General features: G+C 59.2%; 202 protein-coding genes and 5 pseudogenes (1 of these 207 cut by a window edge). 90 read left to right on the plus strand and 117 right to left on the minus strand.

The genetic code is table 11. From position 1 onward, the window contains the following. Window positions 1-75: 75 nt before the first annotated feature. The 6 genes from pepN to BK658_RS01080 are packed head-to-tail and all read right to left on the minus strand — an operon-like array spanning window position 76 to window position 6,629. Window positions 76-2,733 (minus strand): aminopeptidase N, encoded by a 2,658-nt coding sequence (gene pepN, locus BK658_RS01055; protein ID WP_123580380.1) that lies wholly within the window; start codon window positions 2,731-2,733, stop codon window positions 76-78. A 12-nt stretch (window positions 2,734-2,745) separates the two neighbouring features. Beyond that, the gene (locus BK658_RS01060; protein ID WP_123580382.1) at window positions 2,746-3,576 is read right to left on the minus strand and encodes a DUF2797 domain-containing protein; all 831 of its coding nucleotides are present in this window, start codon (window positions 3,574-3,576) and stop codon (window positions 2,746-2,748) included. Further along, window positions 3,573-3,833 (minus strand): YeaC family protein, encoded by a 261-nt coding sequence (locus BK658_RS01065; protein WP_123580385.1) that lies wholly within the window; start codon window positions 3,831-3,833, stop codon window positions 3,573-3,575. The genes BK658_RS01060 and BK658_RS01065 overlap by 4 nt, the downstream gene beginning before the upstream one ends. A gap of 44 nt (window positions 3,834-3,877) precedes the next feature. Continuing rightward, window positions 3,878-4,771 (minus strand): rhomboid family intramembrane serine protease, encoded by an 894-nt coding sequence (locus tag BK658_RS01070; RefSeq protein ID WP_123580387.1) that lies wholly within the window; start codon window positions 4,769-4,771, stop codon window positions 3,878-3,880. Beyond that, window positions 4,768-5,742 carry a metallophosphoesterase gene (locus BK658_RS01075; protein ID WP_404943158.1) on the minus strand — a complete coding sequence of 325 codons (975 nt, stop codon included), beginning with the start codon at window positions 5,740-5,742 and terminating at the stop codon, window positions 4,768-4,770. Before BK658_RS01075 ends, BK658_RS01070 begins: the two co-directional genes overlap by 4 nt. Continuing rightward, the gene (locus tag BK658_RS01080; RefSeq protein ID WP_019690613.1) at window positions 5,739-6,629 is read right to left on the minus strand and encodes an NAD(+) kinase; all 891 of its coding nucleotides are present in this window, start codon (window positions 6,627-6,629) and stop codon (window positions 5,739-5,741) included. Before BK658_RS01080 ends, BK658_RS01075 begins: the two co-directional genes overlap by 4 nt. Window positions 6,630-6,749: 120 nt before the next feature. On the opposite strand from BK658_RS01080, the gene BK658_RS01085 reads away from it, so the two are divergent. Next, a complete protein-coding gene (locus tag BK658_RS01085) occupies window positions 6,750-7,700 on the plus strand; it encodes a DUF1853 family protein (protein ID WP_123580391.1) in 951 nt (316 codons plus the stop codon). 104 nt (window positions 7,701-7,804) lie between these two features. Here BK658_RS01085 and BK658_RS01090 read toward each other — a convergent pair whose 3' ends face one another. From BK658_RS01090 to BK658_RS01105, 4 genes and pseudogenes are all read right to left on the minus strand, one after another. Further along, entirely contained in the window at window positions 7,805-9,088 is a 1,284-nt protein-coding gene (locus BK658_RS01090) for an arsenic transporter (RefSeq protein WP_123580393.1), read from the minus strand. A gap of 42 nt (window positions 9,089-9,130) precedes the next feature. Then, entirely contained in the window at window positions 9,131-9,478 is a 348-nt protein-coding gene (locus BK658_RS01095; RefSeq protein WP_123580395.1) for a metalloregulator ArsR/SmtB family transcription factor, read from the minus strand. 96 nt (window positions 9,479-9,574) lie between these two features. After that, window positions 9,575-10,678: pseudogene (locus BK658_RS01100) on the minus strand (DUF2855 family protein). A 99-nt stretch (window positions 10,679-10,777) separates the two neighbouring features. Further along, entirely contained in the window at window positions 10,778-11,335 is a 558-nt protein-coding gene (locus BK658_RS01105) for an NADPH-dependent FMN reductase (protein WP_054597141.1), read from the minus strand. A gap of 184 nt (window positions 11,336-11,519) precedes the next feature. Here BK658_RS01105 and BK658_RS01110 point away from each other — a divergent pair, with 184 nt between their 5' ends. Beyond that, window positions 11,520-11,780 carry a hypothetical protein gene (locus tag BK658_RS01110; RefSeq protein ID WP_123580397.1) on the plus strand — a complete coding sequence of 87 codons (261 nt, stop codon included), beginning with the start codon at window positions 11,520-11,522 and terminating at the stop codon, window positions 11,778-11,780. 88 nt (window positions 11,781-11,868) lie between these two features. Next, window positions 11,869-12,762, plus strand: a complete 894-nt coding sequence (locus tag BK658_RS01115; RefSeq protein WP_123580399.1) for a LysR substrate-binding domain-containing protein — start codon at window positions 11,869-11,871, stop codon at window positions 12,760-12,762. Here BK658_RS01115 and BK658_RS01120 read toward each other — a convergent pair. From BK658_RS01120 to BK658_RS01170, 11 genes are all read right to left on the minus strand, one after another. Beyond that, the gene (locus tag BK658_RS01120; RefSeq protein ID WP_123580401.1) at window positions 12,728-13,342 is read right to left on the minus strand and encodes a GNAT family N-acetyltransferase; all 615 of its coding nucleotides are present in this window, start codon (window positions 13,340-13,342) and stop codon (window positions 12,728-12,730) included. The two genes, BK658_RS01115 and BK658_RS01120, sit on opposite strands and share 35 nt — an antisense overlap. Window positions 13,343-13,356: 14 nt before the next feature. Beyond that, window positions 13,357-15,612 carry an Orn/Lys/Arg family decarboxylase gene (locus tag BK658_RS01125; RefSeq protein WP_123580404.1) on the minus strand — a complete coding sequence of 752 codons (2,256 nt, stop codon included), beginning with the start codon at window positions 15,610-15,612 and terminating at the stop codon, window positions 13,357-13,359. A 249-nt stretch (window positions 15,613-15,861) separates the two neighbouring features. After that, on the minus strand, window positions 15,862-16,620 hold the full coding sequence (dnaQ, locus tag BK658_RS01130; RefSeq protein ID WP_123580406.1) for a DNA polymerase III subunit epsilon: 759 nt from the start codon (window positions 16,618-16,620) through the stop codon (window positions 15,862-15,864). 192 nt (window positions 16,621-16,812) lie between these two features. Beyond that, on the minus strand, window positions 16,813-17,586 hold the full coding sequence (locus BK658_RS01135; RefSeq protein ID WP_123580408.1) for a 1,6-dihydroxycyclohexa-2,4-diene-1-carboxylate dehydrogenase: 774 nt from the start codon (window positions 17,584-17,586) through the stop codon (window positions 16,813-16,815). A gap of 153 nt (window positions 17,587-17,739) precedes the next feature. After that, complete coding sequence (benC, locus tag BK658_RS01140) at window positions 17,740-18,753, minus strand: benzoate 1,2-dioxygenase electron transfer component BenC (protein WP_123580410.1); 1,014 nt, start codon at window positions 18,751-18,753, stop codon at window positions 17,740-17,742. 10 nt (window positions 18,754-18,763) lie between these two features. Next, window positions 18,764-19,252 (minus strand): benzoate 1,2-dioxygenase small subunit, encoded by a 489-nt coding sequence (gene benB / locus BK658_RS01145; protein ID WP_123580413.1) that lies wholly within the window; start codon window positions 19,250-19,252, stop codon window positions 18,764-18,766. After that, the gene (gene benA, locus BK658_RS01150; RefSeq protein WP_123580415.1) at window positions 19,249-20,613 is read right to left on the minus strand and encodes a benzoate 1,2-dioxygenase large subunit; all 1,365 of its coding nucleotides are present in this window, start codon (window positions 20,611-20,613) and stop codon (window positions 19,249-19,251) included. Before benA ends, benB begins: the two co-directional genes overlap by 4 nt. Window positions 20,614-20,845: 232 nt before the next feature. After that, window positions 20,846-21,802, minus strand: a complete 957-nt coding sequence (locus BK658_RS01155) for an AraC family transcriptional regulator (protein ID WP_123580417.1) — start codon at window positions 21,800-21,802, stop codon at window positions 20,846-20,848. A gap of 155 nt (window positions 21,803-21,957) precedes the next feature. Then, on the minus strand, window positions 21,958-22,887 hold the full coding sequence (catA, locus tag BK658_RS01160) for a catechol 1,2-dioxygenase (RefSeq protein WP_123580419.1): 930 nt from the start codon (window positions 22,885-22,887) through the stop codon (window positions 21,958-21,960). A gap of 51 nt (window positions 22,888-22,938) precedes the next feature. Next, window positions 22,939-23,229, minus strand: a complete 291-nt coding sequence (catC, locus tag BK658_RS01165) for a muconolactone Delta-isomerase (protein ID WP_054597129.1) — start codon at window positions 23,227-23,229, stop codon at window positions 22,939-22,941. A gap of 10 nt (window positions 23,230-23,239) precedes the next feature. Continuing rightward, window positions 23,240-24,388, minus strand: coding sequence for a muconate cycloisomerase family protein (locus BK658_RS01170; RefSeq protein WP_185019761.1), 1,149 nt, complete (start codon window positions 24,386-24,388; stop codon window positions 23,240-23,242). Between the two features lie 127 nt (window positions 24,389-24,515). Between BK658_RS01170 and BK658_RS01175 the strand changes: the two genes are divergently transcribed. Then, a complete protein-coding gene (locus tag BK658_RS01175; protein ID WP_123580421.1) occupies window positions 24,516-25,406 on the plus strand; it encodes a LysR family transcriptional regulator in 891 nt (296 codons plus the stop codon). Between the two features lie 19 nt (window positions 25,407-25,425). On the opposite strand, the gene rnhA is transcribed toward BK658_RS01175, so the two are convergent. Next, window positions 25,426-25,878 (minus strand): ribonuclease HI, encoded by a 453-nt coding sequence (rnhA, locus tag BK658_RS01180; protein ID WP_019690633.1) that lies wholly within the window; start codon window positions 25,876-25,878, stop codon window positions 25,426-25,428. Between the two features lie 92 nt (window positions 25,879-25,970). Continuing rightward, window positions 25,971-26,729, minus strand: a complete 759-nt coding sequence (locus BK658_RS01185) for a class I SAM-dependent methyltransferase (protein WP_123580423.1) — start codon at window positions 26,727-26,729, stop codon at window positions 25,971-25,973. A 65-nt stretch (window positions 26,730-26,794) separates the two neighbouring features. Here BK658_RS01185 and gloB point away from each other — a divergent pair, with 65 nt between their 5' ends. The 8 genes from gloB (at window position 26,795) to fabI (ending at window position 37,531) form a co-directional block, all read left to right on the plus strand. Continuing rightward, complete coding sequence (gloB, locus tag BK658_RS01190; RefSeq protein ID WP_123580425.1) at window positions 26,795-27,562, plus strand: hydroxyacylglutathione hydrolase; 768 nt, start codon at window positions 26,795-26,797, stop codon at window positions 27,560-27,562. Window positions 27,563-27,661: 99 nt separating this feature from the next. Then, on the plus strand, window positions 27,662-29,089 hold the full coding sequence (locus tag BK658_RS01195) for a transglycosylase SLT domain-containing protein (RefSeq protein ID WP_123580427.1): 1,428 nt from the start codon (window positions 27,662-27,664) through the stop codon (window positions 29,087-29,089). Between the two features lie 255 nt (window positions 29,090-29,344). Continuing rightward, window positions 29,345-31,171 carry an extracellular solute-binding protein gene (locus BK658_RS01200; RefSeq protein ID WP_123580771.1) on the plus strand — a complete coding sequence of 609 codons (1,827 nt, stop codon included), beginning with the start codon at window positions 29,345-29,347 and terminating at the stop codon, window positions 31,169-31,171. Beyond that, window positions 31,168-33,009, plus strand: coding sequence for an extracellular solute-binding protein (locus BK658_RS01205; RefSeq protein WP_123580429.1), 1,842 nt, complete (start codon window positions 31,168-31,170; stop codon window positions 33,007-33,009). The genes BK658_RS01200 and BK658_RS01205 overlap by 4 nt, the downstream gene beginning before the upstream one ends. Before the next feature lies 1 nt (window position 33,010). Beyond that, window positions 33,011-34,084 (plus strand): microcin C ABC transporter permease YejB, encoded by a 1,074-nt coding sequence (locus BK658_RS01210; protein WP_123580431.1) that lies wholly within the window; start codon window positions 33,011-33,013, stop codon window positions 34,082-34,084. Between the two features lies 1 nt (window position 34,085). After that, window positions 34,086-35,105, plus strand: coding sequence for an ABC transporter permease (locus BK658_RS01215; protein ID WP_019690640.1), 1,020 nt, complete (start codon window positions 34,086-34,088; stop codon window positions 35,103-35,105). Window position 35,106: 1 nt separating this feature from the next. Continuing rightward, window positions 35,107-36,717: an ABC transporter ATP-binding protein gene (locus tag BK658_RS01220; RefSeq protein WP_123580433.1), complete on the plus strand. Its 1,611-nt coding sequence runs from the start codon at window positions 35,107-35,109 to the stop codon at window positions 36,715-36,717. A gap of 19 nt (window positions 36,718-36,736) precedes the next feature. Then, complete coding sequence (gene fabI / locus BK658_RS01225) at window positions 36,737-37,531, plus strand: enoyl-ACP reductase FabI (RefSeq protein ID WP_054597118.1); 795 nt, start codon at window positions 36,737-36,739, stop codon at window positions 37,529-37,531. A 175-nt stretch (window positions 37,532-37,706) separates the two neighbouring features. Here fabI and BK658_RS01230 read toward each other — a convergent pair whose 3' ends face one another. Continuing rightward, window positions 37,707-38,573: a LysR family transcriptional regulator gene (locus tag BK658_RS01230; RefSeq protein ID WP_123580435.1), complete on the minus strand. Its 867-nt coding sequence runs from the start codon at window positions 38,571-38,573 to the stop codon at window positions 37,707-37,709. Between the two features lie 114 nt (window positions 38,574-38,687). Between BK658_RS01230 and BK658_RS01235 the strand changes: the two genes are divergently transcribed. Next, window positions 38,688-39,113, plus strand: a complete 426-nt coding sequence (locus BK658_RS01235; RefSeq protein WP_123580437.1) for a VOC family protein — start codon at window positions 38,688-38,690, stop codon at window positions 39,111-39,113. 36 nt (window positions 39,114-39,149) lie between these two features. Here BK658_RS01235 and BK658_RS01240 read toward each other — a convergent pair whose 3' ends face one another. The 4 genes from BK658_RS01240 to BK658_RS01255 all read right to left on the minus strand — a co-directional run bounded on the left by BK658_RS01240 (window position 39,150) and on the right by BK658_RS01255 (window position 43,703). Next, window positions 39,150-39,728 carry a hypothetical protein gene (locus tag BK658_RS01240; RefSeq protein ID WP_123580438.1) on the minus strand — a complete coding sequence of 193 codons (579 nt, stop codon included), beginning with the start codon at window positions 39,726-39,728 and terminating at the stop codon, window positions 39,150-39,152. Between the two features lies 1 nt (window position 39,729). Then, window positions 39,730-41,898: a xanthine dehydrogenase family protein molybdopterin-binding subunit gene (locus BK658_RS01245; RefSeq protein WP_123580440.1), complete on the minus strand. Its 2,169-nt coding sequence runs from the start codon at window positions 41,896-41,898 to the stop codon at window positions 39,730-39,732. A gap of 2 nt (window positions 41,899-41,900) precedes the next feature. Beyond that, the gene (locus BK658_RS01250; RefSeq protein ID WP_123580773.1) at window positions 41,901-42,362 is read right to left on the minus strand and encodes a (2Fe-2S)-binding protein; all 462 of its coding nucleotides are present in this window, start codon (window positions 42,360-42,362) and stop codon (window positions 41,901-41,903) included. Between the two features lie 186 nt (window positions 42,363-42,548). Continuing rightward, on the minus strand, window positions 42,549-43,703 hold the full coding sequence (locus BK658_RS01255) for an NnrS family protein (protein WP_123580442.1): 1,155 nt from the start codon (window positions 43,701-43,703) through the stop codon (window positions 42,549-42,551). Window positions 43,704-43,971: 268 nt separating this feature from the next. Between BK658_RS01255 and BK658_RS01260 the strand changes: the two are divergent. Further along, a pseudogene (locus BK658_RS01260) lies at window positions 43,972-44,217 on the plus strand (VOC family protein); the annotation flags it as partial. 36 nt (window positions 44,218-44,253) lie between these two features. Continuing rightward, entirely contained in the window at window positions 44,254-45,087 is an 834-nt protein-coding gene (locus BK658_RS01265; protein WP_123580444.1) for a helix-turn-helix transcriptional regulator, read from the plus strand. A 10-nt stretch (window positions 45,088-45,097) separates the two neighbouring features. On the opposite strand, the gene BK658_RS01270 is transcribed toward BK658_RS01265, so the two are convergent. After that, window positions 45,098-45,685: a LysE family translocator gene (locus tag BK658_RS01270; protein ID WP_123580445.1), complete on the minus strand. Its 588-nt coding sequence runs from the start codon at window positions 45,683-45,685 to the stop codon at window positions 45,098-45,100. Window positions 45,686-45,964: 279 nt separating this feature from the next. On the opposite strand from BK658_RS01270, the gene BK658_RS30210 reads away from it, so the two are divergent. After that, window positions 45,965-46,249, plus strand: a complete 285-nt coding sequence (locus tag BK658_RS30210; RefSeq protein WP_123580447.1) for a hypothetical protein — start codon at window positions 45,965-45,967, stop codon at window positions 46,247-46,249. Window positions 46,250-46,318: 69 nt separating this feature from the next. Here BK658_RS30210 and BK658_RS01280 read toward each other — a convergent pair whose 3' ends face one another. Next, the gene (locus BK658_RS01280; RefSeq protein ID WP_123580449.1) at window positions 46,319-46,519 is read right to left on the minus strand and encodes a hypothetical protein; all 201 of its coding nucleotides are present in this window, start codon (window positions 46,517-46,519) and stop codon (window positions 46,319-46,321) included. Between the two features lie 194 nt (window positions 46,520-46,713). Between BK658_RS01280 and BK658_RS01285 the strand changes: the two genes are divergently transcribed. Beyond that, the gene (locus BK658_RS01285) at window positions 46,714-47,043 is read left to right on the plus strand and encodes a DHCW motif cupin fold protein (RefSeq protein ID WP_123580451.1); all 330 of its coding nucleotides are present in this window, start codon (window positions 46,714-46,716) and stop codon (window positions 47,041-47,043) included. Window positions 47,044-47,124: 81 nt separating this feature from the next. On the opposite strand, the gene fabV is transcribed toward BK658_RS01285, so the two are convergent. Further along, window positions 47,125-48,321 (minus strand): enoyl-ACP reductase FabV, encoded by a 1,197-nt coding sequence (gene fabV / locus BK658_RS01290; protein WP_123580453.1) that lies wholly within the window; start codon window positions 48,319-48,321, stop codon window positions 47,125-47,127. A 281-nt stretch (window positions 48,322-48,602) separates the two neighbouring features. On the opposite strand from fabV, the gene BK658_RS01295 reads away from it, so the two are divergent. Further along, window positions 48,603-49,970, plus strand: coding sequence for a hypothetical protein (locus BK658_RS01295; protein WP_221178582.1), 1,368 nt, complete (start codon window positions 48,603-48,605; stop codon window positions 49,968-49,970). Between the two features lie 14 nt (window positions 49,971-49,984). On the opposite strand, the gene BK658_RS01300 is transcribed toward BK658_RS01295, so the two are convergent. The 5 genes from BK658_RS01300 to BK658_RS01320 form a co-directional block, all read right to left on the minus strand. Then, on the minus strand, window positions 49,985-50,320 hold the full coding sequence (locus BK658_RS01300) for a hypothetical protein (protein ID WP_123580454.1): 336 nt from the start codon (window positions 50,318-50,320) through the stop codon (window positions 49,985-49,987). A 111-nt stretch (window positions 50,321-50,431) separates the two neighbouring features. Next, the gene (locus tag BK658_RS01305; protein ID WP_123580777.1) at window positions 50,432-50,821 is read right to left on the minus strand and encodes a c-type cytochrome; all 390 of its coding nucleotides are present in this window, start codon (window positions 50,819-50,821) and stop codon (window positions 50,432-50,434) included. 64 nt (window positions 50,822-50,885) lie between these two features. Further along, entirely contained in the window at window positions 50,886-51,884 is a 999-nt protein-coding gene (locus tag BK658_RS01310) for a LacI family DNA-binding transcriptional regulator (protein WP_123580456.1), read from the minus strand. Between the two features lie 105 nt (window positions 51,885-51,989). Further along, a complete protein-coding gene (locus BK658_RS01315; protein WP_123580458.1) occupies window positions 51,990-53,465 on the minus strand; it encodes a glycoside hydrolase family 32 protein in 1,476 nt (491 codons plus the stop codon). Window positions 53,466-53,478: 13 nt separating this feature from the next. After that, window positions 53,479-54,771: an MFS transporter gene (locus tag BK658_RS01320; protein WP_123580459.1), complete on the minus strand. Its 1,293-nt coding sequence runs from the start codon at window positions 54,769-54,771 to the stop codon at window positions 53,479-53,481. A 162-nt stretch (window positions 54,772-54,933) separates the two neighbouring features. On the opposite strand from BK658_RS01320, the gene BK658_RS01325 reads away from it, so the two are divergent. Continuing rightward, window positions 54,934-56,547 carry a carbohydrate porin gene (locus BK658_RS01325; protein WP_123580461.1) on the plus strand — a complete coding sequence of 538 codons (1,614 nt, stop codon included), beginning with the start codon at window positions 54,934-54,936 and terminating at the stop codon, window positions 56,545-56,547. A gap of 39 nt (window positions 56,548-56,586) precedes the next feature. Here BK658_RS01325 and BK658_RS01330 read toward each other — a convergent pair whose 3' ends face one another. Continuing rightward, the gene (locus tag BK658_RS01330; protein WP_123580464.1) at window positions 56,587-57,492 is read right to left on the minus strand and encodes a LysR family transcriptional regulator; all 906 of its coding nucleotides are present in this window, start codon (window positions 57,490-57,492) and stop codon (window positions 56,587-56,589) included. Window positions 57,493-57,709: 217 nt separating this feature from the next. Between BK658_RS01330 and BK658_RS01335 the strand changes: the two genes are divergently transcribed. Beyond that, a complete protein-coding gene (locus BK658_RS01335) occupies window positions 57,710-58,507 on the plus strand; it encodes a pirin family protein (protein WP_123580466.1) in 798 nt (265 codons plus the stop codon). Between the two features lie 91 nt (window positions 58,508-58,598). Here BK658_RS01335 and BK658_RS01340 read toward each other — a convergent pair whose 3' ends face one another. From BK658_RS01340 to BK658_RS01350, 3 genes are all read right to left on the minus strand, one after another. Further along, window positions 58,599-59,003, minus strand: a complete 405-nt coding sequence (locus BK658_RS01340) for an acyl-CoA thioesterase (protein WP_123580779.1) — start codon at window positions 59,001-59,003, stop codon at window positions 58,599-58,601. Window positions 59,004-59,025: 22 nt separating this feature from the next. After that, window positions 59,026-59,796, minus strand: coding sequence for a phytanoyl-CoA dioxygenase family protein (locus BK658_RS01345; protein ID WP_123580468.1), 771 nt, complete (start codon window positions 59,794-59,796; stop codon window positions 59,026-59,028). A gap of 98 nt (window positions 59,797-59,894) precedes the next feature. Further along, complete coding sequence (locus BK658_RS01350; RefSeq protein WP_123580471.1) at window positions 59,895-60,515, minus strand: cell wall hydrolase; 621 nt, start codon at window positions 60,513-60,515, stop codon at window positions 59,895-59,897. Window positions 60,516-60,755: 240 nt separating this feature from the next. Between BK658_RS01350 and BK658_RS01355 the strand changes: the two genes are divergently transcribed. The 8 genes from BK658_RS01355 (at window position 60,756) to BK658_RS01390 (ending at window position 70,254) form a co-directional block, all read left to right on the plus strand. Beyond that, window positions 60,756-61,073, plus strand: coding sequence for a DUF2388 domain-containing protein (locus BK658_RS01355; RefSeq protein WP_123580473.1), 318 nt, complete (start codon window positions 60,756-60,758; stop codon window positions 61,071-61,073). Window positions 61,074-61,251: 178 nt separating this feature from the next. Beyond that, window positions 61,252-61,587: a DUF2388 domain-containing protein gene (locus BK658_RS01360; RefSeq protein WP_123580475.1), complete on the plus strand. Its 336-nt coding sequence runs from the start codon at window positions 61,252-61,254 to the stop codon at window positions 61,585-61,587. A 146-nt stretch (window positions 61,588-61,733) separates the two neighbouring features. After that, entirely contained in the window at window positions 61,734-62,075 is a 342-nt protein-coding gene (locus tag BK658_RS01365) for a hypothetical protein (protein ID WP_123580476.1), read from the plus strand. 99 nt (window positions 62,076-62,174) lie between these two features. Then, a complete protein-coding gene (locus BK658_RS01370; protein WP_123580478.1) occupies window positions 62,175-63,431 on the plus strand; it encodes a TolC family protein in 1,257 nt (418 codons plus the stop codon). Then, on the plus strand, window positions 63,428-64,723 hold the full coding sequence (locus BK658_RS01375) for an efflux RND transporter periplasmic adaptor subunit (RefSeq protein WP_123580480.1): 1,296 nt from the start codon (window positions 63,428-63,430) through the stop codon (window positions 64,721-64,723). Before BK658_RS01370 ends, BK658_RS01375 begins: the two co-directional genes overlap by 4 nt. Then, on the plus strand, window positions 64,720-67,878 hold the full coding sequence (locus BK658_RS01380; RefSeq protein WP_123580482.1) for an efflux RND transporter permease subunit: 3,159 nt from the start codon (window positions 64,720-64,722) through the stop codon (window positions 67,876-67,878). Before BK658_RS01375 ends, BK658_RS01380 begins: the two co-directional genes overlap by 4 nt. Further along, window positions 67,875-68,231 (plus strand): copper-binding protein, encoded by a 357-nt coding sequence (locus tag BK658_RS01385; RefSeq protein WP_123580484.1) that lies wholly within the window; start codon window positions 67,875-67,877, stop codon window positions 68,229-68,231. The genes BK658_RS01380 and BK658_RS01385 overlap by 4 nt, the downstream gene beginning before the upstream one ends. A 259-nt stretch (window positions 68,232-68,490) precedes the next feature. Then, window positions 68,491-70,254 (plus strand): L-lactate permease, encoded by a 1,764-nt coding sequence (locus BK658_RS01390; RefSeq protein WP_123580486.1) that lies wholly within the window; start codon window positions 68,491-68,493, stop codon window positions 70,252-70,254. Window positions 70,255-70,343: 89 nt separating this feature from the next. Here the strand turns inward: BK658_RS01390 and BK658_RS01395 are convergent, their stop codons facing one another. The 5 genes from BK658_RS01395 to BK658_RS01415 all read right to left on the minus strand — a co-directional run bounded on the left by BK658_RS01395 (window position 70,344) and on the right by BK658_RS01415 (window position 74,319). Continuing rightward, window positions 70,344-71,702, minus strand: coding sequence for an MATE family efflux transporter (locus tag BK658_RS01395; RefSeq protein WP_123580488.1), 1,359 nt, complete (start codon window positions 71,700-71,702; stop codon window positions 70,344-70,346). A 265-nt stretch (window positions 71,703-71,967) separates the two neighbouring features. Further along, the gene (locus tag BK658_RS01400; protein WP_123580489.1) at window positions 71,968-72,384 is read right to left on the minus strand and encodes a nuclear transport factor 2 family protein; all 417 of its coding nucleotides are present in this window, start codon (window positions 72,382-72,384) and stop codon (window positions 71,968-71,970) included. Window positions 72,385-72,431: 47 nt separating this feature from the next. Further along, window positions 72,432-72,860 (minus strand): nuclear transport factor 2 family protein, encoded by a 429-nt coding sequence (locus BK658_RS01405; RefSeq protein ID WP_259740033.1) that lies wholly within the window; start codon window positions 72,858-72,860, stop codon window positions 72,432-72,434. A gap of 53 nt (window positions 72,861-72,913) precedes the next feature. Further along, window positions 72,914-73,513, minus strand: coding sequence for an NADPH-dependent F420 reductase (locus BK658_RS01410; RefSeq protein ID WP_123580491.1), 600 nt, complete (start codon window positions 73,511-73,513; stop codon window positions 72,914-72,916). Window positions 73,514-73,584: 71 nt separating this feature from the next. Beyond that, complete coding sequence (locus tag BK658_RS01415) at window positions 73,585-74,319, minus strand: SDR family NAD(P)-dependent oxidoreductase (RefSeq protein ID WP_123580494.1); 735 nt, start codon at window positions 74,317-74,319, stop codon at window positions 73,585-73,587. 112 nt (window positions 74,320-74,431) lie between these two features. Between BK658_RS01415 and BK658_RS01420 the strand changes: the two genes are divergently transcribed. Continuing rightward, a complete protein-coding gene (locus BK658_RS01420; protein WP_123580496.1) occupies window positions 74,432-74,794 on the plus strand; it encodes a winged helix-turn-helix transcriptional regulator in 363 nt (120 codons plus the stop codon). 338 nt (window positions 74,795-75,132) lie between these two features. Here BK658_RS01420 and BK658_RS01425 read toward each other — a convergent pair whose 3' ends face one another. Next, window positions 75,133-76,326, minus strand: a complete 1,194-nt coding sequence (locus BK658_RS01425; RefSeq protein WP_123580498.1) for an MFS transporter — start codon at window positions 76,324-76,326, stop codon at window positions 75,133-75,135. 184 nt (window positions 76,327-76,510) lie between these two features. Next, window positions 76,511-77,539, minus strand: coding sequence for an alpha/beta hydrolase (locus tag BK658_RS01430; protein ID WP_123580499.1), 1,029 nt, complete (start codon window positions 77,537-77,539; stop codon window positions 76,511-76,513). 191 nt (window positions 77,540-77,730) lie between these two features. Here BK658_RS01430 and BK658_RS01435 point away from each other — a divergent pair, with 191 nt between their 5' ends. Continuing rightward, complete coding sequence (locus BK658_RS01435) at window positions 77,731-78,630, plus strand: LysR family transcriptional regulator (protein WP_123580501.1); 900 nt, start codon at window positions 77,731-77,733, stop codon at window positions 78,628-78,630. Window positions 78,631-78,781: 151 nt separating this feature from the next. Here the strand turns inward: BK658_RS01435 and BK658_RS01440 are convergent, their stop codons facing one another. Next, a complete protein-coding gene (locus tag BK658_RS01440; RefSeq protein WP_123580504.1) occupies window positions 78,782-79,525 on the minus strand; it encodes an SDR family NAD(P)-dependent oxidoreductase in 744 nt (247 codons plus the stop codon). Between the two features lie 11 nt (window positions 79,526-79,536). After that, complete coding sequence (locus BK658_RS01445) at window positions 79,537-79,944, minus strand: DoxX family protein (protein ID WP_123580506.1); 408 nt, start codon at window positions 79,942-79,944, stop codon at window positions 79,537-79,539. Window positions 79,945-80,039: 95 nt separating this feature from the next. On the opposite strand from BK658_RS01445, the gene BK658_RS01450 reads away from it, so the two are divergent. Further along, the gene (locus BK658_RS01450; protein ID WP_123580508.1) at window positions 80,040-80,417 is read left to right on the plus strand and encodes a winged helix-turn-helix transcriptional regulator; all 378 of its coding nucleotides are present in this window, start codon (window positions 80,040-80,042) and stop codon (window positions 80,415-80,417) included. Window positions 80,418-80,535: 118 nt separating this feature from the next. On the opposite strand, the gene BK658_RS01455 is transcribed toward BK658_RS01450, so the two are convergent. Continuing rightward, on the minus strand, window positions 80,536-80,826 hold the full coding sequence (locus BK658_RS01455; protein ID WP_259740035.1) for a hypothetical protein: 291 nt from the start codon (window positions 80,824-80,826) through the stop codon (window positions 80,536-80,538). 84 nt (window positions 80,827-80,910) lie between these two features. Between BK658_RS01455 and BK658_RS30635 the strand changes: the two are divergent. Then, window positions 80,911-81,069: pseudogene (locus BK658_RS30635) on the plus strand (IS5/IS1182 family transposase); the annotation flags it as partial. Between the two features lie 265 nt (window positions 81,070-81,334). Beyond that, window positions 81,335-81,607, plus strand: a complete 273-nt coding sequence (locus BK658_RS01465) for a hypothetical protein (RefSeq protein WP_054597094.1) — start codon at window positions 81,335-81,337, stop codon at window positions 81,605-81,607. Window positions 81,608-81,754: 147 nt separating this feature from the next. Here the strand turns inward: BK658_RS01465 and BK658_RS01470 are convergent, their stop codons facing one another. The 3 genes from BK658_RS01470 to BK658_RS01480 all read right to left on the minus strand — a co-directional run bounded on the left by BK658_RS01470 (window position 81,755) and on the right by BK658_RS01480 (window position 84,909). Beyond that, a complete protein-coding gene (locus tag BK658_RS01470; protein WP_123580515.1) occupies window positions 81,755-82,045 on the minus strand; it encodes a hypothetical protein in 291 nt (96 codons plus the stop codon). Between the two features lie 312 nt (window positions 82,046-82,357). Then, window positions 82,358-83,536: a cystathionine gamma-synthase gene (locus tag BK658_RS01475; RefSeq protein ID WP_123580517.1), complete on the minus strand. Its 1,179-nt coding sequence runs from the start codon at window positions 83,534-83,536 to the stop codon at window positions 82,358-82,360. Further along, window positions 83,533-84,909, minus strand: coding sequence for a pyridoxal-phosphate dependent enzyme (locus tag BK658_RS01480; protein WP_123580518.1), 1,377 nt, complete (start codon window positions 84,907-84,909; stop codon window positions 83,533-83,535). The genes BK658_RS01475 and BK658_RS01480 overlap by 4 nt, the downstream gene beginning before the upstream one ends. 443 nt (window positions 84,910-85,352) lie before the next feature. Between BK658_RS01480 and BK658_RS01485 the strand changes: the two genes are divergently transcribed. From BK658_RS01485 to BK658_RS01500, 4 genes are all read left to right on the plus strand, one after another. Continuing rightward, window positions 85,353-85,799: an Ohr family peroxiredoxin gene (locus BK658_RS01485; protein WP_123580520.1), complete on the plus strand. Its 447-nt coding sequence runs from the start codon at window positions 85,353-85,355 to the stop codon at window positions 85,797-85,799. Window positions 85,800-86,002: 203 nt separating this feature from the next. Further along, window positions 86,003-86,449, plus strand: coding sequence for an OsmC family protein (locus BK658_RS01490; protein ID WP_123580522.1), 447 nt, complete (start codon window positions 86,003-86,005; stop codon window positions 86,447-86,449). A gap of 385 nt (window positions 86,450-86,834) precedes the next feature. After that, complete coding sequence (locus BK658_RS01495) at window positions 86,835-87,293, plus strand: MarR family winged helix-turn-helix transcriptional regulator (protein ID WP_123580524.1); 459 nt, start codon at window positions 86,835-86,837, stop codon at window positions 87,291-87,293. A 94-nt stretch (window positions 87,294-87,387) separates the two neighbouring features. After that, a complete protein-coding gene (locus tag BK658_RS01500; protein ID WP_123580526.1) occupies window positions 87,388-88,092 on the plus strand; it encodes an SDR family oxidoreductase in 705 nt (234 codons plus the stop codon). A gap of 79 nt (window positions 88,093-88,171) precedes the next feature. On the opposite strand, the gene BK658_RS01505 is transcribed toward BK658_RS01500, so the two are convergent. Further along, window positions 88,172-88,507 (minus strand): hypothetical protein, encoded by a 336-nt coding sequence (locus BK658_RS01505; RefSeq protein WP_071550425.1) that lies wholly within the window; start codon window positions 88,505-88,507, stop codon window positions 88,172-88,174. A gap of 148 nt (window positions 88,508-88,655) precedes the next feature. Between BK658_RS01505 and BK658_RS01510 the strand changes: the two are divergent. Continuing rightward, window positions 88,656-88,741, plus strand: a pseudogene (locus tag BK658_RS01510) (LysE family translocator); the annotation flags it as partial. A gap of 405 nt (window positions 88,742-89,146) precedes the next feature. After that, entirely contained in the window at window positions 89,147-89,593 is a 447-nt protein-coding gene (locus BK658_RS01515) for a DUF3592 domain-containing protein (protein ID WP_123580528.1), read from the plus strand. Window positions 89,594-89,714: 121 nt separating this feature from the next. Here BK658_RS01515 and BK658_RS01520 read toward each other — a convergent pair whose 3' ends face one another. Further along, the gene (locus tag BK658_RS01520) at window positions 89,715-90,215 is read right to left on the minus strand and encodes a P-loop nucleotide/nucleoside kinase family protein (RefSeq protein ID WP_123580530.1); all 501 of its coding nucleotides are present in this window, start codon (window positions 90,213-90,215) and stop codon (window positions 89,715-89,717) included. 258 nt (window positions 90,216-90,473) lie between these two features. On the opposite strand from BK658_RS01520, the gene BK658_RS01530 reads away from it, so the two are divergent. From BK658_RS01530 to BK658_RS01560, 7 genes are all read left to right on the plus strand, one after another. Then, the gene (locus BK658_RS01530; protein WP_123580533.1) at window positions 90,474-91,514 is read left to right on the plus strand and encodes a DMT family transporter; all 1,041 of its coding nucleotides are present in this window, start codon (window positions 90,474-90,476) and stop codon (window positions 91,512-91,514) included. 104 nt (window positions 91,515-91,618) lie between these two features. Continuing rightward, on the plus strand, window positions 91,619-92,560 hold the full coding sequence (locus BK658_RS01535; protein ID WP_123580535.1) for a chromate resistance protein ChrB domain-containing protein: 942 nt from the start codon (window positions 91,619-91,621) through the stop codon (window positions 92,558-92,560). Beyond that, on the plus strand, window positions 92,557-93,915 hold the full coding sequence (gene chrA, locus BK658_RS01540) for a chromate efflux transporter (RefSeq protein ID WP_123580537.1): 1,359 nt from the start codon (window positions 92,557-92,559) through the stop codon (window positions 93,913-93,915). Before BK658_RS01535 ends, chrA begins: the two co-directional genes overlap by 4 nt. A gap of 84 nt (window positions 93,916-93,999) precedes the next feature. Further along, window positions 94,000-94,452, plus strand: coding sequence for a chromate resistance protein ChrB domain-containing protein (locus tag BK658_RS01545; protein ID WP_123580539.1), 453 nt, complete (start codon window positions 94,000-94,002; stop codon window positions 94,450-94,452). Window positions 94,453-94,585: 133 nt separating this feature from the next. Continuing rightward, window positions 94,586-95,626, plus strand: a complete 1,041-nt coding sequence (locus BK658_RS01550) for a YncE family protein (protein WP_123580541.1) — start codon at window positions 94,586-94,588, stop codon at window positions 95,624-95,626. 161 nt (window positions 95,627-95,787) lie between these two features. Next, window positions 95,788-96,399: a DNA-3-methyladenine glycosylase family protein gene (locus tag BK658_RS01555; RefSeq protein ID WP_123580543.1), complete on the plus strand. Its 612-nt coding sequence runs from the start codon at window positions 95,788-95,790 to the stop codon at window positions 96,397-96,399. Next, the gene (locus BK658_RS01560) at window positions 96,396-96,656 is read left to right on the plus strand and encodes an Ada metal-binding domain-containing protein (RefSeq protein ID WP_123580783.1); all 261 of its coding nucleotides are present in this window, start codon (window positions 96,396-96,398) and stop codon (window positions 96,654-96,656) included. The genes BK658_RS01555 and BK658_RS01560 overlap by 4 nt, the downstream gene beginning before the upstream one ends. Window positions 96,657-96,720: 64 nt before the next feature. Here the strand turns inward: BK658_RS01560 and BK658_RS01565 are convergent, their stop codons facing one another. After that, on the minus strand, window positions 96,721-97,617 hold the full coding sequence (locus tag BK658_RS01565; RefSeq protein ID WP_185019764.1) for a LysR family transcriptional regulator: 897 nt from the start codon (window positions 97,615-97,617) through the stop codon (window positions 96,721-96,723). A gap of 99 nt (window positions 97,618-97,716) precedes the next feature. Here BK658_RS01565 and BK658_RS01570 point away from each other — a divergent pair, with 99 nt between their 5' ends. Further along, entirely contained in the window at window positions 97,717-98,379 is a 663-nt protein-coding gene (locus BK658_RS01570; RefSeq protein WP_123580545.1) for an NADPH-dependent F420 reductase, read from the plus strand. A 133-nt stretch (window positions 98,380-98,512) separates the two neighbouring features. Here the strand turns inward: BK658_RS01570 and BK658_RS01575 are convergent, their stop codons facing one another. The 7 genes from BK658_RS01575 to mhpA all read right to left on the minus strand — a co-directional run bounded on the left by BK658_RS01575 (window position 98,513) and on the right by mhpA (window position 107,284). Beyond that, window positions 98,513-99,832, minus strand: a complete 1,320-nt coding sequence (locus BK658_RS01575) for an outer membrane protein transport protein (protein ID WP_123580547.1) — start codon at window positions 99,830-99,832, stop codon at window positions 98,513-98,515. A gap of 161 nt (window positions 99,833-99,993) precedes the next feature. Continuing rightward, window positions 99,994-101,895: an acyl-CoA synthetase gene (locus BK658_RS01580; protein ID WP_123580549.1), complete on the minus strand. Its 1,902-nt coding sequence runs from the start codon at window positions 101,893-101,895 to the stop codon at window positions 99,994-99,996. After that, complete coding sequence (locus BK658_RS01585) at window positions 101,895-102,851, minus strand: fumarylacetoacetate hydrolase family protein (RefSeq protein ID WP_123580552.1); 957 nt, start codon at window positions 102,849-102,851, stop codon at window positions 101,895-101,897. The genes BK658_RS01580 and BK658_RS01585 overlap by 1 nt, the downstream gene beginning before the upstream one ends. Before the next feature lie 82 nt (window positions 102,852-102,933). Then, a complete protein-coding gene (locus BK658_RS01590; protein WP_123580554.1) occupies window positions 102,934-104,025 on the minus strand; it encodes a VOC family protein in 1,092 nt (363 codons plus the stop codon). An 87-nt stretch (window positions 104,026-104,112) separates the two neighbouring features. Further along, complete coding sequence (locus BK658_RS01595; RefSeq protein ID WP_123580555.1) at window positions 104,113-104,727, minus strand: TetR/AcrR family transcriptional regulator; 615 nt, start codon at window positions 104,725-104,727, stop codon at window positions 104,113-104,115. 251 nt (window positions 104,728-104,978) lie between these two features. Continuing rightward, entirely contained in the window at window positions 104,979-105,623 is a 645-nt protein-coding gene (locus tag BK658_RS01600) for a TetR/AcrR family transcriptional regulator (RefSeq protein ID WP_123580557.1), read from the minus strand. A 2-nt stretch (window positions 105,624-105,625) separates the two neighbouring features. Further along, the gene (gene mhpA, locus BK658_RS01605; RefSeq protein WP_123580559.1) at window positions 105,626-107,284 is read right to left on the minus strand and encodes a bifunctional 3-(3-hydroxy-phenyl)propionate/3-hydroxycinnamic acid hydroxylase MhpA; all 1,659 of its coding nucleotides are present in this window, start codon (window positions 107,282-107,284) and stop codon (window positions 105,626-105,628) included. Between the two features lie 339 nt (window positions 107,285-107,623). Here mhpA and BK658_RS01610 point away from each other — a divergent pair, with 339 nt between their 5' ends. The 5 genes from BK658_RS01610 (at window position 107,624) to BK658_RS01630 (ending at window position 116,857) form a co-directional block, all read left to right on the plus strand. Beyond that, the gene (locus BK658_RS01610; protein WP_123580561.1) at window positions 107,624-110,524 is read left to right on the plus strand and encodes an ATP-binding protein; all 2,901 of its coding nucleotides are present in this window, start codon (window positions 107,624-107,626) and stop codon (window positions 110,522-110,524) included. A gap of 256 nt (window positions 110,525-110,780) precedes the next feature. Further along, on the plus strand, window positions 110,781-110,996 hold the full coding sequence (locus tag BK658_RS30575; RefSeq protein WP_123580562.1) for a hypothetical protein: 216 nt from the start codon (window positions 110,781-110,783) through the stop codon (window positions 110,994-110,996). A 117-nt stretch (window positions 110,997-111,113) separates the two neighbouring features. Further along, the gene (locus tag BK658_RS01620; protein WP_123580787.1) at window positions 111,114-112,619 is read left to right on the plus strand and encodes an efflux transporter outer membrane subunit; all 1,506 of its coding nucleotides are present in this window, start codon (window positions 111,114-111,116) and stop codon (window positions 112,617-112,619) included. 30 nt (window positions 112,620-112,649) lie between these two features. Next, the gene (locus BK658_RS01625; protein ID WP_123580564.1) at window positions 112,650-113,762 is read left to right on the plus strand and encodes an efflux RND transporter periplasmic adaptor subunit; all 1,113 of its coding nucleotides are present in this window, start codon (window positions 112,650-112,652) and stop codon (window positions 113,760-113,762) included. Continuing rightward, on the plus strand, window positions 113,759-116,857 hold the full coding sequence (locus BK658_RS01630; protein WP_123580566.1) for an efflux RND transporter permease subunit: 3,099 nt from the start codon (window positions 113,759-113,761) through the stop codon (window positions 116,855-116,857). Before BK658_RS01625 ends, BK658_RS01630 begins: the two co-directional genes overlap by 4 nt. Window positions 116,858-116,956: 99 nt before the next feature. On the opposite strand, the gene BK658_RS01635 is transcribed toward BK658_RS01630, so the two are convergent. Continuing rightward, the gene (locus BK658_RS01635; protein ID WP_311196261.1) at window positions 116,957-117,652 is read right to left on the minus strand and encodes a tRNA (adenine(22)-N(1))-methyltransferase; all 696 of its coding nucleotides are present in this window, start codon (window positions 117,650-117,652) and stop codon (window positions 116,957-116,959) included. 415 nt (window positions 117,653-118,067) lie between these two features. Between BK658_RS01635 and BK658_RS01640 the strand changes: the two genes are divergently transcribed. The 4 genes from BK658_RS01640 (at window position 118,068) to BK658_RS01655 (ending at window position 120,754) form a co-directional block, all read left to right on the plus strand. Continuing rightward, complete coding sequence (locus BK658_RS01640; RefSeq protein ID WP_123580570.1) at window positions 118,068-119,135, plus strand: alpha/beta fold hydrolase; 1,068 nt, start codon at window positions 118,068-118,070, stop codon at window positions 119,133-119,135. Window positions 119,136-119,225: 90 nt separating this feature from the next. Next, the gene (locus BK658_RS01645; protein ID WP_123580573.1) at window positions 119,226-119,525 is read left to right on the plus strand and encodes a hypothetical protein; all 300 of its coding nucleotides are present in this window, start codon (window positions 119,226-119,228) and stop codon (window positions 119,523-119,525) included. Window positions 119,526-119,565: 40 nt separating this feature from the next. Beyond that, the gene (locus tag BK658_RS01650; protein ID WP_123580575.1) at window positions 119,566-119,991 is read left to right on the plus strand and encodes a DUF1810 domain-containing protein; all 426 of its coding nucleotides are present in this window, start codon (window positions 119,566-119,568) and stop codon (window positions 119,989-119,991) included. 142 nt (window positions 119,992-120,133) lie between these two features. Beyond that, a complete protein-coding gene (locus BK658_RS01655; protein ID WP_123580577.1) occupies window positions 120,134-120,754 on the plus strand; it encodes an isochorismatase family protein in 621 nt (206 codons plus the stop codon). Window positions 120,755-121,027: 273 nt separating this feature from the next. Here BK658_RS01655 and katG read toward each other — a convergent pair whose 3' ends face one another. Next, on the minus strand, window positions 121,028-123,262 hold the full coding sequence (gene katG, locus BK658_RS01660) for a catalase/peroxidase HPI (RefSeq protein ID WP_123580580.1): 2,235 nt from the start codon (window positions 123,260-123,262) through the stop codon (window positions 121,028-121,030). 358 nt (window positions 123,263-123,620) lie between these two features. Here katG and BK658_RS01665 point away from each other — a divergent pair, with 358 nt between their 5' ends. Continuing rightward, window positions 123,621-124,301 carry a hypothetical protein gene (locus tag BK658_RS01665; RefSeq protein ID WP_123580582.1) on the plus strand — a complete coding sequence of 227 codons (681 nt, stop codon included), beginning with the start codon at window positions 123,621-123,623 and terminating at the stop codon, window positions 124,299-124,301. Between the two features lie 129 nt (window positions 124,302-124,430). Next, complete coding sequence (gene yghX / locus BK658_RS01670; RefSeq protein WP_123580584.1) at window positions 124,431-125,318, plus strand: YghX family hydrolase; 888 nt, start codon at window positions 124,431-124,433, stop codon at window positions 125,316-125,318. A gap of 70 nt (window positions 125,319-125,388) precedes the next feature. Here yghX and BK658_RS01675 read toward each other — a convergent pair whose 3' ends face one another. Beyond that, window positions 125,389-125,967 carry an antibiotic biosynthesis monooxygenase gene (locus BK658_RS01675; protein ID WP_123580586.1) on the minus strand — a complete coding sequence of 193 codons (579 nt, stop codon included), beginning with the start codon at window positions 125,965-125,967 and terminating at the stop codon, window positions 125,389-125,391. Between the two features lie 76 nt (window positions 125,968-126,043). Further along, window positions 126,044-126,688 (minus strand): hydrolase, encoded by a 645-nt coding sequence (locus tag BK658_RS01680; RefSeq protein ID WP_054597057.1) that lies wholly within the window; start codon window positions 126,686-126,688, stop codon window positions 126,044-126,046. A gap of 176 nt (window positions 126,689-126,864) precedes the next feature. Here BK658_RS01680 and BK658_RS01685 point away from each other — a divergent pair, with 176 nt between their 5' ends. Further along, entirely contained in the window at window positions 126,865-127,758 is an 894-nt protein-coding gene (locus BK658_RS01685) for a LysR family transcriptional regulator (protein WP_123580588.1), read from the plus strand. Between the two features lie 30 nt (window positions 127,759-127,788). Here the strand turns inward: BK658_RS01685 and BK658_RS01690 are convergent, their stop codons facing one another. Next, window positions 127,789-128,403: a DJ-1/PfpI family protein gene (locus tag BK658_RS01690; protein WP_123580590.1), complete on the minus strand. Its 615-nt coding sequence runs from the start codon at window positions 128,401-128,403 to the stop codon at window positions 127,789-127,791. 112 nt (window positions 128,404-128,515) lie between these two features. On the opposite strand from BK658_RS01690, the gene BK658_RS01695 reads away from it, so the two are divergent. Beyond that, on the plus strand, window positions 128,516-129,850 hold the full coding sequence (locus BK658_RS01695; RefSeq protein ID WP_123580592.1) for an aminotransferase-like domain-containing protein: 1,335 nt from the start codon (window positions 128,516-128,518) through the stop codon (window positions 129,848-129,850). 345 nt (window positions 129,851-130,195) lie between these two features. Next, window positions 130,196-130,768: a thioesterase family protein gene (locus BK658_RS01700; RefSeq protein ID WP_123580595.1), complete on the plus strand. Its 573-nt coding sequence runs from the start codon at window positions 130,196-130,198 to the stop codon at window positions 130,766-130,768. A 62-nt stretch (window positions 130,769-130,830) separates the two neighbouring features. On the opposite strand, the gene BK658_RS01705 is transcribed toward BK658_RS01700, so the two are convergent. Continuing rightward, entirely contained in the window at window positions 130,831-131,457 is a 627-nt protein-coding gene (locus BK658_RS01705) for a LysE family translocator (RefSeq protein ID WP_221178583.1), read from the minus strand. A gap of 332 nt (window positions 131,458-131,789) precedes the next feature. After that, window positions 131,790-132,707, minus strand: coding sequence for a LysR substrate-binding domain-containing protein (locus BK658_RS01710; RefSeq protein WP_123580597.1), 918 nt, complete (start codon window positions 132,705-132,707; stop codon window positions 131,790-131,792). Between the two features lie 176 nt (window positions 132,708-132,883). Here BK658_RS01710 and BK658_RS01715 point away from each other — a divergent pair, with 176 nt between their 5' ends. From BK658_RS01715 to BK658_RS01730, 4 genes are all read left to right on the plus strand, one after another. Further along, window positions 132,884-134,212, plus strand: coding sequence for an MFS transporter (locus tag BK658_RS01715; RefSeq protein ID WP_123580598.1), 1,329 nt, complete (start codon window positions 132,884-132,886; stop codon window positions 134,210-134,212). A gap of 34 nt (window positions 134,213-134,246) precedes the next feature. Then, a complete protein-coding gene (locus tag BK658_RS01720) occupies window positions 134,247-135,503 on the plus strand; it encodes a CaiB/BaiF CoA transferase family protein (RefSeq protein WP_123580600.1) in 1,257 nt (418 codons plus the stop codon). After that, window positions 135,500-136,300 carry a methylmalonyl-CoA decarboxylase gene (gene scpB / locus BK658_RS01725; RefSeq protein ID WP_123580602.1) on the plus strand — a complete coding sequence of 267 codons (801 nt, stop codon included), beginning with the start codon at window positions 135,500-135,502 and terminating at the stop codon, window positions 136,298-136,300. The genes BK658_RS01720 and scpB overlap by 4 nt, the downstream gene beginning before the upstream one ends. A 160-nt stretch (window positions 136,301-136,460) precedes the next feature. Continuing rightward, complete coding sequence (locus tag BK658_RS01730; RefSeq protein ID WP_123580604.1) at window positions 136,461-136,700, plus strand: hypothetical protein; 240 nt, start codon at window positions 136,461-136,463, stop codon at window positions 136,698-136,700. A 615-nt stretch (window positions 136,701-137,315) separates the two neighbouring features. Here BK658_RS01730 and BK658_RS01735 read toward each other — a convergent pair. From BK658_RS01735 to BK658_RS01755, 5 genes are all read right to left on the minus strand, one after another. After that, a complete protein-coding gene (locus tag BK658_RS01735) occupies window positions 137,316-137,558 on the minus strand; it encodes a hypothetical protein (protein ID WP_123580606.1) in 243 nt (80 codons plus the stop codon). A 12-nt stretch (window positions 137,559-137,570) separates the two neighbouring features. Next, complete coding sequence (locus BK658_RS01740; protein ID WP_123580608.1) at window positions 137,571-138,089, minus strand: hypothetical protein; 519 nt, start codon at window positions 138,087-138,089, stop codon at window positions 137,571-137,573. A 387-nt stretch (window positions 138,090-138,476) separates the two neighbouring features. Beyond that, window positions 138,477-139,193 (minus strand): class I SAM-dependent methyltransferase, encoded by a 717-nt coding sequence (locus BK658_RS01745; RefSeq protein ID WP_123580610.1) that lies wholly within the window; start codon window positions 139,191-139,193, stop codon window positions 138,477-138,479. 171 nt (window positions 139,194-139,364) lie between these two features. Beyond that, on the minus strand, window positions 139,365-139,856 hold the full coding sequence (locus BK658_RS01750) for a DUF2269 family protein (RefSeq protein WP_123580612.1): 492 nt from the start codon (window positions 139,854-139,856) through the stop codon (window positions 139,365-139,367). Between the two features lie 2 nt (window positions 139,857-139,858). Continuing rightward, entirely contained in the window at window positions 139,859-140,986 is a 1,128-nt protein-coding gene (locus BK658_RS01755; protein WP_123580614.1) for a saccharopine dehydrogenase family protein, read from the minus strand. A 205-nt stretch (window positions 140,987-141,191) separates the two neighbouring features. Here BK658_RS01755 and BK658_RS01760 point away from each other — a divergent pair, with 205 nt between their 5' ends. Continuing rightward, window positions 141,192-142,655: a M15 family metallopeptidase gene (locus BK658_RS01760; RefSeq protein WP_123580616.1), complete on the plus strand. Its 1,464-nt coding sequence runs from the start codon at window positions 141,192-141,194 to the stop codon at window positions 142,653-142,655. A gap of 55 nt (window positions 142,656-142,710) precedes the next feature. Here the strand turns inward: BK658_RS01760 and BK658_RS01765 are convergent, their stop codons facing one another. The 8 genes from BK658_RS01765 to BK658_RS01800 all read right to left on the minus strand — a co-directional run bounded on the left by BK658_RS01765 (window position 142,711) and on the right by BK658_RS01800 (window position 149,084). Further along, the gene (locus BK658_RS01765) at window positions 142,711-144,156 is read right to left on the minus strand and encodes a SulP family inorganic anion transporter (protein ID WP_123580620.1); all 1,446 of its coding nucleotides are present in this window, start codon (window positions 144,154-144,156) and stop codon (window positions 142,711-142,713) included. Window positions 144,157-144,323: 167 nt separating this feature from the next. Further along, a complete protein-coding gene (locus BK658_RS01770) occupies window positions 144,324-144,980 on the minus strand; it encodes a VOC family protein (RefSeq protein ID WP_123580622.1) in 657 nt (218 codons plus the stop codon). Window positions 144,981-145,056: 76 nt separating this feature from the next. Continuing rightward, on the minus strand, window positions 145,057-145,239 hold the full coding sequence (locus tag BK658_RS01775) for a DUF1289 domain-containing protein (protein WP_123580624.1): 183 nt from the start codon (window positions 145,237-145,239) through the stop codon (window positions 145,057-145,059). A 3-nt stretch (window positions 145,240-145,242) separates the two neighbouring features. After that, window positions 145,243-145,614, minus strand: coding sequence for a hypothetical protein (locus tag BK658_RS01780; protein WP_123580626.1), 372 nt, complete (start codon window positions 145,612-145,614; stop codon window positions 145,243-145,245). An 83-nt stretch (window positions 145,615-145,697) separates the two neighbouring features. Continuing rightward, window positions 145,698-147,083 carry an ATP-binding protein gene (locus BK658_RS01785; RefSeq protein ID WP_123580628.1) on the minus strand — a complete coding sequence of 462 codons (1,386 nt, stop codon included), beginning with the start codon at window positions 147,081-147,083 and terminating at the stop codon, window positions 145,698-145,700. After that, the gene (locus tag BK658_RS01790; RefSeq protein WP_123580630.1) at window positions 147,059-147,724 is read right to left on the minus strand and encodes a response regulator transcription factor; all 666 of its coding nucleotides are present in this window, start codon (window positions 147,722-147,724) and stop codon (window positions 147,059-147,061) included. Before BK658_RS01790 ends, BK658_RS01785 begins: the two co-directional genes overlap by 25 nt. Before the next feature lie 125 nt (window positions 147,725-147,849). Further along, window positions 147,850-148,287: a hypothetical protein gene (locus tag BK658_RS01795; RefSeq protein ID WP_123580633.1), complete on the minus strand. Its 438-nt coding sequence runs from the start codon at window positions 148,285-148,287 to the stop codon at window positions 147,850-147,852. Between the two features lie 29 nt (window positions 148,288-148,316). Beyond that, the gene (locus BK658_RS01800; protein WP_123580635.1) at window positions 148,317-149,084 is read right to left on the minus strand and encodes a COG4705 family protein; all 768 of its coding nucleotides are present in this window, start codon (window positions 149,082-149,084) and stop codon (window positions 148,317-148,319) included. Window positions 149,085-149,426: 342 nt separating this feature from the next. On the opposite strand from BK658_RS01800, the gene BK658_RS01805 reads away from it, so the two are divergent. Then, complete coding sequence (locus tag BK658_RS01805; RefSeq protein ID WP_123580637.1) at window positions 149,427-150,299, plus strand: undecaprenyl-diphosphate phosphatase; 873 nt, start codon at window positions 149,427-149,429, stop codon at window positions 150,297-150,299. A 116-nt stretch (window positions 150,300-150,415) separates the two neighbouring features. Here BK658_RS01805 and BK658_RS01810 read toward each other — a convergent pair whose 3' ends face one another. From BK658_RS01810 to BK658_RS01860, 11 genes are all read right to left on the minus strand, one after another. Continuing rightward, window positions 150,416-151,705 (minus strand): MFS transporter, encoded by a 1,290-nt coding sequence (locus tag BK658_RS01810; RefSeq protein ID WP_123580639.1) that lies wholly within the window; start codon window positions 151,703-151,705, stop codon window positions 150,416-150,418. Window positions 151,706-152,269: 564 nt separating this feature from the next. After that, the gene (bcsC, locus tag BK658_RS01815) at window positions 152,270-155,746 is read right to left on the minus strand and encodes a cellulose synthase complex outer membrane protein BcsC (protein ID WP_123580641.1); all 3,477 of its coding nucleotides are present in this window, start codon (window positions 155,744-155,746) and stop codon (window positions 152,270-152,272) included. Beyond that, window positions 155,734-156,849 carry a cellulose synthase complex periplasmic endoglucanase BcsZ gene (gene bcsZ / locus BK658_RS01820; protein WP_123580643.1) on the minus strand — a complete coding sequence of 372 codons (1,116 nt, stop codon included), beginning with the start codon at window positions 156,847-156,849 and terminating at the stop codon, window positions 155,734-155,736. Before bcsZ ends, bcsC begins: the two co-directional genes overlap by 13 nt. A 4-nt stretch (window positions 156,850-156,853) precedes the next feature. Then, entirely contained in the window at window positions 156,854-159,136 is a 2,283-nt protein-coding gene (bcsB, locus tag BK658_RS01825) for a cellulose biosynthesis cyclic di-GMP-binding regulatory protein BcsB (protein ID WP_123580645.1), read from the minus strand. After that, on the minus strand, window positions 159,133-161,727 hold the full coding sequence (gene bcsA, locus BK658_RS01830) for a UDP-forming cellulose synthase catalytic subunit (RefSeq protein ID WP_123580647.1): 2,595 nt from the start codon (window positions 161,725-161,727) through the stop codon (window positions 159,133-159,135). The genes bcsB and bcsA overlap by 4 nt, the downstream gene beginning before the upstream one ends. Beyond that, on the minus strand, window positions 161,724-162,446 hold the full coding sequence (bcsQ, locus tag BK658_RS01835) for a cellulose biosynthesis protein BcsQ (protein ID WP_123580650.1): 723 nt from the start codon (window positions 162,444-162,446) through the stop codon (window positions 161,724-161,726). The genes bcsA and bcsQ overlap by 4 nt, the downstream gene beginning before the upstream one ends. Then, window positions 162,443-162,685, minus strand: a complete 243-nt coding sequence (gene bcsR, locus BK658_RS01840) for a cellulose biosynthesis protein BcsR (RefSeq protein ID WP_123580652.1) — start codon at window positions 162,683-162,685, stop codon at window positions 162,443-162,445. Before bcsR ends, bcsQ begins: the two co-directional genes overlap by 4 nt. Next, window positions 162,655-164,283, minus strand: coding sequence for a cellulose biosynthesis protein BcsG (bcsG, locus tag BK658_RS01845; protein WP_123580654.1), 1,629 nt, complete (start codon window positions 164,281-164,283; stop codon window positions 162,655-162,657). Before bcsG ends, bcsR begins: the two co-directional genes overlap by 31 nt. After that, a complete protein-coding gene (gene bcsF, locus BK658_RS01850; protein WP_123580657.1) occupies window positions 164,270-164,461 on the minus strand; it encodes a cellulose biosynthesis protein BcsF in 192 nt (63 codons plus the stop codon). The genes bcsG and bcsF overlap by 14 nt, the downstream gene beginning before the upstream one ends. Next, window positions 164,458-165,999, minus strand: a complete 1,542-nt coding sequence (bcsE, locus tag BK658_RS01855; protein WP_123580659.1) for a cellulose biosynthesis protein BcsE — start codon at window positions 165,997-165,999, stop codon at window positions 164,458-164,460. The genes bcsF and bcsE overlap by 4 nt, the downstream gene beginning before the upstream one ends. Window positions 166,000-166,484: 485 nt before the next feature. Further along, window positions 166,485-166,838 (minus strand): BON domain-containing protein, encoded by a 354-nt coding sequence (locus tag BK658_RS01860; protein WP_123580661.1) that lies wholly within the window; start codon window positions 166,836-166,838, stop codon window positions 166,485-166,487. A 721-nt stretch (window positions 166,839-167,559) separates the two neighbouring features. Here BK658_RS01860 and BK658_RS01865 point away from each other — a divergent pair. The 3 genes from BK658_RS01865 to BK658_RS01875 all read left to right on the plus strand — a co-directional run bounded on the left by BK658_RS01865 (window position 167,560) and on the right by BK658_RS01875 (window position 169,592). Continuing rightward, window positions 167,560-168,054 carry a Spy/CpxP family protein refolding chaperone gene (locus tag BK658_RS01865; RefSeq protein WP_123580663.1) on the plus strand — a complete coding sequence of 165 codons (495 nt, stop codon included), beginning with the start codon at window positions 167,560-167,562 and terminating at the stop codon, window positions 168,052-168,054. Between the two features lie 153 nt (window positions 168,055-168,207). Then, the gene (locus tag BK658_RS01870; protein WP_123580665.1) at window positions 168,208-168,696 is read left to right on the plus strand and encodes a GFA family protein; all 489 of its coding nucleotides are present in this window, start codon (window positions 168,208-168,210) and stop codon (window positions 168,694-168,696) included. A 92-nt stretch (window positions 168,697-168,788) separates the two neighbouring features. Continuing rightward, window positions 168,789-169,592: a MipA/OmpV family protein gene (locus BK658_RS01875; RefSeq protein WP_123580667.1), complete on the plus strand. Its 804-nt coding sequence runs from the start codon at window positions 168,789-168,791 to the stop codon at window positions 169,590-169,592. A gap of 27 nt (window positions 169,593-169,619) precedes the next feature. Here BK658_RS01875 and BK658_RS01880 read toward each other — a convergent pair whose 3' ends face one another. From BK658_RS01880 to BK658_RS01890, 3 genes are all read right to left on the minus strand, one after another. Continuing rightward, window positions 169,620-170,903: an ATP-binding protein gene (locus BK658_RS01880; protein WP_123580669.1), complete on the minus strand. Its 1,284-nt coding sequence runs from the start codon at window positions 170,901-170,903 to the stop codon at window positions 169,620-169,622. Further along, entirely contained in the window at window positions 170,904-171,611 is a 708-nt protein-coding gene (locus BK658_RS01885) for a winged helix-turn-helix domain-containing protein (RefSeq protein ID WP_123580671.1), read from the minus strand. A gap of 154 nt (window positions 171,612-171,765) precedes the next feature. After that, window positions 171,766-172,377: a MiaE family protein gene (locus BK658_RS01890; protein ID WP_123580673.1), complete on the minus strand. Its 612-nt coding sequence runs from the start codon at window positions 172,375-172,377 to the stop codon at window positions 171,766-171,768. Window positions 172,378-172,604: 227 nt separating this feature from the next. Here BK658_RS01890 and BK658_RS01895 point away from each other — a divergent pair, with 227 nt between their 5' ends. Beyond that, window positions 172,605-173,471, plus strand: a complete 867-nt coding sequence (locus BK658_RS01895; protein ID WP_123580675.1) for a universal stress protein — start codon at window positions 172,605-172,607, stop codon at window positions 173,469-173,471. A gap of 83 nt (window positions 173,472-173,554) precedes the next feature. Here BK658_RS01895 and glgB read toward each other — a convergent pair whose 3' ends face one another. The 3 genes from glgB to BK658_RS01910 all read right to left on the minus strand — a co-directional run bounded on the left by glgB (window position 173,555) and on the right by BK658_RS01910 (window position 181,317). Then, complete coding sequence (glgB, locus tag BK658_RS01900) at window positions 173,555-175,789, minus strand: 1,4-alpha-glucan branching protein GlgB (protein WP_123580677.1); 2,235 nt, start codon at window positions 175,787-175,789, stop codon at window positions 173,555-173,557. Then, window positions 175,786-179,127, minus strand: a complete 3,342-nt coding sequence (gene treS, locus BK658_RS01905) for a maltose alpha-D-glucosyltransferase (RefSeq protein WP_123580680.1) — start codon at window positions 179,125-179,127, stop codon at window positions 175,786-175,788. Before treS ends, glgB begins: the two co-directional genes overlap by 4 nt. A 192-nt stretch (window positions 179,128-179,319) precedes the next feature. Then, on the minus strand, window positions 179,320-181,317 hold the full coding sequence (locus BK658_RS01910; RefSeq protein WP_123580681.1) for an alpha-1,4-glucan--maltose-1-phosphate maltosyltransferase: 1,998 nt from the start codon (window positions 181,315-181,317) through the stop codon (window positions 179,320-179,322). Between the two features lie 208 nt (window positions 181,318-181,525). Here BK658_RS01910 and BK658_RS01915 point away from each other — a divergent pair, with 208 nt between their 5' ends. The 3 genes from BK658_RS01915 to mapR all read left to right on the plus strand — a co-directional run bounded on the left by BK658_RS01915 (window position 181,526) and on the right by mapR (window position 185,012). Further along, complete coding sequence (locus BK658_RS01915) at window positions 181,526-181,759, plus strand: DUF3203 family protein (protein WP_123580683.1); 234 nt, start codon at window positions 181,526-181,528, stop codon at window positions 181,757-181,759. 195 nt (window positions 181,760-181,954) lie between these two features. Beyond that, window positions 181,955-183,367 carry a cytochrome c oxidase accessory protein CcoG gene (gene ccoG, locus BK658_RS01920; protein WP_123580685.1) on the plus strand — a complete coding sequence of 471 codons (1,413 nt, stop codon included), beginning with the start codon at window positions 181,955-181,957 and terminating at the stop codon, window positions 183,365-183,367. Window positions 183,368-183,602: 235 nt separating this feature from the next. Then, the gene (gene mapR, locus BK658_RS01925; protein ID WP_123580687.1) at window positions 183,603-185,012 is read left to right on the plus strand and encodes a GntR family transcriptional regulator MpaR; all 1,410 of its coding nucleotides are present in this window, start codon (window positions 183,603-183,605) and stop codon (window positions 185,010-185,012) included. Between the two features lie 122 nt (window positions 185,013-185,134). Here the strand turns inward: mapR and BK658_RS01930 are convergent, their stop codons facing one another. The 8 genes from BK658_RS01930 to BK658_RS01965 all read right to left on the minus strand — a co-directional run bounded on the left by BK658_RS01930 (window position 185,135) and on the right by BK658_RS01965 (window position 198,641). Continuing rightward, window positions 185,135-185,881, minus strand: a complete 747-nt coding sequence (locus BK658_RS01930) for an SDR family oxidoreductase (RefSeq protein WP_123580689.1) — start codon at window positions 185,879-185,881, stop codon at window positions 185,135-185,137. 93 nt (window positions 185,882-185,974) lie between these two features. Further along, window positions 185,975-188,056 (minus strand): putative bifunctional diguanylate cyclase/phosphodiesterase, encoded by a 2,082-nt coding sequence (locus BK658_RS01935; RefSeq protein ID WP_123580691.1) that lies wholly within the window; start codon window positions 188,054-188,056, stop codon window positions 185,975-185,977. Between the two features lie 194 nt (window positions 188,057-188,250). Then, complete coding sequence (locus tag BK658_RS01940; RefSeq protein ID WP_123580693.1) at window positions 188,251-189,744, minus strand: efflux transporter outer membrane subunit; 1,494 nt, start codon at window positions 189,742-189,744, stop codon at window positions 188,251-188,253. Continuing rightward, window positions 189,741-192,848: an efflux RND transporter permease subunit gene (locus tag BK658_RS01945; RefSeq protein WP_123580695.1), complete on the minus strand. Its 3,108-nt coding sequence runs from the start codon at window positions 192,846-192,848 to the stop codon at window positions 189,741-189,743. Before BK658_RS01945 ends, BK658_RS01940 begins: the two co-directional genes overlap by 4 nt. Next, window positions 192,845-195,949: an MdtB/MuxB family multidrug efflux RND transporter permease subunit gene (locus BK658_RS01950; protein ID WP_123580697.1), complete on the minus strand. Its 3,105-nt coding sequence runs from the start codon at window positions 195,947-195,949 to the stop codon at window positions 192,845-192,847. The genes BK658_RS01945 and BK658_RS01950 overlap by 4 nt, the downstream gene beginning before the upstream one ends. Continuing rightward, complete coding sequence (locus tag BK658_RS01955) at window positions 195,946-197,262, minus strand: MdtA/MuxA family multidrug efflux RND transporter periplasmic adaptor subunit (RefSeq protein ID WP_123580699.1); 1,317 nt, start codon at window positions 197,260-197,262, stop codon at window positions 195,946-195,948. Before BK658_RS01955 ends, BK658_RS01950 begins: the two co-directional genes overlap by 4 nt. A 180-nt stretch (window positions 197,263-197,442) precedes the next feature. Continuing rightward, the gene (gene tpx / locus BK658_RS01960) at window positions 197,443-197,943 is read right to left on the minus strand and encodes a thiol peroxidase (RefSeq protein WP_019690760.1); all 501 of its coding nucleotides are present in this window, start codon (window positions 197,941-197,943) and stop codon (window positions 197,443-197,445) included. A 254-nt stretch (window positions 197,944-198,197) separates the two neighbouring features. Continuing rightward, a complete protein-coding gene (locus BK658_RS01965) occupies window positions 198,198-198,641 on the minus strand; it encodes an SRPBCC family protein (RefSeq protein WP_123580701.1) in 444 nt (147 codons plus the stop codon). 272 nt (window positions 198,642-198,913) lie between these two features. Here BK658_RS01965 and BK658_RS01970 point away from each other — a divergent pair, with 272 nt between their 5' ends. Next, window positions 198,914-200,320 (plus strand): DUF1254 domain-containing protein, encoded by a 1,407-nt coding sequence (locus BK658_RS01970; RefSeq protein ID WP_123580703.1) that lies wholly within the window; start codon window positions 198,914-198,916, stop codon window positions 200,318-200,320. 76 nt (window positions 200,321-200,396) lie between these two features. Here the strand turns inward: BK658_RS01970 and BK658_RS01975 are convergent, their stop codons facing one another. Next, on the minus strand, window positions 200,397-200,891 hold the full coding sequence (locus BK658_RS01975; RefSeq protein ID WP_123580705.1) for a DUF934 domain-containing protein: 495 nt from the start codon (window positions 200,889-200,891) through the stop codon (window positions 200,397-200,399). Continuing rightward, a complete protein-coding gene (locus BK658_RS01980) occupies window positions 200,888-202,561 on the minus strand; it encodes a nitrite/sulfite reductase (RefSeq protein ID WP_123580707.1) in 1,674 nt (557 codons plus the stop codon). The genes BK658_RS01975 and BK658_RS01980 overlap by 4 nt, the downstream gene beginning before the upstream one ends. A 264-nt stretch (window positions 202,562-202,825) precedes the next feature. Between BK658_RS01980 and ccoN the strand changes: the two genes are divergently transcribed. Beyond that, the gene (gene ccoN, locus BK658_RS01990; protein ID WP_123580709.1) at window positions 202,826-204,253 is read left to right on the plus strand and encodes a cytochrome-c oxidase, cbb3-type subunit I; all 1,428 of its coding nucleotides are present in this window, start codon (window positions 202,826-202,828) and stop codon (window positions 204,251-204,253) included. A 58-nt stretch (window positions 204,254-204,311) separates the two neighbouring features. Next, window positions 204,312-204,533 (plus strand): cbb3-type cytochrome c oxidase subunit 3, encoded by a 222-nt coding sequence (locus tag BK658_RS01995; protein WP_123580711.1) that lies wholly within the window; start codon window positions 204,312-204,314, stop codon window positions 204,531-204,533. A gap of 169 nt (window positions 204,534-204,702) precedes the next feature. Here BK658_RS01995 and BK658_RS02000 read toward each other — a convergent pair whose 3' ends face one another. Next, window positions 204,703-205,197 (minus strand): hypothetical protein, encoded by a 495-nt coding sequence (locus BK658_RS02000; RefSeq protein WP_123580713.1) that lies wholly within the window; start codon window positions 205,195-205,197, stop codon window positions 204,703-204,705. A 244-nt stretch (window positions 205,198-205,441) separates the two neighbouring features. Continuing rightward, window positions 205,442-205,585 (minus strand): annotated as a pseudogene (locus tag BK658_RS02005) (GNAT family N-acetyltransferase); the annotation flags it as partial. A gap of 263 nt (window positions 205,586-205,848) precedes the next feature. Here BK658_RS02005 and pdxR point away from each other — a divergent pair. From pdxR to BK658_RS02025, 4 genes are all read left to right on the plus strand, one after another. Continuing rightward, on the plus strand, window positions 205,849-207,282 hold the full coding sequence (gene pdxR / locus BK658_RS02010; RefSeq protein WP_123580715.1) for a MocR-like pyridoxine biosynthesis transcription factor PdxR: 1,434 nt from the start codon (window positions 205,849-205,851) through the stop codon (window positions 207,280-207,282). A 124-nt stretch (window positions 207,283-207,406) separates the two neighbouring features. Continuing rightward, window positions 207,407-207,700 (plus strand): putative quinol monooxygenase, encoded by a 294-nt coding sequence (locus tag BK658_RS02015; protein ID WP_019690768.1) that lies wholly within the window; start codon window positions 207,407-207,409, stop codon window positions 207,698-207,700. 268 nt (window positions 207,701-207,968) lie between these two features. Continuing rightward, a complete protein-coding gene (locus BK658_RS02020; RefSeq protein WP_123580717.1) occupies window positions 207,969-208,676 on the plus strand; it encodes an ATPase in 708 nt (235 codons plus the stop codon). Window positions 208,677-208,791: 115 nt separating this feature from the next. Next, window positions 208,792-209,547, plus strand: coding sequence for a lytic polysaccharide monooxygenase auxiliary activity family 9 protein (locus BK658_RS02025; protein ID WP_221178584.1), 756 nt, complete (start codon window positions 208,792-208,794; stop codon window positions 209,545-209,547). An 82-nt stretch (window positions 209,548-209,629) separates the two neighbouring features. On the opposite strand, the gene BK658_RS02030 is transcribed toward BK658_RS02025, so the two are convergent. Continuing rightward, window positions 209,630-214,531, minus strand: a complete 4,902-nt coding sequence (locus BK658_RS02030; protein ID WP_123580719.1) for an NAD-glutamate dehydrogenase — start codon at window positions 214,529-214,531, stop codon at window positions 209,630-209,632. Window positions 214,532-215,036: 505 nt separating this feature from the next. Here BK658_RS02030 and BK658_RS02035 point away from each other — a divergent pair. Further along, the gene (locus BK658_RS02035; protein WP_123580721.1) at window positions 215,037-215,393 is read left to right on the plus strand and encodes a hypothetical protein; all 357 of its coding nucleotides are present in this window, start codon (window positions 215,037-215,039) and stop codon (window positions 215,391-215,393) included. 83 nt (window positions 215,394-215,476) lie between these two features. Continuing rightward, on the plus strand, window positions 215,477-215,695 hold the full coding sequence (locus tag BK658_RS02040; protein WP_123580724.1) for a DUF2970 domain-containing protein: 219 nt from the start codon (window positions 215,477-215,479) through the stop codon (window positions 215,693-215,695). A gap of 7 nt (window positions 215,696-215,702) precedes the next feature. Here the strand turns inward: BK658_RS02040 and BK658_RS02045 are convergent, their stop codons facing one another. Beyond that, window positions 215,703-216,788 carry an ABC transporter substrate-binding protein gene (locus BK658_RS02045; RefSeq protein WP_123580726.1) on the minus strand — a complete coding sequence of 362 codons (1,086 nt, stop codon included), beginning with the start codon at window positions 216,786-216,788 and terminating at the stop codon, window positions 215,703-215,705. Window positions 216,789-217,309: 521 nt separating this feature from the next. Here BK658_RS02045 and BK658_RS02050 point away from each other — a divergent pair. Together BK658_RS02050 and BK658_RS02055 are read left to right on the plus strand one after the other, a co-directional pair. Next, window positions 217,310-218,968: a nitrite/sulfite reductase gene (locus tag BK658_RS02050; protein WP_123580728.1), complete on the plus strand. Its 1,659-nt coding sequence runs from the start codon at window positions 217,310-217,312 to the stop codon at window positions 218,966-218,968. Beyond that, window positions 218,952-219,446, plus strand: a complete 495-nt coding sequence (locus tag BK658_RS02055) for a DUF934 domain-containing protein (RefSeq protein WP_123580730.1) — start codon at window positions 218,952-218,954, stop codon at window positions 219,444-219,446. The genes BK658_RS02050 and BK658_RS02055 overlap by 17 nt, the downstream gene beginning before the upstream one ends. Before the next feature lie 78 nt (window positions 219,447-219,524). Here BK658_RS02055 and BK658_RS02060 read toward each other — a convergent pair whose 3' ends face one another. Beyond that, window positions 219,525-223,358 carry a dermonecrotic toxin domain-containing protein gene (locus BK658_RS02060; protein WP_123580732.1) on the minus strand — a complete coding sequence of 1,278 codons (3,834 nt, stop codon included), beginning with the start codon at window positions 223,356-223,358 and terminating at the stop codon, window positions 219,525-219,527. A gap of 203 nt (window positions 223,359-223,561) precedes the next feature. Further along, entirely contained in the window at window positions 223,562-224,584 is a 1,023-nt protein-coding gene (sohB, locus tag BK658_RS02065) for a protease SohB (RefSeq protein WP_123580734.1), read from the minus strand. A 205-nt stretch (window positions 224,585-224,789) separates the two neighbouring features. On the opposite strand from sohB, the gene BK658_RS02070 reads away from it, so the two are divergent. The 3 genes from BK658_RS02070 (at window position 224,790) to BK658_RS02080 (ending at window position 228,019) form a co-directional block, all read left to right on the plus strand. Further along, on the plus strand, window positions 224,790-225,500 hold the full coding sequence (locus BK658_RS02070; RefSeq protein ID WP_123580736.1) for a histidine phosphatase family protein: 711 nt from the start codon (window positions 224,790-224,792) through the stop codon (window positions 225,498-225,500). A gap of 50 nt (window positions 225,501-225,550) precedes the next feature. Continuing rightward, window positions 225,551-225,865 carry an SCP2 sterol-binding domain-containing protein gene (locus tag BK658_RS02075; RefSeq protein WP_019690779.1) on the plus strand — a complete coding sequence of 105 codons (315 nt, stop codon included), beginning with the start codon at window positions 225,551-225,553 and terminating at the stop codon, window positions 225,863-225,865. Window positions 225,866-226,171: 306 nt separating this feature from the next. Further along, window positions 226,172-228,019 carry an amidohydrolase gene (locus tag BK658_RS02080; RefSeq protein ID WP_185019766.1) on the plus strand — a complete coding sequence of 616 codons (1,848 nt, stop codon included), beginning with the start codon at window positions 226,172-226,174 and terminating at the stop codon, window positions 228,017-228,019. A gap of 51 nt (window positions 228,020-228,070) precedes the next feature. Here BK658_RS02080 and BK658_RS02085 read toward each other — a convergent pair whose 3' ends face one another. After that, entirely contained in the window at window positions 228,071-229,045 is a 975-nt protein-coding gene (locus BK658_RS02085) for a zeta toxin family protein (protein ID WP_123580739.1), read from the minus strand. Between the two features lie 528 nt (window positions 229,046-229,573). On the opposite strand from BK658_RS02085, the gene BK658_RS02090 reads away from it, so the two are divergent. Together BK658_RS02090 and BK658_RS02095 are read left to right on the plus strand one after the other, a co-directional pair. Next, entirely contained in the window at window positions 229,574-229,948 is a 375-nt protein-coding gene (locus tag BK658_RS02090; RefSeq protein ID WP_123580741.1) for a DUF6124 family protein, read from the plus strand. A gap of 342 nt (window positions 229,949-230,290) precedes the next feature. Next, window positions 230,291-230,686, plus strand: partial view of a hydrogenase maturation protein gene (locus BK658_RS02095; protein ID WP_123580744.1) — the beginning only. 1,323 nt of this gene lie beyond the right edge of the window; only the first 396 of its 1,719 coding nucleotides appear in the window; it begins with the start codon at window positions 230,291-230,293; the stop codon falls past the right edge of the window.

A 230,686-nucleotide genomic window follows, 5' to 3' on the forward strand; every position in this document is an offset into this window, starting at 1 on the left:
CTATGAGAGAGTTTTACCGGACACTAGTGACGCAGAGCGTGGGAACGATCAGGTATCAGCGTCAGATCAGACGCGTCACGCCAGACTTTTGCTGACCACTTCAAACACATCGCTGGACAGCTGGCCCGAGCCGCGAATGCGCTCCAGCTCCGCCTTCATCAACGCCTGACGGGCGCTGTCGTATTTACGCCAGCGCGTCAATGGCGCCAATTGACGGGAAGCGATCTGCGGATTGAAGCTGTTCAGCTCGATCACCAGATCCGCAAGGAATCGATACCCCGAACCATCGGCCGCATGGAAGTTGATCAGGTTCTGCCCGGCAAACGCACCGACCAGCGCCCGCACCTTGTTCGGGTTCTTGATGTTGAACGCCGGGTGCTTCATCAACTGCCGAACCCGCTGCAAACCACCCGGCAACGTGCTGCCGGCCTGAACGCTGAACCATTGGTCCATGACCAGCGGATTGTCCTTGAAGTGCTCGGCAAAACTGGCCAGCGCCTTGGCCTTCTCGGCTTCGAACGGTGAGTTCACCAGCACCGCCAACGAGGTCAGACGCTCGGTCATGTTGTCGCAGGCATCGAACTGCTCAAGGGTCGACGCCAGCACTTCTGGCTTGCCACTGAGCATCAAGTAAGACAACGCGATGTTTTGCAGGCTACGACGGGCGAAGTGCTCGGCTTCGGCGACGTAAGCGGTTTGCTTCGACAGCTCGCGATTGGCCTGATAACGCAGCCACAGCGCGTCGAACAGGTTGTCCGTCAGTTGCTTGCGGGCGAATTCACGCGCGGCGTGAATCGCATCGACGTCCGCCACTTCGCTGATTTCGGTCAGGTAGGCCTCGCTTGGCAGCGAGAGCATTTCAGCGACCATGGCCTGATCCAGGGATTCATCCGCCAGCACCGTGCGCAATGCGCTAATCAGTCGCTGATCGAGCACCAATGCCTGACCCGCTTGATGCTGAGCAATCAGTTCCTGCAACACCTGCACCGACAATTGCTGGCCGGCTTCCCAGCGGTTGAAGCCGTCGCTGTCGTGCTGCATCAGGAACATCAGTTGATCACGGTTGTACGGGAAGCTCAGTTTCACCGGGGCCGAGAAGCCGCGCAGCAACGAGGGCAACGGTTGCTCGGCAATATCAACGAAGGTGAAAGTTTGCTCGGCCTCGGTCACCGACAGCACGCGGGAGGTCCCGTCAGCGGCCGCTTCACCGGCCAACCGCAGTGCGATCGCCGCGCCTTTGCTATCCAGCAGGCCCAGTTCTACCGGAATCACGAACGGCAGTTTTTCAACCTTGTCCGGGGTCGCCGGGCAGCTCTGACGGAAGGTCAGGCTGTAGGTTTTCGCCGCTGCATCGTAAGACTCGCTCACCGCCAGACGCGGTGTACCGGCCTGGCTATACCAGCGTTTGAACTGGGTCAGGTCGACGCCGTTGGCATCTTCCATGGCCTTGATGAAATCGTCGCAGGTGACCGCCTGGCCATCGTGACGCTCGAAATAAAGGTCGCTGCCTTTGCGGAAACCTTCGGCACCGAGCAAGGTGCGGATCATGCGCACCACTTCCGAGCCCTTCTCGTACACGGTCAAGGTGTAGAAGTTGGAAATCTCGATGAACGCATCCGGGCGCACCGCATGGGCCATCGGGCCGGCATCTTCGGCAAACTGGTGCGTGCGCAGGTACGCCACATCCTCGATGCGCTTGACGGTGCGCGAGTGCATGTCGGCAGAGAACTCGGCATCACGGAACACCGTGAACCCTTCCTTGAGCGACAGCTGGAACCAGTCGCGGCAGGTCACGCGGTTGCCTGACCAGTTGTGGAAGTATTCGTGGGCCACCACTGCTTCAACCCGCTGGTGCGCGGCGTCGGTCGCGGTTTCGGCACGGGCCAGCACGCAGCTGGAATTGAAGATGTTGAGGCCCTTGTTCTCCATCGCGCCCATGTTGAAGTCGTTGACCGCAACGATCATGAAGATGTCCAGGTCGTACTCGCGGCCATAGACTTCTTCGTCCCAGCGCATGGACTTCTTCAGGCTGTTCATGGCGTGCTGGCACTTGTCGATGTTTTCCGGCTCGACGTAAATGCGCAGCGCCACACTGCGCTGAGTCATGGTGGTGAAGGTGTCTTCGACGCACCACAAGTCACCGGCCACCAGCGCGAACAGGTAGGCCGGCTTCATGAACGGATCTTCCCAGGTCGCCCAGTGCCGACCGTCTTCACCGGGACCTGAGGCAATCGGGTTGCCGTTGGAGAGCAGCACCGGATAGCTATGCTGCTCGGCGACCACCGTGGTGGTGAACTTGCTCATCACGTCCGGGCGGTCGAGGTAATAGGTGATCTTGCGAAAGCCCTCGGCCTCGCACTGAGTGCAGAACATGCCGCTGGACTTGTACAGGCCTTCCAGCGCGGTGTTGGTTTCCGGGTGAATCCGCACGCTGGTGTCGACCGTGAAACTGGCGCTGATCGGGTGCAGGGTCAGATGGTTTTCCGTCAGTTGATAGTCGCCGTCGCTCAGCTCAGCGTCGCCCAAGGCTACCGACAGCAGCTCGAGTTGCTGGCCATCCAATACAAGCGGCGGCAGGCCCGGGCCACGGGCGGGATTGCGGCGCATCACCAGTTGCGCATGGACCAGGCTGTGGTCCTCGTACAACTCGAAGGTCAGGTGCGTCTCGTCGATCAGGTACTCGGGCGCCTGATAGTCCTTCAGGTAGATCATCTTCGGTTGTTCGGTGCGCATGCTGGAGTCCTTTTACTGATGCACGGCGAGCTGGTAGGCCGTGTATTTACGAATATTGATAACGCCGGTATCGAAGATCAGGTATTGACCCTTGATTCCCAACAGCGTGCCTTCGGCAATCGGGTTCTTGTCCAGATTGAAGCTGACAATCTTGGCCGGGTATTGCTCGACCGGGTAACGGATTTCAATCGGCTCGACATCAAATACCGGTTGAATCGCTTGCAGACCGAAGCGCTCCTGCAGTCCTTGCATGCCCTCGGCACAGCTTGCAAACAGTTGATCACGAATCTGTTTCAGGTCAACCGGTGGCGCATCACCCTTGAGCAAGGCGCGCCAGTTGGTCTTGTCGGCTACCTGACTGCGGAACAGGTCTTCGACGAAGCCCGATTGCTGACGGGTCGACACGCGCATGATCGGCAATGCCTGGCTGGCGCCCTGATCGAGCCAGCGGGTTGGCAGCTGAGTGGCGCGGGTGATTCCGACCTTGACGCCCGACGAGTTGGCCAGATACACCACGTGGTCGGTCATGCAGAACTGTTCGCCCCAAGCCGGTTCACGGCAGGTTCCGGCATCGTAATGGCAGCGCTCCGGGCTCATGATGCAGACATCGCACTGCGCCAGTTTGGTCATGCACGGGTAGCAGTAACCCTGGCTGAAGCTGGTTTTGGTTTTGCGTCCGCAATGGATGCAGTGGATCGCACCCAGGTATTCCAGGCGAACCGTGCTGCCGATCATGGGATTGACCGGCACCTCGGTATCACCCAGGCGAAAAGCGTATTGCACGGCCGACGCGTCGAGGCGCGCCGACATCTTGCTGATTGCACCGCGGCCAATCTCGATCAATGGATGGCATCCGACTTGAACAGGATATTCGGCACGCTGATCGACTTCGAACTGCATTCCTGCGGGCCCATGTAGCCGGTGCGTTGTTCCTCGGGCAGGTTCTGTACTTCCCAGGCGATCATCGCCTGCAACGACAGTTCGCGCTGCTCGGCAGTCAATTTGCCGCCGTCGGACCACTTGCCGATCTCTACCGCCAGTTTCAGGCTCTGGTAGATCTCCGGCGTGATGTTTTTGATCATTTCGTTAAAAGAGGACATCAGGTCTCCGCGCTCGTTATTCACATCGCAATTTAGACAGCGGTTTATTGGACAGAGAGTCTACGGCGACTGTACAAGCCACCCAACAAACCGGTAAGGCATCCGACGAGTAACCCGCCGACGTGCGCCGCATTGGCAATTTCGCCGAAACCGATCATCGAGATCAGCCCCGACATACACAGCAGCAGCCAGACCAGCATCATCACCAACACCCCGCGAGGCAGGCGATACGCCGGGTTCGGCGACAGCAACTGGTAGATCCAGCAATGCCCGAGCAGGCCGTAAAGCACACCGGACAGGCCGCCGAACAAGGTCGGGCCGCCGAACAAGGTCGGGCCGCCGTAATAATATTGGGCGAAGTTCGACACCAGGCTGAACAGCAACGTCAGTCCCAGCAGGTTGATACTGCCCTGACGCGACTCGATACGCCGCCCCAGTTCCCAGTACCACATGCCATTCATGGCCAGGTGGAGAACGCCGAAGTGAATCAGCATTGGCGTCACCAGACGCCACCACTGCCCCGCTGCCAGGCTGTCGGCCAACGGCGTGAAGTGGATGTACTCGCCCACCACGCGAAATTCGAGGAACGTCAGCCAGCGCATCGTATCGAGATTCTCACCGAGCAACGTCACCGCGCCGACGATCATGCTCAACAGCAGAATCAGCGCCGTCACCGGGCTGTGGCGCAGTTGCTCGACGAACCCCGGACGCTGGATGTTCGCTTGTGCGGCCGGGATATCCAGTTGATGCTCGGGATCGCCCGCAGGAAACCGTTCATACAGCGAGCGCACGTCTTCACTGATCGCGTCCGGCACCCACAGCACCTGTTCACCGGCTTCTTCGCTGACCCGATGCGGCACGTGCATGCGTTGCAGCAATTTGACGAAACCACTCAGGTCCACCGCCAGCGGCAGACGTAAAACAGCAACAACACTCATCGCAATACCTCTGGCCGTTCAACATCGACCCAGACAAACTTGCGTGGATCGAGACGGGTTTCCTGATCCAGCCGATAGGCAACCAGCTTGCCGTACAACACCGCGCTGTAATCCAGGCAGGCCAGGTTCGGGCGGATCGGCACCGGTTTGCCACTGCGCCAGTAGTGCCCGACAAACAACAGAGGTTCGTCGATGCCATAGCGCAACAGGTTATCTTTTTCTACCGGCGACAGCGGCGTGCGAGCCACGGGCTCGGGCAAGGCATCTGGCTGGAAAACAATGTCGCCGTAGGTTTGCGGGTTGTCTTCCCAGAATTTGGTGCGGAAAAACGAACGCGTCAGACCGTCGCCGCTGGTCATGGTCAAACCGTGCGGCAGGCGCATATCGGTGCCCCGCAGCAAGCGGTCGAAGGCCATGCAAGCGAAACTGCCGGAAACCGCCGCTGCCTGGACAAAGTGCTCATCGACGCAGCCATCAGGGTGTTGCGCGCGCAGCACGTCGATCAGGCCACCGTCCCAGCAGGCGTGGACGACCCGGAAACGCCCGGCATCGACAAACAACGGCATCTCGTAGAACCAGGCAAGAAAGTCGCGCCAGTCCGCCGGGTGATTGGCAAATTGAGTCAGGGTTTCGTCGAGCAGGCGCGCATGCCGAGGCGTGTGTTCACGCACATACTGTTTGCCACTCCCGGGCGGCGCCGGCGTGCTCCAGCCAAGGGCATTGAATTCATGGTTGCCCATGATGCACAGCGCCTGACCGGCCTCGACCATGTCGTGAACGATGTGCAGCGCTTCGCGAATCCGCGGGCCACGGTCGATGACATCACCGAGAAACACAGCCATGCGTGACGGATGGCGCCAGACGCCGGCTTGCTTGTGATACCCGAGTCGGTCCAGCAAATGCTCAAGGGTATGAGCGCAACCGTGCACGTCACCGATCAGGTCGTAGCTACGCGCGGGATCGAGCATCAGTCGCCTCCACCGCCCAACCGGCTGCCCCAGCCCAGCTTGGTCCGGCAGACTTCGTAGTAGTTATGGTCCAGCGGATGAATCAGCCGCAGTTTCTGCGCCTTCTTGCTCACAGTGATGGTGTCACCGGGGGCGCAGGTGAAGTGGTTCTGCCCGTCACAGGAGACTTGCGGGTAAATCTGCATATCCTTCGACACGACGATTTTCAGCTCGCTATTGCCATCGACCACAATCGGCCTTCCTGACAAGGTATGGGGGTACATTGGCACAATCACAATGGCATCGAGCTTGGGATGCATGATCGGGCCACCCGCCGAGAGCGCATAGGCCGTGGAACCGGTGGGTGTGGCGACGATCAGGCCGTCGGCTTTTTGGCTGCAAACGAACTGGCCGTCGATGTACAACTCGAACTCGATCATCCGCGTCGATTTGCCGGGGTGCAGCACCACGTCGTTCAGCGCATCGCCCTGGCCGATGGCCTCGGCGTGACGGCGAACTTCGGCCTGCAACAGGAAGCGGTTTTCGACCAGATAGTGCCCGTCGAGCACTTCGGCGACTTTGACTTCCAGCTCATCCGGGCGGATGTCGGTCAGAAAGCCCAGGTTGCCGCGGTTGATCCCCAGCACCGGAATGTTGTGCCGTGCCAATGCCCGAGCGGCGCCCAGCAGGCTGCCGTCACCGCCCACCACAATCACCATGTCACAGACTTCGCCGAGCATCTTGCGCGATGAGGTTTGCAGGCCATGGCCAGGTAGGACTTCGGCGATGGTGTCCTCGAGAATCACGTGCAAGTGCCGGTCAAGCAGGAATCTTTTCAGTCGGCGAACGGTATCCAGCACCTGCGAACTACCCAGGCGACCGATGATGCCGATATTGCGAAATTGCTCCATGGGGCTCCTAGTCAGGATCTGTTGACGCGTGGTCTACGACGGCGAAAAACACGATTATGGGCGAAAGCGGGCCGCAGACAAAATCCTTTCAGCCGCGAACCAAAGCGCTATGCTCGCAAGATGACCTTATTTCCTGACTTGCTGACTTTACCTCGTCAGTTGCGCCATCCCGAAGTGCGCGACCTGGCTTGGGTCATCCTCGCGCCACCGATGCTCAGCGAAACACCCTGGCCACAACGCCATCCACTGGCCGGCAGCGACTGGGTACAAGCCCCCGAACGACTGCAACACTGGCTGCTTCAGCTCGATCAGGACAGCCGCGAGCTGCAGCGCTGGCTGGCGCTCGGCCCGACTCGTCGCCTGGGCCTGTATTACGAACGTCTCTGGCAGTTTGCCGTGCAGCATGCGCCGGGGGTCGAGTTGATTGCCGCCAACCTGCCGATTCGCCGCGAGGGCCATACGCTGGGCGAACTGGACATGCTGCTGCGCGACCGCGACGGCGTGCATCACCTGGAACTGGCGATCAAATTGTATCTGGGCCCCCAGAACGGCGAAGGCCACGACACTGCCCAGTGGCTTGGACCGGGCTGCCATGACCGACTGGACCGCAAGCTGGCGCACCTGACCCACCATCAACTGCCGATTTCCGCGCGCTCCGAAAGCCGCGATGCGTTGGCCGCGCTGGATATCCTGGGGTTCAGCGCACACCTGTGGCTGGGCGGTTATCTGCTGTACCCATGGCCCGGCAAAACCCAGTCACCCGACTGCGCCCATCCGCAGCACCTCAGAGGACGCTGGTTGCATCAGCGAGACTGGGCACACTTTATCGCCCAGAGCCCGCCCGGTCGCTGGCAACCCTTGCCACGGCACGCCTGGCTCGCGCCCGCCCATTATCTTGCCGAGCACACCTGGGACCGCACACAACTGGAGACCTGGCTGAGCGGGCTCGACCCGCAGGCGCCCGCGCAGTTGCTGGTACGCCTGACCGAAAACGTCGACGGTGACTGGGAAGAAGCCGAGCGGCTGTTTCTGGTGGCGGATCTGTGGCCAAACGTGCCGGGCCAGGGTTGAGCCTTGTGGCGCCTGAACCGGCCTCATCGCGAGCAAGCTCGCTCCCACAGGGGTACGCGTTCCAAATGTGGGAGCGAGCTTGCTCGCGATAGGGTCGACACGGTCTAGATAGACAGGCGCAACGCCAACGCCGCCAGGGTCACCAGCAACACCGGCACCGTCAATACGATCCCGACCTTGAAGTAATACCCCCAGCCAATCTGAATATTCTTGCGCGCCAGCACGTGCAACCAAAGCAAGGTCGCGAGGCTACCGATCGGGGTAATTTTCGGCCCCAGGTCGCTGCCGATCACGTTGGCGTAGATCATTGCCTCTTTCACCACCCCGGTGGCCTGGCTGGCATCGATCGACAACGCACCGATCAGCACCGTCGGCAGGTTATTCATCATCGACGACAACAGCGCAGTCAGCACCCCGGTGCCCATGGCGGCCCCCCACACGCCGTAATCCGCGAACACGTCCAGCCAACTGGCCAGGTACGTGGTCAACCCGGCATTACGCAAGCCGTAAACCACCAGGTACATGCCCAGGGAGAAAATCACGATATGCCACGGTGCTTCTTTCATCACCTTGCGCGTGGAAATCTTGTGCCCACGGGCGGCAATGGCCAACAGCAATGCCGCGCACACCGCCGAGATCGCGCTGATGGGAATCCCCAGCGGCTCCAGGGCAAAACAGCCAAGCAGCAAAATCACCAGCACACACCAACCGGCAATGAAAGTTGGCTTGTCGTGAATCGCGCTCTTCGGATCTTCCAGTTGTTCCAGGTCGTAATCGGCAGGAACGTCCCGCCGGAAGAACCACAGCAACACCGCCAGCGTCGCCGCGATGGCCACCAGGTTGACCGGCACCATGACCGCTGCATAACGGTTGAACCCAATGTGGAAGAAGTCCGCGGAGACAATGTTCACCAGGTTCGACACCACCAGCGGCAGGCTCGCGGTATCGGCGATAAACCCGGCGCCCATCACGAACGCCAGCGTCGCCGTCGGAGAAAATCGCAAGGCCAGCAGCATCGAAATCACGATGGGCGTGAGGATCAACGCTGCGCCATCATTGGCGAACAAGGCCGATACCAGCGCCCCGAGTAACACCATGTAAGCGAATAGCTTGCGCCCGTTACCGTGCCCCCAGCGAGCCACATGCAACGCCGCCCAGGCAAAGAAACCCGCTTCATCCAGCAGCAGACTGATGATGATCAGCGCCACAAACGTCCCGGTGGCGTTCCAGATGATGTCCCATACCAGCGGAATGTCGCTGACCTGTACCACCCCGCAGAGCAGCGCCAACACGGCACCCAGCACCGCACTCCAGCCGACGCCAAGGCCTTTGGGTTGCCAGATCACCAGGGTAATGGTCTGGAGGAAAATCAACGACGCGATCAGCATGCGAAACAGCCTTGAGCAAGGGGTAAAAAGGTCTAGGGAGAATCAGCAGCAACGGACCGGACGGTCGCCCATCGCCTGTAGTCGCGCGATATCAGCGCCAAGCCATGCACCATTGGCTGCCAGCGCGCCGTGCAACAACGTCATGACCCACGGAGATAATTGCGGGTGCAGGCGATAAAACACCCATTGCCCCTGACGACGGTCCGCCAGCAAACCATGGCTGCGCAATTGCGCCAGGTGACGGGAGATTTTTGGCTGGCTCAGGTCCAGCGCCGCCGTCAGCTCGCACACACACAGCTCGCCCTCTTTGGCGATGAGCAAAGCGATACGACTGCGGGTGTCATCGGCCAACGCCTTGAACACATCGACGGGATTGCAGGGATCGGACATGGAAGTGAATGCGCCTGAACAAACGAAGCGCGAATATATGGAATTTCGAATATAGGGTAAAGCGAATAAACCGCATTGCACGCAACCCGTAGGGCCTCACAAACGGATCACATGCCCCTCGATCGGAGCAATCTGCCCATGAAACAGTCGCGAAATCACCGTTTGTGCCGCTTCAAGCCCATCACTCTCCACCACTCTGAGCAATGGATTGGCCGGTGCCATCACTCGCCGATAAAACTTCTGCCCGCCCTCACCGATGTACTCGATAAGCCGCTGCGCGCCCCATTCGGCGTTGCGTTTGCGAATCTGGATCGGCGCGAAGAAAAACGCCGGCTGCGGCCCTGTTATAGCGCTCAGCTGCGCCTCATCGGTGCTCTGGGTAGAACCTACAGCGCAGCTGTAAACCAATTGCCCGGCGAAATGCTGATGCACCTGATCGCGTAAATCCAGACGGCCAGAGAAATCCACATATAAGGTCGGACGGTCAGCGGGCAACGACGCCAACTCGGCGTACTCAAGCGTGCGCTCGTAACACCCGAGTTGTTCAACAAACGCCTTGTTCCCGGTCGATGTCAGCGCCACTCATTGCAGATTCGACTGGTCCTCCAGGCAAATAGCAGTGCCGAAAGCGGTTTTGCTCGAAGCGCTGGAGAACACCACACGGGTGGCACCGAAGAACTGATTGTCCTGTAGGAAGTCTGCCAGCATCAATGACGTCAAAAACAGCGGGTTAAGCAGCATTTGCAGGTTTTCATTTGCAGGGCTGTAGTACCGATCCCAGCTACAACGGGTGTACTGGTTGTAAACCGAGCTCAATGTTTGACGGTGCGGGGCGGTGTCATGAAAACCGCGCTCGGTCACCCGCTCTGGACGCACCCAGAGATGGCTGGCCAGTGGAAAGTACCCGTAAAGGCGCTCCCCGACCGCAATGCCATCGACTCCTGAGGCAAATACATCGGCAAAACCCCAGGTCGGGATGTGGCCCCATTCTGCTTGCCCCGTCGGGAAAAATTCCCAGTAATGCATCGTGTCGCCATAAGCTGCATAGGTGATGTTATTGGTGGTCAGAGCGCAGCGATCAATCTTCAGGATCACTTCACCAACCGCCGGAACCAGGCTGCGCTGCTCACGCTCGACACGACTCTGGTCGATGGCGTTTTTTCGGGTGATCAGCCGTGTGACCGTGCCCAGGCTTTGCATTGTTCAGACTCCTTGTCGTGTGGCTGTCCACTATCCAACGGTTCGATCATCAGTCGACTGGCCAGCGCTTCCTGCGCGCAAGCGCTGGCCCCCGATCGATCAATCCTTTTTAAATTGCTCGACCCACTCGGCGTAGGCATTGATGAAACTCTGCAAAAACGGCCGGACCGACTCGGACACCTTGCCCGACTCGTCGAACGCCGTACCGGCGTTGCTCAGGTAGGCTTCCGGTTGCTGCATGCAAGGCACATTGAGAAACACCATGGATTGACGCAAGTGATGGTTAGCACCGAACCCACCAATAGCGCCGGGGGATGCACTGATCACCGCCCCCGGCTTACCGCCCCAGACACTCTTGCCATAAGGCCGGGAACCGACATCGATGGCGTTCTTCAGGGGGGCAGGCACCGAGCGGTTATATTCCGGTGTCACGAACAGCACCGCGTCGGATGAGCTCACCTGTTGACGGAAAGTGCTGTAGGCTGCTGGCGGTGTTACGTCGATGTCTTCGTTGTAGAGCGGCAGGTCGCCAATCTCGACGATGTTCAGCCTGAGGTTTGCCGGAGCCAGTTCAGCCAGCGCCAGCGCGACTTTGCGGTTGATCGACTGTTTTCTCAAGCTGCCAACCAGGACAGCAATCGTATAGACCTTGCTCATTGGAAATTCCCGACTATCTGGCTAAAGGAGCCTGTAGTTATAGATGATCCGGCAGCACTTCATGTGTTCCTTGTCGCGGAATAGCAGTTAAATACTATTTTTTTCCTGTAGGAAAACTTACCAAGCTTATCGACGGTCTACAGAACCGCAAATTGAGTGACTTATCTCCAGAGGTTCTAAGCAGATGGCAGCAGTACTCGTCGGACAATTCCATGCAAGAGATGCGGAAGGCCGTGTTTATTCAGTGCATGAGTTCCAGGAATCCACTCCGTCGGCAGACGGTCTCGGCGGCACGGAGCCTGTCACCACCTATAAGCTGGCCATTGGCGATCGCGTCAAGAAGCTCGATGAAAACCAGTTTCTATTGATTCAGTCGGAAGTCACCATCGTTCGCGAACCCGACACTTATGTCGGAAGCTTGCCGGAAACCACCGTCGCCTCATAACCCTGTGTTATGAGCTGAAGTCATAGGCACGGACTTGAGTTAGGATTCAGACACTGACTCCCTCACCTGCTGAACATGGACTTCACGCATGCGTTTACGTCATATCGAAGTGATCCAGGCGCTCCTGCAAACCGGTCATCTGGGCACCGCTGCCGAGATGCTGCAATTGCCGGTGGCCGGGGTCGAGGGGATTTTGCGCGAAGCCGAGGATCAACTCGGCTTCATGCTGTTTGCCAGCGTACGCGGGCGTTTACAGGCTACCCGTGAGGCGCGGGAGTTGCAGGTCGAGATTGCTCACGTCTTTGACGCGCTCGAACCGGTGCAGCGGCTGGCCAACAGCCTCAAACAATATCTGGCGCCGCCGTTGCGGATCATTTGTACGCCCCCCTTGGCGCAGCAATTGTTGCCACAGGGCATTGCCACCCTACGTCGACGTTTTCCAGATGCGCCCTGCTCGCTGCTCAGCCAACCCACGCGTGACATCGTCAGAAGCCTGCTGCTGCGTGAAAGCGATCTCGGCTTGAGCCTGCACGACCCCGACCACCCCGACATTCAGTGCCAGATCATTGCCCAAGGCAAACTCCAGCTCCTGGCGCCTCATGGCTGGCTGCAACCCAAGCAAAAATACATTTCCGTGCAGGACCTGGCCGGCCAGTCGATGGTCGGGCTGGAAGGTCACGATCCGCTTAACGTGATGTTCGAGAGCAAACTGCTGGCCTTGCGCCCGGCACCGGTGGTGCAAACCCGGGTTCAGACCCATCAGATGATGCGCAGCATGGTCGAGGCCGGCGAAGGCCTGGCCGTTGTCGATCCGTTTACCGCGATCGGCGCCAAGGCCAGCGGACTGGACGTTTGCCCGCTCTCGCCGGCCGTGCCGATCAGTCTTTACGCCTTGACCCTGAACAATGCCGCGATAGCGCCTGCGGCCCAGGTGTTACTGGACATCATCAAGGAACAAGCCGAGGCGATGCTGGCGAGCTGATCGGACTTTCCAAGGGGTTATCGAACAGCCGATACCAGAACAACGCCACCTCTGCGGTTTGCGGATCGATGCCGCGATAACGCAGGTGATCGATGCCACCCATGACATAGCCGCAACGCTCATAAAGCCGACAGGCACCCAGGTTGTTATTTTGGGTTTCCAGCATGATGCCCGGCAGTTTCTTCTTGCGACTCCAGAATTGCGCAACATCCAGCAGCGCCTTGGCCACCCCGTGGCGGCGCGCCGGGGCGTGTACTGCCAGCTCATCGATATGGGCAAAACCGTTCCAGTTAGTGCTGATCACAATGTGCCCCACCGGGTGATCGTCGAGAAACGCCATGAAAATCGCACTGTCGACTGCGTTCCGGTAACTGGCGAACTCCTCGGGATCGATGCCATAGCACTTGCGATAGGGCGTGATGGTTTCCAGCGACCACTGATCCACCGGCTTATTGAGCTCTGCGACCGCATAGGCCCGGACCTCAAAACTGAAGTCACTGCCCCAGATATAAGCAGCGAATCCCTGATCGGCGACACGTACCGCCAAACCCGGATACTTGGGGTTGATGACCGGCTGCATACTCGGAAAAGTCCTCAAATTTTTATGCAATCGACGGTGTAACACCGCCCATTGCCCTCGCCTTCATGCTGCAGGCCATGCACATCGGCAACAAAACCCGGGAAGCTGCTGTTGAACGTGCGGGCGAATGCCAGGTAATCGATGATCGAGCGTGTCGACTCGGTGAAGCGTTCGCCGGGCATGATCAGCGGAATCCCCGGCGGGTACGGCACCAGCATCACCGCCGCGATACGCCCCTGCAACTGGTCGATGGGCACCGCCTCGACCTCGCCCCGGACCAATTGATCATAGGCGTCGGCCGGTTTCATGGCGATCTCCGGAAGCACGGTGTACATGCGTTTGAGGTGCTTGGCGGTGGCATTGCTGCGGTAGCAGGCGTGCAACTGATCACACAGGTCGCGCAGCCCCATGCCCTGATAACGCGCCACATCTCGTTGCGCGACACACGGCAGACACGCCGCCAGACTGATGTTGGCGTCGTAGCTGCGTTTGAATTCGAGCAACTCGGTGAGCAAAGTGCTCCATTTACCCTTGGTGATACCCATGGAAAACAGCACCAGGAATGAATACAGACCCGTCTTCTCCACCACCAGCCCACGCTCCCAGAGGAACTTGCTGACCACTGCCGCCGGAATCCCCCGCTCGCTCAGTGCGCCACCGGCCGTCAGACCCGGCATCACCAGCGTCACTTTGATCGGGTCCAGCAATACGTAATCCTCGGCGATGTCACCAAAGCCGTGCCAGTCCGCTTCGGGCTGCAACAGCCAGTCCGAGGTCGTCACCAGATCGATCCCCTCCACCAACGGCGGCTGCCAGATGGAGAACCACCAGTCATCGGCGGCGATGTGCTGGCGCAGGTTGGCCAGCGCCCGGCGAAAGCTCAGGGCCTCATCGAACATCTCCTGCAACAACGAACGGCCGGCCGGGCCTTCCATCATCGCCGACGCCACATCCAGCGACGCGATGATGCTGTACTGCGGCGACGTGGAGATGTGCATCATGAACGCTTCATTGAAGCGGTCGCGGTCCAGTTGCCGAGCGCCGCCATCCTGCACGTGAATCATCGACGCCTGACTGAAAGCCGCGAGCAATTTGTGAGTGGAATGGGTGGTGAACACCAGCGGGCTGTCCTCAGTGCGCGAGGTGCCCATGCCGTAGCGCCCGGCGAAGAACTCGTGAAACGCCGCATAGGCATACCAGGCTTCGTCGAAGTGCAAGACTTCGACGCTGTTGCCCAGGGTCTGCTTGATCAGTTCGGCGTTGTAGCAGAGGCCGTCGTACGTCGAGTTGGTCACCACCGCCAGCTTGACCTTTGGCTCTCGGCCCTTGGTCAGCGGGCTCGCGTCGATCTTGGCCTTGATTGATTCGCGGCTGAACTCACTCAGCGGAATCGGCCCGATGATCCCCAGCTCATTACGCTCCGGACACAGGTACAAGGGGATCGCCCCGGTCATGATGATCGAGTGCAACACCGATTTGTGGCAGTTGCGGTCCACCAGCACCAGATCGTCACGCGCGACCATGGCTTGCCAGACGATCTTGTTGGCGGTCGAGGTGCCATTGATCACGAAAAACGTGTGATCGGCGCCGAAATTACGCGCCGCACGCGCCTCGGCTTCCGCCAGTGGCCCGGTGTGGTCCAGCAAGGAGCCGAGTTCCGGCACCGAGACCGACAGGTCCGAACGCAGGGTGTTTTCCCCAAAAAACTGGTGGAACGCCTGCCCTACCGGGCTTTTGTGATAAGCCACACCCCCACCATGCCCTGGGGTGTGCCAGGAATAGTTGGAGTCGGCGGTGTGTTGCACCAGGGCCTTGAAAAACGGTGGCAGCAAGCCATCGAGGTAGTTACGCGCCGCGCGGGCGACCTGGCGCGCCAAGAAAGGCACGGTGTCTTCGAACAGATAAAGAATGCCGCGTAACTGGTTCAGTTCGCTCATGGCATCGGCCGGGGCGTTTTCCAGGGTCACTTGCTCGCCCAGGGCGAAGATCGGCAAATTCGGTGCACGGGCACGGGCCACGCGAATCAGCTCGACCATGTTCTGTAAAAGATGGGTGTTTTCCCCGGCCCCCTCGGCAGCGATCAACATGCATGCGAGGCCGTGGTGGGTCGAGGCGACCAGCCGCCCTTCGGCGTAATCCACCGCCGACAAGATACTGAAGCCTTCCTGTTCCAGCTCCCGGGCGATGCCGCGCACACGATCACCGGCGACCGTGTCAGCCTTGATGTCGCGGTGGACAATAAGGACCGGGAACTTCAAGTCTTTATACATGGGGCTCGGCGTCCTGAGGCGGCAGACCGTAGTCTGCCAATACACTCAGGGTAGAGGGTTGAGGCCCATGTGGCGAGAGGATGCCCCAAAACAGGTCACGCCCCACCCGATACTGTGGCGAGGGGGCTTGCCCCCGTTGGGTCGCGAAGCGGCCCTGACTTTTTTCAGGTACATCGCTGGCGACTGCTGCGCAGCCGAACGGGGGCAAGCCCCCTCGCCACAGGAGCCCGTCCTATTCATGTTCGGTGGTTAAGCTTGCGCCTTGGCCTCGGCCAGTTGGGTCCAGAGTGCCGGAGCACCGGCGGACTTGGCGATGACTTCAAGGCGCGAGGCGTGCTCGGCCAGGTCCGCTTCACTGGCGCGAATGATCCGCGTCGGCTTGCGATCGGCCGGCAGACGACGAATCTCGCTCGCCTGATTCCCCGAACCCTCGCCCGAACCGTTACCGTCTGACGCATTACCAGCCAGCGACAGACTGGTCTGGCCGCCGGTCATGGTCAGGTAAACGTCAGCGAGAATCTCGGAGTCGAGCAAGGCGCCGTGCAGCTCACGGCCGGAGTTGTCGACGCCATAGCGTTTGCACAAGGCATCGAGGCTGTTGCGCTGCCCGGGGTGACGCTCACGCGCCATCATCAGGGTATCGAGGATCGAGCAATGCTGGGTGATATCAGCCCGATCCTGCTGGCCCATCAGCGCGAATTCGTTGTTGATGAAGCCAACGTCGAACGCCGCGTTATGGATGATCAGCTGCGCACCCTTGATGAACTCGAAGAACTCATCGGCCACTTCAGCGAAACGCGGCTTGCCCACCAGAAACTCGTTGGTGATGCCGTGGACGCCAATCGCGCCCTCGTCACTTTCCCGGTCTGGTTGCAAATAAACGTGGAAATGCCGGCCCGTCAGGCGTCGACCGATCAACTCGACGCAACCGATCTCGATAATCCGGTGGCCGTCGGTCACCGGCATGCCGGTGGTTTCGGTGTCGAGCACCACCATCCTCTGAGCCATCTTCTTTCAACCCCTCTTCGTGCCGTTTTGCATAAGGCGGCGATGTTAACACAGAGCTTGAAAGCGCTCAGCCCAACCCGGTGGGAGCGAGCCGGCTCCGGGCGGCGTTCCGACGATAGCGCAGGGTCAGTCAACAATGATGTTGGATGTGACTCTGTCATCGCGAGCAGGCTCGCTCCCACAATTGATACTTCAGCCTTGATCACCGCCGCCAACCGGCATCACCAGCCCGGTGATGTAAGCCGCGTCGTCAGAGGCCAGAAACAGGATCGCCCCGACCTGCTCGTCAATCGTGCCGTAGCGTTTCATCAGGCTGCTGTCGACGGTTTGATCGACGATCTGCTGATACCAGACCTTCTCCTGCGGGCTTTGCTCCGCGCTGTTACGCGGGATCCGGCGTGGCGGTGCTTGCGTACCCCCCGGCGCGGTGGCATTGACCCGCACGCCCCGCTCGGCGGTTTCAAACGCCAGGCACGCGGTGAGCGCATTGACCCCACCCTTGGCTGCGCCGTAAGGCACGCGATTGACCCCGCGCGTGGCAACGGACGACACGTTGACGATGGCGCCGCTGCCCTGCTCCAGCATGAACGGCAGCGCGGCATGGCAGCACCACAGCGTCGGAAACAGCGAACGGCGGACTTCCGCTTCGATCTGTTGCTCTTCGTAATGCTCGAAAGGCTTGGCCCAGATGGTCCCGCCGACATTGTTGACCAATATATCCAGACGGCCGAAACGCTCGATCGCCGCCGTCATCACGCGATGGCACTCGGCGTACTGTTCGAGGTCGGCGGTGAGGGTCAGCACTTCACTGGCTTGACCCAGTTGCTCTTGCAGCTCAAACACCAGTTCCGAGCGGTCGACCAGAATCAACTGCGCACCTTCGGCAGCCATACGCTCGGCGACGCGACGGCCAATCCCTTGTGCCGCGCCGGTAATCAACGCGACTTTTTCATGGAATCTGTTCATTTCAACCCCTCAATGTCCCTGTAACGACACGACAATCCTTGTGGGAGCGAGCCTGCTCGCGATGACGGCAGTAAATTCAGCATCAATGTTGACTGACCCATCGCTATCGCGAGCAGGCTCGCTCCCACAGGTGCGTGTCGGCGCCTAAGCTTTTTACGCCGCACTGGCCGCGAATTTTTCGTAGTAGAAATTTTTCGGTGCGACGCCCTGCTCACGAATGAACTGGCTGACCGCCTCAACCATCGGCGGTGGACCACAGAGGTAGACGTCGACATCGCCGTCGTTCAAGTGTTTGGGTTCGATGTGTTGGGTGACATAGCCCTTCAGTGGGTGCGCGCTTTGCGGGTTGGCTACGCAGGCACTGAAACTGAAGTTCGGGATCCGAGCGGCCAAGGTTTGCAGCCGGTCCAGTTCCACCAGGTCAAAATCGTTGGTCACGCCGTAGATCAAGTGCAACGGATACTCACTGCCCTGCTCGGCAATTTTTTCCAGCATGGCGGTGAACGGCGCCAGCCCCGTGCCGCCGGCCAGCAACAGCAACGGACGCTGAATGTCGCGCAGGTAAAAGCTGCCCAACGGCCCGGCCAGGCTCATGCTGTCACCGGCCTTGGCGATACCGGTGAGGAAGCTGCTCATCAACCCGCCGGGCACGTTGCGGATCAGGAAGCTGACTTCACCGTCACGTTGCAACGAGCTGAACGAATAGGCACGAGTCTGCTCACTGCCGGGAATGCCTAGGTTGACGTATTGCCCCGGCAGGAACGCCAGTTTGCTCAGGGCATCACCCTTGATCGACAGCGCAATCGTGCTGTCCGACAGCTGACGCACCTGGCTGATGGCCGCGCTGTAGTGGGCCTTTTGCGTGCGGCAGACGTCCGAGGACACCGGCACGCGCACCACGCAGTCACTGAGGGCGCGCATCTGGCAGGTCAGCACAAAGCCTTTTTCAGCCTCGTCGCTGCTCAGGGCGTCTTCGATGTACTCCTCGCCCAGATCGTAACGCCCTGCCTCGGCAAAGCATTTGCAGGTGCCGCAGGCGCCGTCGCGGCAGTCCAGCGGGATGTTGATGCCCTGGCGATACGCGGCGTCGGCCACGGTTTCGCCGGGATTGGCGTCAACGAAACGGGTGACGCCGTCTTCAAAATTGAGTGCGATGGAATGAGTCATGACGGCTGCCTCACAGGTGATAGACATCGATGACCTGACGAACGTAATCGTTCTTCAGGATCACTTTCTTGGCCTTGATCAGCGGGCTGTCGCCACGCACGTCGAGGGTGTAGAAGCTGCTGCCGAAATAGCTGTCGACGGTCTTGTAGCGAAAGCTCAGGGTGTGCCAGTTGAAGCGCACCTTGCACAGCCCGTCGGCCTGTTCGAGCAGCTCGATGTTGCTGATGTTGTGCGAGGTCCGGGTGTCCGGCACGCTGGCACTGGAACGCTCGGTCTTGATCCGGAAGACGCGGTCTTCCAGGCCCGTGCGGTTGCCGTACCAGATCAGCGAGATTTCCCGTTGCGGGTCCTCGGTCAACTCGTCGTTGTCGTCCCAGGACGGCATCCACAAGGACGCATCGGCGGCGTAACACTCCAGCCAGCTGTCCCATTCCTTGTCATCGAGGTAGCGCGCTTCGCGGTAAAGGAAATCGCGCACGGCGTCGTAAGTGATGCTCATGACAGTTCCTCCACCTTGATCAAGTCCGACTGCTCTTCGCTCAACGCCTTGAGCATGGTTTCCTGCCAGTACTTGTGTTGCAGCACGAACAGGCCTTCGTCTTCGGTGCGCACACCGCTGAGCAACGGGTGCAGGTCGATTTCCCTGGCCGCCTCATCGGCACCTTCAACCCAGTGCTCGGCACCACGGGACATGTCGTTCCAGGTGGTGACGCTGCCCTGGTAGCCGGTCTGGCAGGAGCGGAATTCTTCGAGGTCGTCCGGAGTGGCCATGCCGCTGACGTTGAAAAAGTCTTCGTACTGACGAATCCGGCTCGAACGCGCGCTGTCGCTTTCGCCTTTGGGGGCGATGCAGTAAATGGTGATTTCGGTACGGTTGACCGAGATCGGCCGGGCGATACGGATCTGTGAACTGAACTGGTCCATCAGGTACACGTTGGGGTACAGGCACAGGTTGCGCGAGTTCTCGATCATCCAGTCGGCGCGGGCCTGGCCAAAGTCCTTGGCCAGTTCATCACGGCGCTCGTACAGCGGCCGGTCTTCCGGGTTCGACCAACGGGTCCAGAGCAGCATGTGGCCCTTGTCGAAGGAGTAGAAACCGCCACCCTGCTTGGCCCAGGTGCCGGCGCTCATGGTGGGGTTCTCGTCACCACATTCGCGCTGCTTGCGCTGGTTCTGCGTAGCGGCATAGTTCCAGTGCACGGAGCTGACGTGATAGCCGTCGGCGCCATTTTCAGCCGTGAGTTTCCAGTTGCCTTCGTAGATGTAGCTGGATGAACCACGCAGGACTTCAAGGCCATCGGCGGACTGGTCGACGATCATGTCGATGATCTTCGCCGACTCGCCCAGGTGCTCGACCAGCGGCACCACATCGGCCTTGAGGCTGCCGAACAGGAAACCACGATAGGATTCGAAGCGTGCGACTTTGGTCAGGTCGTGGGAGCCTTCGCAGTTGAAGCTCGCCGGGTAGCCGGCCGACGCCGGGTCCTTGACCTTGAGCAGCTTGCCGGAGTTGTTGAAGGTCCAGCCGTGAAACGGGCAGGTGTAGGAAGATTTGTTGCCGGTCTTGTGTCGGCAGAGCATCGCGCCACGGTGGCTGCAGGCGTTGATGAACGCGTTGAGCTCGCCGTCCTTGTTGCGCGCAATGAAGATCGACTGGCGGCCCATGGTAGTGGTGTAGAAATCATTCCTGTTCGGAATCTGGCTCTCGTGGGCGAGGTACAGCCAGTTGCCTTCGAAGATGTGTTGCATCTCGAGATCGAACAAGCGTGGGTCGGTAAACATCTCCCGCTTGCAGCGGTAGATGCCCTGGTCTTTGTCTTCTTCAAGCAGGGAGTGAAGGTATTCGGGTCGCAGGGACATGGCCGCCGCCTCCATTGTTTTTATTCAGGCAGGCTCATGCTAGGGCGGGCGGCTATTGGGCAATATCCGCTGGGTGCAGACCTTTATCCGTTTTGTGCAAAGGGTTCAGGTTGATCGTTCCCACGCTCTGCGTGGGAATGCAGCCAGTGACGCTCCGCGTCACATGCCGAAGCGGACGCAGAGCGTCCAGTGAGGCATTCCCACGCGGAGCGTGGGAACGATCACGCCGAGGTCAGTGCCGGCGCTTGAGGGTGTCCGATGGCAATTCGCCGAACTGCTTGCGGTAGCTTTCGGAGAATCGCCCCAGGTGCAAAAAGCCGTAATCCATGGCCAGCTCGGTTACATTGCGCACCGTGCAGGTCGGGTCGCTGAGACAGGCGTTGACCCGCTCGAGCTTCTTCTGCCGGATGTAGTTTTTCGGGGTGGTGGCCGCATTGCGCTCGAACAACCCATACAGCGAACGCAGGCTCATTTGTGCCTGACGCGCCAGTTCTTCGCTGCAGATGTCCTGCTTGAGGTTGCGTTCGATGTAGTCGGCGATCAGCTCGAAGTTCGCTGCCTGCGAACCGAGACCGAGGCGCCTGACGTTGGTTTTCATCAGGCTGAGCATTTTGCTCACGACAATGTGCGCGTAATGCTCCTGAACACGCGGCATGCGCTCGGTCGCTTCAGCCTCCTGGCAAACCATGCCCAGCAGATTGACGAAGCCTTCAAGCTCATCCAGTTGGTAGCGGTTCTCGAGAAACCGCACGCCCTGCCCCGGGTGCAACCAGCGTTGCTCCTGGCACACCGACTCCAGCAGGCTGGCGGGCATTTTCAGGATGAATTTTTCGCAGTCGTCGGAGTACGTCAGGTCCACCGGATCGTCCGGGTTGATCAGCAGCAGCTCGCCGGGCGCAAAGTAGTGTTCCTGCCGATGACCGCGCCACAAGCAGTTTCCGCGTAACAGCACTTGCAAGTGGTAGAGGGTTTCCAGCGCTGGCGAGGTCACCCGCACACTGCCGCCATAACTGATACGGCACAGGTCGAGACTGGCGAATTTACGGTGATTGAGACTGGCCTGAGGGCTGCCGCTTCTGGGCAAGCGGATGCAATGGTTGCCCACGTGCTGATTGACGTAGCCCGACACCGCATAGGGGTCGGCCTGCTCAAAGACTCTGCTGCGCTCACTCAATAGATGCGCTTGCATAACCGCTCACTCTGGTTGTGATTATTGGCTGCGGTGCGGGTGCTATTGGGCACGCACCCCAGAAAAATCAGGCCTGGCCATTCTATGCGAGCCGCCGCAAAGCGGAAGGCCACGAGATAAACGGTCCGTTATCCCGTGGCCTGGGCCAGCGCTGATCAGTCTTCCAGTGCGCGCACTCGCTCGTGACGGTGTTGCTCTTCTGGTTGCGCCGACGACTGCAGGGTGAAATCGAATTCGATCTCGGCAAAGCGGCCACTGACGTCATGCTCGCGTGCACGCTGTTGATCGTCACTGAAGGTGATTTTGGCGATCAGTTCGTCGCGGGTGGCGTAGGCAAAATCGTCGTGCAGGTACTTGTCACCGTCCAGGTTGATCTGGGTGGTCAGGTGGCGATGATCATCCGCCGAGATGAAGAAGTGGATGTGCGCCGGGCGCTGGCCATGACGACCCAGTTGATCAAGCAGTTGCTGGGTCGGACCGTCGGGCGGGCAACCGTAGCCTGACGGCACGATGCTGCGAAAGCGATAGCGACCTTCGGAATCGGTGACGATCCGCCGACGCAGGTTGAACTCGGACTGGCTGGCATCGAAGTACGAATAGGTGCCGCCGGTGTTGGCGTGCCAGACATCCACCACGGCGCCAACCAGCGGCTTGCCATCGGTATTCTTGACCTGGCCCTGCATGAACAGCACCACGCCCGGATCGACGCCGTCGTCCAGCCGTGCTTCGCCGTTGGATAGCGGTGCGCCAGCAACATACAACGGGCCTTCGATGGTGCGCGGGGTGCCACCGGTTTTACCGGCCTGCTCGTCTTCGGCATCCATCAACAGGTCCAGGTAGTGTTCCAGGCCCAAGCCTGCAACCAGCAGGCCCGCCTCTTGGCGCGCGCCCAGTTCGTTCAGGTAGTTGACGGCTTTCCAGAACTCTTCCGGGGTCACTTCGAGGTCTTCGATGATGTTCACCGAGTCACGCAGGATGCGGTAGATCAGCGCTTTGGCGCGCGGGTTGCCACCGTCGTTGAGCAGGCCACTGGCGTCTTCGAGAAACTTCTGTGCGCTGGCAGTGTGGGAAATTTTGGCGTTCATGATTAATCCTCATCTTGTATTTATTAGAGTACAGAACTGGCAAACAACGGCTCAGCGATCATCCTCATGAATAGAGGAAGGATGCCTGCACATCGCGTTCACTTCGATAGCCATGTAGGGGTAAAGCGGCAGTTGCATCAGCAGGTCGTGCAGCTCCTGCACACTGTCGACGTCGAACACGCTGTAATTGGCGTAAAGCCCGGCGATGCGCCACAAATGGCGCCACTTGCCCTGCTGTTGCAGGCGCTGGGCCAAGGCCTTTTCGTCGGACTTGAGCCGAGCGGCGCGCTCCGGGTCCATATCGACCGGCAGGTTCACGGTCATCTTTACGTGGAACAACATGCTGTTCTCCTCAGACGGAATGAATGGCAGTAGAGGTTTTGTCGCGGCGGAAAAACGCCAGCCGCTCTTCGTCCAGGCTCAGGCCAAGGCCGGGCGCCTGCGAAACATGCAAATGGAAATCGCGGTAAACCGGCGGCTCGCTGAGGATGTCTTCGGTCAGCAACAGCGGGCCGAACAGCTCGGTGTCCCAGCTCAGCTCGTTCAACGTGATGAAGGCATGGGCCGAGGCCAGCGTGCCGATCCCGCCCTCAAGCATCGTGCCGCCGTACAAGCCGATACCTGCCGCTTCGGCAATCGCCGCGGTGCGCAGCACTGCACGGGGGCCGCCGTTCTTGGCGATTTTCAGGGCGAACACCGAGGCGGCGCCTTCGCGTGCCAGGTTGAACGCATCTTCCACGCACTCGATCGACTCGTCCGCCATGATCGGCGCCGGGCTCATCGCGTTCAGGCGCACCATGCCAGCACGGTTGTTGCGCGAAATCGGCTGTTCGATCAGGTCGATGCCGTTGCCGCCGAGAATCCTGCAAGCCCGCAGTGCGACCGCTTCATCCCACGCCTGATTAACGTCGACGCGCACGCTGGCGCGGTCACCCAAGGCTTTTTTGATCGCAATGACGTGGGCCAGATCGCGGTCGACTTCGCCGGCACCGATCTTCAACTTGAAGATCCGGTGACGACGCAGGTCGAGCATCTGCTCGGCTTCGGCGATGTCCTTGGCAGTATCACCACTGGCCAGCGTCCAGGCCACTGGCAACGAGTCGCGTACGCGGCCACCAAGCAACTCACTGACCGGCAGGCCAAGGCGCTTGCCGTGAGCGTCGAGCAAAGCGGTTTCGATGCCGGATTTGGCAAAGGTATTGCCGCGAATACTGCGCTCCAGGCGCAACATCGCCGCGTTGATGTTGCACGCATCCTGCCCCAGCAGCAGTGGCGCAAAGTGCTTGTCGATGTTGGTCTTGATGCTGTCCGGGCTTTCATTGCCGTAGGCCAGGCCACCGATGGTGGTCGATTCGCCGAAGCCTTCGATGCCGTCTTTGCTGCGTATGCGGATAATCACCAGCGTCTGATTCTGCATGGTGTGCATCGCCAGCTTGTGCGGGCGGATGGTCGGCAGATCGACGATTATCGTCTCGATCGATTCAATGGCAGAAGAAAGCATGTCGATACCCGTCAGGTTCTTGAAGTTCTGTGACGGATTCTCGTACGGCTTTTTTCAGGGTTCCAATATAGAATTGGTCTGGATCGATACCTTAAAGGTATTCACCATCGTCGACTGTGGAGGGCTCATGGAGCTGCGTCATCTGCGTTACTTCCAGGTGCTGGGTCAAACCTTGAATTTCACCCGCGCCGCCGAACGCCTGCACATCGCCCAGCCACCGTTGAGCCGGCAGATCCAGCAACTGGAGGATGAACTTGGGGTGGTGTTGCTGGAACGTGGCAGGCCATTGCGTCTGACCGAAGCCGGACGGTTTTTCCTTGAGCACTCCAGCGCCCTGCTTGAGCAACTGAGCAAGGTCTGCGACAACACCCGACGTATCGGCCTGGGTGAAAAGACCTGGCTGGGTATCGGTTTTGCCCCTTCGACCCTCTACGGCGTGTTGCCCGAACTGATTCGCCGACTGCGCAGCAACGAGTCGCTGGAACTGGAGCTCGGCCTGTCGGAAATGACCACGCTGCAACAGGTGCAAGCGCTCAAGGCGGGACGTATCGACGTTGGCTTCGGGCGGATTCGTATCGATGACCCGGCAATCATTCAAACCGTTTTGAATGAAGACCGTCTGGTGGTTGCCCTGCCCGCTGGCCATCCACTCTTGGCCGGCCCCATCAGCCTCACCGAATTGGCCAATGAACCGTTCGTGCTGTATCCCGGCAACCCTCGCCCCAGCTATGCCGACCATGTGATCGCGCTGTTCGAGTCCTACGGTGTGAGCATCACGGTCGCGCAATGGACCAACGAACTGCAAACCGCCATCGGCCTGGTGGGTGCCGGTATCGGCGTCACGCTGGTGCCGGCCTCGGTGCAATTGCTGCATCGCGACGACATTGGTTTCACTCCGGTACTTGAAACCAATGCCACCTCGCCAATCATCCTGAGCCGACGCGTCGGCGATGTCTCACCGGGATTGAATCATTGCCTGAAAATGATTGAAGCGTTGCGTACGCATAATCCGAAATGATCGCCCTCGAATCAAAAGATCAGTCCTGCTTGTAACCCCGGACGTCGTCGACGCCACGGTTTGCCAACTGGTCGGCGCGTTCGTTACCGGGATGCCCGACGTGGCCGCGTACCCACTTCCAGGTGACGTTGTGGCGATTGACCTGCTCGTCGAGCTGCTTCCACAGATCAGCGTTCTTCACTGGCTCTTTCGCCGCGGTTTTCCAGCCGCGCTTCTTCCAGTTGACCATCCATTCGTTGATGCCTTTCATCACGTATTGCGAGTCGGTGACCAGCAATACGTCGCAGGAACGCTTGAGCTCTTCAAGGCCGCGAATCGCGCCCATCAGTTCCATGCGGTTGTTGGTGGTATTGGCTTCGCCACCCCAGAGTTCCTTTTCAACGCCCTTGCACACCAGCAGTGCGCCCCAGCCGCCAGGGCCAGGATTGCCCTTGCAGGCGCCGTCGGTGAAGAGTTCTACGCTATCGCTCATGCCAACCTATCCAGAAAATGTCTGTGGCTTGCCGATCAATGATCGACAACGCCCAAGGCCGGGCAAGCCCGGCCGGAAAAATAAAATGTTTATTACGGCTCGCTGTGGCGTCGATTGACCTTGGCCATCGGCAGCGGGATCAACTTGCCCATAGGCTCGCGGCGCACCTGGCGGACCGGTCGCAAGCCAACGACGATCTTGCGCGCCACCAATAAATAGAAACCGCCACCGGACAGTTGCCAGTCCCCGGCCTTGCGTTCCCAACCAGCCAAGCGGGCTTGCCACGCCGGGGACGCAAGCGGCGGACGATAGCACCCGAAGCGGCGTTTCTCCAGCGCAAACCCCAGCAGGTTGAGCCAATCGGCGACCCGCGACGGTGAAATGCAGCGTGCCTTGCGCATGGCGTCGCTCGCAAACACGTGGCGCAGCCCCCAACTGCTCCAGGGGTTGATCCCGACAATCAGCAAGTGCCCGCCGGGACGCACCGCGCTGGCGGCTTCACGCAGCAGGCCATGGGGCGACAGGCAGAAATCCAGCCCGTGCTGCATCACCACCACGTCGGCGGCGTGCTCACTGATCGGCCAGGCCTGTTCTTCGCAGACAATTTCCACCCCCGGCAGCGGCGCTCCCAGACGGACATTACGTTGCACCTGCTTCGCCGCCGGTGGCGCTTCGGCCGAAGGGCCGTAATGCACCAGGTAGCCGCCAAAGAAACGCCCCAGTTCGTCTTCGAGCATCCGGCGTTCTTCGTTCAACAAAAATTGGCCGATGGGACCTGACAGCCACTCGCGAGCGGCACTGATCAATGCCAGCCAGTCAGGATCAGCCTGAGCGAACGCTTTATCGGTCATTGCATTCTCCAACTCGCTTAGAAGCTCTAAGATGCACCATTGTTTTCCGCTTGGCGAATCCTGCGATGATACAGATCAGTGCCCTTCCCGCCTTCACCGACAACTACATCTGGTTGTTACAGGATCACCGCAGCCAGCGCTGCGCCGTGGTCGATCCGGGTGACGCCGCCCCCGTGCAAGCCTGGTTGGCCATGCACCCGGGATGGCAGCTCAGTGACATCCTGGTCACCCATCACCACCATGATCACGTCGGCGGCGTCGAGAAACTCAAAAAAGCGACGGGCGCCACCGTCTACGGCCCGGCCAGCGAAAACATCCCCGGACGTGACATCGCCCTCAACGATAATGATCGCGTCAGCGTACTCGGCTTAGAGTTCGACGTGTATGCGGTGCCGGGCCACACACTGGGTCATATCGCTTACTACCATCAGGGGCTGCTGTTCTGTGGCGACACCCTGTTCGCCGCCGGTTGCGGGCGCCTGTTCGAAGGCACGCCAGCACAAATGCACCACTCCCTCAGCCGTCTGGCGGCATTGCCCGAAGACACGCTGGTGTACTGCACCCACGAGTACACCCTGAGCAATCTGCGGTTTGCCGCGGCTGTCGAGCCGAACAACCCGGACATTGCCGAGCGTCTCGACAAAGTCTCCCAATTACGCGAGTCCGGTGGCATGTCGCTACCGTCGACCCTGGCGCTGGAGAAACTCACCAATCCTTTTCTGCGTACTGGCGAAACATCTGTTAAAGAAAAAGTAGACGAACGGAATGGCCAGGATAACCGGGCTCCGAGTGAGGTTTTTGCGGCTCTTCGAGCTTGGAAAGATACGTTCTAGAGAGGGCCACTATTGGTACAAAAATTCTGAATGGTTGACCGCACCCCGTACGCTTTCTAGAATCGCCCGACATTTTTGCCCGGAACTAACTTCCAGCCAATGTCGTCATCTATTCGTAAATCCATCAATTCAGACGCATTGACCCGCTTGGCTCAAGCCATCGCGGTGGCTGTGTCCGCCACCCTGGCGGGCTGCCAAAGCACCAGTCATGTGCCACAAACCGACGTGGCACATACGCTTTCCACCCGGACCAAACAAAAACCTATCTGGCTCAACGAGAAGCCAAGCCCACAAGCCGCGCAGGACGTCTGGGAGCGCATGCGCCAGGGCTTCCAGCTGCAAGACGGGCTGGGCGTCAACCCGCGCATCGAACAGCAACGCCTGTGGTTCGCCAGCAATCCATCGTTTCTACAAGGCGCCAGCGAACGTGGCAGCCTGTACATTCACTACATCGTCGAACGCCTTGAAGAACGCAACATGCCGCTGGAACTGGCGCTGTTGCCGGTGATTGAAAGTGCCTACAACCCAATGGCCTACTCGCGCGCCGATGCGGTCGGTCTGTGGCAGTTCATCCCGTCCACCGGGCGTTACTTCAACCTGCGTCAAACCCGCTTCTATGACGGTCGCCGCGACATTACCGCGTCGACCATCGCGGCGATGGACTACCTGACCCGCCTGCACGACATGTTCAACGGTGACTGGCTGCTGGCCCTGGCGGCCTACAACGCCGGTGAAGGCACGGTCAGCCGGGCCATCGAGCGTAACGAAAAACTCGGCCTGCCAACCGACTACTGGAACCTGCCTCTGCCGGCGGAAACCCAGGCTTATGTCCCCAAGTTGCTGGCCTTGTCACAAGTCGTGATGTCGCCAGAAGCCTATGGCGTGAACCTCAACCCGATCGCCAACCAACCCTACTTTGAAGTCGTCGAAATCAACCAGCGCATGGACCTGTCCAAGGTTGCCGCGGTGGCCAATATCGACGAAGACGAACTGTTCCAGCTGAACCCGGCCTTCAAGCAACGTACCACCATCGACGGTCCCCAGCACTTGCTGGTGCCGACGTCCAAGGCGCAGTTGCTGACCGCCAGCCTGTCGACCATGAAACCCGAAGAGCTGATCAGTCAGCGTCCGCTCAAACCGGTTTTCGAAGGTGCAGACGACCGCGAGCTGGCAACGCTCAAGCGCAGCTACCGGGTCAAGCGCGGCGACAACCTGACGCAGATCGCCAAGGCGAACAAAGTCGAGGTCAAGGACCTGCAACACTGGAACAAGCTGAACGGCAAGGACCTCAAGGTTGGCCAGACCCTGGTGATGCGAGACACCAGCAAGCGCAGCGGTGGGCGCATCAGCACGGTGGTTGCGGCCAACAACAAGAAGCAGACCCAATACAAGGTCAAGCAAGGCGACTCGCTGTACATCGTCGCCAAGCGCTTCAACGTTGAGATGCAACACCTCAAGCGCTGGAATCCACGTGTTGGCCAGGCCCTCAAACCCGGGCAGGTGCTGACGGTTTCTTCCCCGCGTTAAAACAGTCCGCAGCCGGGCTTTTGTGGTGAGGGGGCTTGCCCCCGTTGGGCCGCGAAGCGGCCCTGAAACATTCTTCACCCCCGCACATCGAGCCAGCCGTATTTGCGACGGCTGCGCCGTCGAACGGGGGCAAGCCCCTCGCCACAGGAATTGCCGCCTGTTGAGTGCTTTAATTCCCTACCTTTTTCCTGTCGATACAAGCTGTTACTGTACGGTCCACAAAGCCCAAGCCGCCTGGACCGGATCTCTGCCTTGATACGTCCCCTCCTGCTCCTAATCAGTCTGGCCTTGAGTTTCCCCGCAAGCGCAACGATCAGCGAAAGCCATGGTTATGCGCAGTTCGGCACACTCAAGTACCCGGCCAAATTCACCCACTTTGACTGGGTCAATCCGCAAGCGCCCAAGGGCGGTACGTTGCGGGTGATGGCATTTGGCACCTTCGATACGCTCAATCCCTACACCTTCAAGGGCACCAGCCCGGTCGCGACCCCGAACTTTCTGCAATACGGCATCAACGAGCTGAACGAACCGTTGATGGTCGGTACCGGCCAGTACGCGCCGTCCGGCGATGAACCTGCCTCCAGTTACGGGTTGATCGCCCAGTCTGTCGAATACAGCGAAGACCGCAGCTGGGTAGTGTTCAACCTGCGCCCGCAAGCACGCTTTCACGACGGTACGCCGATCACGGCCTACGACGTCGCGTTTTCCTATCGCTTGCTGCTCAAGGAAGGTCATCCGCAATACCGCACCAATCTTCAGGAAGTGCAGCGGGTCGACATCCTCAACCCACAGCGCATCCGTTTCGTGTTCAAGCGTGCCGGTAATCCGTTGCTGATCCAGCGCCTGGGCGAGTTGCCGGTGTTGCCGCAACACTACTGGGAAGGTCGCGACTTCAAGGCGACCACCTTCGAACCACCGCTGGGCAGTGGCCCTTACCGCATCACCGAGGTTCAACCAGGTCGGCAGCTGGTGTTCGAGCGGGTCAAGGACTACTGGGGCAAAGACCTGCCGGTCAATCGCGGCAAGTACAACTATGATCGCGTTGAAGTCGAGTTTTATCGCGACAGCGACGTGGCGTTCGAGGCATTCAAGGCCGGCGAGTTCGATATCTACATCGAGCACCAGGCCAAGAACTGGGCCAACGGCTACAGCTTCCCGGCCGTGCGGCGTGGCGAGGTGATCAAGGCGCAGATCGACCACCAGATTCCAACCCAGACCCAGGGCCTGTTCATGAACACCCGGCGCAGCACGTTCGCCGACGACAAGGTGCGTGAAGCCCTGGGCTTGATGTTCGACTTTGAATGGACCAACCGCGCCCTGTTCAGCGGTGCCTACAAACGGGCCATGAGTTATTACCCCAACAGCGAGTTCACAGCCACAGGCTTACCGGTCGGTCATGAATGGCTGATGCTCTCGCCCTACCGCGATCAGCTCCCCGCCAAGCTGTTCACCGAGCCCTTCAGCCTGCCGCAGACCGACGGCCGCGGCATCCCCCGGGAAACCCTGCGCCGGGCGCTGGGTTTGCTCACCGAGGCTGGCTGGAAGCTCAATGGCCAGCGCCTGCAGAATGCTGCCGGGCAGCCACTGCGTTTCGAGATCCTGCTGGTCAATCCGAACCTGGAGCGCATTCTCCAGCCCTACGCCGAGAACCTCGCCAGTATCGGCATTGACGCGCACCTGCGCACCGTCGACCGTGCGCAATACAAGCAGCGTCTGGACCAGTTCGATTTCGACATGATCCTGATGACCCTCGACCAGACCCTCAGCCCCGGACTTGAACAGTGGCAGTACTTCCACTCGAGCCAGGCCTCGGTCAAGGGCAGCAAGAATTACGCGGGCGTTGCCAACCCGGTGGTCGATCATTTGCTGGAACAATTGCTCGCGGCAAAATCCCGTGACGAGCAACTGGCGGCCGGCAAAGCGCTGGACCGGGTGCTGCTGTGGCAGCACTACTGCATCCCCAACTGGTATATCAATTATCATCGCCTGGCGTACCGCAACCGGTTCGCCTTCGTCACCACGCCGCCCTACACCCTGGGGCTGAATGCGTGGTGGCTGAAGACTTCGGAGAAAGCCCAATGATGCGTTTGCGTCCCCTGCTGGGCCTGGTCTTTGCAGGGCTTGCCTGCACGGCCCACGCTGCCCCGCAGCACGCCTTGACCTTGTACAACGAGCCGCCAAAATACCCGGCCGACTTCAAGCATTTCGACTATGTGAACCCGGACGCGCCCAAGGGCGGGATCTTCCGTCAGGCCGGCTTCGGTGGCTTCGACAGCCTCAACCCGTTCATTAGCAAGGGCGTGGCCGCCGATGACATTGGCCTGATCTACGACACCCTGGCCAAACAGGGGCTCGATGAGCCGTTTACCGAATACGGCTTGATCGCCGGCAAAATCGAAAAGGCTCCGGACAACAGCTGGGTGCGCTTCTACCTGCGCCCCGAAGCGCGTTTTCATGATGGCCACCCGGTGCGTGCCGAAGACGTGGTATTCAGCTTCCAGACCCTGATGAAAAGCGGTTCGCCGCTCTTTCGCGGTTACTACAGCGACGTCGACAACGTGATCGCCGAGGACGCGTTGCGGGTGCTGTTCACCTTCAAGCACACCAGCAACCGTGAGCTGCCGCTGATCCTTGGACAGCTCTCGATATTGCCCAAGCACTGGTGGGAACACCGCGACTTCAGCAAAGGCAATCTGGAAATCCCGCTCGGCAGCGGCCCGTACAAGGTCAGTGAGGTCAAGGCCGGCCGTTCGATCCGCTATGAGCGGGTCAAGGACTACTGGGGCAAGGACCTGCCGGTCAATCGGGGCTTTTACAACTTCGACAACATGACCATCGATTACTACCGCGACAACACCGTCGCGCTGGAGGCACTGAAGGCCGGACAGTTCGATTACTGGCAGGAGATGAGCGCGAAAAACTGGGCCAACGCCTACAACACGCCGTCCGTCACCGAGGGTCGCCTGATCAAGGAGCAGATCCCTAACGGTAATTCCACCGGCATGCAGGGTTTTGTCTTCAACCTGCGCCGCCCGGTGTTCCAGGACGTGCGCGTGCGCCAGGCCCTGAGCCTGTTGCTGGACTTCGAATGGACCAACAAGCAGCTGTTCAACGGTGCCTACGCGCGCACCCGCAGCTACTTCGAAAACTCGGAAATGGCCGCCACCGGCCTGCCGGACCAGGATCAACTGGCAATCCTCGATCCGTTCCGGGGCAAGATCCCTGAGCAGGTCTTCAGCGAAGCGTTCCAGAACCCGGTGACCGATGCCAGCGGAATGATCCGCACCCAGCAGCGCAAGGCCTATCAACTGTTGCAGGAAGCCGGCTGGCGGATCGTCGACGACAAGATGGTCGATACCAATGGCAAACCGGTGAGCATCGAATTCCTGCTGGCGCAGACCGAGTTCGAGCGGGTGCTGTTGCCGTTCAAACGCAACATGAGTGACCTGGGGATCGACCTGGTGATTCGTCGGGTCGACGTGTCGCAGTACATCAACCGCGTGCGTTCGCGCGACTTCGACATGGTGGTTGGCAGCTTCCCGCAATCCAGCTCACCGGGTAACGAACAGCGCGAATTCTGGAAGTCCGAAAGCGCCGACAAACCCGGCAGCCGCAACTACATGGGACTGAAAGACCCGGTAGTCGATGAACTGGTCGAAGAGCTGATCAACGCCGACTCGCGCAAAAGCCTGGTGGCCCATGCCCGGGCGCTCGACAGGGTGTTGCAATGGGGCTATTACGTGATCCCCAACTGGCACATCAAGACTTGGCGCGCGGCTTACTGGAATCACATTGGCCACCCGAAAGTCTCACCGACCAATGACGTGGGCATTTCCACCTGGTGGATCAAGCCCGACGCAAAACCTGCGATCGAAGTGCTGACCAAAGAACAAGCCGATCCTGCGGGCATGGAGCAATAAGATGCTGGCGTATATTTTTCGGCGACTGTTGCTGATCATTCCAACCCTGTTCGGCATTCTGCTGATCAACTTCGTGATCATCCAGGCCGCGCCCGGCGGCCCGGTGGAACAGATGATCGCCAAGCTCGAAGGCTTCGAAGGCGCTACCAGCCGTATTGCCGGTGGCGGTGCCGAAGTCTCGGTAGCCGGTTCAAGCTATCGCGGCGCCCAGGGCCTGGACCCGGCGCTGGTCAAGGAAATCGAGCACATGTACGGCTTCGACAAGTCGGCGCCTGAACGCCTGTGGATCATGATCAAGAACTACGCCACCCTGGATTTCGGCGACAGCTTCTTCCGTGACGCCAAGGTCATCGACCTGATCAAGGAAAAGATGCCGGTGTCGATCTCCCTCGGGCTCTGGAGCACGCTGATCATGTACCTGGTGTCGATCCCGCTGGGGATCGCCAAGGCCACCCGGCACGGCAGCCACTTCGATGTCTGGACCAGTTCGGCGATCATCGTCGGTTACGCGATCCCGGCGTTCCTGTTTGCGATCCTGCTGATCGTGGTGTTTGCCGGCGGCAGCTACCTGGACTGGTTTCCCCTGCGCGGCCTGACCTCGAACAACTTCAGTGAATTGAGCTGGGCCGGCAAGATCCGCGATTACTTCTGGCACATCGCACTGCCGGTGACGGCACTGGTGATCGGTAACTTCGCGACCATGACCCTGCTGACCAAAAACAGCTTCCTCGACGAGATCAATAAACAGTACGTCGTCACCGCCAAGGCCAAGGGCCTGACCCGGCATCGCGTGCTGTATGGCCATGTGTTTCGCAACGCCATGCTGTTGGTGATCGCCGGCTTCCCTTCGGCATTCATCGGGATTTTCTTCACCGGTTCGTTGCTGGTGGAAGTGATCTTTTCGCTCGACGGCATGGGCCTGATGAGTTTCGAAGCGGCGATCAACCGCGACTACCCGGTGGTGTTCGGCACCCTGTTCATCTTCACCCTGCTGGGGCTGGTGGTGAAACTGATCGGCGACCTCACCTACACCCTGGTCGATCCACGGATCGACTTCGAACACCGGGAGCATTGAGATGAACCTGTCCCCTCTCAATCGCCGACGTTTCGAACGGTTCAAGGCCAACAAGCGCGGCTGGTGGTCGCTGTGGCTGTTTTTGATCCTGTTTGGCGCGAGCCTCGGTGCCGAGTTGATCGCCAACGACAAGCCGCTGGCGGTGCATTACGACGGCCAATGGTATTTCCCGGCACTCAAGCGTTACCCGGAAACCACCTTCGGCGGCGAATTCCCGTTGGAAGCCAACTACAAGAGCCCGTACATCCGCGAACTGCTCAAGGCCAAGGACGCCTGGACCTTATGGGCGCCAATCCCGTTCAGCTACCAAAGCATCAACTACGACCTGAAAGTCCCGGCACCGGCACCGCCCTCGGCAGACAATCTGCTGGGCACCGACGATCAGGGCCGCGACGTGCTGGCGCGGGTGATTTACGGCTTCCGGGTGTCTGTGCTGTTTGCGCTGACGCTGACCATCCTGAGTTCAATCATCGGCGTGATTGCCGGTGCCTTGCAGGGTTTCTATGGCGGCTGGGTCGATCTAGCCGGACAGCGCTTCCTGGAGATCTGGTCGGGTTTACCGGTGCTGTACCTGCTGATCATCCTCGCCAGTTTCGTGCAGCCAAACTTCTGGTGGCTGCTGGGGATCATGCTGCTGTTTTCCTGGATGAGCCTGGTCGACGTGGTCCGCGCCGAGTTCCTGCGTGGGCGTAACCTGGAATACGTGCGCGCCGCCCGCGCGCTGGGGATGCAGAACGGCGCAATCATGTTCCAGCACATCCTGCCCAACGCCATGGTCTCGACCATGACCTTCATGCCGTTCATCCTCACGGGCGCCATCGGCACCCTGACCGCGCTGGACTTCCTCGGCTTCGGCCTGCCGGCAGGCAGTGCATCGCTGGGTGAACTGGTGGCTCAGGGCAAATCCAACCTGCAAGCGCCGTGGCTGGGCATGAGCGCCTTTGCGGTGCTGGCGGTGATGTTGAGTTTGCTGGTGTTTATCGGCGAGTCCGCTCGCGATGCCTTCGACCCGAGGAAGTGAAATGAATCAGGACAATCTGATCGAAGTGCGCAACCTCTCTGTCGAGTTTGTGGTCGGCGAAAGCGTGCAACGGGTGGTGGAAGGCGTCAGCTTCGACATCAAGCGCGGTGAAACCCTGGCACTGGTCGGCGAAAGCGGCTCCGGCAAATCGGTAACGGCGCACTCGATCCTGCGCCTGCTGCCCTACCCCTTGGCGCGGCACCCCACCGGCACCATCAACTACTCGGGGCATGACCTGCTGTCGCTGAAAGAGAAAACCATCCGGCACATTCGTGGCAACCGGATTGCGATGATCTTTCAGGAGCCGATGACCTCGCTGAACCCGCTGCACTCGATCGAGAAACAGATCAACGAGGTGCTGGGCATTCACAAAGGCCTGACCGGCAAGGTCGCGACCCAGCGCACCCTGGAGCTGCTGGAACTGGTGGGGATTCCCGAACCGCACAAACGGCTCAGGGCCCTGCCCCATGAATTGTCCGGCGGCCAGCGCCAGCGCGTGATGATCGCCATGGCCCTGGCCAACGAACCGGAACTGCTGATCGCCGACGAACCGACCACCGCGCTGGACGTGACGGTTCAGTTGAAAATCCTCGAACTGCTCAAGGAGTTGCAGGCCCGCCTGGGCATGGCGCTGCTGCTGATCAGCCACGACTTGAACCTGGTCCAAAGAGTCGCGCATCGCGTATGTGTCATGCAGAAGGGTTGCATCGTCGAACAGGCGTCGTGCGAAGAGCTGTTCCGCGCGCCGCAGCATCCTTACACCCGGGAACTGCTGGCAGCGGAGCCTCGTGGCAACCCGGCAACCAATGTCATCGGCCCGCCATTACTACAAGTCGAGGACCTGAAAGTCTGGTTCCCGATCAAAAAGGGCTTTTTGCGCAACACTGTCGATTACGTCAAAGCGGTGGACGGAATCAACTTCAGCCTGCCTCAGGGACAGACCCTGGGCATCGTCGGCGAAAGCGGTTCGGGCAAGTCCACGCTGGGACTGGCGATTTTGCGGTTGATTGCCAGCAAAGGCGCGATCCGTTTTGAAGGCAAGTCGTTGGACTGCCTGTCGCAGCAACAGGTAAGGCCGCTGCGGCGGGAAATGCAGGTGGTCTTCCAGGACCCCTTCGGCAGCCTGAGCCCACGGATGAGCGTGAGCCAGATCGTCGGCGAGGGCCTGCGGATACACCGGATCGGTACAGAAACCGAGCAGGAGCTGGCGATTATCGCGGTACTCAAGGAAGTCGGTCTGGACCCGGCAACCCGGCATCGCTATCCCCATGAGTTTTCCGGCGGACAACGGCAGCGAATCGCCATTGCCCGGGCCCTGGTGCTGAAACCGGCGTTGATCTTGCTGGACGAGCCGACCTCGGCCCTCGACCGCACCGTGCAACGCCAAGTGGTTGAACTGCTGCGCTCTCTGCAAAGCAAGTACAACCTGACGTATCTGTTCATCAGCCATGACCTGGCGGTGGTTAAAGCGCTGAGTCACCAGTTGATGGTGATCAAGCATGGCCAAGTGGTCGAACAAGGTGACGCACAAGGTATCTTTGCCGCACCGCAACATCCCTATACACAGCAGTTGCTGGAGGCCGCTTTCCTGGCACCAGCAACTGCGCAATAACCTGAAAGAGGAGCAACACATGGGTTTTCTCGCCGGTAAGCGCGTACTGATCGTCGGTGTCGCCAGCAAGCTGTCCATCGCATCCGGCATCGCTGCCGCCATGCATCGCGAGGGCGCTGAGCTTGCCTTCACTTATCAGAACGACAAACTCAAGGGTCGTGTCGAAGAGTTCGCACAAGGCTGGGGTTCGAGCCCTGAGCTGTGCTTCCCGTGCGACGTGGCCAGCGATGAAGAAATCGCCAGGGTTTTCGAAGAACTGAGCAAAAAATGGGACGGCCTGGACTGCATCGTGCACTCCGTTGGCTTCGCTCCGGGCGACCAACTGGACGGCGACTTCACCGAAGCCACCACCCGCGAAGGTTTCCGCATCGCTCATGACATCAGTGCCTACAGCTTCGTGGCCCTGGCCAAAGCTGGCCGCGAGATGATGAAAGGCCGCAATGGCAGCCTGCTGACCCTGTCGTACCTGGGCGCCGAGCGCACTATGCCGAACTACAACGTGATGGGCATGGCCAAGGCTTCCCTGGAAGCTGGCGTACGTTACCTGGCCGGTTCCCTGGGCCCGGAAGGCACCCGCGTCAACGCGGTATCGGCCGGCCCGATCCGTACCCTGGCCGCTTCCGGCATCAAGAACTTCCGTAAAATGCTGGCCGCCAACGAAGCGCAAACACCGCTGCGTCGCAACGTCACCATTGACGAAGTCGGCAATGCCGGCGCCTTCCTGTGCTCGGACCTGGCCTCCGGCATCAGCGGCGAAATCATGTACGTGGACGGCGGCTTCAACACCACCGCCATGGGCAACATCGAAGAGTGATCTTCGCGCTTTAACAAGAAACCCGCCGAGTGGCGGGTTTTTTGTGCCGGTCATTTCAGACCCGCCACGAGCCACTGTGGGAGCGAGCCTGCTCGCGATAGCGTACTGACAGGCGAGATTAATGCTGAATGTTACGGCCTCATCGCGAGCAGGCTCGCTCCCACAGGGATTGTGTTCAACCTTCGAGTTGCGTCAGACACCGCGCAAACAACTGCTGGATCGGTTGTGTACGCTGGCTGTAGCGCTGCAACAACACGATTTCCCGATAGAACGTCAGTTCGCCCAGCGCGATGATCCTGACCTTCGCGCCATAGTCCAGCCAGAGACCCGCCCGGGGAATCAACGCCACACCCAGCCCGCACTCGACCATTTTCACAATCGCCTCCAGCTCATCCAGCTCCAACGCGACTTTTACCTCAATCTGCTGCTCGCGCAGAAAGCGTGTCACCAGACGGCCACCGAACGAGTTGCGGTCATAGCGCACATGTGGATGCGTGCTGAGTACCTGCAACGGATCCTCGCCTTCAAGGTCCGGCGGTACGATCAACACAAAAGGCTCCTGCCGAATCACCTGGGCCGACAGTTCCTTGGGCAACTCAAAGGGTGGCTTGATCAGGATCGCCAGATCAAGCTCGCCAGCGTCGACCTGACTCAACAGGTTGAGTGACACGCCGGGCACCAGTTTTGGCTCGAGCAATGGCGCCTGCTGCCGCAAACGCAGCAACGCCTGAGGCAACAGCCCCGTCTGGGCAGTCGCTACAGCGCCGACTCTCAATTCGCCGCGAAACTCACTGACGTCGTCACTGACGGCCATGCGCTGAAAGGTCTCGAGGATTTCCCGGGCCATCGGCAACGCCCGCTGCCCCGCCGCGTTGAGGATGGCCTGACGCCCGGTGCGGTCGAACAGACGAATACCCAACGCCTGCTCCAGATTGCGCATTTGCGCGCTGACGGCCGATTGCGTGAGACCAATGTGCATGCCGGCTGCGGCGAACGTGCCATAGCGAGTCACTGCGATGAAGGTTTTCAGTTCACGCAGCATGAGCACCTCGATTGATCGATTTTATTTGAGCTGGAGGCAAAAATTATCGTCTTTTAATCAAAAATCACAAGACTAGAATCAGCCCAACTCTCCTGTCATCGAGGTTTGAACATCATGCGTCTCTCCCCTTTTCATCTGGCCATCCCGGTGTACGACCTTGCAGCCGCGCGGCTTTTCTATGGCAAGGTATTCGGCCTAGAGGAAGGACGCTCCAGCGAACACTGGGTGGACTTCAACTTCTTCGGCCATCAATTGGTCATCCACGAACACCCGAAAACCGCCACGCAAGAATACGCCCACACCAATGCCGTGGACGGTCACGACGTGCCGGTCCCGCATTTCGGCGTGGTGCTGTCGATGGAGGAATGGGAGTCCCTGGCCGAACGGCTCACGTCGCTGGGCACGCGCTTCGTGATCGAGCCCGGTATTCGCTTCAAAGGACTGGTGGGCGAACAGGCGACAATGTTTCTGTTCGACCCGTGCGGCAACGCGCTGGAGTTCAAGGCCTTCAAGGACATCGACCAGTTGTTTGCCAAGTAACCTTCAGCGTCATACCAGCCTGCGAGCGGATCCCGTCTAGCTCCCCGTCACCGGACATGGCCCACCCGCTTCTGCCCACAGCTTGAACTGGGTGACAAAAATGTCGTGTGGCACCGGCACCGGCGCCCTGTTACCACCGGGATTCCAGCCCCAAAGCACCAGCTTGTCGTCGCTGACATGGGTAATCAGCGCGGCAAAATCACGGTCGCCGTTGCTCGAACGGTCCTTGATCATCTGGCACAACTGATCGGCCGGCAAACCGATCCAGGCCATTTTGTGCGCAGCCGATGGCAGCCCCCAATGCGGTGCACCGGGTGGCGCGTGGGGGCCGTAGCTGGCGGGCGGATTGCTGTCGGCGTGGCAGGTTGCACAGGGCAGCCCCGCCGCCCCCTTGCCGTCAGTGCCGCGAACCACGTTCATGGCATGCGGTTTCCCGGCGTCGAACTGCAAGGGCGAGTCACCGGGAATATGGCAGTTCTGGCAGCGCGGGCTCTGGAACACCTTCTGCACCGTGGCAAACGCCGCCAGTGCGGCCTGATCGTCGGCAAACAGCTCAGAGGTGTAACCACCGCCCCCAAGCAACAACAACGCGCCCAGAATCAGATTCCGCCTCATCTCACACCCCCGCCAGTTGCAACGGCAGTTCGCGCAAGCGTTGCCCGGTCAGCGCAAACACCGCATTGGCCACCGCCGGCGCCGTCGGTGGCACCCCGGTCTCGCCGATGCCGCCCGGTTTTTCAGTGCTGGGGACGATGTGCACCTCGACCACCGGCATTTCATTCAGGCGCAACACCTGAAAGTCATGGTAATTGGACTGCACCACTTTCCCGTCCTTGAAGGTCAGCTTGCTGTGCAAGGTGAACCCCAGGCCAAAGGTGATGCCCGATTCCATTTGCGCGGCGATGCTCGCCGGGTTCACCGCAACGCCGCAATCGACCGCACAGACCACGCGGTGCACACGGATCTTCAGGTTGTCCTGGGACACCTCGGCCACCTGCGCGACGTAGCTGCCAAAAGACTCATGCACCGCCACGCCCAACGCGTGCCCCGCAGGCAACGGCGCCTTCCAGTTGGCCTTCTCCACTGCCAGGTTCAACACGCCCAGATGACGCGGATACTCCTTGAGCAAGGTCCGTCGATATTCCACTGGATCCTTGCCGGCCGCCGTGGCCAATTCATCGATCAATGACTCGACGACAAATGCCGTGTGAGTGTGCCCCACAGAACGCATCCACAGCACGCTGATGCCGGTTTTCGGCGAATGCAGGTCAACCAGATGGTTGGCCAGGCCCTTGATATATGGGCTGTCGGCCACGCCTTCGACCGAGGTGGCATCGACGCCATTCTTGACCATCATTGCTTCGAATGAGGTGCCGTCCATGATCGACTGGCCGACCAGTACGTGCTGCCAGGCCTGGGGCATGCCCTTGGCGTCCAGGCCAATGCGCGCATGATGGAGGAACGCCGAGCGGTAGTACCCCCCGCGTATATCGTCCTCCCGCGACCAGACAGTTTTCACCGGAGCAGCGGCCGCCTTGGCGACTTGCACCGCTTCACTGACAAAGTCCGAGGTCGGATTGGCTCGACGGCCAAAACCGCCCCCGAGGAATTCGGTATGAATCTCGATTTGCTCGGGTTTGAGCCCGGTGATTTTCGCCGCGATCATTTGGTCCAGCGTCTGGAATTGGGTGCCGGTCCAGATCTCGCATTTGTCCGGGGTGATTTTCACCGTGCAGTTGAGCGGCTCCATCGGTGCATGCGCCAGATAGGGAACGCTGTATTCAACATCAATCGTCTTCACCGCCTTGCTCAGTGCGGCGCTGATGTCGCCTGCCTGGCTGGCCGGAGTGCCGGGGATCGCGGCGAGCTTGCGGAAATCTTGCAACAAGGCATCGCTGTCGAGTCCGGCATTGGGTCCCAGGTCCCAGTCGATTTTCAGCGCATCGCGGCCGAGTTTAGCGGCCCAATAATGATCGGCCACCACGGCTATGCCTGTCGGCACCTGCACGACTTTATGCACGCCCGGCAACGCCAGCGCCGCCGCGCCGTCGAATGATTTGACGCTGCCGCCAAATACTGGCGGGCGCGAAACCACGGCCGTCAGCAATCCATCGAACTGCACATCCATGCCAAACTTCGCCTGGCCGGTGATTTTCTCCGGGGTATCCAGGCGCTTGGTCGGTTTACCGATAATCTTCCAGTCCTTGGCCTCCTTGAGTTTGATCGACGCTGGATCCGGCACCGGCAGTTGGCCGGCGTCATTGGCCAACTCACCGTAAGTGGCGCGCTGATCGCCGGCAATCACCACGCCTGGTTCGGTTCGGACCTTCGAGGGGGCGACGTTGAAGCGCTTGGCGGCGGCCTCGATCAACATCAAGCGTGCGGCAGCGCCTGCCTGACGGTAGCGGTCGAATTCCATCCAGGTCGAGGTCGAGCCGCCGGTGATCTGCATGCCACCAAAGGCTGGCAAACCATAATCGGCCGCCGATGCCGGCGCATGCTCGACGCGGATCTTCGTCCAGTCGGCGTCCAGTTCTTCGGCGATCAGCATGGTCAGGCCGGTCCAGATCCCCTGCCCCATCTCGGAGTGCCCGAGAAGCATGGTCACGCTGCCATCGGGGGCGATGCGTAAAAAGGCATTGGGGGCGAACACCGCGTCCGGTGTCGAGGCCGCCTGGGCAAAGCGATTGGCCCCTGGAATGACAAACGCCACTACCAGGCCTGCACCGAGAACGGCAGTGCTTTTCAAAAAATCCCGTCGAGAAGCCTCGATCTTCGTGTTCATCGTCATGCCTCCCCGATTTGCGCAGCACGTTTGACCGCCGCACGAATACGCGGGTAAGTCCCGCACCGACAGATATTGCCCGACAGCGCCTGATCGATATCGCTGTCGCTCGGCGAAGGGATTTTCGCCAGCAAAGCCGCCGCCGACATAATCTGCCCCGACTGACAGTAACCGCATTGCACCACGTCGATCTCGGCCCAGGCGCGTTGCACCGGGTGCGAACCGTCGCTCGACAGGCCTTCGATGGTGAGGATTTTTTGCCCGTTGGCGACAGCTGCCGCCGGAGTGATGCAGGAACGCAACGGCGCGCCGTCGACATGCACCGTGCAGGCGCCGCACTGCGCAATGCCGCAGCCGAACTTGGTACCGGTCAGGTGCGCGACATCACGCAATACCCACAACAACGGCATGTCGCCGGGTACTTCCAGGGATTGGTCTTTGCCATTGATATTGAGCGTCAGCACGGCGGCCTCCTCAGTCACTCACGATGTCCTTTCATGGCGTCACTGTGGCAACGACTGCCTACGCGCGCCTCGGTTTATCCATTGAGCTAAGCGCAATTTTCCCGAAGCCTTGAATTGCGCGACCACCGGTCACAAAAAAGGGCCACTTCCGAGGAAGCAGCCCTGTGTTTCAAATCATCAACCAACCTACACCCTCGGCCCCAGCAAGATTCGGGTATAGCGCCATAAAAACAGTGCAAACGCGGCGCACCAGAATACCGCCGAAATTGCCAATCCATAGCTGCTGAACGGTACGACAAAGACCCGACACACCCCGGCCAGCAACAGCAAACCAAAACCCAGTACCACAGCCTTTGACGGCTGCAACAGGCGCCCGGTATGACCAAGACTGACTCGCGCAATCATCGCCAGCACCAACCCGCCAATGCCCCCGACCGCCAGCGAATGCGTGGCCAGGCTTTGTTGCGTCATCACGCCCAGTTGCCACAGCGCCATGGCCAACGTGGCAATCAACAGCCAGGCATACGCCAGGTATAACGACCACAGCAGAGGCACGCGCCAGATGCCGTTGTCATACCAGCGCCACAGACGGACCAGGTGCAAACCGCTGATCAACACATACAACGCCGCCAGCCAAGGCCTTGGCGTGTCGTTGAAGCCTGCGCCGATCATCAAGGCCGCGAGCAAGCTCGCAATCAACAGCATTTTGGTTTGCAGCGGCTGCGCAATTGATCCTTGAGGGCGGTTCAAACCACGCTGGATAAAGAACGGAATCACCCGCCCGCCAATCACGCTCATCAGCGTGGCGACCAACCACAACGCCGCCAGTACGCCGCGCCGCTGCACTGCGATGTCGTCCTGAACCATGCCCCACAAAGTCAGCAGCTGACACCCGGCCAGCACACTGATCATCAGTAGAATCGGGTAATTCTCACGCTTGCGCGCGGCGATCAGGTCGCGCCCTAAAACGACAACCAGCAGCGGCAGAAAAGGCACTTGCAACGCCAGCAGCCACGGTGCGGAAACCGGCATCAACCAGGCCAGCCGTGCCACCAGCCATACCAGCAGCAACCCCAGCAGGGGCCAGCCGGACAAACCGGGGCGGCCGGTCCAGTTGGGCACGGCGGTCAGCAGGAAACCACCGATGATCGCCGTGGCAAAACCGAACGGCATTTCATGTCGATGCCACGCCAGCATCCCGCCCATCGGTTGCGCACCGGGCAACCGTCCGTAAAGCCATAAGCCCCAAACCGCCAGCGCGATACAGGCAAAGGCGCTACCGGCGAGGAAGAACGGCCGAAACCCAAGGCTCCAGAGCGGTACGTGCTTGATCGATGGCATCTCAGACCTCCGCGCCGATCGGACCTTTGCTCGACAGGTGCAGAACATTCTGAGAGTTACTGAAGCATTCGAACATTGTGGCGTACTCCTGAAGCGGTTCAGCTGTACGTATTGACTATCAAGTCGCGTGCCAGCTTTCAAAGCCCCATAAAACAGCACCTTGCTGCCTATATAGTCAATATGACTCAAGTACAAACAGGTCTAAATGACCCTATATATTGTCATTATGACTACTACCGATACCCTGACGCTCTCACGTTGTCGATTCTGCTATACCCAGTATGAAATCGACCACTTCTGGAACGCACTGTCTGCCGGTGGTGATAAACAGGCCCAGCAATGCGGCTGGCTCAAGGACAAGTTCGGCTTGTCCTGGCAAATCGTACCCGTGGTGGTGATGGAAATGATGACCGACAGGGATGCAGCCAAATCCCAGCGCGTCATGCAGGCGATGTTGCAGATGAAGAAAATCGACATCGCCACACTCCAGCGAGCCTTTAACGACGAGAGCTAATACACTCCCCACTGGATTGCCAAAGGACGCTCGCAGATGAAATACGCCATTGCCAAAGATGCCGACAAGGCCCCACGCTTCTGGCGCGATGACGCACTGCCCTTCATCGAAGCGCGCTCCATCGCCGACGGCCGCGAAGTCTGCTACGCCCGACATTCCCACGAGCACTTTTCCATCGGTGCGATCACCGCCGGGCGCAGTACCTATCTCCATGAGCAGTCGGTGTTTGAAGTCGGCACCGGCACCGTGGTGCTGATGAACCCCGGCGACGTCCATGCCTGCAATCCGATTGACGATCAACCGTGGTCCTATCGAATGCTGTATGTCGATACGCCGTGGCTGACCGATCTTCAGCATCTATTGGGATTCAGCGCAGAGTTGGGCTTTCGGCGCTTTTCAACCACCCACTGCGACGATGCCGAGTTATTTAGCCGGCTCAATCAGTTGTATGACGTCCTGCTCGACGAACAGCTGGATATACTGCAAAAACACAGCGCCACCGTGGTGTTTTTTACCGAGGTGCAGCAACAGCTCAATCCGGCGGAACTGACCGTTCGCGAACCCAACCTCAAGCTGGAACGAGCGGCCAATTACATCCGCGACAACTGCACGCTGTCGCTGAAACTGGAAGACATCTGCGACGCGGCAGATTTGTCGGCGTCGTACCTGATCCGCGCTTTCAAGCAGCATTACGGCATGACGCCGCATGCGTTTCTGGTCAACCGCCGCATCCAGTTCGCCCGCAGCCAACTGCGTCGGGGCAAATTGATTGCCGACGTAGCACTGGAGGCCGGATTCTCTGACCAGGCGCATTTTCAACGAGCGTTCAAACAGCATTTGGCAGCGACGCCGGGGCAGTATCGCAAATGAAACCTGGCATCTAGGGCAACAGCAGATAACCCGCGCTGACCGCCAGCAACGACGCCATCAACCGATTGAACAACCGCATACCGCCGGCATTACTCAGGTACTGCCGCAGAAAGGTCCCGGCATAGGCCCAGCACGCCACTGACAGGTAGCAGACCACCAGATACACCGCCGCAAACTGCCAGACCAACTGCGCCTCGCCGTCGGCAACAAATGCGCCCATCCCCGCGACACAGGCCAGCCAGGCTTTCGGGTTTAGCCATTGCATCAGCGCACCGTAGAACATCGTCGGCGCCTGCCCAGAATCTCCTGCACTGAGCCGACCATCGTCAGTGGCGAGTTTCCAGGCCATGAACAACAGGAACGCCACCCCGAATAACTGCACCACCCGCGTCAGCGATGGCCAGAGCTTTAGCAGTTCATGCAGGCCCAACCCCATCAACACCAGCAGCAAAACAAACCCCAGCGTCGCACCCGCCACATGCCGTTGGCTGGCACGAAAGCCGTACTGCGCGCCGGAGTTCAGTGCAACGATGTTCACCGGCCCTGGTGTGATCGACGACGCCAGCGCAAACGCGGCCATGGAAATGATCAGACTCATTGCACACCTTCTTCAATAACTTCGGGACATCCCGGCGCTCAAAGTAGGAGAACGCTGATAGGCCTGTATTGAAGAAAAACACCCCCGTGCAGTCCTAAACATTTCAGATCGAACGCGTCGGTCACCCAAGTGTCATTAATAGTAATGGGATCGCGGTCTCTGACCATCCTCACACCGTTGTGACAGGCAGCGAGTCCAGACAGAAGAGCAGAGTCACCGATAGGGATGTGGCAAGTGACCCTTGCGCTACGCCGAAATCATTGCGAAGGAGATCCACCGATGGTGACTCACTATAAGACTGCCGGGCACCTGGCTTGCGGCCGCCATGGCAGCAATCTCACGTCTACGACTGAATTTGCCCGCGTCAAATGCCGTAACTGCCGCAATACCGACGCGTTCAAGGACGCCCGAAAAGACGCTCGCAACGCTGCACGTCGAGCGGCGCGTAGAGCCAAAGTCCCACATGCCGCGATTGACTGGCGCGCGTCCTGGATCAAAAGACTCAGCGAGATGCCGGGCAAGCAACGGCTCCCACGGGGATTCAGTGGTCAGCCCTACGTTTAGAGTTGTGAAGGCAGCTGGATCAGTACGCCGATGATTGCCATCGGCGTATCCGGCTTGCGAATTGCCGAATCAGTCGTGCTGCAGCAGCCCCGAACTGTATTGATTAAAGTTGTTGCCGATCGCGCTACCGCCAAAGCTCATTTTGTTGGGGCTACGGCCGTCGAATTGATGGCAGTCCTCTGAAAAACAGCTGCTGGTTGTCATGCCAGAGCACGCGCTCAACAACAACGTGCCGGTGATCAAAAAGACTTTGACGAGGTTCAACTTCATTTTTCAGTTCCCCTTGGCTGGAAACGAGGCGATGCACGATCCGAGATAACCATCCTACGCCGCCCAATCAGCTGAAACATAATGAAACATCGCAGACTGACAGCATGAGTTCAGCTTCTGGAGAAATCCCATCCATTGACAACCTGTCGCCAGCTGCGTAAATCGGTTCTCTCTCCTGACTTCAAGAGCTTGCCATGGATATAGCAGCCATCCCGTTCGGCACCACCGACTGGTCGACCATCGAACCCACCGTCCACACCGGCGAACGCGGCAGCGCCTATTGGCGCACCTGCCAGTTCGGCGCAATTCGCGTCCGAATGATCGAATACACTGCCGATTACCTGGCAGACCACTGGTGCTCAAAGGGCCACATCCTGCTGTGCCTTGAAGGCGAGCTGCACACCGAACTCGAAGATGGCCGCCAGTTCGTGCTGAAACCCGGCATGAGCTATCAGGTGGCGGATAATGCGGAGTCTCACCGGTCGTCGACGGTGACGGGGGCGAAACTGTTCGTAGTTGATTGACCTCGCCTCGCTGGGCTGAAAACAAAAGGGGCGGACTTATTTGAAAAATAAATCCGCCCCCTTCTTTCCTACTCTTGAGACTTAAGCCTGGACCAGGTTGGAGATCTTGACGTCTGGATCGACGTCAGCCTCGTAGTCCACCCCTTCGATCCCGAAGCCGAACAGACGCAGGAACTCCGCCTTGTAACCGGCAAAGTCGGTGAGTTCGTAAAGGTTGTCATTGCTGACCTGATCCCAGAGTTGCTTGACGCGGTCCTGGACTTCAGGCGCCAACTCCTTGTAATCCGCGCGCAGACGCCCTTCTTCGTCCATGACAGGAGGATGGCCGAACAAGCTGTCTTTGTAGAGCGCGTAGACCTGCTCGATGCAGCCTTCGTGTGTGCCCTGCTCTTTCATGACCTTGAACAACAAGGACAGATACAGCGGCATGATCGGGATCGCCGAGCTTGCCTGAGTCACTACCGCTTTCAATACCGAAACCCGCGCATCGCCGCCCAGGTCCGCCAATCGCTCGCGAATACTCAGGACCTTCTGGTCCAGGTCTTTCTTCGCCGCGCCAATGGAGCCATTCCAGTAAATGTCGTGGGTCAGCTTTTCGCCCAGGTAAGTGAAGGCAGTGGTTTTCGCCCCCTCGGCCAGAACGCCCGCTTCGTGCAGGGCGTCGATCCACATCTGCCAGTCTTCGCCACCCATGACCTTGACGGTACCGTCGATTTCTTCCTGGGTCGCTTCGGCCAAGGTGGTTACGTTGACCTCTTCCTTGTCGGTGTTCAGACCGCGCTGGGTAACCGACTTGCCGATCGGCTTGAGCGTCGAGCTGTAGACTTCACCGGTTTTCGGATCGGTACGACGCGGAGCGGCGAGGCTGTAGACCACCAGGTCGATCTTGCCCAGGTCGCGCTTGATGGTCTCGATGGTCAGGCGCTTGACTTCATCGGAGAACGCATCACCGTTGATGCTTTTGGCGTAGAGGCCTTCCGATTCGGCGAACGTATGGAACGCCGCGGTGTTGTACCAGCCGGCGGTGCCGAGTTTGCCCTCGACACTTTCACGCTCGAAGAACACACCCAGTGTCTTGGCGCTGCAACCAAAGGCCGCCGTGATGCGCGCAGCAAGTCCGTAGCCGGTCGATGCACCAAGTACCAGGACATTCTTTGGCCCATCGGTGATCTGTCCTTGCGCACGGACATAGTCGATCTGATTCTTGACGTTGGCTTTGCAGCCAGTGGGGTGGGTAGTCACACAAACAAAACCACGAACGCGCGGTTTAACGATCATAAATATCTCCCTCTTCCAAGATGCCGAGAGCCAACACTGGCTATAAAAGTCATAGACGCTGGGAAAACGGAAGCGTCACGGTGGCGGGCCTATTCATTGACCTCACTGTCCGGGCCTGTCGCAAATCCAGCGCATACCCTCGATGATTTGAGCCGCTGTTTCCAGTCCGAGAGTGGCGTTATTCAAAAACAACCTAACAGGCGGCGGTGACATTCTGGACGAACCCGTTTCCATTGCTAGCGTTATCCGTAGAAACACCTCAGGTCGTCAGGAGCAGTTCGGTGAACAAGCCCATGGAAGAGCCTTATGGCGGTAGGCGCAGGACTTATCTGTTCAAGGAGTCGCACCTGAGACCACGGCAACGGGCCCTGCTTCTGGCGCTGATTCTGTTGTTCATCAACAGTGTCGGTCAGTTGTTCATGGTGGAAGTGGTCGGGCTTGATGGCGCAATCCTCCATCTTGTGGTGGTACTCACCGCCTTCGCCACGGTGATCTGTGGCGCCCCACTCATCATGTTTCTGAGCCTGGGCTGGTTTACCCGCTACAGCGAATTCCAGAACAGCTTGAAGGGCGGTGCCCTGGCGGCCTATCTGCAACGCTTCTGGTCGACCAGTCTCATCCATTCACTCCAGGACGAAGGAAAGCTGGGTCAGACCGGTTCCGTGGATGATTGGAGAACCTGCTCCGACAAGAACCCTGAACTGTGCGAGCGTTTGTTTGCGCGGATCTACCATGAGCAATATGGATTGGTGCCGTTCATTGTGCCTTTCATCATTCTCTTGTTGGTGGCTTATGCCGCGGCAGCCTTGGTCGCCTCCAATTATGTCATCCCCAACTGCGACAACACGCTTCAAGTGGCGTGCGTGTACAAGCTCGGGATTCCACTGCTGGTCAGCTCACTGGCGGGGGCTTTCATGTTTGTCGTGAGCGACTCCGTCCTCAGTATCCGCCGCAAATCACTGAACATTTCCGATGTGTATTGGTACTCCCTGCGCCTGTTTCTGGCCATTCCGCTGGCAATGGTGATCATGAATGCCGGCGCTGGAGATGGCCCGCATATCGTCACCGCCTTTGCTTTGGGGACCTTGCCGATCGATCCGCTGATGAAGATCGTGCGAAGGCTGGGCTTTCCCCAACTCACCGATCAGGACAAGAGGGACGGCAGTTCAGACAAGTTGCTGGTCCTTGAGGGCGTGACACTGCCCGTGGTTGCGACGCTGGAATCAGAGGGCATCAACTCGATCGAGCAGGTGGCTGCGGCGGATCCGGTATTGCTTTCAATCCGCACCGGATTCCCCTTCAGGTTCACCTTGCGCCTGGGCTCCCAGGCTATCGTGCGGCGCCATCTCGGGGAAAACGCGGCCAGGCTACTTCCGGTGGGGCTGGCAGATGTCGTCCCGGTTTTCCTGCTGGTGCGGGCACTCGATACCCCGGCGGTGCCCACCGGGGATTTCCCCGACAAGTACGACGGACCGTTTCCGAGGATCGAGACACCCGATGCGGTCGTCCAGAACGCGGCCAACCGCCTTTTCCCTGATGACAATGACCTGCAACGTCAGGCCATCACCCGAATGAAATTTCGTCAAATTGCGGCCGAAGAATATACGGTGATGCTGGCACGGATAACGCCGCCCGATACCGGGTTGTAACTACAAGGCGAAGGTCATTTACGCGCCAATTTATACCTGACGCACTCGTTATAGAAACTTTGCCGGACAGCCTCGGGCTTGAACTTCGATTGACTGTCGTAGGTTTGCTCGGTAATGCCCATGGCCATCATCCGCATCCAGCCCTTGCTGAACTTGTACGCCTGGATCTTCTGGCGAGCGGCATACAGCGAGACCCCGGACAGCTTGAGTTCCTGGGCCCTTGCCGCTGTACCCGCGCCCCAACTACACATAAACCGATCATTGGGCATCAACTCTCTTGCCTGGACAGAGACCGCAATGCTCGCCAGTACCAGCGAGATCGGCACGATCAATACATTGCGTATTTTCATTCCGCCTAACCACCTGAAAATAAAGTGATTTTGGCGGTAATTTTGAGACTCCGGGGCCAGCAAAATGCCTTCTGTCCGGCTTTACGAGGATGACTTTTGCGGAACTACGGTTTATTGCGGCTGAAATGTCTGAAGGTAGGCCAACAGGTTTTCGATCTTTTCCGGATCGCTGATCCCCCAGAAAATCATGCGGGTTCCGGGGACTACTTTTTTTGGCGCTTCGATGTAGGCGGCCAGCGTTTCGCGGGTCCAGACCACATCTGATGATTTCATCGCAGTAGAGTACTGGTAGTCCGTCGTGCTGCCGACATGGCGCCCAAAAATGCCATTGAGTTGCGGACCAAAAGAACCTCGGGCTGAATCGCCCACTTGATGGCAACCGCCGCATATTCGGTTAAAGAGTTTCCCACCTGCTTCACTATCGCCGGCCGCTTCTGCGGGCGCACTGAATACGCCTGTGTTGAGTATCAAGGCGACGGTTAGTACTGCGGCCTTCTTCATGTTCTGCTCCCCATCAGGCATTGCCTACAGCTTTGAAACACTACAGTGTGCTCTATGGCCGCTATCACCAGGATTTACGGTCCACAAGGGGACATGAAACCTTATGAATAGAGGACTCATTCCTGCTTTCGATCAAGTGCTGAGCGGCACGCCGGCCCATTTCGTAATACGGGAGTTGCACGGTGCTCAGCGGTGGATAGAACAACTCGGCAACGCCGATCATATTGTCGTAGCCAAGTACGGCCACCTCGGCGGGAATACGCAGGCCACGACTGAGCAGGTATTGATAAGCGACCAACGCAATGCGGTCGTTGCCACAAATAAGCAGATCGAAAGTCGGCTTTCCATCCGACTCACGCAATTGCTGCTCCAGCGCTACAACCGTTTCCCCATAGGCGTCATCGGTCGACAGATTGTATTGGGGAACACTGTTCAGGGGGATACCGCCCTCCGCGAGCGCGCGAACCAATCCCTGCTGGCGCAACTCCCAGGCGAGACTGCTTTGCGGCAGGTTGATGCACAACGGATGCCGGTAGCCACGCTTCAGCGCTTGCCGCACGGCCTGGTACTGACCGTCTTCGTCATCGGGTACGTAACAGGCCACACCTGGCTCTGAACTCATGCAGTTGCTGAGTACCAGCGGCAGGCTGCGGAGCACCTGGGGAATCTCGACAGTACGAAGCTGCATGGCGCTGAAGATGATCCCGTCGGGCTGATGCGACAGCATCAGGTCGATGGTTTGCTGACTCGGCGGAGCCTCGAACACGTTGAGAATAAAGACGTTCCAGCCGTTTTCTCGGGCCGTGCGCTCCATTGAAAGCAGCATTTCTACGGCGAAGGGGGTTGTCGCGGTATCAAGCGCAAAGACTCCAATAGTCTTGCCACTGGAGTGACCACCACGGATCTTGCGCGCAGAAAGGCTGGGGACGTATCCGAGGGCCTCGACCGCTTGACGAACTTTCACCAGCGTTTCCTGGTTAAGTTTTTCCGGGGTGTTGAGCGCCCTGGAAACGGTCATGAGGGAAACTCCCGCCAGCCGTGCGACATCTTTAACTGAAGCCATTCGCGGGTGCCATTGCTTGTCTGGCCGGGCATCATGTCATGCTTGGCAAAAGCCTGACAACACGATGCCGGGCAGCAGGCGGCACGAATGGTATGCCTGGGGTGTTCAGAGCTTGAGATCGGCCAGGTTCCAGACAGACATCTGGCCGAACACCCCCGCCCCGTTGACCGAAAAAGCACTGATCGCGAGGCTGTCAGGCCGTGGATAAATCCGGCTGCTCAAGCTATAGGCACCGTCGTCGACAAACACCTCGATGGACGAGCGATCGAGAAAAATCCGCAGCGCAATCCGCGTTTGCTCTGCGCTCACCGGAACGCTACGAACACCGCTCACGCCGGCACCCGAGTGTTGCCTGTCGAGGACCAGGCGTCGGGACATGGCATCGAAATACAGCAATGTCCGTTCCTGTTGGTCTTCGCTACAGCGTAGCGCCAGGCCAAAGCGCTCGGCGGTGCTGCCTGCCAGATCCAGTTCAAGCTCAATCTCCAGCAGGGCACCACGAACATCAAGTGTGCGGTTCCGGGATTCGACCGTGCCGATCTGCAGCGTTTGTCGGGATTGCCGTAGCGCTGTCAGCTCACGGGCCGGACGCATGCGCAGCCGCTCGCCGTCGCGGCTCAACTCACGTGGCAACGACAGCGCACCGCACCAGTGTTGCGCCTGACTCGGCATAGGGCTGTCCCACATGTCCATCCACGCCCAGAGCAGACGGCGTCCGTCCGGTGCCAGCAGGGTCTGCGCGGCATAAAAATCGTGACCGTGATCGAGTTCGTGGAGCTTGCCTCTCTCAGTGAAATAGCCGGAGTCATCCAGCACGCCCAATCGATAGCTGTTCTGGAATTTATTCCAGTTGTCGTACCCACTGGGCTTCAGGCCTTGCGGCGAGTACAGAAAAACGTCGCATCCATCCACTTCGAATACGTCCGGGCACTCCCACATGTAACCGTCGGACTCGCGTTGGCCATCCAGGGCACAGCCGAGGTACTCCCACTGATGCAGATCCTCGGAGCGATAGAGCAAAAGCTGCGGGTCGTCCCCCTGACGAGCGCCAAGCGCCATCCACCATTGGTCTGCACGCTGCCAGACCTTCGGGTCGCGAAAATGCATGATGTCCGGATGCGGTGGCGTTTCGATCACAGGCCCATGTTTGGTGAACGTGAGGCCATTCGTACTGCTGGCCAGGCATTGGACCTGGTGAATTTTCTGGTCATCACCCGGCTCCCCCAACCAGGTGTGCCCGGTGTAGATCAGATAAAGCGTATCGCCGGAAACAACCGCCGACCCTGAAAAACAACCGTCTCGATCGTAGGGATCGCTGGGCGCCAGCGCTATGGGCAGATGCTCCCAATGCACCAGATCGCGGCTCTTGGCGTGCCCCCAGTACATCGGCCCCCACTGCGCGGAGTAAGGGTGATGCTGATAGAACACGTGGTATTCGCCTTGAAAATAGACCAGCCCATTTGGGTCATTCATCCATCCGACCGGGGGCGACAGGTGATAGCCGAGGCGATAGTCGTCGCCGCGTTCGGGCAGTTTTTTTTCGATGGCGCGATGCGCTTTGTCCAGCAGTACAGCGTGCATGGCTTGGTCCTTACTAGGGTTCGTAACGGTTGGCTGATTGCGCCATGGCAGGAAGCTCTATCGAGTCAAGAGCGCTTGCACGGGATGATTGGCGAGCAGGATCCGCGCGTAACAACGACCATGACAGCAGCAGGCAACTGCCTACCAGGCCAGCCATCGCTACGTAAACGCTCGAGAAGCCAACATGGTCGTAGCCGTATCCCACAAGTGGCGACAGCAGCATCGCGGTCAATTGCTGGGCGAACTGGAATCCCACCAGATAAATCGAGGCCGACAGTCGCGAATCGAAGTTCAACGAAATGTATTTGAATACCGAGACCAGCAGGATGGGGACTTCAAGGGCGTGCAACATCTTGCAAGCGGCGATGGTCCACGCATCCGTTGCCAATCCGGAGCCAAGAATGCGGACGAACATGATGCTGCCAGCCAGGATCAATCCATACTTGGCGCCTGTACGACCGACCACCCATGGCGCGAACAACATCAAGACCGCCTCGAGCAGAACCTGGGATGAATTCAGGTAGCCATAGGCTCGTGTGCCCTCCTCCGGGGTTGAGAAAAACGAGGAGAAATACACCGGAAACTGCTGTTCGTAGATCATGTAGATTCCACAAACCCCGGTCAGGTACAAGCTGAACGCCCAGAAGCGCGGCAGTGTCAGCAACTTCCAAAGATCGTTAAACCGCACTGGTTTGCTGGCTTCGCCACCCGCTTGCGCTTCTGGTTTGTTGAAGCGCTTCAGATCCAGGCGGAACAGGATCAGCAAGAACACGATCCCGGCGGCGCTGCTCATGTAAAACGCAATGTTCGGGTCAATGTTGAAGACCACACCCACGACGCCTGTCGCACTCGCCCAACCCAGCGAGCCCCACATTCTGGTGGTGCCAAATTCGAAACCCGCGTGACGCGACAGTCGCTCTGTATAGGACTCGATGACACCCACGCCCGCGAGCATGGCAAACGCCAGAAAAGCCGCGCCGACCATTGCCCCCAACACCACGTTCTGGGCCAAAAGGTTGGCGTATACGTAGATCGCAAACGGTGCCGAGGCGCAGAGCAGTACACCAATCCATACCAGCAGTTTTTTCGACAGACCAAGCCGATCCTGAAGAGCGCCATAAAACGGCTGAATCAGCAGTGCCGCAATAGCGTTGGCGGCAAAAATAAACCCGGTTTCCGTTCCATTCAGACCGATGACTCGATGAAGCCATATCGAGAACAGCGAGTAGCTGGATGACCACGAAAAAAAGAAGAAAAACAGTAAACCACTGATGAGCCAGTACTCACGTTTGACTGATAGCTGCATGTGACGACCCTCTTGTTTTTATTTAAGTTAACGTTAACATCGCGGTGCATTACGCGTCCTCTCCCTGCTCGTTGTCAAGTGGATCCGAGTACCAGGGGTGGGGATAAGGATCTGTTCAAAAGGTCTTTGCAGTACCCGAATACAAAAACAAGAGGGTTACCTATGAGTGCTGTGGTCTGTCGGCCTTTGGCTGGCTTTTCTTTGCTTTTTCTCTCCACTCAACTGCTCGCCGCACCGGTGCAAAGCATTGAGGAACGTCTTGCCAGGCTTGAAGCCAGAACCTCCGTGGCCGAGGCCAGAGCCTTGCTGGCAGAAGCTGACGCAGCTCGATTGCGCAAGGAAGTCGAGCAACTCAACCGGCAAATCGCGATTCCCCCGCCGGCGACCACTCAAGCTTCCCTCAATGAGCGCGTTGCCCGGATAGAGGCGAACCAGCAGGCCCTTGAAACCCCTCCCCCAACGACCGCGTCTTCAGCCAGTTCGACCGAGCGTCTGAGCGATGGCTTCACATTCGGTGGCTATGCCCGCTCCGGGATAGTGACTAACGGATCAGGTGCCGGTCATGGCGGCCCCTACGTAACTCCCGCAGGCTCCGTGGGGGGGGCCGTTGGCAGGCTTGGCAATGAAGTCGATACCTACGTGGAGGCGAAGTTTTCGAAGGAAAGCCAGGCCGGCAACGGTACGCATTCGAAATACACCCTGATGCTCGCCGACGGTCTCGAAACACCCAATGACTGGACCGCAGCAGAAAGCTCACTCAACGTGCGGCAGGTCTACGCCGAACTCGATCATCTGGCATCCTTTCGAGACAACCCGCTGTTGCGCGATGCAACGCTGTGGGCCGGCAAACGCTTTGATCGGGATAATTTCGATGTTCATTGGCTCGACAGGGGGATCGTATTCCTTGCCGGGACCGGTGGTGGTATCTACGACGTGCGCCTGACCGATGACTGGCGCATCAATGCATCGCTGATGAGCCGTTCCTACGGCGACTTCGGTACCGAGGAAAACAAGGACATCAGGAGCTATGTCGCCACCCTCAATCAATTTTTCGATGAGGGGCGCTGGCAAATCATGCTCAATGGCATTTCCTCGCGCCAGAACAACGCCAGCCTGAACGAGAAGAGCCAACAGCCATTCGCAACCGATACCCGGGTGAACAAGGCTGGGTTCAGCCCTGCCGATAGCGGTTCTCATGGCATGCTCGCCTACCATCAGCCTGACTTTTTCGGCCGTGAGGGCTACTTCAAAGCTGCGCTGCTGTATGGCAAGGGGTTGGGGGCGGAGGTCAACAGCATCGGTGCCGATGGCGACCTGCTGGACGAGGCTCAAACCGTGCGGCTGGCGCTCTATGGCCATACTCGCCTGAATCAGGATTGGAGCATCGCCCCCGCGGTGATTGCCGAACGCAGCAAGGATCGCTATGTCCCTGGCGACGACTATCGCTATGTGACGCTCAACATGCGCCTGGCCAACGAATTGAGCAGCAACTTCGAAATGCAATATGAGCTGAGCTGGCAGAGGATGGACCTGAATGCGCTTGGCTATAAGGACCGACAAGCAGCCAATGGTGACTACTGGAAGTTCACGTTGGCGCCCACTTTCAAGGCACAAACCGGAGACTTCTTCACTCGCCCTGAATTGCGTCTGTTCGCCACGTATATGAACTGGTCCAAGGACCTCGATAACTTCAGTGCAACAGACGATTTTGGTCAGAAGGGCTTCAAGTCTGGCGGGGTCTGGCAATTCGGAGTGCAGATGGAGACCTGGTTCTAGGAGCCCTCAAGGACTAAACCGGCACTGCAACGCTTGAGATCACTCGCCTTCAGCCAGCGCGTCCTCCCGTAAATGCTTGATGAACTGTTCGACGAAAACACTGACCGCACGCGGCACCTGCCGACGGCTGGGATAGACGATGTGCAAGCCGTTGTTGAAACGCCCGTGCTTGGGCAAAACCTGAATCAGCCGCCCGGCCTGCAAACTGTCGCGCAAGATTGCCATCGGTAACAGGCAAATGCCCAAGCCAGCAATAGCCGCCTTCAGCTGCGCCTGGGCGGTGTTGGCACTAAACCGGCCCGTCACCTCGACACTGACGAAACCTTGTGGCCCGTCAAGATTCCAGGTGGTGCGCGGTGCCTGCCTGGAACGTCGAATACATTCGTGCATCGACAGGGCCTGCACCGTGTCCGGTGTGCCGTGAGCCTGTAAATAATCGGGGCTGGCCGCCAACACCTGGCTTCCGGTGCCAACCCTTCGCGCGACCAGGCTGGAGTCCGGCAAATCACCGGCTCTGATGGCGACATCGATCCCTTTGTCGATCAGGTCGTCCCGGCTATCGCTGAGCAGAAAGTCCAACTGCACACCAGGGTACTGCTGAAAGAATTCCGCTACCCAGTCCATCAGATAAACGTCGAAAAAATCGGCGGGGGCCGCAACCCGTACGGCACCGCTCGGCTCCTGGCTCTCCCCTGCCAAATGGCGAGCCGCCTCTATCACCTCATTGACCTGCGTTGCACTGCGATCGTGCAAGGATCGTCCTGCCTCGGTCAGCACCAGTTTACGCGTGGAGCGCTGCAACAAACGCACCCCCAAATGCTCTTCCAGCTGGCTGACACGGCGACTGAGGGTATTGGCCGGCATGCCCATGCGGCGCGCCGCGCTGGCAAAACTGCCCGCCTGCACCACCTGGACAAACATCGCAACTTCATTGAGATCCAGCACAACATTACTTCCATAAGTGGATGAGTCAAAGCTGATTATAACCACTTATCAACGTATCACTGGCTGGATACGCTGGAATCCACGTCAAACCATTCAAGGGTGCTACATGACACTTTCAACAACGACATTGAGTCCCCTCGCCTCTTCCCGAGTCCCTGCCTCGCGCGCCATCAAATTGCGCACCCGTGGTCATGGGCACGGCCCCATTGTTCGGCTCATGAGTCCCTCGGACCTCGGTCAGTTACTCAAGCCGTTTGTGTTTCTCGACCTGTTCGCAGCGGGTGCCTCGTTCATTGGCAATATGCCGCTGCATCCCCATTCGGGGATCGCGACCATTACCGTGATCACTGAAGGCAACCTGCGCTTTGACGATCCGGACTCAGGTTCCGGATTCATTGGCTACGGCGGAGTCGAATGGATGCGCGCAGGCGCGGGTGTCTGGCACGGTAAAGAAATGTCTGCCGGCACCTCGGCGCGGATCCGGGGGTTTCAGCTGTGGATCGCACTACCGGCCGACCTGGAAAACGCACCTGTCGACAGTCAGTACCTGGAAGCCTCCGCCATCCCGGAGGCTGGACCGGCCCGCGTCATCCTTGGTGACTATCAGGGTATCCACAGCCCTGTCCGTGCGCCCTCAGGTGTGAATTATTTGTTGGTCACCCTGGCCGCAGGCCAAACCTGGGAGTACCAGCCACCGTCCGGGCACGAGGTTCTTTGGCTCAGCGTCAGTCGGGGAGCGGTGCATTCGCCGGAGCTTATCCAGGCGGGAGAACTCGTCGCCTTCACGCCAGGTAACGGTGCGTTGAAACTTGAGGCCGGGGATAAGCAAGACGCGGTATTCGTGCTTGGATCGGCCACTCCCCACCCGCACGACCTGAAGATGGGCAGCTACTCCGTGCACACCAGCCTGGAAGCGTTGAACGCCGGAGAGGCAAAGATTGCCGAGCTGGGTAAACGCCTACAAGCAGAGTCCGTGCAGAGGTCCGGGTCGGGGTCAGTACCGATCTATAAATGACGCCACCCGAAGCGTGACAAACCCGCTTGGCACGCTGCGTGCGATCAGAGTACTTGCTGCGCAAAACCTGCGGAAGTCACAACGAGGATGCTCATGCCAGCAGCGCCCTCAGCGCTGCTGGCATGGCTACAACCTCCTTGGTTTCGGGTGAGATACACACATGAGTGACATTGGCGGTGAAAGACAATGTGTCACTGTTGAGAAAGCCCTCGACTAAAAAAGTGAAGGAGTGAGTCCCTAGTTTCTCCACGCTGACCTTAATGCTCAACTCGTCGTCCCACGTCAAAGGTCTTAGCAGCTCCAATGACATGGCGCGCACCGGAGGCAATATATCGAACCCCATCAGCGTTCTGAGTCCGGGCGCTCCCAGCCATCTATCAAGCGCCGTATAAATGGCTTCCACTGCAAAATATGAAAATCGCGGGGTGTAAACCACACCTGCCGGGTCGCAATCTCCAAATAGAATGGTTCTGCTGACGAAAACCGCTTTAGGCATCAGTCTGTTCTTCCTTGAAATGTCAGTCATATTCCGCTTCCCGATGCTCTCCCAGCAGGCGCCGTTGACGCGGTGTCGCGGCGGCCAGCACGCTGGGGTTGAAGCGCCAGTGCAGGTAAGGCGAGAACTTCTGCGCCACCATTCGCCGGCCGTAGTGTATCTGCAACAGGTAGCGCACGCAGTCGGGGGTTCGGTTGTCGCTACCGGCGTGCCACAGCTCACTGCGAAACATCAGCGCGTCCCCGGCCCGACACAGCACCGGCTTCGCCGTACTGCCATGCCATTGGTTCTCGCCGCGAGCTGGCGGCCGCCCGGCTCGGTGGCTACCGGGGATCACCAGAGTGGGGCTGAGGTCGGCATCGATATCGTCGAGGTAGAGTTGCACGGTGCAGATCTCCATCGGCAACTCGAAGGCCGGGTCGGCCAGCAGGTTTTGCGGCAGTTCCATCACCAGGTAATCCAGGTGCAATGGAGCGCCGATGAAGCCGGGATGGCAGCGCCAGGCGGTCTGGCCAATGATGTGACAATCGTCTCCCAGAGCCGCTTCGGCCAGTTCGATGATCCCGTTCAGGTCGAGAAACGGCAGCCAAAACGGGTCGCGGTTGAACACGCACTTGTAATGGTCAAGCAAGCCGCTGTAGTCCCAGTGCTCGGGTTTCAGGCCATCTATTGCATCGCGCAGCGCGCTGATTTGGGCGCCATCCAGCACGCCGGGCAGCACCACGAAACCGTCCTGATGCAACACCTGCAGACGGTTGGCGGTCAGTGATGACAAGCGCTCGGTGGTGTCCATGTTACGAACCCGGAAAATGCCGATAACTCCCACTCATACTGGCACTGCGCGGGGTGCTTCGCCACGTTTGCATCCTGACGGAGTCTGAGCGAACGCGTCTATCGTGCGGTACCGTCGTGAGGCTTATAGAAGAGAAATTTTTTGGTCTCGGCGGTCCTGATGTATTTCCTGGCCCAGCCGGGCTTCATATGCCTGGCGTGGAAATACATAGCGCCATGGGTTCGGTCCGTAAGTTGGTGATTGAGCGCTTTTCGCGCTATTTCCGTAGCAGCCGCATAGGGAGCGTCTTCGTCGGTATGATCCGATCGTCGATCACACCACCACGAAAACTGGCAGGCATGCTTTTTCGAGCCTTGCTTGACCACCTCGCAAACGGTCCCTGGAAAGCCCTCATGGCCGACTCGATTCAATACCACGTTGGCGACGGCTTCCATGTCGGCCGCCCCCCCACCTTTGGCCTCCCAGAAAATAGTGCGTGAAAGACAGGTGATTGCATCGTTCAAAGGTGCTTTGCCTAACGGATCGACTGCCTGCGCTTCAGAAGGCGTGATCGTCTCAGTCTTGGACACAGGTGCCACACTGCCTTTTTCTGCAGTTTTCTGCTCCAGGACTTGCGCCTTGTCCACCGCCACCTCCTTGTTCTGCACTTGGTCAGCCGCGCTCGCCTGCCCGCCGAAAAGGGCTATTGCGAGGCAGGTGGCTATCCAGATCAGGCGCATGGTCGAACCTTCTTGCCGAGTCATGTTGGCGACTCCGCTTATTGCGGTCGACACCGTAGCGGCCCAATCATTCCAACAGACTGACCGCTGGCAACTATTGCCGCTGCGTATCAACCCGACCGGCCGCTCACCCTTGTGCTTTGCGTGTAGATATGCCGACGCTGGGGAACTCCTGACTGCCGCCACACCTCCAAATTTAAGTAGCACATCCGTTGCTTCATCCATTCGGAGGACGCCGTCATGCGTCGCACACTTGTCATCTCTTCGCTAATCCTTTGTCTGCCCTTTGGTTCGGCCTTTGCACGTGTGGATGCACGCGATGTCGCCACCTCGGCAGGTGTTTCCGCATCCCTTTATTCAACGTTCAAGGACCACAAACTGGTCGTTTCTGCCCGCGATGACGCTTCCAGCTTCGTGGCCAGTGGAGGTGCCATTCGCGGTGCCTATCTGGAGTCGGAGTTGCAACAGATTCGACGCGAGCACCCAGAGCTCAAGGCCAGCGACGAAGATCTGGCCCAAGCGATCCTCTTTCAATCCGAGGCACCCGCCGATCACTAGAGGCAAACGCACGTCAGTGACAGACCTTGGGGTTCACCGGGATGATGACGTTGGCCTAACGTCCAGGTACTCCGACTCTGTACTGACGTGCACCACCGATCAGGAACTCCTGTCCGAGAGCGCGGATCAAAAAACATAAGGCCGGTCATTCAGGCCTCATGTTTTCGGAGGATTCGCCATGCGACGTATATTCCTCATTCCAATGCTGGTGCTGTGTCTGCCCTTTGGTTCGGCCATGGCCCACAGGCGCCATATGCCTGATATTGACGCGCGCGAAGTTGCGACGTCGGCAGGGATTTCCGTGTCGCTGTACTCGACGTTCAGAGACGACAAAATCGTCACTCCAGCCCGCGAAGACCTCTCCAGCTTCGTCGCAAGTGGCGGCGCCATTCGCGACGCCAATCTGGAGTCGATGTTGATGCAGGCTCGACACGATCATCCAGGCCTCAAGGCCAGTGACGAAGAGTTGGCCCAAGCGCTGCTCGTTCAATCCGAGGCACCTGCTGATCACTAGAGATACTGTGAAGTGTCGAGTCGATCCCTCCTGCAAGGGATCGACGGCACGGCCGTGAGTCGGCATCGTCGTTGCACTCGCAAGCCGCTCAAAATCATCCCCCAATTTAATGGTCAGGTAATACATCCCCGGCTAAACTCGCATCCATGAAACGCTACCTGCGATTTTGCCTCATCTTCCTGATCAGCCTGGCGCTTCCCCTCAGCGGGATGGCGGGTGTTCAGGCGCCCACCGAGCCTTGCCCCATGAAAACCATGGGCATGGCGATGATGGATGGCATGGGGCAAGACTGCTGCCACGACATGAAAAGCCCCATCGAGCACGGTAAACCCTGCAAGCCGGGCCAGGAATGCAAGACGGGCGGCATGCTGCAAGTCTCGATCATCAAGCCTCCTGTTACCTTGTTCAGCCCTGTTGCACTTTCCTTCTCCAGCGATTTCCTGCCAGTACAACCCCCTTCAGGGGTGTGGCGACCGCCCCGCGTTTGATTCCTCTACCACGTTGAGCCTCATTCCGCTTTAGCGGGATGGCATACCTGCGCGCATGCCTTGTGACGCGCGCAGTGGATCATCACAGGAATCGTAAACATGAACTTCAAGTGCTATTGCACAGGTTGGGCCCTCGTGGCCGGCCTGGCGGCAAGCGTACTGGCATTGCCGAGCCTCGCCGCCCCACTGACGTTCGATGAAGCGTTGCGGCTGGCCGAAAACAACGCCCCGTCACTGACAGCCCAAGCGGCCAAACTCCAGGCCGCGAGCAGCGCCGCCATACCCGCCGGCGAACTGCCTGACCCGAAGTTAAAGCTCGGCGTGCAGAACTATCCCGTTGGCGGCCCTGACCGCTGGAGCATTGATCAGGACTCCATGACCATGCAGATGGTCGGGGTTATGCAGGAAGTGCCCAATCGCGACAAACGCAAAGCCCGTATTGAAGTGGCCAATGCAGCCGTTGACCGAGCCTCCGCCGACGCGCGTATCGAGCGTCTGAACGTCCGTCAGGCCACAGCGCTGGCCTGGATCAGCAGCTACTCCGTCGAACGCAAAGAGGCATTGTTCCAGGACTTTTACAAAGAAAATCGCCTGCTGACCGATACCGTCCGGGCACAGATCGCTGGTGGACGTGCCCAGCCTGCCGATGCGGTAACGCCCAAGCAGGAAGCGGCGCAATTGGCGGATCAACAGGACGACCTGATCCGAATGCGCGCTCAAGCCCGAGCGGCACTCAAACGCTGGATTGGCCCGGCCGCCAATGACCCGCCAACCGGAAGCTTGCCGCAATGGCCCGTCGAAACCTCTGGCTACACCCATAAGCTGCAACATCACCCGGCACTGGCGGCTTTCGAACCAATGACCCGCGAAGCGGAGGCCAAAATCCGTGAAGCCGAGGCGGAAAAACAATCCGACTGGAGCTGGGAACTCGATTATCAACACCGTGACCGTCAGTTCGGCGACATGGTCAGCGTGCAGTTCTCGTTCGACCTGCCACTGTTCCCCGGCTCCCGACAAAATCCAAAAATCGCCGCCAAACACGCCGAGCTCAATCAATTGGAGGCCGAGCGTGAAGCCATGGTGCGCGAGCACACCCAGAAACTGGATGAGGATCTGGCCGAATACGAGCGCCTGAATCGTGCGGTGCGTCGCAGCCAGGAAAGTCTGGTGCCTCTGGCCAGGGAAAAGGTCGGACTGACCATGGCCAGCTACCGCGCCGGTAAAGGTGATTTGGCGCCGGTCATCGCTGCCCGACGTGAACTCATCGAAGCCCGCCTCAAACAGATCGATATAGAAGAACAGCGAGCCCTGACTAACGCACGTTTGTATTTCAATTACGGGGAAACCAGCCAATGAGCATTCGAATCTGGAAAACGGCTGTGCTGACTGGCTTGTCGGTTGCCCTAGGGGTTGCAGGCGGTTACTGGTTCGCTCAGCAACGCATGAACGGAATGCCTGGTGCACTCGCCGAGCAGAGTCCCAAGACGCAAGACGAACGCAAGGCGCTGTATTGGTATGACCCGATGTACCCGCAGCAGAAGTTCGACAAACCAGGCCAATCACCCTTCATGGACATGCAACTGGTGCCCCAATATGCCGATGCCGCTACTGACAGCGCAGCTATCAGCATCGACCCCAGCCTGACCCAGAATCTCGGGCTGCGTCTGGCGACGGTGACCCGTGGCGTTCTCACTTCCAGCGTGGACGTTGTCGGTGCGCTGGAATTCAACGAACGGGATGTCGCCGTGATCCAGGCGCGGACTGCCGGTTTTGTCGAGCGGGTTTATGCCCGTGCTCCCGGCGATATGCTCAAGGCCAACGCGCCATTGGCGGACATTCTGGTACCGGAGTGGGCCGCAGCTCAGGAAGAATTCCTGGCCCTCAAGCGTAACGGCGATGTCGACTTACTGACCGCAGCACGCCAGCGGCTGCGCCTCACCGGGATGCCGGCGACGCTGATTACTCAGGTCGAACGCAGTGGCAAAGTCCAGCCGAACCTGACGCTCACCAGCCCCATCGGTGGTGTCTTGCAAGAGCTGGATGTCCGTACGGGCATGACTGTGTCGGCTGGCGAGACACTGGCTCGCGTCAATGGCTTGAGCAATGTCTGGCTAGCGGTGGCCGTTCCAGAGTCGGAGAGCGGATCGATCGTCGTCGGCCAGACGGTAGAAGCACGCCTTCCGGCCTTCCCCGGGACTGTCCTCAATGGCACGGTCAGTGCGATTCTGCCCGAAACGAATATGGACAGCCGCACCGTTCGCGTACGCGTCGAGCTGCCCAACCCTGACGGGCGCCTCAGACCCGGATTGTCGACGCAGGTGCGCCTGAACCAGAAGACCGGGCAAAGTGTGTTGTGGGTGCCAAGCGAAGCGGTCATTCGCACTGGCCGGCGCACGCTGGTGATGCTCGCCGAAGACGCGGGTCGCTACCGTCCGGTAGAGGTGCAACTCGGGCAGGAAAACAACGGCAAGACGGCGGTATTGAAAGGCCTGCAAGAAGGTCAACAGGTGGTCAGCTCCGGACAGTTCCTGCTCGACTCCGAGGCCAGCCTCAAGGGCATCGTCGCCAGCCCCCTGGAAGCATCGCCACCTGCCACTGATGATGGCTTGCGCGTTGAGCATCTTGAAAAATTGGGGAGGCAGCCATGATCGCCGCCCTGATTCGCTGGTCGGTAGCCAACCGCTTCCTGGTGCTGCTGGCCACACTATTCGTCACCGCCTGGGGCGTCTGGTCGGTTCAAAGCACGCCAATCGATGCACTGCCGGACCTGTCGGATGTGCAAGTCATCATCCGTACGCCTTATCCAGGACAAGCACCGCAAATCGTTGAAAACCAGGTGACCTACCCGTTGGCCACCACCATGCTCTCGGTACCGGGAGCGAAAACCGTGCGCGGCTATTCCTTTTTCGGTGACAGCTTCGTGTACGTGCTGTTCGAAGACGGTACCGATATGTATTGGGCTCGCTCGCGGGTGCTGGAGTATCTGAGCCAGATACAAAGTCGCCTGCCCGCCAGCGCCAAACCGGCATTGGGGCCAGACGCCACAGGCGTGGGCTGGATTTTCCAGTACGCGCTGGTCGACCGCAGTGGTGGGCATGACCTGGCGCAATTGCGCGCCCTGCAGGACTGGTTCCTCAAGTTCGAGCTCAAGACCCTGCCGAACGTTGCGGAAGTGGCGACCGTGGGCGGCATGGTCAAGCAGTATCAGGTGCAGCTCGATCCGCTGAAACTGGCCAGCCTCGGCATCACGCAGGCGCAGGTGACCGAGGCGATCGGCAAGGCCAATCAGGAAACCGGTGGGGCCGTACTGGAGATGGCGGAAACGGAATTCATCGTGCGAGCGTCCGGCTATCTGAAAACGCTCAATGACTTTCGGGCAATCCCGCTCAAGCTCGTCTCAGGCGGCGTGCCGGTCACCCTTGGCGATGTCGCCACAATCCAGCTCGGGCCGGAAATGCGTCGCGGCATCACCGAGCTCGATGGCGAAGGCGAGACCGTTGGCGGCGTGGTCATTCTGCGCAGCGGCAAAAACGCTCGTGAAACGATTGCGGCGGTCAAGACCAAACTCGATGAACTGAAAAGCAGCCTGCCGGCAGGCGTGGAAATCGTCACGACCTACGACCGCAGCAAGCTCATCGACCGCGCGGTGGCGAACCTCAGTCACAAGCTGATTGAGGAGTTCATCGTCGTCGCCTTGGTCTGCGGGATCTTCCTCTGGCATTTGCGCTCCTCGTTGGTGGCGATCATCTCCTTGCCGGTTGGGGTGTTGATGGCCTTTATCGTCATGCGCCACCAAGGGATCAATGCCAACATCATGTCCTTGGGCGGGATCGCCATCGCCATTGGCGCCATGGTCGACGCCGCCGTGGTGATGATCGAGAACGCCCACAAAAAGGTCGAGGCCTGGCACAAGGCCCATCCTGGGGAAGAACTCAAGGGCGAACATCACTGGCATGTCATGACCGAGGCGGCGGCCGAGGTCGGGCCGGCGCTGTTCTTCTGCCTGTTGATCATCACCCTGTCGTTCATTCCGGTGTTCACCCTGGAGGCTCAGGAAGGTCGTTTGTTTGGTCCACTGGCCTTCACCAAAACCTACGCCATGGCAGCGGCAGCTGGATTGTCGGTGACCCTGGTACCGGTGCTGATGGGTTACTGGATTCGTGGGCGGATTCCCAATGAGCAACAGAACCCGCTAAACCGTTGGTTGATCAGGCTCTATCAGCCGGCCCTCGACGCGGTGCTGCGTCGGCCAAAAATCACCCTGCTGGTCGCACTGCTGGTGTTTCTCAGCGCGGCATGGCCGATGTCCCGCTTGGGCGGCGAGTTCCTGCCACCGCTGGACGAAGGCGACCTGCTCTACATGCCTTCGGCCCTACCGGGGTTGTCAGCACAGAAGGCCGCACAGCTTTTGCAACAGACCGACCGCCTGATCAAGACCGTCCCTGAGGTCGAACACGTCTTTGGTAAAGCGGGTCGCGCTGAAACCGCCACCGACCCGGCGCCGCTGGAGATGTTCGAAACCACCATCCAGTTCAAGCCGCATGAGCAATGGCGCTCGGGCATGACCCAGGAAAAGCTCGTGGAAGAACTGGACCGGGTGGTGCGTGTGCCTGGGTTGACCAACATCTGGATACCGCCGATTCGTAACCGCATCGACATGCTGGCCACGGGTATCAAGAGCCCGATCGGAGTGAAGGTTGCCGGCACAAATCTGAAGGAAATTGATGCGGTCACCCAGGCCGTCGAGCGTGTAGCCAAGGACGTGCCCGGTGTCAGTTCGGCACTGGCCGAACGCCTGACCGGTGGCCGTTATATCGACGTGGATATCGACCGCAAGGCCGCTGCGCGCTACGGACTGAATATCGCCGATGTGCAGTCGATCGTGGCCGGCGCAATTGGCGGTGAAAACATCGGGGAGACGATTGAAGGGCTCGCCCGCTTCCCGATCAACGTGCGTTATCCCCGTGAGTGGCGTGACTCGCTCGGCGCCTTGGAACAGTTGCCGATCTATACCCCACTGGGCAGTCAGATCACCCTCGGCATGGTTGCAAGAGTCAACGTCAGCGACGGCCCGCCGATGCTCAAGAGCGAGAACGCCCGACCTTCCGGCTGGGTGTACATCGACGTGCGCGGGCGGGATATCGCCTCGGTAGTCGCCGACCTGCGCCGGGCGGTCAGTGAGCAGGTCAAGTTGCAGCCCGGCATGAGCCTGAGCTACTCAGGGCAGTTCGAGTTTCTCGAAAGGGCCAATGCGCGGCTCAAGCTGGTGGTGCCGGCCACGTTGCTGATCATTTTCGTGCTGCTCTATCTGACTTTCGCCCGCTTCGACGAGGCCTTGCTGATCATGGCCACCCTGCCCTTCGCCCTGACTGGCGGGGCCTGGTTCCTCTACCTGTTGGGATTCAACCTGTCGGTGGCCACAGGCGTCGGCTTTATCGCACTGGCCGGTGTGTCTGCCGAGTTTGGCGTGATCATGCTGCTCTACCTGAAGAACGCCTGGGCCGAACGAGAAGATCTCGGCGACAGCACCGAGCGCGGTCTGGTCGCCGCGATTCGTGAAGGCGCGGTGCAGCGTGTCCGACCCAAGGCCATGACCGTGGCCGTCATCATTGCGGGCTTGCTGCCCATCCTTCTGGGGAGCGGCACTGGTAGCGAAGTGATGAGCCGCATCGCCGCTCCGATGGTCGGTGGCATGGTCACAGCCCCCCTGCTTTCCCTGTTTGTCATTCCGGCAGCCTACCGCCTGATGCGCCGCCGGCACCTCCCCGTTGTATCCACCAACCCACAAGGAAAAATCGTATGAAACTGACCCTGATCGCCGTTGCCAGCGCCGTTGCCGCACTGTCTATTTCTGTTCAGGCAGAGGACATGCCGGGCATGAAAATGGACGGTATGGAAAGCATGCAGATGAAACAGCAAACCATGCAGGCCCCCACCGCCAACGCCGAGGGAACAATCAAGGCGGTCGATACCGCCAAACAGACCGTGACCATCGCCCACGGCGCCGTTGCGACCTTGCAATGGCCGCCTATGACCATGACCTTCAAGGCTTCGCCGGAGCAGTTGGGTCAGGTGAAAGTCGGTGACCGGGTGGAGTTCCAGTTCAAGGCGCAGGGCACGGTTGCCACCCTCGTCGCTATCAGCATAAAGAAGTGAATGGGTAACGGGACCAGGCAAGGTCAACTTTACTAACACCCGAATCGAGGAAAAATCCGACTGCGTATGCCGCCCCCTGCCGGGGGGCGGTTTTAGTCCGCAGACCTGAATGGCATCGACGGGTCAGGACGCCTTTCACTCAAGCGCATGCCACCAACCGCAAGCCGGTCGGCCGGCCCGCCGCGCAATGCCACCTATACTCAATTTCACCTCCCCCCTCGGGGCCTGCACTGCCAACAATAAGAAGCAGAGGTGGAACATGGTCTGGCAGCAAGTCTACGATCCCTTCGGTAACCCGCTGGTCTCGACCCTCATGGCGGCATTACCGGTGGTGGTGATGCTCACGTCCCTGGCGTTTTTCCATCTCAAGGCGCATATCGCGGCGTTGTTGGCTCTGAGCACGGCCTTGCTGATCGCCATCTTCGCCTTCGGCATGCCGGCGAACATGGCCGGTTCCGCCGCGCTGTTAGGGGCCGCCACTGGCCTGCTGCCGATTGGCTGGATCGTGCTCAACATCATCTTCCTGCATCGGCTGACCACGGAGAACGGCTCGTTCAAAGTCCTGCAGGATTCCCTCGCGCGCATCACCGACGATCGTCGCCTGCAATTGCTGCTGATCGCCTTTTGCTTCGGTGCGTTCTTCGAAGGCGCAGCGGGGTTCGGCACACCGGTGGCAGTGACCGGGGCCATTCTGATCGGGCTGGGTTTCTCGCCTCTGGCCGCGTCCGGCCTGGCGTTGATCGCCAACACTGCGCCGGTGGCGTTCGGTGCCTTGGGCACCCCCATCATCACCTTGGCCAAGGTCACCGGGCTGGATGAAATGGAACTGTCGATGATGGTCGGCCGACAGTTGCCGTTCTTCTCGGTGCTCGTGCCGTTCTGGTTGATCTGGGCCTTCGCCGGTTGGCGCAAGATGCTGGAAATCTGGCCGGCGATTCTGGTGGCCGGGGTCAGCTTCGCGGTGCCGCAGTTCTTCGTGTCCAACTACCACGGGCCGATGCTGGTGGACGTGATTGCCGCACTGATTTCCATGGCCTGCCTGACCGCTTTTCTCAAGGTCTGGAAACCCGCCCGCGTACACACCTCCGCCGCCTTGTCGGGGCGAGTCGACGACTCAAAAATTGAGGAGTCCCGAGACGAAAAACCGGCGCCCAGCGCAACCTTTGCCAGCGATGCCCGGCCCGCCGTCATGCGTGCTTGGATGCCCTGGATCATCCTTACGGTCTTCGTTTTCGCGTGGGGCACTCAAGGCTTCAAAAACATGTTCGACACCCGTCCGGCCATGGACCCGCAAACCCACTCGGCCAAGCTCGATCCGCAGGGTAAGCCGGTGAGCGAGGCAAACCCGATCTTCGCGCCAGCCCTGACCTTCACTACGCTGCATTTGCAGGTCGAGAAGGTTCCGCCCGTGGTGCCGCAACCGAAGCCTGAGGAAGCGATCTACAAATTCACCTGGTTCACCAGCACCGGCAGCGGCATCTTGCTGGCAGCGATCTTCGGCGGGCTGCTGATGGGTTATTCGATCCCGCAACTGATGAGCCAATACATGCGAACGTTGTGGGTGGTGCGCTATTCGCTGATCACCATCGCGGCCATGCTCGCTCTCGGTTTCATCACCCGCTATTCCGGCCTGGACGCGACCATGGGCCTGGCCTTCGCCGCCACCGGGATCTTCTACCCCATGTTCGGCACCCTGCTCGGCTGGCTCGGCGTTGCCTTGACCGGTTCGGACACAGCGTCCAACGTGCTGTTCGGCGGCTTGCAACGGGTGACCTCGGAACAACTGGGCATCAGCCCGATCTTGATGGCCGCCGCCAACAGCTCCGGCGGGGTCATGGGCAAGATGGTCGACGCCCAGTCGATCGTGGTGGCCTCCACCGCCACCCGCTGGTATGGGCATGAAGGGGAAATCCTGCGCTATGTGTTTTTCCACTCCATCGTGCTGGCGATACTGGTCGGTGGGCTGGTCACATTGCAGGCGTATGTGGTGCCGTTCAGCCATTTGGTGGTCGGCGGGCATTGATCGACACCAGGTGGTGTTGTTTTCCTTTAGCCCCATGCCCGGATTCTTCGCCCGGGGCATGGGGCGTGGCAGCCAAAATCGCCCCCCTCTTACACCAGCCGCTCGATCTTCTGATGCTGCCAGACCATTTTGTAATACGCCGTCTGCAATGCCAGCATGCTCAGGTAAGCCAGCGGAAACGCCATCCACACCCCTTGCAATCCGAACTGCGCATCCAATAAATACGCCATCGGCAACTGCACCCCGACCACGCACACGATCGCAATCGCCACCGGCACCATCACCGTGCCGCTGGCACGCATGATGCCGCCGATGACCGCCTGGAAACCGAACACCAGCAGACTCCAGAGCATGATGTGCAGCAGGTGTTCGGCCATGGCCTGGGTGGAGGGATCGGTGAGGAACAACCCCAGCAACCAGTGCGACAGCAAATAACCCAGCACCACCAGGCCACCGGTCAACCCCACGTTGATCAACAGCCCGGTGCGCAGGATCGGCCCGATGCGCTCGATGCGCCCTGCCCCGATGGCCTGGGCACCGAGGATCGACGCCGTGATCGCAATCGACAGCGCCGGGAATTGCACGTAATTGACGATCTGCGTCACCGCCCCGTACGCTGCCGTCGCCTGGGAACCGTGCTGGTTGACCAGCGCCAGAATCACCAGCTCCGACAGCGACAGCACCACCATCTGCAACCCCGTGGGCAGGCCAATGCGCAGCACCTTACCGAGGATCTCCAGATCCAGCCGCATCGCCGCAAAAAACGCCCGATCCGGCGCCAACGGATGGCCCTTGCGAATCAACCGCCAGGCCAGCCAACCCATCGCCGACAAGTTACCCGCCAACCCGGCAAACGCCGCACTCTGAATGCCCATTGGCGGCAAGCCGAACCACCCGCGAATCAACGCCGGCGTCAGCGCCAGCCCGATACACGTCGACACCAGCAACGCCACCAGTGGCGACAGCGTATCGCTGACCCCACGCAACAACTGGGTAAACAGCACATAGACCAACAGCGACGGCAGGGTCCACATCATCACCTGCGCATACGCCACCGCATCGTCCAGCACATCCGCCGGCGTCCCCAACCCCTGCAACGCCGGCCGCGCAAACACACTCCCCACCACCGCCGCCGTCAACCCGATCATCGCCCCCAACAGCAACGTCGTCCCGGCAATCGCCTTGACCATCTGCGGCTCCCGCGCCCCCCACGCCTGACCAATCAGCACCCCCGCCCCCGCACCAAGGCCGATGACCAGCGCGATGAAGAAAAACACGATCGGGAACATCCCGGACACAGCCGCCAGAGCTTGAGTGCCGAGCATTTGGCCGATGTAGATGCTGTTGATCGTACCTGACATGGACTGGAGGAAGTTCGACAGGACCATGGGGGCGAGGAACAGGAGGTAGGTTTGCCAGAGAGGGCGTTGGGTTGTGGGGGTTTGCATGGAGGTTCCGTCTCGGATGGGGATGCCGTGACGGGATTCTACGGGAGGGCGGAATGAGTAATGAACACAAATAATCGGGATCGATCATGTACTCAGAATCGGTGGATGACCGAGTCGATGACTCGCCATTCACGGGAGCCTGCATACGTTGCCTCATGCCCATGCTCAACCCTTCGCCGGCACACCGTGCATCGAGCAACAGTAGGGGGTCGTTAGCTGTTCGCTGACTTTGTAAATAGTTTCGTGTGTTATCGATCTCGATGGGTCAGGGCCTGGAGCCCGCGTCCATCTCGGAGGCCCGCGCCAGTGCTTGCGTGTCGACGTACTCCCGGATGTTCGTCAGCTTGCCATTGCGAACAGTGATGGCGAAGACAAAATTGTCCTCAAACGTCCTGTTCGTGGCTTTGACTTTACCCGTAGCAAAGCCGACTACCAGAACCCGGTCTCCCTGCGCTACGAACTCGGGGGGCTCCTGGGATGATATTTCCATCTCTGCGGTAGCCTTCTGAAGCACGTCTGCCAATCCCGCGTGCCCGTGGTACGTGCCGGCCAGCGGCCAGCCCTCTCCCGGAATGATCCACTCGATATCTTCGGCAGACAACGCCAGCAGACCGTGCCTATCGCCAGCGCCCATTGCTGCAAAAAAGTCTTTCACAATCTGGATATTCTCTTGAATGCTCATAAAGACCTCTCCACTGCTCTTACATCAGATCGCGTAGTGTCGGTCATTCAGCCGGGGACGAGGCCAAGTTGTTGTTGCATTGCGGAAGCCTCGTTATAGCAGTGGAAAGATATGATCTTCCCTCCCTCGAGGTGGAAAACATCGCAGGACGGAACATCTATCGTCTTGCCCGTGGGAGCTAGAGTCCCCGAAGCAAGAGCCAGATCACCTTTGTGCGTTCCCCGAATCGCGAGTTCGACAACGACGACGTCTCCCGCGACGTGGATTTTAAATATCTCACGGTGGACATCGGGGAATGCACTGACCAGACCCGCGATAGACTCACCAATGGCCTTCCCGCGAAACTTCATGCCGGATGCCATATCCCACATGTATCCTTCCTCAGAGAACATGGAGACAAACTTCTCGATATCCGTTCCTTGGCCTTCCGCGGCGGCGCAGAGTTCTCTGATTATTCTTTCATTATTAAGCATCATCGATCCTCTTCTTCATTGAGGGAGATCGCATCAAAAATGACGATCACGATTCATCAGTCGAACTTGACCAAGTCCTTAAAGATCAGTTGACCCCAGCTATTTCCGCGCGCCTGCACTAGCAGCCCACCTTCCGAAAGGCCACCCAGTTTGATCGGCGAGAAACCGAGATTTTCCGCAAGCGCACCAACCTCCGCCGCGGCATCGTCATCGTCGCTCGCCAGGAACACGACTCTCCTGCCACCCTGCACGGCCGGATCTTGAGCAAGGACGGCAGCGCCCAAATGATTGAAGCCCTTAACCAGTCTTGCACCAGTGAAGGCCTGCGCGACGACCTTGGAAGAAGGCTGTCCTCCCAGTTCCTCGGGAGACACGCCGTAGGCATTGGTCACATCGATGATGGTCTTTCCCTTCCAGGTCTGCAACGCCTTCGCGACATCCGGGTGCGACTCGAAACGGACCGCCAAAAAGACGATGTCCGCCTTGACGGCTTCCGCCAGTGTTTTGGGAATGATCTCGGGTCCGATCGCTGCTGCGGCGGATGCAAAGCTTTCCGGGTCGCGCGTGGTTGCAACGGATACTTCGATGCCGTTACGGGCAAACGCCTTGACCAAGGCCTGACCGATATTGCCGAAGCCGATAATTGCATAGCTCATATACTTTCCTCAGGTTTACCACGCCCAGCGGCTCCAACTATCGAATGGAGTGACCAGCCGGGCGTGGCGAGTCAGATTTGCGCCAAGCCGCCGTCGACGGCGACCTCACTTGCGGTCATGAAGCTGCTGTCCTGCGATGCGAGAAACGCGGCCGCCGCTCCGATCTCCGCCGGATCGGCCATGCGCTGGAGAGGATTCATCGAGGCGAAGACCTTCATGCCTTCCTCGCCTAGCGCTTCCTTCGCAAGTTCGGTCGCAGTCGGCCCGGGCGACAGCACGTTTACCCGGATGCCGGTACCCTTCAGGTCCTCCGCCCAGGTCCGCGCGAGGTTGCGCACTGCCGCCTTGCTTGCGCTGTAGACGCTGAATGCCGGGGCGCCCGTGGTGCCGGCGCTCGATCCGGTCAGGATTATCGAACCGCCCTGCCCCATCAGAGGTAGCGCCTTCTGGACCGTGAAGATCAAACCCTTCACGTTGGTGTCGAAGATTTCGTCAATGTGCTCGGCGGTGATTTTGCCGAGCGCAAGCTGGCTTCCCCCCCCGGCATTGGCGAAGACGATGTCGAGGGTTCCGCGCTCGGCCTTCACCGCCGCGTAGAGTCGGTCGAGGTCGGCCAGATCGGAGACCGAGCCCTTCACCGCGCGGGCATTGGGCCCGAGTTCGGCCACAGCGGCGTCGAGCGCTTCCTGCCGGCGACCGAAGATGAAGACGAAGGCGCCCTCCTCGATGAAGCGTTTTGCGGCGGCGCGGCCGATGCCGGTAGCGCCACCGGTGATCACGGCGGTCTTTCCATTCAGTCTGGTCATGTCATGCATCCTTCGTTGGCGTTGTACGCAAGCAGGGAACTGCTTACTTGAGGACGAGGATGCGGCCCTGATAACCTAAGGACAAGTATGCACCTTTTGGTAAGTATCAAAAATGACGACGATTTCTGAAATCTGCGGTACCGGTTGCGGGCTCAACGCCACGCTGCGCATCATCTCGGGCAAGTGGAAACCGCTGGTCTTGTTTTTCCTGCGCGATGGCCCGAAGCGCTACGGCGAGCTCAAACGTTTGATCCCGGGCGTTAGCGATAAGGTGCTGATCCAGCAATTGAAGGATCTGGAAGCCGACCACGTGCTGGCGCGGACCGACTATAAAGAAGTGCCCCCGCGCGTGGACTACACGCTGACCCTGCTCGGCCGCAGCCTGGCTGAGGCGATCGTCCCGCTGTGCAACTGGGGAACCGAGAACGCGGCGGAAATGGCAAGCATCTTCGCCAAGCGCGACACTTTGCCCTAGCAGGATGTTGAAGAACCGCTGAGTCGGACGGCCTCCGCATTTGAGGGAGGGCGGCAGGTCGAATTCTTCCGATCAGACTGTCACGACGCGGTTTTGGCGCTCTGGCCCATTTTTGTTTTCAGGCGATCGCCGGAGGTCCGTTTCTGGCCAATCTGTTGCGTCGACCGGTTGAATCCACAGCCAATAGAGGACATTGAACATGTGGGAATCAGCTGAGGGCATCAGTGCACAATGAGATATCTATGCGGTTTATTGCTCGCCATTACGCAGCATCTGTTGTGCAAAATTTGAGTTTCTTCCCAAATTCACACACTTCCTCCCACGCAACAGCGGCATTGTCATCGTAATGAGGGCAGATCCGATCGCGATACGAACATTGCAAGCGCGGCAGCCAGTAAAAGAAATACTCCACTTGCGATGAATGTTGCCTGGTATCCAACTCCGTCATAGAGCAACCCGCCCACCGTCGCGCCGAGTGTGATCGCCAACTGAATCACCGCCACCATCAGACCACCTCCGGTTTCGGCATCTTGTGGAAGCGTGCGCGATAACCATGTGAACCAACCTACAGGTGCACACGTAGCAATCAAGCCCCATACACCCAGCAGAACGGCTGTCGCCCACATCGAGCTACCAAATACGAGTAGAGCCGCAGCAATCCCCGACATCAAAAATGGAATGATCATCAGCACTCGATGAAGACTTCTATTCAACACCGAGCCGATCATCATAGTGCCCACCAATCCGGCCATTCCTATAATTAGCAATAGCAGGGAGAGTCCAGACACATCGACGCGGGTCACCAACTCCAGGAACGGACGCAGATAGGTCAATAACGCGAATTGCCCCATAAACAAAAATGCCACTGCTGCCATGCCCAGCGAGACTTTGGCGTTACCTAATAGCCGAAACACATCCGTTACAGAGCCTGGCTCATTTTGGCCAGGCATTTTCGGCAACGTGAATGCTTGCCAACAGAGCGCCAACGCGGCGAGCGGAACCACGCAGAAGAAAGCACCTCGCCAGCCGATCAGCCCACCCATGTAACTGCCAATGGGGGCTGCGACTGCAGTGGCGAGTGCGGTGCCTCCCTGAATCAAAGCGATGGCCTTAGGCACGAAACTCTCAGGTGCAATCCGCATCATGACCGCCGTCGACATTGACCAACTGCCACCAATAGCGACTCCCAAAATGGCTCGGCCCACCATCAGTGTCGAGTAGTTCGGGGCAAAGGCGACGAGCGTGCCTGAGGCAATCATCAAGACTGTCAGGAAAAGCAAAACGGGCCTTCGGTCGAGTTGGCGGATAATTGAAGATATGAAGAGACTGGTGACGACCGCGAAGAGGCCAGAAATGGAAATCGCTTGTCCGGCCTGCCCCTCAGTCAGCGCGAGATCGGTCGCAATCGGTGTGAGCAAGCTCACCGGCAGAAACTCCGAAGTCACCAGGGCGAAGGCGCATAACGACATCGCGAGGACTGCTCCCCATACCTGTTGATTCGCTGCCTGGATGGGTAAGGTGGTGCTGCTCATCTGATTTCCTCCAACACGAAAAGCTTCAACGCCGGCGAAGAGCGCGTGGCGTCGGAATCGTTTTTTTGGGTACGTAGAGTGATGAATGATCCGGGACGCAGAACTGTTGAGCCGGATAAAATCGAAAGGCCCCACTCAATGGCAGGGCTAGCGACTCAGTTGTCTGGTCGCCTAACGATAAATGTCACTTAAGGTTGGTTTGGAAGAACGACGTCAACTTGGCAAATGGAATAAGGTCGACCCGATCATAGAGATCCACGTGGCCCGCACCTGGAACGATCACAAGCTCTTTGGGTTGACCCGCCAGTCTATAGGCGTCTTCACTGAACTCACGCGAGTGAGCATTTTCACCGGCAATGAACAGCATCGGGCGTGGCGAGATCGTCTCGATATCGTTGAACGGATAGAAGTTCATGAACTTGGCGTTGCTAGTCAGCGTCGGGTGGGTGGTCAGTAACGGTGACTGGCCTTTGGGGGTGAATTCACCGCGTGGCGTGCGGTAGAAATCATAGAACTCGTGCTCAATAGCGTTGGATTTGTCCGTCAGCTCATGGACAGTTCCGCTGGTGTACTTGGTTTTGCCACCGGTGAACTCGACATAACGCTGCTCGGCGGCAGCGGCGATAGCTTGCTTCCTTTGCTCGACAGTGACGGAATGCTTCAAACCATTTCGGTTGGCTGCGCCCATGTCGTACATGCTGACCGTGGCAATGGCCTTCATTCGAGGGTCAATCTTGGCAGCGCTGATGACGAAGCTGCCGCTCCCACAGATGCCCAGGACACCGATCCGGTTCCGATCAACGAATGTTTGTGTGCCGAGGTAATCCACGGCGGCACTGAAGTCTTCGGCATAGATTTCTGGCGCAACCGCATTGCGCGGTTGACCATCACTTTCGCCCCAGAACGACAGATCGATGGCAAGGGTCACGAAGCCCTGCTCTGCGAGTTTCTGGGCATACAGGTTCGAACTCTGTTCTTTGACCGCCCCCATGGGATGGCCAACGATGATCGCTGCACTTTTGCTACCGGGCTTCAGACCTTCAGGGACAAACAGATTGCCTACAGTGTTCATCTGGTACTGATTTTTGAAGGTCACCTTTTGCATCGTGACCTTCTCACTTTTGTAAAAATTATCGGCTCCGTTAGACATGTCTGCTCCCAGTGCGGAGAGCGACGCCATCAGAAGGCCGAGCAACAAAACGAGTTTTCTCATGAGGGGCTCCCATCAGTGAATAGGTGCTGATCGACCTGTTTCCTGGGTCTGAATCAGCGAGTGGTATTAGCAATACCTGTGACGACAGGTGAGGCTTGCCCTATTCTCTGGGAATACGTCATGCTTGATAATCTAATGAAAGCTTGTTGAAGCTATAAGCACAGCTAATCAATATAGATAGGCGGGCTTCGATGTCACGACATAACCTGAACGACCTTCTGGCCTTTGTGAAGGTCGCCAGAGAAGGCAGCTTTACACGAGCGGCCGCCCACTTGGGTGTTACGCAGTCCGCCCTGAGCCAGACTATTTCCGGACTTGAAAAACGGCTGAAAATTCGCCTGCTTACGCGCACCACTCGTAGCGTTTCGCCGACCAGCGCAGGTGAACGCCTGATGCAAGCCATCGGTCATCGTTTCGACGAAATCGAGTTAGAGCTGGATGCTTTGACTGAGCTTCGTGACAAGCCTGCAGGTACGGTGCGCATTACCTGCGGTGATTTTGTCCTCAAGACAATTCTTCTTCCGCGACTCAGTCCTCTGCTTCTCGCATACCCTGACATCAAGGTTGAGTTTGATATCAACTATGGCTTCCGAGACATCGTTGCTGACCGTTTTGATGCTGGCATCAGATTTGGTGACACCGTTGATAAAGATATGATCGCCGCTCCAATCGGACCTAAGGTACGGATGGCCGCTGTGGCATCGCCTTCGTATTTCGCACGCAACAGCATGCCCAAGAAACCGCAGGATCTGGTGAATCACAAATGCATCGACATACGCTATCCAACCCTTGGCGGAGTTGACGCTTGGGAATTCGAAAAGTGTGGTCGAAAGATCAACGTGCGGGTCGTGGGCCAGGTCATTGTGAACACCAGCGCCCATGTCCCAGCGGCGGCAGTTAACGGCTTGGGTATCGCCTATTTACCGGAGGAAGAGTTTGCCCCGCACATTGAGGATGGCCGCTTGGTACGGGTACTGGAAGATTGGTGTCCTCTGTTCTCGGGTTATCACCTGTACTACCCAAGCCGTCGTTTGCCGACACCGGCCTTTTCGCTGGTTCTGAATGCTCTTCGAGATGAGGCTTTTTCTTAATGCGGCGCATGCGTTGGAGGGTTACTTTGGATCGAACATCGTCACTTGCGCACAACCCCATCTAGATGTCGCTTGAACAATAACCACTGGACACGCCAAGGCATGTCTAGTGATTTCCGTGGAGTCGACGTTTGGTGCTTGGACACGACAGTTAACGGGCACTGTCGATGATTTGGCCTCCGTCAGGTGTGAGGCTGTATCCCGTCAAGAACTGCGCATCCTTGCTGGCGAGGAACACCACCACCGGTGCAATATCTTCTTCCGGTGATCCATAACGGCCAAGTACGTTAGTGGGTGCAGGCACATCGACCGCAGCCCCCCAAGTGTCAGCGACCGGCATGACATTGTTGACCGTGATCTTGTCAGCACCCCACTCCCTGGCGGCCGAGCGAGTCAATGCCCGTACCGCCTCCTTTGCCATGTTGTAAGGCGCGTAGCCCTGCATGCCAATAACACCGGCCAGGGATGCGAAGTTGATAACCCTGCCCTCACCGGTAGCTTTGAGATGGGGATAGCACGCTTGCATCGTTCGCAGATAAGCAATCGGGCCCATTTCAAAATTACGCTGCAACTGCTCGGCGGATAGCTCGACCACCGATGAAAAAACCACAGAGGGATCGAAAGCATTGTTCACCAGAATGTCGATCCGTCCATAGGCAGCCATCACCTTGTCGACAGCGGCAGTAATTTGATCAGGATCAGCGATATCGCAAACGATTCCGAGAGCGACGCCACCTGCGGACTGTATATCAGCAACTACCTGATCGACATTTTCAGCCGTACGCGAAACGACCGCGACTTTCGCGCCCTGCACCGCTAAAAGCTTGGCGGTGGCTCGGCCGATACCACGACCGGCGCCGGTGACAATAGCAACCTTTCCACTGAGTCGAGTCATATTGCCCCCCGTTATTTAAGAGTCGTATGGATGATCGCCGCCGGTGCGTAAGGCGACGGAGATTCGCGGACGGCGTTTTGTGTCATGTAGGAAGCGGCCAGGAAAATGAGCCCTAGGACTGCCGGGATAGAACCTTTGGGCTTGTGAACACCTAGGTGTGCCAAGGCGGAGAGCAGCAGGTGATAAAATATGCCGGCATAGGCAAGATCACTTAGCTCCACATTGAAACGCGATAAAATCGCAGCAGGACCCAGTATCTTGACCACGATCATGAGAGGCACAAGATGGGATGCTGAATACCCCAGTTCCGCTTGCGCATTTCGAACATAGTCTCCTTTCGCGATGTACATCAGGGCAGAGGTGAAATAGAGCAGCGAAAGCAGTGCCGTGCTAATCCAGTAAATATAGTTTTCGATCATAAGTTTTTCCTAAGCAGGTATTATTAAGTCGGCTCAGGGCAAAGATGTCGTCTAATATGAAAATCCACAAGTAGGATGAAAAACTGATACTTAGTATGGAAAACCAGACCCATGATGATCAAATCAGCATGCATGAAGAAATGCGGCGTGCATTTTCGCTACTTTCAGGCAAGTGGAAGTTGGAGATCATGTGGCTGCTAAACCAGCGAATCTATCGTTTTGGGGAATTGCGCAAGGCGATTAGCGGCATCACACAACACATGCTGACTGCTCAACTTCGCGAGCTTGAGAGCGATGGTCTGATCACGCGAACCGTCTTCCCAGAAGTCCCCCCGGGTGTTGAGTATGAAATGACGGCAAAAGCACGTGCACTTGGACCGACAATGGAAGCGCTTTCGATATGGTGGAGTGAGTACGGGAAAAGCGTGCCGGTTAAGCCAGCATCACGTGGACGTAAAGCAAAAAGCACCTAAGCAGGCGATGGACTGATTTGAATCGTTTTTTGCGCAGCGGGTCGAGAACGGAATAAGGCGAACGTCCGCTATTGGCCCAGAGTGTGTAAAAACGCCTGCCACTCTCTCGCCGCCGATTTCATACGGGGCGGAATGCCAAGCTATCAAGATCGATATCAGCGTAGCTCCCCAAATCGCCCTTGTAGAGAGAGATCCTGGACACTCCTAGCTCGGATTGTAAGAACTCAACAAGCTTTTTAAGGCCAGCGTTTGCAGACATCGTAGTCGGATGTACCACCGTTGCCAGGTTGGGTTCGTCATCGTAAATTCTGATCAGAAACACAGCCTCTTCGTTCTGTATGTTGTAGTTATAACCACGGTACTCATATCCTAAATCGTGGTCGACATCATCAAAGCGAGTAGATTTCACTATCTTCAAAGTAGCATCCGTTAAATTTCACTAGCAGTAAGTCAGTTGCCACCCCGAATTCGGGTTCCGTAGGAGGATCGCCTCGTGAAGCGCTTTATTCAAGCTGAACATCGAGGCCAAGGCACCTTACTTCCCGATAGCCTCGACGACTACGTCAGCGATACCAATCTGTTGCGTCGACCGGTTGAATCCACAGCTGTTTTCAGCCCGTCAGGGCTGGCTACTTTGGGCTCAGGCGGTGTGAAAACGCAGGCAGTGCTTTGAAGTCTGCGTCGCTACGTAAAATTTGCCAGTAATGGGTTGATCAGCCGGACTGGAAATTTGCGTAGGAAGGCGATTTCGTTCTGGTCCAGGGCCACATCAATACAGATCCTACAGCAGCCTCAGAATCCCTCACCTTTCCCCCTGATTGGATGAAGCTTATAGTCCCCCCGTCGCCCATATGGCGACCAGGTTTGGCGACCTGCTGATCGGATCAGCCCTTTAAATCTGATTCGGAGCTCCACCCATGGATAGATACATGCCCCTCACCGGAATCGACCTGATCCCGGCCTCCCTGCTCATCGACACCCAAGCCCCACTCGACGTGCTGCAAGCCACCGCCGACTACCGCATCCGCACCGTCACCCAAGTTCTCGAAAATATCGCTTTTCGTGCCGACATCGAGAGCGACACGGTGGTGCTGGCCGACTTCGCCAAGCTGCTGGCCATTCCGTTGCGCGATGGGTGCGATTTGATGGATGTGATCGGCAGACGCTTGCGGGCGCAGGCGTCGAAGTGAATGTAAACGGCGGTGCTGAAGGCGTAATGCCAGCCCGTTAAGCGTTTAAAAGATCGCAGCCTGCGGCAGATCCTACAGATTGGCGGAGCTGCCGCAGGCTGCGATCCTGGCGATGCAAACATATCGTGAGATTATCGGAAGGCAGCGCTATTTGATCTGCACAATAACCGGACCTTCCGTGACGATCGGCGGGCTCGCGTGGATATGCGAGGCATTTTTCTGAATCCAGTCGCGTGCGACTTTCAAGCTCGCATCGCTGCCGGCCTTGTCCGTACAAACAGTCACCGCCGTACCGCCATCACCGGTATTCAGCAGTGTGTAGCTGACGAGACCAGGCACTGTTCGCAAGGTAGCTTCGACATCGGCCTTGCGCTGTTCCAATAGCTCGAAAAGCTGCTCTGCTCCAGCACCCAGGTAGGTTCTTATCACCGCATACATAGTCGCCTCCTTTGGGAGTCCCGTCTTGATGCCCATCCAGATCCGTTGATGGCCGCTATCGCTCAGGTTTCAGTTCACTCCCGACTTATTAAGTTTAGCCAAACGCCGGTGGCGAACGAGATACAACGACTACCGGCCGTTTTCTGCCCGGTGGATGGTCGAGTCTATGAGTCGCCAACCACGGGGATATGCAATCCGACACACAAGGTTCTCAAGAACGATCCTATTGAAGTGCTTCTTGTCGATTACCCATGCCCCATGGCTAGAGGGTCGTTAGCTCCCCTTCGTCACAGGCAGCTAACGACCCATTGCTCAGATCTGCGCCAGCGCCTGGGCCAGGTCGGCGCGCAGGTCTTCGACATCTTCGATCCCCACGGACAAACGTATCAGCGCATCGCCGATGCCAAGCTGTGCGCGGGTTTCGGCGGGGATGCTGGCGTGCGTCATGATCGCCGGGTGCTCGATAAGGCTTTCGACCCCGCCCAAACTCTCGGCTAGGGCGAAGATCTGCACACTCTCGAGGAAACGCTTGGCACCCGCTAGGTCGCTGTCCAGGTCGAGGGAAATCATCCCGCCGAAACCGTGCATCTGCCGTTGCGCGAGTTCGTGCTGCGGGTGCGACGGCAGGCCCGGATAATAGACACGCGCCACCTGCGGCTGATGCGAAAGCCAGCGTGCCAGTTCCAGCGCGTTGCTGCAGTGGCGTTCCATGCGCAGCGCCAGGGTCTTCACCCCGCGCAGGGTGAGAAAAGCGTCAAACGGCCCGGCGATAGCCCCCACCGCATTCTGCAAAAAGCCCAGGCGCTCACGCAGTTCAGCATTCTGCCCGACCACCGCGATGCCACCGATCACGTCGGAGTGGCCGTTCAGGTACTTGGTCGTCGAGTGCAGCACGATATCGAAGCCCAGCTCCAGTGGCCGCTGTATCCGTGGACTGGCGAAGGTGTTGTCGGCCACACAGATGATGCCCCGCTCGCGGCAGATGCGCGCGACCGCGGCAAGGTCGGTGAGGCGCAGCAAGGGATTGCTCGGCGTCTCGACCCAGACCATCCGCGTGTCAGCCTGCAGCGCCGCTTCGAAGGCCGTCAGGTCGGTCAGATCGACAAAGCTGAAGCGATGCCCGGCGCTGCGCCGACGCACCTTGTCGAACAGCCGGAAAGTGCCGCCATACAGGTCGTTGCCGGAGACGATATGCGCGCCCGTGTCGAGCAGTTCGAGCACGGTGGAGATCGCCGCCAGCCCGGAGGCGAAGGCAAATGCCTGGGTGCCGCCCTCGAGGTCTGCCACACAACGCTCCAGCGCAAAGCGCGTCGGATTGTGCGAGCGCCCATAGTCGAAACCCTTGTGTACGCCGGGGCTCTGCTGCAAGTAGGTGGAGTTCGCGTAAATCGGCGGCATCAACGCCCCGGTGGTCGGGTCCGGCGTCTGGCCGGCATGGATCACACGGGTGGCGAAGGCCCGTGGCGTGGCGTTTTCATCGTGCTGACTCATGTAAGGGATCTCCGCAAGTGATTGAGCATGTCGACTCGAGTAATCAAGCCGTGGAAGCCCGAAGCGTCGGCGATGATCGCCACCAGCCCACGGTCGAGTTCCGCCTGCAGTTCAGCCAGGCTGGCGCCGGGAGGCAGGGTTTCGACTTTGTCGGTCATCGCGCTGGCCACGGTCATACGAAAGTGCGAAGCGTCTTTGTGCACGCCCAGCAGAATATCCGACTCGTCGATCACCCCGACCAGCCGCTTTCCGCCCACCAGCACCGGCAGTTGCGACACATCCGCCAGGCGCATGCGCTGGAAGGCAGTCAGCAATGTGTCGTCCGGACCGACGCTGATCACCCGGCCATCCTCGAAGCGCCGCGCAATCAGGTCGCGCAGGTCGCCGTAGCGCTTGCGCGCAAGCAGGCCCTGATCGGTCATCCACTGGTCGTTGTAGATCTTCGACAGATAACGGGTGCCGGTGTCGCAGACGAAGCTGACCACCCGCTTCGGCTCGGTTTGCTCGCGGCAGTAGCGCAATGCGGCCGCCAGTAATGTACCGGTCGAAGAACCGCCAAGAATGCCTTCGGCGCGCAGCAATTGGCGGGCATGATCGAAACTTTCCTCGTCGCTGATCGAGTAGGCCTGGCGCACGCTGGACAGGTCGGCAATCGACGGAATGAAGTCTTCGCCGATGCCTTCCACCGCCCACGAACCGGGTGTGCCGAGGGTGCCGCTGCGGCTGTATTCGGCCATCACCGAGCCGACCGGGTCGGCCAGCACCATTTCCAGGTCAGGCTGCACACGGCGAAAGAAACGGGTCAGCCCGGTCAGCGTGCCGGCCGAACCGACGCCGACGACAATGGCATCCAGATCATGCTCGGTCTGCGCCCAGATCTCCGGGGCGGTGCTGCACTCGTGGGCCAGCGGGTTGGCCGGGTTGTTGAACTGATCGGCGAAGAAGGCGTTGGGAATATCCTGTGCCAGCCGCGCGGCAACATCCTGGTAATACTCGGGATGGCCTTTGCCGACGTCGGAGCGGGTGATGTGTACCTCGGCGCCCATCGCCTTGAGGTGCAAGACCTTCTCCGTGGACATCTTGTCCGGCACCACCAGCACCACCCGGTATCCCTTGGCGCGACCGACCAGCGCCAGGCCGAGGCCGGTGTTGCCGGCGGTGGCCTCGACGATGGTGCCGCCAGGTTGCAGGCGGCCATCGCGCTCGGCGGCGTCAATCATCGCCAGGCCGATGCGGTCCTTGATCGACCCGCCGGGGTTCTGCGATTCAAGCTTGAGGAACAACGTGCACGGGCCGGTATCGAAGCGGCTGACGCGCACCAGCGGCGTATTGCCGATCAGCCCGAGCACGGCCGGGCGAGAGTTGTTCGGCATGTTTTCACCTCCTTGCGAACTTTCACATTGGATGGACTGCAACCGGCGGTGAGTCAACGTGCGCCCGTCGCAGAAAATATCTCGCTTGGACCATAGGCCGGGATGGTGCTGCTCGCAACTTTGCGCAGCCAATCGGTAGTGTCGCTGTCGGAACGACAAGGCCTATGCGCCGATAGCCTGATGAGTTGGTGACAACCTCTCATCCTCACAGCTGAAGTCGCTGAGCTAGAAGCTGAGCTTCCCGTGTGAAGCGAGTCACCGGATCTATGGTCGCGTTAGGCCTCAGCGCTTGGTTGCATCTTCGTTCTCTCTATCGAAAGCACGCATACGATTAATTCATTTGCGATTGACATTCACCCGCTCCCCGCCCATCATTCAGCTTATGCGATTACATCGCATACGAGACAACACCATTTACCCCCTTACTCACCAAGGAATCCATCATGACCAAGATCGAGCAAGTCCTCCATTCAGGCAACAGCTACGCCACGATCAATCGCGACCCCAATGTCCAGCGTGGTGAGCTCGGCGTCCTCGACCTCAAGCTGTCAGCGCACGACGGTGAAAGCCACGAGTTCATCGCCACCGAGTTGCACCCTAGAGCCGAGCAGTTGTTCTCGGGCGCGTGGTCGGCCTGTTACATCAGTGCGTTCCAGATTGCGGCCTCGCTGAAGAAGGTCAGACTACCGTCCGACTACTCCGTGGACATCCAGGTAAGCATCGGGTCGGTCGGTACCGGGCATTGCCTCGGCGCCCAGTTCACCATCCGCGTGCCGGGCCTGGCAAAGGACGTCGTCGAGGCGCTCGCGCACCAGGCCCATCAGCTCTGCCCGTACTCGAAGGCCGTGCACGGCAACATCGAGGTTGGGCTGAGCGTCGTCACGGTGTGATCGGACGAGGCATGTGGGTCTCACTGAGTTTCTTTTGAGGAGTTTGGTCAACGCGAGAGAGTCACCCACGCCAATTTAATCTCGCATGGAATTAACGCTTATCCGCTTACACAGCGGGCATTTTTGCCCATATTACATCGCATGCGATTCTATCGTATGCATTACAAATGAACTTAATACCCTTATTCACGAAGGAATCCATCATGGAAAAAATCGAAAAAGTACTCGCCTCGGGCAACTCCCATGCCACGGTAAATCGCGACCCCAATCTCCAGCGCGGCCAGTTTGGTGTCTTCGACCTCAAGCTGTCGGCGCCCGGCGTGGAAAGCCTCGAGCTCATCGCTACCGAGCCCCACCCGACAGCCGAGCAGTTGTTTGCGGGCGCGTGGTCGGCCTGTTACACCACTGTGTTCGGGATCGCGGCCTCGCTGAAGAAGGTCAAGCTGCCGTCCGACTACTCCGTGGACATTCAGGTAAACGTTGGGCAAACCGGCACTGCGTGGTTCCTCGGCGCCGAGTTCACCATCCGCGTGCCGGGTCTGGCAAAGGAAGTCATTGAGGAAATCGCGCACCTGACCCATACGATCTGCCCGTACTCGAAGTCTGTGCGCGGCAACATCGAGGTCGGCACGAACATCATCACAGTATGAACTGTCCCAAACGGGGAGCCTGTCGCCGTGACGCCGCACGATAGGCTCTTGGCACGCCACTAGACCGTGCATCCATCCGTCGCTGGGCCGTCCCGCATCGTCGATTTTCATGCGCGTCGGCCACAGCATCGGATGGGGCGTGGTTTATTTACTCAGGAGGATGAAAGCAATGTTCAGTCACATAGCGGTCGGCACTAACGACCTGGAACAAGCAAAGCGCTTCTTCGATTTGAAATAGCTGGGCCCGGTGAAACTGACAGCCGGTTGTACTCTAATGCGGTAGCGGTCCGATGTTCGTTATATTGCGATACAATCGCATGCGACATATCATGCTTTGCATGTCTTGTGAAACATCAGGCTCTACCTAAAGAGGATACAGATACAGATGAAAACCACGAACCAAGCGCCTGCTGCGGCCGTGCCGCTGTCAGACTATCTGTGCTTTGCGATCTACTCCGCGAACCTGGCGTTCGGCAAGGCATACAAGCCGATGCTCGAGGAGCTTGGGCTCACTTACACGCAATACATCACGATCGTTGCGCTTTGGGAGGAAGACAACCAGACCATCAGCGGTCTGGGCGAGAAGCTGTTTCTCGAATCCAACACACTCACGCCGATGCTGAAGAAGCTTGAGGTGATGGGTTATCTGAAGAGGCAGCGCGATCCCGAAGACGAGCGTCAGGTGCGGGTCAGTCTCACGAAAAACGGTCGGCAACTGCGCGAAAAAGCCCTGACCATGAGTCTCACTGAGGCGACTGGCCTCGCGCCAGACGAGTTCGCTAAAGTGCAAAAATCGATCGTGGCGCTACGGAACAATCTTATCAAGTCAGTCCAAAACGGCTAATGAGCGTTTTACGCGATTGCAGCCTTGTTTCCACCGGATCTTACGCGCGCGGCGAACCAGCGCGCATGCGATTCATCATTCGAAAGGAACGGTTATGAACATCGAAGGTGCTGTTGTTTTCGTGACGGGCGCGAACCGTGGGCTTGGCCTTGAGTTCGCAAAACAGGCGCTCGAAAGAGGAGCGCGGAAGGTTTATGCGGGCGCGCGCGACCCGGCCAGCGTGACGCTGCCGGGCGTCGTGCCCGTGAAGCTGGACGTGACCGATCCGGCGGCGGTGGCTGCGGCAGCCGACGCGGCGCGTGACGTCACGCTGCTGATCAACAACGCGGGCATCGCGCGGCTCGGCAGCCTGATGGACGACGGCGCACTCGACACCTTGCGCGATCACTTGGAAACCAACGTGCTCGGGATGCTGGCGATGTCGCGGGCGTTTGCGGCGATCCTCGCCGGCAACGGCGGCGGCGCGATCCTGAACGTACTGTCCGTCGCGAGTTGGGTGAACCGGCCGATCCTGTCGAGCTACGGTGTGTCGAAGTCGGCCGCGTGGGCGCTGACCAACGGTCTGCGCCATTCGCTGCGCGACCAGCACACGCAGGTCGTCGGGCTGCATGCCGGCTTTATCGATACGGATCTGACGCGCGGGCTGGAAGTGCCAAAGGCGACGCCAGCCGACGTCGTACGCCAAGCGTACGACGCGATCGAGGCTGGTGCAGAGGAAGTGTCCACCGACGAGTTCACACGGCAGGTAAAGGCCGAACTGTCGGCGGGCGTCTATCTGAATGAGGTGACGCCGCACTGAACGAGCACAGACGAAAAAGCCCGGCTAAACCGGGCTTTTTCATGTCAGAGCATACTTGCCCGCAGGCTCGGTACCGCGCTTACTGAACGTTTTTCAGCTTGATCACATCGCCGGAAATCTTGGTGGTGTAACCGGTCAGGACCCAAGCCCAGAACCAGTTTTCCTGCACCTGGGTGTTGATCATTGCATCGCCGCCCTTGGCCTTGATCGCCGCGTCCTGAGCACGAACAAAACGGCTGTTCTGCTGAATCGGGATGCAGCCAAACAGCAGGAGGCCTGTGGCGCTCGCTTCACTGTGACCCAAAACGGTGTATTGGGTGCTGTCATAGTGCTGGGTCTTCATCGAGGTGCCGGTGCAACCCGCCAGAACCAGGCCGAACAGTACAACGGCAACAACTTTGCTGAGGTGCTTCACTGAATAACTCCATGAGAAAAGCCCGGGATCCATCTCTCGAGCGGCGCACACTTTAACGGATGTGATATCAAAATGGTATCAGCCACAAAATCCGTTAAACCGCCCGACACCCGTGATAAAAATACCGGTCCTGCTTTTGGAGGCTGCCATGGATCTCGCCACGCTTAAGTTGTTTCTTCCCGCCTGTTTCGCCCTGAACATGGCCCCGGCCCGAATAATCTGCTCTCGGTCAGCATCATGGCGTTGGCTAGACAGGAGTTTCTTGTGGCGGCAGGCAACCCTAACGATGGGCAATCTCAATTCCGCTGACTGGTTGAATCCACAGCCAGAAGCGGCCCATTGGAATCGCCTATTGGAAACGACGAATATCTCTTTCAACGCAACATGATCAACACGTCCAGAAATGCGCGTACAGCCGGGTTGGTGCGGCGATACACACGAGATTCAAGAGAAAGAAATACAGCGCTGCGAAAGCCAAAATCGCAGTAGACAGCCCTGGATCATGCCGAAGTCAGTAAACGCAATGGCACCGATATGAACGCTGGACAGCGCCAGGCGCAGCTCTTCCCCATCCGATTGACAGATTCCCGTCGGTTCATTGTAATTGCCGGCGTTTACGGACGATGCAAGGGACCTGCCATGACCAAGACGCCATCTTCTGACCGGGGCGATCTGCCCCGCGCGCTGATTTTCATCCCGCTGGGCCTGTGTCTGCTCTACCTCACCCTATGGCTGGTCGAAGACCGGCTGGGCTTTCTGGCCCTGGCGCAACGCGCCGAAGGGCATGTCAGCGCCCTGAACGCGGGCGGCAGCCACCCACAAATTGACTTCACCGACGCCACGGGCAAGGCGTTCAGCTACCCCGAGAGCGGGTTTATATTCGGCTACGCGGTGGGCGACTCAGTGACGGTGCTCTACCGCGCCGATGCACCCTCCAGCACCGCGATCATCGAAGACCATGGCGCGCTATGGGGCGCGAGCCTGCTGGCGGGCCTGCTCGCAATCGTATTCACCGCAGGGGGCGGCTACCACGTGGCCGCATGGATTCGCCGGCGCCAGACGATTTCCCTGGGCAGGCTGTTCTGATCATCAGCCCTCGCGGGCGTGAGGCTCGACAGTGCCAGCAAGCCTGCCAGGATTTCCCGGAGCGTCGAGCCGATCAAGAACCGGGTCATCCGTTCGCGCTCGGCCAGCACGGCCATGGCATTTATTCCGTTGACTGCTTCGAATGCACCACGACAACCAGCCCCTCCTCCTCTCCCGGAATGCTGAAGTAGCGTGTGATCAGATCAAACTCGGCGTCTGTTGCTGCGAAATCATGTGCGCCCTCGGCATTGCGTGCGTGCAATCTGGCGCGGCAAGTCTCTTCGTCAACATCCAGATAATGCAGGCAATGCTGCGCGCTCGCATGATCTGCCAAGGTGCGCAACCACTCGCGATCAGAGACGGTGTTGGCAGGAAAATCCAGTACCACGCAAACACCTGCCGCAAGCATGTTGGTAACCAACGGCCCCAACACCCCACGAATGCGATGTGCACACCGCACATAATCGCTCACCGAACGGATCTCTCCGGGGTAAAGCGTCGAAAGCCACTGGTCTTCGCTAAATAGAATGGCCGCGTGGTTGTCGGCAAGTACCTTTGCCAACGTCGATTTACCACTCGCGATCTTGCCGCACATCAAATGCAACGTAGGTGCAGTAGTCATGGGATACGTTCCTTCATATCAGGCAAAGGATAATGCCCAATGCTTGCTGCCGCGACAATCGACCGGTTGAATCCACATCGAATAGCGGACATTCATTGGCCAGGACGCCGCAGTTTTCGGCGCCGGGTCGTGGTTTTTGTGCCTGAAATGAACGCCAACCGGGCATCATGCTCGAGTAGCGCGATATCATTGGCAGCGTTGGTATTTCTGATGGCCCACAAGGCCTGAATCTCTTTGAACGTTAAGGCACTGCCCCCCATGAACCTGAGCATTATCTACGCCTTGAGCGCGGCCGCATTGTTTGGCGCCAGCACCCCGCTGGCCAAACTGCTGGGTGTGGAGGTCTCACCGATTTTACTGGCGGGGCTGCTGTACCTGGGCAGTGGCATCGGCTTGACCCTGGTCAGGTTTATCCGCGACCGCGGCTGGCAGGCAACCGGCCTGACCGCCGGCGAGTGGCCGTGGCTGATCGGTGCCATCGCCTTCGGCGGTGTGCTTGGGCCGGTGGCATTGATGTTCGGCTTGACCCTGACGTCTGGGGCGACGGCCTCGTTGATGCTCAATCTGGAATCGGTACTGACGGCGCTGCTGGCCTGGCTGGTGTTCAAGGAGAACGCTGATCGGCGAATCGTTGCTGGGATGTTGGCCATCGTCGCTGGCGGGGTGTTCCTTGCCTGGCCGCAAGACTCGACGCAGGCGCAAGGCTGGATCGGCCCGTTGGCCGTCGCATTGGCGTGTGCCTGCTGGGCCATCGATAACAACCTGACCCGCAAGATATCGGCGTCCGATGCCCTGTTCATTGCCGGTATCAAGGGGCTGGTCGCGGGGACCGTCAACTGTACGCTGGCGCTATCGTTAGGAGCCAAACTGCCGAACATCGCCACGCTCGCGCCGATACTCCTGGTCGGCTTTCTCGGTTACGGCATCAGCCTGGTACTGTTCGTGCTCGCCCTTCGCGGCCTCGGCACGGCACGTACCGGCGCGTACTTTTCGACCGCGCCGTTTTTGGGTGCGGCGATTGCGATTCTGATCCTCGGCGAACCGGCTTCACTGACGTTCTGGATCGCGGCCCTGCTGATGGGCATTGGCGTATGGATTCACCTCACTGAAAGCCATGCGCACGACCACCAGCACGAGCCGCTCATCCATGGTCACCGGCATGTTCACGATGAACACCATCAGCATGAGCATGACTTTGAATGGGATGGCAGCGAACCCCACAGTCACGTTCACCAACATCAGGCGATCCGGCATAGCCACCCGCACTACCCGGACATTCATCACCGGCACAAGCATTGAAGCCAGTTCAGGCAAGCCGAGAAAATGCTTTGCCCGCAGGGCTTTTCAATCGACCCGGAGAAGAATATTGTAGAGATACAAACTTTTTTTGATTGTATCTCTACATGAAAAACTGGCTCGCATTAATCCTTGGCCTACCGACCGCAAATGCCACCGAGCGCATGCGAGCCTGGCGCGCCCTGAAAGCCTCTGGAGCGGCGGTGTTACGCGACGGCGCCTATCTGCTGCCGGACACTGACGCCTGTCATGAAGCTCTGGCCTCGGTCGAGCGCGATATTCTGGCCATCAATGGCACCGCCTATGTCCTGCCTGTCGTCGACCCAAATGGCGAACGCTTCGTAGCGTTGTTCGACCGTAGCGATGAGTACAGCAAGCTCGGCGCCGAGATCGACGCCTGCCGTGCACAGCTCAATACCGAGAATGCACTGGCGACCACCAAGCAGATTCGCAAGCTGCGCAAAGCCTACGAACAGCTGACCACCATTGATTATTTTCCTGGCAAGCCGAAGCAGCAGATCGACGCGGTTTTGCAGGAACTTGAGACCGCCGTCAGTCGCGCGTTGTCGGTGGACGAACCGCATAGCCGCAACCAGCCAATCGTGCCGCTGAGTCTCGCGGACTTTCAGGGTCGCGTATGGGCAACACGCAAGCGGCCCTGGGTTGATCGACTGGCCTGCGCCTGGCTGATTCGACGCTTCATCGATCCACACGCTCAAATCCTCTGGTTGAACAGTCCGCAGGACTGCCCAGCCGATGCCCTGGGATTTGATTTCGATGAGGCGACCTTCAGTCATGTCGGCAACCGTGTGACCTTTGAAACCCTGCAAGCCAGCTTTGAAATCCAGCAACCCGGCCTGGAGCGCATCGCGGCCCTCGTGCATTACCTCGACATCGGGGGCATTCAGCCAGTGGAGGCTGCCGGCATCGAACGGGTGCTGGCCGGACTACGCGAAACCATGACTGATGACGACCACTTGCTGGCTGCTGCGAGCGCCATCTTCGACGGCCTGCTTGCCGCGATTGTGAAAGAGGAACAACCCCAATGAGTAAGGCATCTGAATCACTCGTTGAAGCGGAACTGCCAAGACCTGAGACGATCAGTTTGCGAGAGGCATTCTGGTTCTGGCTCAAGCTCGGTTTCATCAGTTTCGGCGGGCCGGCAGGACAGATATCGATCATGCACCAGGAGCTGGTCGAACGACGGCGCTGGATTTCCGAGCGGCGATTTCTGCACGCCCTCAACTACTGCATGTTGCTGCCAGGGCCGGAGGCTCAGCAGCTGGCAACCTACATCGGCTGGCTGATGCATCGAACCTGGGGCGGTGTCATCGCAGGTGGGCTGTTTGTGCTGCCCTCGCTGTTCATCCTGATTGCCTTGTCCTGGATGTATATCGCCTTCGGCGACGTACCGATGGTCGCCGGTCTTTTCTATGGCATCAAACCCGCCGTGACCGCCATCGTCGTACAGGCGGCACACCGAATCGGTTCGCGAGCGCTGAAGAATAATTGGCTGTGGGCCATGGCGGCGGCGTCATTCGCGGCGATATTTGCATTTGATGTTCCCTTTCCGCTGATCGTACTCAGTGCGGCCTTGATCGGCTACCTGGGTGGCCGTTTTGCTCCCGAGAAGTTCCGGGTCGGTGGCCACAGCGCTGCCCAAAAATCCTATGGCCCGGCATTGATCGATGACGACACCCCTTCCCCCGACCATGCCCGGTTCAGTTGGTTGAAACTGGCGCTGCTGGTACTCATCGGTGCGGTGTTATGGGCGTTGCCAATGGCGATCTTGACCTCACTTTTTGGCTGGGAAGGTACCTTGACCCAGATGGCCTGGTTCTTTACCAAGGCGGCACTGCTGACATTTGGCGGCGCCTACGCGGTGCTCCCGTATGTCTACCAGGGCGCAGTCGGGCACTATGGCTGGCTGACCCCGACACAAATGATAGACGGATTGGCGTTGGGGGAAACCACGCCGGGGCCGCTGATCATGGTGGTGGCTTTTGTTGGTTTTGTCGGGGCCTATGTTTCGCAAGTGTTCGGCGCCGACCAGGTGTTTCTCGCCGGCGCCGTCGCGGCGACGCTGGTGACCTGGTTCACCTTCCTGCCTTCGTTCCTGTTCATCCTCGTCGGCGGCCCGCTGGTGGAGGCGACGCACAACGAACTCAAGTTCACCGCGCCGCTCACCGGGATTACCGCCGCTGTGGTTGGGGTGATTCTTAATCTGGCAGTGTTCTTCGGCTATCACGTGCTGTGGCCCAAAGGGTTCAGCGGCACCCTCGATTGGCCCTCTGCGCTGATCGCCATTGCCGCAGCGATTGCCTTGTTTCGCTTCAAGCGCGGCGTCATTCAAGTACTGATGGCCTGTGCGCTCATTGGTTTGGCAGTGCATCTGCTGCGCTAGAGAGCGTGCGGCGATCAAACGTTTCCTGGCAGGCATCGGGCCTGCCGGATCATCCAGCCTGTCGAACCAGGCAGGAGGTGTTCCATGAGGTGGATTACCCGTGAACGACCCAAGATTGATCGCATCGCTTGTCCTTGGCTGATCACTCGCTTTATCGATCCACAAGGCGAGTTCTTGTACGTCCCCAGCAAAGATGTTCTGCGACTTGCCGCTGAGAAAGACGCAACGCCTTACGACATTCCGGGCGTTGAGCTTTCCCACGTAGGTGAACTGTGCAGCTTTGATGCGTTCCTGAAGAAGTACCAACTCAGTGATCCTGCCTTGCAGCATTTGGCCAAAATCGTGCGCGGGGCTGATACCTCCCGCCTTGATCTGACGCCGCAATCGGCTGGGTTGTACGCGATTTCGCTGGGACTGTCGCAACGCTTTGCCGATGACCAGGAAATGCTTTCGCACGGTTTGATCATGTATGACGCGCTGTACGCCTGGTGCAAGGAGTGTCAAGGCGAGACGCATAACTGGCCTCCGCAGATGTGAAGAGGCCTGTTCACACACAAGCCCGACCCAGAGCCGGGCTGATGATCAGTGAAACACTGAACGTTCTAATCCTGCATTACCGGGACAAAGGCAGGGCGATTGACGTCGCCCTGCCCGAGCAGAAGAGGGCCTTATGAACATACGGCACAAACGACGTTTGGCTCTACCAGTCTTCGTCGTCCTGTTGACGGCGCTAGCCGTCATGAACGTCGCGAGCCTTCGTGACGTTCAGGCGGCAGACGAACCGCTGACCAACGACCTGCCGCTGAAGCATATCGCCGACATTCCGTTGCCCGGCGGCGCCACTCGGCTTGACTACGAAAGCTACGATCCAGAGCGCAACCTGTTGTTCATCGCCCATTTGGGTGACAGCGAAGTGATCGTCTTTGACCTGCGTGAGTCCCGCGTCGTTGGACGCATTACGAACGTTTCGTCGGTACACGGTGTGCTCGTAATTCCTGAGCTGTCGCGTGTCTACGCGTCGGCGACGGGCACCAACGAAATCGTTGCGATTGACGAAGCGACCCTGGCAGTTGTCGGTCGCATGCCCGGCGGTGTCTATCCTGACGGTATGGCTTATGTGCCCGACCTTCACAAGCTTTACGTATCGAACGAAAACGGCAGGACCGAAACGGTAATCGACGTGCGCACCCACACTCGCGTTGCAACGATTCCCCTGGGAGGTGAAGTCGGCAATACACAATATGACCCTGTATCACGACACATTTTCGTCAATGTCCAGACACGTCAGCAACTGATCGAGATTGATCCCGCAACCGACCGGATCGTCGCGCGCATTGATCTGCCGGGGGCAAGAGGCAACCATGGCTTGTTGATCGACCCGCGTGACCGGCTGGCCTTTATCGCGTGCGAAGGTAACGACAAACTCCTGGTACTGGACATGCGCACGATGCGGGTTATCCAGGCGTTCGATACTGGAGGAACCCCAGATGTGCTTGCGCTTGACCCCGTGCCGGGCACGCTTTATGTGGCTGCAGAGGCCGGCATGGTGTCGATGTTCCACGTCAAGGACAGCGTCGTCACGAACATCGGCAGTGGCCGCGTCGGCCCGCATGCGCACGTCGTTGCCGTGGATGCAGCGACACACCGCTCGTATTTTCCGCTCAAGGATATCGACGGGCACCCGGTACTGCGGATTATGCAACCCCGGTAGCGCATCCGTGCTGCCGCACTGTCGGCAGCTGGAGTTTTGATGGCTGAATGCGTTAATGGCGCTGCAACCTGCGCGAAAATTTGAGCGCAAGAGACCGGGTGCGATCCTGAGGGCAGACCTTTAATCTGCTTGCAGTACCTGAACTGCTCTCTGGAATATCCATGCCCTATCACCACGCCAGCCAGTACCTGTCCGCCATCGACCCGGACTGGGCGCAGCACATCGCCGCAATCGGCCCGTGCCTGCATCAGCCAAAACCGGCTCGCGATCCCTATGAAGCGCTGGTTCGGGCCATTGCTTATCAGCAACTCCACGCCAAGGCCGGCGATGCCATTCTCGGGCGTTTGATCGCGCTGTTTCCCGACTCGCCGTTCCCGACGCCCGAACAATTGCTGACCTGCGAATTCGAGGTGCTGCGCGACTGTGGTTTCTCCGGCAGCAAGATCGCCACGCTCCAAGGTATCGCCCAAGGCGCGCTGGAGGGTCTGGTACCGGATCGTTCAAAGGCGCTGTCGATGAGCGACGACGCACTGAACGAACGCCTGACCCGGTTACGCGGTGTCGGTCGCTGGACTGTCGAGATGCTGCTGATCTACACCCTCGAACGCATGGACATCCTGCCCGCCGACGACTTTGGCGTGCGCGACGGCTATCGCCGTCTCAAGGGCCTGGAGCAACAGCCTAGCCGCAAGCAGATGGTCGATATCGGTCAGGCATGGAGCCCCTATAGAACCGTGGCGGCCTGGTATTTGTGGCGAGTGCCGAACCGATGAAACGCTTTGTGTTACTCAACGCTCAGGGCGAACCGATAGACAGCGCCGAACCGGGACAAATGGGCGGTCATCGACGTTCACGAATTTACGGTCGACTGGATTGCCCTGCTGCACTGCGTGCCATTGCCCGTGGCGGCTATGTCGCGCACCGGGTATTTTTCGCCGATGAAACCACGGCCTGTGATGCGGGTTATCGACCGTGCGCGGTGTGTTTGCCGTTGGCTTATGCAGAGTGGAAAAAAGCAGCCCATCAATGAAGCTGCAACCTGCGACCGGGAACCAATCGCAGGTCAATGCGGGTTGGACAACGCAAAAGCCGGCTCAAACCGCACCAAAACGGACAAGTGCAGCCTCGATAAATCGTCGGAGTTTGGCTGTTCTCTGACGATTTGCCGTGTAGAGCAAATGCATGTGTCGGCTCGGCGCTTCGAAATCAGCCAGCAGTTGCACCAGCTCGCCGCTCCGCAGCGCTGGTTGAAGAAAGTCTTCGGGGCCAAGGACAATTCCAAACCCGTCAAGCGCGGCTGACAACAGTGCTTTGCTCTCGTTGACCTGCAAACGACTGGTGACCTGTACCTTATGAACGGTGGAGCCTTTGCAGAACTGCCATTCGCGGTCGGCCGGGCGCGACCAATAGGCATATCCCAAACATTCATGGTTCTCGAGATCAGCCGGTGTTTGTGGCGTTCCGCGTTCAATCAGGTAGCTCGGTGCTGCGCAGGCCACCAACCGATAAGGCGCCAACGGTCTGGCGGTCAAACTGGAATTGGCCAGCGGGCCGATCCGGAAAGCCACTTCATACCCCTCTTCCACCAGATCGACGAAGCGGTCCGTCAAATGCAGATCGATTTCTACTTCAGGGTGCTGACGCAAAAAATCTGTCACCAATGGCATGAGGCTATAGGAACCGAAAGTCACGGGAGCACTGATTTTCAGTTTGCCACGAGGGGTGTCGTTCATGATCTGCGCAAGGGAGTCGGCAGCCTGGGCTTCGTTCACAATGTGCTTACAGCGTTCATAGTAAGCACTCCCCAGTTCAGTCAGGCTCTGTCGCCGGGTAGTTCGGTTCAGGAGCCGCGCCCCGAGCCGGTGCTCAAGAGCGGCAACATGTTTGGCCACCATCTGCGGCGACATACCCAAGCGCTCTGCGGCGCGGGCATAGGAGCCTGATTCCGCAGTCATCACAAAAGCACCCATGCTCGTCAGGCGATCCATCATTCAACACTCCTGGTAACAATACTAAGTCTCCGATGGTGATTTATCTCCCATTGGTTGCCAATCATCATAGCTTCTCCTACCAACCAACGGAGCAAGGACATGCGGATAGGTATTATTGGCGCAGGGTTCATCGGACGCGCAGTGGCGCAATTGGTTATAGCTGCGGGGCACGAGGCGATACTCAGTAACTCACGTGGCCCACAGACCATGAGCAACGTGCTCAGTGGTATTCCCGGCAGTAAGGTTGGGACCCTTGAGGAGGCTGCACAATTTGGCGAAGTGGTTCTCGTGGCAATTCCCCTGGCACATTACCAAAGCGTGCCGGCCAAGTGGCTGGAGGGCAAAACCGTCCTCGATGCCAACAACTATTACCCGGAACGAGACGGCCACATTCCCGTCCTCGACCGATTCGAAACCACCACCAGCCGCCTGCTCGCCGAGCATCTGCCCCACTCCAGAGTGGTCAAGGTTTTTAACGCAATCCTCGCTCAAGACCTGGTGCAGGACTCGCGCCCGAAAGCTGCGCCCGACCGACGCGCACTCCCGATCGCTGCGGATGATCCGGTCGCGAAAGCCTTGGTGATCACGTTGCTGGACGAGATTGGGTTCGACGCTGTCGATGCTGGCAGCCTTGATGAAAGCTGGCGATTCGAACGGGCCAAACCCGCCTACTGCATACCCCTGGATAAACAGGGGCTGAAGGTTGCCTTGGCAGCGGCTCAGCGGCAGGTTGAATTGCCTCATGGATCGTGGCGCCGCTGAATAGCCCACAACCCCGGGTCGAGAGAAGACCTTGAATTGCCGACACCCCACCCACTGCCGCAAACATGTTCGCGGCAGTGGGCGCTGATTGGCAGGCGAAAATGGGCTCTCTTAAAAAGGGCTGTCCTGTCGATCAGTACCGATAGGTTGCCTGCACTGAAAATACATTCGCACTGTTTTCGTAATTGGCACTGTATTCAGGTTGAAGGCCGGAGTTGTTCGACTGCTTTACTGAGACTTTGGAATCCCAGAGATAACCATAAGCAAAGTCTATCGTCAGATCGGGAGTCGGCAAATATGCGCCACCCAAAGTCACGACTTGGCGGTTACCAACCGGAACGCGTACGCTGCGATCGGCATTTCCAATTGGCGACGGATCATAGGCGTAGCCTGCGCGCATCAGCCATTGCGGGGTCAATTGATAGGATGTGCCAACTGCGGCGGACCACGTGTCGTGCCAGTTCAATGGTTCGCCCACACGCTCCAGACCCGCACTCTGGCCAAGGGTGGAAACATCGCTGTTGATTGCCTCGAACTTTTCGAGCCGGCTCCAGCGTTTCCAGGTGGTCCCCAGGTATCCCGTCCAGCGACTATTGAAATGATGGGTGATGGACGTATCCACCGATTCGGGCATAGTAAGATCTATCTTGGCGGGATATTTTCCATCCAGCGGGATAACGCTCGGGGAGCCGGAAACCTCAGTATGCCCTTTGAGGTGATAGTTCACCTTCGAGTGATAGTTAATCCCCCAACTCGTTGCCTCACTCAAGTCAACCAAGAGACCGACGTTGTAGCCAATTGCCGTGTCATCGCCTTTGATGGTGACCCGTGTGTCCTGGCCGTTGTTCAGGGCGCCGGTGGCCAGGTAATTCTGAAGGTTTGCATCGAAATGGTTGATGGTCGGTCCGCCACCAACGGACAAGTAATCATTGATCCGATAGGCAATGGTGGGTTGCAGGGTTACCTCCTTGGTCGAGCTGTAGGAGCCATGGTAGCGGCCCTGAAAACTGCTCTCGTAATCATTGATCAGACCACTCGGAGCATAGAGGCCCAGCCCCACCGAAAAACGATCATCAAGCGGCGTCGACATATAGGCGAAGGGCACGACCGCCAAAGGTACCGAGTCCCCCTTATTCGTTCCTGCGACACTGCTCTGCGCATCACTAATGTCGTCGCTCCCCGAGATGATCGCGGCCCCGCCGGAAATCTCGCTGCGCTGCAACTTGGTCAAGCCTGCCGGATTTCCAAAGATAGTGCTGGCGTCCAGCGCGGATGACGACCTTCCCGCATAAGCCGTTCCCGCACTGCTGGCACTTTGTTCGTTAAGGGCAATGCCATTGGCGCTTGCCAGTGTAGAGGCGCTGAGCAGTGCCATGGCACTCGTGAACTTGATCCACGCAGCACACTTTCGCTGAGCTGAGAGACACAGGACCGCACGGCTATTCAGTTTCATATTCCACCTCTTGTTTATTGTTTTTGTTGATTTCACGCAGGCAAGGCTTCGCCTTCCTGTGCACTTGTCAGTGCCGGCTGGAGTGGATCGACGTTGTGTAAAAGGCCCTGACTGATGAGTGCCAGGGCAGGTTTGCTGGACTTACGGAAGCGAATTCGGGCTCATTTAAGCCACTCGACCTGAAAGCTGTAGTGTCCAAGGAGAGGAGCCAGGACCTCCTGGCCAGTTCCGGCCCTGATGCAGGCGACCTGCCCACGGCGATTATCCTGCACGACCTCTACTGCAATATCCGAAAGCCCCAGGCGTTCCACTGCCTGATGGACCACCCTGGCAATCTCTCGCTGTTGCAAGGCAGGCTTGAATATCTTGCCCACGGCAGTCAGTGGCAGCGCTTCGAGGATTTCAATGCGCTTGGGAACTGCTGCCCGCTCGCTGATGTTGAGATGAGCGAACGCCTCAAGCTCTTCGGCGTTGCAGGCTTGCCCGGGTCGCAGTTGAACGTAGGCGACCGGCACCTCGCCCGAGTAGACGTCGGGGCTGCCGATTGCAGCGGCCAGCGCGACGGCGGGATGCGTTTGCAGAGCCTCTTCAATTTGCTTGGGATCGATGTTGTGGCCGCCGCGGATGATCAACTCCTTCTTGCGTCCGGTCAGCCAGAAGTAACCTTGCGCATCCTGGCGTCCCAAATCACCCGTATTCAGCCAGCGCCGACCGTCGATATCGATCCAGAGGCCGCGGTTATGACTCTCCTCCAGATAGCCAACGAAGAGGTTCGGCCCACTGATCGTGATGAGGCCGGTCTCATCCACATTGGCGTCACGCAGGTACTCTCCAGAATCATTGAGCACGACCGCGCGCATATTCTGGTAGGCGATCCGTATCCCGATGGAGCCGATATGACGCTCGCCATGGGGCGGATTGATCGAGGAAACGCAGGCACCCTCCGTCAGGCCATAACCTTCAAGGATCTTTACCCCGGTCCGGCGCTCGAACTCTCGGAACAGTTCAGCCGGCATTGGGGCGGCGCCACACATGGCATAGCGAAGACTGGATAGGTCGCGGCCCTGCCATTCATTTTGCAAAAGTGCGGCATAGACAGTGGGTACACCGGAAAAGAAGTTGATACCGAAGTGCTCGACCATCTCCCAGAATCGTCGGATCACCCCCTCGCCACGATACCCATGAGGCGTCCCGAGGATCACCTGGTCACCTTGAGTCCAAGGCATCAGGCCCGTCACCAGTTGTCCATTGACATGAAACAGCGGCAAGCCACAAAAGATAACCTGGCCACTGCTGCGTGGCTGCATGTGAGCGGCCATGGCCCATGCATTGAAGACTTCCGAGCCATGGGTTCGCGCGGCGATTTTCGGCAGCCCGGTGGTGCCGCCCGTACAGATGTAGGACGAGCACTCATCCTGGCGGATTTGCCGACCGCTCTTCAGGTGTGTGTGCGGCTGCGTATTCATCAGCGATTGCCAATCATGGATCGCGATTGCGCTGTGCACGGCTCGTTCCTTCAGTGCCACGGATTTCAGGATCCCGCGCACAGGTTCGGCGACATAGGGTTCCATGCTGACCCAAACCACAGACCTGACTGCGGGTAACTGATCCAGCTGCGAAGCCAGTTTGGGCCACAGATCGCTACCCGGAGTCGGTGCGAGTGTCACCACTACGGAGGCCTTGGCAGCATTCAGCAAGCCGGCCATCTGCTTGGCTTCGAGCAGAGGATTGATCGCCATGACGATGCCTGCCGCCTCCCCGCCCCAAATAGTGAAATGGGTTTCCGGCAGGTTGGGCAGGATAAACGCAAGCACCTCGCCCGGTTTTATGCCCAGATCATGGAAGGCATTCGCCGCACGGGTGATATCCGCGAAGAGCTCGGAATAGCTCCAGTCGTGGGTGTTTTTGAAGTCAGTGGCGTCGGCGAAGAAACTCAATGCGGGCGCCTCGGGAGTGCGCCCGGCCGTACGTCTCAGCGCTTCATAAGTGCTGGAAGCCAGGCCACGCTCCGACAAGGGGACTCGCTCGAGATTTTCGATGTCGTTCAACGTCTGCACGACCATCAGGCTTCCCCCACGACTCGGTTGCGTTGCACACCGAGGTCGATCACGCCATCGGTGCTGCGAATGCGCGCCTCGACCACATCACCCGCCTGGAGATACTGCGTCCGGCCTTCCTGCGCCTTGAGGAAAAGCTTCCACTTGGTGGCTTCCGGCATCAGGGCCGCAATGCGCTGTTTGGCAGGCGAAGGTACCGTTAGCGCACAGCCTGCAGGGGTACCGGTGGCGATCAGGTCTCCGGGGGCGAGATCTTGCACGCGGGAGAGCTCGGTAAGGGTTTCAGCGGGGCCGTAAACCAGGTTCGCCGTGCTGTCGTTCTGTCGCACCTGGTCGTTGACCGTCAGGCGCAGCTGCAGTGCTTTCAGGTAATGCATGTCCTTGGCATCCAGAAGGCAGAGGTAGGGACCGACCGGGCCAAACGTGCGGAAGCTCTTGCCCTTGTAGAACTGCATCTGGGGAATCTGAATGTCACGAGCGGAGTAGTCATTGACGATGACGACGCCTGCGATGAACTCATGCAGGTTAGCGTCGGTGACAGTAACGGCGCCGGTGATCGCGCGTTTCATCACCAGCCCCAGTTCGATCTCGTAGTCAAGGAAGCGCACGGTGCGCGGCTTGATCAGGTCGCTGTCGGCCGCCACCAGGCAACTCGTCGCCTTGGTGAAGATCATGTTGAATTTCTTCGCATCCGGGTCCATGCCCGACTCGATCATGTGCTGACGATAGTTGGCACCCTGGCAGACGAACTGCTGGTTACGAGTCACCGGCGACAGCAGTTTCACTTCGCCTTCATCCAACTCCGTACCGTTCATTCGAGCGAGGTCGTCGATACTGTTCTGGCGAATGAAGTCACCGGTGGTTTCAAAAACGCCGGGGACTATAGAGATACGGCCTTGGCGTAGCACGCCCCAGTGGATACCGTTCTGAAACTCAAAGCGGACGACGTGTACAGCAGACATTGAAGGTACTCCTGGAGCAGCGTTTATCCCGCGCGCGGCAGCGCGAGAACTGTGGTGTTGTTCTGAGGAAGGACTGACGGATCTACCCGAACATCCGCATAAGCGTTATCAACTTGCGAAATGTCAGGTCCGGGCTGCGCCGCAGGTTACGGATCAGCGCACGCAGATTGGTCACGTTCATCTTGGGTTTGGTAAAACTCTTGGGCATGCGCTGCCCCCACTGCGCCATCGCCTCGGGACTCACGGGATGAATGCCCGTAGGCTGTGCGTCCGTGAAGATATCCCCGTCGCAGTAATGCTCGTGCTTATCGCCCCAAGGGTCTTGCCAGTAGTCGAAGATCTGACTGCCCAGTATGTGGCGGCCGATTCCCCACGAGTGCTCCCACCCCCGCTCCCGCAGGACGCGCTGCCCCATGCCCACCGCATCGGCATCGACGACCTCATAGGCGCTATGGCTATAGGTGGCCATGAACCCTTGCGCTATCGCGAGCGTATGGTGAGCCGTTGGAATCTGACCGAGGTCAAGGCGCATGAAGGCGACGATAGGTGTGCCGTCTGGGAGTACCTGCACATCGCTGGGAATAAACCCGAAATGCTGCGCATACCAGGCACAGGTCGCCTGGTAGTCGGCCACTTCAATCACGATGTGGCCGAGTTTAAGTATTTCAGGTGGTGCAATCGGCGGGCGCTGAGTCGAGTTGATCCGTGGCTGATCTTGCGTCAGATTCCACGGAAGCGGGGCTCTGTGTACCAGCGTTTTACCTGGAACCTGATCGCATACAGCTTCCACAATGAACCCGGAAGGATCGGTCAGCCTGACGTAATGCCCGCCGCCAGGATGTGCCGACTTCTCGACCGATGACGCGCCCGGGATTCGAGCCAGCTTTTGCAGATCCTCGAGAGACCGGACTGCCAGTCCGAACCCGACAAAGCGTGCATGCTCTGCACGATGGACACGGTAACAATAGGCAGCCGGTCCAGTGGCGCGTAGATAAAGCGTATCGGCGCTCTGATGGCTGACCGTCAAGCCGAAGTCCGTCAGGAACCGCGCCGCTTCGTTCAAGTCCGGCCGTTGAAAGATCAGGTAAGTCAGATCCTGGGCCTTCACCGTCGGCTGCGGATGCCGAGCAGGATGTTGTGTCGCCAACAGGGGTATTTCATTTTTGTTGTTCATTATTCTTGTTTTCCGGTTTTCAGGCCAAAACAATCCCCGCACCTCTGAAAATGCCAGAGGTGTTTTTTGTCGGGTCGGTTACCGCGCTTAGTCGAGTGGGGGAAGTGCCGGCAACTCTGTGATCGCCAGCGCTCTAGCCTCTTCGTGAGGCACGCCCAATGCCCGTAGCACCAGCTCGGCCGTGTCAGAGCCCGATTCGCGCCACGTTCTGTGCCCTTCCAGCACCAGGAAAATCGAGCCGAGGACGCTGCTCGATATCAGCGTCAGTACCGAGAGCAATTGTTCCTGCGCAAACGTGTACCGCCCACTGGACAGTCCGCTCAGAAGATCAGTAGTCGCTTGGCTGCTGAACATTTCGCGCAACGAAGAGTTGCTCATGGCGAATTTATGTATGAACGCCCCCCACTGGGGGTCCTCATGAGCTCGACGAATGAAGAATCGAATGCCATTGGCAAGGCGCTGAGCCGGATCGGAGAGGGAATTGAAGCTCTTGTTGACGCGCTCATGCATCTCCCTCGCGAGATAGCCAGCGACCTCCTCGAACAGGTTTCCCATGCTGCCGATATTGCTATAGATCGTGCCGCGCGCCACTCCTGCCTCTTGCGCAAGGTCGAGGATGTTCACCTGAGCGCTGCCTTTTTCAGCGAACAGGCGAAAGGCGGCTTGATGAATGCGGCGCTGTGTCGGATTTAGGGATTCCACGCTCTCTCTCCAGAATTACCTCATGGACCAATTGAACACTCGTGTTCAATTTCAGTCAACAAGGTTTTTTGAATTAAGAACGTACCCCACGATAAAAACCGTTATACCCCTCATTACTTTGGACATAATCAGTGATATGGCAAGGCCAATGAGGGGGGCTATCGATTTCTACATATCGACGAAAATGAACACAACTGTTCAGATTCGTAGGACTTCTGGCAGGGCTAGCGGGCCGAAGATGACATCAGGACTTAGGGGAGCGGCTTACCGGCGATTCGCTTGGCTCTGGCAGGTGTTGCGCCCAGAGCCTTGAGAATCATCTCGGCGACCCGCAGATCGTGCTCCGGCGCCGCACGCCCCTCGACCACCGAACGCATGGCTCCGGTTGTGCACGATACGACCATGTCCAGGGCGATCCCTTCGTCCTCGTAAGCGAAAATGCCCGCGCGCAGGCCATCACGCAGGTCGCTCAGCACATGGGCAGCCAAGCGCGAACGCATGGTCTGATCGGAATGGATGATGCGCAGCAGCGCGTTGGCCCATTGATGGTCGTACGCGGCCCGGCATACGAACATGCGCACGCCAATCGAAAGCCGTTGCGCGCCGCAGTGCACGTCCGAACTCAGGGCGGAAATGGCATCGGAGAACTCGGTCGCCATGGCGATGCCAACCGCCTCGAGCACTTCGTCGCGTGTTCGAAAATAGTTGTAGATGGTGCCGTTGGATACCTCGGCCTCCGCAGCGACGTCGAGCAGCGCAATCTCCCCCACCTCCTTGCGCGCGACAAGACGCAATGCCGCGTCCACCAGGCCGCGACGGGTGCGTTCACGCTTCTTGTGGCCTCGGGTGAGAGGCTCTTGCGCAGTTGCTTCTGAAGGACAAGTGGGGGACGGCATCTTCAGGCTCTTAATCGAGGGGGTTCGTTGATGGTAATGGAAACGCTATCGGCAGTGGAATTGGTGTGCGCCATCAGCATCTGGCAGTCTCGAACGAGACTGCCAGCCTCTACGCCTGGAGCATGGTGCATGATGATGCGGTCAGGGCGAATCGCGACGAGCGTGCCTTTGGCAGCCAGCGGCAGGATGTCATGGTTCAGGTCTTCGATGAAGTCGCAACGGCCGCTGGGGCGTTGGCCGCGTGTCCTGATTTCCAGGAAGTGCCCGCCCATTTTTTCCCAGGAAACGACTTGAGCAGTGGTCAGCAGTGACAATGGGTCTACGCCGAAACCAACCAGGGTCAGATTATCCCCAAGCGCATCGTCGCTCAGCTGGATCTGCTTTTGCATAGTGCGAACCCAGGCCTGGGGAAACAGGCTGCCACGTACCAGCTTGTCGCCCCGACGGTGCTTCACGAACAGACCGTATTTGAAGATGTTCTTCGGCTTGATGTCCAACTGCTCGAAGTACCTCCGGGTAGCGGGAGTCAACGTCAGCATGCGCATCAGGCCGTGGATGAAGAAAGCCGCGAGCTTGTTCTTGGGCATCACCAGGCGGCCCATGAGTTTCGCCAGATTGATCATCGCCTGAGCATGCGGGCGACGCTCTGCGTCATAGGTGTCGAGCACCGCCGGCGCGGCATAGCCGCGAAGGACCCAGGCCAGTTTCCAGGCCAGGTTGGCGCCATCTCGAAGTCCCGCTACGAGCCCCTGCCCGACAAAAGGCGGGGTGATGTGCGCCGCGTCGCCAGCGAGGAAGACGCGTCCCTTGCTGAATCTGTTGCAGCAGCGCGCATGGAATCGATACACCGCCTTGCGCTCGATTTCCAGCTCCTGCGGTTTGATCCATGGCGCAATCAGCCGGGCGATGCTTTCCGGGCTTTCCAGCTCTTCGCGCGATTCGCCGGGTTGCAGCATGAACTCCCAACGCTCCCTCCCGCCGGGTGCGGGCATATGCGGCGTTGGGCGCCGTGGATCGCAGAGAAACTCAATGTGATCAATCGCTGACTTATGCCGGTTCATGACATCGACAATCAGCCAATCCTCCGCATAGGTCTGCCCTTCGAACTCCTGGCCTATCAGTGTTCTGACCCTGGAGCTTGCGCCATCTGCACCGACCACGTACTGGGCGCGAACGGAATGCGAGTGACCCTCCTGATCCCGCACGGAGGCAACGACGCAGTCCGACTCCTCGACCAGGTTCTCAAGCTCGAAGCCGCCCAGGCTGGTCACTGACTTCAGCCGGGAAACCTGGCTGCGCATCGCTCGTTCGAGGTCGGGTTGATAGAAGGTCACAAGCTTGGGGTGGCCGTCGATACACCCGGCAGTGTTGGCGCGACCGAATTGCCCGAGAACCGGCGAGTGCATCTTTACTTCCGGGATAGCGATCTTCTCGAAAGCCTCCTCCGACAATCCGGCGAGTTGCAGGATACGCAGCGCCTCGTTGTCCAGGGCAATGGCGCGGGGCATTAGAACGATTTCATGGATCTTGTCCAGCACCAGTGTCTTGACCCCATAGCGGCCGAGCAGCGCCGCGATTGTCGCACCGACCGGACCGTTACCGACGACCAGCACATCGATGGCAGCGGGCGGCAGTTCGGATACTTTCTTGTTGTTGTTCATATCGAGCCCTTGTTGTGATTGAAGTCGTGAGACACGCAGGTCTCATCGTCAGGCAATATGAAGGTATTCAAAATTGAGTGATATTTCAATATTGATCTTTTAGTCATTATTTTTTGAGATCATTACCACACCCAAATGAGGCCACTTGGGCTGCGCTGAAGGTGTCAGGGGGCTTGCAAATCGAACCCGGTCCGAAGAGATGCATCCCGGATGCCTGAGGAATGAAGTCACGCTGCGTCAATTTCCGACCGGTGAGCCTTGGCTTCTGGGCCGATCAGCGTTGTCATTGGAGCCATGCTTCACAGCGCACAACTTTGTTTTAGTCTTCAGGAATCAAACGTGGCGCGTACGCAGCCCCATCCGAACCCGGTCCAGCTTTGCTTCGTCGAGTTTGAGCTCGACGAGGCCAACGCCTGCTTGTTACGTAACGGACAAGCCATCGCGTTGGCACCAACGCCCTTCACCCTGCTGTGCGTACTTGCACGCCAGCCGGGATCGCTGGTAACCAAGGATGCCCTGCTTGATGCAGTGTGGGGGCATCGGTTTGTCAGCGATTCGGTGCTGAAGACGGCCATCAGCGATCTGCGCAAGGTGTTGGGCGACGACCCCAGGAAGCCCCGTTTCATCGAGACGGTGTCGCGGCGCGGCTATCGTTTCATCGCCGCGCCGTCCCCTGCCCCTTCGATGGCGCCTGCATCCACGACGTTACCCGCGGCGGGCGCGCATCCGTCACCGCCATTCATCGGTCGCACCGACGAGGTTTCAAGACTGCAACGAGCGTGGGAGCGGGCTTACGGTGGCCAACGTGCAGTGGTCTGGCTTGCTGGAGAGCCGGGGATTGGCAAGACCACGTTGATCGAACATTTCCTCGCCAGCCTTGGCGGCGGTATCGCCTGCGCACGCGGCCATTGCGTGGAACACTACGGCAGCGGCGAACCGTACTTGCCGGTGCTGGAGGCGTTGGCCGATCTGTGCCGCAGCGACCCCACCCTGCCAGCGCTGTTGCGCGCCGTGGCGCCGACCTGGCTGCTGCAACTGCCATGGCTGAGCACTACAGAGGAGCGGGATGCATTGCGGCGCGAGCTTGCTGGCATCGGCCCGGATCGCATGCTGCGGGAAATGGGCGAACTGCTGGACCGCTACACAGAGCAGCGCCCGCTGTTGCTGGTGACCGAAGACCTGCACTGGAGCGACCGGGCGACGGTCCAGCTCATCGACTATCTGGCGCGGCGACGTAGCCGCATGCGGTTTATGTGGCTGTCGAGCTTTCGCCTCGCCGAGGTGGTAGCGCTCGATCATCCGCTCAGCTCGTTGCGCCACGAACTGCGCCTGCAACGTCTGTGCGAGGAAGTGGTGCTCGATCCGTTCTCGGAAACCGAGGTCGCTGACTATGTTGCGCTGCATTCGGCCTCGTTGGCGCGAGATGAAACTTTCGTACGGGCCCTGCACGAGCGCACTGACGGTGTGCCGTTGTTCGTATCGTCAGTCATCAGTGAGGTGATGGACCCGACGGACGACGACGCCACCATCGAGGCTCGGCTGGCAGGATTGGCGGTCCCCGAGAACCTCGCGGCCATCATCGATCACTACATCTCCAAGCTCGCACAGGAGCAGCGTACGCTGCTCTCGGCGGCAGCGGTATGCGGCGTCGAATTCCGGGTCGAGACGGTTTCGCTGGCCCTCGAGCGCGACCTCGCTGCTGTGGCCGACACCTGCGAGGAACTGGTGCGCGAGCAGGTATGGCTCACACGGTCACGGACCACCGACGCTGAAGAGACGGTAGAGCTACCCTACTCGTTCCGGCACGCCCTCTTCCGCCAGGTGCTGTACGACCGCACGCCACGCTCATTGCGCACCCACCTCCATCACCAGGTGGGCGCCGCCCTCGAACGCGAGCGCACGGCCGGCGTGCCGGTCGCGGCCTCGGAGTTGGCGATGCACTTCGACCGGGCCCGGCAGCCGATGATCGCTCTGCGCTACTACGCCGAGGCCGCAGAAGCCGCGTTGCTGCACTTCAGCCCGACCTTGTGCATCGCCCTCACTGAGCGCGCGTTGGTCCTGCTGACGCAGGCACCGGAAGGGAACGAGCGCGATACGCTCGAAATCACCTTGGCCACACTGCAGGGCGTATCGGCTTTTCACACGTTCGGTGTCGGCAACGAAGCCAGGAACGCGTTCGAACGCGCGTACACGCTGCTCGCGGTAGTACCCGAGCATCCAATGCGCGGACGCCTGCTGCACGGATTCGGCTATCTGCTGGGTCTGCGCGGCGACTATGCGCTGGCGCTGGAGGTCGCGGAACGTGCCGAAACCCTCTCGTCCGAGACGAACGATCCAGCGCTCATGCTGGCGGCGTGCATCGTGCAGGGTGAGGTGCATCACCTTCAGGGCCGCACGCAAACGACCCGCAGTTGGCTAGAGCGCGCCCTCGCGATTGCCGAGCCCCTGGACATCGGGGCGAACGAGATTTTTGCGGCCGATCCTCAGGTCATGCTGCACGGAATGCTGGCCATAGAACTCGTGCGCTCTGGCCTGATTGTGCAAGGCCGAGCCCACATGCAGCGAGCACGGACCCGCGCGCAGATGCTTCGCCAACCGATGACCTGGCTGGTCGCCACCTGGCAGGAGGTGTTGATCGAGGTGCGGATGGGCAACCCTGTGCGTGTAGCCGCGTTGGCTGACGACATGCAGAAGCTGGTCGATGAGTATTCGCTCGCACTGGGACGTACGGCTTGCCGCTGGTGGCGCGGCTGGGCCGACGCGCGCAACGGCGCGCCGCGTGACGGCTACCGGCGCATCCGCCAGGCCTACGAAGAACACACCGGGCTAGGCATGCGCTCCGGTGCCAGCGAGGTGCTCGGCTACGCCGCCGAGGCGTTGCTGCTGGCGGGTGATTGCGACGCCGCGCGAGTCGAGCTGGAGCAAGCACTACGAGTAGGAGAAGAACTGGGCGAGCGCGTATACCTGCCGCAACTGTTGCTGCTGGAGGCAGCGATTGCGCGGATGCAGGGCCGGCTCGATGCTGGCAACGCTGCGGTTCGGCATGCGATTGAGGAGGCTCGTACCCAGGAAGCTCCGTGGCTGGAACTGCTCGCGCTGGTCGAACTGTGCGAGCACCACGACGCCACGACCGAGGACCACCAGGCATTGGCGAGGCTGGTTGACCAGTCGCCCGAAACGGACGGAACCGAGCTGGTCAAACGTGCACGCTCGCTGCTTCAGGCTGCCAAGCCTGCTTGAAGCGTTAAGGACACAACCCTGTGGGAGCGAGCCTGCTCGCGATGACGGCGGTACATTCAGCATCAATATTGGCTGAGCCACCGCTATCGCGAGCAGGCTCGCTCCCACAGGGTTGTGGTGTTCAGGCCCTTAACTGACCGGCATTGATTTTTGTAGGAACGGCGCAGTCCCGACCGAAGCCTGACCTTTCGCTTACGACTTGAACCAGGGGGACGGCCTACGCTGTCGTCGAACTTTCCTGAGCCCCTGGTCTGCGATGATCCTGAACCCTGAATCCAAGTATCCGAGCCGCCGCTCATACGTAGTGAAACTGCGTGGCGATGCTACGCCGGGGGCCCTTGTGGGCCGCCTCGAAAACCTCGTCACCGGGCGTCAGCGCGAGTTCTCGTCCGCCGAAGAACTGTTGGAGTCGATTGCCTCGGACCTCGTGTCGGCGGCCGGCGAGCACACGGCAGATGCCGACGGCGAGTGACGTCTGCAACATCAATGAGCGCTCGATATGGCGACCGAACGGCGACGCTTCGCTGACAACTTCGCGCATACCGACCCTTACGCTGTTGCCATCTCGAATCCACACGAGTCCAATCCGATGCCGCGACTTCCAGTTTCCTTTCCACTGCCCCTCCATACCGGTCGGGCAACCTTGCAACGGGCCGGGCTCGCCGTTGCAGCCGCCCTTGCCACTTCAATCGCCCTCGCCCTGGGCGGTTGCTCCACCCCGGTCGTCAAACCGTCGGTCGAACTGCCGAGCAACTTCGCCGCGAGCACATCCTCCGAGATGGAACCCGAGGCGGCATGGTGGGAGGTCTACCACGACCCGGTGCTGACGGATCTGGTGCGCCGAGCAGCGCGCGAGAACCGCGACGTCAAGATTGCCGCCGAGCGCCTGCGCGCCGCGCATGCCGGCGAAACGGTCAGCCGTTCCTGGCTGTTCCCGAGCGTCGGCGCATCCGTCTCCGGCAGCGATAGCAGCACCGGCTACAACTCGGCCACAAAACAGGCTGTTCCGGATACCAAGACCACCGGTGTGGGCCTGGATGTCTCGTGGGAACTCGACCTGAGCGGCCGCCTGCGCGCTGGCGCAGCGGCGGCCAACGCCGATGCGCTGGCCGCGCAGGACAGCATGCGTGGTGTACGCCTGCTGGTGATGAGCGACGTCGTCAGCAACTACTTCACACTGATCGGCGCGCAGCGCCAGGTCGCGACGCTGCGCGCCATTTCGGCGATGCAGGACGAGACGCTGCGTCTGGTCACCGCGCGCCAGCAGGCGGGGCTGGCATCTGCCTTCGACGTCGAGCGCGCGCAGACCGACGCCTTGTCGGCACGGGCGCAGATTCCACCGCTGGAAACGCTGGCGGCGGTGTCGCGCCATCGTATCGCGGTGCTGGTCGCCGACCAGTCCTTCAATACCGCGAACATCCAGTCCTCGAGTAGCGATGTGGCGGCGGTGCCCGAGGCCAAGCCGGGCCAGCCCGCCGCGCTGCTGCAACGTCGACCTGACGTGCTGGCGCTGATGGCGCAGCTCGACGCAGCCAATGCGCGCCGCCAACAGGCCGCGGCCGAGTGGTTCCCGCGGCTCTTCCTCGGCGCGTCCTTCGGCCGCCAGGACCTGAACCTGAACGGCGTAGATCTCGGCGCTGCGCGCTTCACCAACGTGGCGGGCCTGCTGGCAATGCCGATCTTCAACGCCGGGCGCACGCAAGCGATCAACGACGCTGCCGAAAGTGCTCAACAAGAGGCGCTGCTACACGCCGAAGACGGCATGGTACGGGCGCTCGAGGATGTGGAGAACGCCCTCGTCACGCTGACGCAGGAACGCCACCGCGCCGGATCGCTGCAATTGGCCGCCGCGTCTGCGGAGTCTGCACAGAACCGCGCCCAGTCGCTCTATAACCGCGGGCAGATCGACCTGTTGCCGCTGCTGGATTCGCAGCGGGCGCGCCTGGCGGCACGCCTGAACGCCAACGACAGCAATACTCGGCTGCTGCTCGATAGCGTACAGCTCTACAAGGCACTGGGCGGAGGCTGGCAGGTGTTCGAACAACCCGCCACCCCCACAGCTGCTACCAAAGCCGACCGACCACCACTTTCCTAAGAACCTATCGTTTCTCAAAGAGGAACCGCCTTGAAGAACTCCCTTACTGCGGCCGGCGCCCTGGCCGTCGCCGTCATGCTGTCCGCGTGTAGCCCGGACCAACCCGCCGTGCAGGCACCACGGCCGGTGCGCACCGTTGAAATCAACTATGACAATGCTCGCGAAGTCAGTCGCTACGTGGGCACCATACAGTCGCGGCATGAAGTCGATCAGGCCTTCCGCGTGGGCGGCAAGGTCGCCCAGCGCAAGGCCGATGTAGGCCAGTTTGTGCACGAAGGCGACATACTGGCTGTGCTGGAGGACAGCGACTACCGCCTCGCTGAGGAAGCGTCGCAGCAACAGTGGACGGTTGCCATCGAGCAGACGCACCAGGCCGACTCGGAGCGCCAGCGCTTGACCGCGCTGAAGGTTGACGGCTCGGTCAGTGCGGCCGACGACGAGCGCGCCCATACCAATGCCCAGACCGCACATGCGACCGCCGAAGCCGAGGCTCGGAAGCTTGAACTCGCGCGCAACCGGCTCAAGTACACCGTGCTGCGCGCTTCTCGAAGCGGCGTCGTCACGGCTGTGCGCTTTGAGGCGGGGCAAATCGTGGCGGAGGGCCAACCGGTAGTTTCGGTGGCGAATCCGGATGAATCCGAGATCGTCATCGATGTGCCCGAAGATCAGCTGTCTGTCGTCAAGGAGGCGCGGTTCAAGGCCTCGCTGGCCAGTGCAGCAAACGAGACCTTCGATGTCACGCTGCGTGAACTGTCGCCGCAGGCTGCAGCGCAGACGCGTACCTATCGCGCGCGGCTCAAGCCGGAGAAGGCGCTGCCACTGGGTGCCACCGCCACGGTAATGGCCGAGCGCAAGATGACAAATGTCTCGGTGGCAGCAGTACCCGCCACGGCACTGACACAAAGCGGCGGTCAGCCGGCGCTGTGGGTGGTCACGCCAGCGGGCAAGGATCCAGTCGGCACCGTCGAACTGGAGCGTGTCGCCGTTTGGGGCTACCGCAACGACGAGGTGCTCGTCTCCGGGCCGCAGACCGGCGTATTGGTCGTCACCGCCGGGGTCCAGAAGATGACAGCTGGACTCAAGGTCGCGCTTCCCGGCGCGGCGATCGTTGACGCGAATACCACGCAGCAGGCTGCCCGATGAACAACTTCAACCTCACCGACTGGGCGCTGCGTCATCGCGCCATCGTCCTGTTCATGCTGATCATCGTAGCAGTGGCCGGCGTCTTCAGTTTCACCCGGCTCGGTCAGCTCGAGGATCCGAGCTTTTCCGTGCCCTCCATGACCTCGATCGTCATCTGGCCGGGCGCAACCGCCCAGCAGATGCAGGACCAGGTCCTCAATCGCATGGAGAAGAAATTCGAGCAGATCGACAACTTCGAGAAGGTGGTCACCTACGCGCGGCAAGGCTACGCGGGCATGACGCTAACCGTGCGCGGCGGCACCTCCAAGGCCGACCAGCGCGAGGCCTGGTATCAGGCGCGCAAGAAACTCAACGACCTGAGCCGTGAGCTGCCTGACGGCGTGATCGGCCCAATCGTAAACGACGAGTACGGCGACGTGTATGGCCTGATGTACGCAGTCAAGGGCGACGGTGTCGGTCACGCCGAGCTGTCGGACGCGGCCGAGGACATCAAGCGCAGCCTGCTGAAGGTCCCGATGGTCAAGAAGATCGATGTCATCGGCAAGCAGGCCAAGCGTATCTACGTCGAGTTCTCGCATGAGCGCCTGGCAGCGCTGGGCATTACACCGTTGGCCATCGCCGAAAGCCTGAAGAGCCAGAACGCCATGTTGCCCGCCGGCCAGATCGACACCAACGGCGACCGCGTCATGGTCCGCGTGAGCGGCCAGTTCGCCAGCGAAGAGGCTATCCGCAACGTGCCCATCACCGCGGGTGGCCGGCTGATCAAGCTCGGCGACATCGCGACCGTCTCGCGCGGCTTTGAGGACCCGCCAACCTACACGGTCCGCCACAATGGCCAGCCGGTGCTGATGCTTGGCATCACGATGACCAACGACGGCAATATCGTAGACCTCGGCAAGGCGATGGAGACGGCGGTCACCAAGATCCAGTCCGAGCTGCCGCACGGCGTGGAACTGGAGCGCGTAGCCGACCAGCCCTCCACGGTGAAGGACGCGATCTGGGACTTCGAGCGGTCGCTGATGGAGGCACTGATCATCGTGATCGCGGTGAGCCTGGCCAGTCTCGGCTGGCGCACAGGCCTTGTGGTCGCGACCTCGGTGCCGCTGGTGTTGGGTGGCGTGGCGCTGGTGATGCTGGCGATGGGCTGGAACCTCGAGCGCATCTCGCTCGGCTCGCTGATCATCGCACTCGGGCTGCTGGTCGATGACGCAATCATCGCTATCGAAATGATGGTGGTGAAGATGGAGGCCGGCATGGACCGCGTGAAGGCGGCTGCCTTCTCCTACCAGTCCACCGCCATGCCGCGACTGACCGGCGCACTGATCACTGTTGTGGGCTTCTTGCCTATTGGCCTCTCGAAATCCACTACTGGCGAGTACGCGGGTGGGATTTTCTGGATCGTCGGTGCCGCGGTGCTGTTCTCGTGGATCTGCTCGGGTATCTTCACGCCGTACCTGGCGGTCAAGATGCTGCCCAAGGACTTCGGCAAGCACCAGCATGCCGGTGATCCGTATGACTCGAAGTTCTACCGCAAGCTGCGCGGCCTGATCGATACCGCCATCGAGCGCCGCTGGGTGGTCATCGGCGCAACGTTTGGCGCCCTGGCGCTGGCGCTGGCCGGCATGAAGTTTGTGCCGCAGCAGTTCTTCCCCAACAGTTCGCGCCCTGAGCTGGTCGTCGATCTGCGCATGAAAGAAGGTTCGTCCTTCGCGGCGACCACCGAGCAGGTGAAGCGGATGGAGGCGCAGCTGTCGAAGGATGAGGAGATCAAGTATTTCACCGCCTACACCGGCGCCGGTGCACCGCGCTTCTATCTCTCGCTCAACCCCGAACTGCCGAATCCGGGCTTTGCCCAGTTCGTCGTGATGACCAAGGATCTGGATGCGCGCGAGCGGGTGCGTGCGCGGCTGATGGCCGCCGCCGACCAGCAGTTCCCGCAGGCGTGGGTGCGCGTAACCCGGCTTGAGCTGGGGCCGCCCGTCGGTTATCCGGTGCAGTTCCGCGTCGTCGGCCCCGATACCCAGGTGGTGCGCAAGATCGCCCGCGATGTGGAGAAGGTGGTCGCGTCCAACTCGAAGGTGCGCGACCTCCAGCTCGACTGGAACGACCCGGTTCGCACGCTGAAAGTCCAGCTTGATCAGGACAAGGCAAGCGCGCTGGGCCTCACACCGGCCGACGTATCGTTGGCGACCCAGACCGTGATGAACGGCGCAACGGTGTCGCAACTACGTGAGCACGAGGACCTGATCGACATCGTGGCCCGTGCCGTGCCTGAGGAGCGCTTGAACCTCGACACACTGAAAGACATCAACCTGTACACACGCCAGGGCACGGTAGTGCCGTTGTCGCAAGTTGCACAAGTGCACTCTGAGCTGGAAGAACCGGTACTGTGGCGCCGCAACCGCGACATGGCGATCACGGTGCGTGCCGACGTGAAGGATGGCGAGCAAGGTGTATCGGTGACACAGGAGATCCAGCCGTTGCTCAAGGACATCGAAGCCAAACTGCCGACGGGCTACCGCATAGACGTGGGCGGTGCGGTGGAAGAAAGTGACAAGGCCAACAAGGCGCTGCTCGCCGTGGCCCCGCTGATGCTGATCACCATCATGTTGCTGCTGATGCTGCAACTGCAGAACTTTTCCCGCATGTGGATGGTGATGCTGACCGCACCGCTGGGCCTGATCGGTGTGGTGCCGGCGCTGTTGGTGTTCCAGTCACCGCTGGGCTTCGTCGCAATCCTGGGCGTCATCGCACTGGGTGGCATGATCATGCGCAACTCGGTGATCCTGATCGACCAGGTGCAAACTGAGATCGCTGAAGGGCGCGACCCGTGGAATGCCGTGCTGGATGCCGCCATTCACCGGGCCCGTCCGGTGATGCTGACGGCGCTGGCCACCGTGCTCGCAATGATCCCGCTCACCCGAAGTGTGTTCTGGGGACCGATGGCCATTGCAATCATGGGCGGCCTTACCGTGGCGACGCTACTGACGATCTTCTTCGTCCCGGCGCTGTACGCCGCATGGTTCAAGGTGGGTCGCCAGACGGTCGCTGACACTCAACCGATGAAGGGCGATGCCACGCTTGCTTCTGAGTGATCAGCGCCGTGGCGTTGTGCTCCCGGCCTCATCACTATCAGGAAAAGTCGCCTTGCCTGATCGCCGCTCGGCGACTTTTCGCCCTCCCCCAGACCGGGCTCAAGCCAGCAGCTCGGTGATCCACCGTACCTGCCGGGCGATGTCCTGCACCTTCTCCTCGGGCACGGCCTGCCGCGCTCGGGCGAAGTTGCTCAGGGTCTTCTGCTTCTCGCGCAGCATGCGCTGCCACTTGGCCAGGAACACCGGACTGCGTGCCTGCATCTGCAGCGGACCGAAGTACAGTTCCTCGGCCGTGTACATCACCGACCCGGCGCGCTCGGCGACGATGATTTCGTAGTCGAAGCGGTTTTCCCGCAGCACTTCCTCGCAGAGGATGCGGTAACCATTTTCCATCAGCCATTGGCGCAGTGGCTGCTCGCCGCCATTGGGCTGAAGGATCAGACGCTCCTGGCCGCTCAGACGCGTTTTGCCACTGTCGAGGATGTCGCGGATCGTCTCGCCGCCCATGCCGCAGATGCTGATTGCCGTGATCCCGTCTCCCGGCTCGATCGCCGCCAGGCCGTTGGCCAGGCGCACGCTGATCTGGTGGTCCAGGCCGTTCTCGCGCACGGTGCGTTCCGCCGAGCAAAACGGCGTCAATGCCACCTCGCCGGCCACCGCCGCCGCGATAGCGCCACGGCGCATCAACGCCACAGGCAGGTAGCCGTGATCCGAGCCGATATCGGCCAGGCGCGCACCTGCTGGCACATGCTCCGCCACGCGCTCCAGGCGCATGGACAATGTCTGTTCGTTCAACTGCTGCCCCTTTTCACCGCGAACGTCCGGCACCTTTGGCCGGATCGGGCCGCGATTCTGTCGGGCAACGCCGTGCATTTCAACTTTATGCGCTCAGGACCATGGCTCGCCCCAAACCTGGCGCGTGCGCATCGACCCAAAGTACTTCCTGGTTATGGACCGCTTTTGGTCGATCTTTGCAAGGAAGCGGCTTGCCTGGATAATCCGCCTCATGACGAATGTAGGGGGTCATCCCATAGCAATTCTGCTGATACGCTGTGCGTCACAGTGTTTCTGAATAACATCTCGACACGCAGGCTTTCATCTGGCCTGCGATACGACACAGGCCCGATACGTCACCGCCTTCAAATGCAAGCAAGGTTTGAAGGGAATCAGCCAGACTCTCCAGTCAACAACGTGCAAAGGAGACATCACCATGAAGATGGCAGTGCAGAACAACAAAACCGGTAAAACACGCCGCCGTCTGGTCGGCTCGTCAATCCTCGCGCTCAGCCTGTTCGGCACTCTCGGCGTGGCCCACGCGCAAACGACCGCAACCGCACAGCCAGCCGCGATCAATGCCGGTACCGCTCATGCGGCACCCTCTCCGTTCGGCCCGCTGAAGCATGTCAATGCCGGACTACTGAACGTCGCATACGCCGAAACAGGCCCGGCCAATGGGCCGGTGGTGATTCTTCTGCACGGCTGGCCATACGACATTCACAGCTATGACGAGGTCGCACCCTTACTTGCAGCAAAGGGCTATCGAGTGCTGATGCCGTATGCGCGCGGCTACGGCGATACGCATTTCCTGTCCGAGAAAACCCTTCGCAATGGCCAACCAACCGCGCTGGCAAGTGACGTCATCGACTTCATGGATGCGCTGAAGATCAAGCAAGCCGTGCTCGGTGGTTATGATTGGGGCGCGCGGTCGGCCGACATCGTCTCGGCGCTATGGCCAGAGCGGGTCAAGGCACTGGTCTCGGTCAGCGGCTATCTGATCGGTAACCAGGCGGCCGGCAAGAACCCGCTGCCACCGAAGGCTGAATTGCAGTGGTGGTATCAGTTTTACTTCGCCACCGACCGCGGTCGCGCCGGGTACGAGAAAAACACCCACGACTTCGCCAAGTTGATATGGCAAACGGCTTCGCCGAAATGGGCGTTCGATGACGCCACCTACGACCGCAGCGCCAAGGCTCTGGACAACCCCGACCATGTCGACATCACCGTGTTCAACTACCGCTGGCGCCTGGGCCTGATTCAAGGCGAGCCCCAATACGAAGCTCTAGAGCAGAAACTGGCCAAGGCGCCTTCCATCAGCGTGCCAACCATCACCCTTGAAGGCGATGCCAACGGCGCGCCGCACCCTGCCCCCGAGGATTACGCCAAGCGCTTTACCGGCAAATACGAGTTTCGGCTGATCAGCGGTGGCATCGGCCACAACCTGCCGCAGGAAGCTCCGCAGGCGTTCGCCAAGGCTGTGATTGATGCGGATCACCTTTGAGGGCGACGCAAGGGCAGGCGCAACACCGTCTAATCTGAATAGAGCACAACCACAAACACACCTCTCGCCTCTTGATACTGGAGAAATGGGATGACCGGAATAACAGCGCGCCAATGCTCGTCATGGGCCCTACTCTCCCTGCTCGCCATCAACCTGGCGCTGACAGCCGGATGTTCAAGCAAAACTGCCGCACACCGCTATTCGACCTCAAGCATAGCCTCGAACTGCTACGCCAAAGCGCTACCCTCTGCCGGCGAAGGCGGCTTGGCCTGGGGCTCCACTTTGGGCATGGCTCGGCAAAAATCCCTGGATAATTGCAAACGTTATGCCAGCCGATCCGGCGGCACGCCAAGCACCTGCCAAGTGGTGTCGGCGGAGTGCAAAAATTAATAGCGCGTTTGCTGTGTCAGCCAACTGAGGGAGTACAAGCATGCACGATCCCTTCAATCTTCTTCGTTTCGTCGAGGCCCAGCGCCCGGTTTTTAACCGAGCCATGGAAGAGTTGCGTGCCGGGCGCAAGAGCAGTCACTGGATGTGGTTCATCTTCCCGCAACTGCAGGGTCTCGGGCATAGCGAGATGGCCCAGCGCTTTGCCATTTCTGGTGCTGCCGAAGCCCGGGCCTATCTGCTGCATGATGTGTTGGGGCCACGGCTGGAGGAAAGCGTCAGTACCCTCCTGCAACACCGCGACAAGAGTGCACTGGCCATCCTCGGCCACCCCGATGACCTGAAGTTGCGCTCCTCTCTCACGCTATTCGCCAGTATCAAGCCCGAACAGCCCCTGTTCCAGCAGGCCCTCGATCAGTTTTTCGGCGGTGAGCCAGACGCCAGGACCCTGTCCCTTCTTGAAGAATAAGGTCGACGCGAGCTACATCGCGACAAAATGCCGTGATCGCGTCGGCTGATCATCCCGTCGGGCAGACGAGGGCTCTCATTTTGCCTGATTGTTCCCGGATTATAATGTCAAGGCATCTCAACCTGCCCCGGAGAGCCTCGCCATGAACTCGCCTCCTTTCAACGAACGCCTGACCCGCGAAAATGCCATCCTGCTGCTGGTTGACCATCAGGTCGGCCTTTACACCGGCGTGCGCGACATCGACACACTGGCCCTCAAGCACAACGTTGTCGGCCTGGCCAAGGCAGCGTTGGCGCTGAAGCTGCCGATCATCGTCACCACGACAACCGAGGGAATGTGGGGGCCGCTGATCCCCGAACTCGCCGAAGCGCTGCCGGGTGTGAAGCGCATCGAGCGCACCACTGTCAACGCCTGGGACGAGCGTCGTGTCGTCGATGCGGTCAAGGCGACCGGCCGCAAGCACCTGATCGTGACGGGTATCTCGACCGACGTTTGCCTCGCCTTCCCCGCGATCTCGGCCATTGCCGACGGCTACAACAGCTATGCCGTGATCGATGCTTCCGGCGGCTTCACCCAGACGCAAGTTGCCATGGGCGTGGCGCGCATGCTGCAGGCCGGCGTGATCCCCGTTGGTTACTCGAACGTCGCCGTCGAGATTCTGGCCGACAACGCCGCGCCCGAAGCCGAGGCCGTTTACGCTGCGCTCGGCATGCCCTTCGCTGGGCTCGTGTATGGCCTGAAGCAGTACTTCTCGCACAGTTGAGCGCTACCGATTCACCACCCACCCTCCTTCCACAAGGAGTAGAGAAAAGACGCTCAAGAATATCCTTCAAAGTCCACTGGCCGACCGGTCACCACGCCCCGCGTCTTTGGGCAAGCAAAAAGCCCAACGCCTCCACACAGGGAGGCGTTGCGGGTTTTCAGAAACACCGAATGGAACATGACGTAGCTATTCCTGGCAACCTCCCCGGAGCCCCCTGACCTGAACGATCAGGTCGAGGTGGCCCACTCCAGGACCGAGGGTCCAACACTCGCGTTACCTGAGCTCGAAGCGGTCGAGATTCATCACCTTGGTCCAGGCTGCCACGAAGTCTTTCACGAACTTCTCCTGCGCGTCGGCACTTGCATAGACTTCGGCCAAGGCCCGCAGTTGCGAGTTTGAGCCGAAGACGAGATCGACACGAGTACCTGTCCATTTGAGGTCGCCGGTTTTGCGATCGCGTCCTTCAAACGCTTCATTGGCGTCCGAGACCGGCTTCCATTCCACGCCCATGTCGAGCAGGTTGGTGAAGAAGTCGTTGGTCAACGCTTCAGTTCGCGTGGTGAAGACCCCGTGCCGGGTTTGTCCGACGTTGGTATTCAACACGCGCAGGCCGCCAATGAGCACCGTCATTTCTGGTGCGGTGAGTGTCAGCAGTTGCGCCTTGTCGATCAGTAACGCCTCGGCCGGTACGCGGTATCGGGTCTTGAGGTAATTGCGGAAGCCATCGGCGATCGGTTCGAGAAACCCGAACGATTCCACATCCGTCTGCTCTTGGCTCGCGTCCATCCGCCCCGGAGTGAACGGTACCGTGACGGTGTGACCGGCATTTTTTGCCGCCTGTTCGACACCAGCGCTACCGGCCAGCACGATCAGGTCCGCCAGCGAGATCTTCTTGCCGCCAGTCTGCGCGCTGTTGAACTCGCTCTGGATTTTCTCAAGGGTCGCCAGCACATTCGCCAGTTGCCCAGGCTGGTTGGCCGGCCAGTCCTTCTGCGGGGCCAGGCGCAGGCGCCCCCCGTTGGCACCACCGCGCTTGTCGGAGCCACGGAAGGTGGACGCCGCCGCCCAAGCAGTTGATACAAGCTGCGAGACTGTCAGGCCACAGGACTGAAGCTTGCTCTTGAGTGAGGCGATGTCGCTGTCGTTGACCAAGGCATGGTCGAGCGCTGGAACAGGGTCTTGCCAAATGAGCTCTTCGCTCGGCGTTTCCGGACCCAGGTAGCGTGAGATCGGCCCCATGTCGCGGTGGATCAGCTTGAACCAGGCGCGGGCGAAGGCGTCGGCCAACTGATCCGGGTTTGCCAGGAAGCGCCGTGAAATGGGCTCATAGATCGGGTCGAGTCGCAGGGACAGGTCCGTGGTCAGCATGGTCGGATTACGCCGCTTGGACGGGTCGTGAGCATCTGGAATGATGCCCGCGCCAGCGCCGTTTTTCGCCGTCCACTGGTTCGCACCGGCCGGGCTCTTGGTCAGTTCCCACTCGAAGCCGAACAGGTTCTCCAGGTAGTTGTTGCTCCACTTCGTGGGTGTCGTGGTCCAGGTCACTTCCAGGCCGCTGGTGATCGTGTCGCCACCCTTGCCCGTGCCGAAGCTGTTCTTCCAGCCCAGGCCCTGCGCTTCGAGGCCAGCGGCTTCGGGCTCGGCGCCCACATTGGACGCAGGCCCGGCACCGTGGGTCTTGCCGAAGGCATGGCCACCGGCGATCAGGGCCACCGTTTCTTCGTCATTCATCGCCATGCGAGCGAACGTTTCGCGGATATCCACCGCAGCAGCGAGCGGGTCCGGGTTGCCCTCCGGGCCTTCCGGGTTGACATAGATCAGGCCCATTTGCACCGCGGCGAGCGGTTTCTCCAGGTTGCGCTCCTGGACACCAGGGCTCTCATCTTTGCCATAGCGCACGTCGCCCCCCAGCCAGGTTTTTTCGGAGCCCCAGTAGACGTCCTCATCCGGTCCCCAGACGTCCGGACGGCCTCCGGAAAAACCAAAGGTCTTGAAGCCCATGGATTCCAGCGCGACGTTGCCGGTGAGGACGATCAGATCGGCCCAGGAGATGTTACGACCATACTTTTGCTTGATCGGCCAGAGCAGTCGGCGTGCCTTGTCGAGGCTGACGTTATCCGGCCAACTGTTGAGGGGTGCGAAGCGTTGCTGACCGGAGCCGGCACCACCGCGTCCGTCGCCGGTGCGGTAAGTGCCTGCGGCGTGCCAGGCCATGCGAATAAAGAGCGGTCCATAGTGTCCGAAGTCCGCAGGCCACCAGTCTTGCGAATCGGTCATCAGCGCATGCAGGTCTTTCTTGAGCGCCGCAAAGTCCAGTTTTTTGAACGCTTCGGCGTAGTTGAAGCCCTCGCCCATGGGGTCGGACAGGGACGAGTGCTGGTGCAGGATCTTCAGATTGAGTTGGTTCGGCCACCAGTCGCGGTTCGATGGGCCACCGCCCGCGGCGGCGTGATTGAACGGGCATTTCGATTCAGTTGCCATGTGTGAGCTACCTTTGGTCGTATTCATCCGGCTATCCGGCCCCGCGTGGGCACGCAATAGCGACGAGCGAAATCAATGACATAAGCTGCCGGGCCAACAATTCGATCAATTGATCGTCGTGGTCACACGGGCAATCCGGATAGTGGCAATCGAGTTACCAGCACGGTGGCCCACGGCAAGCCTAGTACGCTTCTGACTTATTCGTATCTCTTATCAGGTCTCAACCGGCCAGTTTTCACCAGCGCTCCGTTAAGGTTAGCCCCCTATAAAGCAGTCAGCTAATAGGTGGCGTATCAGGTCCTGATAGGCCTAGTCTTTTACCTGACACCTAAGGACGGAATAGACCTGATACGCGACGTACGCCTGTACGGGAGAGGACCAGACCATGAATAAGTGCCCGCGCCGCACGGCCGTCCACGAAGCTGGCCACGCCCTGGCCTTTTGGTGGAATGCTCAGCACATAGAGCGCGTCACTGTGCGTACCAAGACAGAAGCCTGCACCGGCCCAATGATTGATCTGCGCGGCAACCCGCAAAACGTAGAGGGATTGGTTGAGGCTGATTACCTGGTCCCGTACCCATCCTTCGACGCGCCCGGGATTGCTGAATACCTGCCCTCAATGGTCGATTCTATTGAGCGCGATCTTCTCGATTGCTTCGCCGGCCCGGTGGCCGAAGCAGTCTACAGGCGCACCAAATCGGACAAATTCATCTGGGGCAGCGGCAGTGGGGACCGGTGCAGGGGTTACGAATTGATAAGTTTGCTGCCTGTACGAAAGCTACTCGACGCAGAGTCCCTGGCAATCGCCCGCTCCTGCTGTCTGGTGCGTCATTACTGGCCCGCTGTCACCGCTGTCGCAGATCTTCTACAAGAGCACGGCACGGTTAACGGAGAAGCTATAACAGCGCTGCTGTGCGAAGTCACCGGGGAGTCACCTACGCGGCTCACTAATGACCTGGCAACCCTCGACACGCGATGCAATCGGCGGTGGACTGCAGCCCACTCGAAGCTACTTTTCAGCAAAGCCCGGCAATCGTCTGACCGAACTGACTTCGATCGCCGGTGATATCGCCGCGAAGCTCATGCTTGCACTTCGGATTGACGTACCTGAAGTATTTAATGGCCGAGCAGCACGTTTACGATGCATTGCAGGACAACACAGTGGCAACCCAGGTGATTCAAAGGGAGCGCACAGATGAACCGTCTTACTGCAAAAGATTTTGCCCCTGAACTGCTGGAACTCTACGACAACTACGCCCATGGCATGATCAACAGGCGAGAGTTTCTGGATCGGGCGGCGTTGTTCACGTTAGGCGGTCTGACGGCCAGCGCACTCCTCGCTGCCCTGAGCCCGAATTATGCGCTCGCCGAGCAGGTGCAAATTACCGATCCGGACATCATTGCCGAGTACATTACCTATCCCTCCCCCAAGGGACACGGGCAAGTCCGTGGCTATCGGGTACGCCCGGCGAGAGCCAGCGGCAGGGTGCCGGCGGTGGTGGTCGTGCATGAAAATCGCGGGCTCAATCCCTACATCGAGGATGTCGCCCGGCGGCTGGCCAAAGCGGGATTCATCGCCCTCGCCCCCGATGGGCTGACGTCAGTCGGAGGTTATCCCGGCAACGATGAAAAAGGTCAGGAGCTACAGCAGACCGTCGATCCTGAAAAGCTCATGAATGATTTTTTTGCCGCCATCGAGTGGCTGATGAAGCATGACTCGACCACGGGAAAAGTCGGCATCGTCGGGTTCTGTTATGGCGGTGGCGTCGCCAATGCCGCGGCTGTGGCCTATCCGGAACTGGGTGCCGCCGTGTCCTTTTATGGCCGTCAGCCAAAGGCTGAAGAGGTCATCCGTATTCAAGCACCTCTGCTACTGCACTACGCCGAACTGGATACGCGGATCAATGAAGGATGGCCCGCCTATGAGCAGGCGTTGAAAGCTGCCGGCAAGACTTACGAAGCCTACATCTACCCTGGCGTTAACCATGGTTTCCATAACGACTCCACGCCTCGATACGATGAAGCTGCTGCCAGGCTTGCATGGAGCAGGACGCTGGATTGGTTCCAGCGGTACCTGGCTTAGCGTTGAAAGCCCCCGCAATACGAGAACCTGCGCACTGCCAGCGAGGAGCGGCACCCAGCAGGGACCTCATTCATGCGCCGGATCGCGGCTGCAGCCACTTTCCAAACAGGCGCGTCACCCGAGGCATGAACACGTAGACCACCAACAAGACAATGCTGGCCGTGATCAGCACAGTGCTTTGCACATAGCCGCCCAGCCAGGGCATCCAGCCAAACAGCGGCTTGAACAGCGTCGGCACCAGAAAGCTCAGGGGCAGAATGACCAAAAAGGTCACACAAGCCTGCTTCCAGCGCGGTGGAGGGGACGGCGCGGTAGCATCGACCGGGGTAAACCAGAACTCACGGTCGGCATTGACCTCGGTCTGGTCGCCATCAGCAAGCAATGGCTGCGCCTCTTCGACCAGCTTGCGGCGATCCTCGGAGTCGAGCCAATGCTGCAATTGTTCAGTCGTGGCGAAGCGCAGCACACTGGTGAACTGGGCCAGCCCCTGGCTTTGTCCGCGCATCACATCAATGCCCAGATGCCCTGGATACGTGCGCGCCATGGCGATGGTACGGCGCAACCAGTTTTCGTACGCCTCATCCCCACCCTGTTTGACCCGATGGCGCACCAGCAGTGTGACCACGCCTTCCGACAATTCGATGTTCATGACTGACTCTCCGAGCATGCCGCTGGCAGTGACGGCGCAGCGAACTGCGCCGTTGAGCAGCGGTATTTTTCGCGACTTACTTGACCTGACGTTGCGGCGCCTTGTGCACCATGGTGTAGGCGTAATCCACGCCCATGCCATAGGCACCACTGTGCTCGCGCACCAGGTCCATCACTGCGTCGTAAGTCTCTTTGTGTGCCCAGTCGCGTTGGTACTCGAGCAACACTTGCTGCCAGGTCACCGGCACCGCACCCGCCTGGATCATCCGCTGCACCGACATGTCGTGAGCTTCTTTGGTTGTCCCGCCCGATGCGTCGGTGACGATGTACACCTCGTAGCCTTCGGCCAGCGCTTCCAGAGCCGGGAAGTTCAAGCACACTTCAGTCCAGAGCGCGGCCATGATCAGCTTTTTGCGACCGGTGGCCTTCACCGCTTCTACCAGTTTTTTATCTTCCCAGGAGTTCATCGAGGTGCGCTCGATGGGCTGATGATCGGGAAACACACTAAGCAATTCCGGCCAGATATAGCCGCTGAAGCTTTCGGTTTCGACCGACGTCAAAATGGTCGGCACGTTGAAGATCTTCGCAGCTTTGGCCAGTGCAACGGTGTTGTTCTTCAAGGTCTGACGGTCGATCGATTGCACGCCGAAGGACATTTGCGGCTGGTGGTCGATCAGGATCAGCGCGGAGTTGGTTGGGTTGAGCAATTCACGAATAGACATGGCGTGTTCCTTTTGATGTCGGTGTTCTGGATGGTTGAGTTATTCAGACTGCAAGGCGCGGTGCTTGGTCTCGTTGGAGGTGGTGTGCTACCGGCTTGGAACCTAATGTAGTTTCTGGATAAAACCGAAACAATTACCTAAAATGCATAATCATTATTTCCAAAATAGGGACAGTCTTGGACCGGATCGAATGCATGCGTGCTTTTGTCGCCACCGTCGGCGCAAACGGCTTCGCCGCCGCAGCCCGAGCGATGGATGTGCCACGCTCAAAAGTCAGCAAACAGATTCAGGCGCTGGAAGAGGCCATCGGTGTGCAGTTGCTGCAGCGCACGACGCGCAGCCTGCACTTGACCGAGGCCGGCGCGGAGTACTACGAAGCGGCCCGTGAAGTGATCGCGTCAGTGGACGAAGCCGAGCAACGTGCGCGTAACGGCATTGGCGAACTACGCGGCGTGCTGCGGGTCAACGCGCCGATGTCGTTCGGTCTGCGGCGGCTCGGGCCGCTGATCCCGTTGTTTCATGAGCAGCATCCGAACATCGAGCTGCAACTGGTCCTGAGTGACCAGCAGGTTGACCCGGTACGCGGCGGCTTCGATGTGACCATCCGCATCGCGAGCCTGCCGGACTCCTCCCTGGTGGCCCGTCTGTTGGCGCCCGCTCCGCGGATCATGGTCGCCTCCCCGGCCTATCTTGAGCGCGCAGGGACACCGCAATCGCCAAAGGATCTGAGTGCACACCAATGCCTGAATTATGGCTACCTGCAGAGTGGCGTCAGCCTGCAACTGAGCAACGGCACCGAGACGCAGCGCGTACACGTCACCGGTCCTCTGCATGCCAACAATGGCGACCTGCTGGCCCAGGCCGCAGAAGCCGGCATGGGGATCGCCTTGCTGCCGAGCTTCATTGTCGAAGAGGCTTTGGCGGCCGGCAGGCTGGTCGCCGTGTTGTGCGAATGGCAGGCCCCACCGATCACCATCAACGCGGTCTACTCGTCTGCACGTCGGGTGCCGCAGAAGACCCGGGCGTTTATCGAGTTTTTGGTAACGCAGCTTGCGCAAAAGCCGAGTTGAGTCAGCGGTTTGATTCTCGCTGTAATCGCCTCAAGCAACCTGCCCATCGGATAGGTACGTGGCGATATTGCGCATTGCGCGCTGGACGTACTCTTCCTTTTCCCCGACCGGCGCGACGTAGTGCAGTGCGCTCTCCGCCGCTTCGATGCCTTCCAGGCGAGCAATGACCCACGCCGCAAGATAGACCGAAGCGAGGCATCCGCCGGCTGTGGCGATGTTGCCTTTGGCGAAGAACGGCTGGTTAAGGACATCGATGCCAGCCGCCTGAACCCACGGTTTCGTCGTCAAATCCGTGCAGGCCGGTACCCTCTCCAGCAAGCCAAGCTTGGCCAGTACCAGCGTGCCCGAACACTGCGCGCCCAGGAGCTGCCTCGAGGGATCAAGTTGCAACTGCGCCATAAGGGCGGTGTCAGCCACGACTTCACGAGTCTGCATGCCGCTCCCGACAATCACCGCATCGGCTTCGCTCGCCTCGCGAAGCGTTGCCTGGGATTCAATCACGAGCCCGTTCATTGAGCGAACACGGGGCGTCGGGCTGGCAATCGACACGCGCCATCCCGGCTTCTTGATGCAGTTCAACACGCCGAGTGCGATCAGGGAGTCGAGTTCGTTGTAGCCTTCAAAGGTGAGAATGGCGATATGCATGATTGGGTCTTCCTGCAAATGTGGCTGGCATCCGCCTGAAGGAGGCGGTTGTACAGAGGCAGGCTATGGCGAATAATTAGTACAATCAAATTATTGTAATGGATACATCTCCATGGCTCGCTCCCGGTATAAATCGTTGGTGGACGCGTTCGCGGCCGACATTCGCGCAGGACGCCTGCCACCTGGAACGCGTCTGCCCACGCACCGAGAGCTTGCGGCCAACGAAGGCCTCGCCTTAGCCACGGCGACCCGTGTCTACGCAGAGCTTGAAACAATGGGCCTGGTCAGCGGCGAAACCGGGAGAGGTACTTTTGTCCGGGAGACCTCGTTGCCATCAGGGTTAGGCATTGATCAGCATGCGGTCGCCACCGGTGTTCTGGACCTTAACTTCAACTACCCTTCTCTACCGGGTCAGGCAGAACTGCTGCGTGGCGCCTTGCGCCAACTGGCGTCTTCGGGCGATCTGGAGGCATTGCTCCGCTATCAGCCCCATGGAGGGCGACAGCATGAGCGTGCGTCAGTCGCCCGGCATCTCCAATGCCGAGGCTTGAGCGTCAGCGACGAGCAGGTACTGATCGTCAACGGGGCTCAACACGGCTTGGCGGTGACTGTCATGGGGCTGCTGCGCCCAGGTGATGTCGTCGCGACGGATGCCTTGACCTATCCCGGTTTCAAAGTCCTCGCGGATACCCAGCGCCTGGAACTGGCCCCCCTCCCTGCTGCCGGCTGTGAACCCGATCTGGATGCCCTGGTTCGACTGTGCCAGAGCAGAAAGGTCCGCGCCGTCTACACCATGCCAACCTTGCACAATCCACTGGGGTGGGTCGCCAGCGAAAGCTGGCGGCAACGCTTGGTGAGCATCGCCCGCGAGCATGACTTGCTGATCATCGAGGACGCCGCCTATGCGTTTCTCGCAGAGAATGCACCGCCGCCCTTGGCAGCGCTTGCACCGGAAAGAACCGTGTACGTGACAGGCCTCTCGAAAAATGTCGCCACCGGGTTGCGCGTCGGATTTGTCGCGGCGCCCACCGCCTGGGTTCCCGCTATCGAGAGAGCCATACGCGCGACCATTTGGAACACACCCGGGGTGATGACTTCAATCGCTTGTAATTGGCTCGACGATGGCACGGTCAATCGCCTGGAGCGCGAAAAGCGCCGGGACGCTACGAAGCGACAGGCCATGGCCAGGGGCACGTTGACCGACCTGAAGTACATAGGCCATCCCTCCTCCTATTTTCTCTGGCTGCCCTTGGGTGAAGAGGTTCGCGCGGACCAGGTGGCGATGGCACTGATGCGCGAGCAGGTTTCGGTGTCGACTGCGGAGCCCTTTGCGACATCTGCCCCTATTCCTCACGCGATCAGGCTTGCACTTGGCTCGCTGGAACTGGATGCCCTGCAAGTCGCACTCGACACGGTGAAGCGTGTGGTTGACGCTCATTCTTATTGAGGTGGCCAAGCGTCGCTGAATGATGAGCAAGCAGGCCTTAGAGCCACCGACGCACCTTTGCTTTTGCGTGAGTACCGGAAAGCGCTCCCCACTACCGGCGAGGGCGGCCTTGCTTGGGGCTCCACTGAATCGAAAGCTGGAGTCTCGCAGGCGTAAAACTCACGGTCCAAAGTGATCTATCTCATTACCTAAAGAGGTTGGAGCAAAACGTTGGTGAATCAGGTGCAGGCTGAGCAGCGTTAATGACCAAAATGCACTTTTCAGGCAAAAAAAGTCATTTACGCACCTACCTGAACCGATCCTCCGTCTCTACAGTGCACCGATCATTCAACTATCGGCATATTCATGAATCTCTGGTTCCGACTTCTCCTCATGCTGTTGCGCCGACCATGGCGCAAACCGGCAAATGCCATGGAATCGACCGTCATTCAAATGCGCGTATGGCCACTGGATCTCGACTTCAATCGACACGTCACCAATGGCCGATATTTCACACTGGCTGACGTCGGACGCATGGATTTTGTTTTGCGCAGTGGTGCCTATCGAGTGGCTCTGCGCTCAAAGGCGCTGCCTGTCGTTGGGGATACTTGGGGTAAATTTCGTCGTGAGCTGAAGTTGTTTGAAGCATTCGAAATCCACACCAGGATGCTCGGTTGGGACGACAAATGGAGCTTCATGGAACATCGGTTTGTGAGCAAAGGGCGAGTGATTGGGGTAGTCGTGATGCGGGGTCTGTTTCGGTCAGCAAAAGGTACTGTTCCTCCAAGCGAATTTGTTCGAGAGCTGGGGTTGTCCGAACAGTCACCAGAGATGTCGAATTGGCTGACATCGTGGTCTGAAAGCTGCGATGCCATGAGCCGGCAACTCAGAGATGAGGAAAGCATCAATGATCACACCGGCTCCCGCATTTCTCGCTAATGTCCTGTGAGGCAAAACTAGCGAGGCTGGAATCTTAGCCCCGCGACGCCAATACACGGATCCTATTTTTGGCTGAGCGCCGCTATCGATACTCCCGAAGCAACGAAGGTGAGTCCTGCCCCTACGTTCAAGCCATTTACCAGCCGTGGCCTCTGACGCAAAAATCGGGACAGTGCAGTGGCAAATACGCCCATAAGTGCGAATCCCACTGCCGTAAGTGCGGCGAACCATATGCCGTATACCAGCATCTGCACGCTCACTGAGCCGCGTTGTGGGTCTACGAACTGCGGGATGAACGCAAGGACGAAAAACCCAGGCTTCGGATTGAGTGCTGCCGAGAGTAATCCCGTGAGGAAAATGCTCGGCAGTGATTGCCGAGTCGCTGGCTGGAAGCTAATCAGGCTACGAGAGCGTAGGACTTTTATGCCAAGCCAAAGTAAATAACCGGCGCCGATAAGCTTGACGACCCAGAAGGCAACTGCGGACGTCTGCATAAGCAAAGTCAGTCCTAGCGAAGCGGTTGCCACATGAAATAGAGTTCCCGCCCCAGATGCCATGCCCGATACGATAGCGGCTATCCTGCCCTGACTGAGTCCTCGGCCTACGGCCAGCAGATTGTCCGGGCCGGGTGCGAGTACCAATAGCAAGCACGCGGCAGTATAGGCAAGCCAAATATTGATCGGAAACACGGCATTCTCCTTAAGCCTTACCGAGGCATCCATCCTCACGTAGCACCAGACTCTGCCCGTACCAGGCAGCAAAGTCAAAGCCACTGCATTTGAGAATATGTGTTTGCCGAACGGGTACCGAAATGCGTTAATTTTCCCGCATAGGACATAAGCGAGACACACTTTATAAGTCCACCGTGGGAACCGATCAATCTCGGAGCCGACTTTCGCCGTTGGCTCCCTCATCGTTAGTCAGCGCGCACGGGCCACGGCTTGCTCATCCGTCACGAGCGTCATGCTCTAAGTCGATCACGACTTTAGGTTATTGCCTGAAGCCCACGCAACCGGACTCATCACTGCCCGTCCGCCCACCCCGGGTGGCGTCCAACCGCCTCGAACAGTTCAAAAATGGTCGCCTTGACCTTTTGCACCGCGTTGCTCTGCACGGCCGTGTCAGGCCAGCACAAAGACAGCTCACGCGTGAACAGCCGATGATCGATCCTGGCGAGCTTGAGCTTCTGTTGATCCAGTTCGACATGGGCGGCTGCCCAAGGCAGGATCGTCACACCCAGCTTTGCCAGAACGGCTGAGAACAGCAAGTCCGTGGAGTTGGCTTCGAACTCGACCTCACAGTGCAGACCGGCCTCCTGCAATGCCGACTCGACTCGACTGCGAATCGTGTTCGGGGCACAAGGCAGCACCAGCGGCATCTTCGCCAGGGCGTCGATCGTCACCGGCCCCTCGGGTAACGGAAATTCCGGCCACGCGATCAGGTACAGCGTTTCGGTGAGCAGTCGCTGCGAGATCATCCCACGGGTTTCGACCACATCGACATTCACCGCGAGCGCAACCCGCCCGACCGTGATCAGGCCTCCCAGCTCGGCGCTCGGGGCATCGATCAACTCCAGCTTGATACCCGGATACCGACTGCGGATCGTGCGTGCGAGCGGAATCGCCAACATCCGCGCCGTACTCGACGGCATGCCGACCGAGACCTTGCCCTGCGGGAGTTCGGCGTCCTGACGCAGCAGTTCACGGGTGCCGTCGGCCTGGCGCAGCAGTTCGATGGCATGCCGGTACAGCGTCTGCCCGGCCGCGGTGGGCACTACGCCCTGCACGCTGCGCTCGAGCAATTGCGTGTCCATATCCCGCTCCAGATTGTGCATCTGCTGGCTGATCGCGGGCTGCGCGATATGCAGTGCCTCACTGGCGCGGGTGATATTGCCGCACTCGACCACCTTGATGAAATACCGCAACTGGCGCAGGTCCATGGTGGGCGTCCAAAGAATCTGACTCTATATAAATATCCGATAGGACCAAAGGAATTTCATATTTGTAGCTTATGAGATGCGCTGCCTAGACTGATTTCACAATAAACGAAGCGCTGACGGCGGCCCCCGCCTCGCAGCGCCTCAATAGGCCTGATCAAGGTCAATGGGAGATCTTAATGTCTAGAGCATTAACCGCATCAGCAACGAGCGTGAAGCCGATCAAAACGCCCCTGACCCGCGAGCAGATTCGCGGCTTCTGGACCGTCTACCTGGGATGGGTGCTGGACGGCGTGGACTCGGTGATCTTCGCCCTGGTCTTGATTCCCGCCCTGACCGAGTTGCTGCCCAACTCGGGCATAACCCCAACCCCCGCCAATATCGCCATGTACGGTTCTCTGCTGTTCGGGCTGTTTCTGATCGGCTGGGGTCTGTCGTTTATCTGGGGGCCGCTCGCCGACCGTTTTGGTCGGGTGAAGATGCTGGCAGCCAGCATCCTGGTGTACTCGCTGTTTACCGGGGCGGCGGCGTTCTCAGAGAACATCTGGCAATTGGCGGCGTTTCGGCTGATCGCCGGGATCGGTGTCGGCGGCGAATGGGCGCTGGCCGGCACCTATGTGGCCGAGAGCTGGCCGGAGGACCGGCGCAAGATGGGCGCGGGCTACCTGCAAACGGGCTACTACTTCGGCTTTTTCATCGCCGCGTTGCTGAACTACACCGTCGGCGCAACCTACGGCTGGCGCGTGATGTTTCTGTGCGGCCTCGCACCGGCGGCGGTGGCGATCTACACCGCATTGAAGGTCAAAGAGCCTGCGCAGACGCATAAAGCTGCGCACCACACCGGGCGCCCTCACGCCCCGAGCGCTTCCACTCGCACCTCGTGGTGGGAAATCTTTGCCCCGGCCTTTCGCCGACGCACGCTGACCAGCTCTGCCCTGGTCGGCGTCGCGATCGTCGGTTTGTGGGCCGGCTCGGTTTACGAAGCAACGGCCGTGGTGACCCTGGCCACCCGCGCCGGCATCGACCACGTCGGCGCCGTGCACCTGGCCTCCATTGGTGCGGCGGTGCTGTCGCTCAGCACCATCCTCGGCTGCCTCGTTGCGCCGTGGCTGGCCGAGCGGCTCGGACGACGGGTTGCGCTGGCCATCTACTTCGCCGGTATGGCGACGTCAATCGTGGTCGCCTTCGGCTGGGTCTTTTATATGGACGACGGCCTGCACCTGTTCATGGCGTCGCTGGTGTTTCTCGGTTTCTTCGGCGGTAACTTCGCGATTTTCTCGCTCTGGCTGCCTGAGCAGTATCCGACCCGGATCCGCGCCACGGCGTTCGCCTTCAATGCCTCGGTCGGCCGCTTCATCGGCGCTGGCGTCAACTTCCTGCTGGCCGCTGCGATCCACTGGCACGGCTCGCTGGGCGCCCCCATCGCCTGGACCGCTGCGGCCTTCGTGGCCGGCATTCTGATCCTGCCGTTTGCCGTCGAAACCCGTAATCAGCCATTGCCGCAATAAAACAGCAGCGCTCAAACATTCAGTGGAGAACCGTATGCAAGCTTTGCAAGGCGTGAAGATCGTCGACTTGAGTCGCGCACTGTCCGGGCCGTTCTGCACCATGGTGCTGGCGGACCTCGGCGCCGATGTGATCAAGATCGAGCCCGGCCCGTCCGGCGACATGAGCCGGACCTGGGGCCCGTTCGACCGGGGTGTGAGCACCTACTATCTGTCGTGCAATCGCAATAAACGCGGCATCTGCATCGACTTCCGCAACCCCCAGGGCTTGGCCGCGATCCAGCGGCTGGTCGATGATGCCGACGTGGTGATCGAGAACTTCAAACCCGGCACCCTCGATAGCATGGGCCTCAGCTATGAGGTGCTCAGCGCACGCAATCCGCGGCTGATCATGGGCAGCATCAACGCCTTTGGCAGCGACGGCCCGATGAGCAGCTGGCCAGGTTTCGACCAGATCGCGCAGGGCTATTCGGGGCTGATGAGCCTGACGGGGTTCGTCGATGGCGACCCGACCCGCACCGGCACGGCCATCGGCGACCTGACCTCGGGTATGTGGCTGGTGACGGCGGTAATGGCCGCCCTGCTGGAGCGCGAACGCAGCGGTTGCGGCCAGCACGTCAGCACCTCGTTGCTGGCCAGCCTGGTCGGGTTGTTAAGTGTGCACGGGCAACGCTACCTCAGCCTGGGCGATGTCCCCCGCCGAACGGGCAACGCCCACTCGGTCATTGCGCCTTACGGGGTGTTCCAGACGCAGGACGGCCCGCTCAACCTGGCGCCGATCACCTCGGCCATGTGGGGACGTTTATGCACCCTGCTCGATTTACCGACACTGCCGGACGACCCGCGCTTCGCAACCAACGAAGCTCGGGTCGAGCGACGTGACGAGTTGAAAGCTATTCTGGAAAGCCGCTTGAAAACCCGCAGCAAACGCGCGTGGACCGAACTGTTCATCGAGGCTGGTTTACCCGCAGGCCCGATCAATACACTCGACGAAGTGTTCGACGACCCGCAGGTGCTGCATAGCCAGCTGACCCGGACACTCATGCACCCGACACTCGGCGCGCTGCGCCAGGTAGTAACCCCGGTGTTCAGCGCAACCGACGCAACAGAACCTGCGCCCGGTGTCAGCCAGCGACCACCGCCGCTGCTCGGTGAACACACCCTCGAAGTCCTGCGCGAGGCAGGTTTCGGCACGGCGTCGATCAACGCGCTGCTGGCCGCGAAAGCCGTGTATCAGGACAGCAGTGATTCGCCAGTAATGGCATCCGGACAATCAACAGGAACCGCACAATGAACCCGACGCAAACCTCTTCCGCCACCGTGACCGTCAACATTGTCGATGAACGAATCGGCCGGCTGGTCTTCAGCAACCCCACCCACCGCAACGCCCTCAGCGCACAACTGCTGAACGCCCTCGACGAAAGCCTCGCCGCACTGGCGTCACAACGCATACCAGTGGTGATACTGGGCAGCGAAGTCGGCCAGCCCGTCTGGAGCGCCGGCCACGACATCCGCGAACTGCAACACGACCACGACCCAGTTGCCTACGGCAAGCCACTCGAAAAAGTGTTGCGCCGCATCCGCGCCTACCCCGGTGTGGTGATCGCCATGATCTCCGGCTCGGTATGGGGTGGCGCGGTCGACCTGGCGATGAGTTGCGACCTGGTGGTCGCGGATCGCAGTGCAAGCTTTTCGATGACACCGGCAAACATCGGTTTGCCCTACACCACGAGCGGGCTGCTGCGCTTCTTCAACAACCTGCCGATTCACGTGTTGAAGGAAATGTTTTTCTGCGCGCAAAAGCTCGATGCAGAACGCGCTGAACACTTCGGCGTGGTGAACCGGCTGGTCGACAGCGACGTGCTGGAGGCGACTGCGCTGGAACTGGCACGCACGATTGCCGGCAAAGCGCCGCTGGCCATCGCGGCGGTCAAGGAGCAATTGCGCATCCTCGAAGACCTGCAACCGATGCCCGTCCAGGCGATGGAACAGATCGCAGAACTGCGTCGACAGGCGTGTGAGAGCAGCGACTTTGATGAGGGGCTGGCGGCATTTGCGCAGCGCAGGCCAGCGGTGTTTGGCGGTCAGTAGGACGCTGCGAGGCGGACAATCAAGCCTGGTGAGCTACGCGCGTCATACAGTTGAATCCCGATGAACATCACGAGAGCCGATATCCATCAGGAACGCCGGTAAAAAATCGAACTCAAGCCATACCGCTGCATCCAATGTATAGGCCAATGGAGGTAGCGATATGAACAACGATGACCGTGTTGACGACGACGAATCAGAAACGACGTCAAACTCCCCTCCCACCGATACGTCTGGCAAACCCGCCAATGTGGTCGAAAGAGGTCTTGAGGACAGGGAGAGTGATGCCAAAAATGTAGACGTAACCGTTACGCCCCCTTTAACTCGAACCCAGGAGCAGGAGGCTGAGGAGCGCAGTCGAAAAATAGCTGAAATAGAACGGAAAGTGGCGGATGGCAATTAGCAGAAGGCTTGACGCCACTTGCGGTCAGTTTGTAACGGTCCACTCATCCCGGACACGACTTTAAGTTTTTTCTCGGCCCGAACGGGTGCCAGGGCACGTTGCGAATGAATAACGGAGCTATGTGTGCTGCCGAACGGAATTTCGAGCAACAGTGCCGTACCCTGTATTGGCAATACCTTGGTGTCGCAATCCCGTTCAGTATGAGAGGTGGATTTCATGAGCAGCATCGTCTACATCGTCGGGGCAGTTGTGATCGCCCTGTTTGTCCTGTCGGTCCTCGGGCTTCGATAGATTCGAAGACCGCCCTTATTCATAGTTTGAGTTTTATTTCCCTGACGTGGACGTTCGCCTCATCACCCTTCCTTCGATGATGGCACGGACGTCACTCGCCACACGACGTTACCGACGTCGTCCATAATCACGATCCCATGCTTCCGGGGGCGACATGCTCCTATCGGCCGATTCTGTTGAAAAAGTCGGTCTCGGTTTTCACAACACACAAGCGGGAATCGGCCTACGGCAGTCAGCCAGCTTCAATCGAAGGCAGGCCCCCCCCTTTTTACATCGCTTTGGCCAAGGCGCTGGTGGATGATGCCGAGCTAGGGATGATGCACTTCAGCCAACCTCCACAAACCGCCGCCTGGTCACGAACAGCCCCGCGCCCACCGGCACGGCAAGGACCGACATCAATCCCATGTCAAAGCCCAGCAACTGGGCCTGGCTCACTACAACGCAGCCGATTGCGCCTGCCACCACCAGCGTCACCCCTAGCCACTTGCGCAGCGGGTACGGCTTAAGAAACCGATCAAGTAGAAAGGCCAGCGCCACGACGATGACCGTCTGGGTAATTTCGGACATGTGCAGCCCCCCTCAGGTCTTGATGATCAGGGATTCGGAAGAGCGCTGTGGTCCAATCCCACCATTGACCTGCGCCTGGATGCTGACGATTACGTCGCCAGCATGGTAGGTGGGCAGAGCGTCATTGACGTACGAGCGCACACCCGCCGTTACAACAGTACCTGCGGCGAAACTGCCTACAGGCCCGGCTAAACCGCCCACAGTACCGGCAGCGCCACCGAAGGCGGAGGCGCCCAGGTTGGCGAGTCTGGTGCGTTGGGCATCTAGGGCGTCGGCCTGTTGCCGGGTCAGCGGCTTGGAGATGCCGATCATCATCACGCACGGCAGGTTCTTGGCCTGCATCTTGTCGTACATCTCTACGACCTTGCTGTTGACCTGATAGTGGGCGCTTTTCGCTTCGCCAAAATGAAGCTCGCGCAGGCGGCCGCGCTCGCTGTCGGTGAGGTCGGTGAGGTCGGTGAGGGTGATCTGCGAGACGTTGAAGACGATCCCGTGTGGGGTCATGTATTGGAAAGTCCCTTCGACCTTCATTGCACGCATCCTTTCGAGCAAAAGGGGGATTCTCTACAAACAGCGCCCAAGATGCAAACCACCACTTTGCTGGCAGGTCGCGGCTTGATGGAAGAAAACCCGCAATTGATCTGGGCCTCGCACTATCTGAATGCTGAATCGCCCCGGCTTTCCTGGACACCTTTGAGCGTCCGCTTTTGGCCGATTGTGTTGAAAAAGTCGGCTTCAGTTTCCACGGCAGAAAAGTGCGCGTCTGAGATTGAAATCCGAGTTTTGGGCAGAAGGTTCTTGGGCTCAGATTTGACGTAGTAGTGTGCAAAAAAGGCGCTTTCACCGCTCAATGCATGGGTAGCCAGGCGGGGTCGACTTTTTCAACACAATCGGCCAATAACCGACAATCGGTTCCACTCAGACAGTTTTATACGTCACCCAAGCGCCCCAGAAAAGGCTGCTGAAAAAACGAGTAGCGTCTCCAAATCCCGAGTCATGCAGCAGTTTTTGAACTGCCGCCTCGGAGTGTGGAGGGTCAGCGCCTTGAAGGATTTTCCCAAGTTTGACCTTCACTTCATCCGGGCTCGCACCCTGCTGTCGCCACCGTTGCCCCCAGGCAGCAAGCAACAATGGTTGACTGGCATAGGCATATTGATTGCCCGCGACAATCAACGGCGCACCCGGTTTCAGATGAGTCCGAATGGAACGTAGAAGTTGCCGTTTGGCGTCGTCTCCAGCGAGATGATGGAGTACACCGATCAGCGTCGCCGCGTCGTATGACGCGTCCGGCGGCAGGTCGTCAACCTGACCAAGATGCACGTCCGTTCTCTCAAGCAAGTTGTTTGCCTCCAACTGCTGCGTCGCGGCCTCCAGCATCGGCTCAGAGGGATCAACGGCAGTGAAGCGCCAACTCGGCTCCAGCCTTGCCATTGCAATAATCTCCTGGGCCGTCCCGCCAGCGCCAACGACCAGTATTCTTGCCGGTTTTGTCTCACCGAGGATTGCCGCCAGCATGCACGCCGCAAGATCGTGGCAGGCGTCATAGCCTGCTAATGCAATACGGCTCTGTCGTCCGTACTCATTGGCCCGTGAGGTATCAAATTTTTCAGCTGCGTTCAGAGGCGATGATTTCAAGGCGATTCTCCATGTCCTCAAATCAAGCTACGCCTTGTACAGCGATAATTAAAATTCATTAATTTTATGCAATACATTCCCATGAGGAATGTAACGCTTGAGTGATTGCTCATCTGCCTGGGTTGGTTGCGTCGTTTGGTGATAGCCCGCGTCCGGGATTGCCTCACCCTCCTACCCCATCACTTCAATCAAGTCCCTCGGCGTCATCTTCGTCACCATAATCATCACAATTACAAACATTCCCAAAAACCCCAGGATCCCCATCCAGAACCATTTTCTGTAAACGGATTTGTACTCATCATCGAGCCTCGCCCCCGCCTCAACTGCGCTCAAGGCCATCACGTGCAGCCGCTTCTGAAGCGCCAACACCGGAAGCCACAGTGAGCCCACACACAGGAAGATGATCAGCGACGTCAGAACCCATTCCGTGGTCAGGGGAAGTCCGGCAAGCCTCACCAACAGATAGCCTGTCACGATCTGAATGAAACCTGCCGGTGTGGTAATCCAGGTGTCGAACCGCACGACCATTCTCGCCACATGCGCGATCACTTGAGGATTGCCTGTGCGGCTGGCGGCGATCAAATAGAGGTAAGACCCCATGCCGAATCCGAACAGGAAAATGGCGGCGATGACGTGGATGTACTTCAGACACAGATAGAGCATGGTCAGACCTGCCCGTCAGAAAAGTCTACGGACAAGTCTAGATTCACCGGGTCGTTGATCGCCGCCATGTACTCCTCGACGGTGATCTCGCCCACGCAAGCTCGGGCACCGGGCTCGGGCAAATACCCTCGGACGATTTTTGCGGCCAAGGCAACAGCTGCGCAGCTGGGGATCTCTGGCCCCTTGTCATTCATAGCCGTCAGTTGCACCGTCATGGACAGCGGTTTTGCATTTACATCGATGCCCTGGACGTCGATGTACATTGCACTTTTACCATCACCGAATCGCTCGAACCTCCGGCCCCAGCGATGCAATCTTGCAGCCCACGGCGCATGGTCCTGGACCAACCCCACTCTCATCGCCTGAGCCAGCAGATAGTTGGCCACACCGCCGAGCTTCAGGCCTGAGCCAGCTTTGAAGCTCAGGGTTTTGGCACCATAACGCTGGGCGAATATATCGATGTCCGGCACATCGACATTGGCCAGGACCCGGGTACCCAGTTGTGGCATCTTGCGAAATGTCAGGTCCTGCCAGCCCAACACTTCATGCACCTGTCCATTCTTGAGTTGCTTGATCGGTTTACCTGCGTAGGCGAGCACGCCTTCGACGGTCGACAGTCCCGGCATCTTTGCCGAAGATGAAATGCCATGGTCGATCGAGTCGATACGTTTGAAGCGATGTCGGTGTTGGTCGATTATTGCCGACGATAAGGTCGGCACCGAACTGCAACCGCTGAGGATAGCCACTCCTGCACGCTTGGCTTGTGCGTCGAGCGCGCCGATACCGGTGACGAAAGTACGGCAGTCAGACAGGTCGCAGTAGTTCACGCCCGCATCGATACAGCCCTGCGCAACGGCATAGGTCTGCCCCTGAAACGGGCCGCCGGTATGGATGACCAACTGAATACCCATCGAGTCCAGGACGGACTTGAATGCAGCGTCCATGGCATCGCAGCACCAGCTTTCACAGGTTGTGCCCGATTGGGCTTTCAGCTCATCGGCTTTGCGCAACAACTTCTGTGAGTCGCGCCCCGAAATCACCAGGGATACACCTGGCATCGCAATTAAATGCCGGCAAACGATGCTGCCAAAGTTTCCGTAGCCACCGATCACCATCACCCTGAGCGTCATTCAACTCTTCCCTAAACCATTCGATCATGTGGCTAATTCGCCCTGAATATGGACTGGCGAGGAGCTTCTCTGATATCAGATGGCCAGGCAAGCGGCAATGCCATCTACCCAACAAGGCGACTCACCCCGCTAACCCTGATTGAGAAAAAAGGGTACAACCATTAGCCTGCTCTGGATTGAAAACCGGCATCTTTGGAGGCATCGCATGCGCCTGCTGTGCAGAATCATACCGCTGTGCTTCTCGATGCTAGCTGTTATCGCGCCCTGCATGGCGAGCGCCGAGCCAAGGCCCGAGCATATGGTCTATTTGCGGGCGATTGATCCAAGTATCGAGCAAGACATCCGCTATGCCAGCGCCCACAACTTTACCGGCCACCCGCTCGACGGCTACGGCGCTGCGGAGTGTCTGTTGTCGCTGGACGCGGCCAAGGCCCTTGCCCGGGTACAAACGGCGCTGCGCACGCAAGGTTACGGCTTGAAGGTATTTGACTGCTATCGACCCAGCCGTGCTGTTGCCGATATGGGGCGCTTTGCGACGCTACCGGGTGACCCGCGCAAGGCTGAGTTCTATCCGCGCGTGGACAAGCAAGACTTCTGGCGTCTGGGCTATGTGGCCCGGGTTTCGAATCACTCCAAGGGTGGCACGGTGGATTTGACGCTGACGGGCCCAGAGGCTCTGCCCGCTCAGACATGGAGTCCCTCGGCCGTGCAAGTCGACTGCGCCGCTCCCTATGAGCAGCGTTGGCATGATGGTGCTGTCGACATGGGAACAGGTTTCGATTGCTTTGATGAGCGAGCGCATACCGATAATCCGACGATCAACGCGACCGCCAAAGTGAATCGGCAGCGGCTCGGCAACGCCATGCAAAAAGAGGGATTTTCCGGGTACTCGAAAGAATGGTGGCACTTCACCTACACCGGGAATGATGCGTTGAAGAACGTCATGGATTTTCCTATTACACCACTGGAGTCCAGCGTCACCGACCCACAGCCTCATGCAGCGCAGGCGCAGGTGCCAGACACCAGCAACCAGCTCATTGTAGTCACGACAAAAAACTGGACTGATGTCCAGGGGACCGCCCAACGCTATGAGCGGCAAGGGAAAACGTTTCAGAAATACGGCGCGTCGTTTCCGGTGGTTGTCGGCAAAAGCGGGCTGGCCTGGGGCAAGGGTCTCAGTGTCGTTGAGCAACGCAAGGGGCCGGTCAAACGTGAAGGTGACGGGAAAGCGCCTGCAGGCCTGTTCAAACTGGGAACTGCCTTTGGCTACGACAACACGGCCGACACCAGACTGCCTTATCTTGCGCTGACATCGAGCACCGAATGCGTGGATGACAGCCACTCCAAGCGCTACAACGAGCTTGTCGACGGGGCGACGATTGCCAAGGACTGGAACAGCTCCGAACACATGCGTCGCGATGACGACATGTATCGACAAGGCATTTTCATCGAGCACAACACGCCGGCGTCCGCCGACTCCGGCTCGTGCATTTTCTTCCACATCTGGCGTGCCCCCACCTCCCCGACGCTTGGCTGCACAGCCATGGACCCAGCGGATATTGCTCGTTTGTTCAGCTGGCTGGATCCGCGTCAGTCGCCTTTACTGGTCCAGTTGCCCGAAGCGGAGTACGAGTACTTTCGCGAACGCTGGAACCTTCCCCAGCGTTGATACCGCTGACTCTATCAACCTTGAGCGCAACTCGACCTGCTCGCATGCACCGACCTCAGTCGTGAGCCACGCCCGCGCGCTTGAGCATTTTCTTGCAGCGTTCGGACAAGTGAAACACCCGCAACTGTTTGCCGGTCTTGACGTAACGCTCACGCAGCGTCTTCAGCGCGGCGATGGCCGAGTAGTCAACAAAGCTCAGGTGGCGACAATCGAGGGTTACCTGAGGCGGGTCGTTGGCGGGGTCGAACTGATTGAGGAACGGTGCAGTAGAGGCGAAGAACAGCGTGCCATGCAGGCGATAGAGCTTGCTGCCGTCGGCTTCCAGGTAACTGTCGGCGTATAGCTCGCGGGCCTGCTGCCAAGCGAAGTTCAGCGCGGCAATGACAATCCCGCAGAGCACGGCGATGGCCAGATCGGTGAACACCGTGATGATCGTTACGGCAATGATCACCAATACGTCGTTCAACGGCACCTTGTTGAGCACCCGCAGCGAGGCCCAGGCGAAGGTCTGCTGCGCCACCACAAACATCACCCCGACCAGTGCCGCCAGCGGGATGCGCTCGATCAGCGGCGAAAGAAATAGCACGAACAGCAAGATCATCACTCCGGCGACCACACCAGAAAGGCGACCGCGGCCGTTGGAGCTGAGGTTGATCACGGTTTGACCGATCATGGCGCATCCGCCCATCCCACCGAACAGACCGGAGACTATATTGGCCGCGCCCAATGCCACGCATTCGCGATCCGGGTAGCCACGGCTCTCGGTGATCTCGTCGGTAAGGTTCAGCGTCAAGAGGGTTTCCAACAGCCCGACCAGGGCCATCAACACGGCGTAAGGGGCAACGATGCGCAGGGTTTCCAGATTCCAGGGCACTTGAGGCAAGGTCAGGCCAGGCAGACCGCCGGCAATGTGCGCCATGTCGCCAAGGGTGCGAGTCGGCAAGCCGAGCAGGTAGACCGCCAGACCGACGCCGAGGATCGCCACCAACGCCGGTGGCACGGCTCGGGTCACGCGCGGCAACACGTAGACGATGGCCATCGTCAGCGCTACCAGCCCGATCATCAGGTACAGCGCAGTACCGCTCAGCCAGGTCCCGCCACTCTTGAAATGCTCCAGTTGGGCCAGGGCAATGACAATCGCCAAGCCGTTGACGAAACCGAGCATCACCGGGTACGGCACCATGCGCACTAGCTTGCCCAACCGTAGCAGACCGAAAGCCATCATCAACAGTCCACCCATCAACACAGTGGCGAGCAGATACTGCACGCCGTGCTGCACCACCAGCGCGACGATCACCACGGCCATCGATCCGGCAGCACCGGAAATCATCCCCGGCCGGCCCCCGAACAATGCGGTCAGGGTGCAGATGATGAAGGCGCCGTACAAACCCATTAGCGGATTCAGGTGGGCAACCAGGGCGAAGGCGATGCATTCGGGCAGCAGAGCAAAAGAGGTGGTGAGTCCGGCCAGGGCATCGGCACGCAGACGTTTGGATTTCATGGCTTACCTAAAATACAGACCGACGGAGCAGACCGCAGGACGTGGTGGGACAAAGGGCCGCGGATATTACGGAATTGAAGGCGGCCCGGCCAGCAACCGGGTAATCCCCCCTGCGTGATCGTCTGTTTTTAGCTTTTTTTGCTTTCGAGCGTCCGTTTCAGGCCGAACTACCAGTTCATGATCATCGGCATCCCCGGACGAAAATCGTGCGTCTGGCCGCTCGCCCCATGATCAATCTCCACTATGAGCAGATGCTCATGACCCTGAACAATTGCAAACCCTTCCAGCTGGTTTGCACAATGCGCAGCGGTAGAAAAAGCCTGGTTGTCGGGAGTGATTACTCGCACCGATGTAATGTCGCGAAAACCATTGGGATGCTCGAACGGCTGCGCTCGCTCAATCGGAGCTTCATCGGGTCTCTTGGCAAACGAAAGAAAAAACCACATCGGTTCGGATACAGGCGCATGTCCCACGTCGACGCTCAGGGCCGCGGGTAAGTAAACGGGTCGATACTCCCAGACTGGAAATAGTGACTTCTCCCCTACCGTGGAAGGTCTGAAGCAAACACCAAAGGGCGCGGCGACTCCCTCTGTGCACGTGAGGCGTTCAAAGAGTCGGGTTGGCGCCGTTAACTGACTTCGAGCTTCTGACTCATCCGTGAGATATAGAAGCTCAATGAAAGCGTTTCGGAAGAAGAACCGTCTATTGGCAGTGCCTTGACCCGGGTGGACGTTTGGTGTCCCTTCGGCAAGCCCGAGGGTTTTCAGAGCTTCAGCACCTTGAACGTCATGATTCACACAAATAAAAACATGATCCATTTCCATCGTTAACTCCCTTTAACGTTGTGATTTGACTGTCTGGTTACTCAGCAACGGCTCAACAACTTTATTCGCCAGCGGCTCACCCGTTATTTTTTTTCAGGCTTTGCAGGCGCAGGTTCGCGCGTTGCACGGCGGCCATTTTTTCGGGGCGCTTCATGCGCTTCCATTTCCTGATGTCCTCCTTGATGCGCCCACAACTCACACACAGCTCACCGCGCAGCTGACAAACGGAAATACACGGGTTTTCGATATCCTTGGCCATGGTTCAATCCCGAGTCGAGCGCTGGCGCGCCAAGCGTTGCTGCCAGTTTCCGGCATGAGTGCGCTGACACTCTTCTTCAGTATCAAATTGCACGTAAGCCGAAACCGGGCTGACGAGAATATCCGCTTCACTAAACGCCACGGCCGTCAGTTCGACCATGTGTTCAGCTTGCCCACTGGCCAGGGCCTGGCGCTTGTTGGCCTGTGTGTCGAAGACCCAGGTCACCTTCAGGCTTGCTGGGAATGCCGAGTAATTCACCTCATGGGTCAACCAGGCGAACCCGACGATTTCCGCTTTGGCCGTTTCACATGCTTCGGTCAGGGTAACCACCAGGCGACGCTCGATTCGCGCCTGATCGCGTTTGCTTAAAAGCATGGGTTGATCCTTGAATGAGTATCCAGGGCCGGCCGAGAAATGCACCGGCCGACGATGTGTTCTTTTCGCAAATGATACCGCGCCTACAAATGGGCGGCAGGGGGAACGCTGCGGGAAATCAATGACGGCAACCACACCGAGACACACAACCCGCTTCTTGCCACCTCATCACCAAACCCCAGGCGAATCCATGCCCCGCTACGATCCGCTACCGCCTTGACGATCGACAGCCCCAGCCCGGACCCGACCTCATGGTTCCCGAGGCTGCGATAAAATGGGTCGAACACACGCTCCCGTTCCTCGGCCGCAATACCGGGGCCGGTGTCCTTGACCTGCAATAGCGCTCCGCCCTCCTCCATGCTCACCGAGAGATCTATCCGTCCGCCCGCAGGCGTATAGCGAATGGCGTTATCGACCAGGTTCTTGACCATGGCAAGCAGGTCCAGCTCGTTGATCAGCACCTGCACATCCTGTTCGTCCTCGACACCGATGTCGATATGCTTGGCCTCGGCCAGCGGCAGCAGATCCTCCAACACGCGACGATAGACGCCATGCACGGAAACCGGTGTTGCGGGCAGCGTCGAGTTCGATTGTGCGGTGGCCAGCGCCAACAGTTGATCAATCAGATTCTTGCCGCGCTCGATCCCCCGCCGCAACGCAAACAGACGCTCCCGGGCCAACGTCGACATGTCTGCGACCGCCAGGCGCTCGGCTTGCAGCGACAGGGCCGTCAACGGTGATCGGAGTTCGTGGGCGGCATCGGCGACGAAGCGACGCTGGGTCTCCATCGACTGAGCTACACGGTTGAGCAATCGATTGATGGCCAGCACGAAGGGACGGATCTCGGCGGGCAAATGGTTCTCGTCGATGGGGTGCAGTTCCTGCTCGCCGCGCTGGTCGATTTCAGACGCCAGTGCCGCGATAGGCCGAAACAGCTTGTGCACCAGATCGGCAACCACCAGCAAGAGCACCGGAAACAGGATGAGGAACGGCAACAGGCCGCGCCAGGCGCTCTCGCGGGCGTCCTTGTCGCGCGTGCCGGTTTCCTGTGCAACGGCGATGCGTGCGCCACTGGTCAGGGTCTTGACCAGCACACGAAACGGTTCGCCACCGACCACCAGCGTCGACAGCCCGTCGGCCAGCGTTGTCGGCAGTGGCAGCGGTGCGCCAGCCTCCACATTGCCCGACACCTTGTTGCCATCGTTCAGGTACTGAACGGTGACCCGGGATTCTTCATCGTCGCCCTCGATGCCCTTGCCTTGCGTCGGATAGGTCAGCGTCATCTGCTGACGCTCGAACAACACGGCCACCTGATGCAAGGTGTTGTCCTGCATTTCCAGGGCTTCATCGAATGCCGAGACAAAGGCAAAAATGCCGGCCACGATAGCGACGATCAAAATGGCCAGCGACAGGGAAACGGACAGCCTGACCTGGACCGACTCGCTCAGTCGCCTTTTGAAACCATCCATCCCATACCCCTGACATTCTTGATGACGTGGCTACCCAGCTTGCGACGCAATGCATGGATCAGAAACTCCACCGCATTACTTTCCACTTCATTGCCCCAGCCATAGATACGGTCTTCGAGCTCGCTGCGAGAGAGAATTGCCCCTGGCCTGATCAACAGCGCCTGCAGCAGCGAAAACTCGCGGCTGGAGAGCTGGACCTCGGGGTTTTCTTCGGTGCTGGCTTGTTTCGAGATCGGGTCCAGCGACACCACGCCGTTGCTGAACACCGGCAGCGCGCTGCCGCCTTTGCGGCGCAGAACCGCACGCATGCGGGCCAGCAGCTCGGCCATATCAAAGGGTTTGAGCAGGTAATCGTCAGCGCCACCGTCGAGGCCGCGCAAGCGATCGTCAAGGCTGTCGCGGGCCGTGATGATCAGCAGTGGAACGCCATTGTTGCGCGCCCGAATGCTGTCCAATACCGCAAGGCCGTCTTTGCCGGGCAGGCCAAGATCAAGCAGCACCAGGTCATAATGTTGAGTGTCCAGCGCCGTCAGGGCGGTGAGGCCATTGTTGACCCAGTCGGCGGCATAACTGGCATCTTTCAGTGCGTCCTGGATCGCCTCCCCGATCATGGGGTCGTCTTCGACCAGTAATATCCGCATGTCCCTCTCCGGTGATAAGTGAGGCTCGACACTCACGCGGGTATACACCTGCGCAATCAGTGCCGAGCCTGCATTGAATCACCTGTTCAAGCGTGCGCGAAGCGATTTATGGGTATTGAAAGCGATCAGCTTTTTCCTTGCAGTGAATTGAAGATTTTCAGCAAGTCGTCCATCGCCGCCTTGCAGTCGCTCTGTTTCGGGCTGTCGGCGCGCAAGGCCTCAAGTGCATTGTCGATGGACTTGTCCAGGACATGCCAGTCGCTGGCAGCACGCGGCTTTATGCCGGCTTCTGCGGAGTCCCAGGACAACTCCAGGTCCTTGATTCGCGTTTTTGCGCCCGGCAGGTCGTTTTTATTCACCAGATCGGCAACGTTGGCCGCAATGCCCTGGAATGCCGACAGGTCGCCGAGTTTCGAGGCCGAACTCTGCTGGACGCTGGCCGCGCTCGAAGTAGCGCTCGCTTTAGGGGCGTCAGCAGGTTTCGAACACCCGGCGACCAGGCCGAACACGACAATGGCTGAAAGGACGGCGGCTTTACGAATGGCGGTTTGAACGTAGACCATGATGATTCCTTGATAGGCTTTTGAATGGGTTATTCAGTGACGAGTTTGCGATTGCCGACGCTCATCTGTGCGACGGCGACCAGAATCAGGATGACGCTGAGGAAAATCGCGCTGGTCCACATGGCGCCCATGCCAAGGCCGCCATAGGTCTTGGCTTGCGTCAGCAAGTCTCCCAGGGAGGCGCCGAAAGGACGGGTCAGGATGTAGGCGATCCAGAAGGTCAGGACCGTATTGCCGCCCAGGCGCCAGGCGGCGAACGTCACGCCGATCAACGCACCAAAAATCACCGCGCCCAGTGTGAAGCCAAGACCCAGCGCCTCGGTGGCGAGGTCACCGGCCGCGGTGCCCAGCGCAAAGGTGCAGAGCACCGTCGCCCAATAGAACAACTCCCGGCGCGGCGTGACGATTTCAGTGATCGAAAGACTGCGCTCCAACCCGTACCAGATCATGAAATTGATCGCCAGCAGCACCGAAAATACCGCCGTGCTGGCATACAGACTGATGCCCATTTTGTCAGTGAGCACATCGGTAATCTGCGTTCCGACGACACTCACCAGCACCACCGTAAGCCAATAAATCCAAGGGGTGTAGGCACGTGTACGAAGTTGGCCGAACAGTGCAATCGCCAACAGCACGGCCATGCCGATACTGGTCACACTCTGCCCCAACCCGGCATCGACGGCGAGAAAGTCAGCGCCGGTTTCACCCACCGTAGTGGACATGATCTTGATGACCCAGAACGACAGGGTCACCTCGGGGACTTTATTGAGCCAGTCAGCTTTCGTAAGCGGCTTCATGTGGATGCTTCTCCTTGACAGCGCTGCAATTGGCGCAAGGGAGAGACTACGCAGGCAAACTTAGCTGGGACTGAGGAACCTCGATTGACGGTCATGAAGCGAACATAAAATCCAGCTCAGCCCTGTACACATGGGCTTCGCGGGCGTACCTGACTAAAAAAATCATCTCAACAGCCAGTAGCAAACAGTTACAAATAAGGCCATTATTCCGCTCGCAGTTACCATGAACGACCCTCTGACAGAGCGGTTCAGTCCAGGATATTTGCCCACTGCCGAGACTTTCCGAGCGTCGCACCGTGTTTTCGGGGTAGTGGGAAAGCCTTACTTCTTAAGGAACGTATTTTGACAAACGTCTGTACCAGCGGCCTTGATATCGGCTTTGCTTCTCTGGATTACCTGCAAATTGGCATCCTGGGGATCATTCAAGGCATCACCGAGCTATTACCCATTTCATCCACTGCGCACATGCGAATCGTGCCCGCCCTGCTCGGCTGGCCCGATCCTGGCTCGGCATTTTCCGCCGCGATGCAATTGGCCGCACTGGCCGCGGTCGTCAGCTATTTCTGGCGTGATGTACGGGAAGTCGTCACGGGCAGCATAGGCGCCGTGCGGCAGCGTGATTACAGCAACCAGTCGTTCAAGCTGGCCGTTGCCATTGTGCTGGCGACCATCCCGATCGGCATCGCGGGCCTGGCCTTGTCCTCGCTGCTCAACACGTGCAATTCACCGTTAAGAGGCCTGATGGTGATTGGTATCTCGTGCCTGGTGATGGCCGTTCTGCTGGCTGCAGCCGAACTCAGTTGCCGCCATCAACGCGTAGTGGGACAGATGCGCCTGCGGGATGCATTGATCGTCGGTATTGCGCAGATTGGCGCGCTGATTCCCGGCGTTTCCCGCTCCGGTTCCACACTCACCGCCGCGCTCTTCCTTAACTTCAAACGCGAAGAAGCCGCGCGCTTCTCATTCCTGCTTGGGCTGCCCGCTATCGCGCTGGCCGGTTTGAAAGAGCTGTGGGTGCTGTATCACGCGCATATCCCGGCCGAAGCGTGGTCGCACCTGATTTTCGGATTGGTGATTGCCAGCGTGTCGGCGTTTTGCGCCATCTGGGGCCTGATGAAATTCCTCGAAAGGTTTTCCACGTGGCCTTTCGTTATTTACCGGGCGGTATTGGGTATTTTCCTGATTGTCGCGGTCAGTACCGGGCTGTTGAGCTAAACAACGTTCAAACGCCAATAGAGCCCGGCCCAGTTGCCGGGCTTTTTATTGCCCTGAATAATCCTATATATACAGAGTGCTTATGATAAGAATTTAAGCTCATCTTGGCTCCGCCCCTATTGGGCATGTCCAAGCCTCTTGAAACAAAGCAACCCGATCATGCAGACAAAAGCGAAAAGGAGCCAACTCATGCTGATAGGCGTCCATCGCGCGCCCATACTGCCCAGATAGTTTCCCAATGCTCCGCCTATCGCCCAAGAGACTGCTGACGCGCCGAAATAGCTTCCAGCGTTGCTCTCGGTCGTCAGTTCCGCGAGAGCGATGTTCGACGCAGGCAAGATGAGGCTTTCGCCGAACGTGAAAACCAAAGCGATGACAACGAGGATCACCACAGACTGCTGCGAGTTCCATTCGCCCAGGAAAATGAGCGCTGCCAGTGCGAAACAGGCGAGCAGCGCGAGATGACCGATTGACATCAGGGATTGCCACCTTGCCTGTTGAAACCATCGCATCCCCAGAAGCGCAGTTAAGACACCGAACAAAGCGTTCGCGATGTAGAACGGTCGCACACCGTTATACCCTGACGCTCCCTGAGCGAAAGTCAGTGGGATGAACACATAAATTTGTGTGTACACAGTCCAGAACGGGATAAGTGCGATGCAGAGTCTTCGAAATTTCCTGTCATGGAAAACCTCAAAAAGCGCAGAGGCAACACGCTTCGGTCTTTCATTCACGCGCGTTCGTACAGCCGCGAACGGTGCCACCAAAGCCAACGCAGCGAAGATATAACCGCTCACCTCAAATGGAAAAGCGCCGCCATGGGCAGGCAGTAAGAACAGCACTGTTGGCCCGACCAGCGCACCCAGGTTAAGTACAAGATTATTCAAGACGAATACACGCGAACGAATGTCTGTTTTGAGGGTGCCGAACACGGAGTACGCGGTCGTTTCATAGAGGGCTGCGCCGAATCCACTCAAGAATGCACATGCGGCCAACGCAGGGAAATCGAGAGCATGGCCCAAACCGATGAATCCCATAGCACGGCACACCAGACCCAACGAAGCCAGTACTCTGCTATTAAATCGGTCGCTAGCAGATCCTAGAACAAGCGGCAACAGCCGACTCGACAGCAGGCTCACGGTGAGTACGCTCGCGACGTCGCCGGCGCTCAAGCGTCGCTCGACGCTCAGAAAGGCAGCCAGCAGCGGAAAAGCCCCGAACACCGAGAGATTAACGAGAAACTGCAGAAAGAGCAGGACGGTTGTTGCTAAGCCGACGCCGCCCGTCAATCGATCAAAAAGTGGCGAAGCCCGGCGAACCTTCATTGATTGCCTGGCGTCACTCGCAGACCGAACGCTTTGCAAATCGAGTTTATTTCCCAATGCGCGGTGATCAAAATCGTCCATCCTTCTCTCCCTGATGTTTTTATGGGCCGGAAAGACGAAGAGCACAAAAAAGCCCCGTCCGTTTCCGGCGGGGCCTTTCGGTTAAATTGTGGCAAGTGTTTAGAGCGCACAACCTCCCCGCGGCCCGCCGATGGCGGTCGTGGTGGTGGTGGTTGTCGTGGTGGTGACGAAAAGTGCGTTCATTGAATTCAACGTAACGTCCGCCGTATTGTTCGTCAACCGCATGATGATAATGGGCGTATAAACTGACGCTATAAATAATACCGTAACCATCTACCCCACTCCCGCAAGGGAGTGGAGCAGCGGATTACCAGAGAATGCGGTAAGAATGGGACTGTTTCGATTGCTTCGATACTCTGGAAATAAACCACTGCTTGGAACCACTCGGTCAGCAGGAACGCCGATCCAGTGCCGGGCTTTTTATTCTCCGGAGTTAGTTGACCGCTACACCCATACCGAATTTGCAGAGCGATAATTCGAACCCGTCCGATGATTCTGACCTGTCATCTTTTCAAGCAGTTGATTTCAGGCTTTCCCAGGATGGCAAACGCCTGCTGTGACGCTCTAGCGCATATCTGCATAAGGCGAGATCGGCGTTACCGGTAGCGGTAGGTTGCCTTGCCAAGGGTCAAATGTGTAGCGCAAGTAAAGCAAGGCCCGGCTCGGGGCGTAGCCTTCGCTGTGCTGCCAGGTGATGCCGGTGCCCAGGACCAGGTTATCGGAAAGGCGACGCTCCACGAGGCCCTGGACACGGAAATTGAAGCCGTTGCTGTTACTGCCACTCTTGGTCATGGACGGGTTGTCCACTAGAGTCTTGTTCGATTGCGCCAGCAGGCTCTGCAGATCAGCTTCGCGATTGTCTTTGGGGTAGAGATCAGAGCCGTCGATTTTCGCGAACGACCAACCCACCGAGCTTTCGAGCAGGGCCGACCAGTCAGCGTTACGCCAGGCGTAGTTCACCGGCACGCTGACCGAGTAGTACTGCTGTGGGCTGTAGTAGCCGCCCTGGCCGAGTGTGTCTTCGCTTAAGTCCTTGTCGTAGCCCATGTACATCAGGGTCAGGCCAGTGCGCAGGCGCTCGTCCGCGCGTTCCACCAGACGATAGTAATAACCGCCCATGGCTGTGCGCCGTTGGTTGTTCTCAACGTTCTGCCCCATTAACCAATGACTGCTCAGGCTGGCCCACACGCCATCATCGCCGCCTTGGTCATGGCTCAGGCCCAGGGTGAAGCCGTTGGCGGTAACGCCGCCCCACTTGGTTCCGGTAACCGGATCGACCGCACCGGCATACGACACCAGTGAGTTGGTCAGGGGTCGCCGCGATGCCGTGAGGCGGTAGCCCAAGCTGTTCCAGTCACCGCTGTAAGTGACACCGCCGACCCAGTTGGACACCGTGAACTCTTGTGGCGTATGACCGAGGTCGAAGGCCCAGCGATCATCGTGCCAGCCCATGCCCAACAGGGTGCCGCGCACGCTCTGCGAAGCGCTGGTACAGCCACCCTGCGCCACCGCGCACAAGCCGAACCGGTCAGTACTGGAAAAATTGCTGACATCCAGATTGATGTCTTCGGCCTGGACAAAGCCCTGCCCCTGCGCCACCGGCGCGTCGATGCGCAGGATGGTGGTTTGGGTGGTCAGGTCCGAGACCCCCGAGGAACTGTTGTCGGTGCGCCAGGCGAGGTCATGGTACAAGTTCACCGTCGGATTCTGCTTTTGGTACAGCTCGTCGACGTCGCTGCGGATGCTGCGCTTCAACCAGTCATCGCTGTCCCTGGCACGGCTGGCCAAGGTCATGGCACGGTTGTCGCGCGGTTCGACCTGTTGCGGTTCGATCATCGTTGCCGCGCCCATGCTGCGCGCATAGTCATCCAGAGCCCGCTGCGGCTCTTCTCGGGACAGCAGACGCGCCGCATCCCGATAGACCAACGGATCACTTTGCGGGGTATTGAGCAACTGCGCGAACAGCGCGTTCGCACGCGTCTTGTCGCCCAGCGACGCCCAGGCATTGGCCAGCCGGCGCTGAAACGACACATCAGCCGGTACCGGCGTCGGCACTGCCATCAGGCTGACCTTGGCGGCGTTCGGCTGACCGCGGGCGATCAGCACTTCGCTCAGGCCGAGTTGGGCCTCGGCATTTTTCGGCACGCTGGTCAGCACTTTGCGATAGCGGCTTTCGGCCTGTACCAGGTCGCCACGCTGCTGAGCCCAGTCGGCCAGGGTCAGGTAGTCGTCAGTGGTCGGCGCGCGCATCAGCAGCGCTTCGGCCTGGGCCTCATGGCCGCCGTCGCGTAGTGCCCGGGCCTTCGCGAGCAACTGGCGACGCTGCAGACGAGCCCACAGCTCGTTCATGTTGTCGCTCCAGGCGGTACGGGGAATCTGTTGCAGACTGCCCATGGCATCGCCGTCACGCTCGGCATTGGCCAGAAACAGGCCGTGGGCATAGCGCGCCTCGGTGTTCTGGCCCTGACGTTGTAGCAGCCAGTGGAAGCTTTGATCGGCCTCGGTATTGAGGCCCAATTCGCGCTGGGCATTGGCCAAGCGGTACACCAGCCAGGGATTGTCCGGGTCCAGCACGCGAGCCTTGCTCAAGGCTACCGTCACCTGCGCCCAATCGCTGCGCCGGGTAGCGTCATCGGCCTGCGCATTAAGGCGATCCAGCATCAGCCCCCGACGCACGCTTTGGAACTCTTGCTGCTCTTTGGGCGTCAGGCTGTCGAGGTAGTGCTCGGCCTTTTCCGGTGATTGCGACTGGTACAAGCGGACCATCGCACGCACCACGCTTGCATTGCCCGGATCGAGCTTGCGCGCTCGCACCAGCAAGGCTTCTGCGGTGATGTCATCGGATTCGCCCCGGGCAGCGTAGGACAAGCCGATCAGCGGCGCAGGATCGTTAAGCTTGGCTTGGTTCGCCTGGCGGTACCATTTTTTTGCAACGGGATAATCCTTTCGCTCAAGGGCTTCATCACCCTTTTGCAGCAGCATCCACTGATAGTTGGCAGCCTTGAGATCCTGCCACTTGGTCATCCAGAAGGTGTCCTGCTCGATGGACGAGGCTTTGACGAAAGCGTTGTATGCCGCTTCGTGCTTGTTCTGGCGCATCAGCGAAACACCCAGCGAGCCCAGCAGGCTGGAGTCTTGCGGGTAACGCTTGATCGCCCGAAGCAAACTGGCTTCAGCGCCGACGTTGTCGCCGGCCTCGAGCAATGCCTTGCCTTTGACTCCGGCCTGCCAGGCCGGATCAGCCAGGTATTGCTCCTGCTCTTGCAATTGTTTAGTCGCGTCAGGGCGCAAGCTGGTATTGGGGTAGAGGTTCAGAAACGCTCGCCAGCCCTGCGCGGTTTCGTGCCCTACCGGTTGTTTGAGCCAATAGTTGTATTCGCGCTCGGCAGCGTTGTTGCTGGCGTTCGGATCGCCAGCCAATTGATGCAGGACGTCCAGCGCCTCGGGATCACGCTTTTCGGCAAACAGCAGGCCGGCCAAGGTCTGGCGCAGCGGGGCATTGCCGGGGTACTGCCGATCCAACTCGCGCAACTGCTCTATCACAACCGGACGCTCGGCCTTGATGCCGCTACGCACGTTCAGATATTCCAGAGCTGTGGCAAAGTCCGGCATATCATCGCCGAACAACTGTCGATAGGCCTTGACCGCGTCTTCGGAGCGGCCGGCGACGGCCAGCAGGCGCGCCTCCTGCAGAGCCCTTTGACCGTCGGCACCATGCATTTTCAGCAAGCTCTCGGCCTGACGCAGGGCCGCCGTGCCTGGCGCCTGTTGGCGCAGTTGGGCGACCAGGCGTTCGGCTTCCGGTTGATTTTTTTGCAGCAGTGCCTGGCGGACTTCGACAACTTTCACCTGCGGATTGTCCGGGGCGATCAGTTCCAGACGAGCCAGCGAGTCATGCACCAGGTCTTCGCGGTACAGCGCCTCACCAATGCGGACCTGCTCCAGCAGCCATTGCTGCTGGTCGGGCGGGCTGAGAGGCTGGCCCAAGGCGACCCCATAAACGCTGCTCAACAGCAGCCCGAAACCGGTCATTTTGTGCATGCGGCAGTCCAGTTTGGCACGAGGTGTCCGTTCTTATCGAAGCGATAACGTTGTTGGTCCCAACCCTGCCCGAACAGCGTCAGCGATTGGTTGTAATAGGCATCTGCCAAGGGTGGCTCTTGTTGCAGGCGTTGGCGTTGGGCCTTGAGGGCATCCACACTGTCCGGGCTGGCAGCCAGCAAGGGCAGCAATGCAGCACTGAAACCAACCGGGCCGGCGCCATTATCGAGACCGGTGAGAGTGTCGACTTTTTCCGGAACGTGGCCCAGCCGCGCAGTCAGGTCCAGCATGGGTTTGAAGTGTTCGATCAACCCGGTGCGCCCGGGGGCATCCTTGTCCAGCATGCCCAGCCAGAGGTAGGCACGAATGGCGTCATAGCTACCAACGCTGCCTTTCTGACTGTCCACGGCCCAACCCTGCCCGGGTTTCCACAGTTGCCAGTCGGGTGCCAGGCCCTTGGGCGAGCTTTCGATCAGTAGACGCTCGGTGTTGCTGGCCAGCTCCGCCCAGATTGATGCTTCCTGGGCGAAGCGGGCCAGTAATTGCGGCGGCAGATAGCTGGCATTCAAACGCCAACCCTCGGCATTATCGAATCCGGTGTCGCCGGGCAGCAGCATCAGGCCCAGGCCCGGTAGCTTGCGCAGGCTTTGCGCAGCACTGCGCCAGAGCAGGTTGCGGCCCAATGCCAGGTAAGTCGGTTGATGCCATAGACGCCCGGCTTCCAGCAGACTGTAGGCGATCCACAAGTCGGCGTCGGTGGCGTTGTTGCTATCAAGTACCTGCCAGCGGCCAGCTTTGTCGCGCCCCCACTGCCACGCCGGAAGCTGCCGGTTCAGATCTCCCCCGGCCAGGTTGTCCTGGGTCCAGCGCAGCACCTTGGCGAAGCTTTCGCGGTCATTGCCCAGCAGGGCGAAAAACAGCCCATAGCTCTGTCCTTCAGACGTGGAAATCAACTGCTCCGAAGAGTGGTCAATTACCCGTCCGTCCGGGCTGAGCATCGCCTGGCGATAATTCTGCCAGGCCGGCCAAGCGCATTCAGCAGCGCCGGCAAAACCAGGCGCTATGACAATCGCGGTCAAAGCCAGCGCGAAGAAAGCCTTCACCCGACTACTCCTGACCAGCCAGGCGACGACGGGCAGCCCAACGTAGTGCGCGCCACAGCAGGAACGCTGTCAGCAGCACACTGATGGTGGCCATGACCGCCAGCAGGATCGGGTGCTCGGACAATTGGTACCAAAGCAGCAACCACCACGGAAGATGGCCGACGAAGTACTGCTGGCCCACCCAACTGCTGTCTACGCCACTGCTGCGGATCAGCGTCACGGAACCGGTAACGGCGTCCATTTTCCCCGTGTCGCCCAGGGTGTCGCGCAGCAGTTGGTAATCGGCGTCATCGCTCGCCAGCAAGGCTACGATGCTGCGCTGTTGGTGATACGGCGACTGCAAGCCGACGATGGCGGCGATCGGTGCCTGGGCGCTGACGTCGACGCGGTTGGCTCCCACGTCGCGCTCATCGCTGAACTGGCCGGCGCGGGCCGACTTGCCGCTCTGCTCGTTGGACGGTTTGAGTAGCCAGGCACGCGTCTTGTCCAGCACCAGATTGGCATCGGCACCATCGCCTACACCCGGCGCCATGGCGCCGAATACCAGCAGATCGGCATCCGCCCTGGCGTCGTCCCAGTTGTTCGAAAGTTGAAGACCAAACGCTGGCAAGCCTGAGCGCGCAGAGATTCCGGCAAGGGTCTCGAACACCGTACTCAGTTGCACCGCGCTACTGTGGGTCGGGACCATCACCAGGGTTTCCGACAGGTCAGCCATGCGGCTGTATGGAAAACCACCTCGGGCAAAAGCGCGCAGGTCGGGCATGGCGATGTAGTGATAGTAGCCGGAGAGGTCAATGGTCGACTCTTCATCGATCACGGCCTGGTTGTTCACCGGCAGCGAAGTCTGGCAACGGTCGCGCTGGGCACTGCTAAAGGTGCTGGCGAAGTTGAAGTCGAAACGCAGGGTATTACGATCGCCAATCTTCAGTGCCGGCACCAGCAGCTTGTCGCTGAGGTTCGCCGACTCGTTGGACAACACCGCCAGGCGCAGCTCCTCCAGACGGCTGTCGGTCTTGCTTAGCAGCGGCAAGCTGGTGATGAATTGGTTGTTCAGGCTGATGGTCAAGCGCGACTCGTCGTTGACCAACGGTGGCGTATAACGAAACTTGGTTTGCAGCGGGATCCCCTGGTTACGCCAGACAAACAGGTCAGGCGGCAGATTCACGTCCACCGTGATGGGCCGTGGCTGCAGCCCGTTGGCCTGAAGCTGCTCGGGGTATTTGATCAACTCGGCGAAGCGTACCGAGCGGTCCGTGCGCATCCAGTTCGGCGCGTCATAAGGCACCCGAGGCTTGAGCTGCTCGACCTTGTTGACGGTCACGCGCGAGCCACGGAACGTGCCTGCACCCAAGGCCAGGGCGCGGGCAGCCACAGCCAGGTCATCGTCGTTGCGACCCAGCACCAGCAACATCTTGCTGTAGGGATCCTGCGGGTTGTCGATCATCTGTACAACGGGCGCATCCACCACCGGGAACAACTTTGTGTCAGCCAGGAAGGACGGGCGATGATCGTTGGTGGCAAAGACAATGACCGACTTGGTGCGATGGCGTTCATCGGCGGGCGGCAGCTGGTCGAACAGCACGGGAAACTGTGCACCACGCCAAGTGGCCTGGCTGCCGAAATAGGACGCCAGGATCCCGGCTGCACGCTGCTCGCCCAAGGTCGGCGCAGCAGCGAAGACCAAATTGATGACCGGCTTGTCCTGGCCTCGGGTGTCGAAGAAAGGCATCGGGAAATAGGCCAGGTCGTTCTTGAGCGTTAGCGCCTGCTCCTGCAATTGGATCTGACTGCCGCGCCCCACGTTCAACCATAGTGTGCTGTTGGCCGGATCTTCGCAGACATCGGTGTAGTGGCCGACGAACTCCAGGCGTACGCGGTTGAAGTCCGCAATCAGGCGCGGGTCCAGGGCTACCGATTGGTTGACCCTCTTACCCAACTGATCCTTCTCGATCGGCACAACGCTCATCAGTACGTCGTTGAGGTACACGCGTAAATGCGAGACCTGTGGCAGCAGCGAAGGCGACGGCGTGTACTCCAGCTGCAGTTTCGCGTCACTGGCAATGCGATCGCGGCGCAGGCTGAATTCGATCTGGTCGCTATTGTGGATACCCAGCAACAGGCTGTCGGCGGGACGGCCGAGCTGTTCGAAGCTGTACGCAGTGCTCCAGCTCGGTACGTTACTGACCACGACCGGTGCGACAGACACAGGTGCAGTGGCGGCCTGGGCGTAACCGGCGACCAGGAGCGCCAGACTGACAACAAGGGGTTTGCTGAAGTAGCGGCTCATGGTGCGCTCACTGATGGGGAGTTGGGAACTGGGGCAGCAACTGGCATGCGCGGCAGGAAACTGACCAACCAGCGCAACATCCGCAAAGGTGGGCCGGCGATGCGGCGGATCCAGGCAGGCAGGTATTCGTAGAGGCGGTAGTAACCGGTACCGCCAAGTTTGAGAATGTCCAAAAAGCTGTGCAGCGGGCGATCCGGGGTGAATTTCTCGCCCCAATTAAGCCACGCGTCGGCGCGGGCAAACGTGCACTGCACAAAGTCGATTTTCTGTTGTGCATTGAGGCCGGTGAAGCTGATGCCGATGAAGTTCTTGTGGCTGCGGCTGATATAGCCCGGGAACAGGAATTCACGAGTGCCGCGCTGCATCATCAGCGAGATGCTCCCGCCCACCGCCAGCGACAGCGAAGTGTCGAGCTGGATACCTGCGCCACCGTCGGAATAGTCCTGCAGCATGCCTGGGTAACAGTGACCACTCTCAAGGCGCACTGCAGCGGGCAACTTGACGTATACCCGGTGGGTCTGGCGAACCTGGCGCACTTCAGCAGCGACCGCCATGGCGCCCCCGATGATCAGCAGGTTGTAGACCACCCAGAGAATACTCACCACAACGGTGACAATTTCGTCGCGGGGGCCGCAGAACAGACGCCAGACAGCAAAACCCAGGCCGGTAATGTTCAGCAACGCCAGTAGCAAGTACGGCTGGGCGATTTTCCAGTCAAACTGGTTCTGCTCCATCAGGCCGCCCTTGGCGGTGACGTTGAACTTGCCCTTTTTGGGGTTGAACAATGCCACGGTGGTGGGGCGCGCGATGTACCAGGCCAGGACGGTCTCGTACACCTCCCCCCAGAAAGTCCGACGATAGGCGCCCTGCATCCGCGAGTTGGTGAGGCTTGCGTGGATCATGTGTGGCAGCACGTACAGCAGGATCATCAGCGCCGGGGCGTAGATGATGTAGGCATGCAGGAACAAAAACGCCAGCGGCGCCATCAGAAACACCAAACGCGGCAGGCCGGCCAAAAAGTGCATCATCGCGTTGGCGTAACAGATGCGCTGGAAGACGGTCAGGCCTTTTCCGAGCAAGGGGTTGTCGGTGCGGAAGATCTGCGCCATGCCACGGGCCCAGCGAATGCGCTGGCCGATGTGCGCTGACAGGCTCTCGGTCGCCAGGCCAGCCGCTTGCGGCAACTTGATATAGGCCGAGTTCCAGCCGTTGCGGTGCAAGCGTAGCGCCGTGTGGGCGTCTTCGGTAACCGTCTCGACGGCAAAGCCGCCGATCGCGTCCAGCGCGCTACGCCGCAGCACCGCACATGAGCCGCAGAAAAACGCTGCGTTCCACATGTCGTTGCCGTCCTGAATCAACCCGTAGAACAGCTCGCCTTCGTTGGGGTGCTCGCGGAATACATTGAGATTGCGCTCGAAGGGGTCCGGTGACAGGAAATGGTGCGGGGTCTGCACCAGCGCCAGTTTCGGATCACGCAAAAATCCCCCGGTGGTCATCTGCAGGAATGAGCGCACAGGTATGTGGTCACAGTCGAAAATGGCGACCAGTTCGCCGTTCAGTTGCTTCAGCGCGTGGTTGAGGTTACCGGCCTTGGCATGACGATTGTCGCTGCGAGTGATGTAGCCCACCCCTACTTCGGCGGCGAACTGGCGGAAACTCTCGCGTCTGCCGTCATCGAGAATGTAGATGTTCAGCTTGTCGGCCGGCCAGTCGATGCCCATGGCCGCGTACACCGTACCTCGCACGATTGACAGGTCTTCGTTGTAGGTCGGGATCAACAGGTCGACGCTGGGCCACAGGCGCGTGTCGCGCGGCAGCGACGCCGGTTTGCGGCCCAAGGGCCAGCACGTCTGGATGTACCCCAGGATCAGCACTACCCAGGAATAAGTTTCGGCCACCAGCAGGATCATCCCGCACACCAGGTCCAGTGGCTGGTTCCAGTTCAGGGTCGAGGTGTAGCGCCACCACAGGTAACGGCACGAGACGATGGTCGACAGTACCACCATCAACAACGTCGGAAAGCGGCCCGGAACCCGTCGCACCAGCATGGCCAGGCCCCACAGCAGCAAGACGAATACCAACTGGGCGACGTAGCCGAAGGGCTCGGTGATGCACAGCAACGTAAAAATGAAGGCGACGACACCGATGGCCGTGTTGACCAATCGTTGGTTGTGACGATCCAGGCCTTTCCACCAATGGCTGCTCTGACGAATTTGCTGGCTGGCCTCGGCGCGCCGGGGCAACTCTTCCAGCACCTTGCCAATCCGCGTCCACAGCCGCAGGTACAGCGCTCCGACGAGCTTGAGCCAGGCTGGAGTCGACAGCGTCCCCGCCCGCGGCCTGGCCGGGCGAACCAGCAGTAGCCAGAGGCTTTGTACCGCATAGCGCAACGGATCGCCCAGGCTCGGAGCCTTGTTGGTCAGTTGTGGATACCAGCGCTTTGGCTGATCGAGCACCGCGCGCCAGCTCGGTGACTCCAGACGCAACAGCAACCACGCCAGGGCGTTCATTGTCGCCAGCAGCAGTGCAACTGGCGGCGCACAGTCATAGCGCCGACGCAGGTGAGCATAAGGAAAAACGCGAGCGATCATACTGTCCCCAAGCGTCGGGTCAGGCACCAGGTGGCCAGGCTCAGCACATCCTGGGCAACCAGACTGGCCTCGGCATAAGCCCCCACCGGCATCTTGAACGCCTGGGCTTCGCGCATCGCTTCATCCTGATGCACGTTGAGAGGCAGCAGGCGGGCACCATATTGTTTGCGCCAGATCAGCAGCAGGTCGCGCTGCAATTGGCTGACCGGGTCGAAGCGGTTGATCAGCAGGTGCTCGCGGGGGGCTTCCTCCTGCTGCAACAGCACGTGGCAGGCAGCGTCCGCCTCGACAATCTGCAGGCGCAACGCACAGGGTCCGACAAAAGCATGACCGGGCAGTCGCAAGGGCACATCGAACAGGATCCAGTCAAAGTGTTCGGCAAGGCTGGCCTGTCGGCGGCGCCATAGATTCGGCTCGTTTAGCAGGCGCTGCTCGATGTGATCCTGCTCTTCCCGTTTCAGGCGGCCGTAAGGCAACACACTCAATCCCGGTTCCACGGTCCAGGCCTGGGTGTTCCAGCCCTCCCCTTCGATCATGGCGCGCGCCCAGCCACCGCGCTCGCCGAAGCTGACATTGAAGTGCAGGCGAAGCAGGTTTTCCGGACACATGTCGACCAGCAGCACGCGCTCGCCCAGACTATGCAATGCATAGCCGGTGGCCGCCAGCAGCGAGCTGGTGCCAACACCGCCGCGCAGACCACGAAGACTCAGTGCGGTCACGACAGCATCTCCAGTCCGGACTCACGTATCATCGGCAGGACCGCCGGCTGCAGGCGTTCCATCTCCGCCAGCAGCGGCCAGCGATGCAGGGCCTTTTGCAATTCGATCTGTGCGGATGTGTCCACGTAGTCCAGTTCGGGCAGCTCAAGCTCCAGTTTCAGGCGGGCGATGTCATCGGCACGGTCCGCACGCGACTGCACCCGGGCCTTCACTTGAAGCGCTGTGGGTAAGGCAGCCATCCTGCTTTCTCCTTGATTCGTATGTAAGGTTTTCCGGCGTAGTCAACGACCACCGTGCCAGCGTTTTCAGAGACTGCCGCCGTTTGCGGCAGATTGCTCAGCAGAGCCGACCAGTTGAGACCCTGGCCATCCGCCTGGGGCTGGGCGCTATACAAGCGACTGATGATTTCCGACAGAGCCAGGAAACTGCTCGGTTCGGTGATGTGCAGTGGCGCAGCACCGGGGTTATGCCCCATGCCCACCAACTTGATTCCAACCGGTACGTGGGTAATGGACTGGCTCGGGATCTCGCGCATGCCGGCTATCTGCATACGGTCGCCATGCAGCGACGCGCCATGCTCCGGCACGATCACCACCACTACGCGACGGCCACTGAGTTCCAGTTGTTTGATGAAGCCATTGAGGTCATCGATCAGCCCTTGGGCAAGCGGTTTGTAATCGCTGCTCCTGGTGCCGCCATCAGCGGTCAGCACACGGTTGCCGTCATGCAGCGTGGTGGTGTTGTAGAACAGCGCCACGCGATCGCTCTTTTCTGCTTCGCGGTGCTTCCACCAGGTATCCAGTACCTGCGCATCGCGCAGGATCGGCGAACCGTCGAAGCCCACCAAGGCACGCGGCAATTTGCTGGTACTGATCGCGGGACCCGGTAATGACCCTTGGGCGCGGACTTCGTCAAGGAAGCCTTCGAACTGCCCGGTGTGGTTGAGCATGACTTCGCTGGAAAAGCCCAGCTTGCTCAAGTCGTCCATCAACATGCACTGCTCCGGGGCCGTGCCATAGAGCTGATTGTGCGGGACCTGCCCACAACTGGCGCGCAACAGGCGGATCGCCGCCGGGCCGCTGTAGGAAGTGGCCGAGTTGAAGCTGTCGAAAATAACGTCCATCTGCCGGAACAACGTGTTATCGCGCAGCCCCACGGATTCCAGATCATCCCAGGCCATGGAGCAGATATTGATCAGCAACAGGTCGAAAGGCTGCGCTGCAGAAGTCGCAGGCTTGAACTCCACCTGCCGTCCAGCCTCGGTGCTATAGAACTTCTGCAGGTAGGCTTCCAGTGTCGCACTGTCCGGGGCGGCCGAGCTCACCGCTGCGATGGGAGCGCCACTGGCCGACACCGCGACCGGCTCATTGCTGGTGCGCAGGGCCAGCACATTGGCACTGGCCAGCCAGGCTAAACCCAGCACACTCAGAGTGGTCAGGCGCAGCCAGTGCCGGACGAAGGCATAGACCACCATCAACACAGCCAGCAGCGCACACAGGTTCCAGTCAATGAAACGACCCACCAGCTCGACCACGTATGCACCGCTGAAATCCAGCACGCCTGGCTGGTCCAGCAAGCGGCTGAAAGGGGGCAGCCAGGTGTCCTGGTAAAACAGCGCAACACCCACGGGGATCGCAATGACTGTACGCAGGATGCGTAGATAACGATGCGGCAACGGCAGCAGCAACGCCGCCGCGAATACCAGGTTAGGCAATACCTGCAGGTTCAGGTAGCCCGCCCACAGCAATACGAACTTGAGGATGAAATACAGATTCCACGGACCCAGGCCCGGCCAGGCGCGCACTGACGCCAGGTTAATGACTTCAAACCGGCTCATTGGGCTCGCTCTGGACAGGGGCGCGACGACGCACACCACGGGATTTCAGGTAACGCGGGGGCAAGAGACCCTGCACGACAGACAGAAAATGGCGACCGAACCTGATCAGTACCACGATCAGTGCCAGGGTCAGCAGGCTGCTGAGGCCAATCACCTGGATCAGCTCGGAATAACTCATGAACAAGAGTCCGTAATGGGCAGTGTGGTGCGTTGAGGCGAATAGGCAACACGGCCGGCAGCTTCGGCGGAGCTACCGGCCGTGCGTTCTTCTGCCAGAACGAACGTGGGAGGCAGCAAGGGCGCCGCGAGGAAGTCCTCGCGCGGCAACGCTTCAACGCCGGGGAGAATCTGGAAGCTACTGAAGAGATCGCGCCAGGCCAGCCTGCAGATATTCCCCAATGCGGGTTCCAGTCCGTCCGCGCGACAGGCAAACAGGAACAGATAAAAGGCACCGTTGACCACGCAGGCGACGTCACCGAAACGACGCAAGCCGATTTGACTCAAGTACTGCTCGATTTCCAGGCCACCGCGCGGCATCAGTTTGAGCAGTTGGTGGCTGATTTCTCCAGAGGCGCCACCATAGACGCGCTCCACCATGCTGATGAATTCCTGGGGCGTTAACAGGCCGCGCTCGGTGGGCGGCCGCAGACGTTCGAATAGCGATTGGAAGTCGGTGGTGCGGCTCCGCCGCCAGGTCTGGCCCTGGGCGTTGTCGATGATGCTGAAGAAGTGCGCCAGCGTCGTCCCATAGGGTACGGTGATGTTGGCGCCGCAGGACACCAGCAAACGCTCGTCCCGATAACGCAGGCAGGGCTCCATCTCGCGTACGATGATCTTCAGCGCGATACCGCAGCGCTCGCGCAAGGTGTGAATCTGACGGGCCAGCTCTTCGACCTGCAGGTTGTTGTCAATGGCCACGATGATGCTGGCAGCACGAGCGTGACTGGCTTGTTCGAGCAAATCCTCACGGTTCTCGAACAGCCTCCACTGATCCGACAACGGCGGCGAGCCTTCAAGCACAGAACGCTGCGTCAGGTAGATGCGCTGGTCATCGGTATGGGTCAGTTGCACATTGGTCTGTTCATAGACCGAGAGCGCAAAACCGTCCACCTGCAACTCGAGCTCGAACTCCTGCCCGCTGCACACGCCCCGTTCGCTGTGCCAGTAGTGCAATTGATAGCGAATACCACCATCACGGCGATAGAGCTGAGCGAGCCCGGAGATCGTATCGTTGAGCCGCAACAAACCTTCATGCAACTGAGGCGCCTGGCCATGGCTGATCACCAGCAGGGAGCATTGGCGTCCGCCCAGCCATTGCCTCAGGGACCGGCAGCAATGCCGCAGCTCTGGCGCGACGTCACTCTGCCATGCGCTATCCGGCAGCATCAGCACAATGGTAGTGCCAGCAACCGGAGCAGCACGGGCAAGCTCGCCGACCAGTGATTTGAGGGTCAGGCCGATGTCGTCTTTTTTGATGTCAAACAGCTTCAACTGAGCAGGACCGGCATCTGCCGCCAACTTCTGGGCCAGGTCCTGACTTGAATGCCCGCAGCACACCAACATTCCTTGCGCATCGGCCGGCATCGCTGCCAGGCACTGGACCGCCAGCGCGGCAGAATCGCTCTGCTGATCCACTGCCACCCAATAAAGGCCGCCGTCGCGTAATAGTATTTGTTCATCTCGCAGATGACGGATGCCTAAGGTGACCTGACTCAAATGTAGTTCCCTTCCCTTTGAACCGGATGCGATGCGACGAGCACCTTCTCTCCGACACAGCGTTGCAAGGGAGTCACTTTTCTGACACCCAGTATCAGCGCACCGAGCAAAGCTCAGTATCGGACTTGGTCAGCAAATAGGATGCCGCATTGCCAAGCAGCTCCCAGTGATGCTCAGGGAGCGAACTTGCAAGGCAATATGGAGCGGCCAGAAAAAACGAGACGCTGCTTTTTCCGCCGTTCACCACCCCCCTAGACTCTCTTGTTACCTCGGCAATGGCGCGCAATTGTGATGATGCCGGACTGCCACTGTCAATAAGTCGTAACGAACATGATCAAATATTGCGAGAAGACGGTAAAACCCAATATTTCCGCCATTTTATTGACGATCAAAGGGATGGCGTCCCTATCATCCTGCCATACCCGATGTACCGCCCTGCGCCGCGCTTCCCAGCCGGGAGCGCGGCGCTCACACGATTGCCAGCATCATTTGTCATCCATCTTTCTGTCCGACGATTGCGGCCGATACTCGGTGCTTTCTTCAGCATTGGGCGCTTCGGGGAGATGCCCCGGAGTGAACACATGAGTCAGCAGGTCTTTGGCATCGATTTCGTTGACACCACTCACCGAGCGGGCGAGTTCTACCACCCGCTCGCATTCTTTATGGGTGTTAACGCGACCGCTCAACGCTACCGTACCGGCATGGGTTTTGACATTGACGTGCATGCCGAGAGTCGGCTCTGCAAATGTCAGCGCCGATTTCACCCGGGTAGTAATCCACGCGTCGTGAACGGCCATTCCCAGATTATGAGAGTAATGCTGGAAGGAGTGAGTTTTCATAGCTGGACCCTCTCTCGTGTCATCGACAGATTAATTATAGTGCGGCCGTCGTGGTCCGAGCGCTGTCCCCCAGCGCATCCGCTTTAGTCGCTCTGTACCGGGCGCAAGAGTGCGCTACCGAACAGACCCGCGCCGGTCGCTGAGTCAATCTAGCGTGAGGTAGATCGCTGCCAGGTCAGAACGGTCACGATCCTCCTGCTCATCCAGTGGACGGTGGGGTTCAGTGATTCCCTCATCCAAAGAGGCACGACTCATGACTCAGTATTCGCAAGTACCTTTATACCGACGACTAGCAGTAATGCTCGTCGCTTTCACGGTGGCAGCTGCCGCGCTACCGGCACAAGCACAACACGACTATCAGCGGGACGGCTACGGCCGGCAGGTTTACCATCGCGACTATCGTGGAGGCCATGACAACCGTCGTGACTATCGCGGCGGTGGTGGTGACTATCGTGGTAGGGGCGGCAGCGATTTGGGAGCGGTACTCATTGGCGCAGTCGTGGGAGCAGCGGCCGCAAGTGCGGTGCGGGCGCCGCCCGCCGTGATTTACCGGGAACCCCCTCCGCCACCACCACCGGGAGTCAGGTACTACTATCCCAACACGTACAATTCCAATGGCTATTAAGCTGCGCAGCCACCTGAAACCCGAGCGACCGCCGCTCACACTGATATATCCCATGCAGCGGTCGTCAATCCGACAACTCAATCCGGATATAACGACATGAACAACTTCGTACTGAAAGCGGCTATGCCAGCAGCGTTGATGCTGGCATTGCTCACCACTTCTGTCTCGGCACAAACGACGGCTGCCAGCACTCCTGCCGAACAGTCACAGAAGGCTGCCACTCACACCAAAAAGCACATGGACGTTGTAGAGAAGAGGATCAGCGAACTACACGCCAAGCTGAAAATCACCGACAAGCAGTCAGCACAATGGGATGCCTATGCGCAAACCATACGCGACAACGCACACAATGCTGATACAGCCTTTATGGAGCGTGCGGAGAAGCTCTCATCGTTAAGTGCCGATGATGCGATGGCAACCTATGCCAAATTAGCCCAATTGCACGCAGACAATATGCAGAAGCTTGCAACGGCGTTTAGCGCTCTGTATGGCACCTTTTCCGATGTTCAGAAAAAAAATGCCGACAAGCTGTACCGCAATGAAGAGGAGAAGCGGGAGGACCGGCACGAAGTTGCGAAAAAAACTCAGTGATATGCCACGACCTTCAACCAGGCGAACCGGCCGCTACGGGCTCGGTTCGCACTGGAACGCTGCGACCCGCAGAGGCTGATGCCAAGGGCTGAAGTATTGCTGAACTGCTAGGCTGTTCCAGGAAGTCCGCGCGACCTTTTGGAGATTTGCCCCATGCAGCTTGAAGGTTCCTGCCATTGCGGCGCGGTGTCGTTCAGCCTGAACAGTGCCCACCCCTACCCGTATCAACGTTGTTATTGCTCGATCTGCCGCAAGACTCAAGGCGCTGGCGGCTACGCAATCAACCTCGGCGGCGAGGCGAAAAGCCTGAAAGTCCGCGGTCGCAAACACATCTCGATCTATCACGCACGCCTCAAGGATGACGGCGCCCGGCGAGCCCACTACAGCAGCGCCGAACGGCACTTCTGTTCGCTCTGCGGCAGTGGCTTGTGGTTGTTCAGTCCTGAATGGCCCGAGTTGATTCACCCCTTTGCTTCGGCCATCGACACCCCGCTGCCGGTGCCGCCGGAACACACACACTTGATGCTCGGTTCAAAAGCCTCGTGGGTCGAAGTCGAACTACATCCCGGCGATCAACAGTTCGAGGTCTACCCGCAAGAATCCATCGCCGAGTGGCACGAGCGGCTGCACCTGAGCCGTTAACAGTCTTTGACAGTTTCCCGACAAAGCTCTCAAAGATTGCACGCCTGAACGTCCCTAGCATGGGCGGTATCCTAATCCCCGCCGGGTGTCTCATGCTTGCTCTGAAAAACCGCAAAACTTTTTGTCTTTCGCTGACGTCCATCTGCCTGCTGGCCTCGACCGAGCACTTGCAGGCCGAAGACTGGCATTACAGCATGCAGGCGGGTGTGGCCAATGCGCCACGCTACAGTGGCAGCGATGAACGCGTGAACGCGCCGCTGTTCGGCGGCCAGATTGTCAGCCCTTATGGCATCTTCCTCGACACCGAACGTGGTCTGGGCTGGCAGAACGAATGGGGTGACCTGGCATTCAGCACCTACGTTGGCCTGAGTGAAACGCGCAAGGACCGCAAGTCGAGGTTCAAGGGCTCGAGTCGCCTGGATGGTATGGGCTCGATCAAATCCCGCCCGCAACTGGGCGCCAGTATTCACTACACCTTGGGCGAGGTGGTTGTCGGCGCCACCCTGGAGCACGCGCTGAAAAAGAGCGATGACGACCGCGACACCGACTCCGCCTACAACCGGCTGGAGCTGAGTATCAGCACCAGCCTCTATGAAGGCGAATACGGCAGCCTGGATGGCAGCCTCAACAGCGTGTTCGGTGATGCCGACTACGTGCGGACCTGGTACGGCGTGAGCACGACCCAGGCGTCACGCAGCGAGTTCCGGGCCTACGCCACCCACGGCGGGATGGTCAGCCGAGGCGCAGCGTTGACCTGGTCAGTGCCGATCAATGATCAAACCGAATTCTCGACTTTGTTGGCAGTGCAATATCTGAATGGCGATGCAGCGGACAGCCCGATCGTCGAACGACGGATGCAGACTTCGTTGGCCGGCCAGGTGAAATACAGCTTCTGATCGCGCAGGAGCTGCCGAAGGCTGCTCCTACGCTGGTTTAACATTCGCCCAGGTCATGCGAAACGACGCGCCGCCCCACGGCGAATCACTGACGTCGACCTTGCCGCCGTGCGATTGCGACACCCGCCAAACCAGCGCCAGGCCCAGACCGAAACCGCCGGTGCGACGGTCGCGACTGGTGTCGAGTCGCGAGAACGGCTCGAAAATCTTCTCGCGCCTCTCCAGCGGCACACCGGGGCCATCGTCGTTGACCAACACTTCATAGCCGTGTTCACCCTGCGCTAGCGAGACCTCCACCCGCCGCTCGGCGTAGCGAATGGCATTGCGCAGCAGGTTGATCACCGCCCGCGCCATAAAGCGCGGCTCGATCCGCACATAGTCGACCTCACAGGCGCGAATCGACAGCTGCACACCAGCCGCCTCGGCCTCCAGGGCAACGCTGCCGACCACACTGTCGAGCCAACTCTGAGCCTGAATATTTTCGAGACTGATCACCGTGGCACCACGCTCAAGACTGGCGTAGGTCAGTAATTCGGAAACCATCTCTTCCAGCTCACCGAGGTCGGCGTACATGTCGGCAATCAGCGCTTTGCGCTCGCTCGGATCGGCCTGTTGCTTGAGTTGATCGAGTTCAAACGACAAGCGCGCAATCGGCGTGCACAACTCATGAGACACCGCATTGGTCAGCTCGCGCTGATTGGCAATCAAGCCTTCAATACGCGCGGCCATCTGGTTGAAATGCTCGGCCAGGACGCGAATGTTCGAGCGTTTGGACAACTGAATGCGCGAGGTCAGATCGTTATCGCCGAAACGTTGCGCGGTCACTCTGATCAGTTCAAGGTCGCGCCAGTGCGGTCGCACCCAGAAGTACAGGACAAAGGCCAGAAACACGCCCAGTAAAGCGTAGGCCCAGACATACAGCCACTTGGGTTCCTCCGGGAGTCTGATGTTCAACAATTGCGGGCCGCCATCGATGTTGGCGATAAACTCGTTGAAATCCCCGCGCACGACCAACAGACCGTCAGCCAGCAGTTTTTGCTCTCGCTCAGAGAGACTCAGCTCACTGCTCTGCACCAGCTTCAGGCGCAGGCCGTAGTGGGTTTTCAGCTCCGCCAGGCGCTCATCACGCGCAATGCCGGTGACCGGACGGAGCAGTTCGACCAGGCTGTAAGCTGGCCTGCGCATGGCTTCGCGGTTATAGGTCTCGTTGGCCTCGGGCAACAGCTCGTCAAAAATGTAATTGACCGTCCAGATCGCCCCTGCAAAGCCAAAGGCAAGAACGACGTACAGACGCAGAAACAGCCTTAACATCTAGAGTTCCCAGGCAAATGGATTGAACAGATAACCCTTGCCCCAAACGGTCTTGATGCACACCGGTTCCCTGGGATTGTCCTTGAGCTTGCCGCGCAATTTGCTGATGTACACATCGACGCTGCGGTTGAGTCCGTCAAAAGCGATGCCGCGCATGCGATTGAGGATGTCATCGCGGGAAAGAATCTTGCCGACGGCGCTGGCCAGCAACCACAGCAGTTCGAACTCCATGGTGGTCAGCTCGATACTCTCACCCGCCAGCCGCACCTCGCGGCAGCTGCGATCAATCAGCAACCGGCCGAACTCCAGCGAGCCGCGCACTGTGGTTTCCGGTGTCTGGCGACGTTGCAAGGCACCCAGCCGGGCCAGCAACACCGGCGGCTTGATGGGTTTGATGACGTAGTCGTCGGCACCGGACTCCAGGCCCAGGATGTGGTCCAGGTCGTCTTCCTTGGCCGTGAGGATGACAATCGGCGTCTCGGACACGCTGCGGATCTCGCGGCATACATGCAGGCCGCTCTGGCCAGGCAGCATCAGGTCGAGCACGACGACCTTCGGCTTGAATTCGAGAAATGCGGCCAGCGCCAGATCACCACGGTGCACAGTCCGCACCTCGAAACCATGTTGGGAGAGGAAGTGCGCGATCAACCCCGCGAGCTTTTCGTCATCCTCAACGAGCAGTACCTTGCCAAACGCCTGGTTGTCCATAAGTGCCAATCTGTGAGCCGATGATTGAGAGCGCGCATTATGGCGCCAATCTCACCCTCAACCGACATGCCAGACAGCAAAAACCGGCCTCGTGGGCCGGTTTTCAGAGAACTTTCATGTTCTTAAGAGTTTTTAACAATTTGCCTGATTTCTTTCACAGACTTGCCACAGGCACGCCACTGTGGAAACGGAACTCGACGTCCGGGGACTCGATCAGCTCCTGTTCGGCGGCGCGCACCTTATCAATCACCTGAGCAATGTCCTTGGCGTCGCCATACTGGTAAGCCAGCTTCAGGTATCCTTGGAAATGCCGCGCCTCGCTTTTCAGCAGGCCGAAGTAGAACTTGCCGAGTTCTTCATCCAGATGGGGCACCAACGCTTCGAAACGCTCGCAGCTGCGCGCCTCGATAAACGCCCCGACCACCAGTGTATCGACCAGTTTGACCGGTTCGTGGCTGCGCACCACTTTGCGCAAACCCGAGGCGTAACGACCGGCGGACAATTGGCGCAGTTCGATCTTGCGCTTTTTCATCAGGCGCATGACTTGCTCGTGATGTACCAACTCTTCCCGGGCCAGGCGTGACATCAAATTGATCAGATCGACATGCGAATGGTACTTGGCGATCAGGCTGAGCGCGGTACTGGCAGCCTTGAACTCGCAGTTCTTGTGGTCGATCAGCAGGGTTTCCTGGTCGGCCAGTGCGGCCTGAACCCAGCCATCGGGCGTGCGGCAACCAAGGAATTCGTGAATTTCAGGAAGGATCATTGGCTCACTTCCGACAGTTCAACAGGACCATTGGGCAGGACAGCGACGATTTCAGAGTTCAGTAACATGAGGCTCACGGGCAATAGGTTCACAACGAAGGGGCCCGATTATACGTGCCTGCCGACAGACCACCAGTCGCGGCACTTGATATGCATCAAGACCCGAGTTCACGACCAGCAACTATAGTTGTGCAACGACGTGTTTTTCATTCATCGGAGATTCCGACCATGCAAGCCATCCGCAGCATCCTGGTGGTCATCGAACCCTTGCCCGAGGAGAGCCTGGCCCTGAAACGCGCCAAGCTGATCGCCGGGGTGACTCAGGCGCATCTGCACCTGCTGATCTGCGATAAAGAGCATGATCACTCGGCGCTGTTGAGCGTGCTCAAGGCCAGCCTGCAGGAAGACGGCCATAGTGTCACCACCGAGCAAGCCTGGAACAAAAGCCTGCATGAAACCATCATCGATGTGCAGCAGGCCGAGGGTTGCGGGCTGGTGATCAAGCAACACTTCTCGGACAACCCGCTGAAGAAGGCCCTGCTGACCCCGGCGGACTGGAAACTGCTGCGCCAGTGCCCGAGTCCGGTGTTACTGGTGAAAACCTCGAAACCGTGGACCGGCGGGACGATTCTGGCGGCCATCGACGTGGGCAACAGCGACCCCGAGCACCGCGTGCTGCATGCGAGCATTGTCGATCATGGCTTCGACATCGCTCACCTGGCCAAGGCCCATCTGCACGTCATCAGCGCCCATCCGTCGCCCATGCTCTCGGCGGCCGACCCGGTGTTCCAGCTCAAGGAAACCATCGAGGCCCGCTACCGCGAAGCGTGCAAAGCGTTCCAGGCCGAGTTCGACATCGACGATGAGCACCTGCATATCGAAGAAGGTCCGGCCGATGTGCTGATTCCCCACATTGCGCATAAATTGCAGGCGTCGGTGACCGTCATCGGTACCGTGGCGCGTACAGGGTTCTCGGGGGCCTTGATCGGAAACACCGCGGAAGTGGTGCTCGATTCGCTGGAAAGCGATGTGCTGGTGCTCAAACCACAGGAAATCATGGATCACCTGGAAGAATTGGTGACCAGCGGCAAGTAAGCTCAAGCGATTGCGGCTCCTGCGCAGGATCACAATCCCTGCAGGAGTCGGCAATCGAAGCCAGGCAGTACGTCAGCTCAACATCAACCCTCTGGACGCAACATCAATACCGCCAACGGCGGCAGATTCAGTACCAGCGACAAGGGTTGGCCGTGGCTGCCCTCCTCTTCGGTCATCACGCCGCCGCCGTTGCCGTAGTTTGAACCGGCGTAGATCCCCGCATCGCTGTTGATCACTTCATTCCAGCGCCCGCCAATGGGCACGCCAATCCGATAGGCCGGACGCGGCACCGGCGTGAAGTTCGCCACCACCAGCACCGGCCGCCCTTCCTTGCTCCAACGCAGCCAGGCATAGACACTGTTCATCGCGTCATCGCCAATCAGCCATTGGAAGCCCTGCGGCACATCGTCCTGTTCGTGCAGCGCCGGCTCTTCGCGGTAGAGCTGGTTGAGGTCAGTCACCAGTTTTTGCACGCCGAGGTGTTCCGGGTATTGCAGCAAGTACCAATCCAGCTGCTGATCGTGATTCCATTCGCGCCACTGGCCGAACTCACAGCCCATGAACAGCAGTTTTTTACCCGGGTGCCCCCACATGAAACTCAGGTAAGCGCGCAAGTTGGCGAACTTCTGCCAGCGATCGCCGGGCATCTTGTCGATCAGCGAATGCTTGCCGTGTACCACTTCGTCGTGGGAAATCGGCAGGATGAAGCGCTCGGACCAGGCGTAAACCAGGCCAAAGCTCAGTTCGTTGTGATGATGGGCGCGGTAGACCGGGTCCTGCTGAATGTAATGCAGCGAATCGTGCATCCAGCCCATGTTCCATTTGTAGTCAAACCCTAACCCGCCATGCTGCGTGCCCTGGCTGACGCCCGGCCAGGCCGTGGACTCCTCGGCAATCACCAGCGCACCAGGAGCTTCGAAGTCGATCACGTCGTTGAGATGGCGGACAAAATCGATGGCTTCGAGGTTCTCCCGACCACCGTGGCGATTAGGCACCCACTCGCCGGCCTTGCGTGAATAGTCGCGATACAGCATCGAGGCCACTGCATCGACCCGCAGCCCATCGACGTGAAAGTGTTTGAGCCAGTGCAATGCCGACGCCAGCATGAAGCCATGCACTTCGGTGCGTCCGAGGTTGTAAATCAGCGTGTCCCAATCCTGGTGAAAACCTTCCAGCGGGTTGCCGTACTCGTACAGCGCGGTCCCGTCGAACTGCGCGAGGCCATGGGTATCGGTGGGAAAATGCGCCGGCACCCAATCGAGGATCACCCCGATGTCGGCCAGATGGCAGGCGTTGACGAACGCGGCAAAGTCACTGGGCGAGCCGTAACGGGCGCTCGGGGCAAATTGCGATAACGGCTGATAACCCCAGGAACCGCCGAACGGGTGCTCCATGACCGGCATCAGTTCGATATGGGTAAACCCGAGTTTCTGCACGTAAGGGATCAGACGCTCGGCCAGCTCGCCCCAATGGTATTGGCGCGCCACTTCACCAACGTCGTCCACTTCGCACTGCCAGGACCCCGCATGCAGCTCGTAAATCGACAGCGGCGCGCTCGCGTGGTGGCGCTCGCCGCGCGACTGCATCCAGTCCTGATCCTGCCAATCGATACGCAACGGTGAGGCGACTTTCGAGGCAGTGTCCGGCGGTAGCTGTGTCGCCAGTGCCACGGGGTCGGCCTTGAGTGGCAGAATCCCATGGGCACCGAGAATTTCGTACTTGTACGCCTCCCCCGCCTGCAAGCGCGGAACAAACAGCTCCCACACGCCGGACGGATGACGCAAGCGCATCGGGTGACGACGACCATCCCAGACGTTGAAATCGCCGACCACCGAGACCCGCCGGGCATTTGGCGCCCACACGGCAAAACGTACGCCGTCGACACCCTCGACATTCTTCAACTGCGCCCCCAGACACGCACTGAGATCCCGGTGATTGCCCTCGGCGAACAGATACAAATCCATCTCGCCCAACAACGGACCGAAGCTGTAAGGATCCTCTGCGGTCTGCTCGCCGCCAGCCCACCGAGTGCGCAACAGGTAAGCCCGAACCTGGTCAAAATGCCCGACGAACAACCCCGGTACTTCGGTCGGGCTCAAGCTGCCGAGTTCTTCGCCGGAGTCACGGGCAATCACCTGCACGCTCAAGGCGTCCGGCAGGTAAGCGCGAATGAACTGACCGCCGACCCCATCCGCATGGGGCCCGAGTATCGCAAAGGGATCCTGATGCTCGGCACGCACCAGCGCCTCGATGTCTCGCGCCGCCGGCAGCAGCGTTTCTTTCACCTGTCCCTGCTCCCTCAATGATGGCTCCGTCATGACTGCTCTCCACTCACATAGGAAAAGGGTTTGAGTCCACTCAACAACCCGTATAAACCGTGCAATGGCACAGGCAACCAGGCGGGACGATTTTCGGCTTCATACCCCACTTCATAGGCTGCCTTCTCCAGGCAGAACAACGCCAGTGCGGCGTCTTCGGCCTCTGGATCCTGCCAGGCATGAGCAAGACTAGCTGCTGCCTGCCGATACGCCTGAACAAACGCTGCCGTGGACTCACGCAAGTAACGTTCCGTTACCCGTTGACGTGCCGCCAGCGTCTGCGCGGTGCCATCGACCCCTTGCCCGTCCAGGGCCATTGCTGCCGCGTAATCGAACGAACGCAGCACGCCGCTCACATCCTTGTACGGACTGTGTTTACCCCTTCGCTCATGCAACGGCCGCGCCGGCTCCCCCTCGAAATCGATCAGGTAGGCGTCGCCCTTGATCACCAGCACCTGGCCCAGGTGCAGATCACCGTGGACACGTATCTGCAAACCACCCACCGCTTTTTCCGCCAGCTCCTGAATGTGCCTGAGGATGGTTTTCTTCTGCTCCTGCAAACGCACCACCAACACTTGGTCCCCCGGGCTCAGCCGGGCCTGATGCTGTGTGAGCAACTGCAAGGCATGCTCCAGCTGCGCACCAATCGCTTTCGCCAATGCCTGCTGATCCTTGTGCGTGCTGACCCGCAAACCAAACGCCGGGTTGTCACCGGGCGCGGCCAATAGCTGGTGCATTTCCCCGAGCCGTTGACCGAGCATACCAGCGAAATCTTTCAATTCACCGAGCGCGTTGTAGTGCTGTTCCTGCTCGGACATGGCCTCGGCCAACTCATCGCGAATTGCCCGTTCAAGGTTGTTCTGGGTCCATTCCCAGGCATCGCCCTGATTGCTCAGATACCCTTGGGCGATCATCAGCAGAGTGTCTTCACCTTGCAGATCTCGGCGAATCACCGAGCCGAGCAGCGGTGAAATATGCTTGAACCCGGCGGCCGTCAGGTAGGCGCCCATCTCCAGTTCCGGATGCACGCCACTGGCGACCTTGCGGATCAGCTTGAGTACAACGCTGCCGCCAATCACCGCGGAGCTGTTGGATTGCTCGGCCGACAAGTAGCGCACATCGCAGTCAGCCTCCAGATTGAGGTTCAGCAGCCCGGCAGTCGGTTCGAAACGAATTTCGCCGTCACTGGCGTCCAGCACAGTGTGCGCCTGCATCGCCTGGATCACCGCACGAATGAAGCTGTCGAGGCTGAACGCGTCCGTCACCAAGCCCACCTGCCGCCCGCGCCGCACTCGTGACAACGCCAGTTGCTGCGGCAATGCGGCGCCCACCTGGTCTTCAGCCAGAAACCCGAACGGCAGTTGGTAACGACTGGTCTGACCGTCGCTGACCACCTCGATTTCGCTGAACAGCACCGGATGCAGCGGATCACCAAAACGCACACCGTAAGCAATGTGCACCGTTTCGATACTGGAGTCCTTGCCGGCGAACCAACGTCGATTGTGCAACCAGCTTGGCAGCGCGCTTTGCTCCAGAAGGGTGCGCGATGGCGCCTCGAGCAGCTCTTCCATGCGCTTTTTTAGTACCAGGGTGGTGAAGTCCGGCAAGCTTTGCGCAGGCTCGACGTGCCAGCTCGGCATCTGGTTTTCCGCTGCCAGCACAAACCAATAAAAGCCGTACGGCGCCAGGGTCAGCAGAAAGTTGAGCTGGCCAATCGGCGGGAATGCATTGCCGCCGAGCATTTCCACGGGAACCATTCCAGCGAAGGCCGAAAGGTCCAGCTCGGCCGCTTGGGCACTGCGCGAAACGTTGGCCACGCAAAGGATGATTTCGTGTTTACCGTCATCACCGGTGTATTCACGGGTATACGCAAGAATCCGCCGGTTGCTCGGCGAGAGCATTTTCAAGCTGCCCCGACCAAAGGCCTTGGACTGCTTGCGGATCGCCAGCATGCGCCGGGTCCAGTTCAGCAATGAATGCGGGTCGCCAGCCTGGGTTTCGACGTTCACCGACGGGTAGCCGTAGAGCGGGTCCATGATCGGCGGCAGCACCAGACTCGCCGGGTCGGCGCGGGAGAACCCGCCATTACGGTCGATCGACCACTGCATCGGTGTGCGCACGCCATCGCGGTCGCCGAGATAGATATTGTCCCCCATGCCGATTTCGTCGCCGTAGTACAGCGTCGGCGTCCCGGGCATCGACAACAGCAGGCTGTTGAGCAACTCGACGCGGCGCCGATCACGCTCCATCAACGGTGCCAGACGCCGGCGAATGCCGAGGTTGATTCGCGCGCGGCGGTCAGCCGCGTAGTAGTTCCACAGGTAATCGCGCTCCTTGTCGGTGACCATCTCCAGGGTCAGCTCATCATGGTTGCGCAGGAAAATCGCCCATTGGCAGTTGGCCGGAATCTCCGGAGTCTGGCGCAGGATATCGGTGATCGGAAAACGGTCTTCCTGGGCCAGCGCCATGTACATGCGCGGCATCAGCGGGAAGTGAAAGGCCATGTGGCATTCGTCGCCGTTATCGCCCTTGGTATCTCCGAAATACAGCTGCGTGTCTTCCGGCCATTGATTGGCTTCGGCCAGCAGCATGCGATCCGGGTAATGGGCGTCGATCTCGGCGCGAATCTGCTTGAGCACCGCATGAGTCTCGGGGAGGTTCTCGTTGTTGGTGCCGTCACGCTCGATCAGGTAGGGAATCGCATCCAGGCGCAGGCCGTCGATGCCCAGGTCCAGCCAGTAGCGCATCACTGAGAGCACGGCTTTCATGACCTGCGGGTTGTCGAAGTTCAGGTCCGGTTGATGCGAATAAAAACGGTGCCAGAAGTATTGGCCGGCCACTGGGTCCCAGGTCCAGTTGGACTTCTCGGTGTCGAGAAAAATGACCCGCGTGCCGTCGTACTTTTGATCGTCATCGGACCAGACATAGAAATCCCGCGCCTTTGAGCCTGGCTTGGCCTTGCGCGCCCGCTGAAACCAGGGATGTTGATCGGAGGTGTGGTTGATGACCAGCTCGGTGATCACCCGCAAGCCTCGATTGTGAGCCTCGGCTATAAAGCGCTTGGCGTCGGCGAGGGTTCCGTAGTCGCGGTGTACGCCACGGTATTCGGCAATGTCGTAGCCATCGTCGCGGCGTGGCGAGGGGTAAAACGGCAGCAACCAGATGGTGTTGACGCCCAGATCGGCGATGTAATCCAGTTTGGCGATCAAACCGGGAAAGTCGCCGATTCCGTCGTTGTTGGAGTCGAAATAAGACTTTACGTGAACCTGATAAATCACCGCATCCTTGTACCAGAGCGGGTCGTTGCTGAAGGTGGCTGACCTGGGTTTCTTCGCCATTGGAAACTCCTGCTCGATTCGATGAGGCTTCTCTGTGGCGAGGGGGCTTGCCCCCGTCGGCCGGTCCGCGTTCGGGCGTAGCAGTCGTAAAATCTGCGCACGCGGCGTGCCTGAAAAATGGGCTCTCTGGACCGGGGTCTGCTTCGCAGCCCAGCGGGGGCAAGCCCCCTCGCCACAAAAACTGCATCAACTTCAAGTTGCCGTTATCCGCCAAATCCCGAACGGCTGGTGCCACGGCTCGATGCGCATCCATTGGGTCTTGCCGTGCCAGTCCCAGCGGTGGCCGTTCATCAGGTCTTCACCCAGGGTCACCGCGTCGTCGGGCAGGCCCATCTCCCACAGCGGCAATTCGAAGTGCGCCTCCTGGGCGTTGAACGGGTCGAGGCTGACCGCCACCAGAATAAAATTGCTGCCATCGGCCGCGCGTTTACCGAAGTACAGAATGTTGTCGTTCCACACGTTGTAGACCTGCAGACCCAGATGGCTGTGCAAGGCCGGATTTTGCCGGCGAATGCGGTTGAGCTGGGCGATCTCGGCGATGATGTTGCCCGGTGCAGTGAAGTCCCGGACACGGATTTCATACTTCTCGGAGTCGAGGTATTCCTCCTTGCCCGGCACTGGCGCCGACTCGCACAGTTCAAACCCCGAATACATGCCCCACAGGCCCGAGCCCATGGTCGCCAGCGCAGCCCGGATCAGAAAGCCTGCGCGGCCCGACTCGTGGAGAAAGCCTGGATTGATGTCGGGCGTATTGACGAAAAAGTTGGGCCGAAAGCACTCGCGCCAGGGCGACTGGTTCAGCTCGGTGAGGTACGTCGCCAATTCGTGCTTGGTGTTACGCCAGGTGAAATAGGTGTAGCTCTGGGAGTAACCGACCTTGCCCAGGCGCGCCATCATCGCCGGGGTGGTAAAGGCCTCGGCCAGGAAGATCACTTCGGGATACAACGCCCGCACATCTCCGATCAGCCACTGCCAGAACGGCAAGGGTTTGGTGTGCGGATTGTCGACGCGGAAGATCTTCACGCCCTCCTCGACCCAACCGACCACAATGTCCCGCAGCTCCAGCCACAGGCTGGGAATCGCCTCGCTGGTGTAGAAGTCGACGTTGACGATGTCCTGGTATTTCTTCGGCGGGTTTTCGGCGTATTTGATGGTGCCGTCCGGCCGCCAGTTGAACCAGCCCGGATGCTGCTTCAGCCACGGATGGTCCTGGGAGCATTGAATGGCGAAATCCAGAGCGATCTCCAACCCGTGTGCGGCGGCGGCCTTGACCAGACGACGGAAGTCCTCGCGACTGCCCAACTGCGGGTGAATCGCCTCGTGCCCCCCCTCAATACCGCCGATGGCGTACGGGCTGCCGTGGTCATCAGGGCCGGCGGTCAGGGCGTTGTTGGGACCTTTGCGATAGCTGCGACCAATCGGGTGGATCGGCGGGAAGTACAACACGTCAAAGCCCATGTCCTGGATCATCGCCAGGCGTGAATGCACATCGTTGAACGTACCGTGGCGATCCGGATCTTCGGTGATCGAGCGAGGAAACAACTCATACCAACTGGCGAACTGCGCACGTTCGCGCTCGACGTCCAGCGGGTACTCCGGACTCAGGCTGAGGTAGGGACGCAGATCGGCCTCGGCCATCAGCCCGGCACTGCGCGGGTGCAAAAACAGCGCGACTTGCTCGGTTTCAAGCAGCCCGGCCAGCTCATGGTGCAGCGCTGCAAGTTTCTTGCTCAACTGACCGTCACTGCGCTCCGCCGCCTGCAGTACCTGGATGCGCCCTTCTTGCAGCTCCAGGCTGACCGGCACACCCGCGACATGCTTTTTCTCCAGTTCATGACAGAAACTGGCGAACTGGTCGAGCCAGGCTTCGATGCAAAACCGATACCTTCCTGGCATTGCGACGCTGAACTGCCCCTGCCAGGTGTTATTACCGAGATCGGTCATGACTTCGCTCTGCCAGATCGAGTCGGCCTCGGCACGCCAACGCACGCGCACCGCAAGCGTATCGTGACCGTCGGCAAAAACCTTGCTGGTCACCGTCACCGCCTGCCTTTCGATAGCCTTGGCCGCAAACTGGCCGCCATCGATCACAGGCATGGTGCTCTCGATGACAATCCGCGGCAGCAGCAAAGCCTGCGACAGTGGCAGTTGCGGGTTGTACTGCAGCTCAGTCGGTTTTTCAGTCGTCATCGAGCCTCGCCCCTTACGCCCCATGGACGCTCCTTTGCTTGATCGTGTGCTGCTTGCATGACGCTACTTAGGTTCCGAGCGCCGGGCGCTGCCAAAAGTTCAGATCCTTTCACTTTAGCCACGCTCCATGACCACTAATCGGTTAGACCGAACGATGAGCAAGACCTGTGCCCTAACCTTTTAGATCCCGCAGAAAAGGGTGACCCTCATGACCGTGCGAATCGAAAACCAGGTCTGCTTCTTCATCACCGAGAACGGCGAAGAGATTCGCCTTGCTGCCGATGTAACGATCATTACCGACGCGGACAAAGCCATGTCGGCGGTGGACCTCGATGACCTGCGCTTCTACATCACCGAAGCAGAAGCCGACGCATTAACCGTAGCAGGTGCTACCGATGGTCGCCGGCACCTGATGGTCACCAACGGTGATTCGGTGATTTGACTGACGCAGATCAGAGATCGCCGCAGACGCCTGTGACAGGCGCTGTCGCCGCGCCTGCCGGGGTGCATCAAGTTGTCGCAGGGGCGGATCAAGGACTCATCTGATCCGCTTTTTAATCCAATACCTGAGTCTGTTATGCAAACAGTTCGGTGATCATAGTTCATCTGCCTGATGGAGGCTGATGAGCGAAAGACCATGAGCGATAGAATCCCCGTCCGATTAGTAGAGACATTCGAGCCTTCGCGTCCAAAGATGAAGGCCAAATCCAGTGACAACCAGATTCACACCCGCAGCTTCACCGGCTTGTTCCGTACCTTGCGCCTGAGCGGCGCGGGGTTTCTGTTCCTGGCGTTTTTCGGCACTGTGTGGCTGAACTGGGGCGGCCGGCAGGCCGTACTCTGGGACTTGTCGGAAAGCAAATTCCATATCTTCGGCGCGACGTTCTGGCCGCAGGATTTCATCCTGCTCTCGGCGCTGCTGATCATCTGCGCCTTCGGCCTGTTCGCGATCACCGTGTTCGCCGGGCGAGTCTGGTGTGGCTATACCTGCCCGCAGAGCTCCTTCACCTGGCTGTTCATGTGGTGCGAAAAAGTCACCGAGGGCGAGCGCAATCAGCGGATCAAGCTGCAAGCCGCACCCTGGGGCCCGAACAAACTGCTGCGTCGCTCGGCCAAACACACGATGTGGCTGGCCATCAGTGTGCTGACGGGGCTGACGTTTGTCGGCTACTTCACGCCGATTCGCCCACTGGCCAATGAGCTGCTGACCCTGCAAATGGGCGGCGTCAGTCTGTTCTGGGTACTGTTCTTCACCGGCGCGACCTACATCAACGCCGGTTGGCTGCGTGAAGCCGTGTGCATGCACATGTGTCCGTATGCGCGGTTCCAGAGCGTGATGTTCGACAAAGACACGCTGACCATTTCCTACGACGCTGCCCGTGGCGAAAGCCGTGGCCCGCGCAAACGCGAGGTCAAGCCGGCCGCCGTGGGTCTGGGTGATTGCATCGACTGTCACCTGTGCGTGCAGGTCTGCCCGACCGGCATCGACATTCGCGACGGTTTGCAAATGGAGTGCATTGGCTGCGCGGCATGTATCGACGCCTGCGATTCGATCATGGACAAAATGGGCTATGCCCGTGGCCTGATCAGCTATACCTCCGAGCATGAGTTGCAAGGTGGCAAGACGCACCTGCTGCGGCCTCGGTTGATCGGCTACACCGCGGTGCTGGTGGTAATGATTGGTGCACTGACGCTAGCGCTGATGGAGCGGCCGATGGTCTCGCTGGACGTCAGCAAAGACCGTGGCCTGTTTCGCGAAAACAGCCAGGGGCAGATCGAAAACATCTACAGCCTCAAAGTCATCAACAAAACCCAACAGCGGCAGGACTATCGTTTGTCCTTGGTGGACGGCGACGGCTTCCAGCTGCAGGGCAAGACCGAGTTGAGCCTGGCGCCGGGAGAAATTGTTGATGTGCCTGTTTCAGTGGCCATGACCACCGACAAGCCAAGCAGTAGCTCGCAGAAGATCAGCTTCAAGATCACTGACAGCGATGAACCTTCGGCGAACAGCGTGGCACAAAGCCGTTTTGTTGCACCGTTGAATCGTTGAGCCTTTAAACTCTGCGCCCAGTCAGGGAGCCTCAGGTTGAGCAAAGTCATTGTGGCGAGGGGGCTTGCCCCCGTTCGACTGCGAAGCAGTCGTAACACTTGCATGTCATATCCATCTGTATGAACAAATGAAGGGGCTGCTGCGCAGCCCAACGGGGGCGAGCCCCCTCGCCACAAAGAGCTCCACTCGCCACAGAAGTATGTGTCGCCTGTTTTCCGTCAAATCCGGGTCCTAGATGAAACGCTACGAAAAATTCGCTGACGACATTGCTGAACTGATCCGCTCCGGGGTGCTCGGCCCTGGCCAGCGCGTACCCTCGGTGCGTTACGCCAGCCAGACTTACGGGGTCAGCCCGTCCACGGTGTTCCAGGCTTATTACCTGCTGGAGCGTCGCGGGCTGATCCGCGCCCGGCCGCGCTCCGGCTACTTCGTCAACACCCATGCGCCGAGCCCGTTCTCGGAGCCGGTGATCAGCAGCCAGGTCAACGAATCCACCGAAGTCGACGTCAGTGAACTGGTGTTCTCGGTGCTCGACTCGATCAAGGACCCGAACACCGTACCCTTCGGCTCGGCCTTCCCGAGCCCGACGCTGTTTCCACTGCAACGCCTGTCACGCTCGCTGGCCAGTGCCGCCCGGGAAATGGACCCACGCATGGTGGTGACCGACATGTCGCCGGGCAATCCGCAATTGCGCCGGCAAATCGCCCTGCGCTACATGGTCGGCGGCCTGATGCTGCCCATGGAAGAGCTGCTGATCACCAACGGTGCGCTCGAAGCGCTGAACCTGTGCCTGCAAGCGGTCACCGAACCTGGCGACCTGGTGGCCATCGAAGCCCCGGCGTTCTATGCCAGCCTGCAGGTGCTTGAGCGACTCAAACTCAAAGCAGTGGAAATCCCCGTGCACCCGCGCGACGGCATCGACCTCGGCGTGCTGGCGCAAACCCTCGAACGCCACCCGATCAAAGCCTGCTGGTGCATGACCAGTTTCCAGAACCCGATGGGCGCAACCATGCCCGAGGCCAAGAAACAGGAACTGGTCGAGTTGTTGCGCAGCCATCAAGTGCCGCTGATTGAGGACGATGTCTACGCCGAGCTCTATTACGGCCAGCAAGCGCCGAAACCGGCCAAAGCCTTCGACACCGAAGGGCTGGTGATGCACTGCGGCTCGTTCGCCAAAAGCCTCGCTCCCGGTTACCGCATCGGTTGGGTCGCCGCCGGGCGCTACGCGCAGAAAATCGAACGGCTGAAGCTGATGACCTCGCTCTGCGCCTCGATGCCGGCCCAGACGGCGATCGCCGATTACCTGCAACACGGCGGTTACGACCGCCACCTGCGCAAACTGCGTTACGCCCTCGAAGAACAGCAAAGCGCCATGCTCGCGGCCATCGCCCGCTACTTCCCGGCCCAAACCCGCGTCAGCCAACCGGCTGGCGGCTACTTCCTGTGGCTGGAATTGCCATCGCAAATGGATTCGTTGAAGTTGTTCCAGATGGCGTTGGCCCAAGGCATCAGCATTGCGCCGGGACCGATCTTTTCACCGACCCAGCGCTTCAGGAATTGCATTCGTTTGAACTACGGCAGCCCGTGGACCGAGGATGCCGAAAAGGCGATGGAAACGTTAGGGCGGATTGTGCGTTCGTTTTGAGACTTGAGTCGCCCCGACCGTTGCTATCGCGAGCAGGCTCGCTCCCACATGTGAAACGCATTCCCCTGTGGGAGCGAGCCTGCTCGCGATGAGGGTGGCACTGACAAAGCAAAACCTGAGGTTTAACGCCCGCCACCCAAGTCAACAAAGGTCCCGGTCGCATAAGAAGCCTTGTCCGACAGCAGCCAGATAATCGCCTCGGCCACTTCATCCGGGCGGCCGCCACGGGCCATGGGAATGCCCGATTCAAGCTTGCTGACCCGATCCGGGTCACCGCTCAGGGCATGGAAGTCGGTGTAGATGTAGCCGGGACGCACGGCATTGACGCGGATGCCTTCGCCGGCGACTTCCTTGGACAGGCCGATGGTGAACGTATCCAGCGCACCCTTGGAGGCTGCGTAGTCGACGTATTCACCCGGCGAGCCGAGGCGCGAGGCGACCGAGGAGACGTTGACGATGCTGCCGCCCTGCCCGCCATGTCTGGGCGACATGCGCAGTAGTGCATGCTTGGCGCAGAGAATCGGCGCCAGGACATTGGTTTTCAGGATTTTCAGAATGCGGAATTCGGACATTTCATCGACCCGCGACTTTTGTCCGACGGTGCCGGCGTTGTTCACCAGTGCGGTGACTCGGCCCAGCTCGGTGTCGACGCGATGGAACAGGCTGATCACTTCATCTTCGATGCTAACGTCTGCGCGCACCGCAATCGCCTGGGCGCCCAGCGCGCGGACTTGCTCGAGGACCTGTTGCGCGGCCTGCTCATCAGCCTGGTAGTTGATGCAGATTCGATAGCCCTGCTCAGCCGCCAGGAGCGCTGTAGCGGCGCCGATACCGCGACTGCCGCCGGTGATTACGATGACTTTGTCCATGTTGATTCCCCCCATTCAAACCCAAAGCCTTGCGCCGCAAGAATAACCGCCAATGCCGGGTTTTGCATGAACTGTCACTGCCACAGAGGTCTATCAGACTGTCACCAATTGCTCGGCCCGGTGTATATCGACCATGAACCGGTCGGCCGGTAACGGGTGACCGAGCAGGTAGCCCTGCAAGGAATCACAGCCTAGCTGAGTCAGGAAGTCCTGTTGCACATCGGTTTCCACGCCTTCGGCGACGATGCGCAAACCCAGCGCCTGCCCAAGGGCGACGATGGCCGAGACGATCGCCGCGTCATCGCTGTCGCGCTCAAGGTCACGGACAAAACCACGGTCGATCTTCAGCTCATTGGCCGGCAGGCGCTTGAGGTACATCAAGCTCGAATAACCGGTACCAAAGTCGTCGATGGACAGGTCGACACCCATTTCCGAGAGCTGCGCAAGCACTGTCATGCTCGCGTCGGCATCGCTCATGGCGGTGGTCTCGGTGATTTCCAGGGTCAGGCTGTTGGCCGGCAAACGGTGAGTGGCCAAGGCTTTGGCGACGCTTTGAACCAGCCCGGCATGACAGAACTGCAACGCCGAGAGATTCACCGCAATGCGCCAGTGGGTGTAACCCTGGACGTGCCAGACGCTCATTTGCCGACACGCTTCGTTGAGCACCCAGTCGCCGATCGGAATGATCAACCCGGTTTTCTCCGCCAGTTCGATGAACTTGTCCGGCAGCAGCATGCCCAGGGTCGGGTGTTCCCAGCGCAGCAAGGCTTCGGCACCGACCGGCCGACCATTGCTGGCGTCAAACTTGGGTTGGTAGTGCAGGCTGAATTGCTGTTGCTCGAGCGCATTACGCAAATCCTGAAGCATTTGCAGTTGCTTGCGGGCGTTGGTATTCATCGAGGCATCGAAGAAGCTGTAGCCGTTCTTGCCGGCACCCTTGGCGTGATACATCGCCGCGTCGGCGTTCATCAGCAGTTCTTGCGGGGTTTGTCCGTTGCCGGGGTATACGGCAATGCCAACGCTGGCAGAGATCTGCAAGTCGTGTTCGGCGACCCGGAACACGCGGGAGATCAACCCCACCTGGCGCGCCGCCAGACGCAAGGCATCGTCAGGTTCGGCGAGCTGCACCAGCAACACGAATTCATCGCCGCCTATCCGCGCCAGCGTGTCCTGGCCGCGCAGGTCCTCGCGCAAACGTACGCCGACTTCACGCAGCAACTGGTCGCCTATATGGTGACCAAAGGCATCGTTGACCGGTTTGAAACCATCAAGATCGATGAACATCAACGCAAAACAGCCGCCCTGCTCCTGCACCACATGCATGGCTTGATCGATGCGATCGGCCAACAGCACACGGTTCGGCAACCCGGTCAGGGGATCGTGCAACGCCAGCTGGGTGAGTTCGCGGTTGGCCAGGGTCAAGGAGTTGGCCAACTCGGCGGTACGTGCTTCCAGGCGTGCGTCGAGGATCGACGTCAGCAGCGCGATGCTCAACACTGCCAGAGTGGTGACCAGCACCAGATTGTCCAGGCCCTTGCCACTCAAACCGTCGAGTGCCACGCCACAGTAGCTACCTTCGGCAAATCGCGCGGCCGCCATCCCCGTGTAGTGCATGCCGACAATCGCGATACCCATGATCACCGCGGCGCCGCCACGAACGAGGCGCACATACGGGGTGTTCTGGCGTAAACGAAAGGCAATCCACAATGCCGCGGCCGAAGCGCCGACCGCGATCACCAGCGAAGCACCAAACAATGTCGGATCGTAATCGATACCCGGCTGCATGCGCATGGCGGCCATGCCGGTGTAATGCATGCCGCTGATGCCCGCGCCCATGATCAATGCGCCAAACGCCAGTTGCCAGCCCGGCATACGCGGCTGGCTGACCAGCCACAGCGCGAACCCGCAGGACAGAATGGCGATCACCAGCGACAACGCGGTGATACCGATATCGTAGCCGAGGATGATCGGCAACCTGAACGCCAGCATGCCAATGAAGTGCATCGACCAGACGCCGATACCCATCGCCAACGCGCCACCCGCCGTCCAAAAGTGAACTGCGCGGCCTTTGGCGGTTGCGATGCGACCGGTCAGGTCCAGGGCGGTATAGGAGGCAAGAATCGCCACGCAAAGGGAGATCAGAACCAGCGCAGGGGAATAGCTACCGATGAGCATCAGAACTTCTCGTGGCCGCCCCGCTGGACTGCATCCATGCTCGTTGGGGCAAAGTGCGCGATTGTACTGATTCCATCAACGAACGCACTCACAAAGTAACCAATAAGCCATTAGCGCGACGCAAATTTTTAACGCGTCGAACATGTGCAGACAGATGAATTGATTCAGCTGATTTGCGACGGCTGCGCCCTTGGCTACTCTTTCTTGCTGGCCTGGGTTTGGCCATCCCAGCCACCGCCCAATGCGGCAATCAGGTTCACGCTGGCAATCAGCCGGCTTTGCTGCAAGGTCAGCACGCTACGCTCGTTGCTCAGCGCTGTAGCCTGGACCACCACCACATCAAGGTAGGCGATCAATCCGGCCTTGTACTGGTTCAAGGTCAGGCGCAACGACTCGCGGGCCGCGTCCAGCGCTTCCTGACGCACCGCGGCTTCGTCCTCCATGACCTTGAGCTGCACCAGGTAGTTTTCGACTTCGCGGAACCCGTCGAGTACGGTTTGCCGATACTTGGCCACGGTCTGGTCGTAAGCCGCCTCGGTACGGTCGACATCCGCCGAGCGCTGGCCACCATCGAACAAGGTCATGGCGAGCTTCGGCCCCACCGACCAGAAACGGTTCGGCAAGCTGATCAGGTCAGAATACGTGCTACTGCTGTAGCCGCCACTCATGCTCAAGGTCAGGTCCGGGTAGTAAGCCGCCTTGGCCACGCCGATGTTGGCGTTCGCGGCGATGACCGAGCGCTCGGCGGATGCGATGTCCGGGCGTCGCTCCAGCAGTTGCGAGGGCAGGCTCAGCGGAACCTGCGGCAATGCTGGAATGTTCTGGGTTTCAGCCAGATTGAAGTCAGCCGGCGGCAAGCCGATCAGCACCGCAATCGCGTTCTCGAACTGCGCACGCTGCCAGATCAGGTCGACCATGTCGGCCTGAGTGCTTTTCAGTTGGGTTTGCGCCTGGGCGACCGCGTCCTTGCCGGACACCCCCGCGCGGTACTGGTTTACGGTCATTTGCAGCGAGCGCTGATAATTCTCGACTGTGGATTGCAGCAAGCGCTTTTGCTGGTCGATCACTCGCAATTGCAGGTAGTTCTGCACCAGCTCCGATTGTTGACTCAGGCGCATCGCGGCCAGGTCGGCAAAACTCGCTTGGGCACTGGCCTTGTCGGCTTCCAGGCCGCGACGCAATTTGCCCCAGACGTCCGCCTCCCAACTCACCCCAAGCTGGGTGTTATAAGTGTCGCGAATGCCACTGTTGGTACTGCTCAGGCTTGAACTGCTGCTGCCAGTGCCCTGGCTCGAACGGGTTTTCCCGGCGCTCAGATCAACCGTCGGAAAAAACGCACCTCGAGCACTGCGTACCAAGGCCTGTGCCTGACGGTATTGGGCTTCGGACTGGGCAACGGTCTGGTTGGCACTGTTGAGTTTTTCGACCAGCCCGTTGAGCTGCTGATCACCGTACAGCTCCCACCAGGCGCCACGCGCCAATGAGTCACTCGGTGTCGCCTGACGCCAGCCGTCTGCCTGCTTGTACTGTGCCGGCTCGGCCACTGGTGGGCGATGATAATCCGGGCCGATGGCGCAGGCACTGAGCATCAAGACGCTGAGCGAAAGACTCAGCAAGCGCGAGCCACGGGCCGACACCAGGCGCCGGGCCAGCGGTGCGTCGAGGTTGAGTGGGCAACGGTCAGTCATAGCGGAGTTTCCAGAGAAGCATCGGTACGAACCCCACGCCAGCGGTTGACCCGATGGCGCAAACGGTCGAGATAGAGGTAAACCACCGGGGTGGTGAAAAGCGTCAGCACCTGGCTGAAAATCAACCCGCCAATGATGGTCAGGCCCAAGGGTTGGCGCATTTCTGCGCCTTCGGCAGTGCTGAGCAACAAGGGCAAGGCGCCCAGAATCGCCGCCAGGGTAGTCATCAGAATCGGCCGCAGACGCAACAGACACGCGCTGCGAATCGACTCCAGCGGCTCCATACCCTGATGGCGTTCAAGTTGTAGCGCGAGGTCAATCATCAGAATGGCGTTTTTCTTCACCACGCCAATCAACAGAAACAGCCCGAGCAGCGAAATCAGGCTGAACTCGCCGCCCAGCACATAGATCGACAGCAACGCACCGACACCCGCCGAAGGCAATGTCGAAAGGATCGTCAGCGGGTGCACGTAACTTTCGTACAGCACGCCCAGCACCAGATACACCGCCACCAGCGCGCCGAGAATCATCCACGGCTGGCTCTTCTGGGTCGCCGCGAAAGCGTCGGCAGTGCCGGCCATCTTGGCGATCACTTCTTCCGGCAGCCCCAGCTTGGCAATCGCCCGTTCGATGGCGGCCGAGCCTTGCTCAACGGTGACGCCTTCGGCCATATCAAAAGAGACGCTTTCGGAAGCGAACTGCCCTTCATGGCTGACCCGGTCGTTTTCCAGGCTGTTTTCATAGTGGGCAATCGCCGACAGCGGAATGCGCGCCCCTGCAGCGGTGATCACCTGAACCTGATTGAGGGTGATCGGATCCTGGGCGTATTTCGGATTGACCTCCATCACCACCTGATACTGGTTGAGACTGTCGTAAATGGTCGATATCTGGCGCTGGCTATAGGCGTTGTTCAGCACTGCGGTGACCATCGACATGTCGACGCCAAGGCGTTTGGCCTGGTCACGATCGACCACCAGTGTCACCTGCGCGGCACCTCGCCCTTCACGGGCGTCGATGGCCGTCAGTTCAGGCAATGCCTTGAGTGCGGTGACGACCTTCGGATACCACTCGCGCAACGCCGACAAATCACCGCTTTGCAGGATGTAGGTGTATTGCGAGGTGGTCTGCTCGCGGCCACCGCCAAACTGCAAGTCCTGGTCGGCCATCAGCATCAATTGGGCACCGGCGACCTTGGGCATTTCCTTGCGCAGGCGCTCGATGACCTTCTGCGCAGAGATATTGCGTTCCTTGATCGGCTTCAGGCGCACCAGCATGAAAGCGTTATTGGTGCCGTTGGTACCGCCAATAAAACCGGCGACACTTTCCACTGCAGCGTCTTTCAACACTGCACGGCGGAAGGTTTCCATTTTCGGCTGCATGACATTGAACGAAAGGCCATTGTCGCCGCGGACAAAACCGATCAGCTGGCCGGTGTCCTGCTGCGGCAGAAAGGTCTTGGGCACCACTACATACAGGGCGATGTTGACGCCAATGGTGACAAACAGGCTGAGCAGCGTCAGCCGCTTGTGACGCAGCACCCAATCCAGGCCGCTGGCATAGTGCTTGACCATCCAGTCATTGGCGCGCCGACTGGCGCGCTGCAAACGGTTTTCCTCGCCTGGCGTATGGGGTTTCAACCAGCGGGCACAGAGCATCGGCGTCAGGGTCAGGGAGACCACCAGCGACACCACGATTGACGCTGCAAGCGTTATCGAAAACTCGCGGAACAGGCTCTCGATGATCCCGCCCATGAACAGAATCGACAGGAACACCGCCACCAGCGAAACGTTCATCGACAGCAAGGTAAAACCGACTTCCTTGGCGCCCAGGTACGCCGCCTTCATCGGCGCGATCCCTTCGTCGATGTGCCGCGAAATGTTTTCGAGCACCACGATGGCATCGTCCACCACCAGCCCCGTGGCCAGAATCAGCGCCATCAGCGACAGGTTGTTCAGCGAAAAGCCATAGAGGTACATCACCGCGAACGTACCGACCAGCGACACCGGTACCGCCAGCGTCGGGATCAACGACGCGCGGAAGTTACCGAGGAACAGGTACACCACCAGAATCACCAGCGCCACGGCAATCAGCAGGGTCATTTCCGCTTCGTGCAGGGTCGCCTTGATCACCGGTGAGCGGTCCATCGCCAGGTTCAGCTTGACGCTGGCCGGCAATACCGCCTGCAACGCCGGCAACTGCGCCTTGATAACGTTGACCGTTTTAATGATGTTGGCACCGGCCTGACGGTTGATCACCAGCAGCACTGCCGCGTCGTCGTTGAAGAAACCGCTGTTGTAGCGGTCTTCGACGCTGTCGCGGACCTTGGCCACATCACCCAGGCGCAACGCCGAGCCATTCTGGTAGCGAATGATCAGCGGTTCATAATCCTTGGCCTTCTCCAACTGGTCGTTGGCCTGGACCTGCCACATCCGCTGGTCGTCTTCGATCGAGCCCTTGGGCCGGCGCACGTTGGCGTTGGCGATGGTGTTGCGCACATCATCCAGCGCCACACCGTACTGGTTCAGCAGTTGCGGTTCGAGTTCGATCCGCACCGCCGGCAACGAGCTACCGCCAATCTGCACTTCGCCGACACCGGGCACCTGAGACAGGCTTTGCGAAAGGATGGTCGAGGCCAGGTCGTAGAGCTGACCTTTTTCCAGCACGTCCGAGGTCAGCGACAGCACCATGATCGGCGCCTGGGACGGGTTGACCTTCTTGTAGGTCGGCATGCTGCGCATACCGCTGGGCAGCAGGTTGCGCGAGGCGTTGATCGCCGCTTGCACTTCTCGCGCCGCGCCATTGATGTCGCGGTCCATGTCAAATTGCAGGATCACCCGGGTCGAACCCTGGCTGGACCGGCTGCTCATGGTGTTGACCCCGGCGATGGCGCCGAAGGATCGCTCCAACGGCGTCGCCACGGTGGACGCCATGACCTCGGGGCTCGCGCCCGGCAGGCTCGCCGACACCACAATCACCGGGAAATCCATTTGCGGCAGCGGCGACACCGGCAGCAAGCCGAAACTCACGCCGCCCAGCAGCATGATCGCCAGGCTCAGCAACATCGTCGCTACAGGCCGGCGAATGAAAGGTCCGGACAGGTTCATGGCAGCTCTACCGGCTCCAGGCGCTCAGGCGCACGCCGCCAGCGCCGACCGAGGCGGTCGAAGTACAGATAGATCACCGGCGTGGTAAACAGCGTCAGCACCTGGCTGACCAGCAAGCCCCCAACCATCACCAGACCCAATGGCTGGCGCAGTTCAGCACCTGAACCGGTAGCGAGCATCAACGGCACCGCGCCAAACAACGCGGCCAGGGTGGTCATCAGAATCGGCCGGAAACGCAGCAGCGCCGCCTGATAGATCGCGGTCGCCGGGTCCATGCCCTGATTGCGCTCGGCGTCGAGGGCGAAGTCGATCATCATGATCGCGTTCTTCTTGACGATGCCGATCAGCAAGATGATGCCGATGATCGCGATCATGCCCAGGTCATTGCCGCTGAGAATCAACGCCAGCAAGGCGCCGACCGCCGCCGATGGCAGCGTCGAGAGAATGGTGATCGGGTGAATGTAGCTTTCGTACAGCACGCCGAGCACGATGTACATGGTCACCACCGCCGCCAGAATCAGCAGCAAGGTGCTCGACAGCGAGGCCTCGAACGCCTGGGCCGCACCCTGGAACTGAGTCTGCACGCCAAGCGGCATGCCGATGTCCTGCTGCACCTTGTTGATCAGCTCCACTGCCTGGCCCAGCGCCACGCCTGGCGCGAGGTTGAAGGACATCATCACTGCCGGGAACTGGCCGATGTGCGCAATCGCCAATTGCGCCTGGCGTTCTTCGACGTGGGCCAGGCTGGACAGCCGCACCTGGCCGCCACTGGTGGTCTTGACGTGAATCTGCTCCAGCGCCTGCGGGCCGATCTTCTCGCCGTCCTGCGCCTGCATCACCACGCGATACTGGCTGGCCTGGGTGTAAATAGTCGAGATCTGCCGCTGGCCGAAAGCATCGTATAGCGCGTCGGTGATGTTCGACACCGAAACCCCGATTCGCGAAGCCGCATCACGATCGATCACCAGATAGACCTGCAAGCCCTTGTCCTGCAAGTCGCTGGCAACGTCGGTCAGCTCTGGTTGTTTGCCCAGCGCCTCGACCAGTCGCCCGCTCCACAGGCTGAGCATCTCGGCATCCGGCGACGACATGCTGAATTGGTACTGTGTGCGGCTGACCCGGTCTTCGATGGTCAGATCCTGCACCGGCTGCATGAACAGACGAATGCCCACCAGTTTGTCCAGCTGCGGCTGCAACCGGCTGATCACCTGGGCTGCGCTCAGGTCACGCTCTTTGTGCGGCTTGAGGTTGATCAGCAAGCGCCCGCTGTTCAGGGTCGCGTTGTCGCCGTCGACACCGATATAGGACGACAGGCTTTGCACCGCTGGGTCGGCCAGGATGACCTTGGCCAGTTCCTGCTGGCGCTGGCTCATGGCGGCGAAGGAAATCGATTGCGGCGCCTCGGAAATACCCTGGATCACCCCGGTGTCCTGCACCGGGAAAAAGCCCTTGGGTACCACGATGTACAGGAACACGGTCAGGCCCAGAGTGGCGATGGCCACCAACAGGGTCAACGGCTGGTGCTTGAGCACCCACTGCAACTTGCGCCCGTAGGCGGCGATCAGCCAGTCGATCCACGCACCGCTGGCCCGGTAGAAACGGCCCTGTTCTTCTGGCTTGGGTTCACGCTTGAGCAACCGCGCGCACATCATTGGTGTCAGGGTAAGGGAGACCACCAGGGAAATCAGGATCGCCACCGCCAGGGTAATCGCAAACTCGCGGAACAGGCGCCCCACTACATCGGCCATGAACAACAGCGGGATCAATACCGCGATCAGCGACAACGTCAGCGAGATCAGGGTGAAACCGATCTGCTTGGCGCCCTTGAGCGCCGCCTGCAACGGGCTGTCGCCCTCCTCGATGAAGCGCGAAATGTTTTCCAGCATGACGATCGCGTCGTCCACCACAAAACCGGTGGCGATGGTCAACGCCATCAAGGTCAGGTTGTTGACCGAGAAACCGGCCAGGTACATCACGCCAAAGGTGCCAACCAGCGACAACGGCACCGCAATCGACGGGATGATCGTGGCACTGGCCCGGCGCAAGAACAGGAACGTCACCATCACCACCAGGGCGATGGCGATCAGCAGCTCGTGCTGCACATCCGTGACAGAAGCGCGGATGGTCTGGGTACGGTCGGTCAGCACGGTAACGTCGAGGCCGGCCGGCAGGTTATCGGTGATGCTTGGCAACAGGGCCTTGATCCGGTCGACCACTTCGATCACGTTGGCACCCGGCTGACGCTGGATGTTCAGCAGCACAGCCTGGTTTTCATTGGCCCACGCGGCGAGACGTTCGTTTTCAGCGCCATCGACAATCTGCGCGACGTCCTTGAGTCGCAATGGCGCACCGTTCTTGTAGGCCAGAATCAGTTCGGCGTAGTCCTTGGGCGAGGTCAACTGATCGTTGGCATCAAGCATCGAGACCCGGGTCGGGCCGTCGAAGTTGCCTTTGGGCTGGTTGACGTTGGACGCGCCGATCAAGGTGCGCACGTCCGAGAGGTTCAAGCCGTTGGCCGCCAAGGCTTCCGGGTTGACCTTGATCCGCACGGCCTGACGCTGGCCGCCGGCGATACTGACCATGCCGACGCCACTGATCTGGGCGATTTTCTGCGCCATGCGCGTGTCGACCAAATCATTGAGCTTGGGCAGCAGCATGGTTTTGGAGGTGATCGCCAGGGTCAGCACCGGGGTGTCCGCCGGGTTGACCTTGTTGTACACCGGCGGTGCCGGCAAGTCCTTGGGCAACAGATTGGTCGCCGCGTTGATCGCCGCTTGCACCTGCTGCTCGGCGACGTCCATGTTGATGTCGAGGCTGAAGCGCAGGGTCAGTACCGAGGCGCCGCCGGAACTGGTCGAGGCCATTTGGGTCAGGCCGGGCATTTGCCCGAACTGGCGCTCAAGTGGCGCGGTGACCGCACTGGTCATCACATCAGGACTGGCGCCCGGGTACAGGGTCATGACCCGAATGGTCGGGTAATCGACCTGGGGCAATGCCGAGACCGGCAACAACTTGTAGGCAATCATGCCGGCCAAAACAATGGCCAGCATGCTCAGAGTGGTGGCTACCGGGCGAAGGATAAACAGCCGCGAGATGTTCATGCGCGGCCCTTGTGCGCCTTGCCTGAGGCTTTCGGGTCGGTGGCGGCGCTTGTCGATGGCTCCTGGTTATCCGTCGGGGTCACGGGGGCGGCAGTGTTGCTGTCATTGACCACTTCAACTTCACTGCCCTCCTTGAGGCGGTCAGTGCCCTCCAGAACCACGCGATCACCGGCTTTCAAGCCTTCCTTGATCACCGTGTTGTCGCCATCGCTGGCGCCGATCTTCAACGGGCGAATGGTGACTTTCTTGTCACCGTCCAGGACATAGGCAAAGGTGCCGTTGGTCCCGAACTGAATGGCTGCCGAAGGCGCCAGCACCACGCCCTTGAGGGTGTCGGCCAGCAGTCGGACATTGACGAACTGATTCGGGAACAGTGCCAGATCGCGGTTGTCGTAGCGTGCCTTGAACTTCAGTGTGCCGGTGGTGGTGTCGATCTGGTTGTCGAGGCTTTGCAAGACACCGCTGGCCTGCAATTTGGTATCGCCACGATCCCAGGCTTCAGCCGGCAGTTTGGCACCGGAGTGGTAGCGGGTCAGCACGGTATCGAGAGTATTTTCCGGCAAAGTAAAGACCACGCTGATCGGCTGGGTCTGGGTAATGACCGCCAGGGACGTGGTGTCATTGGCGGACACCAGGTTGCCGACGTCCAGCTGCCGCAGACCGACACGCCCGGTAATCGGCGCACGGATCTTGGTGAATTCCAGATTGAGTTTGGCGTCGTTGACCGCCGCCTGATTGGTCTTGACCGTGCCCTGGTACTGCCCCACCAGCGCAGCTGCGGTGTCGAGGGTCTGTTTGGCGATACTGTCTTGTGCATACAAACCGCGATAGCGTTCCACGTCCACCTGCGCGTTTTTCAACTGTGCCTGGTTCTGCAACAACGTGCCTTCGGCCTGCAGCAAGGCGTTCTGATAGGGGCGCGGGTCGATCTCGGCGAGCAGATCGCCTGCCTTGACCATTTGCCCTTCTTCAAACGCAATCTTCACCAGTTCACCGCCCACACGGCTGCGCACATTGATGGTGTTCAGCGCAGTGACCGTGCCCAGCGCTTTGTAGTACAGCGGGAAATCCCCCACCACGGCGGGGGCGACCCGAACCGGAACCGGTCCTGTAGCGCCGCCGAACCCAGGACGCATCCCGCCAGACTTGCCGACATGCCCGGCCGCCGCTTTTGCTGTCGGGGCGGTTTTCTGAGCCGCGCCGCCTGGCCAGAACTTCCAGCACAGGCCGGCGATGACCAACAGAACCAGCAGGCCGAATAGCCAGCGACGGGAATGACGGGAAGCAGAGGATTGCATGGAGTGATCAACCATTGGGCGCGTGTGGACATCTTTATACGGGAGGGTGAACGATAAGCACTGACGACGTTTAAGCAAAGCGCCTTTACCGGCAATTTACCTTCAGCCTGCTTTTGCGAATTTTTCGCTAAATCACTGAAGCACAAATGAAAACGGCCTGGACAGAGCCAGGCCGTTAATAATTGTAAAATGCGGTTACTTCAAAACGGCCAACGCCGCTTCGTAGTTTGGCTCTTCAGCGATTTCTTTAACCAGCTCGCTGTGCAGCACAGTGTCGTTTTCATCGAGTACGACCACTGCACGGGCGGTCAGGCCTTTGAGTGGGCCGTCGGCAATGGCAACGCCGTAGTTTTCGATGAACTCACGACCGCGCAGGGTCGACAGGTTCTGAACGTTTTCCAGGCCTTCAGCGCCGCAGAAGCGTGCCTGGGCGAACGGCAGGTCAGCCGAGATGCACAGGACAACGGTGTTGGCCACGTCGTTGGCCTGAGCGTTGAACTTGCGTACCGAGGTGGCGCAGGTCGGAGTGTCGATGCTTGGGAAGATGTTCAGCACTTTGCGTTTGCCGGCGAAGCTCGCCAGGGTCACGTCGGACAGATTGCCGGCAACCAGGGAAAAGGCTGGCGCCTTGGAACCGGCTTGTGGCAGTTGGCCGTTGACTTGAACCGGATTGCCTTTGAGGGTGACTTGAGCCATGAACGGAGTCCTTCTGAACGTTGTTTGGAAAATATCGAAGAGGTCGAAGTTAACCACGAAATTGTCCGACGACCTATGGTGAGATACAAATTGTGATGTGTCGTCGCCCAAACTGGATACAACTCTAACAACCAACACAAAACCCTGTGGGAGCGAGTTTGCTCGCGATGGCAGTGTTACATCCGACATTGATGCTGAATGTTATGGCCGCATCGCGAGCAAGCTCGCTCCCACAGGACCGCATACAGGCTGCTTCAGCCCAGCAAGCGCAGCATATTGCGATGCCGCGCCTCGAAAATCCGCCGCATGTAGGCATTGACCATCAACCACTCCAAAAGTGCACCGCCAATAGCCGCGTAGGTCACGCGATCGGTGTACAGCGTCCCGCCCTCCACCGCCGCGACCCGGTGCTCATGACGAAATGCAGCCATCGGCCCCTTGAGCATTTCGTCGATGAAATGGCTGTCGCTGACCTCGCGAATCGTCACGGTCCAGGTCGCCGGAATACAGCCGAACGTCCAGTGACGAAAACTGAACTCGCGACCGGCAGCGATACGCAAGTCGTTCACGTCGATGTTGCCCAATGGCGTCACCCGTTCCGGGAAGATTTTCGGGAAGTTGCTGCCTTCAAGGCAAAAATCGAGAACCTGTGCAGGCGTACGCCCTTTGATCAGTGTGGAGAGTTCCAGAACGGGCATTGACAGTGACCTTCCTTTGAGCACGAATACCGGCAGATTAGCACCCACCTTTTAACGTATTACAGCGCTTTTCACATGCAAGCCTGTGAATAGGCTTATTATTTCGGCGCACGAAATTTAGGTGAATGAATGCACCAAGTGACCGGGTAACGACCCGCAATGACGTGCGCCCTTGTTCAGTAACGGAAACTTGTTTCGACAAAAACCGCAAACTCGACGACATTACGCCCGTGAAATAACACCTGAATCGCGCTTATCCATAGGACTGTGCAATGACCATCGAAAAACCGACCCGCCTGTTGCTCGCCGGCCTCTCTTTGCTACTGAGCGCCAGCGCCTGGGCAGATTTCAGCGCCAGCCCCGAAGAGGCCCGGGGGATCGCCAAAGACGCGTATCTCTACGGCTTCCCGGTGGTGGAAATGTACAAGACCCTGTACACCCAGGCGGTGGACAAGAACGGTCCGAACTTCAAGGCACCGCTCAACCATATCGGCAATACGGCCAGGGCGTTCACCCCCAAGGACACCGCGTTCGTTACCCCAAACCCGGACACTCCCAGTTCATCTCTCTGGATGGACCTGCGCGCGGAGCCTGTGGTTGTGACCCTGCCGCAGATCGCCGAAGAGCGTTACTACTCGGTACAACTGGTCGACCTCTACACCCAGAACTTTGCTTATCTGGGCACCCGCAGCACGGGTAACAAGGGCGGGACCTTCATGATTGCCGGTCCCAATTGGCAAGGTCAGCAACCGGTGAAGATCGATCGCCTGGTACGTAGCGAAACCAATATTGCCTATGCGCTGTACCGTACGCAGCTGTTTGATGAAAAGGACCTGGAGAAGGTCAAGAAAATCCAGCACGGCTACAAGGTTCAGACGCTGAGCCAATACCTGGGGCAACCGGCACCGGCCGCCGCACCAAAAATCGACTGGCCAAAACCAACCCCGACCATGAGCGACAGCCCGGAGCTGTTTCGCTACCTGAACTTCATGCTCGGCTTCGCCCCGGCGCAAGACGTTGAAAAAGACCAACTGGCACGTTTCGCGAAAATCGGTATTGTTGCCGGCCAGCCGTACGACCTCAAAGCCCTCACCGCCGAACAGCGCAAGGCCCTCGACGACGGGATTGCCGATGCCAAGGCCGAGTACGCGGCGTTCAAGAAAGACAAGATCGATACCCATCAGGTCAACAACGGTGACTTGTTCGGTACCCGCGACCACTTGAACAGCAATTATCTGTACCGCTACGCCGGCGCCAACCTGGGGATCTTTGGCAACTCGGCCGATGAAGCAGCCAAGTTCAGTTATCTGGTCGACAGCCTGGGCAAACCGGCTAATGGCGCGAGACACAGCTACACCGTGCACTTTGACAAGGATCAGTTGCCGCCAGCCGATGCGTTCTGGTCGCTGACCATGTACGACGGCAAGACCAAACTGCTGGTACCTAACCACAAGAAACGCTACCTGCTCAACTCGCGCATGCTGTCCACCTTCAAGCGCGACCCGGATGGCGGCCTGACGCTTTATCTGCAGCACTCCGAGCCGCTCAAGGATCAGCGCAGCAACTGGCTGCCGGCGCCGCACGGCCCGTTCTACGCGGTGTTGCGCCTGTACCTGCCCCAGCCTCAGGTCGGCAACGGTCAATGGAAACTGCCGCCGCTGACGCCGATCAACCCGTAAGTTGACGTGATACGCAAACCGTGTGCACCCACGCAACGTGGGTGCACACGTCACCCGGAACTGCCGATCGTGGTACTCAGCGTCGGCGAAACAACGGTCGTGGCTCGATCACCGAGCGACCGTAATGCACACTCATCCCCACCAGCCCCTTGAGGGCATCTTCAGCGCATTTGTCTTCACGCACCGCGAAAGCATCGAAACCGCATTGGCGCATATGGCTGAGCTGGTCGCGCAGCACATCGCCAATCGCCCGCAACTCCCCCGCCCAGCCCAAACGCGTGCGCAACAGGTAAGCCTGGCTGTAAGCCCGGCCATCGCGGAAACTTGGAAACTCCAGCGCGATCATGGGTATCAGCTTGAGCCACGGCTTGAGACTCTCGACCTCGTCATCCGGCCCCAGCCACACCGCGTCTCGTGACGGATGATGTTCAATACGGCGCATCAGCCACAGAGCCAGCGGCAAAATCAGTGGCCCCACTGGCAGTTCGCTTTCCAGGTCCCTGACCAGCATCCACGGATCGTCGTCGACCTTAAGCGCAGCACCTTCTTCCAACCGCAGCAGATTATTCATGCAACGACCTCCAGGCTCTTGGGATAAACGCGCTCCTTGAACGGCTCCAGACCGATGCGCTGCAGGGTATCGACAAACAGCTCTTCGCTCTCGCGGTAACGGACAAAGGTCGCGATGATCCGCTCGATCACCTGCGGTACTTCGGCGGCGCTGAACGACGGGCCGATGACCTTGCCCAACGCGCTGTTCTTGCCCTGTGATCCGCCGAGGGTGACCTGGTACCACTCGCTGCCATTCTTATCGACGCCAAGAATGCCGATATTGCCGATGTGGTGATGACCACAGGCATTCATGCAGCCAGAGATATTGAGGCTGATGTCGCCCAGGTCGTGAAGGTAATCAAGGTCATCGAAACGTGCCTGGATCGCTTGGGCAATGGGGATCGATTTGGCATTGGCCAACGCGCAGAAATCGCCACCGGGGCAGGCAATGATGTCGGTCAGCAAACCGATGTTGGCGCAGCCCAGTCCGCGCTCGCAGGCCAGGCACCACAACGCGTACAGGTCAGCCTTGGGCACGTCCGGCAGGACTATGTTCTGTTCATGGGCAATACGGATTTCGCCGAAACCGAACTGCTCGGACCAATCGGCCACCGCGTCCATCTGCGCATCTGTGACATCACCGGGCGGTGAGGCCATGCCGGGTTTGGTGGACAGCACCACGCTGGTGTAGCCAGGTACTTTGTGCGGCTGCACGTTACGCGCGACCCAACGTGCGAACGCCGGGTTCTCGGTCAGGCGAGTGCCGAAGTCCAGATCTGTGTCAGCCAGCGGCTCATAGGTAGGTGGCACGAATGCGCTGGCGACGCGCTGGTATTCGACGTCGGTCAACTGCGCCGGGCCGTCCTTGAGGTGTTGCCATTCCTGCTCGACTTCCTGGGCGAAGGCCTCGATGCCCAGCGCCTTGACCAGAATCTTGATCCGCGCCTTGTACTTGTTGTCACGCCGACCGTGGCGGTTGTACACCCGCAACACCGCCTCGACGTAGGACAGCAAATGCTGCCACGGCAACCCTTCACGGATCTGCAAGCCGAGGATCGGCGTGCGCCCCAGACCGCCGCCGACAATCACCCGCAGCAGCATCTGCCCGGCCGCATCGCGGTAAAGGTAGAGACCGATGTCATGCATCATGATCGCCGCGCGGTCCTGTTTCGCTGAACAGATGGCGATCTTGAATTTACGTGGCAAAAACAAAAATTCCGGATTGATGGTCGACCACTGCCGGAGGATTTCCGCCAAGGGCCGCGGGTCGATCAGCTCATCTGCCGCCACCCCGGCAAAGGCTTCGGTGGTGATGTTGCGCACGCAGTTGCCGGAGGTCTGGATCGCATGCATTTCGACCTGGGCCAGGCGCTCGAGGATGTCCGGCACCTGGGCCAGTTCGATCCAGTTGAATTGCATGTTCTGTCGGGTGGTGAAGTGCCCGTAACCCCGATCGTAATCCCGGGCGATGCTCGCCAGCGTACGCATCTGCCGGGCACTGAGAGTGCCGTAAGGAATGGCCACCCGCAGCATGTAGGCGTGCTTTTGCATGTACAGGCCGTTTTGCAGGCGCAACGGCAAAAACTCCTCCTCACTCAAGGCTCCAGCCATGAACCGCTCGACCTGATCGCGGAACTGCGCAACCCGTTCAAAGACCAGGGCCCGGTCATAGTCATCGTACTGATACATGTCGCTACCTCATCAGGGTTGATCGGGCTCTGCGGCTCGTTTCTGGGGGAGTGACTATGCAGTAGCGGCTCAGCTGGTTACAGATTCAGCTAAAGACTAAAAAACCATATCAGGGCGCGGCAGATCACCGCAGGTAGGCCTTACATCTGATCCGTATTAATGCAGTTTTTCTGAGTCTGTTTTGTTTCGACCAGGGTTTCTACAGTTGACTGCATGCCAGACCGGGTGGCCTGGCAAGACTTTGCAACCGTGGAAGCATTGACCATGAGCACAGCAGCAATCGGACAGGCCTATAACTACAAGGTCGTCCGCCAATTCGTCGTGGCAACAGTGGTATGGGGCGTTATCGGGATGGCGATGGGCGTGTGGATCGCCTCGCAACTGGTGTGGCCGGAAGCGAACCTCGATTTGCCCTGGACCACCTTTGGCCGCTTGCGCCCGCTGCACACCAGCCTGGTGATTTTCGGTTTTGCCGGCAGCGCACAATTTGCCGCCAGTTACTACGCAGTGCAGCGCACCTGCCAAGTGCGACTGTACAGCGACAAACTCGCCGCCTTCACCTTCTGGGGCTGGCAATCGGTGATTGTCAGCATGCTGATCACCCTCCCCCTGGGCTACACCACCACCAAGGAATACGCCGAGATCGAATTCTCCGGCGCGGTGTGGATGACGGTGGTCTGGGTCGCCTACGCCATAGTGTTTTTCACCACCGTGGTGCAGCGCAAGACCAAGCACATCTACGTCGGCAACTGGTTCTTCGGTGCGTTCATTGTGGTGATCGCCATGCTGCACGTGGTCAATCACCTGTCGATTCCGGTGGACTGGTTCAAGTCCTATCCAGTGTATTCCGGGGCCACCGATGCGATGGTGCAGTGGTGGTATGGGCACAACGCAGTGGGCTTCTTCCTGACCACCGGCTTCCTCGGGATGATGTATTATTTCGTGCCGAAACAGGTCGGCCGGCCGGTGTATTCCTATCGGTTGTCGATCGTGCATTTCTGGGCGCTGATCACCCTGTACATCTGGGCCGGCCCGCATCACTTGCACTACACCGCACTGCCGGACTGGGCGCAATCACTGGGCATGGCGATGTCGCTGATCCTGCTGGCGCCGAGCTGGGGCGGGATGATCAACGGCATGATGACGCTCTCGGGTGCCTGGCATAAGTTGCGCACCGACCCGATCCTGCGGTTTTTGGTGCTGTCGCTGGCGTTCTACGGCATGTCGACCTTCGAAGGGCCGATGATGGCGATCAAAACGGTCAACGCGCTCTCCCACTACACCGACTGGACCATCGGCCACGTACACGCCGGCGCCTTGGGCTGGGTGGCAATGATCACCTTCGGCTCGCTGTATCACATGATCCCGAAAGTCTTCGGCCGCGAGCAGATGTACAGCATCGGCCTGATCAACACGCACTTCTGGCTGGCCACCATCGGCACCGTGCTGTACATCGCCTCGATGTGGGTCAACGGCATCACCCAGGGCCTGATGTGGCGCGCCATCAACGACGACGGTACGCTGACCTATTCCTTCGTCGAAACCCTGGTGGCCAGCCATCCGGGCTTCATCGTGCGTTTCGTCGGCGGCGTGTTCTTCCTCAGCGGCATGCTGCTGATGGCTTACAACACCTGGCGCACCGTGCGGGTCGCCGATCTGAAAATCGCCGAGCAAGAAGCGCAGATCGCTTGATCCGGCCCATGACGCAAGCCTCACCGGCTTGCGTCTCTCACCTCAAGGAATGTTCGTCATGATCGAAATCATGTTGGATCTGTTGGGCGTGGCGTGCCTGTATTTATCGGTGGAGTATTGCTTGAAGCATCAGTCGGCCGAAAGTCTGGAAGATGCCAGCCTGATTCCGTTTGCCGATGACCCGGAAGTGGCGCACAGGGTTGAGTTGGCGACAGGCAAGACCGTCAAGGCCGTTGCACCCGAAGAGGCCAGGCCGGGTTGGGGGAATCTGGAGATTTGAAGTTCCCCCCTGTGGCGAGGGGGCTTGCCCCCGTTGGAGCGCAAAGCGGTCCAAAAGTCGCTGATCGTATTGTGTCAGGGAAAATGCATTTGCCGGTTTTACGACTGCTTCGCAGCCGAACGGGGGCAAGCCCCCTCGCCACAAAGGCTCACACCTGCCAGAACTCGCCTCAACCCCGATCGCGCGGTATCAGGCTCTGCAACTGCTGCGCCAGGAAATTCGCGTCGAAGGCAAAGGTGTCCGGGTCTTTCAGACCGTTGGTCTTGCGCCACTGCCAGTCAGTCGAAGGTGGCTGGCACACCAGTGACACACTGCCGTAACGCGCAGCGGTCAGACCCATGACCGCCAGTGAAATCAGCCCGCCGGCGCCCATCACCTCCGGCACGATTTCCACTGGTTTGCCGGCGATCAGAATGCTCAGTTTTTCGGTCTTGAAGGTCGAACTCTCGACCGGCACGTTCGCCCCGAACGCCACATAGGCTTCGCGGCTCACTTCCAGCAAGTGCGGGGTCTTGACCGGAGCCAGCCACTGTTCGATCTGCCCGAACAACTCGCTTATACGCGTTGCCCACACGGCCGATTGGGTTTCAAACAACTGCTTCTTGTGCGCTTCGCTTTCTGCGTAATGGCGAAGCATCTCACCTAGTTGCTGTACGTCGTCCATTGCTGTGTTCCTTTGGTTGAAGCAGTACTGCGGACTTTGAGCATGGCAGATGCACGCTGCCGGTGTACGACTAAAACCGGGCATGCACCCCCTGCTGACGCTTCAGCGCCGCACCAAGGGTTTACTCCGCTGCAGGATCGCGGACATTGTAGGCCGCATTCAGCCATCAACAGGAGCGTATTGGTCCCGGATGCCGCCGAACGGCATGCGCAAGCAGCGGTGGCGTTCGCCCTGGGCCGCTGACTCAGCGCGCCTTGAGCAGACGGCGCAAGCGCGCCATGCTCAGGGCATCAACCAGCACGCCATCGCGCACTGCATACTCGCGAAACAAGCCTTCTGTGTCGAAACCAAACTTGCGATACAGCCCGATCGCCGCTTCGTTATCCGCAGTAAAGCGCGGTGATGCCCTCGATATGGGCTTCGCTCATACGCTCAATGCTGATAACAGGATCGATGGCTGACATGCTGATTCCTCCTTGAAAGTGACATGGCCATCGAGTCTAAACGGATCATCACCAGGATGACGACAGCCATAGCGCGACGAGGCGCGAATATGGATGCGCTGCAACTTCTTCCCGACACCGCAATACGGATAATCTGATGTCACACACGTCAACTCGAAACACCAACTGGCGCAGGAGCCTCGCGGGTATGGAACTTCATGTTGTGATCAACGGCCGCAAGGACCTCGCAGGTCAGCTGTATCAGCAACTGCGCAGCGCCATCGAGTCGGGTCGCCTGGCCGCCGGGACACAGCTACCGCCGAGCCGCTTGCTCGCCGAACAATTGGGTATCTCACGCAAGACCATTTCCGATACCTACGCGCAGTTGACCTACGAGAACTTCCTCACCGGCAGGATCGGCAAAGGCACCTACGTCAATGCCCGTCCCTCGACTATCGTCCGCAAACAGAGCCACTCCGAACTGGCGAGCGCCGACACTCTCGAGCGTTGGCGCAACATGCCGTCGTTCTTGCGCCACCCGACTCTGGAAGGCTCGCTGCGTTACGAGTTCATTGGCGGCGCCACCAGCAAGGGCCAGTTTCCTCAGGACGACTGGCGCCGCTGCACCGCCCATGCGCTGCGACAGATTGCCGGTTCCAAGGGCTTTTACAGCCAGCCGGAAGGCCTGCCGGCGCTGCGCAACGCAATCGCCCGGCATATCGCCTTTTCTCGCGGGGTCAATTGCCAGGACGACGACGTGGTGGTGTGCAACGGCGCGCAACAAGCACTGGACCTGATCTCCCGCGTACTGACCGAGCCCGGCAGCCTCGTGGCCATGGAAGATCCCGGCTACCCGCCGGCACGCCTGTTGTTCGCCTCTCACGGCGCCGAAGTGGTCGGGGTGCCGGTGGATGAGCAAGGCATTCAAGTCGAGCTGATTCCCGATGGAACCCGGCTGATCTATGTCACGCCCTCTCACCAGTTCCCGCTCGGCATGCCGATGAGCCAGGCACGGCGCGAAGCCTTGCTGGCAAGGGCCCATGAGCTGGGCGCGATCATTATCGAGGACGACTACGACAGTGAGTTCCGCTACGCGGGCCGGCCCACCGACTCCCTGCAAAGCATGGATGAGCGCGGGATCGTCGCCTATGTCGGGACTTTTTCGAAAACCCTGCTGCCGGAGTTGCGCCTGGGTTACGCGATTCTGCCGCCGGCCATTCTCGACGCAGTGATCCGCGCCAAGCAACTGACCGACCTGCACACCTCGACCCTGCCGCAATGGGCACTGGCCAAGTTCATCGCCGAAGGCTGTCTGCTAAAGCACATCCGCCGCTGCCATGCAGTCTATGCCGGGCGGCGCGAGCGAATCCTCGCACGCGTTGCCGGGGACCTTTCGCCCTGGCTCGAAGCGGTGCCAACCACTGCCGGCTTTCACATGGCCTTGCTGTGCAAGGTCGAGGTGGATATCCCGTTGGTCATTACACTGGCTAAAAAACTCGACGTCGGCCTGTATAGCCTGAACGGCTTTTACTATCAGCAACCTCCAAGGGCCGGGCTGTTCATGGGCTTCGGCGCCATCGAAACCCTGGACATCGATGTAGCCCTGGACCGTTTGCGCGATATTCTCCAGCAAGTCTGTTGAGGTCTATTGGTATGGCGCTTTTACTGCCAATTGGCTGTTGGCCGCGACCAGACACAGGCCTATCCTGCACATGCGTTACCCACCTTGAGCGAGCCTCGTCTGGCTTGATACAGGAGCGTGTGCGATGCCCAACGAAATAATCAATACGGTCCAGGTACAGGCCGCCGCTGGCCGCTCGGATGAGCTGGGCAAGCAATTGCAGAAGATCGTCGAAACATTGCGTGAGCTCCCAGGCTGCGATTCCTACATGGTCGACCGCTGCCCGGAGGACGACAATCGATGGACGGTCAGTGCCCGCTGGCAGTCCGAAACCGCCATGCAATCACACTTCTACTGCCCGCAAGTTCAAGGCTTCATCAGCCTGATCGACAGCCGACTGGCCAGCAGCGTCGACTTCAACAGTTTTCCCATCGTTTAACGCGTCAATACGACGAACTACTGACGCTATTGAAAAACTAATACCCGCGCTTCCAGCCATAAGTAACAGGGCCTGAACTCTATACTCGGGCCCTGTTTATTTCCTTAGGAAATCAACTACGCACTTTTAAACCCCTAATAAATCAGCGCTCCGACCAGTGGAACTATTGGCTATTTAATTTCCAGCCAACAGGTTTAGTCTGGAACGACGTCGACACTGTTCGACCCGTTAAACTTCCCGACTGAATGTGTTTCACTGGAGACACACCATGAAAATAGTCCTGGTCACCAGCATCAGCCTCACCGCCTTATTAACCGGTTGTTCGGTGCCCACCGCGCCAGAAGAACAAGCTGCTCTGAGCAATTACTTCACTGCACCGGTCATGCACTCCAGCGCCACCCATATCACCAGCGGTCCGAACGTATCACTGGGCATTGTCTACAGTCAGAACACCCAGAACAGCCGTGCCTACCTCAAGGACTACCAAGCCAACGCTGGCACCGGTTTCGGCCAGAGCCTGCTGGTGCAGCCGATCCACGACGCCTATGTTTCCACCTCCCAACCAGACATGGCGGTGAATTGGGTCAAGGCCTCCCTGCAACGGCAGTTCGGCTCGGTGACGGTTTACCCGGACATGCAAAGTCTTAAAGCCGCAAAACCGGATGTCGTGGCGGTCATCGACACCCATAGCCAGCTCATCACCTCGCGCAGTTCCGATGTACAGGCCGACGTCACGGCGCACTTCTATGACGCCAGCCTCAATTACATCGGAACCGCCCAAGGTCACGAGGCAAGAAGCCTGAGCCCGGTGTGGGCCGACTTCAAACCCACCAAAGAGATCGTTGCCGACATCAATGAGCAGCAGACTATTCAAGTTCGTGCGTTGCAAAAGTTTGACCAGTCACTCAGTAATTTACTGACCAAGTCGTCAGATAAACTTTCGTTATCGAGTGAGGGGTTGCGAACCATTAAATAACCCCCTTCCAGGCCTGAAAACACAGTAAAACCGTATTGTCTACTGTCAACTCTGACAGTAGACAGTGATTGATCCTTCCTTCTCTAATCCACCTCAACAGACAGGAAATGGGCCAATGGCCTTTCGTCCAGTCTTTGGTGGTTTCATTGAATGGAGTGTCAATGCGATGGCTTCACAATACGGACAACTCTCTCAGAATGATCTAAAACAACTCTCTTCGAACGAGGTAAACGAACTCATTGATAGTTTGCTAGTCGAGCTAGCAGACAGAAAAGAGCCTCTGCCCAGGCATGGCAGGATCTCCAATCCACAATCCCGTGCACAGTTCCTCTATGAGGAGGGCAAACTGGATTTCGGTCAAGTCAATGAGTGTGAGGGTGGAAAAGGGTTTCCCGGACTGCTGGGTAATTTGCCGGACCCGGATGCTCCAGATGACGTCTACAACCGCCCACCTCCCGCTGATGGGCTGATTGCAAGTGGCGGACATACGGCGGATGCTCGCGCCCTGCTCAACGCAACCGGCTCTCACTGGAAAAAACACAATGTCAGGCCGGGTCCGTTTAATGTCATCTGGGAATACAGGCAGGTCCACAAAACCCGTCGATGGTCATATTGGATCACCAAAGTTGGCTGGAACCCTGATGAGCCACTGGCAAGAAAGCATTTCGAAGACGAACCGGTCGAGGTATTCCTGAACACATTCCGACCGTATTACGCCCCTGGATCCGACGTTTTGTACCCACGACCCATTCACCAACACACGATGACACTGCCTGACCGCAAGGGGTACCACGTCCTTCTCGCCGTTTGGGACGTGGCCAATACAGCAGCCGCTTTTTATCAAGTGATTGACCTGGACTTCATCTCCTGACCGACAATGCTCACCGCACTCGACAAAGCAAAAAAAAACCCCGTCTCTCTCGAGACGGGGCTTTTTATTCAGCGCCTGATGATCAGGCAGCCGGCTCCAGTTCAGCGATTGCAGTGGCCATGACAGGCACCACCGCTTGACCGCTCAACGCCAGGTCCAGCAGTTCACGGTTGGCGACCGCGTACATGGCGTAGTCGGTGCCGCTGGCGGCACGGATGTCCACCAGCATGGCGCGCCAGCGCTCGACCATGTTCTGGTTCTGGTCCATCCACAAGGCCAGACGCGTTTCCACGTCCTGCTTGCCATCGCCCATTTGCAGGACCGAGATGGTGATCGCCCGTTGCTGCCAGTCGATGTCATCGCGGAACGCTTCACGGGCCAGCGCTTGCCAGTTGTTTTCCACCGGCAGAGCGCTGATCTGTTGCAGGTACCAGGTCAGGTCCAGCGCGCTGCCCACGGCGAAGTAGGCCTTGGCCACGTCCGCTGCATTCTGGCCAGTCACGTCCGCTGCCTCGATGATTGGCAACAAGGTGTACAGGTGACTGGTGCCTGCAACCATGCGCGCCAGCAACTCGGGTACGCCAGCTGCGACGTAAGCCTGATAGCGGGTCTGCCAGCCTTCGCGGGTCGGGCCTTCCAGCAGTTCGTCGAGCTTGAGGCCCAGCGCTGCCAGATGTGGACCGAAATGCGCAACGTCTCGCGCTGCGTTCTGCTCGTTGCGACGGCTGCGCAGGAACCAGCGAGTGGCACGGCGGCCCAGACGCATCAGCTCATCCATCAGCTCCAGTTGCACGTCGGCCGAAACCTGGTAATCCAGCGCCTCGATCTGACGGAACCAATGCGGGAGATGGAAGATGTCACGCACGATCACATAGGCGCCAGCCACGTTCGCCGGGCTCATGCCGGTCGACTCTTTGAGTCGCTGAACGAAGGTGATGCCCATGTGGTTGACCAGGTCGTTGGCGATCTGGGTGCTGACGATCTCACGCTTCAGACGGTGACGACGCATGGCCTCGGAGAACTTGCTGACCAGCATCGGCGGGAAAGCGGTTTCCATGTCGCGGGTCAGGTAGTCGTCGTCCGGCACCAGCGAGTTGAGCAACTGCTCCTTGAGGTCGATCTTGCTGTAGGAGATCAATACCGACAGCTCGGCACGGGTCAGGCCCTGGCCTGCCGCAACGCGCTCGTTCAGTTGATCTTCCGTTGGCAGGAACTCGATGGCACGGTCCAGCTTGCCACGGCCTTCCAGGTCGTTCATCAGACGCTTGTACTCGGCAATCCGCACGTAGGCACGACGGGCTGCCAGGGACAGAGCCTGGGTCTGCTTGTAGTTGTTGCCGAGGACCAGACCGCCGACTTCATCAGTCATGCTGCCGAGCAACTGGTTACGTTGCTTCTCGGTCATGTCGCCAGCCTGCACCACTTCGTTGAGCAGGATCTTGATGTTCACTTCGTGGTCGGAGCAGTCCACGCCACCGGCGTTGTCAATGAAGTCGGTGTTCGAGCCGCCGCCATTGAGACCGAATTCGACACGACCCAGTTGGGTCATACCGAGGTTACCGCCCTCGCCCACGACTTTGCAGCGCAGTTCGTTGCCATTCACGCGCAGTGCATCGTTGGCCTTGTCGCCGACATCGGCGTGGCTTTCGCTGCTGGCTTTGACGTACGTACCGATACCGCCGTTCCACAGCAGATCCACTGGCGCCTTGAGCAAGGCGTTCAGCAGTTCGGTCGGGGTCAGCTTGTCGGCCTGAATGTCGAAGCGCTCTTTCATCTGCGGGGAAATCGCGATGCTCTTCGCGCTACGGGAGAAGATCCCGCCGCCTTCAGACATGATGCTGGTGTCGTAATCCGACCACGCCGAACGCGGCAGGTCGAACAGACGCTGACGCTCAGCGAAGCTATTGGCTGGCTGTGGATTCGGGTCGACGAAAATGTGCAGGTGGTTGAACGCTGCGACCAGTTGCAGCTTGTCGGACATCAACAAACCGTTACCGAACACGTCACCGGCCATGTCGCCGACACCCACGACAGTGATGCTGTCTTCCTGGACGTTGATGCCGCGCTCGCGGAAGTGACGTTGTACGCCAACCCACGCGCCTTTGGCGGTGATGCCCATTTTCTTGTGGTCGTAACCGGCCGAGCCGCCCGACGCGAAGGCGTCACCGAGCCAGAAGCCGTAGTCGATCGCAATACCGTTGGCGATGTCGGAGAAGGTCGCAGTGCCCTTGTCCGCTGCCACCACCAGGTACGGGTCATCGTCGTCATGACGCACGACGTTGGCCGGCGGTACCAGCGCGCCGTCTTTCAGGTTGTCGGTGATGTCCAACAGACCGGAAATGAAGATGCGGTAGCAGGCGATGCCTTCTGCTGCGATCTCATCACGGCTGCCACCCAGCGGCAGGCGACGCGGCAGGAAGCCACCTTTGGCGCCCACTGGCACGATGACCGAGTTCTTCACTTGCTGGGCTTTTACCAGGCCCAGGACTTCGGTACGGAAGTCTTCTTCACGGTCGGACCAGCGCAGACCACCACGAGCCACGTTGCCGAAGCGCAGGTGCACGCCTTCAACGCGTGGCGAGTAAACGAAGATTTCGAACTTCGGTACTGGCTTCGGCAGCTCTGGAATAGCGTGCGGGTTGAACTTGAAGCTGAAGTAGGACTTGTTCTGACCGTTGGCATCGGTCTGATAGAAGTTGGTCCGCAGAGTAGCCTTGATCAGGTCCAGGTAGCGACGCAGGATGCGGTCTTCGTTCAACACTTGAACGTCGTCCAGAGCGCTCAGAATCGCTTGCTCCAGGCGCAGTTGCTTGTCGTCGAGGTCGTCGCTGGTCAGCTTGCGTGCCAGGTAGAAACGGGTCTTGAACAACCGGGTCAATTCGCGAGCGATGTCGGTGTGGTTGTTCAGGGTGCTGGCGATGTAGCCCAGGTCGAAGCCCAGACGGATCTGCTTCAGGTAACGGGCGTAAGCACGCAGCAGCGCCACGTCGCGCCATGGCAGGCCGGCGGTCAGTACCAGACGGTTGAACGCATCGTTTTCGGCGTCGCCGCGAACGATGTGGACGAACGCGTCCTGCAGGGTGTCGTTGAGCTGCTGGATATCGAGTTCCAGGCCTTCAGCGGCGGTGAACGCGAAGTCGTGAATCCAGAACTCGCGACCGTTGCTGTGACGCAGGCGATACGGGAACTCGCCCAGCACGCGCAGGCCGAGGTTTTCCAGAATTGGCAAGACGTCGGACAAGGCCAGCGGGGTATCGGCGTGGTACAGCTTGCAGTGCAGCTCGCGCTGACCGGACACCTGACCCAGCGGCTGATAGAAGCTCATGACCAGTGGATTTTTTTCGCTCAGGCTCAGCAGGTGCTGCATGTCAACCACAGCCGAATGCGCGGCGAAACGCTCGCGGTAGCCGGCCGGGAAGCCTTTCGGGAAGTCGGACAGCACATTGGTGCCCTGGGCTTCGCCGAAGCTTTCCACGACCAGGCTTGCGTAGTCGTCCTGCCAGCTGCGGCAGGCCTGAACCACTTCTTTTTCCAGCAGCAGCGGATCGATGTCCAGACGGTTCTTCGGGTCGACCCGCAGAATCAGTTGTACACGGGCCAGCACGGACTCGGAGAAGAAGGTCCAGAATTCGCAATCGCTGGCTTTCAGGCGATCCATCAGCACTTGCTGGATCTTCTGACGCACTTCGGTGGAATAGATGTCGCGTGGCACATAGGCCAGGCAGTAGCAGAAGCGACCGTACGGGTCTTTGCGCAGGAACACGCGAATCTTGTTGCGTTCCTGGATCTGCACGATCGACATCACGGTGCTGAACAGCTCGTCGACCGGAGTCTGGAACAGATCGTCACGCGGCAGTACTTCGAGTACCTGGGCCAGTTCCTTGCCCAGGTGCGCCTTGGACTGGAAGCCGGAACGCTGTTCGATGACGTCGACCTTGCGACGGATGTACGGAATGACCCGCACGCTTTCGCCATACACCGACGAGGTGTACAGGCCCATGAAACGGCATTCCTTGATGACTTTGCCATTGGCATCGATCTGGCGGATCGACACGTAGTCAGGGTAAGCCGGACGGTGCACACGGCTTGGGTGCGCAGCCTTGGCAAACGACAGCGGCGTCGGTTCGCGCAGGTAGTTCACGGCGTAGTCTTCGATACGCAGGTCTTCGGCGGTCAGGCCAGCGCGCAGCAATCGGGTCAGGCCCAGGAACGAGTTCTGGTCATACTCGATATGGCCGCCATCCTTGTCGTCGCGAACCACGAACTCTTCGTAACCCAGGAACGTGAAGTGATTACCCACCAGCCACTCGAGGAAGCCCTTGATCTCGCTCTTTTCTTCAGCATCGACGGCAAATTTGCTCTTGTCGATGCCTTCGATCAGTTCCTGGACCTTGGCTTTCATAGGTTCGAAATCGGCGACCGCAACGCGGACTTCACCGAGAACCTGCTCCAGCTCCTTGCTCAATACATTGAGTTCGGCGGTATGGGCGCAACGATCGATCTCAAGGTACATCAGCGATTCTTGCTGAATGCCCTCGCCCTGGGTGCCTTTAGGCAGGATTTCCAGCAGCTCGCCCTTGGCGCCGCGACGTACGCTCAGCACCGTGGTTTGCAAGGTATGGATGCTGTAGCCGCGACGGTTCAGTTCGGTGCGCACCGAGTCCACGAGAAATGGCAGGTCGTGGTGCAGCACTTCGACCGCAGTGTGGGTCGACTGCCAGCCGTGACGTTCGTAATCCGGGTTGTAAACACGCACTTGTGGTTGCGCGTGATCAAAGCGCTCAAGCAGGCGCCAGGCAGAAAGGGTGCAGCCGGCGAGGTCGGACAACCGGCGCTGGGTCAGCTCATCGAGGGAAATAATGCCAAAGAATTGTTCAGCGAACAGCGCCACTTGTGGCAGTGCCTGTTCACTGATGTGCTGCGCCAGTGCCGCTTGCAGTTGTTGCTGGAAGTCGGCTTTGCTGGCTGCGGTGAAGAACGCCATCTGTGGTACTCCGCTTGGGCTTGTTATTGATGGAAGCGTCGCGTGCAAAACCCCTGTCGGGGCGATCCGTCACCCTGTTCCTGAATCTCGGGCAGAGGTTAACAGGGTGACAGGTGGGTGAAGCTGGACGAGACACTCAGGTCACATTCACCTTCCAATGAATGGGCATCTGTAAAAACGACTACCGGGTAGACAAGCAATGTCTTTAGAGGTGCCCATTGGTTGCGCAGCTTATCGGGTGCGACAACCTGCCTGCTTGCGATGCTGCGACATATTCGGTCATCGGCACGTAACTCATCGGCAGCGCATCGAATAACACTAGCAGCCGCGTGAAAAAAAGACGGTTTTATGCCCGGATTTACGGCACCTGCGTACCAGAAATGACCGACAACCCCTCCGGTGTTCACAACACACTTTTTGACACACAGCCGAGCAGAAATTCCCTCGGGCTGGCAGAATCGGATTTTGTTGTCTTTATAACGCTCGTTGAGCCAGGAATCACCCCATGCAACTGACCACCGCCCACCTGATCACCAACCCGTGCGATGACGAAGAAGACAACATGGCCATGCTCTGCTGCCACAGTAATCAGGGCGAGATGTTTCTGATGACTCGCTACCCGGACGAAGATGAACTGGAGATCACCCTTGATGGTGAACCGTCGACCCTCGATGGTGTGAAAGTCACCCTCAGCCCTACCCGCCTGCTGATCGAAATAGCCGCCGCTGACGCCGATGCGCTGAATGGCGACGATCACCTGGAAATCCACCACAGCACCGCGCCGGAGGATCTGGCTGAAGTGGAAGAAACGTTGCAGAACATTCTCAAGGGCACGGGCACTTATGTGAGCCAGCTGACCTGACCCGCGATGGTGGTCTGACGACCGCCACGTCCCCCGGGAAGATTGACTATGCTTGCCTCATACACTCCAGTGACGAGGGATTTATGGACGATCCAGTCGACAACAAACCACCCAGCTTCTGGCAAATGCTGCACAGCGTGCTGGCGGCGGCGTTTGGCGTGCAGAGCGGGAAGAACCGCGCACGCGACTTCACGCACGGCAAGCCCAGTCATTTCGTGGTGCTCGGCATTTTATTCACGGCGGTCTTTGCACTGACGCTGTTCGGCATCGTGAAACTGGTCCTGCATCTCGCCGGGGTTTAGCCCACCCTCAGTGCATGAGGGTTTGCAGGCTGAACGGGTAGCGATAACTCAGAGGACGATCCTTGGCCGACAGGCTGCGGAAGTTCACACCGTAGTTCTGCGTGGCTCCCATGGCCAACAGTTGCCTGGCCTGCTCCCGATCAATCAACTGCAACAACGGGATCTGCCGATCACGGCCGCCATAGCGTTCGACATGAACGCCCTGATCATAGTCATGCAACTGCACCAGCGCCCAGCCGCCCAGACTGAAGTGCCCGCCCAGCAATACGCTAAGACGACCATCCAGCAGCGCCTGCAAGGCCGACGGCGAGGTATTGACGGCGCTGAACAGCGCGCCCTTGCCCGGTGTGCCGCCCGCTTCTTCATAGGCCTGCATCGCGCCGAACGCCATTTCATCGTTGGCCGTCCAGATCAGCGACGTCTTCGGATAGCGTTTGAACAGCAACGTCGCCTGCTCATGGACGCGCTGACGGTTCCACCCGCCGTACACCAGTTGCTGCAAATGCACTTCGGGGTGCTCGCGCAATGCCCGCATCAAGCCCTTTTCACGCAACTGCGAGGCCGGCGTGATTTTCAAACCGGCAAACGCCAGCAATTCAAGTTTCTGGCCGGGGGCGACCGGAGGATGCAGGCGGATCAACTCCTTGAGCATCAGGTAACCGCCCTCCTCATCGTTAGGCACCAGGCTACCGAGCAAATTGGGGTATTTTTCCTGGCGATTGCCGAGCAACGCCAGTTGATCGGCGTTTAGCGCGCTATTGACGATAAACAGCTTCACACCGCTGCCCTCGGACAACCGCAGAATTTCCGGCGCAACATATTGCTCGTTGGCGAACACCAGATAATCCGGACGTTTTGGCCCTTGCAGGGCTTCCCGGGCCTGTTTGATCGTGGTTTCAGGCACGCGTTCGGAATACCGTATCTGCAGGTCCATGCCCAGATCCCGAGCGGCGGCCTGCATGAATTGCGAATAGCTGAGCCAAAAGGTTTCCGTAGAAGTGCCAGGGCTCAGGAACAGCACCGACGCCGCTTGCGTACCCGACCCATAGGCCGAGCAAACCGATAGCAATACCCCACAGAGAAACTTGAACATTGAATATCCGAGCCCCGGCAATTAGCCGCGCATTATAGCCAGCGAAGTGCTGGCAAATCGCGATTAATCGACGTTTTGTCCGACAATCGTCAGAACAGGACCCGGACACGCTTACCTATTGATGGCTGACCCAGAACACCGCAGTGCCCACTACCAGGATGATCAGAAACAGAATGGCCCATGCATCGACGGTGCTATCGCTTTTCCGTGCTTTGGTTGGGTTGCTCATTGCATCGCCTCTTGTCGGTTTTATCGGTGATTGCAGAAAGACTCGAGCACAGTTAAGTCGAGGATTGCCCGTACCACAAATGTGGGTAAGACAATAACCAGTCTCATTAGTCGATTTGGTTCTTTACATATACTCAAACATCACTTTTGCGCATAAACGCAAACTGGTATCTTGCCTCGGCTCCGTGGGGAGTGCGCGGCCGTGCGCGCAGAATTGCCAAGGCAGTATCGGAATCAAGCGAGCGGAAAACGCAGCTGTTCCTGATTGGCCCAAGCCTGAGAACAGGACCTATATGTACGTATACGACGAGTACGATCAGCGGATCATCGAGGACCGCGTCAAGCAGTTCCGTGATCAGACCCGACGCTATCTGGCAGGCGAGCTGAGCGAAGAAGAATTCCGCCCCCTGCGCCTGCAAAATGGCCTTTACATCCAGCGCTTCGCTCCGATGCTGCGGGTTGCCGTGCCTTATGGCCAACTGACTTCGCGCCAGACGCGAATGATGGCCAAGATTGCCCGCGACTACGACAAGGGCTATGCCCACATCAGTACCCGGCAGAACGTCCAGTTCAACTGGCCGGCACTGGAAGACATCCCGGACATCCTGGCTGAGCTTGCGACCGTGCAGATGCACGCTATCCAGACCAGCGGCAACTGCCTGCGCAACGTCACCACCGATCAGTTCGCCGGTGTCGCTGCCGACGAGTTGATCGATCCGCGTCCGTGGTGCGAAATCGTCCGTCAGTGGACCACTTTCCACCCGGAATTCGCCTACCTGCCGCGCAAGTTCAAGATCGCCATCAACGGTTCGACCTCGGACCGTGCAGCCATTGAAGTCCATGACATCGGCCTTGAGCCGGTGCACAACGCCGCAGGCGAACTGGGTTTCCGCGTGCTGGTCGGTGGTGGTCTCGGCCGAACGCCTGTCGTTGGCGCGTTCATTAATGAATTCCTGCCGTGGCAAGACCTGTTGAGCTACCTCGACGCCATTCTGCGTGTGTACAACCGCTATGGTCGTCGCGACAACAAGTACAAGGCGCGGATCAAGATTCTGGTCAAGGCCCTGACGCCTGAAGTCTTCGCTCAAAAAGTCGACGCGGAAATGGAATACCTTCGCGGTGGCCAGACCACGCTGACCGAAGCCGAAGTGCATCGCGTCGCCAAGCACTTCGTCGATCCGGACTACAAAGCCCTGAACGATCAGACGGCAGAACTGGCTGAACTCGACAAGCAATACCCGGGCTTTGCTCGCTGGCGCACCCGCAACACCCTGGCTCACAAGAAGCCGGGGTATGTCGCCGTGACCCTGTCGCTCAAGCCGACCGGTGTTGCTCCGGGCGACCTGACCGACAAGCAGCTCGATGGCGTTGCCGATCTGGCCGACCGCTACAGTTTTGGCCAACTGCGCACCTCCCACGAGCAGAACATCATTCTGGCTGACGTCGAGCAGAGCCAACTGTTCACCCTGTGGGGTGAATTGCGCGAGCAAGGTTTCGCTACGCCGAACATCGGCCTGCTGACCGACATCATCTGCTGCCCGGGTGGCGACTTCTGCTCCCTGGCCAACGCCAAGTCGATCCCGATCGCCGAAGCCATCCAGCGCCGTTTCGATGACCTGGACTACCTGTTCGACATCGGCGAACTGGACCTGAACATTTCCGGCTGCATGAACGCCTGTGGTCACCACCACGTCGGTCACATCGGCATCCTCGGAGTGGACAAGAAAGGTGAAGAGTTCTACCAGGTCTCCCTCGGCGGCAGCGCCAGCCGTGACGCCAGCCTGGGCAAGATCCTCGGCCCGTCCTTTGCCCAGGACGACATGCCTGACGTGATCTCGAAGCTGATCGACGTGTACGTGGAACAACGTACCGAAGACGAACGCTTCATCGACACCTATCAACGTATCGGCATCGACCTCTTCAAGGAACGCGTCTATGCAGCGAATCATTAAGAACAACGAGGTCATCGACGAAACCTGGCACTTGATGCCCAAGGACTCGACCCTCGACGGCATCTCCAACTGCGACGACCTGATCGTGCCGTTGGCTCTGTGGCGCGATCACGCTCACGCCCTCAAGGCCCGCGATGGCGGTCTGGGCGTGTGGCTGGATGCCGATGAAGAAGCCGAGGAAATCGGTGACGACGTCGATCAGTTCCAGGTCATTGCCTTGAACTTCCCGGCCTTCACCGACGGGCGCAACTACTCCAACGCGCGCCTGCTGCGTGACCGCTACGGCTACAAGGGCGAACTGCGGGCGATCGGCGATGTGCTGCGCGACCAGTTGTTCTACCTGCACCGCTGCGGTTTCGACGCGTATGCATTGCGCGCCGACAAGGACCCGTACGAAGCCCTTGAAAGCCTCAAGGACTTCTCGGTGACCTACCAGGCCGCCACCGACGAACCGCTGCCGCTGTTCCGTCGCCGCTGACCGACAAAAAAACCTTGAGCCCGGCGTATATGCCGGGACTCAAGGTTTTTCATATTGGCTACAGAGTCCCCGATCCACCTACAGAGCTTGAAAAGCCTCGCCATCGAGACTGGCTATTTTCACAGGCGGTTCCTTGAATAACGTGATTCTGTCTTCCAGTCGTACAAAACTGGCAAACGGGTCATCCCCATCGAAGCCCGACCATTCCATGCCCTCGAAAAGGTGTTGGCAAAGCTCCTGCGAAGCATCCATCTCCTCAACCATCCGCCACACTCGCTGCTGCAAAGGTGCGTAGTCCACCAGGAAATCAGCCGTGCGCGTCAGCGCTGCCAGGGTGTCGAAGAAACGGCCATTCCCCCCTTTTGCAAAAATACGCTCCCAGCGTGCAGTCTGTTGTGCCGCTTGCTCAGGGAGAAGCCCGGTCAACCAGGCGTTTGGCCTGGCAACACCGCGTATCCCCGCCCCCATCCATAAATTGATCCCCATCTGTTTTCGATGGGCCACTATCCATTGCAGACTGTCTACGTCGGTTAACGGATTGCCTGAAAGCAAGACGTTGCCCTCGACCACCGACTGCTTTCGAACCGACTCAGGCACTCGGGCAATCTGGTTATCACGCAGATCCAGCCGCTCCAGACCAGGAAAATCGAGAGTAAAAACCGGGCAAGACCGAAGCTCTGCCCTCCTCAACTTGAGTTGACGCAATTCGGACATCTCAAACACTGGCGGCGGGAGACCGAGTGGGTTTTCGCTAAGATCGAGCTCCTGCAGTCGGGTGAGCCCGGCGAGCTGGCCTACGGTTCCCTCCGTCAGGACCAGCCGGGTCGCTTTCAAATTCAAGACCTCAAGCCGAGACAGCTGGCCGATGGCAGGCGGTAATCGACCAACCTCTATGCCATTGCGATCAAAGAGACGTAGATCAACGCCCTGCATATTCAACGTACGAAGATTGGGGAAACACTCAAGAAATCCATTAAGGCTGCTGCGCTGCGTTAACGTGAAATTCGGCATGGTGAGAGAGACCACGTCGTTCAACTTTACATTGAGCTGCGGGAGGTAGTGCATCTGCTCGAAGTCCATGTCCAGATGAAAGCCGATGAACTGCCCATCCCGATAAACCCTGCTGTCTGGCCCGCTACGCTTTTGCCAAATGGCGATCAGGTCCTCGGCCAGCTCATATCGGGTATCACGTTCAATATCCATCCATTCGTCTATGCGCGCGTCGTTCTCTGCCTCAATCTCGGCGTCGCTCAATCCCTGGGCCTCCGCATCACCCGCGAGCAAAATCTCGATATCCATGTCTTCGATATTATCGGTTATGTCTTCGACCCAACTCGTGATATCGACACGTAGTTGCTCCGCCTGCAACCTCAGCCGATAAAGATCGGCCTGAGCCTGGGCGCCTGCATTCAACAGAAACTCATCCGCTTGCTCGGTGGTAAAAGCAGGATAAATCTCTTTAACCTGAGCCCTCATCATCTCCGTGGACAATTCACCGAACTGCGCGGTGCTCGGGAATCCACCACCTCGCAAACCGAGACGCTGAAAGGTCAACCCGGTGTCCATCCTGCGCAACCCGAGCATCAATTCGGAGCGCGGCAGGGCGTTCTCCCGAATTTTGAGCTGCAAGTCCTGCCATTCATGGCCTGGACGCAAACCGAGGGCTGCACGTTGTTCTTGCGGCAAAAGCCCGAGAGGCGACTGGTCAAAGTCAGCCGTACCGACCTGCCCATAGAGCGTCTCGACTCGAGTCGCACGCGACCAGCCCGGCAGCCGTTCCAGCGTCTGCAAAACGAGCACATCGCTGTCGGCGTTTTTGACTGACTTCAGATAAAGCCCCTCATAGGCGCGGCACAGGCGTACATGCTGCTCGTACTGGTGCGCCTTGCCACTCAACTGCCCCAATACTCGCTTGGTGTCAGCCAGTGTGTGGGGCGCGGCAATGTCCACTCCCGACCTGTCGAGCATTTGCTCCACCGCACTTTTCGGCAAACCCGGGTATTGATCCCGAAACAACCTGATCCAGTCATTATCCGAATGCTGCAGCGCGTCATAGCGCTGCCTGAACTGTTCGACTCGTGTGTTCTTTAGCTGCTCGGCCTGCACCGAGCCTTCGGGGAACGCGTCAATGGCGCGCTGCAGATCCTGATCGAGCATAAAACGACTGATGGTATCCGCCAGCATCGGAGGCGGTGGCCGCTGCCCGGTGTGCATCAGGCGTAAGACATCATCGTCCACCGGGCTGACATGAGCTATTTGGACCAGAACCTCATCGCTGAATGACTGGACACTCGGCCCAATACCTCGCATCAGCTGCGCCCGTTCAGCGCCAACGGCGGAAGGTGCAACATTTCCGGCCACCAGCGAGGACTCGCCGGACAAGGGTTCATCCATAAACGCGGGGGCAGGACCGGGTTCAGACCCGATGCCGACGGCATGCTCTTCGGCCTTGATGGCTGCCCCTTCCGCGGCCAGTGGCAAGGCATTGAGCAAACCGAATACGGTACGCGTGACACCTGCCGAGCGCTCTTCAGAGGTCTTGCCATCAACCGCCTGAGCCAATCCATAACCGGCATCGATCAGTCCGGCCAGCGCCAACAAACCTTCGCCACCCGGAACGAACAACGCTAAGGGACCAAATTTGTTGATCCATTGCACAATGGGCTCGACCACTGCACTCAAATCATCCCGATTGACCTGGGCATCGTCTCGAATCGTTTCAATACTGGCGTGGGCCGCTTGCTTCATCACCAACACCCACTGCGCGAAGGGATCGGTTGGAGACGTCGCGGCCTCGAAGTGAATGTAATCGGCAGGATCCCAGTAACCATCATCGTTGAAAAAACCATGGCCTTTCTTCAAATGATGTTGTTCGGGGTAAATCGCCATGCCGTCCAATGCGGTCGACACGCCCGCATGGAACGTGCCGTCCTGCCGGTCATCTTCGGAAAAATGCGCTGCCAGAGCGTCCTTCCTGGCATCGTCCCCGCCCACCTCGGCCACCCAATTGTGCAACGCCTGTTGATCGGAAAACTCGTGGAACGGAGAAGAGTTACTCGGGACATAAAGCAAAATCCGCTCACTGGTTTTCTCCCGAAAGCTCCAGATATCGCTCGATACATAACGGTAAATGACCAGACGCGCAGCCTCTATGGAAGACTCGATGGTCGCCCAGGCCTGCAATTGCTCAACCGTCAGCTGTTCCCATGTTTGCTGCGGCTCAAACCCGGCAGCCCGCAGCGCCAGTTTGAGTCCGTCCTCGCTCAGGCTGTTTTCCTGGTGCTGCAAATACGCCGCCATGACAAAGGCCGTCTTGACCGAAGTACGCAACGGATAGCCTTGCGGTGCGTGACAGACCTCATCGGAAGGCCACGCAGCGTGCACATAAGCGCTGTATTTGTCCTTGAACTCCAGCTCCCACACCCACCTCTTGAAGTCCGCCGGCTGCAGCTTCAGCTGAGTGCTCGGGCCGTAGTGTTGAGGGACGGTTTGACGGTAGATGCCCTCATAGTCCAGGAACCCACCGTCTGGCTTGATAGACTCATCGATCTCGACGATTTGGACTTCCGGGCCCACGGCAGGAGGTGTGTACAGGCCGAATGCCGTTTCCCCGAAGCGACCCGCGCCTACGGTCTGATAGTTGGACAGTAAGGCCTGTACCAGGCTTTGTGATTTTCTGACCCGGCCTTGCTGCACGTCCTGTTGCGCAGGGTAGCCATAGAAACTGTAATTCAGATCGACCAGGCACGCGGTCAATGGCGCTGTCCCCCAACGTTCCTCGATCAGCTTCGCGGCATATTGGGTCGGGGTCGAGGGCAATACGGCGTCCAGTGCAAGGCTCGACAGTGGTTGTTTTTTCTGAGCAGATAACCGGCTGGTGACAGGCTGGTGTTGACTCTCTAGCGCCATCATTTGCAATCCTTTGCAGTTGATTCGGGAGCTAAGAGCTTATGCATCGCCTACCGCAAAAAAAGCAGGAAATGTCTTCAATCCGATGGGAAAACGCGACGGCCTCAAAAGATCTGAAATGAGGAAGGTAAACACCCGCGACTGAACCTGTAGAGCGCCGAGCATTGCACTCGACGCTGCGATAACAGTGGCTACTCCTGTGTTTCTTACCAAAAGCGCTGCTGGGTGAGACGGCTCCACCACGTCAACAAAACCCGATCAATCGAACCACTGGCCGCCAGGCCGACGCGTTCTTGCAGGCTCTTGCGTTCGGCATAATGCAGGTGAAACAGCTCTGCGCCCTTGGCCCGTTCGGCAAGGTATTCATCGCTGGTTTTCAGCTCATCGACCAGTCGTTTTTCCAGTGCGGCAACACCCAGCCAGACTTCACCGGTGGCCACTTCGTTGATGGCCAGTTGCGGCCGGTAGCGTGAGACGAAGTTCTTGAACAGTTCGTGAGTCACATCCAGGTCTTCCTGGAACTTCTCCCGGCCCTTCTCGGTGTTTTCGCCAAACACTGTCAGCGTGCGCTTGTACTCACCCGCCGTCAGGACTTCAAAGTCGATGTCGTGCTTTTTCAGCAGGCGATTGACGTTAGGCAACTGCGCCACCACCCCGATCGAACCCAGAATGGCAAACGGCGCGCTGATGATCTTCTCGCCGATGCACGCCATCATGTAACCGCCGCTGGCCGCGACCTTGTCGATGCACACGGTCAATGGCACACCGGCCTGACGAATGCGCGCCAGTTGCGAGGACGCCAGACCGTAGCTGTGAACCATGCCTCCGCCGCTTTCCAGACGTAGCACGACTTCGTCCTTTGGCGTGGCCAGGGACAACAGCGCGGTGATTTCGTGGCGCAGGCTTTCAGTCGCCGAAGCCCTGATGTCGCCATCGAAATCCAGCACGAACACCCGGGGTTTGGCTTCCGGCTTTTTCTTCTGTTTTTTCTCGGACTTGGCTTCGGATTTACGCAAGGCCTTGAGCTGGTCCTTATCGAGCAGTGTCTGCTCCAGGCGCTCACGCAGTTCCTTGTAGAAATCATTGAGTTTATTGACCTGCAACTGGCCCGTGAACTTGCGCCGGCCTTTGCTGCGCAACGCCGCAAAGCTGGCCAGGACCACCAGAATGGCGATCACCAGGGTAACGGTTTTAGCCAGAAAACTTGCGTACTCGGCAAGAAAATCCACATTGACTCCTTAACGACAGTGCGCCGCAGAACACGCGGACGCGTATACCTTCAGCATACCCATGCGGCCGCGTTGCGACCAGTCGTGAAACCTTCTGTGACAGGCCTCCAACGAGCATTTCAAACAAGCGTATGTTTTTTCATTGACAGCTCATCGGCATCCTCATAACCTCGCCAAACCTTCAACGTACCGGGATGACGCGGACGTGGGCAGCATCTATTTGATTCGACATGGCCAGGCCTCCTTCGGCGCAGACGATTACGACGTGCTGTCGCCGACTGGTATTCGTCAGGCAGAAGTGCTCGGCAGTCACCTGGCTGAACTGGGGTTGAGTTTCGATCGCTGCCTGTCGGGCGACCTGCGTCGCCAGCAACATACTGCCAGCAGCGCCCTGGCACAATTCGGCGCTGTCGGCCTGCCGGTGCCACCGCTGGAAATCGATTCGGCCTTCAACGAGTTCGACGCCGACGCGGTGATTCGCGCGCTGATTCCAGACCTGCTGCCCGAAGAACCCGAAGCCCTGAATATTCTGCGCAATGCCGCGCATAATCGCGGCGAGTTTCAGCGAATCTTTGCCTTGATCATCGAGCGTTGGCTGGCCGGCACTTACAACCCACCGGGGCTGGAAAGCTGGCCAGACTTCGTCGAGCGGGTCCAGGCCGGTTTGCAGCGTATTCTCGAACAGGCCGACAACACCCAGAAAATCGCCGTATTCACGTCCGGCGGGACCATCACTGCCCTGCTCCACCTGATTACTCAAATGCCCGCCAGGCAGGCCTTTGAACTGAATTGGCAAATCGTTAACACCTCGCTCAACCAACTGAAGTTCCGTGGTCGCGAGGTGACACTGGCTTCCTTCAACAGTCATGCACATTTGCAACTGCTGAAGGCCCCGGAACTCATCACTTTCCGTTGAGTCCGGATCACTGTGACCCTTGCTGTAACACTTCATAAAAGGATCGAACCATGACCTCCGTAGCTGACGCCGTACAAGCCATGAAAGCCAAGTTCAACCCAGCCGCTGCTGCCGGTCTGGACCTGGTTTTCGGTTTCCGCATCGACGACACCAAGAACTTCTCGCTGATCGTTAAAGACAGCACTTGCGAGCTGAAAGAAGGCGAAAATCCGGACGCTCAAGTGACTCTGGTCATGGACGGCGAAACCCTGGAAGGCATCGTCGACGGTTCGACCGACGGCATGCAAGCGTTCATGGGCGGCAAACTGCGCGCTGAAGGCGACATGATGCTGGCCATGAAACTGTCCGAGCTGTTCCCAAGCTAAGACGACGGCTCCCGCCCTCGGGAGCCCTCTGGCTGCCTGCGAATCCCGCCTTTATGGCGGGATTCGTCGTTTCTGCCGGTCGTAAATATGCCCGCCCGACACATCGACTGCGAATTTGCCGTCTATATTCTTTGCTGGCCGTATGAGTTACGTATCCGACTGCCCGCTCGACCGAATACTGCGGAGAACGGCGCCATGAGCCCACCTGATGAACGCGACGACTTCAACCACCGCCGCGTACTGCAAGGCCTTTCGGAGGGCGCCGTCGGTGCCTGGACCAATCCTCTATTTGCGCAGAGCACCAGCATGACCAACACCCCAGCCGATCTCATCCTGTTCAACGGTCGCATGCACACGGTCGACCGGGATAAACCCCAGGCCAGCGCGGTCGCCATCAAGGACGGGCGGTTTATTGCCGTCGGCAATGATACCGACGTCATGCCCCTGCGCGGCGCCAGCACGCAAGTCATCGACCTGCAAAAACGCACGGTGATCCCAGGTCTCAACGACTCGCACCTGCACCTGATCCGTGGTGGCCTGAACTTCAACCTCGAACTGCGCTGGGAAGGCGTGCCGTCATTGGCCGACGCCTTGCGCCTGCTCAAGGACCAGGCTCATCGCACACCGGCACCGCAATGGGTGCGCGTGGTCGGTGGCTGGACCGAGTTCCAGTTCGCCGAAAAGCGCCTGCCGACGATTGAAGAGTTGAACAAGGCTGCACCTGACACCCCGGTGTTTGTCCTGCACCTGTATGACCGCGCCCTGCTCAACCGCGCGGCGCTGAAAGTGGTTGGCTATGACCGCAATACCCCGAACCCGCCGGGTGGTGAAATCCAGCGCGATGCCAATGGCGACCCCACCGGCATGCTGATCGCCCGTCCGAACGCGATGATTCTGTACTCCACGCTGGCCAAGGGGCCGAAGTTGCCGCTGGAATATCAGGTCAACTCGACCCGACAGTTCATGCGCGAACTCAATCGTCTCGGCGTCACCAGCGCCATCGATGCCGGTGGCGGCTTTCAGAATTACCCAGACGACTATCAGGTCATCCAGCAGTTGGCGAAGGACCAGCAACTGAGCGTGCGCATCGCCTACAACCTGTTCACCCAAAAGCCCAAGGAAGAGCTGACTGACTTCAAGAACTGGACGAGCACCTCGCACTACGGCCAGGGTGACGATTTCCTGCGGCACAACGGTGCTGGCGAAATGCTGGTGTTCTCCGCCGCCGACTTTGAAGACTTCCTCGAACCACGCCCCGATCTGCCGCAAACCATGGAGCAGGAACTGGAACCGGTGGTGCGTCATCTGGTCGAGCAGCGCTGGCCATTCCGCCTGCACGCCACCTACAACGAATCGATCACGCGGATGCTCGACGTGTTCGAAAAGGTCAACCGCGATATCCCGTTCGACGGGTTGCCGTGGTTCTTCGATCACGCCGAAACCATCACCCCGCAGAACATCGAGCGGGTTCGTGCACTGGGCGGCGGCATTGCGATTCAGGATCGCATGGCCTTTCAGGGCGAGTACTTTGTCGACCGTTACGGCGCCAAAGCCGCCGAGCACACCCCGCCGATCCAGCGCATGCTCGCCGAAGGCATCCCGGTCGGTGCCGGCACCGACGCCACGCGGGTTTCCAGCTACAACCCATGGACATCACTCTACTGGCTGGTCAGCGGCCGCACCGTCGGCGGCCTGGAGCTTTATCCGCAAGGCCTGAGCCGCGACACGGCGCTGGAACTCTACACCCATGGCAGCGCCTGGTTCTCCTCCGAGCAAGGCACAAAGGGCCAGATCAAGGTCGGGCAACTGGCCGATCTGGTGGCGTTGTCTGCCGACTACTTCAGCGTCGACGACGAAGCGATCAAATGGATTGAATCGGTGCTGACCGTGGTCGATGGCAAGGTGGTGTACGGCAGCCTCGAATTCGAAAAACTCGGCCCGCCGCGTTTGCCGGTCATGCCCGACTGGTCACCGGTGGTGAACGTGCCGGGGCACTGGAAACCCTTGGCACCGCTCACCGCCCAGATGCATCAATGCGCAGGCACCTGCGCAGTGCATGCCCACAGCCACGAGCGGGCGCGCTTGTCGAACGCACCCGTCAGCGACTTCCAGGGATTCTGGGGCGCGTTTGGCTGTTCGTGTTTTGCGTTTTGACTCAAGGGGTTTGGCAGGAAGCCCGCCGACGGCGGGCTACTTGTCGGTTGATCAGTGATGCAAATGCTTGAACACGTAACCCACCAGGTCGGTGTTGACGAATGCGGGGACCTGCTTATTCAGGCGTAGCACCTCCAACAGCGCGAGTTGGCAATCCCAGACCATTTCCCGTCGGTCACGCCTGAGACTGACCTCGGCGCTGACGATGTGGTTATAGGCTGTGTAACAGGAACGCGAGGTCTTGCCGGGGGCTCGCTCGATGGCGACCGGGTTGTCAGCGACAGCCACTGTCGCCCCCTTATGATTGATCACCGATTGCGCGGCCAACTGACCGAGCGTGTCGCACTGGCTGCGACAGACGACCTTTCGGTTTTTCAGTTCACCGAACCCACGCTCATACAGGGTGATTCGAGATCCGACCTTCTGCACGCAAGCCTCTTCAAAAGCGTTAAGCACTTTCTCGGCATTGCCCAGGCTCGCCTCAAGCTCCGAGAGTTTCAGGAAGCGCTCCAGTTGCTTGTCTTTAAGACTCTTCAGGCCACGGCTGATCGTCGACAAATGGGTGAACTCTTTTTTACAGGCCACCACGTGAACTTCAAACTGATAGCCGGCTGACACGGCCAGCGGCGGGAAGGCAGCGAAGTCTGCCGAGTCCAGCGCCGACTCCATGATGATGCTGTACTTCTCGGCAAAGGCTTTGTTGAAGATCTTCGCGCACACCGCCCGCACAAAGGCCTCGGTGTGCTCATACACGTGCAGCACCCCGTGGGTTTCCATCTGCGAATACTGCGGATGCTTTTTGCGGTACTCAGGTAGATACAGCCTGATGTAATTCGAATAGTTGCCGGTTTTCAGTAGTGAGTCTTCCAGCAACCAGGTTTTCCCCGAGCCCTGGATACCCGCCACGATCAGCATTTTCGGGTTGGAGGTACTGATGACCTTGTCTTTGAACAGACTCGCGCTGATGTCTGAAAACGCCGCGTTTACCTGTTCTTCCGTGTATGAGTATTCATTGCTGTTTGGCACGTTGATTAATTCCCTTTAAGTGGATGTCCGATCTTCTGCCTGAAGATCAGGGGTCACTTTATGCCTTGGCCATCCACGTAAGGCCCTACATAGATAACACCTGCGAGTGCATCGAATCGACCTTGCCAAGGTGTAAAACCGCGCCCGAACGCAGCCTCGCGGGCTCGACAGTTGCTACGGGTGTTTAAGCTTGCCTACGCAGTGCCCATCAGAGGCTACAACGCCTTGCGTCACGGCCTACACCTGCGCCAGAATCCGCCGGCTTGTGCGTATTGGGCCTTGCTCTTATTGTTTCCGTGTCACTGCTCATCAGTGATCGGGTCTGCAAGCCCGCCGGAAATAACCAGTCGCACAGCAACACCATAAGCAAAGGACGATTTTTTGTGTCCGCTTTATGGCGGCTTTGCGCGGGAGACCTTAGGGTCTGCCGGGTTCCTGGTTTCCCGGTCTTGCAGACCCGCGCATAGCTGCCACCCATCATCTGCAAGTGATATTGGCAGCTCCTTTGAAACAATCAGGAGCATCACCATGTTCAAAGCCACACCGAATCCCCCCGAAACCGACCCCGTTTCCCCTTACGCATCCCTCGATTCAAAAGAACTCCACGCCGCCGCGCACCGCGCGCTCGATCATTACCTGGTGCTGCCCGAGACCAAGCAATTGTTAGCCGACCGACGCCCCGGCTGCATTTTTGTCATCGCCCCGGACGTCGACAGCGAAACCTTGCTGGCCCACGCCTGCGAAACCCTCGCCTCGGTGAATGTCATGGCCAGCGATCTGGCGTTCGAACTCGAAGGCCCCAAACGCAATACCGCGCTGGCGATTCAGCAGATGATTTCCCTGGCTGAACTGGCCGTGAATCGCGCACTGGATCATCTCGATCCACCGGATTCACCGGAGTAGAAAGCAACGCCGTGGGGCTCTTGTGGCGAGGGGGCTTGCCCCCGTTGGGTCGCGAAGCGACCCTAAAACCGGTGTCCGCGTTGTATCTGGAAGTTCCCGTTGATCAAGGGAGCGGCTGCTTTGCAACCGAACGGGGGCAAGCCCCCTCGCCACAGGTTCTCGGCCGTGTCTGCGAACAACACAAAACCCGTCGACTTTTCACAAGACGACGGGTTTTGTCGTTTCAGATTGATCTCGATCAGGTTCCCCCCACAGGGCTGCCTCTACCCTTGCGCTTCCATCAAAGGCCAGGGACGGCTCAATGGGAGCCTCCGGCCGCGCATCCTCAGGGAAGAGTCATCCATGCGGTCATTGAAAATCATTTTGTTGTCATCGGCGTTCAACGGTTTGACCCAACGCGCCTGGCTGGACTTGCGCCAATCGGGCTACGATCCCAGTGTGGTGCTGTTCACCGACGAAGCCTCGGTGTGCCGGCAGATCGAGGAATCGGCGGCCGATCTGGTGATCTGCCCGTTTCTCAAGGATCGCGTTCCACAACAACTCTGGAGCAACCCGGATCGACCGGTGGTGATCATTCACCCCGGTATCGTCGGCGACCGCGGCGCCAGTGCGCTGGACTGGGCCATCACCCAGCAGGTCAGCCGCTGGGGCGTTACAGCCTTGCAGGCAGTCGAAGAAATGGACGCCGGGCCGATCTGGTCGACCTACGAATTCAGCATGCCCGCCGATGTCCGCAAA

The sequence above is a fragment of the Pseudomonas brassicacearum genome, assembly GCF_003732175.1.
Taxonomy (GTDB): domain Bacteria; phylum Pseudomonadota; class Gammaproteobacteria; order Pseudomonadales; family Pseudomonadaceae; genus Aquipseudomonas; species Aquipseudomonas brassicacearum_G.

Bases quoted from the DNA above. Each gene is read 5' to 3' on its own strand.
- BK658_RS01890 (WP_123580673.1), bottom strand. From the start codon at position 172,377: ATGATCCTTCCTGAAATTCACGAATTCCTTGGTTGCCGCACGCCCGAT.
- benC (WP_123580410.1), bottom strand. From the start codon at position 18,753: ATGACTCATTCCATCGCACTCAATTTTGAAGACGGCGTCACCCGTTTC.
- bcsA (WP_123580647.1), bottom strand. From the start codon at position 161,727: ATGATCGCTCGCGTTTTTCCTTATGCTCACCTGCGTCGGCGCTATGAC.
- BK658_RS01175 (WP_123580421.1), top strand. From the start codon at position 24,516: ATGGAGCTGCGTCATCTGCGTTACTTCCAGGTGCTGGGTCAAACCTTG.
- BK658_RS01420 (WP_123580496.1), top strand. From the start codon at position 74,432: ATGACGACGATTTCTGAAATCTGCGGTACCGGTTGCGGGCTCAACGCC.
- fabV (WP_123580453.1), bottom strand. From the start codon at position 48,321: ATGATCGTTAAACCGCGCGTTCGTGGTTTTGTTTGTGTGACTACCCAC.
- BK658_RS01430 (WP_123580499.1), bottom strand. From the start codon at position 77,539: ATGAGAAAACTCGTTTTGTTGCTCGGCCTTCTGATGGCGTCGCTCTCC.
- mhpA (WP_123580559.1), bottom strand. From the start codon at position 107,284: ATGAACAACAACAAGAAAGTATCCGAACTGCCGCCCGCTGCCATCGAT.
- BK658_RS01385 (WP_123580484.1), top strand. From the start codon at position 67,875: ATGAAACTGACCCTGATCGCCGTTGCCAGCGCCGTTGCCGCACTGTCT.
- katG (WP_123580580.1), bottom strand. From the start codon at position 123,262: ATGAATACGACCAAAGGTAGCTCACACATGGCAACTGAATCGAAATGC.
- BK658_RS01665 (WP_123580582.1), top strand. From the start codon at position 123,621: ATGAATAAGTGCCCGCGCCGCACGGCCGTCCACGAAGCTGGCCACGCC.
- BK658_RS01170 (WP_185019761.1), bottom strand. From the start codon at position 24,388: ATGCTTTCTTCTGCCATTGAATCGATCGAGACGATAATCGTCGATCTG.
- BK658_RS01555 (WP_123580543.1), top strand. From the start codon at position 95,788: ATGCCCTATCACCACGCCAGCCAGTACCTGTCCGCCATCGACCCGGAC.
- BK658_RS01955 (WP_123580699.1), bottom strand. From the start codon at position 197,262: ATGGTTGATCACTCCATGCAATCCTCTGCTTCCCGTCATTCCCGTCGC.
- BK658_RS01335 (WP_123580466.1), top strand. From the start codon at position 57,710: ATGAGTCCCTCGGACCTCGGTCAGTTACTCAAGCCGTTTGTGTTTCTC.
- BK658_RS01775 (WP_123580624.1), bottom strand. From the start codon at position 145,239: ATGGCCAAGGATATCGAAAACCCGTGTATTTCCGTTTGTCAGCTGCGC.
- BK658_RS01490 (WP_123580522.1), top strand. From the start codon at position 86,003: ATGGAAAAAATCGAAAAAGTACTCGCCTCGGGCAACTCCCATGCCACG.
- BK658_RS01785 (WP_123580628.1), bottom strand. From the start codon at position 147,083: ATGGATGGTTTCAAAAGGCGACTGAGCGAGTCGGTCCAGGTCAGGCTG.
- catC (WP_054597129.1), bottom strand. From the start codon at position 23,229: ATGTTGTTCCACGTAAAGATGACCGTGAACCTGCCGGTCGATATGGAC.
- BK658_RS01080 (WP_019690613.1), bottom strand. From the start codon at position 6,629: ATGGAGCAATTTCGCAATATCGGCATCATCGGTCGCCTGGGTAGTTCG.
- BK658_RS01975 (WP_123580705.1), bottom strand. From the start codon at position 200,891: ATGAATAATCTGCTGCGGTTGGAAGAAGGTGCTGCGCTTAAGGTCGAC.
- BK658_RS01760 (WP_123580616.1), top strand. From the start codon at position 141,192: ATGCGCCTGCTGTGCAGAATCATACCGCTGTGCTTCTCGATGCTAGCT.
- BK658_RS01070 (WP_123580387.1), bottom strand. From the start codon at position 4,771: ATGAGTGTTGTTGCTGTTTTACGTCTGCCGCTGGCGGTGGACCTGAGT.
- BK658_RS01500 (WP_123580526.1), top strand. From the start codon at position 87,388: ATGAACATCGAAGGTGCTGTTGTTTTCGTGACGGGCGCGAACCGTGGG.
- BK658_RS01765 (WP_123580620.1), bottom strand. From the start codon at position 144,156: ATGAAATCCAAACGTCTGCGTGCCGATGCCCTGGCCGGACTCACCACC.
- BK658_RS01575 (WP_123580547.1), bottom strand. From the start codon at position 99,832: ATGAAACTGAATAGCCGTGCGGTCCTGTGTCTCTCAGCTCAGCGAAAG.
- BK658_RS01535 (WP_123580535.1), top strand. From the start codon at position 91,619: ATGAAAAACTGGCTCGCATTAATCCTTGGCCTACCGACCGCAAATGCC.
- BK658_RS01530 (WP_123580533.1), top strand. From the start codon at position 90,474: ATGAACCTGAGCATTATCTACGCCTTGAGCGCGGCCGCATTGTTTGGC.
- BK658_RS02015 (WP_019690768.1), top strand. From the start codon at position 207,407: ATGCCCAACGAAATAATCAATACGGTCCAGGTACAGGCCGCCGCTGGC.
- BK658_RS01580 (WP_123580549.1), bottom strand. From the start codon at position 101,895: ATGGTCGTGCAGACGTTGAACGACATCGAAAATCTCGAGCGAGTCCCC.
- BK658_RS01690 (WP_123580590.1), bottom strand. From the start codon at position 128,403: ATGCATATCGCCATTCTCACCTTTGAAGGCTACAACGAACTCGACTCC.
- treS (WP_123580680.1), bottom strand. From the start codon at position 179,127: ATGGCGAAGAAACCCAGGTCAGCCACCTTCAGCAACGACCCGCTCTGG.
- BK658_RS01645 (WP_123580573.1), top strand. From the start codon at position 119,226: ATGACCGGAATAACAGCGCGCCAATGCTCGTCATGGGCCCTACTCTCC.
- BK658_RS01480 (WP_123580518.1), bottom strand. From the start codon at position 84,909: ATGCCGAACAACTCTCGCCCGGCCGTGCTCGGGCTGATCGGCAATACG.
- BK658_RS02075 (WP_019690779.1), top strand. From the start codon at position 225,551: ATGACCTCCGTAGCTGACGCCGTACAAGCCATGAAAGCCAAGTTCAAC.
- BK658_RS30575 (WP_123580562.1), top strand. From the start codon at position 110,781: ATGATCCTGAACCCTGAATCCAAGTATCCGAGCCGCCGCTCATACGTA.
- BK658_RS01390 (WP_123580486.1), top strand. From the start codon at position 68,491: ATGGTCTGGCAGCAAGTCTACGATCCCTTCGGTAACCCGCTGGTCTCG.
- BK658_RS01135 (WP_123580408.1), bottom strand. From the start codon at position 17,586: ATGAACAGATTCCATGAAAAAGTCGCGTTGATTACCGGCGCGGCACAA.
- BK658_RS01930 (WP_123580689.1), bottom strand. From the start codon at position 185,881: ATGGACAAAGTCATCGTAATCACCGGCGGCAGTCGCGGTATCGGCGCC.
- BK658_RS01970 (WP_123580703.1), top strand. From the start codon at position 198,914: ATGACCATCGAAAAACCGACCCGCCTGTTGCTCGCCGGCCTCTCTTTG.
- catA (WP_123580419.1), bottom strand. From the start codon at position 22,887: ATGAACGCCAAAATTTCCCACACTGCCAGCGCACAGAAGTTTCTCGAA.
- BK658_RS01755 (WP_123580614.1), bottom strand. From the start codon at position 140,986: ATGACGCTCAGGGTGATGGTGATCGGTGGCTACGGAAACTTTGGCAGC.
- BK658_RS02035 (WP_123580721.1), top strand. From the start codon at position 215,037: ATGCAACTGACCACCGCCCACCTGATCACCAACCCGTGCGATGACGAA.
- BK658_RS01695 (WP_123580592.1), top strand. From the start codon at position 128,516: ATGGCTCGCTCCCGGTATAAATCGTTGGTGGACGCGTTCGCGGCCGAC.
- BK658_RS01620 (WP_123580787.1), top strand. From the start codon at position 111,114: ATGCCGCGACTTCCAGTTTCCTTTCCACTGCCCCTCCATACCGGTCGG.
- BK658_RS02000 (WP_123580713.1), bottom strand. From the start codon at position 205,197: ATGGACGACGTACAGCAACTAGGTGAGATGCTTCGCCATTACGCAGAA.
- BK658_RS01115 (WP_123580399.1), top strand. From the start codon at position 11,869: ATGCGTTTACGTCATATCGAAGTGATCCAGGCGCTCCTGCAAACCGGT.
- BK658_RS01520 (WP_123580530.1), bottom strand. From the start codon at position 90,215: ATGACTACTGCACCTACGTTGCATTTGATGTGCGGCAAGATCGCGAGT.
- BK658_RS01405 (WP_259740033.1), bottom strand. From the start codon at position 72,860: ATGATGCTTAATAATGAAAGAATAATCAGAGAACTCTGCGCCGCCGCG.
- BK658_RS01265 (WP_123580444.1), top strand. From the start codon at position 44,254: ATGAAATACGCCATTGCCAAAGATGCCGACAAGGCCCCACGCTTCTGG.
- BK658_RS01810 (WP_123580639.1), bottom strand. From the start codon at position 151,705: ATGGACGATTTTGATCACCGCGCATTGGGAAATAAACTCGATTTGCAA.
- BK658_RS01710 (WP_123580597.1), bottom strand. From the start codon at position 132,707: ATGGACCTGCGCCAGTTGCGGTATTTCATCAAGGTGGTCGAGTGCGGC.
- benA (WP_123580415.1), bottom strand. From the start codon at position 20,613: ATGTCCCTGCGACCCGAATACCTTCACTCCCTGCTTGAAGAAGACAAA.
- BK658_RS01650 (WP_123580575.1), top strand. From the start codon at position 119,566: ATGCACGATCCCTTCAATCTTCTTCGTTTCGTCGAGGCCCAGCGCCCG.
- BK658_RS01415 (WP_123580494.1), bottom strand. From the start codon at position 74,319: ATGACCAGACTGAATGGAAAGACCGCCGTGATCACCGGTGGCGCTACC.
- BK658_RS01735 (WP_123580606.1), bottom strand. From the start codon at position 137,558: ATGTCCGAAATTACCCAGACGGTCATCGTCGTGGCGCTGGCCTTTCTA.
- BK658_RS01280 (WP_123580449.1), bottom strand. From the start codon at position 46,519: ATGAAGTTGAACCTCGTCAAAGTCTTTTTGATCACCGGCACGTTGTTG.
- BK658_RS02060 (WP_123580732.1), bottom strand. From the start codon at position 223,358: ATGATGGCGCTAGAGAGTCAACACCAGCCTGTCACCAGCCGGTTATCT.
- BK658_RS01795 (WP_123580633.1), bottom strand. From the start codon at position 148,287: ATGGTCTACGTTCAAACCGCCATTCGTAAAGCCGCCGTCCTTTCAGCC.
- BK658_RS01375 (WP_123580480.1), top strand. From the start codon at position 63,428: ATGAGCATTCGAATCTGGAAAACGGCTGTGCTGACTGGCTTGTCGGTT.
- glgB (WP_123580677.1), bottom strand. From the start codon at position 175,789: ATGACGGAGCCATCATTGAGGGAGCAGGGACAGGTGAAAGAAACGCTG.
- BK658_RS01120 (WP_123580401.1), bottom strand. From the start codon at position 13,342: ATGCAGCCGGTCATCAACCCCAAGTATCCGGGTTTGGCGGTACGTGTC.
- BK658_RS01495 (WP_123580524.1), top strand. From the start codon at position 86,835: ATGAAAACCACGAACCAAGCGCCTGCTGCGGCCGTGCCGCTGTCAGAC.
- benB (WP_123580413.1), bottom strand. From the start codon at position 19,252: ATGAGCATCACTTACGACGCCGTGCGCGATTTCCTTTACCGCGAAGCG.
- BK658_RS01445 (WP_123580506.1), bottom strand. From the start codon at position 79,944: ATGATCGAAAACTATATTTACTGGATTAGCACGGCACTGCTTTCGCTG.
- BK658_RS01230 (WP_123580435.1), bottom strand. From the start codon at position 38,573: ATGCTGCGTGAACTGAAAACCTTCATCGCAGTGACTCGCTATGGCACG.
- BK658_RS01465 (WP_054597094.1), top strand. From the start codon at position 81,335: ATGGATAGATACATGCCCCTCACCGGAATCGACCTGATCCCGGCCTCC.
- BK658_RS01435 (WP_123580501.1), top strand. From the start codon at position 77,731: ATGTCACGACATAACCTGAACGACCTTCTGGCCTTTGTGAAGGTCGCC.
- BK658_RS02025 (WP_221178584.1), top strand. From the start codon at position 208,792: ATGGCCTTTCGTCCAGTCTTTGGTGGTTTCATTGAATGGAGTGTCAAT.
- bcsC (WP_123580641.1), bottom strand. From the start codon at position 155,746: ATGCACAAAATGACCGGTTTCGGGCTGCTGTTGAGCAGCGTTTATGGG.
- BK658_RS01590 (WP_123580554.1), bottom strand. From the start codon at position 104,025: ATGAACAACAAAAATGAAATACCCCTGTTGGCGACACAACATCCTGCT.
- BK658_RS01875 (WP_123580667.1), top strand. From the start codon at position 168,789: ATGCTTGCTCTGAAAAACCGCAAAACTTTTTGTCTTTCGCTGACGTCC.
- BK658_RS01945 (WP_123580695.1), bottom strand. From the start codon at position 192,848: ATGAACCTGTCCGGACCTTTCATTCGCCGGCCTGTAGCGACGATGTTG.
- BK658_RS01425 (WP_123580498.1), bottom strand. From the start codon at position 76,326: ATGAGCAGCACCACCTTACCCATCCAGGCAGCGAATCAACAGGTATGG.
- BK658_RS01310 (WP_123580456.1), bottom strand. From the start codon at position 51,884: ATGGCTTCAGTTAAAGATGTCGCACGGCTGGCGGGAGTTTCCCTCATG.
- fabI (WP_054597118.1), top strand. From the start codon at position 36,737: ATGGGTTTTCTCGCCGGTAAGCGCGTACTGATCGTCGGTGTCGCCAGC.
- BK658_RS01450 (WP_123580508.1), top strand. From the start codon at position 80,040: ATGGAAAACCAGACCCATGATGATCAAATCAGCATGCATGAAGAAATG.
- ccoN (WP_123580709.1), top strand. From the start codon at position 202,826: ATGAGCACAGCAGCAATCGGACAGGCCTATAACTACAAGGTCGTCCGC.
- gloB (WP_123580425.1), top strand. From the start codon at position 26,795: ATGATACAGATCAGTGCCCTTCCCGCCTTCACCGACAACTACATCTGG.
- BK658_RS02080 (WP_185019766.1), top strand. From the start codon at position 226,172: ATGACCAACACCCCAGCCGATCTCATCCTGTTCAACGGTCGCATGCAC.
- BK658_RS01585 (WP_123580552.1), bottom strand. From the start codon at position 102,851: ATGTCTGCTGTACACGTCGTCCGCTTTGAGTTTCAGAACGGTATCCAC.
- BK658_RS01355 (WP_123580473.1), top strand. From the start codon at position 60,756: ATGCGTCGCACACTTGTCATCTCTTCGCTAATCCTTTGTCTGCCCTTT.
- BK658_RS01570 (WP_123580545.1), top strand. From the start codon at position 97,717: ATGCGGATAGGTATTATTGGCGCAGGGTTCATCGGACGCGCAGTGGCG.
- BK658_RS01860 (WP_123580661.1), bottom strand. From the start codon at position 166,838: ATGAAAACTCACTCCTTCCAGCATTACTCTCATAATCTGGGAATGGCC.
- BK658_RS01185 (WP_123580423.1), bottom strand. From the start codon at position 26,729: ATGACCGATAAAGCGTTCGCTCAGGCTGATCCTGACTGGCTGGCATTG.
- BK658_RS02050 (WP_123580728.1), top strand. From the start codon at position 217,310: ATGTACGTATACGACGAGTACGATCAGCGGATCATCGAGGACCGCGTC.
- BK658_RS01270 (WP_123580445.1), bottom strand. From the start codon at position 45,685: ATGAGTCTGATCATTTCCATGGCCGCGTTTGCGCTGGCGTCGTCGATC.
- BK658_RS01780 (WP_123580626.1), bottom strand. From the start codon at position 145,614: ATGCTTTTAAGCAAACGCGATCAGGCGCGAATCGAGCGTCGCCTGGTG.
- BK658_RS01345 (WP_123580468.1), bottom strand. From the start codon at position 59,796: ATGGACACCACCGAGCGCTTGTCATCACTGACCGCCAACCGTCTGCAG.
- bcsF (WP_123580657.1), bottom strand. From the start codon at position 164,461: ATGAGTTATTCCGAGCTGATCCAGGTGATTGGCCTCAGCAGCCTGCTG.
- BK658_RS01105 (WP_054597141.1), bottom strand. From the start codon at position 11,335: ATGAGCAAGGTCTATACGATTGCTGTCCTGGTTGGCAGCTTGAGAAAA.
- BK658_RS30210 (WP_123580447.1), top strand. From the start codon at position 45,965: ATGGTGACTCACTATAAGACTGCCGGGCACCTGGCTTGCGGCCGCCAT.
- BK658_RS01475 (WP_123580517.1), bottom strand. From the start codon at position 83,536: ATGAGTCAGCACGATGAAAACGCCACGCCACGGGCCTTCGCCACCCGT.
- BK658_RS01640 (WP_123580570.1), top strand. From the start codon at position 118,068: ATGAAGATGGCAGTGCAGAACAACAAAACCGGTAAAACACGCCGCCGT.
- BK658_RS01125 (WP_123580404.1), bottom strand. From the start codon at position 15,612: ATGTATAAAGACTTGAAGTTCCCGGTCCTTATTGTCCACCGCGACATC.
- BK658_RS01085 (WP_123580391.1), top strand. From the start codon at position 6,750: ATGACCTTATTTCCTGACTTGCTGACTTTACCTCGTCAGTTGCGCCAT.
- pdxR (WP_123580715.1), top strand. From the start codon at position 205,849: ATGGAACTTCATGTTGTGATCAACGGCCGCAAGGACCTCGCAGGTCAG.
- bcsB (WP_123580645.1), bottom strand. From the start codon at position 159,136: ATGAGCCGCTACTTCAGCAAACCCCTTGTTGTCAGTCTGGCGCTCCTG.
- BK658_RS01940 (WP_123580693.1), bottom strand. From the start codon at position 189,744: ATGACTGACCGTTGCCCACTCAACCTCGACGCACCGCTGGCCCGGCGC.
- BK658_RS01285 (WP_123580451.1), top strand. From the start codon at position 46,714: ATGGATATAGCAGCCATCCCGTTCGGCACCACCGACTGGTCGACCATC.
- BK658_RS01370 (WP_123580478.1), top strand. From the start codon at position 62,175: ATGAACTTCAAGTGCTATTGCACAGGTTGGGCCCTCGTGGCCGGCCTG.
- BK658_RS01215 (WP_019690640.1), top strand. From the start codon at position 34,086: ATGAACCTGTCCCCTCTCAATCGCCGACGTTTCGAACGGTTCAAGGCC.
- BK658_RS01740 (WP_123580608.1), bottom strand. From the start codon at position 138,089: ATGAAGGTCGAAGGGACTTTCCAATACATGACCCCACACGGGATCGTC.
- BK658_RS01395 (WP_123580488.1), bottom strand. From the start codon at position 71,702: ATGCAAACCCCCACAACCCAACGCCCTCTCTGGCAAACCTACCTCCTG.
- BK658_RS01720 (WP_123580600.1), top strand. From the start codon at position 134,247: ATGCAAGCTTTGCAAGGCGTGAAGATCGTCGACTTGAGTCGCGCACTG.
- BK658_RS01750 (WP_123580612.1), bottom strand. From the start codon at position 139,856: ATGCTCTATCTGTGTCTGAAGTACATCCACGTCATCGCCGCCATTTTC.
- BK658_RS01935 (WP_123580691.1), bottom strand. From the start codon at position 188,056: ATGCTCATCGGTAGCTATTCCCCTGCGCTGGTTCTGATCTCCCTTTGC.
- BK658_RS01240 (WP_123580438.1), bottom strand. From the start codon at position 39,728: ATGAGGCGGAATCTGATTCTGGGCGCGTTGTTGTTGCTTGGGGGCGGT.
- BK658_RS01980 (WP_123580707.1), bottom strand. From the start codon at position 202,561: ATGTATCAGTACGATGACTATGACCGGGCCCTGGTCTTTGAACGGGTT.
- BK658_RS01300 (WP_123580454.1), bottom strand. From the start codon at position 50,320: ATGAAAATACGCAATGTATTGATCGTGCCGATCTCGCTGGTACTGGCG.
- BK658_RS01255 (WP_123580442.1), bottom strand. From the start codon at position 43,703: ATGCCATCGATCAAGCACGTACCGCTCTGGAGCCTTGGGTTTCGGCCG.
- BK658_RS01095 (WP_123580395.1), bottom strand. From the start codon at position 9,478: ATGTCCGATCCCTGCAATCCCGTCGATGTGTTCAAGGCGTTGGCCGAT.
- BK658_RS01235 (WP_123580437.1), top strand. From the start codon at position 38,688: ATGCGTCTCTCCCCTTTTCATCTGGCCATCCCGGTGTACGACCTTGCA.
- dnaQ (WP_123580406.1), bottom strand. From the start codon at position 16,620: ATGGCTCAGAGGATGGTGGTGCTCGACACCGAAACCACCGGCATGCCG.
- BK658_RS01065 (WP_123580385.1), bottom strand. From the start codon at position 3,833: ATGTCCTCTTTTAACGAAATGATCAAAAACATCACGCCGGAGATCTAC.
- BK658_RS01770 (WP_123580622.1), bottom strand. From the start codon at position 144,980: ATGGAAATGGATCATGTTTTTATTTGTGTGAATCATGACGTTCAAGGT.
- BK658_RS01950 (WP_123580697.1), bottom strand. From the start codon at position 195,949: ATGAACATCTCGCGGCTGTTTATCCTTCGCCCGGTAGCCACCACTCTG.
- BK658_RS01790 (WP_123580630.1), bottom strand. From the start codon at position 147,724: ATGCGGATATTACTGGTCGAAGACGACCCCATGATCGGGGAGGCGATC.
- BK658_RS01895 (WP_123580675.1), top strand. From the start codon at position 172,605: ATGCAAGCCATCCGCAGCATCCTGGTGGTCATCGAACCCTTGCCCGAG.
- BK658_RS01485 (WP_123580520.1), top strand. From the start codon at position 85,353: ATGACCAAGATCGAGCAAGTCCTCCATTCAGGCAACAGCTACGCCACG.
- ccoG (WP_123580685.1), top strand. From the start codon at position 181,955: ATGAGCGATAGAATCCCCGTCCGATTAGTAGAGACATTCGAGCCTTCG.
- BK658_RS01715 (WP_123580598.1), top strand. From the start codon at position 132,884: ATGTCTAGAGCATTAACCGCATCAGCAACGAGCGTGAAGCCGATCAAA.
- BK658_RS02040 (WP_123580724.1), top strand. From the start codon at position 215,477: ATGGACGATCCAGTCGACAACAAACCACCCAGCTTCTGGCAAATGCTG.
- BK658_RS01655 (WP_123580577.1), top strand. From the start codon at position 120,134: ATGAACTCGCCTCCTTTCAACGAACGCCTGACCCGCGAAAATGCCATC.
- BK658_RS01350 (WP_123580471.1), bottom strand. From the start codon at position 60,515: ATGCGCCTGATCTGGATAGCCACCTGCCTCGCAATAGCCCTTTTCGGC.
- BK658_RS01915 (WP_123580683.1), top strand. From the start codon at position 181,526: ATGACCGTGCGAATCGAAAACCAGGTCTGCTTCTTCATCACCGAGAAC.
- BK658_RS01730 (WP_123580604.1), top strand. From the start codon at position 136,461: ATGAACAACGATGACCGTGTTGACGACGACGAATCAGAAACGACGTCA.
- BK658_RS02090 (WP_123580741.1), top strand. From the start codon at position 229,574: ATGTTCAAAGCCACACCGAATCCCCCCGAAACCGACCCCGTTTCCCCT.
- BK658_RS01910 (WP_123580681.1), bottom strand. From the start codon at position 181,317: ATGACGACTGAAAAACCGACTGAGCTGCAGTACAACCCGCAACTGCCA.
- BK658_RS01320 (WP_123580459.1), bottom strand. From the start codon at position 54,771: ATGCAGCTATCAGTCAAACGTGAGTACTGGCTCATCAGTGGTTTACTG.
- BK658_RS02020 (WP_123580717.1), top strand. From the start codon at position 207,969: ATGAAAATAGTCCTGGTCACCAGCATCAGCCTCACCGCCTTATTAACC.
- BK658_RS01630 (WP_123580566.1), top strand. From the start codon at position 113,759: ATGAACAACTTCAACCTCACCGACTGGGCGCTGCGTCATCGCGCCATC.
- BK658_RS01880 (WP_123580669.1), bottom strand. From the start codon at position 170,903: ATGTTAAGGCTGTTTCTGCGTCTGTACGTCGTTCTTGCCTTTGGCTTT.
- bcsG (WP_123580654.1), bottom strand. From the start codon at position 164,283: ATGAGCCGGTTTGAAGTCATTAACCTGGCGTCAGTGCGCGCCTGGCCG.
- BK658_RS01325 (WP_123580461.1), top strand. From the start codon at position 54,934: ATGAGTGCTGTGGTCTGTCGGCCTTTGGCTGGCTTTTCTTTGCTTTTT.
- bcsR (WP_123580652.1), bottom strand. From the start codon at position 162,685: ATGGCTGCCTTACCCACAGCGCTTCAAGTGAAGGCCCGGGTGCAGTCG.
- BK658_RS01565 (WP_185019764.1), bottom strand. From the start codon at position 97,617: ATGATGGATCGCCTGACGAGCATGGGTGCTTTTGTGATGACTGCGGAA.
- BK658_RS01315 (WP_123580458.1), bottom strand. From the start codon at position 53,465: ATGCACGCTGTACTGCTGGACAAAGCGCATCGCGCCATCGAAAAAAAA.
- BK658_RS01210 (WP_123580431.1), top strand. From the start codon at position 33,011: ATGCTGGCGTATATTTTTCGGCGACTGTTGCTGATCATTCCAACCCTG.
- BK658_RS01245 (WP_123580440.1), bottom strand. From the start codon at position 41,898: ATGAACACGAAGATCGAGGCTTCTCGACGGGATTTTTTGAAAAGCACT.
- BK658_RS02055 (WP_123580730.1), top strand. From the start codon at position 218,952: ATGCAGCGAATCATTAAGAACAACGAGGTCATCGACGAAACCTGGCAC.
- BK658_RS01700 (WP_123580595.1), top strand. From the start codon at position 130,196: ATGAATCTCTGGTTCCGACTTCTCCTCATGCTGTTGCGCCGACCATGG.
- tpx (WP_019690760.1), bottom strand. From the start codon at position 197,943: ATGGCTCAAGTCACCCTCAAAGGCAATCCGGTTCAAGTCAACGGCCAA.
- BK658_RS01205 (WP_123580429.1), top strand. From the start codon at position 31,168: ATGATGCGTTTGCGTCCCCTGCTGGGCCTGGTCTTTGCAGGGCTTGCC.
- BK658_RS01360 (WP_123580475.1), top strand. From the start codon at position 61,252: ATGCGACGTATATTCCTCATTCCAATGCTGGTGCTGTGTCTGCCCTTT.
- BK658_RS01600 (WP_123580557.1), bottom strand. From the start codon at position 105,623: ATGCCGTCCCCCACTTGTCCTTCAGAAGCAACTGCGCAAGAGCCTCTC.
- BK658_RS01560 (WP_123580783.1), top strand. From the start codon at position 96,396: ATGAAACGCTTTGTGTTACTCAACGCTCAGGGCGAACCGATAGACAGC.
- rnhA (WP_019690633.1), bottom strand. From the start codon at position 25,878: ATGAGCGATAGCGTAGAACTCTTCACCGACGGCGCCTGCAAGGGCAAT.
- BK658_RS01440 (WP_123580504.1), bottom strand. From the start codon at position 79,525: ATGACTCGACTCAGTGGAAAGGTTGCTATTGTCACCGGCGCCGGTCGT.
- mapR (WP_123580687.1), top strand. From the start codon at position 183,603: ATGAAACGCTACGAAAAATTCGCTGACGACATTGCTGAACTGATCCGC.
- yghX (WP_123580584.1), top strand. From the start codon at position 124,431: ATGAACCGTCTTACTGCAAAAGATTTTGCCCCTGAACTGCTGGAACTC.
- BK658_RS01410 (WP_123580491.1), bottom strand. From the start codon at position 73,513: ATGAGCTATGCAATTATCGGCTTCGGCAATATCGGTCAGGCCTTGGTC.
- BK658_RS01380 (WP_123580482.1), top strand. From the start codon at position 64,720: ATGATCGCCGCCCTGATTCGCTGGTCGGTAGCCAACCGCTTCCTGGTG.
- BK658_RS01340 (WP_123580779.1), bottom strand. From the start codon at position 59,003: ATGCCTAAAGCGGTTTTCGTCAGCAGAACCATTCTATTTGGAGATTGC.
- BK658_RS02030 (WP_123580719.1), bottom strand. From the start codon at position 214,531: ATGGCGTTCTTCACCGCAGCCAGCAAAGCCGACTTCCAGCAACAACTG.
- BK658_RS01885 (WP_123580671.1), bottom strand. From the start codon at position 171,611: ATGGACAACCAGGCGTTTGGCAAGGTACTGCTCGTTGAGGATGACGAA.
- BK658_RS01470 (WP_123580515.1), bottom strand. From the start codon at position 82,045: ATGTATGCGGTGATAAGAACCTACCTGGGTGCTGGAGCAGAGCAGCTT.
- BK658_RS01090 (WP_123580393.1), bottom strand. From the start codon at position 9,088: ATGCTGATCGCGTCGTTGATTTTCCTCCAGACCATTACCCTGGTGATC.
- BK658_RS01550 (WP_123580541.1), top strand. From the start codon at position 94,586: ATGAACATACGGCACAAACGACGTTTGGCTCTACCAGTCTTCGTCGTC.
- BK658_RS01870 (WP_123580665.1), top strand. From the start codon at position 168,208: ATGCAGCTTGAAGGTTCCTGCCATTGCGGCGCGGTGTCGTTCAGCCTG.
- BK658_RS01545 (WP_123580539.1), top strand. From the start codon at position 94,000: ATGAGGTGGATTACCCGTGAACGACCCAAGATTGATCGCATCGCTTGT.
- BK658_RS01400 (WP_123580489.1), bottom strand. From the start codon at position 72,384: ATGAGCATTCAAGAGAATATCCAGATTGTGAAAGACTTTTTTGCAGCA.
- BK658_RS01675 (WP_123580586.1), bottom strand. From the start codon at position 125,967: ATGAACATCGAATTGTCGGAAGGCGTGGTCACACTGCTGGTGCGCCAT.
- BK658_RS01195 (WP_123580427.1), top strand. From the start codon at position 27,662: ATGTCGTCATCTATTCGTAAATCCATCAATTCAGACGCATTGACCCGC.
- BK658_RS01800 (WP_123580635.1), bottom strand. From the start codon at position 149,084: ATGAAGCCGCTTACGAAAGCTGACTGGCTCAATAAAGTCCCCGAGGTG.
- BK658_RS01110 (WP_123580397.1), top strand. From the start codon at position 11,520: ATGGCAGCAGTACTCGTCGGACAATTCCATGCAAGAGATGCGGAAGGC.
- BK658_RS01220 (WP_123580433.1), top strand. From the start codon at position 35,107: ATGAATCAGGACAATCTGATCGAAGTGCGCAACCTCTCTGTCGAGTTT.
- BK658_RS01965 (WP_123580701.1), bottom strand. From the start codon at position 198,641: ATGCCCGTTCTGGAACTCTCCACACTGATCAAAGGGCGTACGCCTGCA.
- BK658_RS01515 (WP_123580528.1), top strand. From the start codon at position 89,147: ATGACCAAGACGCCATCTTCTGACCGGGGCGATCTGCCCCGCGCGCTG.
- BK658_RS01995 (WP_123580711.1), top strand. From the start codon at position 204,312: ATGATCGAAATCATGTTGGATCTGTTGGGCGTGGCGTGCCTGTATTTA.
- pepN (WP_123580380.1), bottom strand. From the start codon at position 2,733: ATGCGCACCGAACAACCGAAGATGATCTACCTGAAGGACTATCAGGCG.
- BK658_RS01865 (WP_123580663.1), top strand. From the start codon at position 167,560: ATGAACAACTTCGTACTGAAAGCGGCTATGCCAGCAGCGTTGATGCTG.
- BK658_RS01365 (WP_123580476.1), top strand. From the start codon at position 61,734: ATGAAACGCTACCTGCGATTTTGCCTCATCTTCCTGATCAGCCTGGCG.
- chrA (WP_123580537.1), top strand. From the start codon at position 92,557: ATGAGTAAGGCATCTGAATCACTCGTTGAAGCGGAACTGCCAAGACCT.
- BK658_RS01305 (WP_123580777.1), bottom strand. From the start codon at position 50,821: ATGAAGAAGGCCGCAGTACTAACCGTCGCCTTGATACTCAACACAGGC.
- scpB (WP_123580602.1), top strand. From the start codon at position 135,500: ATGAACCCGACGCAAACCTCTTCCGCCACCGTGACCGTCAACATTGTC.
- BK658_RS01680 (WP_054597057.1), bottom strand. From the start codon at position 126,688: ATGTCTATTCGTGAATTGCTCAACCCAACCAACTCCGCGCTGATCCTG.
- BK658_RS02045 (WP_123580726.1), bottom strand. From the start codon at position 216,788: ATGTTCAAGTTTCTCTGTGGGGTATTGCTATCGGTTTGCTCGGCCTAT.
- BK658_RS01155 (WP_123580417.1), bottom strand. From the start codon at position 21,802: ATGCAAGCGCATCTATTGAGTGAGCGCAGCAGAGTCTTTGAGCAGGCC.